The sequence below is a fragment of the Streptomyces sp. NPDC048270 genome (genome assembly GCF_040652335.1).
Taxonomy (GTDB): domain Bacteria; phylum Actinomycetota; class Actinomycetes; order Streptomycetales; family Streptomycetaceae; genus Streptomyces.
Genome location: NZ_JBEZLV010000005.1, coordinates 1 through 225167, shown reverse-complemented (window position 1 = coordinate 225167; position 225167 = coordinate 1). Strand labels below are relative to the sequence as shown.

Below are 225167 nucleotides of genomic sequence, written 5' to 3'. Positions count from 1 at the left end.
CTACCGCTTCAACACGGCGGCCGACCTGGCGGAGGCGGCCCCGGCCGCGGACGCCCCGAAGGTCCAGCTGATGGCCTCCGGTACGGCGATCCACTGGATCCTGGAGGCGCAGAAGCTGCTCGCCGCCGACTGGAACGTGGCCGCCGACGTCTGGTCCGCCACCTCCTGGGGCGAGCTGCGCCGCGACGCGCTGGAGTGCGACGAGGCGCTGCTGCGCGGCGAGGTCCGCACCCCGTTCGTCACCCGCGCGCTGGAAGGCGCGCAGGGCCCGGTGCTGGCCGTGTCCGACTGGATGCGCCAGGTCCCGGACCAGATCAGCCAGTGGGTGGAGCAGGACTACACCTCGCTGGGCACGGACGGCTTCGGCCTGTCCGACACCCGCGAGGGCGCCCGCCGCCACTTCGGTGTCGACGCCCAGTCGATCGTGGTGGCCGCGCTGGCCCAGCTCGCCCGCCGCGGCGAGGTACCGGCGTCCTCCGTCAAGGAGGCCCGGGAGCGCTACGGCCTCTGAGCCCCGCCCACCCGTGAGGCGGCCCTCCCTTCGGGGCGGGCCGCCTCACGGCGTTCCCGCAGGCCCGGCCCCGCCCGCCGCGAGGTCCTGCCCGCTGAGCCGCGCCCGCAGCGCGGCCATGACGTCGTCCGCCCCCAGATCCCGGGCCACCCCGGCGCCCCCGCCGGGCCGCGCTGCGGGGACGGCCCCGCCGCGGCCGCCGCCGGGCGGCGCGAGCAGCCGGTCGCGCAGGGAGTCCAGGCGGGCCGCGAGCTCCGCGCGCTCCGCACCGATCGCGGCCTGCTCGCGCGCCGTTTCGGCCCGCAGGCGCTCGGCCCGGTCCAGGGCCTCGCACACCACCTCGCGGGACCGCCATGACGCCCTGGCCAACATCTCGCGCGTGTCGTCCGCCGCGGCGGCGAGCGCCCGCTCGGCCTCTTGCACCGCCTCGGCGCGGTCCCGCTCGGCCTCTGCGCGGTCCCGCTCTGCCTCGTCGCGGTCCCACTCGGCCTCTGCCCGGTCCCGCTCGGCCCGCTCGCGCACCTCGACGAGCGCCTCCTCGACCGCGGCCCGCCGGTCGGCCAGCTCGCGGTCGGCCTCCGCCCGCCGGTCACGCAGCGTCCACTCGAGGTCCGCCGTGGCCCGGTCCATCCGTGCCCGGGTCTCCTTCAGGAGGAGCTCCGCCTCCCGGCGCCGCAACTCCGCCTCCTCGGCGTCCCTTCTGGCTCCCACGCGAAGCCGCTGGGCCTGCGCCCGGATCACGGCGGCGTCCAGCAGGGCCTGGTCGGTCATGGCCGCCGCCCGGGACCGGGCGGCGGTCTCCGTACGGGCCGCCCGTGCCGTGCTCCTGCGCCGGGCCGTGGCCGACTCGCGCCACTGCCGCGCCCGACGGACCGCCCGGAGCTCCCGCAGGACCGCGTCGGCGTCCGCCGGCCGTGCGCCGGGCTCCTTCGCGAGCAGCCTCATGACCAGGTGCTCGATGCGGTACGGGACCCCCGCCGCGGCCTTGCCCAGGGGTGGTACCTCGGCGTGGACCTGCTTGTAGATCAACCCGAGGACGCTGTCGGCAGTGAAGGGAGGGGCGCCCGCGAGTCCCTCGTACATGAGACAGCCCAGGCTGTAGAGGTCGGACCGGGGCCCGATCCCCTTCTCTCCCCGGCACTGCTCCGGAGACATGTACTGGGGGGTGCCCACCACCTTGCCCTCCGGTGTCAGGGCGGACAGGCGCCAGGTGTCCCCGAGGAACGCGGCGATGCCGAAATCCAGCACCTTGACGCGCCCGTCGGCGGTGACGACGACGTTCTGCGGCTTGATGTCGCGGTGCACGATCCCGCGCGCGTGCGCCGAGGCGAGCGCGGAGGCGATCCGGGAGGACCAGTGCACCACCTTCTGCCAGGGCGGCCGGGGCGCTCTGCGGAACTCCTCGGCGAGGGTGCGGCCGTCGAGGCGCTCCATGACGAGGTAGAAGTGGCGGCGGCCGGCCCACACCGCCTCGCCCCAGTCGTGGACCGTCACGGTGTGCGGGCTCGGGAACCCGGCGGCCGTCAGCACCTCGCGGACGAACCGCCGCTCCACCGCGACGCCGCGCGGCCCGGGCGCCCCGGGGACCAGCTTGACCGCGACCGGCCGCTGGAGCCGGTGGTCCACCGCACCCCAGACCTGACCCATCCCGCCACTGTCCAGGCACTGCTCCAGCCGGTACCTGTCCCCGAGCAACTCGTCCTGCACCCGCGCCTCCCCTGACCGCCGGCCTCCTGCTGTCGAGTATGGCGCCCGAACGGGGGAGTTCGGCCTCATGGTCGGGGCGGGCGGGGGGTAGGACACCGGCCTTTCGCCGTACGCGCGGTGGCGGCGCGGGGTCGGACCCGTGATGCTGGAGCGGTGATGGACGAGACGGAGTTCTGGGAGATCGTCGACCGTACCCGCGAGGCCGCCGACGGCGACCCCGAGGAACACGCCGAGCTGCTCGTGGAGCGGCTGGCCCAACTCGACCCCGACTCCGTCCTGGACTTCGCCCGGCACTTCGAGTCGCGGTACAACCGGGCGTACACCTGGGACCTGTGGGGCGCGGCCTGGGTGCTGCTCGACGGGGCGAGCGACGACGCCTTCGACTACTTCCGCTGCTGGCTGATCGGCCAGGGCCGGGAGGTCTTCGAGGGCGGGGTGCACGATCCGGACCAGCTCGCGGAGCTCCTGGGCGAATTCGACGAGGAGATCGACGGCGACGGCGAGGAGCTGGGGTACGCGGCCGACGAGGCCTACGAGCAGCTGACCGGTTCGGTGGCCCCGGACCTGGGCGTCCCGCTGCAGCCGGCAGAGCCGGAGGGCGCCCCGCTGGACTTCGAGAACGAAGCCGTGCTCGCGGAGCGCTTCCCCCGGCTCTGGGACCGCTTCAGGGGCTGACCCCCGGTGGTGCGGCGCCTAGTGCTGTGACCGCAATGGTTCACCGGGTCGCGACGCCCGGCACGGCACTAGTAGTGCGTACCGCCGTCGATGCGGATCTCCGTACCGGTGATGAACGCGCCGTCCTCGGAACCCAGCATCGCGACGACGCCCGCCACGGTCTGCGGGCCGGCGAAGCCCTGGCCGATGGCCGGGGCGAGCTTGGCGAAGAGGGACCAGTCGGTGTCCTCGGGCAGGCCGGGGCCGTTGCCGGTGGTCATGCCGCTCTCGATGGAGCCCGGTGCGACGGACACGAAGCGCAGGCCCTGCTTGCTGTACTCGGCGGCCAGCGCGTGGGTCATGGACTGGATGCCGCCCTTGCTGGCCGCGTACGCGGACATGTAGGGGTGGGCGAAGGACGCCGAGGTGGAGCTGAAGTTCACCACGACCGGCTGCGCGCCGGCCAGCAGCGCCGGGAGCGACTCGCGGATCATCAGGAAGGTGCCGGTCAGGTTGACCCCGATGACCCTGTTCCACAGGTCGAGCGTGGTCTGGCGGGTGTGCGCGGAGCGCAGGATCCCGGCGGCGTTGACGAGTACGTCGATCCCGCCGAGGGCGTCGACCGCGGCGGCCACGCCCTCCCTGACCGCGTTCTCGTCGGATATGTCGAGCAGGGCGGTGGTGAGGCGGTCCTGGTGGCCGTCGGCCGCTGCCCGGTCGGCGGTGACCTTGAGACCGGCCTCGCTGACATCGACCGTGTGGACCCGGCCGCCTTCGGCGAGGATCCGGTGGACGGTGGCCTGGCCGATGCCGGAGCCGCCGCCGGTGATGAGGACGCGACGTCCTTCGTAACGGTTCATGGGGCGAGCGTACCGAAGCGATGACACGTTTTGCCAGGGTGTCAAAGCATGCAATCAACGTTCCTGCGAGGGGTACGCTTCACTGCGTGAGATCCCCACGTCCGTACGCTCCCCAGGCCGGCCCCGGAGCCCAGTCGCTGACCGAGCGCCGCAAGGCCGCCACCCAGCTCGACATCGCCCGCGCGGCCTGCGAACTCTTCGCCGAGCACGGCCCCGACGGCACCACGGCCGAGGACATCGCCCATCGGGCCGGCGTGGCGCTGCGTACGTTCTACCGCTACTTCCGCAACAAGCAGGAGGCGGTGGCCCCCCTGCTCGCGGTCGGCGGCGACGCCTGGCGCGCCCTGCTCGCCGAAGAGGATCCCGGCACCCCGCTCGCCGAAGCCCTGGAACGCGCCGTCAGGCGGACGCTGAGCGAACCCCAGGCGGTGGAGGAGGGGCTGGAGGTGACCCGCGGCCTGCTGCGCGCGGCGGCCGGCGACGAGGCCCTGCGGGCGGTCTGGTACCGCGTGAACCAGGACTCCGAGGAGCGCCTGGTCCCGGTGGTCGCCCGGCTGGCCGGCCCGGACGCCGACCTCCTGGACGTACGCCTGCTCGCCGCGGCGGCGACGGACGCGATCCGGATCTCGCTGGAGCTGTGGTCGACCACGGACGCCCCGGTCTCGGGCTCCGGCTCCCCCACCGAACTGGCGGTGCGCTGCCTGCGCGACCTCACAGGCGCGATGCCCTTGCTCCGCTGAGGTCAGCAGAGCAAGGGCATGGCATCGTGCACCTCGGTCCCGGGCCAGTGGCCCCGGGTGTCAGGGGCAGGTTTCAGTCAGCGGCCGCCACCCCAGCCGCCGCCGCCATCGCCGCCGCCGCCGCCCCAGTCACCGTTGCCGCCGCCGCCGTTGCCGCCGCCGCCCCAGTCACCGTTGCCGCCGCCGCCGTTGCCGCCGCCGCCCCAGTCACCGTTGCCGCCACCGCCGTTGCCGCCACCGCCCCAGTCACCGTTGCCGCCACCGCCGCCGTTGGCCCAGTCACCGTTGCCGTTGCCGCCGCCGCCCCAGTCACCGTTGCCGCCGCCACCGCCGCCCCAGTCACCGTTGCCGTTGCCGTTGCCGCCGCGACCGTTGCCCCAGTCCCAGTCGCCGTTGCCGCCCCGGCCGTTGCCCCAGTCCCAGTCGCCGTTGCCACCACGGCCGGAGTCGTTCCAGTTCGAGTGCCAGTTGGCGTCGCGCCAGTTGTCGTCGCGCCAGTTTTCGTTGTATCCGCCGACTCCGCCCTGCTCCCAGCACCAGCTGGGCCGGTCGCGCCAGTCACGGTCGCAGCAGTAGTCGTACCGGGCGTCCGAACGGTTCGAGGGGTACCGGTAGCAGTCGTAGCCGCCGTTCCCACCGCCGCCGCTACCGGTGACGACCGAGGCCGAAGCACTGGCGACGGGCAGCACGCCTATCGCGACTCCCGCGGCGCCTGCCATGGCTGCCGCAACGATCCTACGGCGCATTTTCATGCACCTCCGCACATGTCTCGCTTATCCAGCCTTTAGGACATTTCCACCCTCGCCCGAGTGCGACCCGCTGTCAAAGCAGAAGGCCCCCCGCCACACTCCGTGGAGTGCGGCGGGGGGCCTCCCATCAGGCATTTTCTAGAGATCGAAGTAAAGCTCGAACTCGTGGGGGTGCGGACGCTGCGCGATCGGGGCGATCTCGTGCGTGCGCTTGTAGTCGATCCAGGTCTCGATCAGGTCCGGGGTGAAGACGCCGCCGGCCAGGAGGTACTCGTGGTCGGCCTCCAGGGCCTTGAGGACGTCCTCGAGGCTGGTCGGGACCTGCGGGACGCTCGCGTGCTCGTCGGGCGAGAGCTCGTAGAGGTCCTTGTCGATCGGCTCCATCGGCTCGATCTTGTTCTTGATGCCGTCGAGACCCGCGAGGAGCAGCGCCGAGAAGGCGAGGTACGGGTTCGAGGACGGGTCCGGGGCGCGGAACTCGACGCGCTTGGCCTTCGGGTTCGAGCCCGTGATCGGGATGCGCATGGCGGCGGAGCGGTTGCGCTGCGAGTACACCATGTTGACCGGCGCCTCGAAGCCCGGCACCAGGCGGTGGTACGAGTTCACCGTCGGGTTGGTGAAGGCGAGCAGCGACGGGGCGTGCTTGAGGATGCCGCCGATGTAGTAGCGCGCGGTGTCCGACAGGCCCGCGTAGCCGGCCTCGTCGTAGAACAGCGGGTCGCCGTTGGCCCACAGCGACTGGTGCACGTGCATGCCCGAGCCGTTGTCGCCGAAGATCGGCTTGGGCATGAAGGTCGCGGTCTTGCCGTTCTTCCAGGCGACGTTCTTCACGATGTACTTGAAGAGCATCAGGTCGTCGGCCGCGGCCAGCAGCGTGTTGAACTTGTAGTTGATCTCGGCCTGGCCGCCGGTGCCGACCTCGTGGTGCTGGCGCTCGACCTGGAGGCCCTGGGCGTCCAGCTCGAGGGAGATCTCGGCGCGCAGGTCGGCGAAGTGGTCGACCGGGGCGACCGGGAAGTAGCCGCCCTTGTAGCGGACCTTGTAGCCGCGGTTGTTCTCCTCGGAACCGGTGTTCCAGGCGCCGGCCTCGGAGTCGATGTGGTAGAAGCCCTCGTTCGCGGAGGTCGCGAAGCGCACGCTGTCGAACACGTAGAACTCGGCCTCGGGGCCGAAGAACGCGGTGTCGGCGATGCCGGTGGAGGCGAGGTACGCCTCGGCCTTCTTCGCGATGTTGCGCGGGTCGCGGCTGTAGGCCTCGCCCGTGATCGGGTCGTGGATGAAGAAGTTGATGTTCAGCGTCTTGTCACGGCGGAACGGGTCCAGGCGCGCGGTGGTGATGTCGGCACGCAGCGCCATGTCGGACTCGTGGATGGCCTGGAAGCCACGGATCGAGGAGCCGTCGAAGGCGAGCTCCTCCGCCGGGTCGAACGCCCGCGCCGGGATGGTGAAGTGCTGCATCACACCAGGCAGGTCGCAGAAGCGGACGTCGACGAACTTGACGTCGTTCTCCTCGATGTACTGCTTCACTTCGTCGGCGTTCTGGAACATCCAACTCCTCCTACTCCCGACCCCGGGGGAGGGACGGGCTGTATAGCTCGTGGTGCGTCAGTGCGGTGTCGCACGCTGACCCGACCATAAGCAGACGGGATTTCTCAAGCATGACCCATTTGTTTCGCACAAGTTAACCAGGGTCCCGCCCGAGGGCCGCGAGGCCGCACCGGTACCGTGTTCGGGTGGACAACAGGCAAGCAATCGGATCGTGGCTCTCCGGCCCTCGCGCGGCCGCGGAGGAGATGGGCGTCGACTTCGGCTACCCGGGCCAGCGGCTCGGCCTGCCGCAGCAGGGGCCCGGCTCGGTGGCGCGGTTCGGCCGCAGGCTGGGGGCCGTCCTGATCGACTGGGTCGGCTGCCAGCTGATCGCGTACGGACTGATCACCGGCGGCGACCTGGCCGCGGCGGGCAACTGGACGCTCGGGCTCTTCGTCGCCCTGAGCATCGTGACGGTCGGCACCGTGGGCTCCACCCCCGGTAAGCGGATCCTGGGCCTGCGCGTGACCGCGGAGGGCGGCGGCCGCCTCGGCATCGCCCGTGTGCTGCTGCGTACGCTGCTGCTGGCCCTGGTCATCCCGGCGCTGATCTGGGACCGGGACGGCCGCGGCCTGCACGACCGGCTGGCGCGCGCCGTCCAGGTCCGCATCTAGCCCGCACGGCGAGCACGAAGCGGAGAGCGGCGCGGAGAACGAAGCAGGGGCGCCCCCCGAGCCGACGGCCGGCTCGGGGGGCGCCCCTGTGTCGTATACGAAAATCAGCTCAGCGGGTCAGCGCATCTTTCCGCCGCGCGGCATCCGCATGCCCTTGGGCATGGGGCCCTTCGGCAGCGGCATGTTGGACATCAGGTCGCCCATGGCGCGCAGCTTGTCGTTGACCGCGGTGATCTGCGGGCCGGACAGTACGCGCGGCAGCTTGAGCAGGGTGGTGCGCACCTTCTTGAGCGGCACCTCGCCCTCGCCCGTGCCCACGATGAAGTCGTGCACCGGCACGTCCGGCATGATCCGGGCCAGCTTCTTCTTCTCGTTCGCGAGCAGCGGCTTCACCCGGTTCGGGTTGCCCTCCGCGATCAGCACGACGCCGGCCTTGCCGACGGCCCGGTGGACGATGTCCTGCTGCCGGTTCATCGCGACGGCGGGGGTGGTCGTCCAGCCCCGGCCCACGTTGTCCAGCACGGCCGCGGCCGCTCCCGGCTGTCCCTCCATCTGCCCGAAGGCAGCCCGCTCGGCCCGTCGTCCGAAGACGATCGCCATCGCGAGGAACGCCACCAGGAAGCCCAGGATGCCCAGGTAGACCGGGTGGCCGATCAGGAAGCCGATCGCAAGAAAGACACCGAAGGTGACGATTCCCACGCCCGCGACGATCAGACCGACCTTCGGGTCGGCCTTGCGCGTCATCTTGTACGTCAGGGCGATCTGCTTCAGTCGCCCGGGGTTCGCAGCAGTCTCTGCGTTTGACTTCCTCGCCATAGAGCGAAGTTTACGTGGCCTGCGGGGTCCGGGTCGCCGCGGCCTCAAGTACGTGTTCGGTTTCGACCCGGTCCTTGGCCCGGCGGCGGTCCTCCAGGACCGCCGACCAGGCGTTGCGCCGGGCGCCGCTCATGAGCAGCGACTCGATGCCGCGGAAGGCGTCGGAGAGAGTCGGGATGGCAATGGCGCGTACGGGCGCGGCCTGCATGATGTCGATCCCTTTCACGGTGCTCACATATGCGTGGGGTGCCGGAGGTGTGTGCGGTGCGTGGACCCATCGTCACTGATTGGTGTTACCAGCGCATGACCAGCCGGTCAAACGTTTTGGAAACATTGACGCGGCCCGCCAGAACTCTTCCTGGAAAAGAGCCTAGGGGCCGCGCCGATGCGGGGTTACTGCTTAGTAGCGTTTTGTGCGGGAGTTCACACGGTCGCCGCGCGCTTCTCCATCGCCTGGGTGTACAGACGTCCCGCCCGGTACGAGGACCGGACCAGCGGGCCGGACATCACACCGGAGAAGCCGATCTCCTCGGCCTCCTTCGCCAGCTCCACGAACTCGGCCGGCTTCACCCAGCGCTCCACGGGGTGGTGCCGCGGCGAGGGCCGCAGGTACTGGGTGATGGTGATGAGCTCGCAGCCGGCCTCGTGCAGGTCCTTCAGGGCCTGCGAGACCTCCTCGCGCTCCTCGCCCATGCCGAGGATCAGGTTCGACTTGGTGACCAGGCCGTAGGCGCGCGCCTTCGTGATCACCTCGAGCGAGCGCTCGTAGCGGAAGCCGGGCCGGATCCGCTTGAAGATCCGCGGCACCGTCTCGACGTTGTGCGCGAAGACCTCGGGGCGGGAGGCGAAGACCTCCTCCAGCAGCTCCGGGACCGCGTTGAAGTCGGGGGCCAGCAGCTCGACCTTGGTGTGGCCGCTCTCGCGGCCCGCCGTCTGCTGGTGGATCTGGCGCACGGTCTCCGCGTACAGCCAGGCGCCGCCGTCCGCCAGGTCGTCGCGGGCGACGCCGGTGATGGTGGCGTAGTTCAGGTCCATGGTGACCACGGACTCGCCGACGCGGCGGGGCTCGTCCCGGTCCAGCGCCTCGGGCTTGCCCGTGTCGATCTGGCAGAAGTCACAGCGCCGGGTGCACTGGTCGCCACCGATGAGGAAGGTGGCCTCGCGGTCCTCCCAGCATTCGTAGATGTTCGGACAACCGGCTTCCTGGCACACCGTGTGCAGTCCTTCGCCCTTCACCAGGGCCTGCATCTTGGTGTACTCGGGGCCCATCTTCGCCCGGGTCTTGATCCACTCGGGCTTGCGCTCGATGGGGGTCTGGCTGTTGCGGACCTCCAGGCGCAGCATCTTGCGTCCGTCGGGTGCGACTGCGGACACGACCGGCTCCCTGTGACTTCGATTGTTCGGGCGCCCACCAGGGTACGCCCGTAATTTCGTACGCTCTTACGTCGGCCAACCTGCGAGGGGCCGGACCCATTCCCCGGCGGCTAGCCGGCGGCCGGCTCTATCGCGCGGGGCTTGAGCTCCGCCTGCTCCAGAACCTCCTTGAGGTGCCGCTCGACGACCGGCAGCACCTCGGCGATGGTGATCTCGCGGCCCAGTTCGTACGAGAGCGAGGTCACACCCGCGTCGCGGATCCCGCAGGGCACGATCCGGTCGAACCAGGTGTTGTCGGGGTTCACGTTGATGGCGAAGCCGTGCATCGTGACGCCCTTGGCGACGCGGATGCCGATGGCGGCGAGCTTGCGGTCCTCGCGGCGCTGGCCGGCGTTGGACGGGGCGTACTCGGGGCCGTTCAGGCGCGCGTCGAACTCCTCGTCGTGCAGCCGCGGGTCGAGGTCGAGGGAGAGCCCGCCGATCGCGGGGCGGTCCTCGACGGGGTCGCCCAGCACCCACACCCCGCTGCGGCCCTCGACCCGGGTGGTCTGCACGCCGAACTCGGCGGCCGTGCGGATCAGCGCCTCCTCCAGGCGGCGGACATGGGCGACCACGTCCACCGGGCGGGGCAGCTTCATGATCGGGTAGCCGACCAGCTGGCCCGGGCCGTGCCAGGTGATCTTGCCGCCGCGGTCCACGTCGACGACGGGCGTGCCGTCCAGTGGGCGCTCGCTGGGATCGGTGCGCCGGCCGGCGGTGTACACCGGCGGGTGCTCCAGCAGCAGGCAGGTGTCCTCGATCTCGTCGGCGAAGCGGGCGGCGTGCACCCGGCGCTGCTCTTCCCAGGCCCGGGTGTACTCGACGGATTCCGGCCCGAAGCCCAGATGGACAAACCCAAGCTCAGCCACCGCAGCGCCTCCTCGTTGAACCTGCTGTGTGCACGTATCGCACTCAGCAAGGGTACGGCGGCCCCTGCGCGGGCCCCGGCGCGGGCCCGGGGGCGGACCCGGGGGCGGACCCGGGCGGGGGCCACGGCGCCGACCCCGGCAGGGGCCCCGGCAGCTGCTTGGGCCGGCGCCGGCCCTTCGGCGGCCGGTCCGGGTCCTCGTCGGCCCGCGGGAGCCGCCGGTGCCCCTCCGAGTGGTCGTTGACCCAGCCGCACACCCCGCACGCGTACCGGCCGTCCAGCCCCGCGATGTAGGTACCGCACCGGCGGCACTCCGCCTCGGTGAGCTCGGGCGGAGGAAGCGGAGCTGTGGATTCTGGGCGCTCCTCGGGAAGGTGCGTCCGATGGGGCCGGCGGGTCATGGGCGCAGCGTACGCGGGCGGAGGGGGTCGATCCGTAAAGCGCCCTACCGATTCTGCACACGATCGGATGAATGTGGGGCAGAGAGGGCGGTGTGGACGAGGTTCGCCGCTACATTCACGCCGTTCACAGGGCCGGGACTCCGGTCCGTCACGTCAGGAGACCGTGGAGCCGATGACGGAACGACCTGCCCAGCGCGTCCCCAACAGGCAGCTGGCGGCGCTGATCGCGGAAGCCGGGTTCTCCAACGCCGGGCTTGCCCGCCGCGTCGACCAGCTCGGCCTGGAACACGGTCTCGACCTGCGGTACGACAAGACCTCCGTGACCCGTTGGCTGCGCGGGCAGCAGCCGCGCGGAACCACCCCGGCGCTGATCGCCGAGGTCTTCACCCGGCGCCTCGGACGGCGGCTCTCCGCGCAGGACCTGGGCCTGGACGCCTGCGCTCCCGTCTACGCGGGCCTGGAGTTCGCGGCCACGCCGGAAGAGGCCGTGGACATCGCCAGCGGCCTGTGGCGCAAGGACTCCGGATCCCACGCCGAGCTCCGGAAGATCGCCTTCACCCCGGCCGGGCTGGTCGTCCCCAGCCGGGACTGGCTGATCGGGCGGGCCGACGAGCGCGTGGCGCGGGGCGCGGACCCGGTGGCGGCCCGGGTCCCGGTGCAGGGGCGGGCCACCGTGCCCCGGCAGCGGCAGATCGACCGGGGGCCCGGCCAGCGGGTGACCGGCGGGGACATCGCCGCCCTGCGCTCGGTGAGCGAGCTGTTCCGCGCCCTGGACCACGCCTACGGCGGCGGCCACGCCCGGCAGGCCCTGGTGCGGTACCTGGAGCACGAGGCCGAGCCGATGCTCCGCGGGACCTACGGCGAGACCACCGGGCGGCGGCTGTTCTCGGCCGCCGCCGATCTGACCCGGCTCGCCGGCTGGACCTCGTACGACATCGCCGCGCACGGTCTCGCCCAGCGGTACTTCGTGCAGGCGCTGCGGCTGGCCCAGGCCGCCGGGGACCGGCCGTACGGCTCGTACGTGCTGATCACCATGAGCCGGCAGGCGGTCTACCTGGGCCACGGCCGGGAGGCGGTGCAGCTGGCCCGCGTCGCCCAGCAGGGGGTGGGCTCCGGTCCCCCGCCGGTGGTGCAGGCCCTGCTGCACTCGGCGGAGGCGCGCGGGCACGCGGTCCTCGGCGAGGTGCGGGCGTCCACGGCCTCGCTGGTGCGGGCCGAGCGGGCGCTGGGCGCGGCCCGGCCGGGGGACGACGTACCGCACTGGGCGCGGTACTTCGACGAGGCGCAGCTGGCCGACGAGTTCGGGCACTGCCACCGGGACCTCCAGCAGTACCGCGCCTCGGCGCAGCACGCGGAGCGCTCGCTCCAGCTGCGGGCGCCCGCCTACGCGCGGTCCCGGCTGTTCTGCCGGGTGGTGCTGGCCACGGCCCGGCTGGGGCTGGGCGAGCTGGACCAGGCGTGCGCGCTGGGGGCGGAGGCGGCGCAGCAGGCGATGGAGATGCGGTCGGTGCGGGCGGTGGAGTACGTACGGGACTTCGAGCGGAGGCTGGAGCCGTACCGGGACGCCTCCGCCGTGCGGACGTACCGGGACCGGGTCGCGGCCTTGTCGTGATCACGGGCCGGCGGGCCGGCGGGACCGGGGCGGCCCCGCCGGCGTCGCCTGGCGGCTCTCGGGCCGGGTGGTTCTCAGGCGGCCACCGGAAGGGCGTGTTCCCGGGTGACCGGGAGGGGGATGCCGAAGTCGCGCAGCACGGCGTGGGTGGCGCGGCGGGCCGAGTGCAGCGCGCCCTGGACGGTGTTGGTGTCGCGGTGGTCCCCGCACACGTACAGCCCGGCCAGGACGCGCACCGGGCGCCGTACGTCGTAGGGCGGGGGCATGGCGGGAACGGCCTCCGGGGTGTGGTGCACGGCCAGCGTTTCCCAGTCGCGGGTGGCCGTGTCGTAGAGCCGGGCGAGGCGCGAGGCGACCGTACGGGCCGGGGGCGGCGGGCCCAGCACCGTGGTGGTGACCAGGCTCCGGCCGGCCGGGGCCCGCGTCGGGTCGACCGCGCTCATCACGGTGGTGTGCGAGACGGGCCACTTGGGGTCGCCGTCCAGGATCAGCGAGCCGTCCCAGGGCAGGGGTGCGGCGGTGGCGTGGTGCAGGACGGTCACCTCGTGGAAGTCGGGCACGCGCAGGCCGGGCAGGAGTGCGGCGGCGGCGCGGGCCCCGGTGGCCAGGAGGACGGAGCGGCAGCGGAAGTCGCCGTGCTCCTCGGTGGTGACCAGGTTGGTCGCCACCGACCGGACCCGGACCCCGGTGCGGACGGTGCCCGGCGGCAGCCCGGCGGCGAGCCGCTCGGGCAGGGTCGCGGCCCCGCCCTCGGGCACGGCGAGGCGGCCGCGGGCGAAGGTGCGCAGGGCCAGGTCCGCGACCCGGCTGGAGGTGCCCAGGCCCGGGTCGCAGAGCAGGGTCGACAGCAGCGGCCGGAGCACACCGGTGGCGGTGCGCGGCGGCAGGCCGCGGGAGCGCAGGACGGCGAGGGCGGTGCGTTCGGGCCGGGCCAGCAGACGCTCCTCGGGCAGGGCGGCGAGTCGGCCGAGGACGGCGCTGAGCCGGGCCTGGTCGAGGGAGCCGCTGGCCAGCGCGCGGGCCGGGGTGAGCGATCCGGCCCGCAGCTGCCTGCCGTCGGTGTGGACCAGGACCCCGGGCGCGAAGCTGCGCAGGGGCAGGCCGGCCAGGCCCGGGGTGCGGTCGAGTTCCGGGTAGGCGGTGTTGAGCAACTGGCCGATCCGGTCCAGCCGGAACCCGTCGGCCGACACGGTGGCCATCCGGCCGCCGGGGTCGCCCGCGGCCTCCAGGACGATGACGGTGACCCCCGCTGCGATCAGGTGGTGCGCTGCCGCGAGTCCTGAGACTCCGGCTCCTACGATGACGACGTCCGCATGGTGTGCGGAATGGTGTGAGCTGCTGAGCACGTGCCCCTCCCCGAGGTCGGCGCGGCTGTGTCACGACCTCCTTCCCGCAACCGGCTCCAGTGGAAACCGAGTTGGACGGGGTATTGCCGGATTGTGGTCAACTCCGGTCGCACAGTGGTCGCATCCGGCTCACAAACGGTCGCACGCCGGTCGCACAGGCGCCGGGGCGTGCCCGACGGCCCCTACAGGGCGGCCCGGATCGCGTCCTCGATGCCCGGGTGGCGGAAGACGAAGCCGGACTCCAACAGCCGGGCGGGCCGGGCCCGCTGGCTGCCGAGCACGTCCTCGGAGAGCTCCCCGAGCACGATGCGCAGGGCCAGGGCCGGTACGGGCAGCAGCGCGGGCCGGCGCAGCACCCGGGCCATGGCCGCGGTGATCTGGCGGTTGGTCAGCGGCTCGGGGGCGGTGAGGTTGACCGGGCCCTCGAGGCCGGGGGTGTCGATGATGTGGCGCAGGGCCGCGATCTCGTCGTGGAGGGAGATGTACGGCCAGTACTGCCGCCCGTTGCCGAGCCGGCCGCCGACACCGGCCCGGAAGACCGGGAACAGCTTGCCCCAGGCCCCGCCTTCACGGGCGACGACGAGTCCGGTACGGGCGAAGGCGGTACGGATCCCGGCCGCGCGGGCCGGCCGCGCGGCCGCCTCCCACTCCACGCAGACGGAGGGCAGGAAGCCGCGCCCGGCGGGGGCGTCCTCGTCGACGGGCCGGTCACCGGTGTCCCCGTAGTAGCCGACCGCCGAACCGCTGACGAACACGGCGGGCGGCTCGTCGAGCGCGGCCATGGCGCGCGCGAGGGCGGCGGTGCCGAGGACCCGGCTGTCGCGGATCTCCTTCTTGTACGCGGCGGTCCAGCGGTGGTCCCCCACCCCGGCCCCGGCCAGGTGCACGACGGCCGCGCATCCGGCCAGGCCGGCTGGGTCGACGTAGCCGCGGGCGGGATCCCACCGCACCTCGTCGCCTGCGGCGGGCGGGCGGCGGACGAAGCGCACCACCTCGTGCGAGTCGGCCCGTAGGGACCGTACGAGGGCGCTGCCGATGAGGCCGGTCGAGCCGGTGACCGCGATACGCATGCCCCCATCCTGCCGTGCCCCGCCCCCACCCGCCCCGAAGCCCGACCGCGGCACGAAGCCCGGCTCCGCCGGGACCCGGGGCTCCGCCCCAGACCCCGCGCCTCAAACGCCGGCGAGGCTGGAGTTCGCCCCGCTTGGCCCGGCGGGGAGTCCAGCGGCATCCTGCCGGCGGGTATCGGCACGAATTCAGCCCCGCCGGCGTTTGAGGCGCGGGGTACGGGGCGGAGCCCCGGGTCTTCCAGCCCCGCAGGGAGTCCAGGGCGAAGCCGGGGGCCCCGTCACAGGGGCTGGGCGAAGCCCGGGAGCCCCGTCACAGGGGCTGGGCGGAGCCCGGGGGCCGGGTCACAGGGTGCCGAGCCAGGTGCCCACCGCGTAGGTGACGGCCATGGCCAGGGCGCCCCCGGCGACGTTGCGCAGGACCGCGCGGACCGCAGGCGCCCCGCCCAGCCGTGCGCTCAGCACCCCGCACAGGGTCAGCGCCACCAGCACCGCCGCCGCCGTCACCGGGACCCGGACGGACGGGCCGGTCAGGACGATCGCCAGGAGCGGCAGCAGCGCGCCCACCGTGAAGGCCACGAAGCTGGCGAAGGCCGCGTGCCACGGATTGGCCAGTTCGTCGGGGTTGATGCCGAGCTCCACCCGGGCGTGCGCCCGCAGCGCGTCCCGTTCCGTCAGCTGCTCCGCGGCCTCGCGGGCCACCTCCCGGCTCAGCCCGCGCGCGGCGAGCAGGTCGGCGAGCTCCTCCAGCTCCGCCTCCGGCTCCTCGGCCAGTTCGCGGCGCTCCATCTCCAGCGCGGCCCGTTCGGAGTCCCGCTGCGAGCTGACCGACACGTACTCCCCCGCCGCCATCGACAGCGAACCCGCCAGCAGTCCGGCGACCCCCGCCGCCAGGATCGCCGAACGCGAGGTGGTGGCCCCGGCCACGCCGACCACCAGGCCCGCGGTGGAGATGATCCCGTCGTTGGCGCCGAGCACCCCCGCACGCAGCCAGTTCAGCCGCGTGCTGATGTCCGCGCTCGGCGACCCGTCCGCGCCGCCGCCCCCGCCCGCGCCGTGCGCCTCGATATGCGCCCGCGTCAGGGCCTTGCCGGCGGCATCGTCTTCCGTCACGCCCCCACTGTCCCGGCACGGGCCGCCCCGGGCCACCCGGCAGACCGGTCCGGGGTGCGCACACCCGGCCCGCGTACCAGGGTGGAGGGGTGAGACGCGGACGCGAGGACCGGGGCGGGCTGCGCGGGGAGCCACCGCCGCGCTGGGCCCGGCTCGCACCCGCGGTGGCCCTCGTGGTGCTGGTCCTCGCCCAGGTGCTCACCCCGGGAGACGTGGAACTCGGCTACTTCCTGGCCGGCCTGCCCCCCGTGGCCGCCTTCGCGTACGGGGCGGCCGGGACCGCGGTCTTCGCCGCACTCGTCCTCGTCCTGCTCGGCGTGCGCAGCCTCGGCGTCGCCCACGCCCAGGGCGCGGACCTGGCCACCGTGGCCGCCATCGGGCTGCTGAGCGTGGTGATCGCATGGGTGCGCCGGCGCCGGGACGCCCAGCTGGTCAGCGTCCGGTCGGTGGCGGAGGCGGCCCAGCTGGCCGTCCTCCCGCCGGTGCCCGAACGGGTCGGTCCGGTGCGCTGCTCCGGCCTCTACCGGGCGGCGCAGCGCGGCACCCTGGTCGGCGGCGACCTGTACGACGTACGGGCCGGGCCGTACGGGGTCCGGGCGCTGGTGGCAGACGTACAGGGGCACGGCCTGGCCGCGGTGGGCACGGTGGCGGCGCTGCTCGGCGCCTTCCGGGAGGCGGTGCTCGACGACGCGGAGCTGGCGGCGGTCGCGGCCCGGCTGGACCGGCGGCTCGCGTGCGACGCCGCCGCCGCGCCGGGCGGGCATCCCGAGCTGTTCGCGACGGCCCTGCTGCTGGAGTTCCCGCCCGGGCTGGACCTCGTACGGATCGTCTCCTGCGGACATCCGCCCGCCCTGCGCCTGCGCGGCCCGACGGTCGAGGAGGTGGCCGTGGAACCGGGACCGCCGCTGGGCGTGGGGCTCGCGGGGCCGGACCCGCCGCCGGTGACGGAGCTGGCGGTGCGCGCCGGGGACCGCTTCCTGCTGCACACCGACGGCGTGACCGAGGCCCGGGACGCGGCGGGGCACTTCTACCCCCTGGCGACGCGGCTGACCGTGGTGACGCGGGATCCTGCGGGCCTGGTCGGGGCGGTCTGGCGGGACCTGCTGGCCTTCACGGACGGCGGGCCGCGCGACGACGTGGCCCTGCTGCTGCTGTCACCGGACGGCTCGGCATGATCACCGGGCCCCGGCCGCGCGCACACCGTACGCAACCGTCGAGCCGTACGCAGCCGTCGCGCAGACGCGGTGAGGGCCGCGGCGGAGACACCCCGTCTCTCCGCCGGCCCGACCGGAACCCCTCCCCGCCGGGCCGGCGGAGAGGGCTCCGCGCGCCGTTCGCTACGGCCGGCTCACGCCGCCTGGATGAAGGCGCGCACCATCTTGCAGGTGACGTTGGACGGCCGGTGGACCCCCGTCCGGACCGCCATCGTCCGGATCTTCCGGTTGGTCGCGCGCCGGGCGTCATACGTCCCCGAATCGAGCAGGGATATCGCCAGGCGCATCGCCTTGAGACGGCGGTTGTGGCTCTCGTACCACTCGCGGGGCAGGCCCGCCGGCAGCGGCTTCTTCTTCACGGGCGCAATGGTGGTGGCAGTGGCCATCTACAGCCTCCCAAACGGTAGTTGGCTTCCCGTCGTTCTCCCTCGATTTTACCGGGCGGCACTGACAAAAGCCCTGGCCGGACCGGCACCGGACGGGGCCCCTGACGGCCCGTGGATAGGCTGGGCGGCATGGAGATCTGGATCAATCCCGCGTGCTCGAAGTGCCGCAGCGCACTGACCCTGCTGGACGCCGAGGGCGCCGACTACACCGTCCGCCGGTACCTGGAGGACGTGCCCTCCGAGGACGAGATCCGCGAGGTCCTCGGCCGCCTCGGACTGGAGCCGTGGGACATCACCCGCACCTCGGACCCGCTGGCCAAGGAGACGGGCGTACGCGACCTGCCGCGCGAGGAGACCGACTCGGCGCGGGGCCGCTGGATCGCGCACCTGGCCGCGCACCCCAAGCTGATCCAGCGTCCCATCATCACCGCCGAGGACGGCACCGCGGTGGTCGCGCGCTCCGAGGAGGCCGTCCGCGAGGCCCTGTCCCGCAAGGGCTAGGCGGCGCCTCGTCGATCAGGCCGCGAGCCCGGCCTGATCGGCAAGGCACCCTCAGGCGGCCGCGACCAGCCGGGCGATCTCCCCGGCCGCCGTCAGCGGCAGCGCGTGGTGCGAGACCCCGGGCAGTACCTCGACCCGCGCGCCCGGGAGCACCCGCCGCGCGGCCCGGGCCGCCCGGTCGGCGTCATGGCAGCGGGCGCGCCCGGCGAACAGGAGCCGGACGTCGACACCCGCCTGCGGCCGGCCGCCGACCGGCGTGCCCCCGAGCCCGGTCAGGTCGGGGCGCGGCCCGGTGACCGGGCGCACGGCCCGGAAGCGGGCCGTCTCGCCCTGGAGCCGAAGCCACGCCGGGTCGAGCGCGGCTCCGCCGCTCTCCCAGGCGAGGAAGGAGCCGATCCGCTCCGGGGTGGGCCGCACCAGCATGGGCAGGGCGCGCAGCACGTAGCCGGGGCGGAGCCCGGCGAAGACCCGGGTCGGGTCGAGCAGCACGAGGCGGCCGAGCCGGGCGGGCCTCGAGGCCGCGTAGTGGGCGGCGATCCAGGCCCCGTACGAGTGGCCGGCGAGCGTGACCGGGGCCTGCGGGCCGAGCCCGTCGATCACCGCGTCGAGCCATCCGACGAGGTCCCCGGTGGTCCGTACCGCCCGCCCGGGCTCCGGGACGCTGAGTCCCGGGTCCCCCACCAGGTCCACGGCGTGCACCCGGTGGGTGCCCGCGAGCCCGGCCCCGGCGCAGGCCCCCCACACCGTGGAGGTGGCACCTGCGCCGGGCAGCAGCACCAGCGGCGGAGCCCCGGCCGGACCGCAGCTGTTGACGCGGGTGAGGCCGTACGGGGTGGGCAGGTCGACGCTCCGGACCGGTTCGGGCCATTGGGCGAGGACCGCGTCGTACGCGGTACGGAAGCGGTCGCGGGCGGTCGGAAGGTGAGGGGGCGTGGACATGACCGGCTCCCCTATCTCGTTGGGCGATAATCTCGCTTGGCGAGAGATGTTAGACGGAGGTCGATGTGAGCGACAACGGGGAATCCGAGAACCTGCGGTTGGTGCACCTGCTGCGGGCGGTGACCGTCGAGTTCGGGCTGCGCCAGGCGGAGTTCGCCGCCCGCAACGGCATGCACCCCACCGATGTGCGGGCCCTGATCTGCCTGCTGGACGCGGACCGCGCCGGCGAGGCGGCCACCGCGGGCCTGCTCGGCACCCGGCTCGGCCTCAACTCCGCGGGCACCACCGCGGTGATCGACCGCCTGGAGCGGCTCGGCCACGTGGCGCGGGTCCGCGACGACCGCGACCGGCGCCGGATCCTGCTGTGCGTGGAGCCCGAGGCGATCCGGCTGGGCCGGGAGTTCTTCGGCCCGCTGATCGACGGGGTGCTGGGGGTACTGGACTCCTTCGACCCGGCCGAACGGGACACCGTCCGCCGCTTCCTGACGGCCGCCCACACCGTCTTCGCACCGCAGGCCGACGCGTGACGGCCCGCGACGACGGCGGTACGGGCGCCGACCTGCACCTCGACCTCCCCGCCGAAGGAGCCCGCCGGACCGCCCTCGCCCAGGCCCTGCGCAGCGCAGTCCGCAGCGGACGACTGGCCGGCGGAACCCGCCTGCCGCCGTACCGCACCCTGGCCGCCGACCTCGGACTGGCCCGCAACGCCGTCGCCGACGCCTACGCCGAACTGGTCGCCGAGGGCTGGTTCACCGCCCGCCAGGGCTCCGGGACCCGGGTGGCGGAGGGTGCGGCGGAGCGGGGGGCGGGGCAGGGGGCGGGGCCCGACACAGGGCAGGGCACTGGGCAGGGGGCGGGACACGGCACCGGGCAGGGGGCGGGACACGGCACCGGGCGTGGCACTGGGCAGAGGTCGGGACACGGCACCGGGCAGGGGGCGGGACACGGCACCGGGCGTGGCATGGGCGCGGGCCCGGCGCCCGCGGGGCCCCGCTACGACCTGCTCCAGGGCAAACCCGACCCGGCCTCCTTTCCCCGGGGCCCGTGGGCCGCCAGCGCCCGGCGGGCCCTCTCCGCGGCGCCCACCGAGGCCTTCGGCCCCGGCGACCCGCGCGGCCGCCCCGAACTGCGGCGCGCCCTGGCCGCCTACCTGTCCCGGGCGCGGGGCGTACGTACCGGCCCGGAGAACATCGTGGTCTGCTCCGGCTTCGCGAACGGTCTGCGCCTCCTCGCCTCCGTCCGGCCCCGGGACTGGGCCGTCGAGGCGTACGGGCTCCCCTTCCACCACGGCATCCTGGACGCCGCCGGGGTGCGCCCGCACCCCGTCACGGTCGACGAGGACGGAGCGCAGACGACCGGGGTACTGCCCTCCCGGGTACGCACGTTGCTGCTCACCCCGGCGCACCAGTTCCCCACCGGGGGCCGCCTGCTTCCCGCGCGGCGCGCCGCCGCCGTGGAATGGGCCCGCACGACCGGCGGCGTGATCGTGGAGGACGACTACGACGGGGAGTTCCGCTACGACCGCAAACCCGTCGGCGCCGTCCAGGGCCTGGCCCCGGAGCACGTGGTCTACGCGGGCTCGCTGAGCAAGAGCCTCTCCCCGGCGCTCCGCCTCGGCTGGCTGGTCCTGCCGGACCGGCTGGTGGACGAGGTCCTGGCGGCGAAGGGGCAGCGGGAGTCGTGGGCGAGCGCGCTGGACCAGCTGGCGCTGGCCGACTTCATCGAGTGCGGCGCGTACGACCGGCACGTCCGCCGGATGCGGAAGCACTACCGGGAGCGCCGTGACCAGCTGGTGTCCGTACTGGCCGCACGGGCGCCCGGCATCCGGGTGACGGGCATCTCGGCCGGCCTCCACGCGGTACTGGAACTCCCCCCGGGCACCGAGGCCCCCACCCTGTCGGCGGCCCGAACGGCGGGCCTCGCCCTGGACGGCCTCTCGTCCTACCGGCACCGAGCGGACCCGACCCCACCCCGCGAGGGCTTGGTGGTCGGCTACGCGGCACCCCCGAACGCGGCGTTCGCACGGGCTGTGGAGCTCCTGGCGGGAGTGGTGGGAGTGGTGGGACAGGCGGGGGTGGGCGGGGATGGGGGCGGTGGTGAAGGCGGGAGTGGGGATTCGGGGACTGCGGGAGCCTGATTCCTGCTGGGGCCGATCAGGGAGGGTTTGGGGGTTTCCCGCCAGTCCCACTGTCTTTCCGTGCCGGGCCGCCCTGTCAAGGGCGCTCCTTCGTCGCGTCGCTTCGCGATGGCCTTCGGCCACCCTTGACAGGCCGTCCCGGCACGGAAAGACAAGGACTGACGGGAAGCCCCCAAAAGAACGGTCCACTGGGTCACGATCACGGGCAGCGGGCATCAGGGACCGGCCCCTAGCCGACCGGGGGCGGGCACCATCCCCACACGGGCCGATAGGCAGGCCATTCCGGGCCGGGGGCCGCCCAACCCGCACCAGACAGCGGCGAGAAGCCCACCAGGAGCGGTGAGACGCGTCAGATCGCTACGCGCTTCTCATCTCTCAGCGTCAGACGGCCGTCTGGGGCTGGGAAAAGGCTTCACGGTGGAGGTCGCGGAGGAGGGCGATCTCCGCGCCGTGGTGCAGTACTTCCTGGTTGACCCACCAGGCGATGTCGATGAAGGGTTCCTCCGCGTCGCTGCCGTGCGGGTAGGTGCAGTACCCCACGGTGTCCAGTGCGGCATCGTCGACACTCAGCAGCGCCTCCCGCCAGGCGCCGGCGGCAGTGTCGAATGCCGCGACCGCTTCGTCGACGTCCCCGCTGACGGGGTAGTCGTCCCGGGTACGCGAGCGGCTGCCGGCCGTGTGGTCGGCGCGAAGGGTCAGCATTTCGCTGAGGTGGCTCAGGCGCCACGCGATGGTGGTGAACGGCGGCGGCCAGGGGTGCGGGTACGACGCCGCGTCGCGACCCCAGTCACCCGCTCCGGCCAGCAGCGTGGCGCGCGGGCCGGGCCCGCCGGTTCGCCGCCGCACGGACCAACAGCCCCGCACTGGCTCCCAGAGAAACTCCTCGCCGGTCATGGGCCCGACCTTGGTGTCCGCCCCGTCACCGCTGTCCATGACGGGCCCTGACATGCGGTTGCCGAGGCGCTCGCGCGCGAAGTCGAACTGCTGCACCAACGGGACCAGACGAGGCGGGATCACGATCACTCCAACGAACTGCAGGTCGGCGGGCTGGCGCGCCAGCCTGTCAGAGCAGGACAGACACCGCGTCCCATTTTCCCGCACCTGTTCCCAGCTCCAGACGGCCGTCTGACGCTGAGAGATGAGAAGCGCGTAGCGATCTGACGCGTAGGTGGATCGGGATGGGCTTCCCGCCGCTGTTTGGTGCGGGTTGGGCAGCCGACGTCGGGGAATGGCCTGCCTGTCGGCCCGTGTGGGGGTGGTGCCCGCCCCCGGTCGGCTAGGTGCCGGTCCCTGATGCCCATTGATGGACGCCTGGAACCAGTGGACCGTTCTTTTGGGGGCTTCCCGTCAGTCCTTGTCTTTCCGTGCCGGGACGGCCTGTCAAGGGTGGCCGAAGGCCATCGCGAAGCGACGCGACGAAGGAGCGCCCTTGACAGGCCGTCCCGGCACGGAAGGACAGTGGGACTGGCGGGAAACCCCCAAACCCTCCCTGATCAGCCCCAGCAGGAATCAGGCCCCCGCAGTACCCGAAGCCCCCGCACCCAGTCCCCGAAGCCCCCGCCCAACCCCCCCCCATCCCCCCTACCCCCCGAACAGCACCTCCTGCGCCGCCTCCCGCGCCGCCAGCCTGGCGCCCGTCAGGACCGCCGGGCCGCCCAGGGTCGTCGCGCGGACCTCGGTGGGGACGGGGGTCAGCGCCGCCAGGCGGCGGGCGACCCGGGCGGCCAGGGCGGGGCCGCCCGCCCGGCCCAGTTCGCCCGCCAGGACCACGCAGCCCGGGTCCAGGACGGCGGTGACCGCCGCGGCCCCGAGGGCCAGCCGCTCGGCCAGGGCTTCGAGGAAGGCCTCCCCGGCGGCCCCCGCCACGGCCTCCTCCGCGGGACCGGCGAAGCCGTGGGCGCGGGCCAGTGCGGTTACGGCCTCGCGGCCCGCCAGGGCGTGGAAGCCGCCCCCGCAGTCGGTGGCCGAGGGCAGCGCGCCGGTGCCGGGAACGGGCAGGAAGCCGATCTCGCCGGCCCCGCCGGAGGCGCCCCGGCGCAGCCGCCCGTCCAGGACCACGGCCGCGCCCACTCCCGCGCCGAGCCACAGCAGGACGAAGGAGTCCACGTCGCGGGCCGCGCCCAGGCGTTGCTCGGCGAGGGCGGCCAGGTTTGTCTCGTTCTCGACGGCCACCACGGCGGTCAGGGTCCGCCGCAGGGCCGCCACCAGGTCCCGGTGCCACGCCGGCAGGCCCTCGGTGTCGCGGAGCTCGCCGGTGGCGGGGCCGACCAGGCCGGGGGCTCCGACGACGACGGTGTGCAGCTCGCCGGCCCCGGCGTCGGCGGCCGTGCGCAGCAGGGCGGCGACCGCGTCCTCGGGGGCGCCGACGGGCAGGGCGGCCTCGGCCAGCGGGTGGCCGAGGAGGTCGGTGATGACGGCGGTGACGCTGTCGGTCCGTACGTCGAGGGCGGCCAGGTGGGCGCGGCGGGCGACGATTCCGTAGAGCTTGGCGTTGGGGCCGCGGCGCTGTTCGCCGGATTCGCCGACGACCTCGATCAGTCCGGCTTCGGCGAGCCGCTCGACGAGGTCGGCCACCGAGGGGCGGGACAGGCCCGTCCTGGCCTTGAGCTGGGTGGCCGTCAGCGGCCCGGCCTCCTGGAGGAGTTGCAGGGCGAGGCGGTCGTTGATGGCGCGCGCCGTGCTCGGTGAGGCGGGGGACGGTACCGGCGTCGAGGTGGGGGCTGGGGTCACGGCGCCCATCCTAGGCAGTCGCGGCCATTAACTATCAGGCAGGGTCCCTGATAGTTTACCTCCCATGACCGGGGAAACCGACCTCAGCCCGGCGCGGCTGCGCCATGCCCGTTTCGCGATCGCGGCCGTCTTCTGCGCCCACGGCGCCGTGACCGGCTCCTTCGCCACCCGCATCCCCTGGATCCAGGACCACGCCCAGCTCAGCGCCGGCACCCTGGGTCTGGCCCTCGCCTTCCCCGCCCTGGGCGCGGCGCTCGCGATGCCGCTGGCGGGGCGGATCAACCACCGCTTCGGCGCCCGTACGGCGCTGCGGGGGCTGCTGGCGCTGTGGACCCTCTCCCTCATCCTGCCGAGCCTCGCCCCGAACCTGCCCGTGCTCTGCTTCGCGCTCTTCGTCTACGGGGCCACCTCCGGCATGTCGGACGTGGCGATGAACGCGCTCGGCGTGGAAACGGAGAACCGGCTGGGCCGCTCGGTGATGTCCTCGCTGCACGGCATGTGGAGCGTGGGCGCGCTGATCGGCTCGGCGGCCGGCACGGTCGCCGCGCACGCCGGGGCCGACGCCCGGCTGCACCACGCGGTCGCCGCGCTGGTCCTCACCGCGGCCGGGCTGGCCGCCGTACAGGGGGTGCTGGACCTCAGGAGCGACCAGGAGGAGGCGGCTCCGCCGCACTTCGCGCTGCCGCCGCGGTCCGCGCTGCTCATCGGCGCCATAGGCTTCTGCGCGGTCTTCGCCGAGGGGGCGAGCCTGGACTGGTCCGCGGTCTACCTGCGGGACGTGCTGGACACGGACGCCGGTCTGGCGGCGGCCTCGACCACCGCCTTCGCGCTCACGATGGCCGTCGCCCGGCTGGCCGGGGACCGGGTGGTGGACCGGTTCGGGGCGGTGCGGACCGTCCGGGCGGGCGGCGTTCTGGCCACCGCGGGCGGGCTGGTCGTGGTCTCGGTCCGCGAGCCGGCGGCGGCGATGGCCGGCTTCGGGCTGATCGGGCTGGGCATCGCCGTGGTGGTTCCGCTGGCCTTCGCGGCGGCGGCGCGCAGCGGGCCGGCCCCGGCGCAGGCGATCGCGGGTGTCGCGACGATCACGTACACCTCGGGGCTGATCGCCCCGTCGGCGATCGGGGCGGTGGCGGACGCGACCTCGCTCGTGGTCTCCTTCGGGCTGGTCACCCTGCTGGCCTTCATGCTCGTGGCGGGGGCCGCGGTGCTGCGGCAGAAGCCGGCCGCTCCCGGGGCCTCCGCAGCCAATCGGGACGAAACTGCCGGTATCCGCCCGTAACATATCGGGGGCCCGGCCTGATCGAGAAGACAGGCCCCAGCGGCTTCGATACTTGATCAGCGGCGGAACGGAAGTGGTGGAACATGGGCCTCGGCGTGCGCTGGACCCTGCACGGCGACGGGCGGACCCCCGCCCCCGGCGCGGTGGTGCGGCCGGACGAGCGGCTGTCGTGGCCGCGGACCGCGGGGCTGGGCGCCCAGCACGTCGTGGCGATGTTCGGCGCGAGCTTCGTCGCGCCGGTCCTGATGGGCCTGGACCCGAACCTGGCCATCATGATGTCCGGTGTCGCGACCGTGATCTTCCTCCTGGCGACGCGCGGCCGGGTCCCCTCCTACCTGGGCTGTTCGCTCTCCTTCGTCGGTGTGGCCGCGGCGATCCGGGCCTCGGGCGGGAACAGCGCGGTGGTGACCGGCGCCGTCTTCGTCGTCGGCGTCGCGCTCTTCCTGGCCGGGCTCGCGGTGCAGCGCTTCGGGGCGCGGATCATCCACGCGGCGATGCCGCCGGTGGTGACGGGCGCGGTCGTGATGCTGATCGGCTTCAACCTGGCGCCGGTGACGGCCTCGACGTACTGGCCGCAGGACCAGTGGACGGCCCTGCTGGTGATGGCGTTCACCGGGCTGGCCGTGGTCTGTCTGCGCGGCTTCTGGTCCCGCATCGCGATCTTCCTGGGGCTGGTCTTCGGGTACGGGCTCTCCTGGGTCCTCGACCGGATCTTCGGCAAGATCCACTCCACGGTGGGCGGGCCCGAGGCCGTGGACCACTGGCGCCTGGACCTCTCCGGGGTCGCCAAGGCCGACTGGGTCGGGCTGCCCGCCTTCCACGCACCGGCCTTCGAGTGGTCGGCCATCCTGATCGCCCTGCCCGTGGTGATCGCCCTGATCGCCGAGAACGCCGGGCACATCAAGGCCGTCGGCGAGATGACCGGCGACCCGCTGGACGACAAGCTCGGCACCGCCATCGCCGCGGACGGCGCCGCGTCCATGCTCTCCACGGCGGTCGGCGGCCCGCCGAACACCACGTACTCCGAGAACATCGGGGTCATGGCGGCCACCCGGGTCTACTCCACGGCCGCGTACTGGGCGGCGGCGGGCTTCGCGCTGCTCTTCGGCCTCTGTCCGAAGTTCGGGGCCATCGTGGCCGCGATCCCGGGCGGGGTGCTGGGCGGCATCACCGTCATCCTGTACGGCATGATCGGCCTGCTCGGCGCCCAGATCTGGATCAACGGCCGGGTGGACCTGCGCAATCCGCTGAACCTGGTGCCGGCCGCGGCGGGCATCATCATCGGCGTCGGCGGGGTCACGCTGCGGATCACCGACACCTTCGAGCTCGGCGGCATCGCCCTGGGCACGATCGTGGTGATCACGGGCTACCACGCACTGCGGTACTTCGCCCCCGCGCACCTCAAGCGGCAGGAGCCGCTGCTCGACGCGGGCACCTCCGCCTACGATCATCAGGACGGCCGCGACACGCCACGTTGACGGGGTTTCGCCCGAACCGGCGAAGCGTACGGCCAAGTTCCCCGGATCCGTGCCGGTGCCTGCGACTCTGCCTGACATGGAAGCGGTGCTGGCGCGGATGCGCGCCCTGGACGAGCGGCTCCCGCCGCAGGACGGTGTCGCCGTCTTCAACCGGGTCTACCTGACGGTGACGGAGACCCTGCACCGGCGCATCGAACACGGCGGGTTCCCGGCGCCGCGGCGGGCGCAGACCCTCAGCGTGCGGTTCGCGGAGCGGTACCTGGCCGCGGTGGACGCCGACCGGGCCCCGGCCTGCTGGCGCCCCCTGTTCCAGTACCGCCGCCATCCCGGGATCCGCCCGCTCCAGCACGCGCTGGCCGGGATCAACGCGCACATCGGCCACGACCTGGCGGTGGCGGTGGTGTCCACCTGCCGGGCCCTGGACTGCGAACCGCGGGCCCTGGAGGCCGACTTCGACCGGGTCGGCGACACCCTGGTCGCCCTCGAGGAACTCATCCGCGAGGACCTGATGCCGGGCCCGGACCTCCTGGAGATCGCCGACCCGCTGACCCACCTGCTCGGCTCGTGGAGCCTGGAGCGGGCCCGCGCCGGGGCCTGGGCGTCGGCCCGCCTGCTGTGGACCCTGCGCCGCTCCCCCGACCTGGCCGAGGAGTTCCGCGAATCCCTCGACGCGGGCGTCGGCCTGGTCGGCCGCTGCCTGCTGACCCCGGGCCGGCTCAGCCGCGTGTGACGGCGAACGGGCCGCCGTCGCCGAACGCCAGTTCCGCGAAGCGCTCACCGATCCGGCGGTGGCCGGCCGGGTCCGGGTGGAGCCTGTCCGGCAGGGGGAACTCCGCGAAGTCCGCCGCGCCGTAGAGGGCGCGGCCGTCGAGGTGGTGCAGGTTCGGATCGCCGGCCGCCCGCTGCGTGGTGATGCGGGCGAGCTCGTCCCGGATGACGCCGAGCGTCAGCCGGCCGGTGGCGCGGTCCGCCGGGTCGCCGAGGGCCTTGAAGCGCAGCTGCCCGTCCTCGACGTCCGGCGCGGTGGGGCCCGGGGTGTCCTCGTGGATGGGGCACAGGACGGGAGAGACGACCAGCAGCGGGGTGGTCGGGTGCCCCTCGCGGACGGTGTCGAGGAACCCGTGCACGGCCGGGACGAAGGCCCGCAGGCGCATCGCGTCGTGGTTGACCAGGTTGATGCCGATCTTGAGGCTGATCAGGTCGGCGGGGGTGTCGCGGATGGCGCGCGCGGTGAACGGGTCGAGCAGGGCGTTGCCGCCGAACCCCAGGTTGACCAGCTCCACGCCGCCCAGCGCGGACGCGAGCGCCGGCCAGGTGCCGGTCGGCTCGGCGGCGGAGGAGCCGTGGCTGATGGAACTGCCGTGGTGCAGCCACACCCGGCGGCCGCGGTCCGGGAGCTCCTCGACCGGGGCGTCGGTGCGCAGGGCGATGAGCTCGGTGACCTCCGTGTGGGGCAGCCAGATCTCGACGTCCTTCATCCCGGCGGGGAGCCCGGGGAACCGGACAGTGCCGGGCGGGCCGGGCCGCAGCTCCGCGGCTCCGGTGGCCATGTCGACCACGCGGACGTTGCCGCCCGGCACGCTGCCGCGGCCGGCCGGGCGCCCGTCGACGAGCAGCTCGTACACGCCGTCGGGCCGGGGCGGGGCTCCCTGGTAGAGCGTCTTGGTGGGGAGCGCGTCCAGCTCGACGGTGGTGGCCCCGGTGCGGAAGGCGATGCGCACCCCGGAGGGCTGGGCCTCGACCGCGGCGAAGTCCGCGGTGGGGAGCTGCTCGCGCGCGTGGGCGGGCAGCCGGTGCGGGAGTACGCCGTGCGCGGTGCGTTCGACCTCGAGGGCGCCGCGCAGCAGGTGCGCCGCCACGGGGGTGGTGATCGTCGGGGCGGGGCCGGTTTTGTTGTACGGGGCATTCATACGGGCCAGCCTGCCCCGCGTCGGCCGGACGTGCACACGTTTTTCCGCCGCCGGGTATGAGTACGGGCCGCCGCCGCGAGGTGTGCGCGGGGGCGGCCCGTGGTCACGGGGTGCGGTCCGGGGCGGGGGTGCCGCCCCGGTCCGGGAGGGCGGAGGTCAGTCCTCCGGGAGTTCGACCGGGGCGATGTCCTCGTAGACGTCGCCGGGGCCGGGGTTGGTGGCGTCCGTGGAGCCGCCGAGGTGGTGCATGACGCCCCAGACCGCGTTCAGGGCGGTCTGGACGGCGCCTTCGGCCCAGCCTGCCGTCCAGGAGATGTCGTCGCCCGCGAGGAAGATGCCCCGCTTGTCCTCGGGGAGGCGGTCCTGCATGAAGTGCGTGAACAGGCGGCGCTGGTAGCGGTAGTGGCCCGGGAGGTTGGCCTTGAACGCGCCCATGAAGTAGGGCTCGTTCTCCCAGGACACGGTGACCGGGTTGCCGATGACGTGGCGGCGGATGTCGACCTTCGGGTAGATCTCGCCGAGGGACTTCAGCATGACCTCCATCCGCTCGTTGGCGGACAGCGGCAGCCACTTGAGGCTGTCGTCGCACCACGTGTACGAGAGGCAGATGACGGCGGGCTTGTCCGGGCCGTTGTCCAGCAGGTAGGTGCCGCGGGTCATCCGGTCGGTCAGGGTCATCGACATGACGTCGCGGCCCGTCTCCTCGTCCTTGTCCAGCCAGAACGGACGGTCCACGGGGATGAAGAGCTTCGAGCTCTCCATGTAGTGGGTGCGCTCGATCGCCGTCCAGTGGTCGATCGGGAACAGCGTGTCGTCGCACTCGATCTTGGACAGGAGCATCCAGGACTGGGCGGTGAAGATCGCGGCACGGTAGGTGCGGATGTCGCCGGAGGCGTCGGTCACCGTGATGCGGTTGCCCGCCGTGCGGTGCAGACGGGTCACCGCCGGGCGCGGGGTGCCCTCGTGCAGGGAGGACAGCGAGGTGCCCTGGGCCCAGTGGATGATCTTCTGGGGCTCGCGCTCCCACAGGCGCAGCGGGAGCTGCTGCGAGCCGCCCGCGATGCCGCGGTGGTGGTCGTCGGCCTCGGTGTAGACGACGCGCAGGATCTCCAGGATGGAGTTCGGGAAGTCGGTGTCCCAGCCGCCCGTGCCGAAGCCGACCTGGCCGAAGATCTCGCGCTTGCGGAAGGACTGGAAGGCCTCGGACTTGCAGAGGAAGCCGTAGAAGGTCTCGTCGTCGAGCTTCTCGACGAGCTTCGCCCAGATCTCGCGGATCCGCGGGACGTCCCGCTCGCGCATCGCGGTGTTCATGTCCGAGAAGTCGGCGCCCTCGTCCAGGCAGGCGTTCCACGCGTCGGCGACGTCGCGGTAGACCTGCGGGAGGTCGGCGATGGTCTCGGCGTAGTGGGTCTCGCCCTTGAGGTCGACGACCGTGGAGGGGGTGGCCTCGGCAAGCGGGTTCGGGAAGGGCTCCGTGACCAGGCCGACGAGGTCGATGTAGTGCTGGAGCGCCGTGGAGGACGGCGGGAAGCGCATCGCGCCCATCTCCGCGGTCAGCTCCTCGGTGCCCGCGCCCTCGAAGCCCACCGTGCGCAGCCGGCCGCCGATCTGGTCGGCCTCGTAGACGACGGGCCTCAGGCCCATCTTCATCAGCTCGTAGGCCGAGATGATGCCGGACAGCCCGCCGCCGATGACGGCGACCTCGGTGCCGTGCTCGGTCGCGGGTATCTGGCCCAGCCCCGCCGGGTGGGCGAGGAAGTCGTCGTACGCGTACGGGAAGTCCGGGCCGAACATGGTGATCGGCGGCTGTCCGTCGCTGTGCGGGACGGCGGTGGTGGGCACCGTGGACGTCATGGGGGTACGTCTCCTTGCGGCAGGGCTGGGGGAAGCGGAGGAGCAGGGGGTCAGACGAGGGAGGCGTAGAGCCCGGGGCGGCGGTCGCGCAGGTACGGGTTGTTCGTGCGGGACGCGCTCAGCAGCTCGGGGTCGGCCTCGCCGAACACCAGCTCCTCGCCGCGTCCGGCCCGGGTCCGGGTGACCCCGTCGGGGCTCGCCAGGCAGCTGAGTCCGACGAACTCGAACTCGCCTTCCGGGCCGGTGCGGTTGACGTACGCGATGTACATCTGGTTCTCGAAGGCCCGTACGGGGACGAGCTGTTCGGCGACGAACTGGAAGGGGTGCATCTGCGCGGTCGGCACCAGGAGGAGGTCGGTGCCGGCGAGCGCGTGGGAGCGGACGTTCTCGGGGAACTCCACGTCGTAGCAGATCATGATGCCGATGCGGAGGCCGCCGAGGTCCGCCTGGACGACGGTGGTGTCGCCGGGGGTGAAGGCGTCCTGCTCGAAGCAGCCGAAGAGGTGCGTCTTGCGGTAGTTCGCGAGCGCCGCCCCGTCGGGGCCGATGAGCTGCGCCGCGTTGAACACGGCGTCGCCGCCGCGCTCGGGGTAGCCGTACAGGACGGCGACGCCGTGGCGGCGGGCGATCTCGCCGATGGCGACGGCGGACGGGCCGTCGGCCGGTTCGGCGAGCGCGGCGATCTCCTCGATCTCCAGGGCGTAGCCCGTGAGGAACATCTCCGAGGTCACGAGGAGCCCGGCCCCGCCCTGTGCGGCGCGTGCCGCGGCCTCGTCGAGCGCCTTGAGGTTCCCGGCGGTGTCGCCGAGACGTCCGGAGCTCTGGAGGAGGGCGGTGCGCAGCGGGGGCATGGACTACCTCTGTGGCAGGAGGGGTGGGGTCGTAAAACGGTACGTTCGCGCGTTCGACGGAGACAAGCCGTGACCGTTGCGCTCCGCGCATCGATTCGTTGCGTGTTCCGGCGCGCTCGCGGAGATTCGTTGCGCGGGGGTCTGCAGGGCGGGTGACCGGCGGCGATACGGAGATCGTCGGGGGTGTCGGGGCATCCGGGCGGAGCGTCCCGGCGGGCGCGGGCCGTCGGGGCGGGGGCCGGGCGGGCCGGCGGGGGCGTCCGGGCGGGCGCCGCGGGGGTTTCGGTGGACGAGCAGCGGTCAGACGCGGGGACAACCCACGGAAAGGAAACCGCCATGACGGACGTCACCCGCCTGCCCGGGGCCACCCACCACTTCTGGGAGTGGCAGACCGGGGCCGCCTGCCGGGATCTGGGCTCGGCCCGGTTCTTCCATCCCGCCGGCGAGCGCGGCGAGGACCGCGAGGAGCGGGACGCGGCCGCGAAGCGGGTCTGCGCGGTGTGCCCGGTGCGCGCGCAGTGCCTGGAGCACGCGCTGCGGACCCGTGAGCCGTTCGGGGTCTGGGGCGGCCTGACGGAGGAGGAGCGCCGCTCGCTGCGTGACGAGCGGGACCTGGAGGGCGCGGGAGCTACGCGGGCGCGCCGGAGGTGAAGCGGCGCAGCAGGGGGGAGAGCACGAGGACGGACTTGGTGCGCTCCACGAAGGGCTCCCCCGCGATGCGCTCCAGGACCCGCTCGAAGTGGCGCATGTCGGAGGCGAAGATCTGGACGAGGGCGTCCGCGTCGCCGGTGACGGTCGACGCGGACACCACCTCGGGGTACCGCTCCAGACCTCGCCGGATGTCGTCCGGCGAGGTGTTGTGGCGGCAGTAGATCTCGATGAAGCCCTCGGTCTCCCAGCCCATCGCGGCCGGGTCCACGCGGACCGTGAAGCCGGTGATGGCTCCTTCGGCGCGCAGCCGGTCCACGCGCCGCTTCACGGCGGGGGCGGAGAGCCCGACCTCGGAGCCGATGTCCGCGTAGGAGCGGCGGGCGTCCTCGGCGAGGGCGTGCACGATGCGTTCGTCGAGATCGTTCAGTCGCACTGCGGGTGGATCACTTTTCTGCTGTGGCCAGTGTGGAGCGGCGCATGCCGTACACGAAGTAGACCACGAGGCCGACGGCCATCCAGCCACCGAAAGCGACCCACGTGGCGACCGGCAGGCTGTACATCATGTAGCCGCAGGCGAGGAAGCCGAGGATCGGGGTGACCGGGAAGAGCGCCACCTTGAAGGTGCGCGGCATGTCGGGCTTGGTGCGGCGCAGGATCACGACCGCGACGTTGACCAGAGCGAAGGCGAAGAGGGTGCCGATGCTGGTCGCGTTGGCCAGCTCACCCAGCGGGATGAAGGCCGCGAGGGCGCCGCAGAAGAGCGAGACGATCAGCACGTTGACGCGCGGCACGCCGGTCTTCGCGTCGACCTTGGCGAAGGCCTTGGGGACGAGGCCGTCGCGGGACATCGCGAAGAGGATGCGGGTCTGTCCGTACAGGACGGCGAAGACGACGGAGGCGATGGCGACGACCGCGCCGGCCGCGAGGACGACGCCCCAGAAGCTGTGGCCGGTGACGTCGGTCATGATCTGGGCGAGCGCGGCCTCGGTGCCCTCGAAGTCCTGCCACGGCATGGCGCCGACGGCGACGAACGCGACGAGGCAGTACAGGACGGTGACGATGCCCAGCGAGAGCATGATCGCGCGCGGCAGGTCCTTCTTCGGGTTCTTGGCTTCCTCACCGGCGGTGGAGGCGGCGTCGAAGCCGATGTAGGAGAAGAAGAGCGTGGAGGCGGCGGCGCTGATGCCGGTGATGCCGAGCGGGGCGAGCGGCGCGTAGTTGCCGGCCTTGATGCCCATGAAGCCGATGCCGATGAAGAGCAGCAGCGTGATGATCTTCACCGCGACCATGACGGTGTTGATGCGGGCGCTCTCCTTGGCGCCGCGCATCAGGAAGACCATGGCCATCAGGACGACGACGAGCGAGGGCAGGTTGATCCAGCCGCCTTCGCCCAGCGGCGCCGAGAGGCCTTCGGGGATGGTGAAGCCCAGGGTCCCGTCGAGGAGCTCGTTGAGGTACTGGCCCCAGCCGACGGCGACCGCCGCGACCGACACCGCGTACTCCAGGACCAGGCACCAGCCGCAGATCCAGGCGATGAGCTCGCCCATGGTGGCGTAGGTGTACGAGTACGAGGAGCCGGAGACGGGGACGGATCCGGCGAGCTCGGCGTAGGACAGGGCCGAGAACAGCGCGGTCAGGCCCGCGATGATGAACGAGATCGTCACGGCCGGGCCGGCCTTGGGGGCGGCTTCGCCGAGGACGACGAAGATGCCGGTGCCCAGGGTCGCGCCGATGCTGATCATGGTCAGCTGCCACATGGTGAGCGAGCGGCGCAGCGAGCCGCCCTCGCCCTGGCCGCCCTCGGCGACCAGCTGCTCGACCGGCTTGCGGCGGAGCAGCGGGTGGGCGGGCCTGCGGGCCTCGGTCGTGGCGGATGGCGCCTGGCCGTGGTCGAGCACGGGGTGACTCCTTCTTGCTGCGGGTGGGGATTCAGGCGTCGACCGCAGCGGTCCGGAGCCGGGGCAGGCGGGCGAGAAGCCTGCCTGGGCATGGGAGGACCGCCGAGCAGGCGGTCCGCGCCACTCCACGTACAGCGAGTGAGCCTACGAGCTGAGTGATACCGCCCGTAATGCACCATCCTTGCACATTGCCGCACGATCGTTGCGCGGATCTGTCCCAGATGGTCCTTTGTTGCGCGCGGATGATCGATCGCTGCACGGGGGACCTCGACCGGCATTCTTGACAGCTCATCAGATCTCCCGCAGCGTGCCGCCATGGACCTCGACCTGTGGCAGGATCCCGCGCCCTTCCTGCGCGGGGTCGCGTGGCTGGACAAGGGACGGCCCGTGCGGGCCGACCCGGCCGACACCATGCGGCTGCCCTGGGACACCGGCGAGCGCGCCACCCTGCCCATCGGGGTGCGGCTCGAGTTCACCGCCGGGACGGCGCGGGCCGTGGAGATCCGCTACCGGGCCACCGTGCCCGGCCCCACCGACTCCCTGCGCGACCTCGCCCACGGGTTCGCGCTGTGGGACCGGCACGGGGTGATCCGCGAGGTGTTCACCGAACCCGCCGCGGAGGCCGTCGTACGCATCGAACTGGGCGACGGGCCGGGGCCGTTCACCATCCACCCGCCCGAGACCCAGTCCCCGCTGGTCCTCGGCCTGCGCGGGATAGGCGGCCCGCTCGCCCCGTCGCCGCCCGCCCCGCGCTGGGTGGTGCACGGCGACTCGATCACCGAGGGCTGGTGGTCCACCCGGCCCGCCCACGGCTGGCCCGCGGTCGCCGGCCGGGCGCTCGGCTGGGACACGGTCAACCTCGGCTACGCGGGAGCCGCCCGCGGCGAGCTCGCCACCGCCGAACAGCTCGCCGCGCTGCCCGCCGACGTCCTCACCCTCGCCTTCGGCACCAACTGCTGGTCCCGGGTGCCCTACTCCGCGCCCCTGCTGTACGAGACCACCCGCGCGTTCCTCGACCTGGTCCGCCAGGGGCATCCGCGCACCCCGCTGCTGCTGGTCTCCCCCGTCCTGCGGCCCGACGCCGAGCGCACCCCGAACCGGCTCGGCGCCACCCTGGGCGCCCTGCGCGACGCGATGGAGCGCGCCGCCCGGGACCGGATCGCCGCCGGGGACGAGCGGCTCGCCGTGCTCCCGGGCCGCGACCTGCTCGGCCCCGAGCACCTGGCGGACGGGCTGCACCCCGACGACGCCGGGCACCAGGTACTCGGCCTCGCTGTGGCCACGGCCCTACGGCGGGCCGGGTTCGGCGCGGGGTGAGTGAAACAGCCCACACCGTCCGCCGTGAACAGGCCGGACCCACCGGGGCGTGTCCTGTGCACAGTTGCCGCCGCTGGGGCGACGGCGCGGAACGGACACCAGACGTGGGAGAGATCAACATGGGCATGAAGCGCGGAACCACCCTCGCCGCGGCCGCCATCGCCGTCGTCCTGGCGGCGAGCGCCTGCGGCCCGTCGCAGGACAAGGCCGCCGACACGGCCAAGCCGGCCGGGGCCGCCGCCCAGGCCTCCTCCCAGCCCCCCGCCGACGGCGCGGCCCAGCCCGCCGGGCAGCTGGCGGTCGCGAACAGCGAGCAGCTCGGCTCCGTCCTCACCGACGGCTCCGGCCTCACCCTGTACCGCTTCGACAAGGACACCGCCGAGCCGCCGAAGTCGAACTGCGACGGGGACTGCGCGAAGACCTGGCCGGTGGTCGCGGCCGGCGACGCCACCGCCACCGCGGGCATGGACCCGGCGCTGCTCGGCGAGGTCGTGCGCACCGACGGCACCAAGCAGCTGACGGTGGCGGGCTGGCCCGCGTACCGCTTCAACAAGGACACCAAGGCCGGCGACCTCAACGGCCAGGGCGTCGGCGGGGTGTGGTTCGCGTTCGCCCCCGACGGCAGGAAGGCGGCGAAGGCGGCCGCCGCCCCGGCCGGTGCGACCGGGGCGGGCGCGGGCCTGTCCGTCGCGAAGGACCCCAAGCTGGGCGACCACATCGTCGACGGCAAGGGCATGACCGTCTACCGGTTCAAGCCGGACACCGCGTGGCCGATGGTCTCCAAGTGCGTCGGCGACTGCCTGGCCAAGTGGCCGGTCGTGCCCCCGGTGGACAAGGCCGACGCCAAGGGCATCACCGAGCGGAACTACCTCGTGCTGGACCGCCCCGACGGCCAGAAGCAGCAGACCGTCGACTGCTGGCCGGTGTACACCTTCGCCGGCGACAAGAAGCCGGGCGACATCAACGGCCAGGGCGTCGGCGGCACCTGGTACGCGGTCTCCCCCGACGGCAAGCTGATCACCGTCCAGTAACCCCCCGCCTCCCGAACCGCGCGGCTCCGCCCACATCCCCCGGGGCGGGGCCGCGCGCCGTTCCGCCCGGGCGGGACACCTCCTACACTCCCCGCATGCTGCGCGTACTGGCCGTCGACGACGAGAAGCCGCTCCTGGAGGAGCTCCTCTACCTGCTGCGCTCCGATCCGCGGATCCTCAGCGCCGAGGGCGCCTCGGACGCCACCGGGGCGCTGCGCCGGATCACGGTGGCGCTGGAGGCCGGGCCGGACGGCGCCGACGGCATCGACGTGGTCTTCCTCGACATCCACATGGCCGGGCTGACCGGGCTGGACATCGCCCGGCTGCTGGCCGGGTTCGCGCGGCCGCCGCTGATCGTGTTCGTCACCGCCCACGAGGGGTTCGCCGTCCAGGCCTTCGACCTCAAGGCCGTGGACTACGTGCTCAAGCCCGTCCGCCCGGAACGGCTGGCCGAAGCCGTGCGGCGGGCCTGCGCGCAGCTGGGGCAGCCCGGGCGGGCGCCGGCGGCCGCCGAGGGAGTACCCGCCACGGCCGCCGCCCCGGTGCCGCCGGCGCCGCCCGTGCCGCGCGTGTCGCCGCAGGTGCCGCCGCGCCAGGCGGCCGGGACCACCGCCGCCGAGCGCGCGCCGGAGCAGATAGCCGTCGAGCTGGGGGGCGTCACCCGGTTCGTGGCGATCGCGGACATCGCGTACGTCGAGGCGCAGGGCGACTACGCCCGCCTGCACACCGACGAGGGCAGCCACCTCGTCCGCATCCCGCTGTCCACGCTGGAGGAGCGGTGGGCGGCCCGCGGCTTCGTCCGGATCCACCGCCGCCACCTGGTGGCCCTGGCCCGGATCGACGAACTCCGGCTGGACGCGGGCACGACGAGCGTCCGGGTCGGCTCGGCGGAACTCCAGGTGAGCCGGCGCCATGCGCGGGAGCTGCGGGACCTCCTCATGCGGCACGCCACGGGCTGACGCCCGGGGGCACGGGGGCACGCCCGGGGGCCGGGGCGCCGTCCGGCGGCGCGGTCGACCGTCCGGCGGCGGTGGACCGCCGTTCGTCGCACGGCGAGTGGCGTACGGCGATCGGGCGGAGCCGTCGGCCGCCGCCGGCCTCGGCGCCCGCGTATCGTGGATCTTCCGGCGCGGGAGGAGCGTGATGTCCGAGATCCAGGCTCTGCTCGACGCGCTGACCGGGCTGCCGCGCGGCGCGCCGACCGGGCCGGCCGAGGCGGAGGCGCTGCTGGCCCGCCTGCGCAGTGCCGCCGCGCGCTGGGCCGATGTCCTCTACGAGGCGGGCGAGGTGGTCCGGGGGCAGGTGCCGCCGCGGGCCGAGGCCGCGCTGACGCTGGCCTTCCGGCGGGCGGAGGAGTCGTACGTGGAGCTGGAGATCGCCCTCCGCGACTGCGCCGAACACCGCGACCCGGCCGTCTGACCGCTGCGCGGACTCCTCCCCCGCCCCACCCCTTCCCGAAACCGGCGCTCCGCCCCCGAACCCCCGCGCGCCTCGAACGCCGGCGGGGCTGCATCTTCAGCCCGCCGACGTGTGAGGGCACGGGCGCGCAGCGCACGCACGGGGTCTGGGGCGGCGTCCCGGTTTCGGGAGGGTGCGGGGTGGGGGAAAGCCCCCGCGCAGGGTCGGCGCCGCGTACGGGCCGGATCGTGCCTGTTGCGCGGCCGGGGCCGTGCATAGACTCCCGTCACCCTCCCCCGGCCGAAGGACCCCCGGTGAACCAGACGTACGCGCTGACCGCGGTCGCCGTCGTCGTCCTGGCCACCGTCCTCGTCGGCGCGCTCGGCCTGCGCATATCCCGGACCACCTCCGACTTCTACGTCGCCTCGCGCACCGTCGGCCCCCGCCTCAACGCGGCCGCGATCAGCGGGGAGTACCTCTCCGCCGCGTCCTTCCTGGGGGTGGCCGGGCTGGTGCTGCTGCAGGGGCCCGAGATGCTGTGGTACCCGGTGGGGTACACCGCCGGGTACCTGGTGCTGCTCGTGCTGGTGGCGGCCCCGCTGCGCCGCTCGGGCGCGTACACCCTGCCGGACTTCGCCGAGGCCCGGCTCGAGTCGCAGGCCGTGCGCCGGATCGCGGTGCTGTTCGTGGTCGGGGTCGGCTGGCTGTACCTGCTGCCGCAGTTGCAGGGCGCGGGCCTGACCCTGGAGATCCTGACCGGGGCCCCGCACTGGGTGGGCGGGGTGGTGGTGGCCTTCGTGGTGAGCGCGGCCGTGGCCGCCGGCGGGATGCGCAGCATCACCTTCGTGCAGGCCTTCCAGTACTGGCTCAAGCTCACCGCGCTGCTGGTCCCCGCCTTCTTCCTGGTCGCCGCCTGGGCCGGGGACGGCGCGCCGCGGGCCACGTTCGACGCGCCCGCCGTCTTCCGCGAGCACACCTCGGTGACCGTGGCCGAGGACGTCCGGCTGTCGGTGGAGGCGCCGCTGACGCTGACGGTGACCGGGCAGGTGGACGGGCGGACCTACGACGCGATCCCGCTGACCCTCGCGGCCGGGCAGCATTCCGTACGGGCCGACGCGCGGCTGGAGTTCGCCCCGGACACGCCCGTCCCCGACACCCGGGCGGAGGCCGGCCTGAGCGTGTCCAGCTGGTCGGAGCCGCTGTCGGGGGAGCACTGGCAGTACCGGCTGTACGCGACGTACGGGCTGATCCTGGCCACCTTCCTCGGCACCATGGGCCTGCCGCACGTGGCGGTGCGGTTCTACACCAGCCCCAACGGGCGGGCCGCGCGCCGCACCACGCTCGTCGTCCTCGGCCTGGTCGGGGTGTTCTACCTGCTGCCGCCGGTGTACGGGGCGCTGGGCCGGATCTACGCGCCCGAGCTGGCCCTGACCGGCGACGCGGACGCGGCGGTGCTCGTGCTGCCCGAGCGGATGCTGGGCGGGCTGCTCGGGGAGCTGCTGGGGGCGCTGCTGGCCGGGGGCGCCTTCGCCGCGTTCCTGTCGACGGCCTCGGGGCTGACCATGGCGGTGGCGGGGGTGCTGCACCAGGACCTGCTGCCGACGCGCGGTGTGCGCAGCTTCCGCTTCGCGGTGCTGCTGGCGGTGCTGGTGCCGCTGGCCGGGAGCGTGGCGGCCCGTGACGTGCCGGTGGCGGACGCGGTGGGGCTGGCCTTCGCCGTGTCGGCCTCGTCGTTCTGTCCGCTGCTGGTGCTGGGCATCTGGTGGCGGCGGCTGACCCCGCCGGGGGCGGTGGCCGGGCTGGTCACGGGCGGCGGGGCGGCGCTCAGCGCGGTACTGGCGACCCGGGGCGGGCTGGCCCCGGCGGGCTGGGCGCACACCCTGCTGGCGTGGCCGGCGGCCTGGTCCGTGCCGCTCGGGTTCCTGACAATGGTGCTGGTGTCGCTGGGCAGCCGGTCGCGGATCCCGGCGGGGACGGCTGCCACCCTGGCGCGGCTGCACCTGCCGGAGGACGTGGCGGCCGGGGAGCGGGCAGCGGGGGGTGCGCGGTGAACGGGACGGCTCTGGTGGTGCCGGCGGTCCTGGTCGCGGCCCTGCTGGTGGGCGCGGGCTGGCTGGCGGGCCGGTGGCAGGCCCGGCGCGGCGAGCGGGCGGCCGGGCTGGGACTGGGGACTCCGGTGGAGCGGGCCACGTTCCACACCCTGCACACGGCTTCGCTGGCCGCTCCGCCGCTGCGGGCCGGGCTGACCGAGGACGCCGCCCGCAAGGCCGCCCGGCGGCTGCGGTCGCTGCTGGGCACGGAGGCGCTGTGCCTGACCGACCGGGAGTCGGTGCTGGCGTGGGACGGCCCGGGCGCCGATCACCACCAGCGGCGGGCGATGGCCCGGGTCGCCGTGATGCTGGAGTCGGGGCGCAGCCAGAGCGTGCGGACCGAGTGCCAGCGGCCCGGCTGTCCGCTGAAGTGGGCGGTGGTGGCCCCGCTGACCGGCGAGGACGGGATGCTGGGGGCGCTGGTGGCCTACGGGTCGCGGGAGTCCGCGGTGCTGGTGCGGGCCGCGACGGAGGTCGCACGGTGGGTGTCCGTCCAGCTGGAGCTGTCGGAGCTGGACCGGTCGCGGACCCGGCTGATGGAGGCGGAGATCAAGGCGCTGCGGGCGCAGATCTCGCCGCACTTCATCTTCAACTCGCTGGCCGCGATCGCCTCGTTCGTCCGGACCGACCCGGAGCGGGCCCGGGACCTGCTGCTGGAGTTCGCCGACTTCACCCGCTACTCCTTCCGCCGACACGGCGAATTCACCACGCTCGCCGAGGAGCTGCGTTCCATCGAGCAGTACCTGGCGCTGGCCGGGGCCCGGTTCGGCGACCGGCTGAAGGTGACCTTGCAGGTGGCGCCGGAGGTGCTGCCGGTGGCGCTGCCGTTCCTGTGCCTCCAGCCGCTGGTGGAGAACGCCGTGAAGCACGGGCTGGAGGACTCCCCCGAGGAGTGCCGGATCACCATCACGGCGCGGGACGCGGGAGCCGAGGCGGTGATCACCGTCGAGGACAACGGGATCGGGATGGATCCGGCACTGCTGCGCCGGATCCTGGCCGGGGAGCTCGCCGGCTCCTCCTCGGGCATCGGCCTGCCCAACATCGACGAACGGATCCGGCAGGTGTACGGGGACGAGTACGGGCCGGTGATCGAGACGGGCCTCGGCGCGGGCCTGAAGGTGACCGTGCGGATCCCGAAGTACCGTGCGGGTGTGCACAGTTCACCTCCGGGACCGCATTCCCCCCGTTACTGACGGACCCGTGCCGGTCGCCGGAGGTCAGGCAGAGGAGGAAGCCGTGGAGGGCCTTGCCGTGCTCCTGCTGCAGGCGGGCGAGGGCGTGGCCGTCTGTGCGGCGGGGCGGGTGCGGGTGCTGGTCACGGGGTTCCCTTCCAGGTTGATGACCTGAGCGTGACGCAGCCGTGGCGTGGAGTAACTGCGCCCGGCACGGCTGAACCCGGCCACACGACGCGGCCCCGGTGCGGGGGCTCCGCCCCCGGACCCCCGCGCCTCAAACGCCGGCGGGGCTGATTTTGCCGGGCGCCACCCGAGAGCAAAGGGCGGCCACATCCAGCCCCGCCGGCGTTTGAGGCGCGGGGTCTGGGGCGGAGCCCCGGCAACCGGCCAGCGCCCAGGCGGCAAAGGCCAAGTCAGCCCCGCCGGTGATTCGCGCGCGGGGTCTGGGGCGGAGCCCCGGCAGCCGGCCCGCGCCCGCCGGGGGCGGAGGGCGGGTCAGCCTCGCCGGCGATGGGGCGCCGCCGGAGGCGCGTGGAGGCCGGCCACGGGCGGGGCGCCGGGAACGCCGCAGCCCCCGGCCGAGGGGGCCGGGGGCTGCGGGAAGTGCGGGGCCTAGCTCCAGCTGGCGTGCAGCGGCTTGCCCTCCGCGTAGCCCGCGGCAGACTGCACGCCGACCACCGCGTTCTCCTCGAACTCCGCGAGGGACCCCGCCCCGGCGTAGGTGCACGAGGAGCGGACGCCGGCGATGATCGAGTCGATCAGGTCCTCGACACCCGGCCGGGTCGGGTCCAGGAACATCCGCGAGGTCGAGATGCCCTCCTCGAACAGACCCTTGCGGGCCCGGTCGTAGGCGGACTCCTCCGACGTGCGGTTCTGCACGGCACGCGCCGACGCCATGCCGAAGGACTCCTTGTAGAAGCGCCCGTCGGCGGACTGCTGCAGGTCGCCCGGGGACTCGTACGTGCCGGCGAACCAAGAGCCGATCATGACGTTCGACGCACCGGCGGCCAGCGCCATCGCCACGTCGCGCGGGTGGCGGACGCCGCCGTCGGCCCACACGTGCTTGCCGTACTTCTTGGCCTCCGCCGCGCACTCCAGCACCGCGGAGAACTGCGGGCGGCCCACGCCGGTCATCATGCGGGTGGTGCACATGGCGCCGGGGCCCACACCGACCTTGATGATGTCCGCGCCGGCCTCGATGAGGTCCTTGACGCCCTCGGCGGCGACGATGTTGCCGGCCACGATCGGGACCTGCGGGTCCAGCGCGCGGACGGCCTTGATCGCGTTGATCATCGACTCCTGGTGGCCGTGCGCGGTGTCGATGACGAGCGTGTCCACGCCCGCGTCGAGCAGCTGCTTGGCCTTGGCCGCGAAGTCCCCGTTGATGCCGACGGCGGCCGCGATGCGCAGCTTGCCGCCGGCGTCGGTGGCCGGGGTGTACAGGGTCGCGCGGAGCGCGCCCTTGCGGGTGAGGATGCCGACGAGCTTGCCGTCCTTGTCGACGGCCGGGGCCAGCTTGCGGTGGCCCGCGTCGAGCTTGTTGAAGGCCTCGCGGGGGTCGATGTCGGCGTCGATGAGCAGCAGCTCCTTCGACATGACCTCGGAGAGCTGGGTGAAGCGGTCCACGCCGGTGAGGTCGTGGTCGGTGACGACGCCGACCGGGCGGCCCTCGCCGTCCACGACGACGCCCGCGCCGTGGGCGCGCTTGGGCAGCAGGGACAGCGCGTCGGCCACGGTCTGGGTGGGCGCCAGCGTGATCGGGGTGTCGAGCACGAGGTGGCGGGTCTTCACCCAGGAGATGACGTCGGTGACGACCTCGATCGGGATGTCCTGCGGGATGACGACGATGCCGCCGCGGCGGGCGACCGTCTCGGCCATCCGGCGGCCCGCGATGGCCGTCATGTTCGCCACGACGAGCGGAATGGTGGTGCCGGTGCCGTCGGGGGCGGAGAGGTCGACGCCCTGACGGGAACCGACCGCGGAACGGCTCGGCACCATGAACACATCGTCGTACGTCAGGTCGTACGGCGGCTTCTGGTCATTGAGGAAACGCACGTGCTGAACATCCCAGTCGATCGAAGGATCCTTCTATGGCCTCGACAGGGCAGCCGAGGAAACGCACGTACTTCATTCTCCCATGACCTGGGGTTTACACCGCCCGGGCCGATCGTCCAGGACATTCCGGGCCCTCTGGTCGGTTCCTACGGGACCTTGGTCCTGCGGTGGTGGATCGGCCGGCGGCCCGCCGCCAGCGGGAGGGCGGACCCCCCGTGCCGTACCGCCGTGAACTCGGCGGCGATGGCCAGCGCGGTCTCCTCGGGGGTGGCTCCGCCCAGGTCCAGGCCGATCGGGGAGCGCAGCCGGGCCAGCGCCTCTCGCGGCACGCCTTGGGCGCGCAGCCGCTCCACCCGTTCGGCGTGGGTGCGCCGCGAGCCCATGGCCCCGACGTAGGTCAGCGGCAGCCGCAGGGCGAGGGACAGCAGGGGCACGTCGAATTTGGCGTCGTGGGTGAGCACGCAGACGGCGGTACGGGAGTCCAGCCGGCCCGCGTCCCATTCGGCGGCCAGGTGCCGGTGCGGCCAGTCGACGATCACCTCGTCGGCGCCGGGGAAGCGGGCCGGGGTCGCGAAGACGGGCCGGGCGTCGCACACGGTGACCCGGTGCCCGAGGAAGGCGCCCATCCGGGCGAGGGCGGCGGCGAAGTCGATGGCCCCGTAGACGATCAGCCGGGGCGGTTCGGCGGCGGACTCGACCAGCAGGGTGAGCGGTTCCCCGCACAGTCCGCCCGCCGTGCCGAGCTCGGCGGTGCCGGTGCGCCCCGCCAGCAGCAGGGCGCGCACCCGGTCGGCCGCCTCGCGGTCCAGGGCCGCGCCGCCGCCCAGCCCGCCCTCGTACGATCCGTCGGCGTGCACGGCGAGGGCCCGGCCGAGCTGCGGGGGAGGGCCGGAGACCACCCGGGCCAGTGCGGCCCGGGTTCCGCCGGCGGCTGCGTCGAGCACCGAGCCGAGGACCGGCCGGACGGGATCGCCGCCGCGCACCGGGGTGACCAGGACGTCGAGGACTCCCCCGCAGGTGAGTCCCACGGCGAAGGCGTCGTCGTCGCTGTATCCGAAACGGTGCAGGCCGCCTTCGCCCGACTCGATGGCGCCGAGGCACAGTTCGTGCACGGCGGATTCCACGCAGCCCCCGGAGATGGAGCCGAGGGCGGTGCCGCGGTCGTCGACGGCGAGCGAGGCGCCCGGTCCGCGCGGCGCGCTCCCGCTGACGGCCACCACGGTGGCCAGGGCGAATTCCCGGCGTGCGGCACACCACGCGCGTAGCTCGTCGGCTATGTCGAGCATCAGCGGATGTACTCGCGTCTGGGGGTCTGCCCGGGGATGAGCGGTCGCGGCGGCAGGACGGCGGGGGGCCGGGCCGCGGCGGCGGGGCGCGGGGCGCCGGTGCGCGCGGGTCCGGCGTAGTCGCCCAGGCTCCGTGCGGCGGGGGCGCCGTCGAATGCGCGGTCCCGCGACGCGCCGAGGAGCCTGGCCGCGTGGGCCACGCTCGCCAGGGTGGCGTGGTGGTGCCAGCCGCGGAAGGAGCGGCCCTCGAAGTCCCTGATGCCCACGGGTTCGCAGGTCTCGGCGAAGTCGAGGGAGACCCGGTCGGTGAGCTTGGCGAGCAGGAACAGCTGGGCGAGGGGCCGGTCGCCGATGTTGGTGATCCAGAACTCCGAGGGCAGCAGGGCGGCTTCGGTCCAGGCCCCGAGCAGCAGCAGCGGGGTGGTGGGGGCGGGCGCGGGCCGGTCCTCGCTGGGGGTGGCGAAGATGGAGGCCGAGGTCAGCAGGGTCACCGCGCCCTCGGCCCGGCCGTGCCGGGTCCACTCGACGACGCGGCGCTGGGAGCGCAGGGAGTCGATGAGCTCGCGGGCGGGCGCGGTGTGCGGGCCCGGCTTGTGCCGGCCGGCGCCGCCGAAGGAGACGGGCAGCGAGCCGTCGACCTTGAACACGAAGGGGATGTCCTGGAGGGCGAAGGACTCGATGGCCTGCGGGAGGTCGCTGTTGGCGACCTCCATCACCACGGGCCGGCGCTGGAGTTGCCAGGTGGCGGCCATCCGCTGGACGGCGTGTACGGCGTCCTGGGCGGGGGTGAGGGAGCGGGCCGTGTCGGGGATCCCGGCCCGCCGGCGGCGCAGGAGTTCGCTGGTCCACGGACCGGGGAGGGTGAGGGTCCACTCGACCGGGAAGCTGGCCTCGCTGGAGGCGAGCCAGATCCCGCTGGCCTGCTGGCAGTTGGCGGTGCGGCCCAGCTGCGGGACGAACTGCCGGCCGACGCCGACCGAGCGGTCGCCGGCCTTCTCTATGACCATGGGCTGAAGCACCCAGGCCAGCGGGCGCTGTGCGGTGCGTTCGAGGTGCTGCGCGAGGGAGCGGCGGACCGGGGTCCAGTCCCAGGGGGACTTGCTGATGAACTGCTGAAGGCTCTGCTCTACGGAACTGGCTCCGGTTCCGGCGATGTTGCGGATTGTTTTCTTCCCTTTGGTCCGCACGAGGCCGTTCAGATAAACGCGGGCCCAGTTTCGCTGGTCCCGCCGGGGTAAGGACTCGAAGAGAAGAGAGATCAGTACATCGATCAATTCGGAGATTTCCTTCGTGGATTCCTCCGGCAGGACTACGCGAGCCATCTGGGCCTCCCCCGCGACCAGCTAGATCCAATACCCTACTTGACCGCCGAGAACGGCCGTAGGCCCCGGCGGCTACTTCCTGAGGTCGCTGGCAGATTCGAGCCGCTCTTCCTCTACCACGAGGGGGATGGGGATCTGGTTCGCCGCATAGTAGATCGCGATCAGGAAGTGCGCGACAAGAGTGAGCGGCGCGGAGAAGAAGGCGAGGACGACGGTGAGCGGGTAGGCGATGGCGCCGAGACCGAAGCGGACTCGCGTCGCCCGGGCGCCTTCCTTGTCGACCTGTTCGTGGAAGAGGTGCCCGACCCGGGTCACATACCACCAGAAAGCCAGGAACGCCAAGGCATAGGCCACGGTGACGAGGCTGTAGAGCACGGCCGCCGGGCTCGCGGAGCCGTCTTGCATGAGGTGTTCGGCGAGGACGTTGGTGGTGTAGGGAATCACCGACACCACCATGAGCACCAGGAGATTCAGGAACAGCAGCGGACGGTCGACCCGCCTGAGGTGACTGAAGATGGTGTGGTGATTCACCCACATCACTCCGATGATGAGGAAGCTCACCACATAGGCGGCGTAATGCGGCCACTGTTCCCGGACTCCGTGCCAGAACTCGGATCCCGTTCCTTCCGGAACTTTCAATTCCAGGACGAGGATCGTAATGATGATGGCAAATACGCCATCACTGAATGCCTCGATCCGTCCGGTTTCGCGCTCCATGGCCTCCCCTTCGCCCCTGCTTGCATATATCTACTTGCATATATCTACGGCGTGCCACACATACGGGGAGGGCGTACCTGGAACGCCCTCCCCGCACACGCTACCCAGATTTCTGCGTTCAGCCGCCGAAACCGGCCGTCTGCCTCCAGATTCGGCCATCGCGGACCACAAGTGTCCCGAACGCGTGCTCCGGTTCACCGTTCAGGTTCATGATCGCCCGGTAGAAGATGGTGTCGTCCGTCTCGATGTACTCCTGGAGCTCGACCAGGGTCGGCTTCACCGTGAGGTAGCCGGTGAACGTCTCGCGAACGGCGTCGATGCCGACCGAGACACCCTCGAAGCGCAACAGCACCGCGTCGTCGGTGTAGTTCTTCATGACCGCCTCGATGTCCAGGGCGGCCAGCGCCTCCATCTGGCGCACGAACACGGGGTGCAGCTTGGAGATGTCGTACTGGGCCATGTCGACTCCGTTCGTTCAACTGGTGGTGGGAACCTCGGGTGTTGCGGCAGGTGGGGCGCAGGAGCGGGCACTGCCGGCGAAGGGCAGCCGGACCGCCATCCGGGTCTCGCCCGGACGCGAGCGGGCCGTGATGGACCCGTGGTGGCGCTGGGTCACGATGCGGTAGCTGAGGTGCAGCCCCAGGCCCGTGCCCTTGCCCACGTCCTTGGTGGTGTAGAAGGGTTCGAAGATCCGCGGCAGGGATCGCGCCGGGATGCCGCGTCCGGTGTCGGTGATCTCCACGACCATGCAGACGCCCTCGGCGCGGGCGCGCAGGGTGAGGACCCCGGAGCCCTCCATGGCCTCGGCCGCGTTGTCGACCAGGTTGGTCCACACCTGGTTCAACTCGCTCGGATAGCCCGTCAGTTCGGGCAGGCCGGGTTCGTACTCCCGCACGATGCTGATCCCGGCGAGCTTGGCACGCAGGACGACCAGCGTGTTCTCCAGTCCGTCGGTGACCTGGAAGCGCTGCTCGGGGGCGCGGTCGAGATTGGCGTAATCGCGGGTCGCCGAGACGAGTTGGGAGATCCGCGGACCGGCCGCCCGCAGCTCCGCGGCGAGCGAGCGGATCTCCAGGAGGGCCGCCAGGTGGTCGAGGGCGGCCGGCAGGGACGGCTCGCCGACCCCCTCCAGCCGTTCCAGCAGCCAGCCGAGCTCCAGACCGAGGTCCGAGACCCCCGAGCCGAGCAGGCCGGGCCGTTCGGTGCCCGCTTCCTCCGCCCAGTCGGTGATCTCCTCCTCGGCATCGGCCTGGGCCAGCGCGTCGGTGCTCACCGGTGGCGGCAGCTTGTCCAGCTCGTCCGCCAGCCGGTCGAACACCGAGCGCTCGGCGCCGGTGGCGGCCGCGCCCCAGGCCTGGGCGGTGCGGGTGAGCCGGCCCAGGGCGGGGGCCAGTTCCTGCGCGGCCCGGGCCACCGCGGCCGCCGGGTTGTTCAGCTCGTGGGCGAGGCCCGCGGCCAGGGTGCCGAGCGCCTCCACGGTGGCCCGTTTGCGGGCCTGCACCTCGGAGGACTTGATCCGCCAGGCCAGCACGGGGATCAGTACGGCGGCCACCCCGTGGCAGCGGGTCAGCATCTCGAAGAAGACCGGCTTCGCGTAGGCCACGACGGTGGTCGAGGGCCCGCTCGCGGCCGCGGTGGCCACGTAGGCGCCCTCGGTGAGCAGGGGCAGCTCGCCGGTGAAGCGGTGGGCGGCGGACGGTTTGCCGTCGTGGTCCTCGGCGGCGGCGCTCTCCTCCTCGGTGGAGTGCCGGGTGAGCACCTCCTCCCGGCCGTCGACGACCTTGGTGACGACCAGTCCGCCCGAGAGCAGCACGTGGAAGCCGGTCGCCTCCTCGCCGTCGCGGAAGAGCACCTCCCCGTCGGCGAGGACCCTCGGCTCTGAGACCGACACCAGCCAGTCCAGCTGCTCCTCGGTGATCCCGGCGAAGATCTCCAGTCCGCGCAGGGCGGACCGCAGCTCCCCCCGGCCCGGGTCCGCGGCGCTCACGCGGCCCTCCCCCCGGCCCGGGTGCGGGCAGCCAGCCGCAGGGTGACCACCAGGGCCAGCGCGCACACCGCGGCGACGGCGGCCATGAACCCGACCGAGGTGCGGTGCAGCCCGTGGATGTTGGTGAGCATCCCGGCGAGGACGGCCGGCACGCTCATCGCCAGGTACGCGAACACGTAGACCGCTGCGGTCAGTTCCCCCCGGTGCGCCGGGTCGGCGAGCCCGCTCAGCGCCCGGAAGGAGCCGAGGAACGCGGCGCCCCAGCCGCTGCCGAGCACCGCGGTGGCCACCAGGAACACGGCGGCCGAACCGAGCCCGAGCGAGAGCAGGACCAGGCCGAGTCCGGCGAGCAGTCCGCACAGCCCGAGCACGGCGGTGCGCAGGGCCTCGGTGCGGCCCAGCACCAGCTGGGCCACGGTGGCCGCGCCCGCGAGCAGCGCGACCGTGCCGCCGCCGACCAGGTAGTTGGTGGACTCCAGGAGCGAGAGCGCCAGGTGCGGGCCGAGCGAGAGGTAGAAGCCGCCCACCGACCAGACCGCGATGATGGTCAGGACCAGGACGGCGAAGGCGCGGCGGGAGCCGGCGGGCACGTGGATGCGGTGCGGGACCACCCGGAAGCGGCCGCCCGCCCCGGGAGCGCTCTCGCGCATGCGGAGCACGCCCACCAGGGCCGCGGCGAAGGCCCCGATCAGCAGCAGGTAGCTCAGGACGGTCGGCGCGGGGGCGAACTGGACGAGGAGGCCGGCCCCGATCCCGCCGAGCCCGATCCCCACGGTCGGCCCCGCGCTGTTGACCTGGGCGCCGAGCGCGGGCCGCGCCGCCGGGGCGAGTTCCAGCAGGGCCGCGCCCATGGCCCCGGTGGCCAGGCCCACGGCGAGGCCCTGGACGGCGCGGGCGGCGAGCAGCAGCCCCAGCCCCTGGGCCCCGGCGAACAGTCCCATCGAGACGATCGCCAGGATCAGCCCGGCGGCCAGGACGGGCCGCCGGCCGAGGGTGTCGGACAGCGACCCGAACAGCAGGAGCCCGGCGAGCACGGTGACCGCGTACAGGGCGAAGACCACCGTGATGGTGCCGGAGGACAGCGCCCACTTCTCCTGGTAGAGCACGTAGAGGGCGGAGGGCACGGAGGAGGAGAGCATCAGCAGGACGAGGACCGCACCCACCACCCAGAAGCCGGTGCCTCTGGGCGCGCGGGCCGCCGCCGGTGCGGCTGGGTGCACGCTGACCCCCGTGGTCGTCTTGGATGTGTCGGCCACTGCTCGTTCAACTCCCCCGTGATGGGCCCCCGGGAGGGGGCCCGTGGTGTGCGGTCAGGCGAGGGCCTGGGCCCTGGCCAGCGCGCGGGCCGTGAGGACCCCCGCGAGGTGGCCGAGGTACTCGGCCGAGGTGCCGCGCCCGGGGACGAACAGCTCCCGGGGCTCGGCGCGGAAGGCGGCGAGGACGGCGTCCGTGGTGTACGGGCCCGCGCGCAGCCGGTCTTCGACCCCGCGCAGGCGCAGCGGGCGGGCGGTGGCGCCGGTGACGGCGATGCGCGGGCCGCCTGCCGTGATCCGTACGGCGGTGGCGCACACCGGGTAGCGGGTGGCCCGGTCGGCGGTCTTCTCGAAGGCGGCGGCCCGGCCGGCCCCGGGCACCAGCAGGGCGGTGACGACCGTGCGCGCGGGGACGCCGGAGGCCGCGAACTCCTCGGCCGGTACGGTCGACAGCCCGCCGGGACCGGCCAGTTCGACCCGGGCGTCGGCGGCGAGGGCGGCCACCGGCAGGTCGGTGGCCCGGCCGCCGGCGGCGAGGTTGCCGCCGACGGTGCCGAGGTTGCGGACCTGGGGGTCGCCGTTGGCGCGTGCCGCGGCGGCCAGCTCCGGTGCCCCGGCCCGGACCAGCGGGTCCGCGGAGAGCTCGGCGAGGGTGGTGAGGGCCCCGATCCGCAGGCCTCCGGGACCGCGGGCGACGCCCCGCAGCTCCTCGAGCCGGCGGATGTCGACCAGCAGCCGGGCGCGGTCGGCCCCGGTGCGCAGGTCGGGGAGCAGGCTCTGCCCTCCGGCCAGGACCCGGGCGCCGGGTGTTCCGGCCAGCAGGGTCAGCGCCTCCTCGAGACCGACGGGCCGGACGTAGTCGAACTCGGTCAGGATCACTGGGCTTCCCCTCTCAGGCGGCGCCAGACCTTCTCGGGGGTGAGCGGCATGTCGATGTGCCGGACGCCCAGATCGGAGAGGGCGTCGACGACGGCGTTGACCACGGCCGCGGCGGGCGGGACGGTGGCGATCTCGCCCGCGCCCTTGGCGCCGAGCGGGTTGTGCGGGCTGGGCGTGACCGTCTTGTCGAGGTCGAAGAACGGCACGTCGGCCGCGCGGGGCAGGGCGTAGTGGCTGAGGTCGGAGCTGATGAGCAGCCCGTTCTCGTCGTATTCGGCGGCCTCCATGAGGGCCTGGCCGAGGCCGTGCACGATGCTGCCCTCGATCTGGCCGAGCACCACCTTGGGGTTGCCGATGTGTCCGGCGTCGTCGACGGCGGTGTAGGCCACCACCTCGGTCTCGCCGGTCAGTTCGTCGACCTCGACGACCGCGACGTGCGTCCCGAAGGGGTAGTTGAAGTCCGGCGGGTCGAAGTGGGTGGTCTCGTCGAGGGCCGGCTCGATCTCCGGAGGCAGGCCCCAGCCGTACCACATGGCCATGGCCAGCTCGGCGAAGGTCTTGGTGTTGGCCTCGTTGCCCTCTTCGTGGACCGCGCCGCCCGCGTAGACGACCTTCTCCTCGGGGACGCCCAGGAAGACGGCGCCGGCCTTGACCAGCTTGCTCTTGATCTTCCGGGCGGTGAGGGCGACGGCGGGCGCGGCCATGCTGTAGGAGCGGGAGCCGTAGGTGCCCTGCCCGTAGGGGGCCTTGTGCGTATCGCCCTCCAGGACCTGGACGGTGTCCGGGTCGATGCCGAGCTCCTCGGCGGCGACCTGGGCGAAGACCGTGCCGTGGCTCTGCCCGGTGGAGGCGGAGCCCACGGTGACCGTGACCTCGCCGGTGGGGTGGACCCGGATGTTCGCGCTCTCCCAGGTGCCGCCCAGCATGCCCTCCTGGGACATCCGGGTGGAGGGGCCCACTCCGCAGATGGCCACGTAGGTGGCGAGGCCGACGCCGAGCCGCTTGCCGCGGGCGCGGGCCTCGGCCTTGCGGGCGGGCATGTCGGCGTACCCCGACAGCTCGATCGCCCGGTCGAAGTTCAGCTGGTAGTCCCCGGAGTCGTAGGTCCAACCCAGGCCGTTGTCGTACGGGAACTTCTCCTTCGGCACCAGGTTCCTGCGCCGTACGGCCGCCGGGTCCATGCCGATCTCGGAGGCGTACCGGTCGACGAGGCGCTCCATGAGGAAGGCTGCCTCGGCGCGTCCGCTGCCGCGCTGGGCGCCGAGCGAGACGGTGTTGGTGAAGGCTGCGTAGACCTCGCAGAACGCGGCGTCGATGTCGTACATCCCGCTGATGGAGCGGCCCATGAGGGCGGTGGCCACACCGGGGCCGATCGTCGACGGGTAGGCGCCGAGGTTGGCGTAGCTGGTGCAGCGCACCGCGGTGATGCGGCCGTCCCGGGTGCCGGCGAGGGTGACGTGCTGGCGGTGGTCGCGGCCCTGGACGGTGGAGTTCATCAGCCCGGTGCGGGTGTCCACCCACTTCACGGGCCGGCCGAGCGCCTTGGACAGCAGCAGGACCAGCGCCATGTCGGGGTAGAGGTACCCCTTGGTGCCGAAGCTGCCGCCGACGGTCGGGGCGATGACGCGGAGCTTGTTGAAGGGGATGCCGAGGACCAGCGCGGAGAGCAGGAAGCGGTGGTTGTGCGGGCCCTGGGTGGAGGCGTAGAGCGTGTACTCGCCGGTGGCGGCCCGGTAGTCGCCGACCGCGCCGCGCGGTTCGATGGGGCTGTTGATGGTGCGCTGGTTGACGAGGTCGAGCTCGACGGTGACCTCGGCCGAGGCGATGGCCGCGTCGGTGCGGTCCTTGTCGCCGCAGGTCCAGTACGCGTTCAGGTTGCCGGGGACGGCCTCGTGCAGCTGGGGCGCGCCCTCGGCGAGCGCCTCGTCTGCCCGGGTGACCACGGGCAGCGGCTCGTACTCGACGGCGATGGCGGCGAGCGCGGCGGCGGCCTGGCGCGGGGTCTCGGCGACGACGACGGCGATGGGGTCGCCGACGTGGCGGACGGTGTCGCCGGTCAGGACCGGGCGGGCGCCGGGAAGTCCGTAGGGGTGGGGCGGGAAGTGGCTCTCGACCCCGCCGGGGATCCAGATGCAGGGCAGCGGCATGACGTCGGTGAAATCGGCCGCGGTGGCCACCTTCAGCACGCCGGGCAGCTGCTCGGCGGCCTTGGTCTCGATGGAGAGGATCTTCGCGTGGGCCACCGGGCTGCCGAGGATCGCCATGTGCGCGGTGCCGGGCAGGTCGATGTCCGCGACGTACGTGGCCTCGCCGCGCAGCAGCTGCGGGTCCTCGCGGCTGTCCAGCGGCCGGCCGAGGACGCCGTTGCCGGGGAGGGAGGTCTCCCCCGTCACTGTGGTCATGTCCCTCACGCCTCCTGTCCGGCAGCGCTGGATGCGGACGGTGCGGCGGCGGTTTCGGCGCGGGCGGCGGCGCAGGCGCGCTGCACGCCGCGTACGACGCTGTGGTAGCCGGTGCAGCGGCAGAGGTTGCCGGTGAGCCACTCGCGGATCTCGGGTTCGGTCGGGGCCTCGCCGTCCGCGGTGCCGTCCACGAGCTCGCCGAGGGCCATGACCATGCCCGGGGTGCAGAACCCGCACTGGGTGCCGTGCTCCTGGCGCAGCGCCTCCTGGAGCCCGGTCAGTTCTCCGCCGGGGGTGGTGACGCCCTCGATGGTGGCCACCTCGGATCCGGCGGCGGACGCCGTGAGGACCAGGCAGCTCTTGACGGACCGGCCGTCGAGCCGGATGACGCAGGAGCCGCACTGGCCGGTGTCGCAGCCGACCTTGGTGCCGGTCAGTCCGAGGCCGTCGCGGAGCCGTTCCACGAGCAGTTCGTTCGGCTGGGCCGAGAACTGCTCGGGTCTTCCGTTCACGTTCAGTGTGATATCCATGCCAGCGCCTGCGCTTCCGTGAGCGGCCGGTTGAAGAGGGGCCCGCCGGGCTGCTGGAGAATTCCCCCGGAGTGCAGCGGGCCGGTGTCCACGGGTGCGAATCCCAGATCCGTGATGATTCCCGCGATGATTTCCTTCGCTTTCCCGTCGTCGCCCGCCGTGTAATGCGCCAGGCGCTCACCGGACGCCGTGCCGGCGACGGCGAGAGTTTCGAAGTGCATGGTGTTCAGGGATTTCACGACCTGGGCGCCGGGATACCACTCGGCGACCAGGTCGCTGGAGCCGCGCCCGCCAAGGTCGGCGGGGTCACCGGGGCCGCTGAACGCGTTGGTGGCGTCCACCAGCACCTTGTCCTGCACCACGTGCGGCGGGAGGAGCCCGCGCACGTCGGCGAACGGCACCATCAGCACCAGGAGTTCGGCCTGCCCGGCGGCCTTGGCGGGGTGCGCCGCCGAGGCCGCCGGTCCCAGCTCGGCCACGAGCGGGCCGAGGGTCTGCGGCCCCCGGGCGTTGGCGAGCACGACCTCGTGGCCTGCCGCCACGAGGATCCGTGCGAGGACCGTGCCGATCCGTCCGGTGCCGATGATGCCTGTCCGCATTGACGCTCCTCAGTTGCCGGTCCCGGTGCCGAGGCCGTCTCGGATCCGGGCAGGGGGTCGGGTCAGTCCATGCCGATCCAGACCGACTTGGTCTGGGTGTAGCTCTCCAGGGATTCGGGCCCGCACTCGCGCCCGAACCCGGAGGCCTTGTAGCCGCCGTAGGGCACCGAGGGGTCGTACTGGTTGTAGCAGTTGACCCAGACCGTGCCGGCCTTGATCTGCGAGGCCACCCGGTGGGCGCGGCGCAGGTCCTTGGTGTGGACGCCGGCGGCGAGGCCGTACGCGCTGTCGTTGGCGATGCGCACGGCGTCCTCCTCCGTGTCGAAGGGGATGATCGACAGGACGGGGCCGAAGATCTCCTCCTGGGCGATGCGCATCCCGTTGTCGACGCCGGTGAAGACGGTCGGCAGGAAGTAGAGGCCTTCGGTGGAGGCGCCCTCGGGCGTCCACCCGGTGCCTCCGGTGCGCAGGACGGCGCCTTCCTTCTCGCCGACCTCGATGTAGGAGCTGACCTTGTCGAACTGGCCTCGGTGGGCCAGCGGCCCGAAGAGGGTCTGCGGGTCGCGCGGGTCGCCGGGCTTGAGGGCGGCGGCCCGCCGGACCAGGCGTTCGACCATCTCGTCGTGGATGGGCCGCTGCAGGAGCAGGCGGGAGCCGGCGGTGCAGATCTCGCCCTTGTTGTAGTAGATGCCGAAGAAGGCGAGCTCCTCGGCCGCGTCGAGGTCGGCGTCGGCGAAGACGATGTTGGCGGACTTGCCGCCGAGCTCCATCGTCACCTTCTTCAGGGTGCCGGCCGCCTTGCGGATGATGGACTGGCCGACCGCGGTGGAGCCGGTGAAGGCGATCTTGTCGATGTCCCGGTGGTCGGTCAGGGTCTCGCCCAGTTCCACGCCGGGACCGGTGACCACGTTCAGCACGCCGTCCGGGATCTCCGCCTCCTGGAAGAGCTCGGCGATCTTCAGGGCGGTGAGCGGGGTGGCCGGGGAGGGCTTGTGGACGACCGTGTTGCCCGCCGCCAGCGCCGGTGCGATCTTCGTCATCGACAGCAGGAGCGGGAAGTTGAACGGGGTGATGGCGCAGACCACGCCCAGCGGCTCGCGCAGGGTGTAGGCCAGCTGCCCGCCGGCCGGGGCCCGCGAGGAGCCGTCGACGCGGGTCACCGCACCGGCGTAGTAGTGCATGAGCTGTGCGGCCATGGGGGCGTCGACCGTGCTGGAGAAGGCGAACGGCTTGCCCATGTCCACGGTCTCCAGCAGGGCGATCTCCTCCAGGTCGCGCTCGATGAGCTCGCCGACCCGGTTCAGCCGCAGCGCGCGTTCCTGCGCGGAGAGTCTGCTCCACGGACCTTCTTCGTACGCCTTGCGGGCCGCGGCGACGGCCGCGTCCGCGTCGGCGGCGGTGGCCTGGGCCACCGGCACGATCTCCTGGCCGTCGACGGGGCTGATGTCCGGTTCGGTACGGCCGTCCTGGGCGGGGACCCATTTGCCGCCGATGAACAGCTTCCCGGGGTTGGCCAAGGGCTGGTCGCTGAGCGCGCGCTTGGTCATGGCTGCCTTCCGGTGTCGGATGCGGGGGCTGTGCTAGCCCTTCGCGAGCTGGGTTAAGAACGTCTCCGCGAGGGCCTTGGAGGAGTAGGGGTTCTGGCCGGTGGTCAGCTTGCGGTCCACGACGACGTGCGAGTCCCAGATCGCTTCGGCCTTCTCGTAGCGGGCGCCGAGCCGGGTGAGCTCGACCTCGAGGATCAGCGGGAGCCGGCCGGCCATGTTCGTGACGAGCTCCTCGGCGTGCGAGAAGGCCGTCATCCGGTAGCCCTCGAAGGGCCAGCGGCCCTCTCCGTCGCGCAGCGCGAGCAGCGAGGTGTGGCCGTGGCACACCGTGGCGAGCGGCTTGTCCTGGGCGATGACCCAGCGCAGGACCTGGGCGAGTTCGTCGGACTTCGGCAGGTCGCCGATGGCGCCGTGGCCGCCGCTGACGTACACGCCGTCGTAGTCGGCGAGGTCCTTCTCGGTCAGGGACTCCAGCGCGAGGGGGGACGTGAGCTGCGGGGTGTTCTCGATGGCCCGTACGTACGCGGCCGCGTTGGCCTCGTCCTCGTCCGGGGAGCCCTGCGGGCGGACCCACTGGAGGAACTGGGGGTCGATGCTCGTCTGGTCGACGGTCGGCGCACGGCCCCCGATCGTCGCCACGTCCACGGTGTGGCCGGCTGCCTTGAAGAGCTGATAAGGAACGACGAATTCCTCGGCCCAGAATCCCGAGGGGTGCTGTTCGCCGTCCAGCAGATGGAGCGTGGCCTTGGCCGTCATGACGACGAGAATCTTCATGGATTCTCTCCTTGTTCTGGATTCGCTGCCGATTCAACACGGCCCCTACTGGGGGGCGTAAGGGGGCGGCGTCAGGCACGCGATACTTCGTCACGTGCGTCCAACGCCGAGATGATGGTGCGGAATTCACCGACCAGGGGGTGGTCGGGATGGGCTTCTGCGAATATGCGCTCTCCGTACAGTGCCGCCATTTCCGGCGAGTACGGAAGGATTCCGGCCAGCGGTGCGCCGTAGACCTCCTCGGCGCGCCGCCGGGCCGCCTCCCGGTCGATGCCTTCGGGAGCCATGCTCAGTACGAGGGTCCGCCGGCAGGCCAGCCGCCCGGCGAGGGCGATGGTCTCCTCGACCCCGGAGAGGTCGATCCGGTCGGCCCGGGCCATGATCATCAGTACGTCGGCGCTCGCCATGGCGGTCACCGACTCGTTGTTGAGCCCGGCGTGGGTGTCGAGCAGCAGCACGTCGAGGGCGTAGTGCCCGGCCAGCCGGTCGAAGCCCTCCGGGAGCAGCCCCACGTCGTATCCGCTGGTCATGATCTCGCGCAGGGCGGCGGTCCCGGTCCGGGCCGGTACGACGTACAGGCCGGGCACGCCCACCTGCTGGGCCGCGGTCTCGATCTCGCAGCGGCCGAGCAGGTAGTCGGCCAGCGAGGCGCCCGGTCCGAGCCGGAACAGCAGGTCCAGGGTGGGCGACTGGATGTCGGTGTCCACCAGCCCCACCCGGCGCCCCTCGGCCGCGAGGAGCAGCGCGAGGTTCGCCAGTACCGAGGACTTCCCGGTGCCGCCGCGGTGCGAGTGCACCACGATGGTGCGGGTCACCTAGGCCACCACCTGGTGATCGGCACCGGCCACGTACGGCCCCCGCGCCGCGCGTGGCCGGTGCAGGGCCAGCATGGTGACGTCGTCGTGCTGTTCGGCGGTGCCGGTGTGCTCGAGCACCGCCAGGTCCATCCGGTCGACCACGGACTTGCCGCTCACCTGGGTTCCGGCGAGCAGTTCCAGCATCCGTTCGTCACCGAGGAAGCTGCCGTTCGGACAGCGGGCCTCGGGGACCCCGTCGGTGAACACGAAGAGCGTGTCGCCGGGGTTCAGCTGGGCGTAGCCGAGGGTGTAGACGCAGTCGGGCAGTACCCCGACGGCGGGTCCGGTGACCTCCAGGGCGGCCGGCGGGCTGCCGTCGGCCCGCAGCAGGAGGGGCGGGTTGTGGCCGCCGTTGATGTAGACGAGGCTGCCGGTGGCCGGGTCCAGCACCCCGAAGAAGAGGGTGGCGAAGTAGCCCTGCCGCAGGTGGTTGCGGGTGAGGTAGCCGTTGGTGGCGGTGACCGCGTTGAGCAGCGGGGTGGCGCCGACCACCGGGATGCGTCTGCTGCCGCCGGCGCGCCCGGCGGCCACCAGGTGCTGGAGGCCGCTGTTCTCGGCGGTGTGCCGCAGCAGCGAGCGGATGAGTGCCATGAAGAGCGCCGCACCCACGCCCTTGTCGCAGACGTCGGCGACGACGAGGGCGAGCCGGCGGCCGCGGGAGATCTCGAAGACGTCGTAGAAGTCCCCCGCGACCTGCCGGGCCGGCCGGAACCGTACGTCGATCTCCCAGCCGTCGGGGACCGGCAGCGATTCCGGCAGGAAGCCCGCCTGGATCTCCCGGCCGATCTCCAGTTCCTTCTCGTACCCCATGAGTTCGGCGCGGGCGTCGGCTTCGCGCAGGGTGCGGCCGAGTCCGGCGCGCTCCGAGCAGCTGTGCAGCCGGGCCCCGACGAGGGCGGGCAGGAAGGGCGGTACGAGGTAGTCGTGCCCGATCCGGACGTGCTCCTCCAGGGCGGCGAACTCGGTCACCGTCCAGACGACGACGATGGGCGCCCCGGCCCAGCGGCGCAGCCGGCGTACGGCCAGCCGTACGGCCTCCCCGTCGGTTTCGGCGGGGGCGAGCAGTACGTCCGCGACGGGCAGCAGGTCCTGCGGGCCGTCGCGGAGCTCCGCCAGCGTTCTGGTGGTGAGTTCCGCGTCCATGGTCCGCAGCGCCGTCAGCAGCTCGGGCGGCGGGGGCGGGTACTCGTCGAGGATGATCATGGTCGTGGAGGGCATGGGTCCGTCCCCTCAGCCTTCACAGTCAGTGTGCTGATGTTGCGGCCGTCCCTGTGCACGTAGCCGAACTCGTCCACGCTGGTCAGTGCCAGGTGGATGCCGAGGCCGCCGATCCGCCGGTTCTCGGGCGCGACCCCGGGGGCGGGCGGAAGGCGGCCTTCGACGGGGTCGAAGGGGGGTGCGGCGTCCTCGATGGTGATCCGGACTCCGCCGGGGCCGGAGCGGCCGCGGACGGTGATCCGTCCGTCGCCGCCCCGGTACCCGTGCATCACGATGTTCGTGGCCAGCTCGTCCACGGCCAGCCGGAGCCGGTAGGCGGCGCCCTTGTCCAGGCCCGCCCGTCCGGCCAGCCGCAGGACGAACGAGGCGATCTCGCCCAGTGCCCCCACCGTCGCGGGCACCTCCAGTACGCAGGACGTCCTCGCCAGTTCGACCATGTCAGTCACGGTGGTCACTCATCGGAGAGGACGATGCTGCGGTCGAGTCCGGCCGTCCGGATGGTCCGGGAGACGGGCTCGATGGCACCGACCACCTTGATGGCGACGTTGCCGGCGACCTTCTGCCGGGCGAAGACCAGGGAGCGCAGTCCGGCGCTGGCCATGTAGCCCACGCCGGCCATCCGGATCTCGACGGTGGTGGTGCCGTGGCCCGCGGCCTTCTCGATGGTCTGGTGGAACTCCGGTGCGGTCTTGGCGTCCAGCTCACCCGTCAGCTCGATCACGGTGGTGTCGCCCTCGATGCTCAGGGACACGGAAAGCGGCATGTCAGGTCTCCTTCGGTCAGGGCGTGTCGAAGCGCTCGGGGTCGTTGGTGCGGCCCACCAGGATCACGACCGAGCGCGGGCCGATCAGGTACTTCCCCGCGTTGTCCAGCTCCTGCTCGGTGTCCGGGGTGCGGATGTCGTGCGGCGCCTCGGCGCCCGTGTCGGCGAACAGGTGCCAGCTGCGGCCGCCGGGCAGGGCGGGCAGCTCCAGGTCGTGCGCCTCCCAGTGCGAGTTCATGGCCACGTACACCACGTCGTCGTCGCCGGTGCCGCAGCGGGCCACCGCCAGCAGCCGGCTCTCGTCCGACCAGTCGGGCTGCCAGGCCCGCTCCCCGTGCCAGCTGATGTCCGGCAGGCCGAGGTGCTCGCGGACCTGTCCGGTGGGGTGGGAGGTGGAGCGCAGTTCGCGGTGGCGCCCCCGGAAGGCGATCATCTCGCGGGTGAACCGAAGCAGTTCGGCGTTGTCGTCGACCTGGTCCCAGTCGAACCAGGACAGCTCGTTGTCCTGGCAGTACGTGTTGTTGTTGCCCCACTGCGTCCGCGCGACCTCGTCCCCCGCCAGCAGCATCGGGATGCCCTGGCTGGTGAAGAGGATGGCGAGGGCGTTCTTCATCTGCCGGGTCCGCAGCCGGTTGATCTCGGGGTCGTCGGTCGGCCCCTCCGCGCCGCAGTTCCAGCTGTTGTTGTCGTTCGCGCCGTCGTTGTTGTCCTCGCCGTTGGCCTCGTTGTGCTTGTCGTTGTAGGAGACCAGGTCGGCGAGGGTGAACCCGTCGTGCGCGGTCAGGAAGTTGACCGAGGCCGCGGTGCCGCGGCTCGAGTAGAGGTCGGGCGAGCCGGCGATGCGGGTGGCCAGCTCGCCGGTGACCCCGGAGTCGCCCTTGAGCCAGCGGCGTACGGTGTCGCGGTACTTCCCGTTCCACTCCGCCCAGCGGCCGTAGGCCGGGAAGTTGCCGACCTCGTAGAGGCCCCCCGCGTCCCAGGCCTCGGCGATGAGCTTGGTGTGCCGCAGCACGGGGTCGTAGGCCAGCAGTTCCAGCAGCGGCGGGTTGGGCAGCGGGGTGCCGTCCAGGGACCGGCCGAGGATGGCCGCGAGGTCGAAGCGGAAGCCGTCGATGTGGTAGTCGGCGACCCAGTGGCGCAGGCAGTCGAGCACGTAGTTGCGCACGACGGGGTGGTTGCAGTTGACGGTGTTGCCGGTGCCGCTGAAGTTGAAGTAGTACCCCTCGGGCGTGAGCATGTAGTACGTGGAGTTGTCGAGCCCCTTGAAGGAGATCGTCGGCCCCTGCTCGTTGCCCTCCGCGGTGTGGTTGAAGACGACGTCGAGGATGACCTCGATGCCCGCCGCGTGCAGGTCCTTGATCAGGGTGCGGAACTCGTCGCCCTGCATCCCGTACCGCCCGGTGGCCGCGTAGCCGGCCTTCGGTGCGAAGAACGAGACGGTGTTGTAGCCCCAGTAGTCGTAGAGCTTCTCGCCGGTCTCCGGGTTGGAGCGCGGGTTGTCGCTCTCGTCGAACTCGAACACGGGGAGCAGCTCGACGCAGTTCACCCCGAGTTCCTTCAGGTACGGGATCTTCTCGCGCAGCCCCGCGAAGGTGCCGGGTGCGGTGACCCCCGAGGAGGGGTGCCGGGTGAAGCCGCGCACGTGGGTCTCGTAGACGACGAGGTCCTCGGCGCGGATGCCCAGCGGGGTGTCGTCGCCCCAGTCGAAGTCCTGGAGGCAGACGCGGGAACGGTACTGGTAGCCCCGGTTGTAGTCCGGCTCCACGCCCCACACGTCGCGGCCGGCGATCAGCCGGGCGTAGGGGTCGGAGAGGACCTGCCGGGCGTCGAAGCGGTGGCCGCTGACCGGGTCGTAGGGGCCGTCGGCCCGGTACCCGTACTCGATGTTCTCGTGGTCGAGGCCGAAGACCGTCATGGCGAAGACGCTGCCGGTGCGGAATTCCTCGGGGAACTCCAGCTCGGCCATCGGCTCGGGCTCTCCGCGCTTGAAGATGACCAGGGTCATGGAGGTGGCCTGGTCGGAGAAGACGGAGAAGCTGACCCCGCCGGGGACCACGTTGGCCCCGAAGGGGAACGGTTTGCCGGCGCGGACGCGGTACCCGCCCACCTCGTGGGTCGGGTAGGCGTCCACCCGCAGGACCTGCTCGGCCTGGGCCTCGCTCATCGCGCGGCCTTGGCCTTGGCCTTGGCGGCCGCGGCCGCCGCCTCGCCGGTCTCGAAGAAGTCGAGGAAGCCGGTGGCCGACATGACGAACCGCACTTCCTCGCTCACCCCGTACAGGGTGACGGCGACGCCGGCGTGCTGCGCCTCGCGGTAGACGACGAGCAGGGTGCGCAGGCCCGCGCTGGACACGTAGGTGACCGCCGTGAGGTCGATCTTCAGCGGCCTGCCCTCGCGGACCAGCGGCAGCAGGGCCTGGAGCAGCGATCCGGATGTCTCGCTGTTGATCTCACCGGTGGCGACGAGTACGGTCCCCGTCTTGTTCCGGCGTTCCTTGACGTTGAGAGTCATTGCCTTCCCCTCTGGTTGGGGCGCCCCCCGTTGAGCGCTACTTCTTGGCCACTGGACGCAGCCGGACCTTGACCTTCACCCGCCCCTGGACGTCGGGCAGCCGCACGGTCAGGGCGTCCGCGTCGAAGTCCGTGTACGGCTTCTCGTCGATCTCGACGGAGGCGATCCGCACCGAGCCGGCCGGGAGCAGGTCGGGCGAGACGCGCAGGATGCGGTCGGGCAGGCCGGTCGGGTCGGGCTGGAAGTGGAAGTCCATCTCCCGGCCGTTGACGAGCAGGTTGTTGTAGACGGCGGCGAGGTAGCACAGCTCCGCCGAGTGGTACATGGACATCGAGTGGCTGCCCTTGAGCCGCTCGGTGCCGAGGAGGTACGGCGTGCCGCTGGCGAGCACGTTGAAGTAGACGGCGCCCTCGTCGTGGTCGAGGAAGAAGGTGTTGTAGAAGGCCTCCGCCTGCCGGGCCTCGCGCACGTCGGCGTCGCCGCCCACCGTGCCGCCCAGGATGAGGTAGGCGAGGATCGCCTGCTCCTGCTGCCACCAGGCCTTGCGGTCGTGCCAGGCGAAACGATACGTCTCCTCGTCGCCGGCCTTGGTCCGCTCGACGACGTCGTACCAGCCGCCGCGCTGCACGTCGCTGCCGACCGCGGGCATGATCTCGCCGATCTTCTTGGCGAGCTCCTCGTACGCCGGCTTGGCCTTCAGCGAGTTCATCCGCATCAGGTTCCAGGCGATCTTGAGGTTGTGGCCGACCACGGCGCGGTCCTGCTGCCAGCTGTGCGCCTTGTCGTGCGACCAGTCGCGGAAGAAGCGCTCCTGGACGAAGGGGCTGTTCTCGTAGTCCGGGAACTTGTCCGCGATGGTGTCGAAGGTGTACTCGAGGAAGTCGGCGTACTTCTGGTCGCCGGTCGCCAGGTACAGGTTGATCAGGTAGGCGGGCGCGTGGTCGCCGACCGAGTTCCAGTTCTTGCGCTCGGCGTTCTCCCCGAGGGACTCGTGGTCGGCGCTGAAGAGGATCGGGTCGATGTGCGAGTAGTAGCCGCCCTGCTCCGGGTCGAAGAAGAACTTGTCGAACAGCCGGATGGTGGCGTCCGCGTCGTTCTTGATCCGGACGTCCCCGGTGACCCGGTACGTCTGGATGGGGCCGGCCAGCGCGTAGATCTGCTCGTACATCGGGATCGCGTCGTAGTCGTCGGAGAACTCCGAGGTGAACAGCTTGCGCTCGCTGTCCCCGTCGACGCTGATGCCGTGGTACCAGAAGACCACGTCCTCCTCGCTGTCCACGACCCGCATGTGCTTGCGCAGGTACTCGGTGCCGCGCTCGGCGACCTCCAGGTACTCGTCCTTGCCCGTCAGCAGGTAGGCCGACGCCATCCCGTAGACCAGGCGGGAGATCGTGTCGGTCTCCTGGACGTGGCTCGCGGTCTTGTCACCGCCGAGCCGGATCTCGGTGCGGTACTCGGTGAAGTCCACCGGCCCGTCGCCGAACTGCGCCCGCCTGTAGAAGTCGGCCAGCGACTCGATCTGCTTGATCCACCAGCTGGGCTCCTCGAAGCGGTAGTCCTCGGCGCCCCGGCCCAGGAACACCAGGCGCTTGGCGTCGTAGCGCCCGCCCTGCTCCGGGTAGCGGACCCCGTGGACGAAGAGGAACCGGCCCGGCGACAGCATCTCGTCGATGTGCCCGGAGGCGTCGATGTACGGCTCGTCCAGGTTGCGGACCAGCTCGGCGCTGGGGCCGCCGGCCAGGGAGACGTCGAACTCCCGGCCGTCCGAGGTCTTCAGCCGCAGCACGCGGGTACCGGAGTCGAAGCGGACGACGTAGCCCGCGATGGTGTCGGAGAAGGAGAAGCTCACGGCATCCGCCATGTCATGCACCGTCCTTGTCGTGAGTGCTGTCGTCCTCGTATCCCTGGCTGACCTCGACGATCACCCCGTCGGGATCGCGGACCCACACGGTCCGCCATCCGCAGATGAAGTCGTCGAAGTCCAGCGGTCCCAGGGTCACTTCCGCCGCGTCGCCCAGTCCGGCCAGGAACGCGTCCACGCTGTCGGTCTGGAAGGCCAGGTGGCGCATCCGGCCCGGGGCCTGCGGGCCGTCGTCGTGAGCCTCGCGGGCCGGTTCGGCCTCGGCCGCGAAGAGCTCCAGGTACGCGTCCCCCTTGCGCAGGAACACGATCTTGGCCTCTCCGAGGTCGACCACCCGGGCCCGGGCGAAGCCGAAGTAGCGGGTGTAGAAGTCCTCGGTGGTCTTCTGGTCCCTGCAGTTGAGGCCCACGTGCGACCAGACCATCGGCCGGTCCGCGGCGCCCGCCATCAGCCGGCTCCCCGGCCCCGCCCGGCCGCGATCAGTTCGATGATCCGGCGGGCGAACAGGTGGTGGTGGGCGCCGGTGCGGCCGGTGACCAGGTCCCCGTCGACCACCACGTCCTCGTCGACGTACTGGGCGCCCATGTTCCGGACGTCGCCGATGAGGTTGTTGTGGCAGACGACCTTGCGGCCGCGCACCTTGTCCGGGATCGAGGAGGCCAGCCACATCCCGTGGCAGATGATCCCCTTGAGGACGGTCGGCTCCTCGAAGGCCCGGCGCAGCAGCTCCGTCGCCGGGGCGAGGACGTCCACGTCCTCGGTGTAGCGCAGCCGGTCGGCCACCATGCCGGACGGCACGATGATCGCCGCGTACCGGCGCAGGTCGTCGTCGCCCAGCCCCTCCAGGGACTGGTTCGCGGTGAACGGCGCCCGGTACTCGTGCCCGGTGAAGGTGATGGAGTCGTTGCCCCACAGCCGGGTCAGGAAGTCGACCTCGGCGCCCTCCTCCGCGAACCGGTGCTGGTAGTAGAAGATCTCCGGCTCGTAGTAGTCGCTCTCGACCAGGACCGCGATCCGGGTCCCGGACAGCGCACCCTCGCGCAGGACGGCATCAGGCACGGGACACCCCCCTCAGGAAGTCCGCCGCGCGCTCGGCGATCATCGCGATGGCGGTGTGGCAGTTGCCCGACGGAACCGCGGGCATCACGCTGGCGTCGACGACGCGCAGGTTGCGCACGCCGTGCACCCGCAGCTCGGGGTCGACGACGGAGAGGTCGTCGATGCCCATGCGGCAGGAGCCGGCCTGGTGGTGGTAGCTCTCCGACTTCTGCTTCACGAAGGTCCGCAGGTCGTCCTCGCCCACGTAGCCCGGACCGGGCTGGAGCTCCTGCTTGTACCAGGGCGAGAAGGCGGAGGTCGCGAAGATCTCCCGGGCGATCTTGACGCCCTGCACCATCCGCTCCAGGTCCCACCGGTCGCCCAGGTAGTTCGGGTTGATCAGCGGGTGGGCCAGCGGGTCGGCGCTCGCCAGCCTGATCCAGCCGCGCGAGACCGGCCGTACGACCCCCGGCAGGATGGACACCGTGTTGGGGTGGTCCTGGCCGACGATCACGTCGAAGGGCACGTGGACGAAGGCGATCTGGAGGTCCGGCGCGGGCAGCCCGGGCTGCGAGGACAGGAACAGAGCGCTCTCCGACAGGTTCTGCGCCGGCGGCGGGAGCTCCTGGGTGACCTCGGCCATCAGCCCGGTCAGGACGTGGTTGTGGAAGTTCTCGCCGACCCCGGGCAGGGCCGCGGTGACCTCGATGCCGTGCTCGCGCAGCTGCTCGGGGTGGCCGATGCCGGAGAGCAGCAGCAGCTTCGGGGACTCGATCGCCCCCGCGGCCACGACCACCTCCCGGCGGGCCCGTACGGTGTGCAGCCCGGGCGCGGCGGCGCTGCTGTGTCCGTCCCGGACGGTCCGGCCCGGGATCTCGGCGGGGGCCCGCAGCTGGGCGTACTCGACGCCCGTGCAGGTGTCCCCGTCGAAGAGCAGCCGGGTGGACTGCGCGTTGGTGCGCAGGGTCAGGTTGGAGCGTCCGAGCGCGGGCTCCAGGTAGGCGGCCAGCACCCCCTGGCGGCGGCCGTCGGCCACGTCGATGTGGTGCCAGCCGGTGCCGAAGAGGCCGCGCCGGGGACCGTCGGTGTTGAAGTCGGCGATCTCCTCGTGGCCCAGCTCGACCGCCGCGTCGATGAAGGCCCGCGAGACCGGGTTGGGGCCGTGCTGTCCGGCGTTGGTGATCCGCTGGGGGCCGCGGGTGCCGGTGGTGGCGGCGGTCGCGTCCTCCTGGCCCTCCAGCAGGGCGAAGTACGGGAGCACGTCCTCGTGCGCCCAGCCGGCGGCGCCCTGGTAGGCCCAGTTGTCGAAGTCCGAGGCGTGGCCCCGGATGTGCATCATGATGTAGAGGTTGCTGCTGCCGCCGGGGGCCTTGCCGCGCGGTTCGTAGGTGCGGCGACCGTCGAGGCCGGGCTGCGGGGTACTGGTGTAGCCCCAGTCCACGGGCCCGCCGAGGAGCTTGTACCAGGAGGACGGGTCGTCCACCTCGGGCGGGATCCGCGAGCCGCCCGCCTCCAGGACGAGGACGGAGACGTCCGGGTCCTCGGAGAGCCGGGCCGCCAGCACGCTGCCCGCGGTGCCGGATCCCACGACGATGTAGTCGTACTCTTCGACGCTCACGGGTCCCCCTCAGCCCTGGCTCAGCACCTGGAAGGGAACCGTGTCGTGGTAGTTCGCCATGTAGGCGATCTTTCCGTCCACGATCCGGAAGAAGTTCATGACCTCGGCCTCGATGGCCTCGCCGGAGGCGCTGACGGCGGTCAGGTGCGAGACGGCCGCGGCCTTCTCGCCGTCGACGATGAAGTGCACGGGCTCGTTCCGGAAGACCCGGTACATCGTGCCCATGCCCTTCATCATCGAGCGCAGGACCTCCAGGCCCTCGATGTGGCCGGCGAGCTGCTCGTCCATCACCTGGTCGTCGGCGAACAGGTCGCACCAGCGGTCCCAGTCCCCGGCGTTGGCGTACTCGTAGTACTTGGTCAAGATCTGTCGTGCGTCCATCGCGCGCATCCCCCTATCGGTCCCTGCGGGTTCCGTCCGGCGCGAACGGCGCCCAGAACTGGCTGAAGGCGGAGGCGGTGTCGCCGAAGAGCCCGTCGCGGCCCTCGACGATCCGGCCGTCCCGCCACCGCATGAAGTGGAAGACCGGGTAGTCCATCCGCTCGTACGGGGACCGGCTGCCTTGGTCCGCGCCGTCGCGCACGGCGACGTTGCGGCAGACGTCGGCGGAACAGTCCTCCCCGACCAGGACCGCTTCCAGGTCCATCCGGAAGGTGCCGCCCGTGAGCTTGTGGGTCTGGCCCATCAGCTCCAGGAAGGCGTCCAGGCTCTCGTACCAGCCGGCGAGCGGGTGGTTGCCCGGCACCAGCCAGCGCAGGTCCTCGGAGTAGTACTCCAGGATGCGCGCCCGGTCGCCGGAGCCGAGGGCGGCGTACGCCGCCCGGACCCGGTCCCGTGTCACTTCGGTCATCGTCGCTTCTCCTTCGCCGGCGCGGTCAGAGGGAGCCGGAACCGGGCATCGGAGCCAGGTCGTTGACCGTGTACTGCTTGATCAGCGGCCCGTCGGGGCCTGCCACCACGGTCCAGGTCTGGTCGGCGTCGAAGCCGAGCCATTCGCTGCGGGCGGCCGGCGGGTTCCAGATCTTGGCCTGCCAGTTGACGAGCACCCGGACGATCGCCCGGTCGCCCTCGACGACGGGCTCCACCTTCGTGACGGTGTGCACCTCGTCGAAGAACCGGTGGGTGACGGCCTCGTACCAGCGGCCGAAGCCCTGGTGCCCGAGGAAGACGTCCTCGGGGACCTTGAACTCCAGGTCCTCGGTGATCAGGGCGAGCACCTGGTCCAGCGGTACGTGCTGGTCCAGCGCCACGTACCAGTCCTCGGCGAAACTGCGGATCGCGTCCTCGGTCAACTGCCGCTCGGCGGGCATGCGGTCTCCTCCTGTTCCGTGCTGGGTGACTGCTCTGGTCAGATCTGGATGTCGACGAGGAACGGACCGGGGTGGGCCAGCATCCGGCTCACGGCGGCGGCCGCCTCGTCCGGCTTCTCCACCCGCGTGCCGCCGGCGCCGAGCGACCGGGCCAGCCCGGCGAAGTCGATCTCGGGGTGGGAGAGGTCGAAGGAGCCCGGGAACCCGTGCTCCGGGATGTCCCGCTCCCGCCAGTACTGGGCGATGTTGTCGTCCAGCAGCCGGTACTTGCGGTTGTTGCAGACGACGAACTTGGCGTCGATGCCGTGCCGGGCCGCCGTCCACAGCGCCTGGTAGGTGTACATCGACCCGCCGTCGCCCGCGAAGCCGACGACGAGCCGGTCCGGGCGGGCCAGCTTGGCGCCGACCGCGCCCGGGAAGCCCACGCCCAGCGAGCCGCCCCGGGTGAGGTGGTAGTCGCCCGGGCGCTCCGCGGGCAGGTACTTCGTGACCAGCGGGGAGGTGGTCAGCGCCTCGTCGAAGACGATCAGGTCCCCGCCGGTGCGCTCGGCGAGGGTCCGCAGGAAGACCTCCATCGGCGTGCCGCCGTCGGTGGCCGACCGCGCCGCGCGGGCCCGCTCCCGGGCCCGTACGTCGATCCGGGCGGCCGCGGCGGCCCGCTGCTGCGGGGTCAGCCGGTGCTCCAGTACGCCCGCCAGGGCGCGCAGCGCCTGCTTGGGATCGGCGGCGAGGCCCAGGTCGACGGGGTGGTTCTTGGCGATCTCGTAGGCGTTGAGGTCGATGTGGACGACCTTCGCGCCGGCCCGGAAGGGGCTCTCCAGTTCGGGGAACACCTCCGGGAAGACGTAGGTGCCGACGATCAGCACCCCGTCGGCCGCCCCGACCAGCTCCTTGCTGTGCGGGCCGAACATGTGGCCCGTCTGGCCCCGCCGCAGCGGGTGCGAGGCCGCGATGTTGACCTCGGAGGAGTCGACCTCGTACACGTCGGCGCCCAGCAGCTCGGCGACGGCCGCCAGTTCGTTCTGCGCCCCGGAGAGCGAGACCCCGTCCCCGATGAGGAGGACGGGCCGCTGGGCGGAGGCGAGCAGCTCGGCCGCCCGCCCCACCGAGGCCGGCGACGGCGCCACGTCCGTGAGCGGCACCGTGGCGGGCAGCACGGGCTCGGAGTTGAGCTCGTCCAGCACGTCCATCGGCAGCGCCACGAACACGGGTCCGCGGGGCGGGGTGAGCGCGATCTTCACGGCCCGCCGGATGGTGCGGAGCACGGAGTGCCGGTCGGTGACCCGGGTGGCGTACTTCGTCACCGGTTTGGCCATCGCCACCAGGTCGGACGCCATCTGCGCGTCCATGGCGTCGTAGCGCACCCCGGCGTCACCGGCGATCACGACGAGCGGGGTGTGGCCGCGCAGCGACTGGTAGAGCATCCCGATGCCGTTGCCCAGCCCCACCCCGGAGTGCAGCTGGAGGAGCGCCGCGCCGCCGGTCGCCCGGGCGTATCCGTCGGCGATACCGGCGGCCACGGTCTCCTGGAGGGCGAGGATGTACTGGAAGTCCTCCGCCGCGTCCACCGCGTCGAGGAATCCCTGCTCCACCGTCCCCGGATTTCCGAACATCACCCTCAGGCCGTCGGCCTTGAACTGCTCGATCAGCCTTTCCCGTCCGGGAGTGGCTCCGGTATTCATCGAACTCCCCCTCATTCCCACGAGTTTCCGGCCCACCAGATTCCAGGACTACCAGCCGTATCGGGTGAGGCCGTCCTCGAGGACTTCCACGATCTTCTGTCCGGTGAGGTACGAGTCCGGGGTGGACCGTCCGGTCACGAACGGGAAGTCGACGATGACGGACACCGGCTTTCCGAAATTCCCGTGGTATGCGCCGCTCGGGCCGGTCGCATCGCGCAGGATGTACTCCAGCGGGTACGGCGGCGGGCCCATGTTGAAGTCGGTACCGAGGAACCCGGTGCCGTCCTTGTAGTCGTACTCCTTGCAGTGGCCGGTCACGTGCTTGCCCCGGATGATGCTCTTGCGGTCGCTCCAGTCCCGGGCGAAGGCCAGGCAGGCGACCCCGTAGCACTCCGCGGCCACGACCTTGCCGGCCCTCTCGAAGGCCAGGATCAGGGCGTGCACGCGCTCGTTGTTGGCGAGGTCGGCGATCGGGCCGCTGCCGCCGACGATGAGGATCGCGTCGTAGTCGGCGATGTCGGCGTCCAGCTTGTCCAGATCGCGGTGGTACTGCTCGAGCTTGCGCAGATAGCCCTCGTCGCTCGTGTACGGGCGCTCGGGGACCCACGCCTCGATGTCGAGCGGCGAGTCGAGCCGGCTCGACTGCTCGAACTCCCGGCCCAGCCGCGCGTTCTCCTCGGTGGTGACCGAGCGTCCCAGTGGAGGGTCGATGTAGTTCGCGTCGAGGCTCGGCGGGAGAGCGTGTGCACGCTTTCCGGTCGGCGTGGCGAATATGACCTCGTAGCCCCGCTCATCGAACTTCGATACCGGGCCTATCAGTTCTTCGGCCCAGTAACCGTGTTCGGAGACAATGACCAGAATCTTTCTGCTCACGTATTCCTCCAGGCGCCGCCTGTTGTCGTTGGCGTCCACCACACTGGCCGCGCCCAGAGGCTGCGTCAAAGCGCCCGTGTGCGACTTCGTGAGGTAGCGGCCCAGGTCATGGGGGCACCTCAGGAAGTCGTCCGCCGACATCATGAAGTAGCTTCAGGACTACCTGACTTCGGCCGAATCAGTGAACCGTTGCCGGGGCCCCGATCTATCGTCTGGACGCGCCGTGAATCACGGGCGCGCGGCTGTGTCGGCTGACGAGCGCGAGCACGAGGAGAGGGACGGGGACGATGACGATGGACCTGTTGTGCACACACATCGACCAGATACGTCCGGTGAAGCCCGGGACCGAGGGCTGCGAGGAGTGCCTCATCGCCGGTGACGGCTGGGTGCATCTGCGGATGTGCCTCAGCTGCGGACACGTCGGGTGCTGTGACTCCTCGAAGAACCGTCACGCCACCCGGCACTACCGCGCCTCCGAGCACCCCATCGCCGCCTCCCACGAGCCCGGTGAGGACTGGGCCTGGTGCTACGCCGACAAGCTGATGCTGGACCCGGCGTGAGCGCGGCCCCCGAGGGCGCCGCCGCCGTGACGGCCGCCGCGACCGAGCGCGCGGAGAACCGCAAGCCCGTCATCCTGGCCGTGGACGACGACCCGCAGGTGCTGCGCGCGGTCCGCCGCGACCTGCGCAGCGCCTACGGAGACCGCTACCGGGTGCTCGGCGCGTCCTCGGCCGCCGACGCCCTGAAGATCCTGGACTCCCTCGACGAACGCGGCCACGACCCGGCGCTGTTCCTCGTGGACCAGCGGATGCCCGACGTCACCGGCGTCGAGTTCCTGCTGGAGGCGGTCAGCCGCTTCCCGGACGCCCGGCGCGTGCTGCTGACCGCGTACGCCGAGACCGACGCGGCCATCACCGCGATCAACCGGGTCCGGCTGGACTACTACCTGCTCAAGCCGTGGGACCCGCCGCACGAGCGGCTCTTCCCGGTCCTGGACGACCTGCTGTCGGACTGGCTGGCCACCTACCGGCCCGCGTACGACGGGATCATCGTCGCCGGCCACCTGGTCTCCCCCGGGACCCACGCCGTGCGGGACTTCTTCACCCGCAACGGACAGCCGTTCCGCTTCCTCAACGTGGAACGGGACCCCGAGGCGCTGACCCTGATCGCCGGCCAGCCCGACGCCGCGCTGCCGCTCGTCCGCTTCCCGGACGGAGCGGTGCTCTCGGCCCCGACCGACACCCAGCTCGCCCAGCACCTGGGGCTGGCCACCACCGCCTCCCGCCCGCACTACGAGTGCGTCATCGTGGGCGCGGGCCCGGCCGGCCTGGCGGCGGGGGTCTACGCCGCCTCGGAGGGCCTGTCCACGCTGATGCTGGACGCCCGCGCCCCGGGCGGCCAGGCCGGCACCTCCAGCCTGATCGAGAACTACCTCGGCTTCCCCTCGGGCCTCTCGGGCGGCGATCTGACCCGCCGCGCCACCATCCAGGCCTCCCGGTTCGGCGCCGAGATCCTGCACCCGGTCGAGGTGGTCTCGCTGACCCGCGACGACCCGGCGAAGATCCTGACGCTGGCCGACGGCACGGAGATCAGCGCCGAGACGGTGCTGCTGGCCACGGGGGTCTCGTACAACCGCCTCGAGGCACCCGGCGCGGACCGTTTCGAGGGCGCGGGGCTCTACTACGGCGCGGCCACCACCGAGAGCTCGGCCTGCATCTCGCAGCACGTGTTCATCGTGGGCGGGGCCAACTCGGCCGGCCAAGCGGCCGTCCACTTCGCCAAGTACGCGGCCCGCGTGACGATCCTGGTCCGCGCGGCCTCCCTGGACGCGAGCATGTCCCGCTACCTGATCGACGAGATCGACCGCACCCCGAACGTCGAGGTGCGGGTCCGTACGACGGTGGTCCGCCTGCACGGCGAGGAGCACCTGGAGCGGCTGACCCTCCACGACGCGGACACGGGCGAGGACACCGAGGTCCCGGCCCGCTTCATGTTCACCTTCATCGGCGCCCGCCCGCACACCGACTGGCTCTCGGGCGTCGTCGAGCGCGACGAGTACGGCTTCGTGCTCACCGGCTCGGACCTGATCGCCAACGGCGGCGAGCTGCCGGCCGAGTGGAGCCTGGAACGGGCCCCCTACCCGCTGGAGACCAGCGTCCCCGGCGTGTTCGCGGCGGGCGACGTGCGCGCCCACTCGGTCAAACGGGTCGCGTCGGGGGTCGGCGAGGGCGCGATGGCCGTCTCGCTGATCCACCGCTACCGCTCGATGGGCTGAGAGCGAACACCCGGCCCTTGCGATCAAGCGGGGAGCGGACGCAATGTTGATTACATGATTACAGCCGAACAGAGCGAACAGCTCCGCGCCTGGTTCGCCGAGCGCCTGCCGGTGGACGTGTACGAGTCCCTCGTGTCGGTCACGGCCGACCGCGAGGAGATCACGGTCGTCGGCATCCCGCCGGCGAACGAGTCGGTCAAGGCGTTCCGCGAACGCACCCGCGAACAGCGCATCGAAGTGGCCCGCGAGGCGGAGGAGCTCTACCGCCGCAAGGTCGCCTGGGGCGTGTGGGCGGGCGGGGAGACCACCCTCTTCACCCACCTCGCCGTCCCGGTCATGACCCGCCTGCGCCAGTCCGAGCGCCAGGTCCTCGACACCCTGGTCGCCGCCGGCGTCGCCCGCAGCCGGGCCGACGCCCTCGCCTGGTGCGTGCGCCTGGTGGGGCGCAACACCGACACCTGGCTGGCGGAACTGCGCGACTCCCTGGACAAGGTCCAGCAGGTCCGCGCGCAGGGTCCGGACCTGGCGCAGGACGTCGACTCCAGGAAGTCCGACTCCGAATAGCGCGATTCCCCCACGGGCACGCATGATCCCGTAAGGCTGGCCACGACCACCATCCAGGGAGAGGCACGCACCCATGACCACCACCGTCGAATACATCCGCTACCGGATCGCATTGGACGACCAGCAGGCGTTCGAGGACGCGTACACCCGGGCGGCCGAGTCCCTGGCCGCCTCGCCCGAGTGCATCGACTACGAACTGGCCCGCTGCGAGGAGGAGAAGGAGCGCTACATCCTGCGCATCCGCTGGACCTCGGTCGACGCGCACCTGGGCGGCTTCCGCAAGGGCGAGCACTTCCCGGCCTTCTTCAGCGCGATCCGGCCGTACGTGACGGCCATCGAGGAGATGCAGCACTACACCGTGACGTCGGTCGTAGGAACGGGAAAGGCCGCGGGGTGACCATGAGCACGACACCCACGATCTACGAGTGGATGGGCGGCGAGGAGGCGATGAACCGCCTCACCGACGCGTTCTACGCCCACGCCCTGCGGGACGAGATCCTGGCCCCGGTCTTCGCCGGCATGGACTCCGAGCACCCGCGGCACGTCGCGGTCTGGCTGTCGGAGGTCTTCGGCGGCCCGTCGGACTACACCGCCCACCACGGCGGGCACCAGCACATGGCCACCAAGCACCTGGGCCGCGCCATCACCGAGAAGCAGCGCCGCCGCTGGGTGGACCTGCTCATGGACACGGCGGACGAGGTCGGCCTCCCGACGGACCCCGAGTTCCGGGGCGTGTTCGCCTACTACATCGAGTGGGGCACCCGCATGGCCCTGATCTACTCGGGCCCCCACCCGCCCCCGGTCGACGCGGCCAAGATCCCCGTCTGGTCCTGGGGCCAGACCCCGCCCTGGATCCCGAAGACCCCGAGCGCCTGACACCGAAAGGGGGCAGGGCCACCCTTGCCCCCTGCACGGGCCCGACGGGCGGAACCCGGATCCCCCGATCCCCCACCCGGCAACTCCAGCCCCGCCGGCGTTTGAGGCGCGGGCCCGGGGCAAAGCCGGTTCCTCCACCCCGGCCGGCAACTCCAGCCCCGCCGGCGTTTGAGGCGCGGGGTCCGGGGCGGAGCCCCGAGTCCTTCAGCCCCGCCGGCGCTTGAGGCGCGGGGTCCGATCCCCGGCAGCCGTCCCGGCGGACCCCGGCTCGGCCAGCAGCACCGTCAGCCCCGGCCCACCGTCCTGCTCCCGCCAGAAGTCCACGGCCTCCTCGAGCACCTCCACCAGGACCTCCCAGTCCCGCGGCCGCGCCCCGGCGAAGCCCCGCCACGAGGTCACGGCCACCAGCCGTCCCCCGGCATCCGGCAGCCACGACAGGTCCCTCAGGGAATCGGCCAGCGCGTCCCAGTTCCCGCCGAACCACTCCGGCACCCGCAGGGCGTCCCCGCACCGCCGCATCAGCTCGGCCTTTCCCCGTACGCCGTCCAGGTCCAGCCTGAGGGTGGTCCACCCGGCGGATTCGGCGGCGGCGAGCGCGGGGGCGAGCGGCTGCGGGTCCAGGGTCATCGGAGAACCGCCTTGAAGGTGTCGTAGTGGTCGTCCGTGTAGTAGAACTCCCCACCCTGACCCGTCACGATCCGCCGGGCCCCGCGGTCCCGCTCCCCCGGGGTCCGCACCGTGAACTCGTGGTAGTAGCCGCGCTTCTGCCGGGGCAGGGCCTTCTCGAAGTTCCCGAAGACCGTCCCGTCCTGGCGGTACGGATACGGCCCGCCCTTGTCGATGAGCGCGAGCACGTCCCTGGCCTGCTGCGGCAGGGCGTCGGCCCGGACCGTCGCCATCCCCTTCGCCCACCCGGGAACGGCACTGGGCGCGGCGCTGCGGGCGGCACTGGGTGCAGCACTGGGCGCGGCACCCGACACGGCACCGGAACTGGCCGCGGCAGGCGACGCGGCTTCCTTCCCGCCGCACCCCACCGCGCCGACCAGCGCGGCGCACAGGAAGACGGCCCCCAGCAAACGCAACAGCAACCGGGGCACGTTCCAAGGGATCATGCACCGATCGTGCCAAATATCCGATTCGCTCGCGAATCGCGCCTTACGGCCTCAGAGCGCGGACATCTTGGTGTACGGGCTCAGGACCCGTTTCTGGACCGACCCGAAGTCGACGAGAACGGCGATCCCCTCCTCGATTCCTACGACACGGCCGAGGCCGTGCTCATCGTGGGACACCCGGTCGCCGACGCTGAACTGCCGGATGGGCTGTTCCACGGGGGCCTTGAACGGGCTGGACGGCAAATGGCGGCGAGGTACTGCTGACTTTGTCATTGAGACCAGTATGCGCCCAGCAGGCCGCCCCGCGGTCCGCCGTTCGGATCTCAATTCCGGCACCATCCGCACCGGCAGGGCCTACAGGTCGTCCGGATCCGCCCGCTCGAGCGCCGGGCGCAGCCCGGGGGCCGACTCGGTCAGCAGGTAGTCGGCCACCGCGGTGTCCGTGACCAGGCTGGTCACCAGGCCCGACCGGAGCACCGCTCCGATCGCGGAGGCCTTGCGCAGCCCTCCCGCGATCGCCACGACCTCGGGGATCCGCCGCAGCCGGTCGGCCTCGACGGTGATGCACCGCTCGCCGAGGTCCCGGCCGACACGCCGCCCCTCGGAGTCGAACAGGTGCGCGGACATCTCGGCCGCCACGCCCAGCGAGGCGTAGTGCGCCCGCTCCTCGTCCGTCAGCATGTCGTGGACGGTGGAGATGCCCGGCTCCCAGGACCCGATGGAGACGGCCGCGACGGTCACCTTGTCGAAGTACTCGAAGGCGCGCGCGATCCCCGTCTGGTTGCGCAGCGCGGCCGCGGTCGCCGGGTCGGGCAGCAGCATCGGCGCGTAGATCGGGTGGGCGTCCCCGCCCGACACCTGGGCGGCCCGCCGCACGGCCTCCACGGACCCCCGCTCGGCGGTCCCCGCGTCGTACACACCGGTCAGCTGTACGACGGTGCAGGGCGGCAGCCGGTGCAGGGAGGCGGCCATGTGAATGGTCGACCGGCCCCACGCCAGGCCCAGTACGTCGCCCTCGTTGACCAGCTCGCCCAGCAGATCGGCGGCGACCGCGCCCAGGTTCTCCGGATCCGGCGCGTCCTCGGTGGCGTCGGCGGGCGACTCCACGACGACGGCGTGCCGGAGCCCGTACCGGGCGCGCAGCGCGTCCGAGCGCTCCGCGTCCAGTTCGGCCGGCACCCGGATCTCGATCCGTACGAGGTCGCGTTCGAGGGCGGTCTCCAGGACCCGGGCCACCTTGAAGCGGCTCACGCCGAACTCCTCGGCGATCTGGATCTTGGACTTGCCCTCGAGGTAGAAACGGCGTGCCATGGCCGCCGCCTGCACCAGCTCCGCGGGTCCCATCCGCAGGGCTGACCGTCCCGCCGACATTGCAGACACCGCGTTCTCCTCACTGCTGTTCACACTCTCGTGTTCACACTCTCGACTCGCCGTTCATCCTGTCAGATCCGACGGCCGTTGATCAGCCTGGACAGCTCCCGTTCATCGAGCTGTTCACCCACGCTTGGTTCAGTGGTCGCACGCCCACGGCGCCACGGCGATCGCCGCGTCCGCCTGCTCACGCAGCGTGCGTACGGCCGCGGACGGGTCGACGGCGCCGTAGACCGCGCTGCCGGCGACGAAGACGTCCGCGCCGGCCTCGGCGCAGCGTTCGATGGTCGAGGCCGAGACCCCGCCGTCCACCTGCAGCCACAGCTCCAGGCCGTGCTTGGCGATCAGCTCCCGGGTACGTCGGATCTTGGGCAGCATGATGTCCAGAAAGGGCTGGCCCCCGAAGCCCGGCTCCACCGTCATGATCAGCAGCATGTCGAGCTCGGGGAGGAGGTCCTCGTACTGCTCGATCGGGGTCGCCGGCTTGAGCGCCATGGACGCCCGCGCCCCCTTCGCCCGGATCTCGCGCGCGAGCCGCACCGGCGCGGCCGCCGCCTCGGCGTGGAAGGTGACCGAACCGGCGCCGGCCTCCACGTACTCCGGGGCCCAGCGGTCCGGGTTCTCGATCATCAGGTGGAGGTCCAGCGGGATGTCCGTGGCCCGGCTCAGGGACTCCACGACCGGCACCCCGAGGGTGAGGTTGGGGACGAAGTGGTTGTCCATGACGTCGACGTGCAGCCAGTCGGCGCCGTCGACCGCCCTCGCCTCGTCGGCGAGTCGGGCGAAGTCTGCGGACAGGATGCTGGGGGAAATCTGAGCGGCCATGCCCCAAGCGTGCCATGCCTCCGCACGGTTCCGGCCATGACCCCGGAACTCGACGGACCTGTAGCGCAACTTAAGTGATCATGGAGAACGTTTCACTCGTCCTGCGAGATCGACTCCGGCGCGGTTCTGTCCACGAGATCCGCATCCTCCTCAGGCCGTACGCCTCAGCAGCGCCAGGTACATCGCGTCCGTTCCGTGCAGGTGGGGCCACAGCTGGACGTCCGGACCGTCGCCCAGGCCCGGGACACCCGCCATGAACGGCCTGGCGTCGACCAGTTCGGCCGACACCGGACTCGCGCCCGCGCCACGGCCCTTCAGGACGTCGTCCACGACCACCCGCGTCTCCGCCAGGTGCGGCGAGCACGTCGCGTAGCCCACGACGCCGCCCACGCGCACCGCCGCCAGCGCCTCCCGCAGCAGACCCCGCTGGAGCGGAGCGAAACCCTCCAGGTCCTCCGGGCGGCGGCGCCAGCGCGCCTCCGGACGGCGGCGCAGCGCGCCCAGGCCGGAGCACGGGACGTCCACGAGCACGCGGTCGAAGGAGCCGGGCCGCCACGGCGGCCGGGTGCCGTCCGCCGCGATGACCTGGTACGGGCCGGGGTTGCCCGCCAGCGCCCGCTCCACCAGGCGCGCCCGGTGCGGCTGCTTCTCGGAGGCCAGCAGGAACGCCCCGCGCTGCGCCGCCAGCGCCGCCAGCAGCGCGGCCTTGCCGCCGGGTCCCGCACAGCCGTCCAGCCAGCGCTCGTCCCGGCCCTCGACCGGTACCGCCGCCAGCGCCATCGCGACGAGCTGGCTGCCCTCGTCCTGCACGCCGGCGCTCCCGTCGCGCACGGCCTCCAGCGCGCCCGGCTCGCCGCCCTCGGACATCCGGACCGCGTACGGGGACCAGCGGCCCGGCAGCGCCGACTCCTCGCCCACCGCCTCCAGCAGCTCCTCCGGAGTGGACCGCCCCGGCCGCGCCACCAGGGTGACCTCGGGCCGCTCGTTGTCGGCCTCCAGCAGGTCCTCGATGCCGGCGCGCCCGCCGCCCAGCGCGTCCCACAGGGCGCTGACGACCCACCGCGGGTGCGAGTGGTAGACCGCGAGGTGCTCCTCGGCGTCCTCCTCGTACGGCGGCGCGACCCGCTCCAGCCAGCCGTCCAGGTCGTGCGCGGCGATCTTGCGCAGCACGGCGTTCACGAACTTCGCCCGCCCGTCGCCGAGCACCACCCGTGCCAGCTCCACGCTGGCGGAGACGGCGGCGTGGGTGGGGATGCGGGTGCCCAGCAGCTGGTGCGCGCCGAGCGAGAGCACGTCCAGGACGGGCGGGTCGACCTCCCGCAGCGGGCGGTCGATGCAGGCCTTGATCACCGCGTCGTAGGTGCCCTGCCGGCGCAGCGTCCCGTAGACCAGCTCGGTGGCCAGTGCCGCGTCCCGGGCCTGGAAGCTCTCGTCCTGGCGGGCCTTGCGCAGCAGCGGCGGCAGCACGAGGTTGGCGTAGGCGTCGCGCTCGTCCACCGCCCGCAGCACCTCGAAGGCCAGCATCCGGACGGGGTCCTTCTGGGGCCGCCGGTAGGGCTTGGCCGACTTGTTCGGCTTGCCGCCCGCGCCTGCGGCGGGACGGCGACGGGGCTGTTCGCTCACGTGAAAGGTGCTCCGGATTTACGAGGTACTGGGGGTACTGGAGGTACAGAAGGTGTTGGTGGTGCCGGCGGCCCTGGAACGACCCGGGTGGAGGGGTCGGACCGGTGGATTCAGCCTACGTCCGTGCCGCCGAGGCGCTCGCCGGGAGCGATCCGCACCCCGCGGGCCCAGTCGGCGCCGCGCATCGGCTTCTTCCCCTGGGGCTGGACCCACAGGAGCTCCACGGCGTGCGAGCCGGTGCCGACGTGGACGTTGTTCTTGGCCGGGGCCAGCGCACCCGGCGCGAGGTCGGTACGGTCCGGCACGAGGCCCACCGAGATCAGCTTGAGGCGCTCCCCGCGGAAGACGGTCCACGCGCCCGGCGCCGGCGTACAGCCGCGTACGACGCGGTCGGCGCGCAGGGCCGGCGCGGTCCAGTCGATCCGGGCGTCCTCCACGGTGATCTTGGGCGCGAGGGAGACCCCGTCGGCGGGCTGCCCGACGGCGCGCAGGGTGCCGTCCTCGATGCCGTCCATGGTGGCGGCCAGCAGGCCGGCGCCGGCGAAGGCCAGCCGGGTGAGCAGGTCCCCGCTGGTGTCGGTCGGGCGGATCTCCTCGGTGAGGATCCCGTAGACCGGGCCGGAGTCCAGGCCTTCCTCGATCTGGAAGGTGGAGGCACCGGTGAGCTGGTCCCCGGCCATGATCGAGTGCTGTACGGGCGCGGCACCGCGCCAGGCGGGCAGCAGCGAGAAGTGCAGGTTGACCCACCCGTGCCGGGGGATCTCGATGGCGCTCTTGGGGATCAGCGCCCCGTAGGCGACGACCGGGCAGCAGTCCGGGTCGATCTCGCGCAGCCGGGCCTGGAACTCGGGGTCGCGCGGCCGGGCGGGCTTGAGGACCTCGATGCCCGCCTCCTCGGCGCGCTCGGCGACGGGGCTGGCGACGAGCCTGCGGCCGCGGCCGGCGGGTGCGTCGGGCCGGGTGACGACGGCCGCGACCTCGTGCCGCCCGGAGGCGATGAGGGCGTCCAGGGCGGGCACGGCGACCTCGGGGGTGCCTGCGAAGACGAGCTTCACTGGGGTCCTACCTCGCTATCTCGGCTGTCAGCAGCGCACCAGTCTATGGGGCGCGGGCCGGCCGCCCCACCGGTGGCCGACAGGGGGCGTACGCACACACACGCGCCTCTCGCATATGCCGACACGCCCCCAGAGCGTGACCTGCGCGCCAGGTGGCGCGTTGGTCAAGAGAGATTGACCAAAACGGGCCGCGTTCGCGAACGGTTTCTGCGGCCCGATCCGCCCTTAGCACCGGTTCGAGAGGCTTCTTCATGGCCGACCACGCCACCCACGACGCCCAAGCCCGGGCCAGCCTGCACCTGCTGGTGCGGGACATCGAACGGGTTCGCCGGCAGGTGGATGCCCTGCGTACGCTCACCGCCCAGCTCGGCAATGTGTACCGCCCGCGCCGCTCCGGTCCCTCCACGGGTTTCGTCGTCTACGGCCGGGCGCCCGCGCCCACCGTCCGCCTGGCCCAGGAGCTGCGCGACAGCGTCGAGACGCTGGTCACCGCGGCCGTGGACTTCGACCGCTCACTCGGCTTCTCGTGGGACGCGGTCGGCTCGGCGCTGGGTGTCACCAAGCAGGCCGTGCACCGGCGTTACGGCGCGCGGCGCGCGCAGGCCGCCGAGGCGGCCGAGCCGCCGGCGGAGGGGACGACCACCCGGACCATGGGCCCGCTGCCGACGATCCCGGCGGCCCGCTCGGTCCCGCCGCAGCCCCTGCGCGAGGAGCCCCAGACCGTAACGGCCCCCCGCTCCCCGGCCTTCCCGGGCCCCCGCAACGGCTGACGCCGACACCCCGCTCCGCACCCGCGCCCCCGAACGCCGGCGGGGGCTCTCCAGCCCCACCGACGTCCGAAACCTGAAACCCAGCCCCCCGACGTTCGAGGCCCAGGATCCAGCCCCCCGACGTTCGAGGCCCAAGATCCAGCCCCGCCGGCGTTTGAGGCGCGGGGGTCCGGGGGCGGAGCCCCCGCCGGGGCCTGGGGCGGAGCCCCGGGACGGGGGCCCGGGGGCGGAGCCCCCGGTTTCGGGAAGGGGCGGGGCGGGGAAAGCCCCGCGCAGCGGCCCCACCCCCACGCGTCAGCCGATGTCCGGCGGATCGATCCGCACCCGCACCGCATCCCCCACGGGAACCCCCCGCGCCATCCGCGCCGCCTGCGCCGCCTTCAGGGCCGCCGCCAGCGCCGCCCCGCTCCCCGGCGGCACCCGCACCAGCGCCCGCTCCCCCGGCGAAGCCTCGCCCCGCCGCCCCGGCAACGGCACCGGCCCCAGGATCTCCGCGTCCGCCGGCAGCCCGGCCCCGGCCAGGAAGGCCTCCACCGCCTCGCCCCGGCCGGCCACCGCCGCCATCCGGGACACCGGCGGGAACCCGAGCTGGGCCCGCTCCGCGAGCTCCCGTACGGCATGCCCCACCGGGTCCCACCGCACCAGCGCCTGCACCGGCCGCAGCGTCGGCTCCGCGACCACGACGACCTGCCCCTCCCCCCGTACCAGGGAGGCGGCCGCGATCCAGCGCCGCAGCGCGTCCTCCCCGGCCCGCAGGTCGGGCCGGGTCAGCATGGCCCAGCCGTCGAGCAGCAGCGCCGCCGCGTACCCGGCGCCCGCCGCGACCGGCTCCGCCCCGGGGGTGCTCACCACCAGCGCCGGCCGGTCCGGCACCTCGTCCAGGACGTGGTCGCGCCCGGAGGTCCGGACCGGCACGGCCGGGAAGGCCCGCCCGAGTTCCTCGGCCGTCCGCCGCGCGCCGACCACCTGGGCCCGCAGCCGGAAGGACCCGCACTCCTCGCAGTGCCAGGACGGCTCCGGCCGCCCGCACCAGCCGCATTGCAGGTCCCGCGCGTCGGGAGCCTCCAACGGCCCGGCGCACGCCGTGCAGCGGGCCGGGGTACGGCACCGCTCGCACGCCAGCCGGGGCACATAGCCGCGGCGCGGCACCTGGACCAGCACGGGCCCGGTCCTGAGCCCCTCCCGTACGGTCTCCCACGCCAGGCTCGGCAGGCGCGCGGCCCGGGCCGCCCCGTCGCGGGCCAGCAGCTCGTCGCCCACCGTCCGGATCCGGGGGGCGCACTGCCGCACCGTCTCCCGGTCGGCGACCAGCGGCCGCGCCCAGCCGGACTCGACGAGCTGGGCGGCCTCCACGGTGCAGCTCGTGCTGCCGGCCAGGAACCCGCAGCCGTCGTTGACCGCGCGCAGTTCCAGGACCTCGCGGACGTGCGGGAAGGGGGCGTTGTCGTCGCTGTGGCTGGAGTCCCCGTCGTCCCAGACGGCGACCAGCCCGAGGTCCCGTACGGGGGCGAACATCGCCGCGCGGGTGCCGACGACGGCCCGCACCGAGCCCCGGCTCACGGCCAGCCACTGCCGGTAGCGCTTCTCCGGCCCGGACTCGGCGGTCAGCAGCGCGTGCCGCCCCTCGCCGAGCAGGGCGGTGAGGGCGGCGTCCACCCGGGCGGCGGTGCGCCCGTCGGGCACCACGGCGAGGGCTCCGCGCCCGGAGGCGAGGGTGGCGGCCATGGCGCGGGCCAGCTCGTCGGCCCAGCCCGGGCCGGGCAGGGCGGTCCAGACGGCGCGCGGAGCGGCGCCGGTGGCCAGGGCCCGCAGGAAGGCGGGCCCCGAGCCGTACCGCTGCCAGCCGGCGGGCTCGGGGGCGGCGGGCGCGGGCAGCGGCTCCGGTGAGGGCTTGGCCTCGGCCCGGGCGTTGCGCGGGGGCAGGGCGAGCTGGAGCACGTCGGCCAGGCTGCCCGCGTACCGGTCGGCGACGGCCCGGGCCAGGGCCAGCATGCGCGGGCTGAGCACCACCTCGGGCGAGACCACGTGCGCGAGGGCGGCCAGCGCCCCGTTGTAGTCGGACTCGGCGCGCCGCTCGACGATGAAGCCGTCGATGAGGCCGCCGCCCTCGCGGCGGCCGCCGTGCACCTGGTGGGAGCCGGCTCCGAAGCGGACCCGGACGCGGACACCGGGCTGCGCGGCCTCCGAGAGCTCGGCGGGGACCGCGTAGTCCCAGAGCTGGTCGAGGTGGAGCACGCCCTTGTTCACGAGGATGCGGGCGACAGGGAGTTCCTCGGCAAGGGCGGCGCCGCGCCAGGTGCGTGGCTTCGCCTTGGGCGCCTTGGCCTTCGCCTCGGCGACCATCTCCCGGATCAGCGCCAGCTGCTCCGGCGGGGAATCGTTCGCGCTGCTCACATCAGCATTCTTACCAAAGACCACTGACACTCCGGGCATGCGAACGGCCCCGGACCAAGGGTCCGGGGCCGTTCGGCTCGAGCGTGGTGTCTACAGGCCGGCGGCCGCGCGCAGCGCGTCCACGCGGTCGGTGCGCTCCCAGGTGAAGTCCGGCAGCTCGCGGCCGAAGTGGCCGTAGGCGGCGGTCTGGGCGTAGATCGGGCGCAGCAGGTCGAGGTCGCGGATGATCGCGGCCGGGCGGAGGTCGAAGACCTCGGCGATGGCCTCCTCGATCTTCTGCGTCTCCACCTTGGCGGTGCCGAAGGTCTCGACGAACAGGCCGACGGGCTCGGCCTTGCCGATCGCGTAGGCGACCTGGACCTCGCAGCGCGAGGCGAGGCCGGCGGCGACCACGTTCTTCGCGACCCAGCGCATCGCGTACGCGGCGGAGCGGTCCACCTTCGACGGGTCCTTGCCCGAGAAGGCGCCGCCGCCGTGGCGGGCCATGCCGCCGTACGTGTCGATGATGATCTTGCGGCCGGTCAGGCCGGCGTCGCCCATCGGGCCGCCGATCTCGAAGCGGCCGGTCGGGTTGACCAGCAGGCGGTAGCCCTCGGTGTCCAGCTTGATGCCGTCCTCGATGAGCTGGGCCAGCACGTGCTCGACGACGAACTCGCGGATGTCGGGAGCGAGCAGCGAGTCCAGGTCGATGTCCGAGGCGTGCTGCGAGGAGACGACCACGGTGTCGAGGCGGACGGCCTTGTCGCCGTCGTACTCGATGGTGACCTGGGTCTTGCCGTCGGGGCGCAGGTACGGGATGGTCCCGTTCTTGCGGACCTCGGACAGCCGGCGGGAGAGCCGGTGCGCCAGGTGGATCGGCAGCGGCATCAGCTCGGGGGTCTCGTCGCAGGCGTAGCCGAACATCAGGCCCTGGTCGCCGGCGCCCTGCTTGTCGAGCTCGTCCTCGTCGCCCTCGACCCGCTTCTCGTAGGCCGTGTCGACACCCTGTGCGATGTCCGGGGACTGCGCGCCGATGGACACCGAGACGCCGCAGGAGGCGCCGTCGAAGCCCTTCTTCGAGGAGTCGTAGCCGATCTCGAGGATCTTGTCGCGGACGAGCTGCGCGATCGGCGCGTAGGCCTTCGTCGTCACCTCTCCCGCGATGTGCACGAGACCCGTGGTGATGAGGGTCTCCACGGCGACACGCGAGGTGGGGTCCTCGGTGAGGAGGGCGTCGAGGATCGTGTCGCTGATCTGGTCAGCGATCTTGTCAGGGTGGCCCTCGGTGACGGACTCCGAGGTGAACAGACGACGGGACACAACGCTCCCTGGGGTTGCAGCGGCTGCTGGCTGATCATTTGTTGGAACCACACCAGAGGCTGCGCCTGATCACGTTCCGACTGCAGTTTATCGGTTGCCACCGTTCGCCGGTCCACCCGTCTCGCCTTATGGGAGGCGTGTGACCTGCGGCACTCCATTCTGGCGCACGGAGGTGGCGAGGAGAAGGGAAGCGGGTCAGGCGCGTCGCGCCGACAGGCGCGCCCCCACCTGGTCCCATACCCGTTCCGCGAGGGCTTCCTTCGGACCATAGGGAACGGGGAGTTCGGAACCGTCCGAGTCCAGGATCACAGCCTCGTTATCCTCCGAACCAAAGGTCTTGGTCTCGCCCACTTCGTTCACGACGAGGAGGTCGCAGCCCTTGCGCCGGAGCTTGGCGCGCCCGTTGGCGAGGACGTCGTCGGTCTCGGCGGCGAATCCCACGACGACCTGGCCCTCCCGGGCCCGGTCGGCCGAGAGCTCGGCGAGGACGTCGGGGTTGCGCACGAGGGCGACCGGCGCGGGCTCCTGACCGTCCTTCTTCTTGATCTTCCCGCCCGCGTACTGGGCGGGCCGGAAGTCCGCGACGGCCGCGGCCATCACCACGGCGTCGGCGTCCGCCGCCGCCTTGAGGACCGCCTCCCGCAGCTGCAGGGCCGTCCCCACGCGTACGACGTCCACCCCGGCCGGGTCGGCGAGCGCGGTGTTGGCCGCCACGAGGGTGACCCGGGCTCCGCGCGCGACGGCGGTGCGGGCGAGGGCGTACCCCTGCTTGCCGGAGGAGCGGTTGCCGAGGAAGCGGACGGGGTCCAGGGGCTCCCGGGTACCGCCCGCGCTGACCACCACGTGCCGTCCGGCGAGGTCCGGACCGGCCGCTCCGCGGGCCAGGACGCTGCGGCACACCTCGAAGACCTCCTCGGGGTCGGGCAGCCGGCCCTTGCCGGTGTCCTTGCCGGTCAGCCGGCCCACGGCGGGCTCGATGACCACGGCCCCGCGGCGCCGCAGGGTGGCGACGTTCTCCTGGGTGGCCGGGTGCTCCCACATCTCGGTGTGCATCGCGGGCGCGAAGACCACCGGGCAGCGGGCGGTGAGCAGGGTGTTGGTGAGCAGGTCGTCGGCGAGCCCGTGGGCGGCCTTGGCCAGCATGTCGGCGGTGGCCGGGGCGACCACGACGAGGTCGGCGCTCTGCCCGATGCGCACGTGCGGCACCTCGTGGACGGTCTCCCACACCTCCGTGGAGGCGGGGTACCCGGAGAGCGCGGCCCAGGTGGCCTCGCCGACGAAGTTCAGGGAGGCCGCCGTGGGCACCACCCGGACCTCGTGCCCGGACTCGGTCAGCCGACGCAGCAGCTCGCACGCCTTGTAGGCGGCGATTCCACCGCTCACCCCCAGCACGACCTTGGGCTTAGCCATCCGTACACATCCCTTCGACAAGCTCGAACAAGCTCGACAGTACCCATGACACACCACAGGCCCGGCAGAAGGTCTGCCGGGCCTGTGGCGAAGGAATGCTCGGTGCCTTACTGAGCCGGGGCCTCGATGGCCTCGGAGGTCAGCAGACCCGCGTTGATCTCGCGCAGCGCGATCGAAAGCGGCTTCTCGTGGACGTGGGTGTCCACCAGCGGGCCGACGTACTCGAGCAGGCCCTCACCGAGCTGCGAGTAGTACGCGTTGATCTGACGCGCGCGCTTGGCCGCGTAGATCACGAGGCTGTACTTCGAGTCCGTGGCCTCGAGCAGCTCGTCGATCGGCGGGTTGATGATGCCCTCGGGCGCAGTAATGGAAGAGGACACGCTCTACCTTCCGAAGATGGGAAAAAGATCGTTGCCGATCAGGTGGTGACCGATCGACTCGAAAACGGCGATCGACGATCAGACAACGTTCATCAAGGCTAGCAGCTCACGTGCTACGTCCTCGACGGAGGTGTTGACAAGGGTGGTGTCGAACTCGGATTCGGCAGCGAGTTCGATCTTGGCCGCGCCGAGCCTGCGCTCGATGACCTCGGCCGATTCCGTGCCCCGGCCGGTGAGCCGGCGGACCAGCTCGTCCCAGCTCGGCGGAGCCAGGAAGACGAGCTGGGCGTCGGGCATCGACTCGCGGACGAGCCGTGCGCCCTGGAGGTCGATCTCCAGCAGTACCGGCTCGCCGTTGTCCAGGCGTTCCAGCACCGCGCCGCGCGGTGTGCCGTAGCGGTTGCCCGCGAACTCGGCCCACTCCAGCAGCTCGCCGTTGGCGATCAGCTTGTCGAACTCGTCGTCGTTGACGAAGAAGTACTGGACTCCGTGTCGCTCACCGGGCCGCGGCTTGCGGGTGGTGGCCGACACCGAGAGCCAGACCTCGGGGTGGACCTTGCGCATATGCGCGACGACCGTGCTCTTGCCGACCCCCGAAGGGCCGGAGAGCACGGTCAGCCGCGGACGAACCTCTGCTGCCATAGAGCGATTATCCAGGTTCCAGAGACTGCCTGAGAACGCCGGAAGGACTCCGGGCGACGCGTCAGCCGGCAGGAGTGCCGAACTCACGCTCCAGAGAGGCGATCTGGTTGGAGCCGAGACCTCGGACACGCCGGGATTCGGAGATGCCGAGGCGCTCCATGATCTGCTTGGCGCGCACCTTGCCCACGCCAGGCAGGGACTCCAGCAGGGCGGAGACCTTCATCTTGCCGATGACGTCGTTCTCCTGGCCCGTCTTGATGACCTCCTGGAGGGAGGCGCCGGAGTGCTTGAGTCGATTCTTCACCTCGGCCCGCTCCCGGCGAGCCGCGGCGGCCTTTTCGAGCGCGGCTGCGCGCTGTTCAGGGGTAAGGGGCGGAAGAGCCACGCCTACGTCACCTCGGATGTCGAACTGTCGGATACGGACCGGTGGGGAACCCAAGGGCACCACACCTGGCGAGGTCCCGAACAGCGGTATTGCTCGTTCGCTGCGCGTTCACTCTGCTCGGAGACTAGCGGCCATGGCCGCTCCAGTCAGCGAGAACGGACGAAAAGTCCTGGTCAGCCTCCACTGAACCGTACATCACGGACAAAATACCCCTGTTTTGTCCGGTGAAAGCCGTTCGAATTTCGTCAAAGCTTCCGGAGTTCCTGGTCCGCGCGGCGACGTCAGTGACGCACGTCACTCATTTACGCGGCCACGGCGGCGCGGATCTCCTCCGCGAAGGCGCCCGCACTGGCCCGCAGCGCCGCGACGTCCGGCCCGTGCTTCAGCACGCCCCGCGACACGTTCGGCACGACGTTGCGCACGGCCTTGCCGAACACGCGCGGCAGATCCGCCGCCGTCGCCCCCTGCGCGCCGATCCCCGGCGCCAGCAGCGGCCCGTTGATGTCCAGGTCGAAGGAGGACAGGTCGCCCAGCGTCGCGCCGACCACGGCCCCGAAGGAGCCCATCGGCTCGGCGCCCGCGTTCTCGGCCGCCAGGTGCGCCAGCATCGTCGCCCCGACCGACCGGCCGTCCGCGCGGACCGCCCGCTGGACCTCCGCGCCCTCCGGGTTCGAGGTCAGCGCCAGCACGAACAGGCCCGCCCCCGACTCCCGCGCCAGCGCCACCGCGGGCTCCAGCGAGCCGTAGCCCAGGTACGGGGAGACCGTCAGGGCGTCGGAGAAGAGCGGCGAGGCGGGGTCCAGGAAGGCCGAGGCGTACGCGGCCATGGTCGAGCCGATGTCTCCGCGCTTGGCGTCCATCACGACCAGGGCGCCCGCGGCGCGGGCGTCCGCGACGGCCCGCTCCAGGACCGCGACGCCCCGCGAGCCGAACCGCTCGAAGAAGGCGGCCTGCGGTTTGAAGACCGCCACCGTGTCCGCCAGCGCCTCGACGACCGTGCGGGAGAACCGCTCCAGGCCCGCCACGTCGTCGTCCAGGCCCCACTGGGCCAGCAGCGCCGCGTGCGGGTCGATGCCCACGCACAGCGGGCCGCGGGAGTCCATCGCCTCGCGCAGGCGGGTGCCGAACGGGGTCACAGTGCTCACTTCGCGGCCTTTCGGGTCTCGGCGCCCACCGCTTCGGCGAGCGACGCGTACGGGCTGTTGGCCAGGCGCGCCGCCAGGCCCTTGTGGATGGCGCGGGCGTAGAACGGGCCCTCGTAGATGAAGGCGCTGTAGCCCTGGATCAGCGTCGCGCCGGCCAGGATCCGCTGCCAGGCGTCCTCGGCGCTCTCGATGCCCCCGACGCCGACGAGGACCAGCCGGTCCCCCACACGGGCGTACAGGCGGCGCAGGACCTCCAGCGAGCGCTCCTTGACCGGGGCGCCGGACAGGCCGCCGGTCTCCTTGACCAGCCCGGGCGGCGAGGTCAGCCCGAGGCCCTCGCGGGCGATGGTGGTGTTCGTCGCGATGATGCCGTCGAGGCCGAGCTCCAGGGCCAGGTCGGCGACCGCGTCGACGTCCTCGTCCGCGAGGTCCGGGGCGATCTTGACCAGCAGCGGGACCCGGCGGTCGGTCACGACCCGGTCCGCGGCCTCGCGCACGGCCGACAGCAGCGGGCGCAGCGACTCGGTGGCCTGCAGGTTGCGCAGTCCCGGGGTGTTCGGCGAGGAGACGTTCACGACGAGGTAGTCGGCGTGCCGGGCGAGGCGCTCGGTCGAGGCGACGTAGTCCGCCACCGCCTCGTCCTCGGGCACGACCTTGGTCTTGCCGATGTTGACGCCCACGACCGTCCTGAAGACGGGAGTGCGGGCGGCCAGGCGCGCGGCGACGGCTGCCGAGCCCTCGTTGTTGAAGCCCATCCGGTTGATCAGCGCGCGGTCCGGCACCAGCCGGAACAGCCGCTTCTTCGGGTTGCCCGGCTGCGCCTCGGCGGTGACGGTGCCGATCTCGATGTGGTCGAAGCCGAGCATCGACATGCCGTCGATGGCGACGGCGTTCTTGTCGAAGCCGGCCGCCAGGCCGAAGGGGCCGTGCATCCGCAGGCCGAGGGCCTCGGTGCGCAGCTCCTTGAAGCGCGGGGCGAGCCAGGCCGCGACGAAGGTGCGCAGCACGGGCACGCGGGCGGCCAGGCGGATCCAGCGGAAGGCCAGGTAGTGGGCCTGCTCCGGGTCCATGCGCTTGAAGACGAGGTGGAAGAACAGTTTGTACATCGTCCGAAATATCCCTTGTGCGCTCATGAAAGGGGGGACACCGGTCGCTGTGCCGGTGCCCCCCTTTCGTACGGGCTGCTAGTCGCGGGCGGCGGTCAGGTGCTCCGCGTGCTCCTGGAGGGAGCGGACGCCCACGTCGTCGTGGCCCAGTGCCTCGATGCCCTGGACGGCCGCGGCGAGGGCCTGGACCGTGGTCAGGCACGGGACGCTGCGCGCCACGGCCGCCGTGCGGATCTCGTAGCCGTCGAGGCGGCCGCCGGTGCCGTACGGGGTGTTGACGATCAGGTCGACCTGTCCGTCGTGGATCAGCTGGACGATGGTCTTCTCGCCGTTCGGGCCCTCGCCCTCGCTGAGCTTGCGCACCACGGTGGCGTTGATGCCGTTGCGGCGCAGCACCTCGGCGGTGCCGGAGGTGGCCATCAGCTCGAAGCCGTGGGCGACGAGCTCGCGCGCCGGGAAGATCATCGAGCGCTTGTCGCGGTTGGCGACGGAGATGAACGCGCGGCCCTTGGTGGGCAGCGGGCCGTAGGCGCCGGCCTGCGACTTGGCGTAGGCGGTGCCGAAGACGGCGTCGATGCCCATGACCTCGCCGGTGGAGCGCATCTCCGGGCCGAGGACCGTGTCCACGCCGCGGCCGTGGATGTCGCGGAAGCGCGACCACGGCATCACGGCTTCCTTGACGGAGATCGGCGCGTCGATCGGCAGGGTGCCGCCGTCGCCGGTCTTCGGCAACATGCCCTCGGCGCGCAGCTCGGCGATGGTGGTGCCGAGCGAGATGCGGGCGGCGGCCTTGGCGAGCGGGACGGCGGTCGCCTTCGAGGTGAAGGGGACGGTCCGGGAGGCGCGCGGGTTGGCCTCGAGGACGTAGAGGATGTCGCCCGCCATCGCGAACTGGATGTTGATCAGGCCGCGTACGCCGACGCCCTTGGCGATGGCCTCGGTGGAGGCGCGCAGACGCTTGATGTCGAAGCCGCCGAGGGTGATCGGGGGCAGCGCGCAGGCCGAGTCTCCGGAGTGGATGCCGGCTTCCTCGATGTGCTCCATGACGCCGCCGAGGTAGAGCTCGGTGCCGTCGTAGAGGGCGTCGACGTCGATCTCGATGGCGTCGTCGAGGAAGCGGTCGACCAGCACGGGGCGGGTCGGGGAGATCTCGGTGGACTCGGCGATGTACGCCTCCAGCCGGGTCTCGTCGTAGACGATCTCCATGCCGCGGCCGCCGAGCACGTAGGAGGGGCGGACCAGGACCGGGTAGCCGATCTCGTCGGCGATGGCCTTCGCACCCGTGAAGGTGGTGGCGGTGCCGTGCTTGGGGGCGGGCAGTCCGGCGTCGGCGAGGACCTGGCCGAAGGCGCCGCGGTCCTCGGCGGCGTGGATGGCCTCGGGCGAGGTGCCGACGACGGGCACGCCGTTGTCCTTGAGCGCCTGCGCCAGGCCGAGCGGGGTCTGGCCGCCGAGCTGGACGATGACGCCGGCGATGGGGCCGGCCAGCGACTCGGCGTGGACGATCTCCAGCACGTCCTCGAGCGTCAGCGGCTCGAAGTACAGGCGGTCGGAGGTGTCGTAGTCGGTGGAGACGGTCTCCGGGTTGCAGTTGACCATCACGGTCTCGTAGCCGGCGTCGCTGAGCGCGAAGGAGGCGTGGACGCAGGAGTAGTCGAACTCGATGCCCTGGCCGATGCGGTTGGGACCGGAGCCCAGGATGATGACCGCGGGCTTCTCGCGCGGGGCGACCTCGGACTCCTCGTCGTAGGACGAGTAGAAGTACGGGGTCTTGGCGGCGAACTCGGCGGCGCAGGTGTCGACCGTCTTGTAGACCGGGCGGACGCCGAGCGCGTGCCGGACCTCGCGGACGACGTCCTCGCGCAGGCCGCGGATCTCGGCGATCTGGGCGTCGGAGAAGCCGTGGCGCTTGGCCTCTTCGAGCAGCTCGGGGTGCAGCTTGTCGGCGGCGGCCAGCTCGTCCGCGATCTCCTTGATGAGGAAGAGCTGGTCGACGAACCAGGGGTCGATCTTCGTGGACTCGAAGACCTCCTCCTGGGTGGCGCCGGCGCGGATGGCCTGCATGACGGTGTTGATGCGGCCGTCGGTGGGGCGGACCGCGGTGGCGAGCAGCTCGGCCTTGTCGCCGGGCTCGCCGACGAAGGTGAACTGCGAGCCCTTCTTCTCCAGGGAGCGCAGGGCCTTCTGGAGCGCCTCGGTGAAGTTGCGGCCGATGGCCATGGCCTCGCCCACCGACTTCATGGTGGTGGTGAGGGTGGCGTCGGCGAGCGGGAACTTCTCGAAGGCGAAGCGCGGGGCCTTGACCACGACGTAGTCGAGGGTCGGCTCGAAGGAGGCCGGGGTCTTCTCGGTGATGTCGTTGGGGACCTCGTCGAGCGTGTAGCCGATGGCCAGCTTGGCGGCGATCTTGGCGATCGGGAAGCCGGTCGCCTTCGAGGCGAGCGCCGAGGAGCGCGAGACGCGCGGGTTCATCTCGATGACGATGACGCGTCCGTCGACCGGGTCGATCGCGAACTGGATGTTGCAGCCGCCGGTGTCGACGCCGACCTCGCGGATGATCGCGATGCCGATGTCGCGCAGCCGCTGGTACTCGCGGTCGGTGAGGGTCATCGCCGGGGCCACGGTGATCGAGTCACCGGTGTGGACGCCCATCGGGTCGAAGTTCTCGATGGAGCAGACGACGACCACGTTGTCCTTGGTGTCGCGCATCAGCTCGAGCTCGTACTCCTTCCAGCCGAGGATGGACTCCTCCAGGAGCACCTCGGTGGTCGGGGAGAGCGTGAGGCCCTGGCCGGCGATGCGGCGCAGCTCCTCCTCGTTGTGGGCGAAGCCGGAGCCGGCGCCGCCCATGGTGAAGGAGGGGCGCACGACGACGGGGTAGCCGCCGAGGGTCTCGACGCCCTGGATGACGTCGTCCATGGAGTGGCAGATGACCGAGCGGGCGGACTCGCCGTAGCCGATCTTGGCCTTGACGGCCTCGACGACGCCCTTGAAGAGGTCGCGGTCCTCGCCCTTGTTGATGGCCTCGACGTTGGCGCCGATGAGCTCGACGCCGTACTTCTCCAGCACACCCTGCTCGTGCATGGAGATCGCGGTGTTGAGCGCGGTCTGGCCGCCGAGGGTGGGGAGCAGCGCGTCGGGGCGCTCCTTGGCGATGATCTTCTCGACGAACTCGGGGGTGATCGGCTCGACGTACGTGGCGTCGGCGATCTCCGGGTCGGTCATGATCGTCGCCGGGTTGGAGTTCACCAGGATGACCCGCAGGCCCTCGGCCTTGAGGACGCGGCAGGCCTGGGTGCCGGAGTAGTCGAACTCGGCGGCCTGGCCGATGACGATCGGGCCGGAGCCGATGACCAGGACGGACTGGATATCGGAGCGCTTAGGCACGATCGGCCTCCATCAGGGTGACGAAACGGTCGAAGAGGTACGCGGCGTCGTGCGGGCCGGCAGCCGCCTCGGGGTGGTACTGGACGCTGAAGGCCGGCTGGTCGAGCAGCTGGAGGCCTTCGACGACCTGGTCGTTCAGGCATACGTGGGAGACCTCGGCGCGGCCGTAGGGGGTCTCGGAGACCTTGTCGAGGGGCGCGTCGACGGCGAAGCCGTGGTTGTGCGCGGTGACCTCGACCTTGCCGGTGGTGCGGTCCTGCACCGGCTGGTTGATGCCGCGGTGGCCGTACTTCAGCTTGTAGGTGCCGAAGCCGAGGGCGCGGCCCAGGATCTGGTTGCCGAAGCAGATGCCGAAGAGCGGCGTCCTGCGCTCCAGGACGCCCCGCATGACGGCGACGGGGCCGTCGGCGGTGGCCGGGTCGCCCGGGCCGTTGGAGAAGAACACGCCGTCCGGGTTGACCGCGTACACGTCCTCGACGGTCGCGGTGGCGGGCAGCACGTGCACCTCGATGCCGCGCTGGGCCATCCGGTGCGGGGTCATGCCCTTGATGCCGAGGTCGACGGCGGCCACGGTGAACTTCTTCTCGCCGATGGCGGGGACGACGTACGCCTCCTTGGTGGCGACCTCGGCGGAGAGGTCGGCGCCGCTCATCTCGGGGGCCTGGCGGACCTTGGCGAGCAGCGTCCCGTCCTCGGCGATCGCGTTGCCGGAGAAGATGCCGACGCGCATGGCGCCGCGCTCGCGCAGGTGGCGGGTCAGGGCGCGGGTGTCGACGCCGCAGATGCCGACGACGCCCTGCGCGACGAGCTCCTCGTCCAGCGACCGCTGGGAGCGCCAGTTGGAGGGGACGCGGGCGGGGTCGCGTACGACGTAGCCGGCCACCCAGATGCGGGAGGACTCGGGGTCCTCGTCGTTGACGCCGGTGTTGCCCACGTGCGGGGCGGTCATCACGACGACCTGGCGGTGGTACGACGGGTCGGTGAGGGTCTCCTGGTAGCCGGTCATGCCGGTGGAGAACACGGCCTCGCCGAAGGTCTCCCCGTGGGCGCCGTAGGCGCGGCCGCGGAAGATCCGACCGTCCTCCAGGACAAGTACGGCGGGAGTTTTGGCTGCTCCCCTGGTGGAGGTCGTCATCGTTCGGCGCCTTCCGTCGTGATGGTTGAGTCGGATGAGTTCATGCGGTTGATCGCCTCGACCCAGGCGGCGTGCTCGGCCGCGCGGTCGGAGCGGAATCCGGAGTCGATCAGCTTGTCACCGTGCGCCCAGGTGACGACGAGCAGACCGCCCTCGGTGAGTACCTTGCCCGCGATTCCCTTGTCGAGGCGGGCGCCGCGCAGCTGCGCGGCCGGTACGAAGAAGTCGTTGGCCCCCGGACGGACCACGTCGAGGCCCGCGTCGGTGAGCGTGAGCTCGACCCGGCTGCGCAGCCCCAGCCCGTGGGCGACGATCCGGTCGAGCCACTGCCCGGCGGTGGTGGACCCGTGGTACCGGCCGGTCAGGGCCAGCCGGTGCGCGGGGAGGCCGTCGGGGGCGGCGGGCAGCTCCGGCAGATCGTTCTGCAGAGCGCCGCGCCATTTCCAGCCCTGCCGCATCAGCCAGTACACGAACGCGATGAAGACGGCCAGGCCGATCACCCACGCGATGCGGGCGCCGACACTGGTCACCTCCGCCGACTGTCGCACCGAGGCCTCGGCGGCCAGTTGGATTACTGCAGGTGTCACGCCAGTTTCCCGTCCACGACCGTTGCCCGGCCCCGCAGGAAGGTGTGAGTGACGCGCCCCGGCAGCTCACGGCCCTCGTAAGGCGTGTTGCGGCTGCGGGAGGCGAAGTGTGCGGGGTCCACGACACCACGGTACGAGGTATCGACCAAGGTCAGGTTCGCGGGTTCACCTGCCGAGACGGGACGGCCGTGGTTCTCCAGGCTGCCGATGCGCGCCGGGGCGAAGGACATCCGCTCGGCGACACCCGCCCAGTCGAGCAGTCCGGTCTCCACCATCGTCTGCTGGACGACGGAGAGCGCGGTCTCCAGGCCCACCATGCCCATGGCGGCGGCGGCCCACTCGCAGTCCTTGTCCTCGTGCGGGTGCGGGGCGTGGTCGGTGGCGACGATGTCGATCGTGCCGTCGGCGAGCGCCTCGCGCAGGGCCAGGACGTCGCGCTCGGTGCGCAGCGGCGGGTTGACCTTGTAGACCGCGTTGTAGGAGCGGACGAGCTCGTCGGTGAGGAGCAGGTGGTGCGGGGTGACCTCGGCGGTGACGTCGATGCCGCGGGACTTGGCCCAGCGGACGATCTCGACGGAGCCGGCGGTGGAGAGGTGGCAGATGTGCACGCGGGAGCCGACGTGCTCGGCGAGCAGGACGTCGCGGGCGATGATCGACTCCTCGGCGACGGCCGGCCAGCCGCCCAGACCCAGCTCGGCGGAGACGACGCCCTCGTTCATCTGGGCGCCCTCGGTCAGCCGCGGCTCCTGGGCGTGCTGGGCGACGACGCCGCCGAAGGCCTTCACGTACTCCAGGGCGCGGCGCATGATCACGGCGTCGTCGACGCACTTGCCGTCGTCGGAGAAGACGGTCACGCGGGCGGCGGAGTCGTGCATGGCGCCCAGCTCGGAGAGCTGCTTGCCCTCCAGGCCGACGGTGACGGCGCCGATGGGCTGCACGTCGCAGTAGCCGGACTCCTTGCCCAGGCGCCAGACCTGCTCGACGACGCCGGCGGTGTCGGCGACCGGGAAGGTGTTCGCCATGGCGAAGACGGCGGTGTAGCCGCCGGAGGCGGCGGCGCGGGTGCCGGTCAGGACGGTCTCGGAGTCCTCGCGGCCGGGCTCGCGCAGGTGGGTGTGCAGGTCGACGAGGCCGGGGAGGAGGACCTGGCCCTCGGCCTCGATCACCTGGGCGCCGTCCGCCGAGAGGCCCTGTCCGACCTCGGCGATGGTCTCGCCGTCGATCAGGACGTCCTGCGCCTCGCCGCCGAGTACCTTCGCGCCACGGATAAGGATCTTGCTCATGGTTACTTGGTCTCCTCGGTGCGCGCGGCGGGGGTGGTGGTGACGGCGGGCTCGGAGCCTCCGAGCAGCAGGTACAGGACGGCCATCCGGGTGGACACTCCGTTGGCGACCTGCTCGACGGCCGTGCAGCGGTCCGAGTCGGCGACCGCGGCGGTGATCTCCATGCCGCGGTTCATCGGGCCGGGGTGCATCACGATGGCGTGCTCGGGCATCCTCGCCATGCGGTCGCCGTCGAGCCCGTACCGGCGGGAGTACTCGCGCTCGGTCGGGAAGAAGGCGGCGTTCATGCGTTCGCGCTGCACACGCAGCATCATCACCGCATCGGACTTCGGCAGCACCTCGTCCAGGTTGTACGAGACCTCGCACGGCCAGCTCTCGACGCCGATCGGCACCAGCGTCGGCGGGGCCACCACGGTGACCTCGGCGCCGAGGGTGTGGAGCAGCTGGACGTTGGAGCGGGCGACCCGGCTGTGCAGGACGTCGCCGACGATGGTGATGCGGCGCCCGTTCAGGTCCTTGCCGAGGCCTGCGTCCCGGCCGACCAGGCGGCGGCGCATGGTGAAGGCGTCCAGCAGGGCCTGGGTGGGGTGCTCGTGGGTACCGTCGCCGGCGTTGACCACGGCGGAGTCGATCCACCCGGAGGTCGCGAGCCGGTAGGGGGCGCCGGAGGCGTGGTGGCGGATGACGACGGCGTCGGCGCCCATCGCCTCGAGGGTCAGGGCGGTGTCCTTCAGGGATTCGCCCTTGGAAACCGAGGAGCCCTTGGCGGAGAAGTTGATGACGTCGGCGGAGAGCCGCTTGGCGGCCGCCTCGAAGGAGATCCGGGTGCGGGTCGAGTCCTCGAAGAAGAGGTTGACGACCGTCAGGCCGCGCAGGGTGGGCAGCTTCTTGATCGGCCGGTCCGCGACACGGGCCATCTCCTCGGCGGTGTCGAGGATCAGGACGGCGTCGTCGCGCGTGAGGTCGGCGGCCGAGATGAGGTGGCGCTTCATCTGGATGGCTCCGTAGGTCAGGAGGGCAGGCGGGGATCGGGGCAGGGCAGGCTTCGGCGCGGACCCCCCGCGGGGGCCCGGTTCACTCGAACGGGCTACTGCCCGGCTGCCTGGGGGGTCCGCTGGCCGAGCAGCACGGCGTCACGGCCGTCCTCCTCCTGGAGCTGGACCTTGACGGTCTCCCGCAGCGACGTGGGGAGGTTCTTGCCGACGTAGTCGGCACGGATGGGGAGCTCGCGGTGGCCGCGGTCGACGAGGACGGCCAGCTGCACGGCGCGCGGGCGGCCGAGGTCGCCGAGGGCGTCGAGGGCGGCGCGGATGGTGCGGCCGGAGAAGAGCACGTCGTCGACGAGGACCACGAGGCGGCCGTCGATGTCGTCACCGGGGATCTCGGTGCGGCCGATCGCGCGGGCGGGCTTCATGCGCAGGTCGTCGCGGTACATGGTGATGTCGAGGGAGCCGACCGGGATCTTCGTGCCGGTGATCTCTTCGAGCTTGGCGGCCAGCCGGCGGGCGAGGTACACACCGCGGGTGGGAATGCCGAGGAGCACCACGTCGTCGGCGCCCTTGGCGCGTTCGACGATCTCGTGGGCGATGCGGGTCAGGACCCGGGCGATGTCCTGCGCCTCCAGTACGGGGCGCGCGGCATCGGCGATCTGGTCGGGCTGGGCCTGCGCGTTCTGAGCGTCCATGAAAAGGACCTCCTTCTCCGCCTCACGGGACGGACCTTAAAGGACGTCTGATGTACGCGTCCCACGGTACCAGGAGGCCGCGGGCGGGCCGCACCCGGCCTCCCCGGGAGGGCTCCCGGAACCCCCTCGGGGACCACCCCCGAGGGGGCGGTGGAGACCATTCGGCTTGACGCATCCAAGTAACGCTGCGTAACCTCACAGTGAGTTACCAGCCGCGCGGCGGAGCCGCACGTAGTTACGTAGTCGCAGTGTCCAAGCCGTCACAGCGTCACAGCGTCCGGGAGCGTTATGTCCAGCGAATACGCCAAACAGCTCGGGGCCAAGCTCCGTGCCATCCGCACCCAGCAGGGCCTTTCCCTCCATGGTGTCGAGGAGAAGTCCCAGGGCCGGTGGAAGGCCGTGGTGGTCGGTTCCTACGAGCGCGGGGACCGCGCCGTGACCGTCCAGCGCCTTGCCGAGCTGGCGGACTTCTACGGGGTGCCGGTGCAGGAGCTCCTGCCGGGCACGACTCCGGGCGGAGCGGCCGAGCCGCCGCCGAAGCTGCGTCTCGACCTGGAGCGCCTGGCGGGCGTGCCCGCCGAGAAGGCCGGTCCGCTCCAGCGCTACGCGGCAACGATCCAGAGCCAGCGCGGCGACTACAACGGCAAGGTGCTGTCGATCCGCCAGGACGACCTGCGCACCCTGGCCGTCATCTACGACCAGTCCCCCTCGGTCCTGACCGAGCAGCTGATCAGCTGGGGCGTGCTGGACGCCGATGCCCGTCGCGCCGTGGCGCACGAGGACATCTAGCCCCGTCCAGTCCCAGCAGAAACGTTTACCGGCGGGTGCCGGGAGCCCAGCAGGCTCCCGGCACCCGCCGTTTTCGCGTGGCGCACCCGGCCGCGGGACCTGCCCGAGGCCGCCGCACGCACGACGGAGGGGCCGCAGCGTCCGCTGCGGCCCCTCCGTTGAGCCGAATCCGCCGCAGACTACTGGCGGCGCAGGTTCGGCTTCAACTCCTTGAAGCGGGCCAGCAGCCCGTTCACGAACGACGGGGAGTCGTCCGTCGAGAACTCCTTGGCCAGCTGGACGGCCTCGTCGATCGCCACGGCGTCCGGGGTCTCGTCCACCCAGATCAGCTCGTAGGCACCGAGCCGCAGGATGTTCCGGTCCACGACCGGCATGCGGTCGAGTTCCCAGTCCACGGCATAGGTGACGATCAGGTCGTCGATGCGGTTCACCTTGTCGGCGTACCCCTCGACGAGGTCCATCGTGAAGGCGCTGACCGGCGGCTGCCGGTCGTCCGACCGAGCGTGGCGGATCCAGTCCGCGAGGACCTCGCGCACGGGCACCCCGCGCTGGTCGGCCTCGAACAGGATCTGGAAAGCGCGCTTGCGCGCGTTGCTCCGGGCAGCCACGGTTAGCTGTTCACCCGGCCGAGGTAGTCGCTGGTGCGGGTGTCGACCTTGATCTTCTCTCCGGTGGTGACGAAGAGCGGGACCTGGATCTCGTGACCGGTCTCCAGGCGCGCCGGCTTGGTGCCACCGGTGGAGCGGTCGCCCTGGACGCCCGGGTCGGTGTGCTCGATGACCAGCTCGACGGCGGCCGGGAGCTCGACGTAGAGCACCTCGCCCTCGTGCTGGGCGACGGAGGCCGTGAAGCCCTCGATCAGGAAGTTGGCGGCGTCGCCGACAGCCTTCTTGTCGACCATCAGCTGGTCGTAGGTCTGCATGTCCATGAAGACGAAGTACTCGCCGTCCATGTACGAGAACTGCATGTCACGCCGGTCGATCGTGGCGGTCTCGACCTTCGTGCCGGCGTTGAAGGTCTTGTCGACGACCTTGCCGGAGAGCACGTGCTTGAGCTTGGTGCGCACGAAGGCCGGGCCCTTGCCGGGCTTGACGTGCTGGAACTCGACGACGGACCAGAGCTGGCCACCGTCGAGCTTGAGCACCATGCCGTTCTTGAGGTCGTTCGTGGAAGCCACGGTTGCGGAATCTCCTGCACTGGAAGACCACGGGTGCGCGCACAGCCCGGCGACGGGCTAGAGCGCGAGCAGCTCCTTGGTCGTAATGGTGAGTAGCTCGGGACCGCCGTCCGCCTCGGGGCGCACGACGAGCGTGTCATCGATCCGGACACCTCCCCGGCCCGGGAGGTGAACCCCCGGTTCGACGGTGACCGGCACGCAAGCGTCCAGTTTACCCATTGCCGTAGGTGCAAGCTGCGGGTCCTCGTCGATTTCGAGACCGACGCCGTGTCCGGTCCACGGCGCGAGGGCCTCACCGTGGCCCGCGGAGTCCAGTACGGAGCGCGCGGCGTGGTCCACGTCCCGGTACGCGGCGCCCGGCACGAGGGCCTCCCGCCCGGCCCGCTGGGCGGCGAAGACCAGGTCGTACAGCTGGATCTGCCAGTCCGCGGGAGTGGTGCCGATCACGAAGGTGCGGCCGATCTCGCAGCGGTAGCCGCGGTAGCCGGCGCCGAGGCAGACGGTCAGGAAGTCGCCCTCCTCCACCCGCCGGTCGGAGGGCCGGTGCCGGGAGCGGCCGGAGTGCGGGCCGGTCCCGACGGAGGTCGGGAAGGCGGGCCCGTCCGCCCCGTGGTCGACCAGGCGCCGCTCCAGCTCCAGGGCGAGGTGGCGTTCGGTGCGTCCGACGAGGATGGACTCCAGCAGCTCCCCGAGGGCCTGGTCGGCGATCTCGGCGGCGATCCGCAGGCAGGCGATCTCCTCCTCGTCCTTGACGAGGCGCTGCTGCTCCACGGCGTTGCCGAGGTCGGACAGGCGCAGCTTGGGCGCCACGGAGCGCAGGGCCCGGTGCCGGGCCACGGTGAGGTGGTGCTCCTCCACCGCCAGCGAGTCGGCGCGGACGGCCGCCGCCAGGTCGCCGGCCGCGACGGCCGGGTCCCCTCCGGGGCTCGCCAGCAGGGACACCTTGAGGTGTTCGTCGAGGCGCCCCTCGTCGGCCTCGCCGGTGGGCGCGTTGACGCAGAACATCACGTCCTCGGTGGGCCCGACGAGGAGTACGGCGCCGAGCGGGGACGCCCCGGAGAGATAGCGGACGTTCGCCGGACGCGTGATCAGTGCGGCGGCGTTCCCCGCGGCGGCGCAGCGGTCGCGAAGCGTGCCTCGTCGGGCGGCGTACACGTCTGACATGTCTTCGAGCGTACGAGCGCCGGGCGGCTCCGGCCTGGCGAGCGCGTCCGGACGTGCGCCGCCGCCGCCGGGGGCCTGCCCCGACGGCGGCGGCCGCGCCTTCCGGGACCGTCAGGCCAGCGCCCGCGCCAGGGCCTCGTCGAGGGCCCTGGCCGTGCCCTCGACGTCGAGGTGGGAGTTGTCGATGATCGGCAGGCCGGATCCGTACCAGCCCGCCATGCGGCCGTGGATGCGCGCGACCTCCTCGTCGGAGAGCCGGCGGTTGCCGGAGCGGGCCGCGTTGCGCTCCAGGACGATCTCCAGCCCGGGCAGCAGCACCACCGGCAGCAGCGCGGGGCCCACGTGCCGCTTCCAGCCTCCGAGGCCCACGACGGGCCGGTCCGGGAAGACGGCGTCGTCGAGGATGCAGGAGATCCCGTTCGCCAGGTAGTTGCGGGCGGCGAACCCGCAGGTGCGGCGGGCGAGGCGGTACTGCGCCTCGGAGTGCTCGTTCCAGCCCGCCTGGGGGTCCGCGAAGCCCGAGCAGACCCACTCCCGGACGTCGTCCAGGCTGATGTGGGCGGTGGCCACGGGCCGGGTGCTCGCCCAGTGCCGGGCCACGGTGGTCTTGCCCGCCCCGGCCGGGCCGATCAGCAGCACCGCGAGCGTGGCCGCTCCGGTGCCCGCCACCGCGGGCGGCAGCGGTATGTGGCCCGTGGCCTCCGGCACCGGCGGTATCCCCGCCGGCTGGGCCGCGGGCGCCTGGTGCGACGCCTGCGGAGGCGGCGGCGGGGACCCCGGCCAGCCCTGCGCAGGGGGTATCGGCGGCTGCGGCGGCGCTGCCGGGTGCTGCCCCGACTGCCCCCAGCCCGCGCCCCCGCTCCCCACTCCTTGCTGCATCCGGTGCAACTCCGTCTCGTTCCGGCGACTGATGCGAGAACGTTATATGACCCCGGCGACCTCGTCCGCCAGCGCCCGCAGCGCCAGCCGGTACGAGCCGATGCCGAAGCCCGCGACGGTTCCGGTCGCCACCGAGGCGATGACCGAGGTGTGCCGGAACTCCTCGCGCGCGTACGGGTTCGAGATGTGCACCTCGATCAGCGGCGCGGTGCGCTGCGCCGCCGCGTCCCGCATGGCGTACGAATAGTGCGTGAAGGCGCCCGGGTTGATGACCACGGGGATCTTCCCGTCGGCCGCCTCGTGCAGCCAGCGCACGATCTGCCCCTCGTCGTTGGTCTCGCGGACCTCGACGTCGAAGCCGAGTTCCGCACCCAGCGTGCGGCAGCTCTCCACGAGGCCCGCGTACGAGGTGGCCCCGTACACATCGGGCTCCCGCGAGCCGAGCCGGCCCAGGTTCGGGCCGTTCAGCACGAGCACACGGCGGCTCACGCGGACACCTCGCCGTAGGCGGCGATCAGGTGCGCCGGGTCGGGGCCCTCGAGCACGGTGGGCTTGCCCAGGCCGTCGAGGACGATGAAGCGCAGCAGGTTGCCGCGCGACTTCTTGTCGACCTGCATGGTCTGGAGCAGCTTGGGCCACTGGTCGCCGCGGTAGGTCAGCGGCAGGCCCACCGACGCGAGCACCGTGCGGTGCCGGTCGGCCGTGGCGTCGTCGAGCCGGCCCGCGAGACGGCCGAGCTCGGCCGCGAAGACCATGCCGACGGAGACGGCCGCGCCGTGCCGCCACTTGTAGCGCTCGTTCTTCTCGATGGCGTGGCCGAGGGTGTGCCCGTAGTTGAGGAACTCGCGCAGGCCGGTCTCCTTGAGGTCGCTGGAGACCACGTCGGCCTTGACCTGGATCGACCGCACGATCAGCTCGGTGGTGTGCGGGCCGGTGGGCGTACGGGCCGCCTGCGGGTCCGCCTCGATCAGGTCGAGGATCACCGGGTCGGAGATGAACCCGGCCTTGATGACCTCGGCGAGGCCGCTGACGTAGTCGTTGACCGGCAGCGAGTCCAGCGCCGCCAGGTCGCACAGCACACCGGCCGGCGGGTGGAAGGCGCCGACGAGGTTCTTGCCCTCGGCGGTGTTGATGCCGGTCTTGCCGCCGACGGCCGCGTCGACCATCGCGAGGACGGTGGTCGGTACGGCGATCCAGCGCACCCCGCGCAGCCAGGTGGCCGCGACGAAGCCCGCCAGGTCGGTGGTGGATCCCCCGCCGACGCCGACGACGACGTCGGTGCGGGTGAAGCCGGACTGGCCGAGCGCCTTCCAGCAGTACGCGGCCACCTCGGCCGTCTTGGCCTCCTCGGCGTTCGGCACCTGGATGGCGACCGCCTCGTAGCCCTGTTCGGCGAGGTCGTAGCGCAGCGCCTCGCCCGTCGAGGCCAGCGCCTCGGGGTGGATCACGGCGACCCGCTGGGCCTTGTCGCCGATCAGCTTGCCCAGCTCGCCGAGCAGCTGGTGCCCGACGAGCACCTCGTACGCGTCGTGGCCGGCGTCGGCACCGACCCGGATCCGCGTCACCTGGTCCGTCATACGTCCTTCAACTCCAGAGCGTCGAGGACCGCCTGGGCGACCTCTTCGGGGGTGCGGTCGTCGGTGGCCACCACGACGCGCGCGACTTCGGTGTACAGGGGGCGGCGGGCGTCCATCAGCTCGCGCCACTGGCGTCGCGGGTTGACGGCCAGCAGCGGGCGGGCGGCGCCGAGGCCCGCCCGCCGGACGGCCGCCTCGACCTCCATCGACAGGTACGCGACGGGCAGCCCCGCGAGCAGGTCGCGGGTGCCCTGGTCGAGGATCGCGCCGCCGCCGAGGGAGAGGACTCCGGTGTGCCCGGCGACGCCGGCGGCGACCGCCCGGCGCTCCAGCTCACGGAAGTACGGCTCGCCCTCGTCGACGAAGATGTCGGAGATCTCCCGGCCCTGGGCGGCGACGATGTCCGCGTCGGTGTCCCGGTAGGCGACGCCGAGCCGCTCGGCGATCAGCACGCCCACCGTGGACTTGCCGGACCCCGGGGGCCCGACGAGGACGACGACCGGCCCGCCCGGGGTGCTGGGTCCGCCCGTCACCGGATCTGCAGGTTGTCGAGGTACGCCTGGACGTTGCGGCGGGTCTCGGGCACGGAGTCGCCGCCGAACTTCTCGACCACGGCGTCGGCCAGCACGAGGGCGACCATGGCCTCGGCCACGATGCCGGCGGCCGGCACGGCGCACACGTCGGAGCGCTGGTGGTGGGCCACCGTCGCCTCGCCGGTGGCCACGTCCACGGTGGCGAGCGCGCGCGGCACGGTCGCGATGGGCTTCATGGCGGCCCGTACGCGCAGCAGCTCACCGGTGGTCAGACCGCCCTCGGTGCCGCCGGAGCGGCCGGAGGTCCGCTTGAGGCCCTCGGGGGTGGAGACGATCTCGTCGTGCGCCTTCGAGCCGGGCACGCGGGCCAGCTCGAAGCCGTCGCCGACCTCGACGCCCTTGATGGCCTGGATGCCCATGAGCGCGGCCGCGAGGCGGGCGTCGAGGCGGCGGTCCCAGTGGACGTGCGAGCCGAGGCCGACCGGCACCCCGTACGCGAGCACCTCGACGACGCCGCCGAGGGTGTCGCCGTCCTTGTGGGCCTGGTCGATCTCCGCGACCATCGCCTTGCTGGCGTCCGCGTCGAGGCAGCGCACCGGGTCGGCGTCGAGCTTGTCGACGTCGGCGGGGGTCGGGTACACCCCGTACGGGGCCTTGGCCGCGGCCAGTTCCACCACGTGCGAGACGATCTCGATGCCCGCGACCTCCTTGATGAAGGACCGGGCGATGGCGCCGAGGGCGACACGGGCGGCGGTCTCACGGGCGCTGGCGCGCTCCAGGATCGGCCGGGCCTCGTCGAAGCCGTACTTCTGCATGCCCGCGAGGTCGGCGTGGCCGGGTCGCGGACGGGTCAGCGGCGCGTTGCGGCCGGTGTCCTTGAGCAGCGAGGGGTCGACCGGGTCGGCCGACATGACGGTCTCCCACTTGGGCCACTCGCTGTTGCCGACCATGACGGCCACGGGGGAACCCAGCGACAGGCCGTGCCGGACGCCGCCGATGAAGGTGATCTCGTCCTGCTCGAACTTCATCCGGGCACCGCGGCCATAGCCGAGCCGACGCCGGGCCAGGTGGTCGGCCACCAGCTCGGTGGTGACCGGAACGCCGGCGGGAAGCCCCTCCAGCGTCGCCACCAGTGCCGGTCCGTGGGACTCCCCGGCGGTCAGCCAACGCAACCTGCTCAACGATGCTCCTCATGCTCGCGCCTGGTACAGCACGGCGCGCCCCGGTGCGCGGCCCGGACCCGCCTCACCCGATCCTCCCATGTCCGGGCGGGGATACAGGCCTCGAGTCCAGCTATCGGACGGCTTGTCCGCCAGTTGACCCCGCGAGGGCGCTCGCGGGGCCGGGCGACGGCCGTCCGCACGGTGACGGAACCGAGGAGTCCGCGGGCCTAGCGGGCGGCGAGGGCCCGCTCCGCGGCGGCCCGGATGGCGGCGAGCGGCCCCCGCTCGCGCCCCGTCATCTGCTCGACCTGGAGCACGGCCTGGTGGACCAGCAGGTCCAGGCCCCCGAGGACCGTGCCGCCCCGCTGCGACCAGGACGCCGCGAGGGCGGTCGGCCAGGGGTCGTAGAGGACGTCGAAGAGGGTGCCCGGGGCGTCGGGTACGGCCGCGGCCAGTTCGTCGGTGGCGCCGGCCGGGGTGGTGGCGACGACCAGCGGCGCGGCCAGCGCCGCGGCCGCCTCGGACCAGTCGGCCGTGCGCACGGGGACGCCGAGCCGCTCGCCCCACTGCCGCATCTCGTCGGCGCGCGCCGACGAGCGGACGTAGGCGGTGACCTCGCCGGTGCAGATCCTGGAGAGCGCGGCCAGGGCCGAGGAGGCGGTGGCCCCGGCGCCGAGGATCGCGGCGGACGGCACCTTTTCGATGCCGCGCTCGTGGAGCGCGGCGACGATGCCGGGGATGTCGGTGTTGTCCCCGAGCCGGCGTCCGTCCTCGGTGAAGACGACCGTGTTGACCGCCTCGACCGAGGCGGCGGTGTCGCTGATGCCGTCGAGCAGCGGGATGACCGCCCGCTTCAGCGGCATCGTCAGGGACAGCCCCGCCCACTCGGGGCCGAGTCCGGCGATGAACCCCGGGAGCGCGGCCTCGTCGACCTCGAAGCGGTCGTACGTCCAGTCGGCGAGGCCGAGCTCCTGGTAGGCGGCGCGGTGCAGCACCGGTGAGAGGGAGTGCTCGATGGGCGAACCCAGCACCGCGGCCCTTGTGCGTGACATGCCTTGCCTAACCGCCGTTCTTCTTCTGCCGCTCGAGGAACTCCGCCACGAGCGTCTGGTGCTCTTCGTAGGTCTGGGTGAAGGTCGTCGTGACGCCGTCGACCGACACGAAGAACATCCACCCGCCGTGGTCGGGGTTGAGCGTAGCGCTCAGGGCGTCGGCACCGGGGTTCCCGATCGGGCCGGGAGGCAGTCCCCTGACGAAGTGCGTGTTGTAGGGGTTGTCGAGCGCCCTCGCCTCCTTCATGGAGAAGTTGATGTCGCTCGTGCCCTTGATGTAGTTGAAGGTCGAGTCGAACTCGAGCTTCTGGTTGGTGACGTCGTTGGTCTTCTTCAGGCGGTTGTAGACGACCTCGGACATCTTGCGGAAGTCCTCGTGGTTCTTGCCCTCGGCGTTGACGAGGCTGGCGACCGTGACCACCTGGAGCGGGTTCTCCAGGCCCAGTTCCTTGGCCTTGGCCTCGAGGCCCAGCTCGGAGTACTTGTCCGACGCGTTCTTGACCATCTGCTTGAGCAGCGACTCGGGCGTGCTGTCCTTGCTGATGTCGTAGCGCGCCGGGTAGAGGAAGCCTTCCAGCGGGTCGATGAGCTTCGGGTTGTTGCCCGCCCAGGCCGGCAGGCCGAGGTTCTTGGCCTCGCGCTTGGCGATGTCCTCGGTGGTGCCGGCGGGCTTGCCGAGCCGGGTGTCGATGGCCTTGTAGACCTCGACGTTCCGCTTGCCCTCGGGAACCGTGATCACGTTCAGCTTCGTGGGGTCGACCATGACGGCGACGGCGGCCGCGGCCGACATCTTCTTCTTCAGGGGGTAGACGCCCGCCTGGATCGACTTGCCCTTGGGGTTGATGTTCGCCGCGGTGGTGAAGGCCTCCACGCTCGCGACGATGCCGTGCTCCTTGAGGATGTTGCCCATCTTGGCCAGCGAGGAGCCCTGGGGGATCTCCACGTCGACCGTCTCGCCGACGCCCTCGCCCGCGTAGTCCTCGGCCGTGGCGAACCTGTCCTTGAGGTAGGTGTAGCCGTAGTAGCCGCCACCGCCGAGCACCGCCACGATGACCAGGGAGGCGACCAGGCACGCGGCCCCGCTGCGCTCCTTGGCCTTGCCGCCCTTGCCGCCCTTGGAACGGCCGCCCCGGCGACCGCCGCCGGACGGCTCGTCACCGTCACGGCCGCCGCCGTCGGCGAGGGACGCGTCGGTGTCCTCGTCCTCCTGCTCGACCGGCTCGGGCTCCAGGTGGCGCCGGCCCGGGGGCTGCGGCGGCGGATAGGCCTCGGGCGTGGAGTACAGGTCGGGCGCCTCGCCCGGGTAGCCGGCGACGGCCTGCTGGGCGTACGGGTCCGCGCCCGCGTAGGGGTCCGCCGGTGCGGGGACCGCGTACTGGCCCTGGCCGGTGTCCCAGCCCTGGGAGTCGTACTGCGGCTGCTGGGGCTGCTGCGGCGCCTGCGGGACGTAGGCCTGCTGCTGGGCGTACTGCTGGTACTGCCCCTGCTGCGGGTAGTGCTGCGGGTCCTGACCCTGGGGGTACTGCTGCGGGTCCTGCCCCTGCTGCGGGTACTGCTGCTCGTACTGCGGCTGCTGCGCGTACTGCTGCTGCTCGGGGTACTGCTGCTGGTACTGCTGTTCCTGCGGATACCCCTGCTGCGGATCGGCGTACGGCGCCTGGCCCTGCTGGGTCTGGTGCCCGGTCCACCCCTGGTCCCCGTACAGGGGATCCTCCGGGTGCCACGGTTCGGGGCCACGGCCCCGGCCATACTCAGTCATCGGTCCCCTAGAGCCGCGAGACGAAGGCGACGGCTTGTTCGAATGCCGTCTCATCGCGCGGAACGTTACCGTATCGCGATCAGACAACCACTTCGACGCACTCGCCGGGCGGATTACCTGATACCCGTTCGGTCTCAAGAGCGTTCTGAAGGATCACCACAGCGGCCGCCTGGTCGATGACCGACCTGCCCTTCTTCGCGTTCTTCCCGGAAGCCCGCAGGCCCTGGGCGGCGGTGACGGTGGTCATCCGCTCGTCCACCAGACGGACCGTCACCGGCTTGATGCCCTTCGCCAGTTCGCGCGCGAAGACGCGCACCTTGGCCGCGGCCGGCCCCTCCCGCCCGCTGAGCGAGCGGGGCAGGCCGACCACGACTTCGAGGGGCTCGTACTCCTCGACGAGCTGCCGCAGCCGCCGGTGGGCGGAGGGGACGTCCCGGCCCGGCACGGTTTCCACCGGAGTGGCCAGGACCCCGTCGGGGTCGCACGAGGCGACCCCGATCCGGGCGTCCCCCACATCGATCGCCAGTCGGCGGCCGCGGCGCAGAGTCATCGTCAGGCCGTCTCTACGACGAGACGCTCGACGGCGCTGATGGCCTCCGGGATGGCTCCCGGGTTCTGGCCGCCGCCCTGGGCGACGTCCGGCTTGCCGCCACCGCCGCCGCCGAGGGTCTTGGCGGCCGTACGGACCAGGTCGCCGGCCTTGAGACCGCGCTCGCGGGCCGCCTCGTTGGTGGCGATCACGGTCAGCGGACGGTCGTTCGCCACGGTGAACAGGGCCACGACGGCCGGGCGGTCGCCCGGGATGCGGCCGCGGACGTCCAGGACCAGCTTGCGCAGGTCGTCGGCGCCGGTGCCGTCCGGCACCTGGCCGACGACGAGGGCGACGCCGTGGATGTCCTGGGCGTTCTGGGCGAGCCCGGCGGCGGCCTGGAGGACCTTCTCCGCGCGGAACTTCTCGATCTCCTTCTCGGCGTCCTTCAGCTTGCCGAGCATGGAGGCGATCTTCTCCGGCAGCTCCTCCGGACGGCCCTTCACCAGCTCCTGGAGCTGGGCGACGACCGTGTGCTCCTTGGCGAGGAAGTTGTAGGCGTCCACGCCGACGAGGGCCTCGACGCGGCGCACGCCGGAGCCGATGGAGGACTCGCCGAGCAGCTTCACCAGACCCAGCTGGGCGGTGTTGCCGACGTGCGTGCCGCCGCACAGCTCCTTGGAGAAGTCGCCGATGGTGACGACGCGCACGCGCTCGCCGTACTTCTCGCCGAACTCGGCGATGGCGCCCTGCTTCTTCGCCTCGTCGATGCTCATGATCTCGGCGGTGACGTCCAGCTCGCGCGAGAGCACGTCGTTGATCTTCTGCTCGACGTCGGTGAGGACCGTGCCGGGAACGGCGTTCGGCGAACCGAAGTCGAAGCGGAAGCGGCCCGGCGAGTTCTCCGAACCGGCCTGGGCGGCCGTCGGGCCCAGCGCGTCGCGCAGCGCCTGGTGCGTCAGGTGCGTGGCCGAGTGGGCGCGGGCGATGGCCCGGCGGCGGCTCACGTCGATGGCGGCGTACGCGGAGGCGCCCACCGTCACCTCGCCGACCTGGACGGAGCCCTTGTGCACGGAGACGCCCGGGACCGGCTGCTGCACGTCGCGGATGACGATGACGGCGCCCGAGTCGAGCTTGATGCGGCCCTGGTCGGCGAGCTGGCCGCCGCCCTCGGCGTAGAACGGGGTGCGGTCGAGGACGACCTCGACGTCGTCGCCCTCGGAGGCGGCGGGCGCGGAGACGCCGTTGACCAGCAGGCCGACGATGGTGGACTCGCCCTGGTTGGTGGCGTAGCCGGTGAACTCGGTGGCGCCGGCGCGGTCGGCGATCTCGCGGTACGAGGAGACGTCGGCGTGGCCGGTCTTCTTGGCCTTGGCGTCGGCCTTGGCCCGGTCCCGCTGCTCCTGCATGAGGCGGCGGAAGCCCGGCTCGTCCACGGAGAGGCCCTGCTCGGCGGCCATCTCGAGGGTGAGGTCGATCGGGAAGCCCCAGGTGTCGTGGAGCAGGAACGCCTTGTCGCCGGAGAGGACCGTGCCGCCGGCGGCCTTGGTCTCGGTCACGGCGGTGTCGAGGATGTTCGTGCCGCCCTTGACGGCCTTGAGGAAGGCGGCCTCCTCGGCGAGCGCGACGGTCTCGATGCGCTTGCGGTCGGTGACCAGCTCCGGGTACTGCTGCCCCATCGTGTTGACCACGACGTCGACCAGGTCCTGGACGACCGGGCCGGTGGCGCCCATGAGGCGCATGTTGCGGATGGCGCGGCGCATGATGCGGCGCAGCACGTAGCCGCGGCCCTCGTTGCCGGGGGTGACGCCGTCGCCGATGAGCATGACGGAGGTGCGGATGTGGTCGGCGACCACGCGCATGGACACGTCGGTGTCCTTCGCGGCGCCGTACTGGACACCGGTCAGCTCGGTGGCCTTGTCCATGACCACGCGCAGGGTGTCGGTCTCGTACATGTTCTGCACGCCCTGCAGGATCATGGCGAGACGCTCGAGGCCCAGACCCGTGTCGATGTTCTTCGACGGCAGGTCGCCGAGGATCGGGAAGTCCTCCTTCCCGTCGCCTGCGCCGCGCTCGTACTGCATGAAGACCAGGTTCCAGATCTCCACGTAGCGCTCGTCGTTGACGGCCGGGCCGCCCTCGACGCCGAACTCGGGGCCGCGGTCGTAGTTGATCTCCGAGCACGGGCCGCAGGGGCCGGGGACGCCCATGGACCAGAAGTTGTCCTTCTTGCCCAGGCGCTGGATGCGCTCGGCGGGCACGCCGATCTTCTCGCGCCAGATCTGCTCGGCCTCGTCGTCGTCGAGGTAGACCGTGATCCAGAGCTTCTCCGTCTCCAGGCCGTAGCCACCGTCCGCCACGGAGCTGGTCAGCAGCTCCCAGGCGTACTTGATGGCGCCTTCCTTGAAGTAGTCGCCGAAGGAGAAGTTGCCGCACATCTGGAAGAACGTGCCGTGCCGGGTGGTCTTGCCGACCTCTTCGATGTCCGGCGTACGGACGCACTTCTGCACGCTGGTGGCGCGGGGGGCCGGGGGCTTGGTCTCGCCGAGGAAGTACGGCTTGAAGGGGACCATGCCCGCGTTGACCAGCAGCAGAGTCGGGTCGTCCGCGATGAGCGACGCCGAAGGGACAACGGCGTGACCGCGCTCCTCGAAGAAGCTCAGCCAGCGGCGGCGGATTTCAGCCGACTCCATCAGTGGTCCTCATTCCGGTTGTACGTAACCGCCGGGCGGTTCGATCGGGGGGTGGTCTTGTCGTGTTCGATGGCCTGCAGCCGCCGGGGCCCGGGGAGGGCGGTGACGTTGTCGGGCCGGTCGGGGTCGCTGTTCAGCCCCAGTGCATCGTTCAGCTCGTCCTCGCGCTGCGTCATTCCCGCCTTGACGTCGAGGGCGAAGTCCTTGAGGCGGTGGCCCGCCTCCACGGCCTTGTCGGCGGCCTGGGCGGCGAGGCTCTCCGGGGTCAGCTTCTTGAGCTGCCGGTTGACCTTGGTGGTGGCCCACACGCCGGCGGCGGCGCCTGCGGTGAACCAGAAGGCTCGGCGGAACATCGGCGGTCTCAGCCCTTCTGCTTCCGGCGGCGGGCCCCCGGCACGGTGCGGCCGACGATCACGGTCCGCCTGGTGGTCTTCGCGGGCGCCCCGTCCGTGCGGCCCAGCGCCCGGCGGACGCCGTAGCCGAAGGCCGCGACCTTGACCAGCGGTCCCCCGAAGGCGGAGGCCACGGTGGAGGAGAGCGCGGAGGCGTTGGAGGTGACCTCCTGGACGTCGCTCGCGATCGCGTCGACCCGGTCCAGCTGGGTGCGCGCGGAGCGGACGGTCGTGGAGGCGTCCGCCAGCAGCGGGACGGCCTGCTCGGTCACGTCGGCCACCAGCTTGGTGGTCGCCTTGAGCACCTGCGCCAGCCTCGCCAGCGCCACGGCGAGGAAGGAGACCAGGATGGCCCAGAAGACGGCCACGAGGATCCCGGCCACCTCTCCACCGGACACGTTGCACCGCTCCCTGAGCCTAGGAATCCACGAAGAAAAGTCTCCCCCGACCCTATCGCGCCGGGGATCCGCTGCCGTACCCGAATTCCGAGGTCGCGGCGGCCGCCTTGTACGCAACGCGTCCGGACCAGTACCCTCCGTGTCCCATGCGACACAGGACCAACGGCAATCTTCCCTCGGAGCTGAGCGGCTTCGTCGGGCGGGGTGCCGAACTCGCCGGGCTGGGGCGGCTCCTGGAGTCCTCACGGCTGGTGACGGTGACCGGCGCGGGCGGGGTGGGCAAGTCCCGGCTGGCGCTCGCCGCGGCCGGCGAGCGGGCCGACGGCGTGCAGGAACGCTACTGCGACGGTGCCTGGCTGGTCGAACTGGCGACGGTACGGGATCCCGACCTGCTGGAGCTGACCGTCGCGGAGGCCCTCGGACTGACCGACCACACCACCCGGCCGCCCCGGACCGTCCTGGCCGAGCACCTGGCCGGGCGGCGGCTGCTGCTGGTCCTGGACGGCTTCGAGCAGCTGGTCGACGAGGCGGCCGGGCTGGTGCGGGAGCTGCTGCGCGGCTGCCCGGGCCTGCGGGTGCTGGCGGCGGGCCGCCGGCCGCTGGACCTGGACGGGGAGCTGGTCTTCCCGCTGGCGCCGCCGCCCCCGGAGGAGGCGCTGGCCCTGCTGGCGGCCCGGGCCCGCGCGGCCGACCCGTCCTTCGCGGTCACCGAGGCCAACCGCGCCGACCTGACCGAGCTGTGCGCCCGGCTCGACGGGATCCCGCTGGCCCTGGAACTGGCGGCGGGCCGGCTGCGGGCCCTGTCCCCCGCGCAGGTGCTGGCCCGCCTGGAGGACCGCTTCGCCCTGCTGACGGGAGGCTCGCGCGGGGCGCTGCCCCGGCACCGGGCGCTGCGTACGGCGATCGGCTGGAGCCACGAGCTGTGCACGGCCGCGGAGCGGCTGCTGTGGGCGCGGCTTTCGGTGTTCGCCGGCCCGTTCGACCTCGATGCGGCCGAGTACGTGTGCGCGGGGCCGGACCTGCCGGTGGAGAGCGTGCTGGACCTGGTCGGGGAGCTCCTCGCCCAGTCCCTGCTGTTCCGGGAGGAGACCCCGGCCGGGGTGCGCTTCCGGATGCTGGAGACCGTACGGATGTACGGAGCGGGCTGGCTCGAGTCGCTGGGTGACGCGGGCCGGCTGCGGCGGCGGCACCGGGACTGGTACGTGGGCCTGGCGACCTGGTGCGAGCTGGACTGGTTCAGTCCGCGGCAGGCGGAGGTGGCGGCGCTGGTGGAGACGGAGCTGCCGAACCTGCGCCTCGCGCTGGAGTGCTCCCTGGACGAGCCGGACGAGGTCCACCTGGGCCAGTACCTGGCGGGGACCCTGTGGTTCTACTGGGCGGGCTGCGGCCGGCTCACGGAGGGCCGGCACTGGCTGGACCGGGCCCTGGAGGACTCGGACCAGCCGGTGGAGTACGAGAACTCGCGGCTGAAGGCGCTGTGGGTGCTGGGGTACGTCGCGGCCCTCCAGGGCGACGCGGTGGCCTCCATGAGCGCGCTGTACGAGTGCCGGGACGCGGCGGCGCGCGGCGGGAACCCGGTGGCGGCGGCGTACGCGGTGCACCGGCTGGGCTGCCTGGCCCTGGTCTCGGACGACATGGCGCGGGCCTCCGAGCTCCTGGGACAGGCGCTGGAGCGCTACCGGGACGCCGGGGAGCTGAACAGCAACGTGCTGATGTGCCAGGTGGAGCTGGCGATGGCGCTGGCCTTCCAGGGGGAGCCGGCCGGTGCGCTCACGCTGTGCCAGGAGGTCCGGGAGATCTGTGAGGAGCGCGGGGAGCGCTGGACGAAGGCGTACGCCCTGTACGTCCTCGCGTACGCGGCGCTGGACGCGGGTGCGCCGGACGAGGCGCGGCGGCTGCTGACCGAGTGCGTGGCCATCAACCACGCCTTCCACGACCTGGTGGGGCTGGTGCTCGCGCTGGAGCTGCTGGCGCTGGTCGCGGTCGCGGAGGGCGATCCGGCGGAGGCGGCGGTGCTGCAGGGCGCCGCGGAGCCGATGTGGGGCGGGGTGGGCCTGCAGCTGTTCGGCTCGGGCTACTTCAACGCGCCGCGGCTGATGTGCCAGGAGCGGGCGGGCGAGCTGCTGGGCGCCGAGCGCTACGCGGCGTACGCGGCCGAGGGGCGCAGCCTGAGCCGGGAGGCCGTGGTCGTCCGGGCGCAGCACGGACCCGAGGGGGCGCCGGACGGAAAAACCCGCCGCCCCCGAAGGGGACGGCGGGTTTCCACCAGCCTGTGAGGCCTAGGCCTGCATCAGCGGGCGTAGTACTCGACGACGAGCTGCTCGTCGCAGATGACCGGGATTTCCTTGCGGTTCGGGTCGCGGTCCAGGCGGAAGGCCAGGGCCTTCAGGTTGACCTGCAGGTAGCGCGGGGTCTCACCCTCGCCTGCGTAGCCACCCTCACGGGCAACCTGGAACGGAACCTTCTCGCGGCTGCGCTCGCGCACGGTGATGACGTCGTCCGGGCGGACACGGAACGACGGCTTGTCGACCTTGCCACCGTTGACCTCGATGTGGCCGTGAACGACCATCTGGCGGGCCTGGTAGATGGTCCGGGCGATGCCCGAACGCAGGACCAGGGCGTCGAGGCGACGCTCGAGCTCGACGACCAGCGCCTCGCCCGTCTTGCCCTCGGCCTTCTTGGCGCGGTCGTACGCGCGGGCCATCTGACGCTCAGAGATGTCGTACTGAGCGCGCAGACGCTGCTTCTCGAGCAGACGGACCTTGTAGTCCGAGTTCTGCTTGCGGCCACGGCCGTGCTCGCCCGGCGGGTAGGGGCGGGCCTCGAAGTACTTGACGGCCTTCGGGGTCAGTGCAATGCCGAGGGCACGCGACTTCTTGACCTTGGGTCGCTTCTGGTTCACGTGGAACCTACCTCCATGTAAGTTAGGTGAGGCTTACCTTAGCGAGGAGGACGTAATGTCTCGACCACATGGGATCCCCCTGCCCAGTGCGCGTCGAAGTTCGGATTCCAACACAACGGAATCCGCTTTCGACGACGATAAGCAAGGTCAGCCGCGTCCCAGGGAAGGCGTTCGGCAGCTCACCGGAGCCGAACGCGTACGAACCCTCGTAGAGTCCAACGCCTCAGTATCCCTCACCTTGCCGGGTGCTCGTGACAGTCACGGGCCCGACGAGTTCGGGATGGGGATGCCGGCCGCACGGACCGTCACCCCGGACGGGGACGTGATTCTCCTTGTTTCCGCGGAATCCGCGGCTGCCAGGGCAGCCGCTCACGCCCAGGACGACGACCTCACGGCCGTGATCGAGATCACGGACGTGGCGCCGGTGTCCGTGCCCCATCGTATCCGAGGCCGCGCGTGGCTGACGGGCTGGCTGACGGCGGTCCGCGGGAGCGAGCGCGCGGCCTGCGCGGCCCTGCTCGCGGAGCGCCGGCCGGCGGACGAGATGCCGGGGGCGGCCGGCCGCCCCGCGTGGGTCATGCTCCGCCTGGAGGTCGGCGAGATCTCGGTGGACGACCTGTGGGGCGCCGAGCACGTGGACCCGGACGACATGGCGGCCGCGCACCCGGACCCGATGACCTCCCACGAGGCGGAGCTCCTCCAGCACCTGGCCTCCGCGCACTCCGACCGGGTCGGCGAGCTGTGCGGCCTGCTGGGCGCACGGGAGGCGGACGGCATGACCGCCACCCCGCTCGCCCTGGACCGCCTCGGCCTGCGCGTGCGCTTCACGGGCGGCGCGGCCGGCTCCTTCGACGCCCGGTTCGACTTCCCCGAACCGGTCGCGGACATCTGCGGCCTGCGCCGTGCGATGCGGTCCCTCTTCGCGGCGGCCGGGGGCACCTCCCTGGGCGTCCCCCCGGACGACGTCCGGGGGAGGTAGTCCGGGGGGACTCACCGGGGGCAGGTGCCGAGCATCTCCTGGAGCGCGAGCTTCTCGGGCGCGGTCACGGACAGCCGGTACTTGGCCTTGATCCCGGTGTAGCGGCGCGCGTACTCGCACCAGTACGTCTTGAGCGGCGGCTTCCACTTGTCGGCGGTCTTGCTGCCCTTGTCGTAGTTGGTCTGCTTGTCCACGGCGAGCAGCACGTCGAGGTCGTTGGCGTACTCGAGCCTGCGCTGCGGGGTCCAGGCATACGCGCCGGCCCGCCAGGCGGCGCCCAGCGCGACGACGTGGTCGGTCTGGATCTGCGAGGCGCGCCGGTAGGAGTAGGGGAGCTCCTTGCCGGTGTACGGGTCGTGCAGCACCCCGGAGAGCACGACGCACGGGTTGCGGTCGCCTTCGCGCAGCTCCCTGAGGTCCCGGCGCAGCACGTCGTCCCGGGTGTCACAGCCGTTGCGGCCGCCGACGCCGTCGGTCTCGTCCGACCAGTACCGGCCGAAGTTCTCCCGCTTGTACGTCTCCCAGTTCCGGCCCCACTCGACGGTCAGCCCGGCCAGCTGCGTTCCGGCGGTGGCGGCGCCCGGCGGGAACCCGGCGCCGGCGAGCGGCACCTGCGCCACGAGCGCCCGGGCGCCGCCCGGCTCGGAGTCGTCGTGGTGACACGCGCCGACCAGGAGCACCGCCGTCACGGCGAGGCTGAGCGGAGCAGGACGTCCCATGCGACGAGCCTAGCCAGTCCGGCCCCGGCGGCGTCCCAGGCGCGGAGCCCGGACAGCCGCGCGCCGCGGGTCAGGATCCGCCGCGCAGCCGCTCCCGCACCTTCTCCACCACATCCGCGTACCGCGCCTCCGCCCCGTACCGCGTCGGCTCGTAGTACCGCTTCCCGTGCACCGCGTCCGGCGCGTACTGCTGCGCGGCGATGCCTCCCGGCACGTCGTGCGGGTACACGTACCCCACCGCGTGCCCCAGCTTCGCGGCCCCCTTGTAGTGCCCGTCCCTCAGGTGCGCCGGCACGGACCCGGCCAGCCCGGCCCGTACGTCCGCCAGCGCCGCCCCGATCGCGGTCGTGGCCGTGTTCGACTTCGGTGCGAGCGCCAGCGCGATCGTCGCGTGCGAGAGGGTCAGCGCCGCCTCCGGGAAGCCGATCATCGCCACCGCCTGGGCCGCGGCCACCGCGATCGGCAGGGCCGTCGGGTCGGCCAGGCCGATGTCCTCGCTCGCCGAGATCATCAGGCGCCGCGCGATGAACCGCGGGTCCTCCCCCGCGTCGATCATGCGGGCCAGGTAGTGCAGCGCCGCGTCCACGTCCGACCCGCGGATCGACTTGATCAGCGCGCTCGCCACGTCGTAGTGCTGGTCGCCGTCCCGGTCGTAGCGGACGGCGGCGCGGTCGACGGCCTCCTCCACCGTCTGGAGGCTGATCTCCTCCTCGCCCTTGGCGATGGCCGCCCCGGCCCCCGCCTCCAGCGCGGTGAGCGCCCGCCGGGCGTCCCCGCCGGCGATGCGCAGCAGGTGCGCCTCGGCGTCCGCGGGCAGGGTGACCGCGCCGCCCAGGCCCCGCTCCTCGGTCAGCGCCCGCCGCATCAGCGCGCTCAGGTCCTCGTCCGTCAGCGGCTCCAGCGTCAGCAGCAGGGAGCGCGACAGCAGCGGGGAGATGATCGAGAAGTACGGGTTCTCGGTGGTGGCCGCGATCAGCGTCACCCAGCGGTTCTCCACGGCCGGGAGCAGCGAGTCCTGCTGCGCCTTGCTGAAGCGGTGGATCTCGTCGAGGAAGAGGACGGTGTCCTTGCCGTAGCCGCCGGCCGCCCGCTTGGCGCCCTCGATGACCGCCCGTACCTCTTTGACGCCCGCCGTGATGGCGGACAGTTCGACGAACCGCTTCTGCGTGGCCTGGCTGACCACATAGGCCAGGGTCGTCTTCCCGATGCCCGGCGGACCCCAGAGGATCACCGAGGAGGCACCGGCGGGGCCGCCGGCCCCGTCCCCGACCAGCCGTCGCAGCGGTGATCCGGGCTTCAGCAGGTGCTGCTGGCCGACGACCTCGTCCAGGGTGCGCGGGCGCATCCGGACGGCGAGCGGAGAGGTCGAGGGATCCTTCTCCTGGCGGTCTTCGGCAGCGGCGGTGAACAGGTCTGGTTCCACACAGGAAGCCTATGCGAGGCCACCGACAGTCCCGCCGCGCCCGGTCAGGAGGTCCAGAAGTCCCACCAGCGCGTGAGGATCAGCATCCCGATGATCCCGACGTGCAGGACCGGGAGCACCCAGGTGAACTCGTCGAGGAAGCCCCTGAGCCAGCCCGGCGCGGGCAGCAGGCCCTGGCGCACGTTGTGCGAGGTGACGTACCAGAACATCAGGATCGTGGCGACCCAGGCCAGGCAGCACCACAGGCACAGCGAGCTGATGTTGTACAGCGACTGGTAGGTGAGCCAGGCGCAGAACACGACGCCGAAGAGGGTGCCCGCGTTCAGCGTCAGCCAGTACCAGCGGCGGAACCGGGCCCCGGCCAGCAGGCTCATACCGACGCAGATCACGATGCCGTAGGCGACCAGTCCGAGCATGGGGTTCGGGAAGCCGAAGACGGCTGCCTGGTCGCTCTTCATGATGTTGCCGCAGGAGACGATCGGGTTGAGGCTGCAGCCCGGAACGAAGTCCGGGTCCTCGAGCAGCTTGAACTTGTCGATCGTGATCACCCAGGCGGCGAGGAGGCCCGCGGCCCCCGTGATCACCAGCAGCAGGGCGAGCGCCCGGCTGCCCCCGACGGTGCTCCCCGGGGCGGCGTCCGCGTCCGTAGCTCGTGTCGTCATACCGCCCGCTCCACATCTGCAAGGTCAACAAGCACCGGCCATTGTGCCGTACGCCGCTGTGAACGGACGGGGCCGGGGAAACATCCCCGGCCCCGTCCCGCCTTCGCCGCGCCGCCTCAGGCGAGGCGGGCCGCGACCGTGTCGACGAGCTCGGCGACGGGCACGGCGGCCTGCTCGCCGGACTCCATGTCCTTCAGCTGGACGACGCCGTCGGCGAGGTCGCGGTCGCCGGCGACGACCGCGAAGCGGGCGCCGCTGCGGTTCGCGTCCTTCATCGCGCCCTTGAGGCCCTTGCCCCCGTAGGACATGTCGGCGGCGATCCCCGCCTTGCGCAGCCGGGTCACCAGCCCGAACACGGCCGGCTTGGCCTCGCCCAGGGCCACGGCGAACACCGAGGTCGCCGCCGGGATGTCCAGCTCGACGCCCTCGGCCTCGAGCGCGAGCACCGTGCGGTCCACGCCGAGCGCCCAGCCCACCGACGGCAGCGCCGGGCCGCCGATCATCTCGGACAGGCCGTCGTAGCGGCCGCCGCCGCCGACCGCGGACTGCGACCCCAGGCCGTCGTGGACGAACTCGAAGGTGGTCCGGGTGTAGTAGTCCAGGCCGCGCACGAGCTTCTCGTCGTCCTCGAAGGCGACGCCGGCCGCCGTGATCAGGGCCCGCACCTCCTCGTGGTACGCCTTGCACGCGTCGCACAGGTAGTCGCGCAGCACCGGCGCTCCGACCAGCTGCTTCTGGACGTCGGCCCGCTTGTCGTCGAGCACGCGCAGCGGGTTGATCTCGGCCCGGCGCACGGTCTCCTCGTCGAGGTCCAGTCCGCGCAGGAAGGACTGCAGCGCCTCCCGGTACACCGGACGGCACTCCTTGTCGCCCAGCGAGTTCAGCAGGATCCGGAAGTCGCGCAGGCCCAGCGAGCGGTACGCCTGGTCGGCCAGGATGATCAGCTCGGCGTCCAGAGCCGGGTCCTCGGCGCCGATCGCCTCGGCACCGACCTGCGAGAAGTGGCGGTAGCGGCCCTTCTGCGGGCGCTCGTAGCGGTAGTAGGAGCCCGAGTACCAGAGCTTGACGGGCAGGTTGCCCTGCTTGTGCAGGCTCGCCTCCAGCGCCGCGCGCAGCACGGAGGCCGTGCCCTCGGGGCGCAGGGCGAGCTGGTCGCCGCCCTTGGTCTCGAAGGCGTACATCTCCTTGGAGACGATGTCGGTGGACTCGCCGACGCCGCGGGCGAAGAGGCCCACGTCCTCAAAGCCGGGGGTCTCGATGTAGCCGTAGCCGGAGTTGCGCAGCGGCGCCGAGATGGCCTCGCGTACGGCCAGGTACTTCACGGAGACCGGCGGGATCAGGTCGTACGTGCCCTTGGGGGCCTTGAAGGTGCTCACGAAACTCTCGTCACATTCCTCGTCGTGGAGCGGCTGTCGGGTCCGCTGCCAGGCCGGCCGCGACCTCCCGCAGGTACGGGTTGGTCGCGCGCTCGCGGCCGATGGTGGTCTGGGGGCCGTGGCCGGACAGCACCACGGTCGAGTCGTCGAGCGGCAGGCACACGCGGCCCAGCGACTCGAGCATCTCGGCGTGGGAGCCGCCGGGCAGGTCGGTGCGTCCGATGGAGCCGGCGAACAGCAGGTCGCCGGAGAAGAACACGGACGGCACGTCCGGGGACTCCGGCATCCGGAAGGTCACCGACCCCTTGGTATGCCCCGGCGCGTGCGCCACGGAGAAGTCCATTCCGGCCAGTTTCAGGGCGGCGCCGTCGGTCAGCTCGCGGACGTCGTCCGGCTCGCCCACGGTCAGCTCGCCCATGAGCGGCATCCCGATGGAGCGGCCGAGGGCCTTCTCCGGGTCGCTCATCATGTAGCGGTCCTCGGGGTGGATCCAGGCCGGTACGTCGTGTGCTCCGCACACCGGGACGACCGAGGCCACATGATCGATGTGGCCGTGGGTCAGCACGACCGCGACGGGCTTGAGCCGATGCTTCCTCAGCGTCTCCTCGACACCCTGGACGGCCTGGTGGCCCGGGTCGATGATGACGCACTCCTCACCGGCGGCGGGGGCGACCAGGTAACAGTTGGTCCCCCAGGCCCCGGCGGGGAACCCGGCAATCAGCACGTTCGTCCTCAATCGTCGTCCGGCGGGAGGCTGCAGATCGGAATGCTGCTGCTCAGAGCCTACCGGCGCCGCTCATCACACAGCGAACCCATATACGGTACGGCCTAACCCAGCCCGGACAGCGGTACCAGAGACGCACAAGGAGACGACCCGGTGGTCACGAGCGATCAGCGGCGGCGACAGCTCGCCAAGGAGAAGTACGAGCGCCAGCAGAAGCGCCGCGCCGAGACCCGGCAGAAGGCGCGCCGACGGGCGGCGGTGATCGGCGCGGCGGTGGCCGTGGTGGTCGCGACGCTGGTCGGCCTCATCGTGGGCGGCGTCTTCGACAAGGACACCAAGGACCAGGCGGCCGACCCGGCCGCCAGTCCGTCGGCCGCGCCGACCCCGAAGCAGTCCCCGTCGCCCGAGATGGCCGTCGACCAGAAGGCGAAGTACACCTTCGCCCTGAAGACCAGCGCGGGCGACATCGGCTTCGTGATGGACGCGGCGAAGACCCCGCAGACCGTGAACTCGTTCAAGTCGCTCGCCGACAAGGGCTACTTCGACAACACCAAGTGCCACCGGCTGACGTCGAGCGGGATCTTCGTGCTCCAGTGCGGCGACCCCGAGGGCACCGGCATGGGCGGCCCCGGCTACAACATCCCGGACGAGAACCTGGACTCGCTCGGCAAGGCGAACGAGCAGGGCCAGGTCGTCTACCCGGCCGGCACCGTGGCGATGGCCAACACCGGCCAGCCCGGCTCCGGCGGCAGCCAGTTCTTCCTCGTCTACAAGGACAGCCCGCTGGCGCCCTCGTACACGCCGTTCGGCAAGATCGACGCGGCGGGCATGAAGGTCCTGGAGGAGGTCGCGAAGGCCGGTACGGCCGACGGCGGCCAGGACGGGGCCCCGAAGAACGAGGTCAAGATCGAGAAGGGCACCGTCACCCAGAACTGACCGGAAGCAGCTGCCGCGGGCCCGGCGGCCCCCTTACCGCCCGTACGCCGATATTCCGTCGTGCGGGATGCGGACAGCCGGCCCGGCGGTCGCCTATGTTGGCGTTGTGCAGGGCGGGCGCGGCCCGCCCCAGGAAACTGTGGACGATGCCCAGGGGGTGAACCCCTCGCAAGGCATCAGGTGGAGGAGGCGCTGTGAGCAGCGACCCGTGGGGCCGAGTCGACGAGACGGGCACCGTGTACGTGCGTACTGCCGATGGCGAGAAGGTCGTCGGCTCGTGGCAGGCGGGCACCCCTGAGGAGGCCCTGGCCTATTTCGAGCGCAAGTACGAGGGCCTGGTGGTCGAGATCGGCCTCCTCGAAAAGCGGGTGCGGACCACCGATCTGTCCGCCAAGGACGCGCAGACGGCGATCGACCACCTGCGCACGCAGGTCGACGAGCACCACGCCGTGGGTGACCTCGACGCGCTGCGCGTCCGGCTGGACAAGCTGGTCGAGACCGTCGAGTCGCGGCGCGAGGAGCGCAAGGCCCAGAAGGCCAAGCAGACCGACGAGGCCCGCGCGGCCAAGGACGCGCTGGTCGTCGAGGCCGAGCAGCTGGCGCAGAGCGACCAGTGGCGCAGTGCGGGCGAGCGGCTGCGCGCCCTGGTGGACATCTGGAAGGGCCTGCCCCGGCTGGACCGCAAGTCGGACGACGAGCTGTGGCACCGCTTCTCGCACGCCCGCTCCGCGTTCTCCAAGCGCCGCAAGGCCCACTTCGCCTCGCTCGACGCGCAGCGCGAGGACGCCCGCAAGGTCAAGGAGAAGCTGGTCGCCGAGGCCGAGTCGCTGTCGAAGTCGACCGACTGGGGTCCGACGGCCGCCCGCTACCGCGAGCTGATGGCGGACTGGAAGGCGGCGGGCCGGGCGCAGCGCGAGGCCGAGGACGACCTGTGGAACCGTTTCCGCGGCGCGCAGGACGTGTTCTTCGCGGCCCGCAGCGAGGTCTTCGCGGAGCGCGACGCCGAGCAGGTGGAGAACCTGAAGCTGAAGGAGGAGCTGGCCGACGAGGCCGAGAAGCTCGTCCCGATCACCGACCTGAAGGCGGCCCGCGCCGCGTTCCGCTCCCTCAACGAGCGCTGGGAGGCCGTCGGCCACGTGCCGCGGGACGCCCGGCCGAAGGTCGAGGGCCGGATGCACGCCGTGGAGCGGGCCATCCAGGAGGCCGAGGAGGGCGAGTGGCGCCGTACGAACCCGGAGGCGCGGGCGCGTGCCGCCGGTCTGACGGGCCAGCTCCAGGCGGCCGTCGACAAGCTGCGTGAGCAGATCGACGCGGCGCGCGCGGCGGGCAACAACGCGAAGGCGGACAAGCTCTCGCGCGAGCTGGAGGGCCGCCAGGCCCTGCTGGACCAGGCCCTGAAGGGCCTGGAGGAGTTCGGCGGCTGAGCCGGTCCCCCGAGCACGCCGAGGGCCCCGGTACGGAAGATCCGTACCGGGGCCCTCGTGCGCGGGGCTACGGCCGGCGGGCCGAGGTCACGCGGTAGACGTCGTACACGCCCTCCACACCCCGCACGGCCTTCAGGACGTGCCCCAGGTGCTTGGGGTCGCCCATCTCGAAGGTGAAGCGGGAGGTGGCCACGCGGTCGCGGGAGGTCTGGACGGCGGCCGAGAGGATGTTCACGTGCTGGTCCGACAGGACCCGCGTGACGTCCGACAGCAGGCGGGACCGGTCCAGGGCCTCGACCTGGATGGCCACCAGGAAGACCGAGGACTGGGTGGGGGCCCACTCGACCTCCAGCATCCGCTCGGGCTGCTGGGAGAGCGAGTCGACGTTGACGCAGTCCGCGCGGTGAACCGATACGCCGCTGCCGCGGGTGACGAACCCGATGATCGGGTCGCCCGGCACCGGGGTGCAGCAGCGGGCCAGCTTGACCCACACGTCGTCGACGCCCTTGACCACGACGCCCGGGTCGGCGTTGCTGCGCCGCTTGTTGCGGGAGCGCGCCGTCGGGATGGACTCCTCGATGTCCTCGCCCGCGGCTTCCTCGCCGCCGAGGGCCTGCACGAGCTTCTGTACGACGCCCTGCGCGGCCACGTGGCCCTCGCCGATCGCCGCGTACAGGGAGGAGATGTCGGGGTAGCGCATCTCGTGCGCGAGGGTGACGAGGGAGTCGCCGGTCAGGATGCGCTGGATCGGCAGGTTCTGCTTGCGCATGGCCCGCGCGATGGCGTCCTTGCCGTGCTCGATGGCCTCGTCGCGGCGCTCCTTGGAGAACCAGGCGCGGATCTTGTTGCGGGCCCGCGGGGATTTGACGAAGCCGAGCCAGTCGCGGGACGGGCCCGCGCCCTCGGCCTTGGAGGTGAAGACCTCGACCAGGTCGCCGTTGTCGAGGGTGGATTCCAGCGGGACGAGACGGCCGTTGACCCGGGCCCCTATGGTCCGGTGGCCGACCTCGGTGTGGACGGCGTACGCGAAGTCCACGGGCGTGGCCCCGGCCGGCAGCGCTATGACGTCGCCCTTGGGCGTGAAGACGAAGACCTCGTTGCGGGAGAGGTCGAAGCGCAGCGAGTCGAGGAACTCGCCCGGGTCCTCGGTCTCCTTCTGCCAGTCGAGCAGCTGGCGCAGCCAGGCCATGTCGTTGACCGTGTCCTGCCCGGCGCTGCCCTTGGCGGCCTGGGGGACGTCCGTGCGGACCTTGGAGGTGCCGGCGACGGTCTGCTGCTTGTACTTCCAGTGGGCGGCGATGCCGTACTCGGCGCGGCGGTGCATGTCGAAGGTGCGGATCTGGAGCTCGACCGGCTTGCCGCTGGGCCCGATGACCGTCGTGTGGAGCGACTGGTACATGTTGAACTTGGGCATCGCGATGTAGTCCTTGAACCGGCCGGGGACCGGGTTCCACCGCGCGTGCACCGTGCCGAGGGCCGCGTAGCAGTCCCGGACGGTGTCGACGAGGACGCGGATGCCCACCAGGTCGTAGATCTCCGCGAAGTCGCGGCCTCGGACGATCATCTTCTGGTAGACGCTGTAGTAGTGCTTGGGCCGGCCGGTGACGGTGGCCTTGATGCGCGCGGCTCTGAGGTCGACCATCACCTCGTCCGTGACGACGGCGAGGTACTCGTCGCGCTTGGGGGCGCGCTCGGCGACCAGGCGCACGATCTCGTCGTACATCTTCGGGTAGAGGATCGCGAAGGAGAGGTCCTCGAGTTCCCACTTGATCGTGTTCATGCCCAGCCGGTGCGCCAGCGGGGCGTAGATCTCGAGGGTCTCGCGGGCCTTCTTCTCCTGCTTCTCCCGCTTGAGGTAGCGCATGGTGCGCATGTTGTGCAGGCGGTCGGCGAGCTTGATCACCAGGACCCGGGGGTCCTTGGCCATCGCCACGACCATCTTGCGGACGGTCTCGGCCTGGGCTGCCTCGCCGAACTTGACCCGGTCGAGCTTGGTGACGCCGTCGACGAGGAGGGCCACCGCGTCGCCGAAGTCGCGGCGCAGGTCCTCGAGGCCGTACTCGGTGTCCTCGACGGTGTCGTGGAGCAGGCCGGCCATCAGGGTGGCCGGGTCCATGCCGAGCTCGGCGAGGATGGTCGTCACCGCGAGCGGGTGGGTGATGTACGGGTCGCCGCTCTTGCGCTTCTGGCCGCGGTGCCAGCGCTCGGCGACCTGGTAGGCCTGTTCCAGCTGGCGCAGCGTCGCCGTCTCGATCTTCGGGTCGTTGCTGCGGACTATGCGGAGCAGGGGCTCCAGGACCGGGTTGTACGGGTTGGAGCGCTGGACGCCCAGCCGGGCGAGCCGGGCGCGCACCCGGTTGGAGGACCCGGCCGACTTCGCCGACGCGGGCTTGGCCGGCGCAGCCGGAGGGGCCGGCGGGGGCGTGGCGGCGGCCGCCGGGGCCTGCTCGGCCTGCGGGTCGGGCTGCGCGGCGGAGAGTGGCTGGACCTCGTCTGGCAAGAGCGCTCCTCCTGGGGGACCCCCGGACGGAGTCTGGGGGAGGATCCGGTGCCCGTGTCCGGTCCGGATAACCCATCGTAGCGAGGGTTGGCCACCCTCGTTCCCCGAGCCCCGGGCCTCCGGCCCACCACACGGCGCTCCGCACCCGCGCCTCGAACGCCGGCGGGGCCTGAGCCCCCGGAAACGGCGCCGCACATGCGGGCGGCGGGCACCCGGGAGGTCCCGGGTGCCCGCCGCTCGGCGGTGCGAGGGGTCAGACCACGATCAGCGCGTCCAGCGGAGCCTCGCCCAGCGCACCGGCCAGCTTCGCCCGGCCCGGCAGGAACGACAGCTCCATCAGGACCGCCACGCCGGCGACCTCCGCCCCGGCCCGCCGGATCAGCGAGAGCGAGGCTTCGGCGGTACCGCCGGTGGCCAGGACGTCGTCGATGACCATGACCCGGTCACCGGCCGACAGGTCCTCCGTGTGGACCTCGATCTCCGCGGTCCCGTACTCCAGCTCGTACGACTGCGCCAGCGTCGCCCCGGGGAGCTTCCCGGCCTTGCGCACCGGCACGAAGCCGATCCCGGCCTGTACGGCCACCGGAGCCGCGAGGATGAACCCGCGCGCCTCCAGCCCGACGATCTTCGTCGCCCCGTACCGGCCGGCCAGCGCCACCAGCGCGTCCGTCAGTGCCGCGAAGGCCTTCGGATCCGCCAGCAGCGGAGTGATGTCCTTGAACACCACGCCCGGCTTCGGGTAGTCCGCCACGTCCTTGATCCGGCTGAGCAGCAGCTCGCGCACGTCCTCGGACAGCGGCGACGCCGTCACCGGCGCCGCCCCGGCTGCCGGCCCTGGGCCACGACCTGCGGCTCGTCCTCACCGGCGCCCTCGCCGTCGGCGCTCTCGCCCTTCGCGGCCGCGGCCGACCGCTTCGCGAGCACCCGCTTCTTCAGGGCCTTCATCGCCGGCTCGCGCTCCTTGAGGTCGACGACCAGCGGGGTCGCGATGAAGATCGAGGAGTACGCGCCGGCCGCGAGGCCGACGAACAGCGACAGCGAGATGTCGTTCAGCATGCCGGCGTCCAGCAGGCCGCCGCCGATGAACAGCAGGGCCGCGACCGGGAGCAGCGCCACGACCGTGGTGTTGATCGAGCGGACCAGCGTGCCGTTGATGCTGCGGTTGGCGATCTCGCTGTACGTGAAGCGGGTCTGCTTGGTGATGTCCTTCGACCCCTCCTTGAGACCGTCGAAGACGACGACGGTGTCGTAGAGCGAGTAACCGAGGATCGTCAGCAGACCGATGACCGTACCCGGGGTGACCTCGAAGCCGACCAGCGCGTAGATGCCGACGGTGATCGTGAGGTCGTGGATCAGGGCGATCAGCGCCGCGACCGCCATCCGCCACTCGAAGGCGATGGCCAGGTAGATCACCACGAGGACCATGAAGATGCCGAGGCCGGTCCAGGCCTTGTTGGCGATCTGCTCGCCCCAGCTGGGGCCGACCAGGTCCGCGTTGATGTCGGCCTCGGTGACCTTGAGGTCGGTGGCGAGCTGCTTCTTCACCGCGGTCGCGGCGTCGGTGTCCAGACCGGAGATCTGGATCCGCAGGCCGCCGGTGCCGAGCTCCTGGACGATCGCGTCGTGGCCCGAGGCCTGCTCCGCGTCCTCGGTCGCCTTGGCGACGGAGACGGCCGTCTTCGGGGTCGTGAAGACGGCACCGCCCTTGAACTCGATGCCCATGTTGAGGCCCTGAACGGCCAGGGCCGCGATCGCCGTGATGGTGATCAGGATGGAAACGCCGTACCAGATGAAGCGCTTGCCGACGAAGTCGTAGCCGACCTCACCGCGGTACAGCCTGGCGCCGAGATCTCCCAGCTTCGACATCTCTCACGCCTCCTTTGCGTCGACGGGGGCGGGTGCGGCGGTGCGGCGGGACCGGCGCAGCGGCGGCTTGGCGCCAAGCCGCTTCGGGTCCAGCCCGGACCACGGGTGACCGCTGGCGAAGAACTTCGTACGCGCCAGCAGCGTCATGATCGGCTTGGTGAAGAGGAACACCACGACCACGTCGAGCAGGGTGGTGAGACCCAGCGTGAAGGCGAAGCCCTGCACCTTTCCGACCGTGACGATGAACAGCACCGCGGCGGCCAGGAACGACACGAAGTCGGAGACCAGGATGGTGCGCCGGGCCCGCGGCCAGGCGCGCTCGACGGCCGGACGCAGGGTGCGGCCCTCGCGGATCTCGTCGCGGATGCGTTCGAAGTAGACGATGAACGAGTCCGCTGTGATGCCGATCGCGACGATCGCACCGCAGACGGCGGGCAGGTTCAGCGCGAAGCCGATGCCCTTTCCGAGCAGCGCCATGATCGTGTAGGTCAGGATCGCGGAGACCAGGAGGCTGATGATGGCGACGAAGGCCAGGCCCCGGTAGTACACCAGCAGGTAGATCACCACGAGCAGCAGGCCGATGGCGCCGGCGATCAGGCCGGCCTTCAGCTGCTCGCCGCCGAGCGCGGCCGTGACGGTGGTGACGCTGTCCTCGCTGAAGGAGAGCGGCAGGGCGCCGTACGAGAGCATGTTGCCCAGGTCCTGCGCGGACTGCTGGGTGAAGCCGCCGGAGATCTCGGCGTTGCCGCCGGTCAGCGCCTGGCTGACGGACGGGTCGGAGATGACCTGGCCGTCGAGCACGATCGCGAACTGGTTCTGCGGGGCCTGCTTGGTGGCGAGCTCACCGGTGATCTTGGCGAACTTGTCGGCGCCCTTGTCGGTGAACTGCATCGTGACGATCCACATGCCGCGCTGCGGGTCGATCTGGCCCTTGGCGTCCTTGACGTCCTGGCCGTCGACCTGGGCGGGACCGAGGATCCACTTGCCCCAGGCGGCGCCGCGCTGGCCACAGGCGACCATCGGCTCTTCGGGCTTGACGCCCTTGCCGGCGGCCGCGCGCTGCTCCTCGTTGGTGCAGTCCAGCTTGGCGAAGGCCTCCTGCAGGCCCGCGGCGGCGGTGTCCTCGCCGGTCGGGGGCGTGGAGGGCGACGGTGCGCCCGATGCCGAGCCCGACGGGGTCGGAGCGGCCTTGCTGTCGTCTGCCTTCTTCGACTCGCTACCCGAGGGGGTGGGAGTGGGGGCGTTCGGGGCCTTGAGGGCCTCGCTGAGCGCACGGCCCTGGGAAGTGGCGCTGGACGACGGGGTGGCCGACGGGGACTTGCCGTCCTCGGCCTTGGGGGCGCCGGAGCCGCTCGCGGAGGGGCTCGGGCTCTGGGTGCCCTCGGGCGCGGCGGGGGCGCCGTCGGCGAAGGCGAGGACCGGGCGGAAGTACAGCTGGGCGGTGGTACCGACCTGCTCGCGCGCCTGCTGCTCGTTCGTCCCCTTGGGGATGTTCACGATGATGTGGTCGCGGCCCTGCGTCTGGACCTCGGCCTCCGACACGCCGAGACCGTTGACGCGGCGCTCGATGATGCCGACCGCCGTGTTCATGTTGGTCTCGTTGATCGCGTCCGGCTTGCCGGGCTCGCTCTTGGCCTTGAGCGTGATGCTCGTGCCGCCGGCGAGGTCGATGCCCAGCCGGGGAGTCGTCTGCTTGGAGAGGAACATCCCCGCGGTGAGCGCCACCATCGCGATCAGGATGATCGCCAGGGCACGCCCCGGCCTCCCCTGAGCCCCCGTGGGCCGCCGGCCCTTCTTCGGTGCTGCCACCTTGTCGTTTCTCCCTGTCCAACCGCCCCGCGCCGGGTCAGCGCGCGGACGGCCACGAAATGTGTGGTGGGGACCCCTGCCCCCCGCAGAAGTGGGTCGCTGCCCGGGACCGCGACGGCCGCCGATCAGGCGCCCTCGCGGTCCCCGGCCCGTGCGCTACTTCGCGCCGGGCTCGCCGTCCGCCTTGCCGTCCTTGGGCTCGTCGCCCTTGGGCTCGTCGTCCTTCGGCTCGTCCTTCTTGCCGAGGTCGAGCTTGGGGGCCGCGTCCTGGTCCTTCTCGGTGAGCGAGGAGGCGTCGTCGGGGACGACCGGCGTGTCGATGGTCAGATCATCGGTGGTGCCGTGGACGATGCGGTTGTATTCCGCGTCCTCCAGGACGGCGCCGATGGAGTTCTTCGCGTAGATCGCGTGGACGCCGGGAGCCACCTCGAGGGTGACGGTGTCGTCGCCGATCTCCTTCACCGTGGCGTACATGCCGCCGATGGTGCGGACCCCGGTGCCGGGCGTCATCTGGTCGCGCATCTGCGCGGCCGCCTGCTGCTTCTTCTTCGCGGAGCGGGTCATCAGGAACATCGCCCCGATGAGCACGATGAACGGGAGGAGTGTCACGAGATTCACGGGACGGAGATCCTTCGCACGACCGCACGCGGACGGCGGCCATTTCTACGGGGGTGGGCATGCCGACCCGAAAGGTCGGCATCGGCGGAGTCTAGGCGAGTCCGCACCGATGGAACAACGCCCAGCATGGCACCGCAGTTCCTGAGGGTGCGAACGTCCGCGCCGTCAGGCCCCGAACAAGCCCTGTTGTCCGCTTGATCCGCTCCCGTGCTGCTGGGGCGGGACGAGTCCCAGGTGGGACCAGGCGGCGGGGGTCGCGACCCGGCCCCTGGGGGTGCGCGCGAGCAGGCCCTCGCGGACGAGGAAGGGCTCGGCGACCTCCTCGACGGTCTCCCGCTCCTCGCCGACGGCGACGGCGAGCGTGGACAGGCCCACGGGCCCGCCGCCGAAGAGCTTGAGCAGCGCCTCCAGGACGGCCCGGTCCAGCCGGTCGAGCCCGCGCGCGTCCACCTCGTACACCTGCAGGGCGGTGCCGGCCACCTCGCGGTTGACCACGCCGTCGGCGCGGACCTGGGCGTAGTCGCGGACGCGGCGCAGCAGCCGGTTGGCGATGCGCGGGGTGCCGCGGGAGCGGCCGGCGATCTCGGCGGCGCCGGCGGTGTCGATCTCGACGTCGAGGAGGCGGGCGGAGCGGTGGATGACGCGCTCCAGCTCCTCGGGGGCGTAGAACTCCATGTGCCCGGTGAAGCCGAAGCGGTCGCGCAGCGGGGGCGGCAGCAGGCCGGCCCGGGTGGTGGCGCCGACCAGGGTGAACGGGGGCAGCTCCAGCGGGATCGCGGTGGCCCCGGGGCCCTTGCCGACGATCACGTCGACGCGGAAGTCCTCCATGGCCATGTAGAGCATCTCCTCGGCGGGCCGGGACATGCGGTGGATCTCGTCGAGGAAGAGCACCTCGCCCTCCTGGAGGGAGGAGAGGATGGCGGCGAGGTCGCCGGCGTGCTGGATGGCGGGGCCGGAGGTGATGCGGATGGGCGCGCCCATCTCGGCCGCGATGATCATCGAGAGGGTGGTCTTGCCGAGGCCGGGGGCGCCGGAGAGCAGGACGTGGTCGGCGGTGGCGCCGCGCTGCCTGGCCGCCTTGAGGACGAGGTCCAGCTGCTGGCGGACCTTCTCCTGGCCGACGAACTCCTCGAGGTCCTTGGGACGCAGCGCCGCCTCGACGGCGGTGTCCTCCCCGTCAGCGGCCGGCGCGACAATGCGGTCGCTCTCGTCGTCCCAGTTCACGGTGTCAGTCTGCCTTCTCGGTTCGTACGGTGCGTCGTCGGGTGCGGCCGGGTCCCTGCGGGGCTTTCCCCCACCCCGCCCTTTCGCCGTTTCCCGGGCTCCGCCCGGACCCGCGCCTCAAACGCCGGCGGGGCTGGCTATGGCTCATGCCGTCCGCTCGGTGCGGCTGGATGGCCCACAGGGGCCGTTGCACGCTCAGGCCGGCAAATCCAGCCCCTCCGGCGTTTGAGGAGCGGGGTCTGGGGCGGAGCCCCGGCAGCGGCCCCGCACCGACCTCACCGGGCCCGGTTCAAGGACTGGAGGGCGGCTCGCAGGAGCTGGGGAACGGGGGCCGAGCCGCCGGCGGCGATGGCGGCTTCGGCCTGCGGCGTCACGGTCGCCACCGCCTCCTCCGCATCGCGCGACGCGTAGCCCAGGCCGATCAGGGCCGCGGCCAGCTGCTCCGTCCACGGCGCCGGACCCGACGCGGCGGCCCGCTGCGCCCCCACCAGGCCGCTCGAACCGAGCGGGGCCCCCAGCTTGTCCTTGAGGTCCAGCAGCAGCTTCTGCGCGCCCTTCTTGCCGATCCCCGGCACCGCCGTCAGCGCCTTCTCGTCACCGGTCGCGACGGCCGTCCGCAGAGCGTCCGGGCTGTGCACCCCGAGCATCGCCTGGGCCAGCCTCGGACCGACCCCGCTCGCGGTCTGGAGCAGTTCGAAGACCTGCCGCTCGTCGTCGTCGGCGAAGCCGTACAGCGTGAGCGAGTCCTCCCGCACGACCAGGGAGGTCGCCAGCCGCGCCTGCTCGCCCGTCCGCAGGCCCGCGATGGTGTTCGGCGTGCACTGCACGGCCATGCCCACTCCCCCGACCTCGATCACGGCCTGGGTGGGGGCGAGAGCGGCGACGGAGCCGCTGACGAAGGCGATCATCGGGTACGGCCTTTCGAGCCTGAGGCGTGCAGGGCGACCGCCTCTTGGAGTCGGTTCTGGGCGGGGGCCCGCCAGATGTGACAGATGGCCAGGGCGAGGGCATCGGCGGCATCGGCCGGCTTCGGCGGTGCGTCCAGCCTGAGCAGGCGGGTCACCATGGCTCCGACCTGGGCCTTGTCCGCGCGGCCGCTGCCGGTGACGGCGGCCTTGACCTCGCTCGGCGTGTGCAGGGCGACCGGTATCCCGCGCCGGGCCGCGCACAGCATGGCGACGGCACTCGCCTGGGCGGTGCCCATCACGGTGCTCACGTTGTGCTGGCTGAACACCCGTTCCACGGCGACGACTTCGGGGCGGTGCGTGTCGAGCCATTCCTCGATGCCCTGCTCGATGGCGACGAGGCGGTCGCCCAACTCCGCGTCCGCGGGCGTCCGTACGACCCCCACCCCGAGCATGGCCAGGGGGCGGCCGGCGACTCCTTCGACGACGCCGATGCCGCATCGCGTCAGCCCCGGGTCCACGCCGAGTACGCGCATCCCGCCCCCATCCTCGATCACATGTCCGTGTTCGTGCAGGGTATCGGGACCCACTGACAATGCGGCCAAAGCGACGGGCCGACAGGGTGTGTCCTGTCGGCCCGTCGTGGAATCTGCGCCCGGATCAGGCGTCGACCTTCTCCATGACCTCGTCCGAGACGTCGAAGTTGGCGAAGACGTTCTGCACGTCGTCGCTGTCCTCCAGCGCGTCGATCAGCTTGAAGATCTTGCGCGCGCCCTCTTCGTCCAGCTCGACCTGCATCGAGGGGACGAAGCTGGCCTCGGCCGAGTCGTAGTCGATGCCGGCTTCCTGGAGGGCGGTACGGACCGCGACCAGGTCGGTGGCCTCGCTGATGACCTCGAAGGACTCGCCGATGTCGTTGACCTCTTCGGCGCCGGCCTCGAGCACGGACTCCAGGACGTCGTCCTCGGACAGTTCACCCTTGGGGAGGACGACGACGCCCTTGCGGTTGAACAGGTACGAGACCGAGCCGGGGTCGGCCATCGAGCCGCCGTTGCGGGTCATGGCGACCCGCACGTCGGAGGCGGCGCGGTTGCGGTTGTCGGTGAGGCACTCGATGAGCACCGCGACGCCGTTCGGGCCGTAGCCCTCGTACATGATCGTCTCGTAGTCGGCGCCGCCGGCCTCGAGACCGCCGCCGCGCTTGACCGCGGAGTCGATGTTCTTGTTCGGGACCGAGCTCTTCTTCGCCTTCTGGATGGCGTCGAACAGCGTCGGGTTGCCGTCGATGTCGGCGCCGCCCATCCGGGCCGCGACCTCGATGTTCTTGATCAGCTTCGCGAAGAGCTTGCCGCGCTTGGCATCGATCACGGCCTTCTTGTGCTTCGTCGTAGCCCATTTAGAGTGGCCGGACATCCGCCTGTCTCCTTCGCGTAACCAACAGTGTTCGTCTCCGATCCTACCGGGACCTGTTTACAGCCCCGCGCGCACCATGTCGACGAAGTACGCGTGGACTCGGTCGTCACCCGTCAGCTCGGGGTGGAACGACGTCGCGAGGACGTTGCCCTGGCGGACGGCGACCGTGTGGCCGTCGTACGTGGCGAGGACCTCGGCGGCGGCGCCGACGGACTCGACCCAGGGGGCGCGGATGAAGACGCCCTGGACCGGGCCGCCCTCCACGCCCGCGAAGTCGATCTCGGCCTCGAAGGACTCGTTCTGGCGGCCGAAGGCGTTGCGGCGCACGATCATGTCGATGCCGCCCAGGGTCTCCTGGTCCTCACGGCCGTCCAGGAGCTTGTCGGCGAGCATGATCATGCCGGCGCAGGTGCCGTACACGGGCATGCCGGCGGCCACGCGCTCGCGCAGCGGCTCCAGCATGCCGAACAGCACGGCGAGCTTCGACATGGTCGTGGACTCGCCGCCGGGGATCACCAGGGCGTCGACCTCGGCGAGCTCCTCGGGACGCCGGACCGGCCTGGCCACGGCGTCCGCCGCGGCCAGGGCGATCAGGTGCTCCCGTACGTCGCCCTGGAGGGCCAGGACACCAATCACGGGGGTGGTCATGGCAGCGACTACCAGCCGCGGTTGGCGTAGCGCTCGGCCTCGGGGAGGGTGTCGCAGTTGATGCCGACCATGGCCTCGCCCAGGTTGCGGGACGCGTCCGCGATGATCTTCGGGTCGTCGTAGAAGGTGGTGGCCTTCACGATGGCGGCGGCGCGCTTGGCCGGGTCGCCCGACTTGAAGATGCCGGAGCCGACGAAGACGCCCTCGGCACCGAGCTGGCGCATCAGGGCGGCGTCGGCCGGGGTGGCGACGCCACCGGCGGAGAACAGGACGACCGGGAGCTTGCCGAGCTCGGCGACCTCCTTGACGAGCTCGTACGGGGCGCGCAGCTCCTTGGCGGCGGCGAACAGCTCGTTGTTGTCGTAGCCGCGCAGGCGGGCGATCTCGTTCTTGATCTGGCGCAGGTGGCGGACGGCCTCGACGACGTTGCCGGTGCCGGCCTCGCCCTTCGAGCGGATCATGGCCGCGCCCTCGGCGATGCGGCGCAGGGCCTCGCCCAGGTTGGTGGCGCCGCAGACGAAGGGGGTGGTGAAGGCCCACTTGTCGGAGTGGTTGACCTCGTCGGCCGGGGTCAGGACCTCGGACTCGTCGATGTAGTCGACGCCGAGGGACTGCAGGACCTGGGCCTCGACGAAGTGGCCGATGCGGGACTTGGCCATGACGGGGATCGAGACGGCCTCGATGATCTCTTCGATCATGTTCGGGTCCGACATGCGCGCCACGCCGCCGTCCTTGCGGATGTCGGCGGGGACCCGCTCGAGGGCCATGACGGCCACGGCGCCGGCGTCCTCGGCGATCTTCGCCTGCTCGGCGTTGACCACGTCCATGATCACGCCGCCCTTGAGCTGCTCGGCCATGCCGCGCTTGACGCGCGAGGTGCCGATGGCCGACTCAGCGGACTGGGGGGTGGTGGGAAGCGTGCTCACGGATTGACCTCACTCGAAAGGAAGACGGGTGCTACTGGTACTACTCCTCCGAGCAAACCCCACGGACCAGTCCACTACAAGGGCCAATGTGGAGCCAGTGGCCTCTCCATTTGTCCCCGGCGGCCCTGGCGGGTCCCCGGCCGATCAGACCGGCCGCTCCGCCAGGTCCACCGGAGGCTCATCGTCCATTTCAAAGGCCAGCGGGAAGGGCGCGTGCCCGGCCAGCCGGAACCAGCGGACCTTGCGGTGCCTGCGCAGGGCCCGCGCGGCCCGTACGGCGTCGTTGTGGAACCGGCGCGCCATGGGCACCCTCCGTACGGCGGCCGCCAGCTCCTCGGCGGCCTCCGCCCCGCCCGGCGCGGCCTTCAGCACCTCGACCTGGTCGGCGTCGGCGAACACCGCGCGCAGCGCCTGGCTGAGCTCGCTCTCGGCGACCTCCCGGTGCTCCTCCTCGGCCTGCCGCGCGGCGTGCGCGGACTGGTACAGCACGAGGGAGGACGCGGGGTCGAGCACTCCGGAGGTGGCCACCTCCACGACGACGGAGGCCCGCCGTACGAGCTGCGCGTCCAGCGCGGCCCGGGCGGCGTCCATCCGCGAGTGCAGCCGGTCGAGCCGGCCGGCGGTCCAGCTGAGGTAGACCCCGATGACACCGAGCGCCAGGGCAATCCAGACAAGGGTTTCGATCACGGGCCGCGACACTACCCTTCCCGGCGGGCCGCCTGCTCCCCCGGCCTCGTGAGGGCCCGGCGGGGCCCGTGCCGGTCAGGCGGACGGGCCCGTGCCGGTCAGGCGGAGGCGTCGCGGGAGAAGCCGAGGCGGGTGCGCAGGGGGACGCGTTCGTCGGCGGCGACCGCCGCCGCGCCGTCCGTCACGGTCTCGTAGACCGCGAGGATGTCCGCGCCGACCGTGGACCAGTCGAAGCGGCGGACGTGCGCCGAGCCGCGGGCGCTCAGCTCCGCGCGGCGGGCCGGGTCGCGCAGCAGGGCGATCGCACCGTCCGCGAGGGCGTCGGCGTTCTCGTTCGTGAAGAGGTCGCCCGCGCCGCCCTGGTCCAGGACCTGCGCGAAGGCGTCCAGGTCGGACGCCAGGACCGTCGCGCCCGCCGAGAGGGCCTCGACCAGGATGATGCCGAAGCTCTCGCCGCCGGTGTTCGGGGCCACGTACACGTCGACGCTGCGCAGCAGCCTCGCCTTGTCCTCGTCCGAGACCATGCCGAGGAACTCGACCCGGGAGCGGAGCTCGGCCGGCAGGGAGGCCACCGCCTCCTCCTCGTCACCGCGGCCCGCGACGAGCAGCCGTACGTCCGGGCAGGCCGCCGCGATCTTCGGGAAGGCGGCCATCAGCACGGGAAGCCCCTTGCGCGGCTCGTCGATGCGGCCGATGAAGCCCAGGGTCTGGCCCGACCAGTCGGGATTGGGCTCCGCGGCCGCGAAGAAGTCCACGTCCACGCCGTTGGGGATGACGACCGCGTCGCCGCCCAGGTGTTCCACGAGCGTGCGCCGGGCGTACTCGCTCACCGCGATCCGCGCGCTGATCTTCTCCAGGGCCGGCTGGAGGATCGGGTACGCGGCGATCATCGCCCGCGAGCGCGGGTTCGAGGTGTGGAAGGTCGCCACGATCGGGCCCTGCGCCGCCCAGCAGGACAGCAGCCCCAGCGAGGGCGAGGCCGGTTCGTGGATGTGGATGACGTCGAAGGTCCCGTCGTGCAGCCAGCGCCGCACCCGGGCGGCGGAGAGGAAGCCGAAGTTGAGGCGGGCGACGGAGCCGTTGTACGGGACCGGCACGGCGCGGCCCGCCGAGACGACGTACGGCGGCAGCGGGGTCTCGTCGTCCGCCGGGGCCAGCACCGACACGTCGTGGCCGAGGCGGATCAGGTGCTCGGCGAGGTCCCGGATGTGGAACTGGACGCCGCCCGGCACGTCCCACGAGTACGGGCACACGATGCCGATCTTCACTACGGGCTCTCCCCCTGGTCGGTCAGGTCGTCCAGCCACAGCCGCTGCAGCATGTGCCAGTCCTCCGGGTGCTCGGCGATGCCCGACGCGAAGGCGTCCGCCACCGCCTGGGTCATGGCGGCGGTCCTCTCGATCCGGGTGCCGCTCTGGGGCACCGCCACCTCGGGGTGGATCCGGCCGTACATCTTCGGCGAGTCCCCGTAGTAGAGGGTCGCCGGGAGCAGCACCGCCCCCGTCTGCTGCGCCAGCAGCGCCGGCCCGGCCGGCATGCGCGCCGTGGCGCCGAAGAACTCCACCTCGATCCCGGAGGCCGACAGGTCGCGGTCCGCGACCAGGCAGACCAGGCCGCCCGCGCGGAGCCGGCGGGCGAGGGTGCCGAAGGCGGCGCCCCCGCTGTGCGGCAGGACCTCCATGCCGAGGCTCTCGCGGTAGGCCACGAAGCGGTCGTAGAGGCTCTCGGGCTTGAGCCGCTCGGCGACCGTGGTGAACGGCACGCCGATGTGGCCGATGGCCCAGGCCCCGGCGAGGTCCCAGTTGGCCAGGTGCGGCAGGGCGACGACGACCCCGCGCCCGGAGGCGAGGGCCTCCCGGAGGATGTGCTCGTCCTTCATCTCGACGTCCGAGCCGAACCGGCCCGGGTCCATGGCCGGCAGCCGGAAGGATTCCATCCAGTACCGCATGTAGGAGCGCATGCCCGCGTGCGACAGCTCGCGCAGCCGCTCCGGGGTCGCGTCCGGCACCACCCGGGCCAGGTTGGACTCCAGGCGCAGCACGCTCTTGCCGCGCCGCTTCCACGCCACGTCCGCGATCTTGCGGCCCAGGGCCACCGCGGCCGGTTCCGGGAGCTTCTTCACTCCGGCCCAGCCGAGCCCGTACAGCCCGTCGACCAGCTTGTCCCGCGCCGCGCCCATCACGCCGCGCCGCCCTCGGCGGCGGCCGCCGCGGCGTCCGCCTCGGCCGACTCGCGGCGCACGGTGACCACCCGCTGAATCAGCGTGACGAGCGAGCCGGCCGCCACGATCCACAGGGCGATCGGCAGCAGCACTCCGATCCAGGACGGCACTCCGAAGGTCTGCAGCCCGGACAGGCCGGCCGCGACCAGCGAGATCACCAGCCGCTCGGCGCGCTCGATCAGTCCGTTGACGGCGACCGGCAGGCCGATCGACTCGCCGCGGGCCTTCGTGTACGAGACCACCTGGCCGCTGGCCAGGCAGAAGATCGCCACGGCGCACAGGGCGTTGTCGTTCCCGGAGCCCGCGTACCAGAGCGCGAGTCCGCCGAAGATCGCCGCGTCCGCCACCCGGTCGAGGGTGGAGTCGAGGAAGGCGCCCCACCGGCTGGAGACGCCGGCCTGGCGGGCCATGTTCCCGTCCACCAGGTCGGAGAAGACGAAGAGGGTGATGGTGATCGTGCCCCAGAAGAACTCGCCCCGGGGGAAGAAGACCAGCGCTCCCGCCACCACTCCGGCCGTGCCGATCAGGGTGACCGCGTCCGGGCTCACCCCCCGCCGGAGCAGAAAAGCGGCGAATGGCGTGAGAACACGCGTGAAGAATGCACGCGCGTACTTGTTCAGCATGGCCTTCCCGGAGGGTCGGTGGGCCGCACGGCCACCACGGCCACCGGCTGGCCCATCGTAGCCAGCACGCCGCCCCCCGCACGCCGCGCACCCACCGGTTCGCGCCGCGTAAGACGTACGTCACGTTCCGGACCGCGTCCCGCCGCCCTCCGGTACGACGTATGGACGCGGTGTGACACCAGTGCAAAGCTCGAAGAGCCCCCTTTCCGTCCTCGAGGCATCGCAGGAATCCACCCTCCTCACCGTCACCACCGGGAGGCACGAGAATCATGGGAGCCACACACCAAGCCGGAGCCGCCGGCAGGGCACTGACGGCCGACCGCCCCTCCTCCGTACGGAACGTCGTGCTGGTCGGCCACAGCGGATCCGGCAAGACCACGCTGGTCGAAGCGCTCGCCCTGACCGCCGGAGCGGTCAACCGGGCGGGCCGGGTCGAGGACGGTGCCACGGTCTCCGACTACGACGAGATCGAGCACCGCCGACAACGCTCCGTCCAGCTGTCCCTCGTCCCCGTCGAATGGGGCGGAATCAAGATCAACATTCTGGACACCCCCGGATACGCCGACTTCGTCGGAGAGCTCAGGGCCGGTCTGCGCGCCGCGGACGCGGCCCTTTTCGTCGTCTCGGCCTCCGACGGGATCGACGGCGCCACCCGCATGGTCTGGGACGAGTGCGAGGCCGTCAGCATGCCGCGCGCCATCGTCGTCACGCACCTGGAGGCCGCCCGCGCCGACTACGCGCAGATGGCCGGCATCTGCGGCGAGATCTTCGGCGCCGACGACCCCGACGCCGTGATCCCGCTCTACCTCCCCCTGCACGGCCCCGCCGGCCCTGACGGCCACGCCCCCGTGTCCGGCCTGCTCGGCCTGCTCTCCCAGCGCGTGTACGAGTACACCTCCGGCGAACGCGTCGAACGCGATCCGGACCCCGCCGAGCTCGCCCTCATCTCCGGCGCCCGCTCCCGCCTCATCGAGGGGATCATCGCGGAGAGCGAGGACGAGAGCCTCATGGACCGCTACCTGGGCGGCGAGGACATCGACGTCAAGACCCTCGTCGACGACCTGGAGCGCGCCGTGGCCCGCGGCACCTTCCACCCCGTCCTGATGGCGGCCCCCGCCGCCGACGGCGCCAGGCAGGGCCTGGGCACCGTGGAGCTCCTCGAGCTGATCACCGGCGGCTTCCCCACCCCGCTGGAGCGCCCCGCCCTCGGCGTCACCACCCCGGACGGCTCCCCCCGCCCCGCCCTGACCTGCGATCCGGCCGGCCCCCTGCTCGCCGAGGTCGTCAAGACCTCCTCCGACCCCTACGTCGGCCGCGTCTCCCTCGTACGCGTCTTCTCCGGCACCCTGCACCCCGAGGAGACCGTCCACGTCTCGGGCCACGGCCTCGCCGACCGCGGACACGAGGACCACGATCTGGACGAGCGGATCGGCGCCCTCAGCTCCCCCTTCGGCAAACAGCAGCGCCCCCTCGCCCGGTGCATCGCCGGCGACCTCGCCTGCGTGGCCAAACTGACCCGCGCCGAGACCGGAGACACCCTCTCCGCCAAGGACGACCCGCTCCTCATGGAGCCCTGGGCCATGCCCGATCCGCTGCTCCCCCTCGCCATCGAGGCCCACAGCAAGGCCGACGAGGACAAGCTCTCGCAGGGCCTGGCCCGCCTCGTCGCCGAGGACCCGACCATGCGCCTGGAGCAGAACCCGCACACCCACCAGGTCGTGCTGTGGTGCCTCGGCGAGGCCCACCAGGACCTCGCGCTGGAGCGGCTGCGCACCCGCTACGGCGTCCAGGTCGACCCGGTGCCCCACAAGGTGAGCCTGCGCGAGACCTTCGGGGCGAAGGCGGCGGGCCGCGGCCGGCACGTCAAGCAGTCCGGCGGACACGGCCAGTTCGCCATCTGCGAGATCGAGGTGGAGCCCCTGCCGCCCGGCAGCGGCATCGAGTTCGTCGACAAGGTCGTCGGCGGCGCCGTACCGCGCCAGTTCATCCCGTCCGTGGAGAAGGGCGTCCGCACCCAGGCCGCCCGGGGGGTCGCGGCCGGATATCCGCTGGTCGACGTGCGCATCACCCTCCTCGACGGCAAGGCGCACTCGGTGGACTCCTCCGACGCCGCCTTCCAGACCGCCGGCGCGCTCGCCCTGCGCGAGGCCGCCGTCGAGGCCCGCATCCACCTGCTGGAACCCGTCGCAGAGCTCGCCGTCGTGATCCCCGACGAGTACGTGGGCCCCGTGATGAGCGACCTCGCGGGCCGCCGCGGCCGGGTCGTGGGCAGCGAACAGGCGGGGGCGGGGCGCACCCGGGTCCGCGCCGAGATCCCCGAGATCGAGATCGGCCGCTACGCGGTCGAGCTGCGCTCCGTCTCGCACGGCACCGGCCGGTTCGCCCGCAGTTACGCCCGCCACGAACCCATGCCGCCCCAGATCGCGGAGAAGGTGCGCGAACAGACGGAGAAGGGAACGTAGTTGACATGACGTCGGGAGACGCCGCCCACCCAACCCTGTTGCGGTGGGCGGCATTTCCCTGTCCCATGACCATGGGGTGAGATCGCCCGATAGGCTCATCGGCGCACCAAAGAGCACGAACGCACAGCGATGGGGGCAGCGGTGGCGGACGACGGATTCGACTTCAGGCCCGGGGCGCAGATCCCGCTCCAGGGCGGCGGGGGACAGACGGCGGCGACCAACGCACTGGCCTCCGCCGCGTACCGCGACGGCGGCAAGGACACCAAGCTGGAGTCCATACTCAAGGCCACCAGCGAGAACCACCCCGCCACGGTCAAGCCGCCGAAGATCTCCCTCTTCGAGCCGAACCTCGGCGAGGCGTTCTGCCGCGCCGTCGAGGCCCGCACGCTGGCCCCCGGCCGCAAGCCCCTGATCCAGTCCTTCGGGACCGATCCGCAGACCGTCGTCGAGCACTGCCTGGCGGCCTCCCGCATCCGCAAGGAGCGCGACAAGAAGCTCCGCCTGATCATGCTGGTGTGCGGCGTGGTGTTCCTTCCGGGCCTGCTGCTGTGGCTCGGCCTGTTCCAGCTGCGCAAGACCCTGGCCTCGGGCGAGGGCAAGCGCTCGTCCTGGATCGGGACCGCGCTCCTGGTCGGGGTGGCGATCGTGGTGGCCGTGCTGATGTTCCGGCTGCCGTTCACCGGCTTCCTGGGCATCTACCTGCGCGGCATGATCATCGCCCCGGCCGTCGGATGGCTGTTCGCCCGCCGGATCTGCGAGTCCACGGCCGCCGACCTGCGCTCGCGCTGGGACGGGCTGCTGGCCGGGGACGGGATCGGCGCCAAGATCCCGGAGGCGGTACCGGGCAACCCCGACGAGAAGGCCCGTGAGGACCTGCGCCACCAGCTGGCCAAGCTGACCGCCGAGGACCGCAGCAACCACGTCTTCTACGCGGGCCCCAAGGGCATCCTCGGCATGGGGACCCGCTGGGGCAGCTGGCAGATGGCCGAGGAGCTCACCCCCAAGACGGAGGGGGCCGAGATCCACCCCTTCCGGAGCTGGGACGTCGTGCGCGCCGTCGACGCCGAGCTGCGCAAGCTGGAGCGCGGCCCGCTGCACACCGGCGGCTTCCCGACCGCGGCGATCCAGCACTGGATCGTCACCCCCATCGGCGAGGGCGCCGGCGAGGTGGCCCGTCCCACCGGCGAGAACACCGACAACTTCCTGATCAAACCGCACGAGATCACCCGGATCTGCAACGAGCAGCAGTTCAGCGCCGGCAACCGGCACTACCTGGGCATCCAGTACCCCCTGTGGGACGGCCAGCTGGTGATCACCATGCTGGTCACCGTCACCGTGCTCTACAAGACGCTGCGCGTGGACGTCACCGCGCACGCCCTGGGACCGGTGAACGGCCTGTTCACCACGAAATCGGCGGCCCCGGTGGTGGAGGTGCCCAAGAGCATCCGCTTCTGGGAGACCGTGGAGCGCCCGCTGCCGCTGGTGACCACGCAGGAGGTCGTCCGGCTGGCCGTGCGGGCCCCGCTCACCTGGTACCCGCCGGTCCTCGACTTCTTCGGCGGCAAGCTGGTCCTGCCCGAGCCGTTCGGGGTCCGGCACGTGTGGGCCGGATCGATGTGGCGCCACCGCTTCATGGCCGACGACGCGCTGCGGACCGTCGCTCCGGTCCTGCGCGCGGTGCACGCCGCCACCTTCAGGGTCCTGGAGGAGAACGGCGTCGACACCGACCGCTTCACCAACCGTTCCTCGATCATGAGCGGTCTGATCCAGGAGCCGGCACCGCGCAAGGCGGACGTGTACGACGCGTAGGTAGGCTGGGGGCGAGGCCTGGCCGGTCCCGGATCCGGAGGAGCGAGCGACCATGACCGAGCGCAAACCGCCTGGTGTGGACATCGAGTCCTGGGTGGACCGGCAGATCAGACAGGCCGCCGAGCGCGGCGACTTCGAGAACCTGCCGGGCTGGGGCAAGCCGCTGGCCTCGCTCGACACCCCCTACGACGAGCTGTGGTGGGTCAAGGGGAAGCTGCACCGCGAGGGGTTCTCCGCGCTGCCTCCGTCGCTCGCGCTGCGCAAGGAGGCCGAGGACGCGAGGGAGGCGGCCCTGGCGGCCCGCTCCGAGCGCCAGGCGCGGGACGTCCTCACCGCGATCAACGAGAAGATCCGCGCGGCCCTGCGCATGCCGCCGCAGGGCCCGCCCCTCAACCTCACGGAGTTCGACGTCGAGGCCGTGCTGCGCGAGTGGCGCGAGGCCCGCGCCGCGTAGCGCGGGAACGGTCAGTCGGTCGGCCAGGCCTCGGCGAGCATCTGGCGGGTGTCCGCGAGGAGTTGGGGCAGCACCTTGGTGTGGCCGACGACCGGCATGAAGTTCGTGTCCCCGCCCCAGCGCGGCACGATGTGCTGGTGCAGGTGCGCGGCGATGCCGGCTCCGGCGGCCGCGCCCTGGTTCATGCCGATGTTGAACCCGTGCGCTCCGGAGGCCTTGCGCAGCGCCGTCATGGCCCGCTTGGTGAGATCGGCCAGCTCGGCCGTCTCGGGCCCGTCGAGCTCGGTGTAGTCGGCGACGTGCCGGTACGGGACGACCATCAGGTGGCCGCCGTTGTACGGGTACAGGTTCAGCACCGCGTAGACGTGGCGGCCGCGGGCGACGATCAGGCCGTCCTCGTCGGACATCTCCGGAATCCCGCAGAAGGGACAGCCGTCCCCGGCCTCCGGGCCGGTCGGCTTGTTCTCCCCCTGGATGTAGGCCATCCGGTGGGGCGTCCACAGACGCTGGAACGCGTCCTGCGTGCCCACACCGATCTGCTGCTCCGGCTCAGTCGTCATGGCGGCAAGCATATGACCTCGCCTGCGCGTACGAGGAAGGCCCCCGGAAAGTGATCACTTTCCGGGGGCCCGCTCCCCGCCGTCAGACCTGGACGCGGTCCGCTACGACCTTGGCCAGCTTGGCCAGCGCCTCGTCCTTGGCGATGCCGTTCTCCTGCGAACCGTCGCGGTAGCGGAAGGAGACGGTGCCCGCGGCCATGTCCTCGTCACCGACGATGATCATGAAGGGGACCTTGAGCTTCTGGTGGTTGCGGATCTTCTTCTGCATCCGGTCCGAGGAGGCGTCCACCTCGACCCGCAGGCCCTGCTTCTTCGCCGCGGCGGCGAACTCCTGCAGGTACTCGACGTGCCCGTCGCCGATCGGGATGCCGACCGCCTGGACCGGGGCCAGCCACGGCGGCATGGCGCCCGCGTAGTGCTCCAGCAGGACGGCGAAGAACCGCTCGATCGAGCCGAACAGCGCGCGGTGGATCATGACCGGGCGCTGACGCGAGCCGTCCGGGGCGGTGTACTCGAGGTTGAACCGCTCCGGCAGGTTGAAGTCCAGCTGGACGGTCGACATCTGCCAGGTACGGCCGATGGCGTCCCGCGCCTGCACGGAGATCTTCGGGCCGTAGAAGGCCGCGCCGCCCGGGTCGGGGGTCAGCGGGAGGCCCTGCTTCTCGGCGACCTGCTGGAGGACGGCGGTGGCCTCCTCCCACACCTCGTCCGAGCCGACGAACTTCTCCGGGTCCTTGGTCGACAGCTCCAGGTAGAAGTCGGTCAGACCGTAGTCGCGCAGCAGGTTCAGCACGAAGGTGAGCGTGCGGTCGAGCTCCTCCGCCATCTGCTCACGGGTGCAGTAGATGTGCGCGTCGTCCTGGGTGAAGCCGCGGGCCCGGGTCAGGCCGTGCACGACGCCCGACTTCTCGTACCGGTACACGGTGCCGAACTCGAACAGGCGCAGCGGCAGTTCGCGGTAGGAGCGGCCGCGCGCGTCGAAGATCAGGTTGTGCATCGGGCAGTTCATGGGCTTGAGGTAGTAGTCGGTACCACCGTCGAGCTGCATGGGGGGGTACATGCCCTCCGCGTACCAGTCCAGGTGACCGCTCTTCTCGAAGAGCGCGCCCTTGGTGGCGTGCGGGGAGTAGACGAACTCGTAGCCCTCCTCCTCGTGCCGGCGGCGCGAGTAGTCCTCCATGGTCCGGCGGATGATGCCGCCGCGCGGGTGGAAGACGGCGAGGCCGGAGCCGATCTCGTCCGGGATGGAGAAGAGGTCGAGCTCGTTGCCGAGCTTGCGGTGGTCGCGCTTCTCGGCCTCGGCGAGGAAGTCGAGGTGGGCCTTCAGCTCCTCCTTCGACGGCCAGGCGGTGCCGTAGATGCGCTGGAGCATCGGGTTCTTCTCGCTGCCGCGCCAGTAGGCGGCCGCGTTGCGCATGAGCTTGAAGGCCGGGATGTTGCGGGTGGTGGGCAGGTGGGGACCGCGGCAGAGGTCCTTCCAGCACAGCTCGCCGGTCTTCGCGTCGAGGTTGTCGTAGATGGTCAGCTCGCCGCCGCCCACCTCGACGTTCGCGCCGTCGTCGGTGGACGCGGCGCCCTTGATGCCGATGAGCTCCAGCTTGTACGGCTCGTCGGCGAGCTCCTCGCGGGCGGCCTCGTCGGTGACCACGCGGCGGGCGAACCGCTGCCCGCGCTTCTGGATCTCCTGCATCTTCTTCTCGATGGCCTTCAGGTCCTCCGGGGTGAAGGGCCGGGCCACGTCGAAGTCGTAGTAGAAGCCGTTCTGGACCGGCGGGCCGATGCCCAGCTTGGCCTCGGGGAAGAGCTCCTGCACGGCCTGGGCCATCACGTGCGCGGTCGAGTGGCGCAGGATGTTCAGGCCGTCCTCGGAGGAGATCTCGACCGGCTCGACGCTCTCGCCGTCCTGCACCTCATAGGCGAGGTCCTTGAGCTCGCCCGCGACGCGCGCGGCGACGATGGTGCGCTCGCCGGCGAAGAGCTCCGCCGCCGTAGTGCCCGTGGCCACCACGCGCTCGTCCCGCTCGGAATCGCGTTGGATGATCACACGGACGTCTGACACCGGTCTCTCCTGACTCAGGGGGTGCGCGAGCGAACACTGCGCGCGTGAATCGTACCGAGCGGAGTGGCCGCGCCGCTAAACGGTTACCCGCCGGTCCGGCCCGGGGCCCCTCCGGCCCACCCGCCCGGGCCCCGGCCGCCCCCGCCCGGCCCCGGGCCGGAGGGCGCCGCCCGGGCCCGGCCGGGACGGACCCGGGCCCCTACACCCGGCGAGCGGGCGCCCGAGGGCCGGGGCAGGTCCGGGGGCCGGCGTCGGTAGCCTGGGGGGATGCCCGAACCGAGGATCCGCCCGCTGGACCTGACCGATGACGCCACCGCGGCCGACGTGCACCGGATCGGGCTGGCGGCGTACGCGGTGGAGGCGGAGCTGATCGGCTTCGACGGCATCCCGGCGCTGGGCGAGAGCCTCGGCCAGATGCGGGCGCACCCCTTGAACTGGGTCGGGGCGGTCTGCGAGGACGGGGAGGTCGCCGGCTTCCTCGCGTGGGAGGAGCACACCGGCGGCGTCGGCATCGACCGGCTCTGCGTGGCCCCGGCGTGGTTCCGCCGGGGCATCGCCTCCCGGCTGCTCCGCCACGCCCTGGCGGAGCTCTTCCCCGGCCGCCCCGTCACGGTCACCACGGGCGCGGCCAACACCCCCGCCGTGACCCTCTACGCACGGGCGGGCTTCACCCGCGGCCGGGACTTCTCCCCCGCCCCGGGCCTGACCATGGCGTCGTTCTCCGCCGGCCCCGCCCCCGCCGGCCCCTCCGGCGCTTGAGCAGCAGGGCAGGCCGACCTAGTCCTCGTCGCCCGGCAGCGCATCCGCAGGATCGAACGCGTCGTCCAGCGACTTCATCAGCCGGTCCCGCTCCACCTCGTCCAGCGGCACCGGCGCCACGTCCGCCGCGTCCGTGAGCCGGCGGAACCCGCCCCGCCGCTGGAGCCGCCCGCTGACCCGGACCGGCAGGCCCACCAGGTGTGCGTGGCCCGCCACCCGGTACGCCTCCTCGTCCAGCGCGACCCGGACGTACGGGATCTCCGCCCCCGCCAGGACCCGCAGCCGGACCGTGCCCCCGCCGCCCGCCGCCGAGCGCCGCATCCGCACCACCGCACCGGCGATCCGGACCTCCACGGCCGGCTCGGTCCGGGTGTAGCGGTCCGCGGCCTCGCGGAGCACCGGCAGGTCGCCGGGCGAGAACTCCACCGGCTCCGGCCGGGCCGCACACCCCGCCGGGACCCCCGCCGCCGGAGCCCAGGCCAGCGCGACCCGGGCCCCCTCGGAGCCGCGGACCAGCGCGATCAGCGCATCGGTGAGCTCGCGGCTGACCCCGGCCCGCACGGCCGCGTCGAAGGCCTCCATGCCGCCCGTGGCCCGCCGGTAGTCCACCGCCTCGCGGGCCGCGTGCAGCGCGTGGTGCAGCCGGGTCACCGTCCCCCGCCCGCCGTCCACCGGCACGAACGCGGTCAGCCGCCGGCCGCCGGGCGACGGCCCCACCAGCACCCCGTCCAGGGCCCGTTCGGCCTTCGCCCGGTGCCGGGCGCCGTAGTAGCCCGCCCGTTCCCGGTCGGCGAGGGCCCCGGCCAGCAGCAGCCGGCGGGCGGCCGAGCGCAGCTGTTCCTGCACCGTCCAGTCGGCCTCGCCCCGCAGCCCGTACGCCCCTTCGGGGATCTCCCGCTCCCAGCGGACCTCGTCGCTCGGCACGCTCAGCCCGTACAGCACCTCCCGCGCCGAGGGCACGGAACTGCGCGAGAGCGCGGTCAGCGCCTCCTCCAGCAGGTCCGCGCAGTCGGGGAAGGTCCGGCTCTCGGGGACGAGCAGGCTGGTGCCCCCGGTGCCCGAGGCGTGGGCGGCGGGCGGGGTCCAGCGCCCGTAGCGCCCGGCGGCCCCGCCGCGCCGCAGCCAGCCGTGCCGGTGCAGCAGCGCGCCCAGCACGGCCGGGTCCACGTGCCCGGGGTCGGGCGCGGCGGAGGCGAACTCCGGGGACGAGAGCGGTTCGAGGTGCGGTGCGTGCCAGTTCATCAGGGTGTCCCTCCCGACCCGACCCGGGTCATGATCTCGCACAGCGCACGGTCGTCGAAGATCCGCGAGGTCGGGATCCGCACGGTGGTCCGGCGCCGGCCGGTCACGGGGTGTCCGGCGAGGTTGGTCCAGTAGCAGCAGTGCCGCAGGTCGAGCCGGTCGTGTCCGGCGGCGAGCCACTGGTCGCGCTCCCGCGGCACGAGCATCACGACGAGGATCTTGTGGACGGCGACCGGGGTGCGGGCCAGCTTCACCAGGTGCTCGTTGTCCAGGGTGAATCCGAAGGTGGGCCCGGCCGGCCGCGGCGGTATCTGGTAGGTCGCCTTCAACTGCACCTTGATGGTGACCTCGTCGTCGACGACGTGCTCGGGGGCGCCGTGGCTGACGTGCCAGTCGATGCCGTTGTCCGGGAAGGGCTGGGACAGCGAGCAGCCGGCCGCGGCCGCGACGGCGTGCAGGTATCCCACCTGGAGGGTCTCCATGCAGGCGGTGGTGGCGAGTGTGCCGCGCAGCGGTCCGCTCCGTGCCTCGCCCGGCGTGCCGGTGCGCGGATCGATCCGCCCCGCCAGCACCCCGCCCTGTTCGGGCTGCGCGAGCGCCATGGCCGGCTCCCCATGCCTTGCGGGCTCTGCCGTGGGTGGGTGGTGGAGTGACGGCCGGTCATGTGCACGGCCCCCCATGGGTGTTGTCTCCGCACCCGGGTCACCGCAAACGGCGTACGGGGCAAACAGCCCGGGTATCACCGAAGCGGGCAAGGGTGGCGTGTGCCGGGTGCGCCCCATCTGCCGATCGGGGACGAGGAGTTCGCCATGACACGCTGGTACGAGGGCCCGCTGGCCGCATTCGACACGGAGACGACCGGAGTGGACGTCGAGGAGGACCGGATCGTGTCCGCCGCGCTCGTCGTGCAGGAGTGCGCGGGCGGACGGGTCCGCACCACGCGCTGGCTGGTCAATCCCGGCATCCCGGTGCCCCCGGGAGCCACGGAGGTGCACGGGCTGACCGATGAGCACCTGCAGCGCCACGGCCGCTGGCCGGCGCCGGTGGTGGAGGAGATAGCCCGCGGCCTCGGCGAGCAGCAGGTGGCGGGCCGGCCGGTGGTGGTGATGAACGCGCCGTTCGACCTGACGCTGCTGGACCGGGAGTTGCGCCGGCACCGGGCGTCGTCGCTGACGCGCTACCTGGACAGCCGGCCGCTGACGGTGCTGGATCCGCGGGTGCTGGACAAGCACCTGGACCGCTACCGAAAGGGCCGCCGGACGCTGACGGACCTGTGCGCGCACTACGGGATAGAGCTGGAGGGGGCGCACGACGCGGCGGCGGACGCGCTGGCCTCGCTGGAGCTGGTGCGGGCGGTGGGGCGCCGGTTCGCGGCGCGCCTGGAGCGGTTGTCGCCGGCCGAGCTGCACACCCTGCAGGCCGTGTGGCACGCGGCGCAGGCGCGGGGGCTCCAGGCGTGGTTCGCGCGGCAGGGGACGCCGGAAGCGGTGGATCCGCACTGGCCGCTGCGGCCGGGACTGTCGACGGCCGCGTAGGCCCGGCCCCTGCCGCCGCTGCGGGCGCCGGTGACACGGCCGCCGCTGCGGGCCGGTGCCACGGCCGCCGGTCGGGCAACGTCCCGCGCAGGGGCCGGACATGCGGAAGGCCGGCCCATCAGATGACGGACCGGCCTCTCCCGGTGGGCGATACTGGGATCGAACCAGTGACCCCTTCGGTGTGAACGAAGTGCTCTCCCGCTGAGCTAATCGCCCGGGAACGCACTGAACAATACAGAAGCCTTGGGGCTGGTTCAAACCGCTTCCGGCGGACCCCTGGCGGACCGTGCGTACTCAGGGCGGATCTGAGTACGCACACCCATGTCCCGACCGCGTGACGGGCGCCACACTGCGAACCATGAACACCCCTCTGCCGCCGGCCGAAGAGCTGGCGCTCATCGACCGTGAGCTGGCTCAACTCGATGCCCGGCGCCTGTACTTGCTGGGCCGCCGGGACTGGCTGCTGCGGCTGCCGATCCCTCCGGTCTGGGCCCCGGCGGCGCCCGCGCGGCCCACGGAGGCTTCGGCCCCGAGCGCCCAGAACGTCCTGCTCACCCTGGGCGCGGTGCTCCTGGCCGTGGCCGCGCTGGCCTTCACGCTGCTCAGCTGGGGGTCCCTCGGGATCGCCGGGCGGTCGGCGGTGCTGGCCGCGGTGACGGCGGCCGCGCTGGCCGCCCCCGCGGTGCTGCTGCGCCGCGGGCTGGCCTCGACGGCGGAGTCGGTGGCGGCGGTGGGTCTGCTGCTGACCGTGCTGGACGCGTACGCGCTGTACGCGGTCGGCATGCCGGGCACGGACGGCACGGCGTACGCGGCCGGGGCGGCGGCAGTGCTGGCGGCGGTGTGGGCCGGCTACGGCGCGGCCCTGCGCGGGTTGCGGATCCCGCTGCCCGCGGCGGTGCTGGCGGCGCAGTTCCCGCTGCCGCTGGCCGCGCTGGCCGCGCAGGCGGGGCCCTCCGAGCTCGGCTGGGCGCTGCTGGCGACGGCCGCGCTGGACACGGCGCTCGCGCTGCGGACCCGGGCGGCGGCCGTCCCGGCGGCGGTGCTGGGGGCGGGGGCGCTGCTGATCGGCGCGGCCGGGTCCTGGTCGGCGGCCTCGGCCGACGACGCGCTGGCCCCGGCGGGGCTGCTACTGGCGGGTGCCGCGCTGGGTACGGCGGCGGCGTGGCGCGAGCCGCGCGCGTGGCCCGCCGCCCTGGCGGGCGGCCTGGCGGCGGTGATCGCCCTGGGCGGGTTGGCGCGCCCCGGGCTGAACGACGCGGTCTCAGGGGGCGCTTGGGCGGTTCTGGCGCACCTGCTGGCGGCGCTCCCGCTGCTGGCGACGGTACGGGTACGCGCGCTCCCGGCGCCGGTACGGCGCGGGCTGGGCCTGGCGGGTGCGGTGGCGGCCGGCCTGGCGGCGCTGGCGGCCGCGTCGGCGGCGGCTTCGGCGCTCGCGGCGCGGGCCGGGGTGCTGGGCGAGGTGTGGGCGGCGACGGAGCCGGTCCGGGACCCGCTGTGGCCGGGGGCGGCGGTGCCGGTGACGCTGCTGGTCGCGGCGGGGGCGGCCGGGTGGCTGTCCCGGGCGTGGGAGCGACCGGAGCCGGCGGCGGTGGCGGTGGTCCTGGCCTGGGCGGGGCTGTTCGCGGCTCCGGAGCTGCTCGGCCTGCCGGTCGCGGCGGTGTTCGCCGTCCAGACGGCGGTGACGGGGGCCGCGGGCGTGCTCGCCCTGCGCTCCCCGGAGCGCGCGGCCGCGATCGCGGCCGCGGGATGCGCCCTGCTCGGGGCCGTGAACGTGTCCCTGGGGGCGCTGGACGGCCGGGCGGCCACCTTCGCGGTGTGGGGGCTGCTGGGCGCGGGCTGCGCGGCTGGGGCGGCGTACGGGCCCGCACCGCGGCCGGTCAGGGCGGGCGCCGCGGTGTGCGCCGTCGGGTACGCCACGGGGCTGCTGGTGGCGACGGCCGCCGGGACGGACCTGGCGGTGGTCTGGTGGGCGCTGCCGGTGCTCGCCGTGCCGGCGGCGGTGGCGGCGCTCGGCCCCCGGCTCGGCGCGGTCCGGGTGCCGGCCGAGATCGCCGCGGGCGCGGCCGGTGTCCTGGCGCTCGTCCTGTCGGCGGGCCGCGCCGGAACCCTGGCGCTGGCCCTCGCCCTGGCCGGGGTGATCTGCTCGGGCGCCGCGGTGCGGGCGGACCGGCGGCGGCTGGGCTGGGCGGCGGGCGCCCTGCTGGCGGCCGCGAGCTGGGTCCGGCTGGCGGAGGCCGGGATCACGGCCCCGGAGGCGTACACCCTGCCGGTGACGGTGCCCGCGCTCGTGCTGGGCTTCGTGCGCCGCCGCAAGGACCTGGCGGCGTCCTCGTGGACGGCGTACGGGCCGGGGCTGGCCGCGACCCTGCTGCCGAGCCTGCTGGCCGTCCTGGCCGGCCCCCAGGCCGGGACCGCGAGCTGGCTGCGCCCGCTGCTGCTGGGGCTGTCCGCCCTGGCGGTGACCCTGCTCGGCGCCCACCGGCGGCTGCAGGCCCCGCTCCTGCTGGGCGGCGGGGCGCTGGCGGCGGTGGCGCTGCACGAGCTGGCCCCGTACGTGGTGCAGCTCGCGGGCGCTCTGCCGCGCTGGGTGGCACCGGCCCTGGCGGGCCTGCTGCTGCTGGCGGTGGGGGCGACGTACGAGAAGCGGCTGCGCGACGCCCGCCGCCTGCGGGACGCGATCGGACGGCTCGGGTGACCGGTGGAACCGGCCGGACCGGCGGAGAACGGCCGGAACCGGCCGGGACCGCGGAAACGCCAGAGGCCCGGAGACGGTGAAGTCTCCGGGCCTCTGGTCCGGGTGGGCGATACTGGGTTCGAACCAGTGACCCCTTCGGTGTGAACGAAGTGCTCTCCCACTGAGCTAATCGCCCGGACGCACCGCAAACATTACCGCATGTCAGCGGTGCTCCATGACCACCGCCGGCCGATCACTGGTCCTTGAGGTCCCAGGGCAGCACGAGGCCGTACTTCCACAGGTAGAAGCCGATCAGCGCGGCCGCGATCACGAGGCCCGCGCTGGTCAGGATGATGTTGCGGCGGCGGACCTTCGGGTCGAGCGCCTTCTGGGCGGCCTCGGTGACCTTGCGCTTGGTCCAGCGCAGCACCAGGTGCGCCCAGGCGAACTCGGTGGCCCAGATCGCCAGGCCCGCGAAGATCGCGACCCAGCCGGGGCCGGGCAGGACGAGCATGGCCACGCCCGCCCCGATGACGGCCAGGCCGACGATGAAGACGCCGACCTGCCAGCTCAGGTGCAGGCTCCGGCGGGCCTTGATGAAGGCGGGCGCCTTCGAGACGTGCACGTCTTCGGCGGCCGGCTCACTGCTCGCGGACTCGTTGGCCTCGCGGTCACTCCCCGTATTCATGAGGTCGAATCTACCCGAGCCGGAAGCACACGCGAACGGTGCTTTGGATCCGCCGTACGAGGGACCCAGAGGTCCGCAAAACGGTCAGAGGGGTTTACAACGGCACCGTAGGTGGCATGTCGATTTCGCCGACGTGCGAATCCCCGAGCGCACACTGAGCGAAAGGCCCTGGCGCTTATGAACACCACGGTCAGCTGCGAGCTGCACCTGCGCCTCGTTGTGTCGAGCGAGTCCTCACTGCCTGTTCCCGCGGGCCTGCGGTATGACACGGCCGACCCCTACGCCGTGCACGCCACCTTCCACACCGGCGCCGAGGAGACGGTCGAATGGGTATTCGCCCGCGACCTCCTCGCGGAGGGCCTGCACCGGCCCACCGGTACCGGCGACGTCCGCGTCTGGCCGTCCCGCAGCCACGGTCAGGGCGTCGTCTGCATCGCCCTGAGCTCACCGGAGGGAGAAGCGCTGCTCGAAGCACCCGCACGAGCACTCGAGTCGTTCCTCAAGCGGACGGACGCCGCGGTCCCGCCCGGGACCGAGCACCGGCACTTCGACCTCGACAAGGAGCTCTCCCACATCCTGGCCGAAAGCTGAGCCAGGCCCACCGCCGCGCGACACCGTCCGACTCGGGGCGACGGTGCGCGCGGGACAACCACATACGCGAGACCGGCGCTGTCCACGCGGGAGCCACCCGCGCGGCCGGCGCCGGTGTGCGTGCGGGGTCGTGATCGGCAGGGCACCCCCGGCACGAGTACCCGCTAGAGTCGGCCCCCAGCGGCGGCAGCAGCCCGTCGCCGCAGGCCCGGCCCCTGAGGGAGACCCCGTGCAGATCCCCCACGACACCCGTCGCGCGCTCGACGTCGTCGTCGCGCTGGTGAACACCGCGGCCGAGGCGGACCAGCCCGACGGGCTCTCGGACGTCAGCGCGCTGCGCGGCTTCGTCCAGGAGTACTCGATCAGCGACGTCGGCGAGCTCGGCGCCCGCGACCTGGCCGGGGTCCGCACGGTTCGCGCCAAGTTCGCCCAGGTCTTCGCGGCACCGAACGCGCGCGCGGCCTCCGTGCTGATCAACGAGCTGGTCGCGACGGCCGGCACCACCCCGCAGCTCACGGACCACGACGGCTACGACTGGCACGTGCACTACTTCGCACCGGGCGCCTCGGTGGGCGACCACCTCGCGGCCGACGGCGGCATGGCGCTGGCCTTCATCGTGGTCTCCGGGGAAGAGGAGAGGCTGCGCCGCTGCGAGGCCCCGGACTGCCGGCGCGCCTTCGTGGACCTGTCCCGGAACCGCTCGCGGCGCTACTGCGACAGCCGGACCTGCGGGAACCGGCTGCACGTGGCGGCGTACCGGGCCCGGCGCAAGGAGGCCGACGCGGGACACTCAGAGCAGGAAGAGGTCGTGCACGGCGGCCAGCAGCAGCAGGACGCCGATCACGCCTAGGAAGATCATCAGGGGCGGCTGGGAGAGCGCGAAGAGGCAGCCTCGCGGCTCCTCGGCGACGGGGGCGGGTACCGGCGCGGGCACCGAGGGCTCACTCTGGGATGTTTCGAGCATGTCGGGGCGATGATGGCGCAGTACGGGGCCATCCGTCCTTCAACACGCCATTTTCCGCGCGGGAGTTCGCCCGATCTCGTGGACCGCGGCGCTCCGGGGCCGGTCCGGGTCAGATCCCGTGCTTCTTGAGGATGGCCTCGATGTCGGAGAAGTCGTCCGCCGGGGCGGCCCGCGGTTCCTTGCGCCCGGCGGGCCGCGGACGGGCGCCGGAGCCGAGCGAGGGAGCGGAGGCGGCCGGTGCGACGGCCTGCGGGGCCGGGCTGCCCTGGGCGGCCCCGGCCGGCTTCCCGGCGGCGCCGAGCCTGCGGCGCTCGACCGCGCGGGTGGTCATGAAGAGCAGCCAGGCCAGCGCCAGCAGCCCGAAGCCGGCCCACACGGTCGGCTTGAAGACCATGCCGGACACCCACGCCACGACACCGGTCAGTACGAGGCCGACCGGCACCAGCGCGTACGCCGCGATCCGCGTGGCGGCCAGGAAGCGCCTGCGGTAGGCGGTCAGCGCGGCGATGCCCAGGCCCGCCGCGGACACCGCGGAACAAATGGTCTCGGCGAGCATGCGGTCCTCCAGGTGTGGACGGTCTGTCCCTGTCCATCCTGCCTCGCCCCCACCGGTACGGGCCAGGCGCGGGGCCCGAACCCGGGGGATCTCGGGGACATCTCCGGGTCGGGCCTCCTCCCCAGGGGGCGCATCGCCGGGTCGATCGGGGTGCGCGGGGGCTGGGAGACTGTCCACATGACCGATTCCGTGATCCTCGACGTCTGGTGCGAACTCCAGTGTTCGGACTGCCACAGCGCACTGGACGACGTGCGCGCCCTGCGGGCCCGCTACGGCGACCGGCTGGACATCCGGCTGCGCCACTTCCCCCTGGAGAAGCACAAGCACGCCTTCGCCGCGGCGCAGGCCGCCGAGGAGGCCGTGGAGCAGGGCAAGGGCTGGCCGTACGCGGAGGCCGTGCTGGCGCGCACCGCGGAGCTGGGTGAGCGCGGGGAGCCGGTCCTGCTGGATGTGGCGCGTGAACTCGGCCTGGACGTCGAGGAGTTCGACACCGCCCTGATCGACGGACGGCATATCCTGATCGTCGACGCCGACCAGGCCGAGGGCAAGGCGATCGGCGTCACCGGCACCCCGACGTACGTGATCGGCGGCGAGCGCCTGGACGGCGGCAAGAGCCAGGACGGCCTGCGCGCCCGCATCGAGGAGATCGCGGACCGGCTGCTCGCCTCCTGACCTCCGTCAGACGAGCGCCTTGATGGCGCTGACCGCGAGGTCCCGGTAGCCGAGCGACTCGTAGAGCCGCCGGGCCGGGGTGTTGCCCTCGACGACGTGCAGGCCCAGGGTCCGGGCGCCGGCGGCCCGCGCCGTGTGCTCGGCCAGCAGCATGAGGGTGCGGCCGTGCCCCCGCCCGCGGTGCTCGGCGGCCACCTCGACGTCGTAGACGTACGGGACGGGGCCGAGGCCGGGCAGGTCGCGCTCCCCCACCCACAGGGTGCCCAGGGTGCCGCCCTCGGGCCCCTCCAGGACGAGGAAGGTCGCACCGGGGGTGTCCCGCCCGGCCGGCAGCATCCGGGCGTGCTCGGCCCGCGAGGCGGCCAGGCCCTGTTCGGCGGTCATGCCCGGGGCGGTGAGGCGCCCGGCGTACTCCACGATGCCCGGCTCGAGCCAGGCGTCGAACTCGGCTTCCGTCATCGGGCGGCCCGTACTGTCCGCCGGGAGGGCGGGCGGCCCGTCGGGCAGGTTCTTGACCATGACCCGGCCGGTCTCCCGGTAGCCGAGGGCCGTCGCGAGCCGCAGCGCCCGGGGTGCGTCGGCGGGCACCGACACGGCGATGCTCGTGCAGCGCCAGGAGCGGAGCACTTCTTCGGCGGCGAGCGCGGCGACCGTGCCGCGCCCGCGCCCGCGGTCCGGTTCGTCGATCCACAGCCCCCGGATCACCCCGACCGCCGGCTGTGCGGCGGAGCGGGTGGCGAGTTCGAGGCTGCCGACGTGCCGGCTGTTGACCCGGACCGCGTACGTACGCGAGCGGGTGCCGTCACTGTGCTGCTGGAGCGGCTGCGCGGGCCGCAGGGTGGTGGTCATCACCTCGTGTTGTACCTGCCCGGCGGCCCCGCGTACACCGGGTTCACGGATCGAGGTCGGCCCCGGCCTTCGCGTCGAAGATCCGCATGGCCTCCGCGGTGACCGGTCCGGGGGCGGCGGCGAGCTCCCGGCCGTCGATCCGCAGGACCGCCTGGACGTCGCGCAGCGAGGAGGTCAGGAAGACCTCCTCGGCCCGCTCGAGCACGTCGAAGGGCAGGTCGGTCTCCTTGGCCCCGGCCCACTCGACGACCAGCGCGCGGGTGATGCCCGCCAGGCAGCCCGAGGCCAGGGGCGGGGTGTGCAGTTCCCCGTCGAGGACGACGAAGACGTTGGAGCCGGTGCCCTCGCAGAGGCGTCCCACGGTGTTGGCGAGGAGCGCCTCGGAGGCCCCGGCCCGGTGGGCGGCGGCGAGGGCGACGACGTTCTCCGCGTACGAGGTGGTCTTCAGGCCGGCCACGGCGGAGCGCTCGTTGCGGACCCAGTCCACCCGCAGGACGGCGGTGGTGTCCGGGCGCCGGACGGACTCCGCCACGGCGGCCACCAGGGTGGGCGCCGCGTTCCCGCGGTCGGAGCCGAGCGGGGAGAGCCCGCCGGTGTAGGTCACGCGCAGCCGCCCGAAGGGCATCGGGTTGGCTTCCAGTACGGCCGCGCACGCGCGGCGCACCTCGTCGAGGTCGGGATCCGGGAGGCCGAGACCGCGCGCCGAGCGGGTCAGCCGCTCGAGGTGGCGGGTCAGCGCGAAGGCCCGCCCGCCCTCCGCCTTGAGGGTCTCGAACACGCCGTCACCCACGGTCAGCCCGTGGTCGAAGACCGACACCTTCGCGTCGTCCACGTCCCGCAGCGCTCCATCGAGCCAGATTTTCACCGTACGGCTCCTCTCAAAACCCGGTCATCCCGTTCGTCCTGCCTGGTACGCCCCTGACGCTACCCGCAGGAGGCGGGCGGCCTTGAGTTCCGTCTCCGCCCACTCGCGGTCGGGGTCGGATCCCCAGGTGATGCCCGCGCCGGTGCCGAACAGCAGGCGGGGGCCGCCGGGAGCCGCCCGGTCGATCCAGAAGGTGCGGATGCCGACGGCGAGCTCCGCGGTGCCCCGGTCGGCGTCGACCCAGCCGATGCCGCCGCAGTACGGGCCGCGCGGGGCGGTCTCCAGGGCCTCGATGATCCGCAGGGCGGAGGACTTGGGCGCCCCGGTGACGGAGCCGGGCGGGAAGGCGGCGGCGAGCAGCTCGGGCCAGCCGGCACCGTCGGCGAGCTCGCCGCTGACCGTGGAGACGAGGTGGACCAGGCCCGGGTGCTCCTCGACGGCGCACAGCTCGGGGACGGTGACGGAGCCGGTGGCGCAGACCCGGCCCAGGTCGTTGCGCACCAGGTCCACGATCATCACGTTCTCGGCGTGGTCCTTGGGGAGCAGGTCGGCGACGGTGCGGCCGGTGCCCTTGATCGGGCCTGATGCGATGCGGCGGCCGGTGCGGCGCAGGAAGAGCTCCGGGGAGGCGGTGGCGATCTCGACGCCGTGGGCCCGTAGCCGAATCGTTCCTGCGAAGGGCGCGGGGTTGCCGCGGGCGAGCAGCGCCGTGAGGGCGTCGACGTCCGCGCCGGCGGGGTCGGGGAGCGGCGCGGACATCACGCGGCAGAGGTTGGCCTGGTAGACCTCGCCCGCCGCGATGTACTCGCGGATGCGGCGGACGCCGGCGACGTACGCGGCGCGGTCGAGCGAGCTGGACCACTGGTCCGCCTCGGGGCCCCGCCAGGCGCCGGGTCGCGGCACGGGGACGGGGTCGGGGCGTATGTCTCCGAAGCGCGCGCAGACGAGCCGCCCTTCGAAGTCGGCGGTCACCGCCCAGAAGCCGGAGGAGTCCAGGGCGGCGGGATCGCTGGTCACGTCCCGGAGGTCGGTCGCGAGGAGGCCGCCGAAGCGGGCCATGGGAGGCAGGTCGTGCACGGCTGCGAGTCTATGACCGGTGACGCGGCGGCGCCGGTGAGGTGACGGCGGGGTGACCGCCGGTGATCGAGCGGCAGCACGCTGCGGAAACGCGTTTTTGAGCTGGCCCCGGAATCCGCTAGAGTTCAACACGTCGCCAGGGAGCGAAGGGGAAAACCCCGGAGCCAACCCGGTGACCTGCGGACGTAGCTCAGTTGGTAGAGCACCACCTTGCCAAGGTGGATGTCGCGAGTTCGAGTCTCGTCGTCCGCTCGAAGTGGGGGCTTTCTTCCCGAGAACCCCTGCGGCTCCATGGTGGAGTGGCCGAGAGGCGAGGCAACGGCCTGCAAAGCCGTCTACACGGGTTCAAATCCCGTCTCCACCTCCAAGGACGATTAGCTCAGCGGGAGAGCGCTTCCCTGACACGGAAGAGGTCACTGGTTCAATCCCAGTATCGTCCACTGATCCGCAAGGATCCCCGCGCGATTAGCTCAGCGGGAGAGCGCTTCCCTGACACGGAAGAGGTCACTGGTTCAATCCCAGTATCGCGCACGCAGTACACGCACCGCCTGCTTCACCTGCGGCTCCATGCCGTTCCCGCGCGATTAGCTCAGCGGGAGAGCGCTTCCCTGACACGGAAGAGGTCACTGGTTCAATCCCAGTATCGCGCACCACCGGAAAAGCCCCGGCCGTCTCGACGGCCGGGGCTTTCGCGTGTCTCCCGGCAGCGGGAGGAGGCGGTCTCAGGAGGAGAAGAGCATCCGGCCGAAGCCGCCCTTCCGGTGGCCGTGGCCGTGTCCGCCGTGGTGCGGGGCGCCCCAGGCCGGGGCCGGGGCCGCGTGCGGGGCCGGGTAGGGGGCCGGGGGTGCGGCGGGCGGCGGCACCTGGCCGTACTGGGCCGTGTACTGGGACTCCAGGCGGGTCAGCGCCTCCAGCTCCCCGTAGTCGAGGAAGATGCCGCGGCAGCCGCTGCACTGCTCTATCTGGACACCGTTGCGGTTGTAGGTGTGCATCATCGCGTGACACTTCGGACACTGCATGACCGGATCAACTCCTCGCCGTGGACGTCGCCATCGGATGCATGCCCGGTGGCGGGAGACTCACCCTACGGCGCAGGCGCGGAGTCCAAGTCGGCCGGGAGGGCCGCGATTCGGACACAGGCATTAGCCATCAGCCGTTCCCCGTCGTCGAGTCGGCGGCCGCCCTCCGCGGCCTTGGCCACGGCCAGGGCGGCCGTCTGCACGGTGAGCGCCCGGGCGGCGAGGTCGAGTTCCGGCCAGGGGTCGCTGCCGGGCGGACCGGCCGCGGGGCCGCCGGCGGACCGGTAGGCGTCGAGGAAGCGCAGCCAGGTGGCGGTGTCGAGCAGTCCGGCGGCGTACCAGGCGGCCGGGCGGGCCAGGTCCCACGCGGGGGCGCCGAGACCGAGGTCGTCGACGTCGATGAGGAGCCAGGCGCCCGCCGGCGCGGGATGGCGCACCAACTGCCCCAGATGCAGGTCTCCGTGGCACAGGGCCCCGCCGGGCGGTGGCTCCGCCCGGCCGCGCGCCCAGGCGGGCAGGGTCCTGGCGGCGGCCCGTACGGCGCGCGTGGCGGCGGGTTCGGTCCCCAGGGGCTCCGCACGCGCCAGGCGGTCCAGCGCGCGGGCGAGCTTGGCCGGCCCGCGCATCGGCGGGACCGGGCCGGGGACCGCGTCGGGCGGTGTCCGGTGCAGGGCGGCCAGCAGCCGGCCGGCCTCCTCCCAGGGCGCCCCCTCGGGCCGCTCCGGATCGACCGGGGCTCCGTAGGGCCACAGGGAGGCCGGCCGGCCGTGCACGGATCCGGCCCCGGGGCGCAGGGGCGCCAGCAGCACGCCGGCGAGGGCCGGGTGGGCGGCGATCCCCAGCCGTACGGCGAGGGCGTCCCGGTCGGTGTCCTCGGCGTGCGCCTTGGCCACGGCCGCCCCGCAGCGCACCACGGTCCCGTCGTGCCGGTCGGCGAGGAGCTCGTACTCCCCGCGGCGGCCGTCCGAGGCCCAGGCCGCGAGGGCGGCGGGCAGCGCGGGACGGCTCACGTGCCCGATGGTTCGTCGCTCGTGCCGTCGTTCCCGGTCATCGGGCCCTCCCTCTTCCGGGGAGAGGGTACGGCCGGTGCGCGGGCGGGCGCGAGAAAAAGGGTGCTGCCCGTCCGACTCCCCAGTCGTACGGACAGCACCCTTCACCTGCCGTCCGGCGTCACGCCCCCGTCCCCACGGGGTGTGACGGGCCGATACCCGGGCCGCTCTCCCGGGCTGGGGCGCCGCTCAGCGCCCCAGCATCGCGCCCACGGACGACGCCTGTGCCGCCACCTGGTCGAAGCCTCCGAAGAGGAAGAGCAGGAGTGCGGCCAGGGGGAGCACCATCGCGGCGGCCACCAACGGGTGCCGCGTGCCGGACTCATGGCCGTTGAACGCGAATGCCTTGCGTCCCTGCCGTGCGATGTCCGCCATGGCCCTCTCCCTGTGGTTGACAGCGGCGGGCTTTTGACCTCGGGGGACGAGTGCGCCACCCGCCGCTTGTCTTCAACACTAGGGGCGCGGAGGGTTCCCGGCCTCATGCCCTCGTACCCATTGCCGGGCCTCCAGGAGGATGACGGGCGGCGGTCGGTGTACTCCCCTGGGTGGAGACCGCTCCCCCGGTGTCGGGGTCTACCCGGAGGGGGTCAGCGCAGGGTGGTGACTTCGCTCACTTCCGTCACTCCCTGTTCATGCGAGTCCGCCGGTGGGGCGCGGGCGCGACCGGCCGGCCCGTTCACGCCGTCCGGGCACCCGCGTCCCGGACTGGGACGCCCAAGATCGCCCAACCCCCTTGCCCGGAGCCCGGATTGATCAAACAGCCCACCCCGGGCCCCGGACCGGCCGGAATCCTTGAGGGACCCTCAAGTGTGCTGCTGCGCACTGACAATCGAATCCCCCGGCGAGGGCGCGGCCTCTGAGCGCACATGCCGGATGGTCCGTAAGCTGTGCCACGTCAACAGGACGACCGGTCAGCGGGGTGGACATGGCGATGATGCGGCTCCGGCGCGAGGACCCGCGTGTCGTCGGCTCGTTCAGACTGCACCGACGGCTCGGCGCCGGCGGCATGGGCGTGGTCTACCTGGGATCGGACCGGCGCGGACAGCGCGTCGCGCTCAAGGTCATCCGGCCGGATCTGGCCGAGGACCAGGAGTTCCGCTCCCGGTTCGCCCGCGAGGTGTCCGCCGCCCGCCGTATCCGCGGAGGATGCACCGCACGCCTGGTGGCGGCGGATCTGGACGCCGAGCGGCCGTGGTTCGCCACCCAGTACGTGCCCGGGCCCTCGCTGCACGACAAGGTGGCCGAGGAAGGACCCCTGACGGCCGCGCAGATCGCCGCCATCGGCGCCGCGCTCTCCGAGGGCCTGGTCGCCGTGCACGAGGCCGGGGTCGTCCACCGCGACCTCAAGCCCTCGAACATCCTCCTCTCCCCCAAGGGCCCCCGGATCATCGACTTCGGGATCGCCTGGGCGACCGGGGCGAGCACGCTGACCCACGTGGGCACGGCCGTCGGCTCCCCCGGCTTCCTCGCGCCCGAACAGGTGCGCGGCGCCGCCGTCACCCCCGCCACGGACGTCTTCGCCCTCGGCGCCACCCTCGCCTACGCGGCGACGGCGGACTCGCCCTTCGGGCACGGCAGTTCCGAGGTCATGCTGTACCGGGTGGTGCACGAGGAGCCCCATCTCGTGGGGGTCCCGGACGCGCTCGCGCCCCTCGTACGGGCCTGCCTGGCCAAGGATCCCGAGGAGCGGCCCAGCACGCTCCAGCTGTCGATGCGGCTCAAGGAGATCGCGGCCCGCGAGGCGCAGGGGCTGTCCGACGGGCGCCCGCCGGCGCAGCGCGCCCGCGTGGAACGGCCGACCGGCCGGCTCGCGGAGGAGTACGCCGACCAGCGCACGGAGCGCCGTACCGGCGGTTCGAGTGCGCCCCGGCCGCAGGGCGGACCGCAGAGCGGGCCTCCCTCGCGGCCCTCGTCCTCCCGCAATCCGCGCACTCCCGGCGGCCCGTCCTCCCGGCCGACGGCGGGGCGTACGGGCGGCCGCCCCGGCCCCCGCACGACGGGGACGGGCCGACGGCCCTCGCGGCCCGACCCGAAGCTGATGCGGCAGCGGCTGATCGTGTTCGTGGTGGTCACGCTGATCGTGGCCCTGGGAATCGCGGCCGCCCAGAAGTTCTGATCCGGAGGGCCGGAGCCCTGGGCGCGGGCCCCGGGCGTGGGCGCCGGGCGTGGGCGCCGGGCGTGGGCGGCTACCCGCCGGCGCGGCCCTGGGCCACCGCGTAGAAGGCCACCGCGGCGGCGGCGCCCACGTTCAGCGAGTCCACGCCGTGCGCCATGGGGATGCGCACCCATTCGTCGGCGGCGACCAGTGCCTGCGTGGACAGGCCGTCCCCTTCGGCGCCGAGCATCAGCGCGACCCGCTCCAGGGACTGGGGGGCGGCCACGTCGATGGGCGAGGCCTTCTGGTGCGGGGTGAGGGCCAGCAGCTTGAAGCCGGCCTCGCGGACCGAGTCCAGGCCCTTGGGCCACGCGTCCAGGCGGGCGTAGGGGACGGAGAACACCGCGCCCATGGAGACCTTCACCGAGCGGCGGTAGAGCGGGTCCGCGCAGTCGGGCGACAGCAGCACCGCGTCCATGCCGAGGGCGGCGGCGCTGCGGAAGATGGCCCCGATGTTGGTGTGGTCGTTGACCGCTTCCATGATGACGACCCGGCGGGTGGCGCCCAGGAGCTCCTCGGCCGTCGGCAGCGGCTTGCGCTGCATCGAGGCGAGGGCGCCGCGGTGCACGTGGTAGCCGGTGACGCGTTCGGCGAGCTCCGGGCTGACGGCGTAGACCGGGGCGGGGAGTTCGTCGATGACATCGCGCATGACGTCGACCCACTTGGCGGAGAGCAGCATCGAGCGCATCTCGTACCCGGCGTCCTTGGCCCGTCTGATGACCTTCTCGCCCTCGGCGATGAAGAGGCCTTCCGCGGGCTCGCGCCTGCGCCGGAGTTCGACGTCGGTCAGGCCCGTGTAGTCGCGCAGGCGCGGGTCGTCGGGGTCCTCGACGGTGATGAGATCAGCCACAGGGTGATACTGCCTTGTCCTGGGTGCGGTGCCAACGGCCTGTCAGGCGCTGGTAGTGGGTCGGGCGCCGGGGTCGAGGACGGTGACGACCTCGCCGATGACGATGACGGCGGGCGGGCGGACCTCCTCGGCGCGGACCGTCTCCCCGACGGTGGCGAGGGTGGCGTCCACGCGGCGCTGGGTGGCGGTGGTGCCCTCCTGGATCACGGCGACCGGGGTCCCGGCGGGCTTCCCGTGGCGCACGAGGGCCTCGGCGATCGAGCCGATCTTGTCGACTCCCATCAGGATGACGAGGGTGCCGGTGAGCTTGGCGAGGGAGGCCCAGTCCACGAGGGAGCGCGGGTCCTCGGGGCCGACGTGGCCGCTGACCACGGTGAACTCGTGGGCCACGCCCCGGTGGGTGACCGGGATGCCGGCGGCGCCGGGCACCGAGATGGAGCTGGAGATGCCGGGGACGACGGTGCAGGCGATGCCGGCCTCGGCGAGCGCCTGGAGCTCCTCCATGCCGCGGCCGAAGACGTACGGGTCCCCGCCCTTGAGGCGGACCACGGCCTTGCCGGCCTTGGCGTGCTCGATCAGGGCGTTGTTGATGGCCTCCTGGGCCATGTACCGGCCGTAGGGGATCTTCGCGGCGTCGATGACCTCGACGTGCGGGGGGAGCTCGTCGAGCAGGTCGCGGGGGCCGAGCCGGTCGGCGATGACGACGTCGGCCTCGGCGAGGAGGCGGCGGCCGCGCACGGTGATGAGGTCGGGGTCGCCGGGGCCGCCGCCGACGAGGGAGACGCCGGGGGCGTGGGCGCGGGCCGCCGTGAGGGAGCCGTCGCGCAGCCCTTCGACGACCGCGTCGCGGACGGCGGCGGAGCGGCGCGGGTCGTTGCCGCTGAGCACGGCGACGGTGACGCCCTCCACCCGGCCGGTGGCCGGGGTCCAGGCGGTGGCGGCCTCGGCGTCGTCGGCCCGCACGCACCAGATCCGCTCGCGCTCGGCCTCGGCGGAGGCGCGGTCGTTGGCCTCGCGGTCCCGGGTGGCGATGAGTGCGTACCAGGCCCCGGCGAGGTCCCCGTCCTCGTAGCGGCGGCGCTCCCAGCGGATCTCGCCGGTCTCGGCCATGGCGTCCACGGAGGGGGTGGCGGAGGGCGAGACGAGGACGATGTCGGCGCCGGCCGCGATCAGCGCGGGGAGGCGGCGCTGGGCGACCTGTCCGCCGCCGATGACGACGACACGGCGACCTGCGAGTCTCAGGCCGACGGGGTACGCGGGGTGTTCAGCCATGGGGGTGCGGCTCCTGGTGCGGCGGTCGTCTTGTGGCTTGCCGCTGCGGCGATGGAGCGGCGGGCGTATTGACGTGCGGTGATGTGGTGCGGGTCCACGATACGGCCCGGCGGTGGCGGGGGCGCGGGCCGGGCCCGCTGCGCGGGGCAGCGGGGCTGCGCCCCGGACCCCGCGCCGCAAACGCCGGCGGGGCCGGCTGCGGCTGCCGCCGTCCGCCTCGGCGGGGCTACCCGGTCCCGCCGGCCGGTGCGGCGCGGGGGTCCCCCGGACGGAGAGTCTGGGGGAGCCCCCGGTAGCGGCGCCGCAGCGGTTACTTCTCCGTGACGCCCGCCGAGTCGAAGGTGGCGACCTCGTGCATCGCGCGGGCCGCGCTCTGGACCAGTGGGAGGGCCAGCAGGGCGCCCGTGCCCTCGCCGAGGCGGAGGTCCAGGTCGACCAGGGGGCGCAGGCCGAGCTTGTTCAGGGCCGCGACATGGCCCGGCTCCGCGCTGCGGTGGCCCGCGATGCACGCCGACAGGGCCTCGGGGGCGATGGCCCGGGCCACCAGGGCGGCCGCGCCCGCGCTCACGCCGTCCAGGATGACCGGCGTCCGCAGGGAGGCTCCGCCCAGGAGGAGGCCGACGATCGCCGCGTGCTCCAGGCCGCCGATGGCCGCCAGGACGCCGATCGGGTCCGCCGGGTCCGGCTGGTGGAGGTCCAGGGCGCGGCGTACGACGTCGACCTTGCGGGCGTGGGTCTCGTCGTTGATGCCCGTGCCGCGGCCGGTCACCTCGGCAGGGTCGACCCCGGTGAAGACCGAGATCAGCGCGGCGGACACGGTGGTGTTGGCGATGCCCATCTCGCCGGTGAGCAGGGCCTTGTTGCCCGCCGCGACCAGGTCGCGGGCGGTCTCGATGCCGACCTCGATGGCCGCGACGGCCTCCTCGCGGGTCATCGCCGGGCCGACCGAGAGGTCGGCGGTGCCCGGGCGGACCTTGCGCGGGAGCAGGCCGGGGGTGGCGGGCAGGTCGCCCGCGACGCCGACGTCGATCACGCAGACCTCGGCGCCGACCTGGTTGGCGAAGGCGTTGCAGACCGCGCCGCCGCCCAGGAAGTTGGCCACCATCTGGGTGGTGACCTCCTGCGGCCACGGGGTGACGCCCTGGGCGTGCACGCCGTGGTCACCGGCGAAGATCGCGACGGCCGCGGGCTCCGGGATCGGCGGCGGGCAGACCCGGGAAAGGCCGCTGAGCTGGGCCGAGATGATTTCGAGCATGCCCAGGGCCCCGGCGGGCTTGGTCATGCGCTTCTGCCGCTCCCACGCCTCGCCGAGCGCCTTCGCGTCGAGCGGGCGGATGCCGGCGACGGTCTCGGAGAGCAGGTCGTGCGGTTCCTCGCCGGGCAGCGCGCGGCGCCCGTACGTCTCCTCGTGGACGACCCAGGACAGCGGACGGCGCTGGGACCAGCCGGCCTGCGCGAGTTCGGGCTCCTCGGGGAACTCGTCGACGTAGCCGACGCACAGGTAGGCGACGACCTCCAGGTGCTCCGGCAGACCGAGCGCGCGGACCATCTCGCGCTCGTCGAAGAAGCTGACCCAGCCCACGCCGAGGCCTTCGGCGCGTGCGGCGAGCCAGAGGTTCTCGACGGCGAGGGCCGAGGAGTACGGGGCCATCTGCGGCTGGGTGTGCCGGCCGAGGGTGTGGCGGCCGCCGCGGGTGGGGTCGGCGGTGACGACGATGTTCACCGGGGTGTCGAGGATGGCCTCGATCTTGAGTTCCTTGAACTGCTTCGCCCGGGCCTTGGGCAGGGAGTTCGCGTAGGCCTCGCGCTGGCGCTGGGCGAGCTCGTGCATCGTCCGGCGGGTTTCCGCGGAGCGGATGACGACGAAGTCCCAGGGCTGGGAGTGGCCGACGCTGGGGGCGGTGTGGGCCGCTTCCAGGACGCGGAGCAGCACCTCGTGCGGGATCGGGTCGGTGCGGAAGCCCTTGCGGATGTCGCGGCGCTCGCGCATGACGCGCAGGACGGCCTCGCGCTCGGCGTCGTCGTAGGCGGGAGCCGGGTCGCCTGCGGCGGGCTCGGCGGACAGGAGCTCGGGCTGGGCTTCGGGCTCGCCTTCGGCGGCCTGCGGCTCGGATTCCAACGGCTCGGCACCCACCGGCTCGGTCTCCACCGGGGCCTGTGCGTGGACCGGCTCGGCCGGGGCGGGCTCCGCCGGGGCCACCGCGACGGGCTCGGCCGGGGCGGGCTCCGCGGCCAGGGGCTGCGGCTCCGTGGTCGGCGTCTCGGGCTGCACCGCTGCGGGGGCGGGCGTCACGAGCGCGACCGGCTCGGCGGCGGCCTCGGGCCGGGCCGACTCCGCGGGCGCCGGCTCGGCGAGGGGCTGGGCGTGCTCCGGCGGCTGGACCACCGTTTCCGCGGGGGCGGACGCCGGGGCGAACTCCGGCTCGGCCTGCGGCTGGGGCTCGGGCTGCGGCTGGGGCTCGGGCTGCGGTTCCGGAGCGACGGCCTCGACCAGGACGGGGGCCGGCACGGGCTCCGCCTGGGCGACGGGCGCGGGAGCCGGTTCCGGCTCGGGTACGGCTGCGATGACCGGCTCGGGCACGGCCGCCATGACCGGCTCGGGCACGGCCGCCATGACCGGCTCGGGCTCGGCGGCCACGACCGGCTCCGGCTCCTGCACGGCGGCTACGGCCGGCTCCTGCCCGGCGGCCGCGACGGGCTCCGCCGCAACCGCCAGGTGCAGCTCCGGTACGACCGCCAGGTGCGGCTCCGCCGCAACCGCCGGGATCGGCTCCGGTACGACCGCCAGGTGCGGCTCCGGCTCCGGGGCGAGCACCGGCTGGGGCTCGGGCAGGGCCTGCGGCACGGCTTCGGGCTCGGCCGCCGCGAGGGGCTCGACGGCCGCGAGCGGCGGCGTCGGCTCCGGGGCCCACGGGGCGCCGGCCTGCGGCGGGATGTCGGTCAGCTGCGGCGCGGGGGCCGCGGGGACGTCCAGGTACTCCGGACCCGTGGTCGGCGGGCCGGACCGGCGCACCGGGGCGGGCGCCGCGGCGGGACCCCGGTCCGCGAGGGACCGTACGACTCCGCCGGTGGCCTCGGGCACGGGCGGGCCCATGTGCAGCGGACGCCGGACCGGAGCGGCCGGGGCGGCGGCCTGGGCCGGGGCGGCGGGCGGGGGCACGACGAGTCCGCCGAGGTCGAGCGCACCGGAGTCACGCCCGCCGGCCTCGTGGGCGCCGGCGCCGTAGGACGGGAACTCGGGGTAGGCGGCCGGCTCGTGGTAGGCCGGAGCCTCCTGGTAGGACGCCTCGGTGCCGTACGGCGCCTCGGCGTACGGGGAGGGCTCGACGGGGAAGGCGGGGGCCGGCGGGACCACCTGCGGGTCGCTCCACGCGCCCTGGCCGCTCGGCATCAGGAGCAGTTCCTCGTCCTCCGGACCGGCCGGGTCGTCCACGAGGTCCTGGAAGGCGTAGCCGGCGGGCAGCGGGGGCGGGAGCTGGACCGGAGCGGGGATGCCCTGCTGATCCACCATGCCCGCGTTGTCCGGGTGACCCTCGCCCGGGACCTGGCCGGTGTCAGTCATGCGTACCCCTCGCCCATCGGTTTTGCCTCTTCGATCGCCCGGTCGCCCACGAGGCCGCCCCACCGGATTCCCGTACGGGGTTGCCCTGCGGCGCCCTTGCCGCACGTGCGCCTGCGCGACAACCACTAAGCATTGTCGCGCCCGTTCGCCACCGCGGCGGCCATAACCGCCACGGTCCACTGTGGACTGCGCCACGTCGCGCGTCGTCCGGTGTCGTGATGCCCGAATCGTCCAGGGCAGTACGACGATCGGCCAGCCTACCCCGGCCCTGCCCTCAGCGGGTCCTGGGGCGCTCGGCAGCCAGTAGGAAGACGACGGAGCGCTCCTGTTCGGCCCAGGTACGGGTGTCCAGGCCCACGGACTGGAGCAGCGCGCACTCGACGGCGTACCCGTGTTCGGTGAGGGCGCGGCCGATGGCCTCGGCCTCGTCGCGGGTGGAGGCGTGGCTGACGATCCGTTCGGGGCGGCGGTCGGCGACGGCGGCGACGACCGCGGCTCCCCCGCCGCCCACGCGGACGACGTCGGGCTCCGGGAGGTTCTCCAGGACGTGCGGAGCCCGTCCGGCGACGACCTGGATCTGCACTCCGCGCTGGCGGGCGGCGGCAGTTGCCCGTGCGCAGGCCTCCGGGTCGGCGTCGACGGCGATGACGGCGGCGCCGAGTACCGCGGCGTCCACGGCGACGCCGCCGGAGCCCGCTCCGATGTCCCAGACGAGGTCGCCGGTGCGCGGGCCGAGCCGGGCGAGCTGTGCGGCCCGCAGCTGGGCGGACTCCCCTTCCCCGGTGTCCGCCTGGGGGCGGGCCCATCCGCGGTCGCCGGAGCGGGCCCGCTCGGGGCTCTGGCCGAGCAGCCAGCCGGGCTCCGCGGACAGGGCCTGTCCGGTGCCCCCGCCGCCGATGACGATGACGACGTTCGGGTCGCGCCAGGTGTGGTCGGCGGCCTTGTCGGAGGTGAGGACGCTGACCTGCTCCCGGTCGGTGCCCAGTTCCTCGCAGATGACGAAGGTGCGGTGGACCCCGTCGAGGAGCAGGGCGAGTTCGGCGGGGCCGGCGCCGGGCGAGGTGAGGACGGCGACCTTGCCGTGGGCCCGGATGACGTTGACGGCGCGGCGCAGGGTGCGGGGGTGGGCGACGACGACCTGGGCGTCGTCCCAGGGCATTCCGGCGCGGGCGAAGGCGGCGGCGACGGAGGAGACGGCCGGGACGACCTCGACCTCCAGGCCGTGCTCCGGGGCGCGCAGCGTGCGTACGACGCCGAAGAAGCCGGGGTCGCCGTCGGCGAAGACGACGGCGGTGCCGCGGTGGCCGGCGATGCGGCGGGCGGCGAGGCCGAGGCTGCCGAGGCGGATGCGCTCCGCGGTGGGCGGGACCTCGGGGAGCGCGAGGTGGTGCGCCGCGCCGGCCACCAGGGTCGCGGCGGAGAGCGCGGACCGGGCGGCCGCGGTCAGGGGCGAGCCGTCCCAGCCGATCACCGTGACCCGGTCGGCCATCGTCGTCTGTCTCCTGGTCCGGGAGGGGCCACCTCGCTGCGGTGGCCGGCGGAGGGCGAAGCTTCGCCGGGGGGTCGGGCACGGTGAGACTACCTGGTCATCGGGTCAGTTCCCGGTCGGCGCCATCTGCTCGGTCGACGGAGTAGGCGTCGTATCCGTCATAGCCGTCGTAGTCGCCGTAGTCGTCCGCGTCGTCGAGGTCCTCGGGGACGAGGCTCCAGACGATGAGGTCGGTGCGGGTGTCGGTCCAGCTGCCGTCGGCCGACTGCGTACGCACTATCCAGGCATTGCGCAGGACCCCCTCGCTGATGCAGCCGATCTTCTGCGCCACCTGCTGGGAGGCGGTGTTGTCGGCGGGGGTGCGCAGTTCGAGGCGTTCGAAGCCCTGGTCGCGGAAGAGCCATCGGGTGACGGCGAGGACGGACTCGCTGGCGTAGCCCTCGCCGCGGGCCCAGGGGGCGGTGACGTAGCCGACCTCGGTGGCGCGGGTGCGCCAGTTGGTGTTCTGGAGGTGGACGATGCCGACGAGGCGCTGGGTGAGGAACTCGGTGACGGCGAAGACGATGCCGCGGCCCCCGGTGCGCTCCGCGTGCGCGAGGCGGGTGGCCCAGGCGTGGGCGTCGGCCCGCGTGTAGGGGTGCGGGACGGAGGTCCAGGCGGTGACGCCCTCGTCGTTCATCATCTCGGTGAGCGCGGTGACGTCCTCTTCCTCGAAGGGGCGCAGCACCAGCCGGTCCGTGCTGATGGTGACGTCCGGGAAGGTGGTAGTCATGCGCAGCTCCATGCCTGAGACCGTGGTGCGGGACCGTTTGTGCGGGTCGTAGGCCACAGCATGCAGCATCGGCCCGGGGAAGTGCAGGGCCGGGGCTGCCCGGAAGCGGGCAGAGCTCGGCCCCGCGCGCCGACAGGAGCGTGCGGGGCCGAAATGCCTGACGGCCTGGCTCAGGAGGCGGGGGTACCGAAGGCCGGGATGACCGAGCCCTGATACTTCTCCTCGATGAACTTCTTGACGTCGTCGGAGTTCAGGAGCTTGGCCAGCTTCTGGATCCGCGGGTCGTCCTGGTTGCCGTCCTTGACCGCGAGGAAGTTGGCGTAGGGGTTGCCCTCGGCCTTCTCCAGGATCAGGGCGTCCTCGGCGGGCGACAGGTTGGCCTCGATGGCGTAGTTGCCGTTGATGACGGCGGCGTCCACGTCGTTCAGGGCGCGCGGGACCGTGGCGGCCTCCAGCTCCTTGAACTCCAGGCCCTTCTTGTCGGTGATGTCGGACAGCTTGGCGCCGGTGCCGACACCCTCCTTGAGGGTGATCAGGTTGTTGGCGGCGAGCAGCTGGAGCGCGCGGCCCTCGTTGGTGGTGTCGTTGGGGACGGCGATGGTCTGGCCGGCCTTGATGTCCGCGAGGGTCTTGACCTTCTTGGAGTAGAGGCCGAGGGGCTCCAGGTGCACGTTCACGACGGGCACGATGGTGGTGCCGTTCTTCTTGTTGAAGTCGTCGAGGTACGGCTTGTGCTGGAAGTAGTTGCCGTCGACCTGGCCCTGCTGGGTGGCGGTGTTCGGCAGGACGTAGTCCGTGAACTCCTTGACCTCCAGCTTGAGGCCTTCCTTCGCCGCGAGCTTGTCCTTGACGAAGTTCAGGATGTCGGCGTGCGGGCTCGGGGAGGCCGCGATGACGAGCGGCTTGCTCTCGTCGGTCTTGCCGCCGTCGGCCTTGGTGGAGGACGGGTCCGAGGAGCTGCCGCAGGCGGTCAGGCCGAGCGCGAGCGCGGTGGCGGTGGCGGCGAGGGCGGTGAGCTTGATGTTCTTACGCACGAAGAGTGCCTTTCTTGCATTTCTGGATGGTGGCCCAAGCACGACAAGTGCGGGCTTTGTGAGGGGTGGGGTCTTGTCAGCCCGGGCTGGTTCAGGCTGTCCGGCCGCGGCGGGCCAGCAGGCGGACCACGCCGTCGCCGATCAGCTGGATCACCGTGACGATGGCGATCAGGACGACGACGGTGGCGACCATGAATCCGGTCTCGAAGCGCTGGAAGCCGTAGGTGATGGCCTTGGAGCCGAGGCCTTCGCCGCCGACGGCGCCGGCCATGGCCGAGTAGCCGACCAGGGTGATCACGGTGGTGGTGACACCGGCGACCAGCGAGGGCAGGGCCTGCGGCAGCAGCACCTTGCCGACCAGGGTGGGGACGCCTCCGCCCATGGACTCGACGGCCTCGATCAGGCCGTGGTCCACCTCGCGGACGGCGGTCTCGACGAGCCGGGCGAAGAAGGGGACGGCGCCGATGGCGAGCGGGACGATCATGGCGGTGGGGCCGATGAAGGTGCCCACGACCGCCGTGGTGACCGGGATCAGGAAGATCAGCAGGATGATGAACGGCAGCGAGCGGCCTATGTTCACGATCACGCCCAGCACCTTGTTGAGCGGCTGGTTCTGCAGGAGGCCGCCCTTGTCGGTGAGGACCAGGAGGATGCCGATGGGCAGTCCGCCCAGCACGGTCACCAGGGTGGACCACAGCACCATGTAGAGGGTGTCGTAGGTGCCCTGGCTGAGCAGGGGCTGCATCTCGGACCAGGTCACTTCGCACCATCCTTGACCAGCGAGGCCAGTTCGTTGTCGATCGCGTCGGCCTTGTCGCCCGTGTCCTCCTCGTCGACGATGTCGACCTGGAGGCCCTGCTCGCGCAGGAAGCCGACGGGTACGACGTTGTCCTCGAAGCGGCCGGGCAGCTCGATGCGCATGCGGCCGATCTGGCGTCCGGCGACGGTGTCCATCGCGGCGCCGAGGATCGAGATGTCGATGTTGTACGTGCGCGACAGCTGCGAGATGACCGGCTGGGCGGCGGCTTCGCCGTGGAAGGTGACGTCGACGACCGTGCGGTCGGGGCCGGTGGCGGCGCCGGTGACGGGGAAGAGCTCGCCCGCGAGCTCGGAGCCGGGGGTGGCGAGCAGCTCGGCGACGGTGCCGGACTCGACGATCCTGCCGCGCTTCATCAGGGCGGCCGAGTCGCAGACGGACTTGACCACGTCCATCTCGTGCGTGATGAGCAGCACGGTGAGGCCGAGCTGCTGGTTGAGGTCGCGCAGCAGCTGGAGGATGGAGCGGGTGGTCTCGGGGTCCAGGGCGCTGGTGGCCTCGTCGGACAGCAGCACCTTGGGGTCGCCGGCCAGGGCGCGGGCGATGCCGACGCGCTGCTTCTGGCCGCCGGAGAGCTGGGCGGGGTAGGCCTTGGCCTTGTCGGCGAGGCCGACGAGGTCGAGGAGTTCCAGAGCCTTGCGGGAGCGCTCGCGGCCGGAGACGCCGAGGATCTCCAGGGGCAGCTCGATGTTGCCCTGGACGGTGCGCGAGGACAGCAGGTTGAAGTGCTGGAAGACCATGCCGATGCGGCTGCGGGCCTGGCGCAGTTCCTTGCCGGCGCGGCGGCCGCGGCCCGCGAGCGCGGTGAGGTCGACGCCGTCGACGCTCACGGTGCCCGTGGTGGGGCGCTCGAGCAGGTTCACGCAGCGGATCAGGGAGGACTTGCCGGCGCCGCTCTGGCCGATGACTCCGTAGACCTCGCCCTCGCGGACGTGGAGGTCCACGCCGTCCAGGGCGGTGACCTCGCGGCCACGGGACTGGTAGACCTTCGTGAGGCCCGATGTGGTGATCACAGGATTTCCGTCGCTGTCGAGTGCACGGCGCTGCGGGTGCCGTGCACGGGGCAAACATCTGGGGACGCGCGATACGGGTCTTACCGTCACAAAGGGATGGTGTCGACGCGTGCGCGGGGCAGGAGCGGTCCGGGGAGGCACGGACGGGCTCGGCCGGTCTCGCTTCGGGGCGCGAGGCGTGCGGAAGGGGCCCTCAGAAGGCGCGCATTCGACACATACAACGAGCACCGGGCGTCATCGTCGCCTCGGTCGCAAGGGTGCGGCTGCTCGTCGTGGTCATGGGCCCCAGTAAACCAGACATGTCGCTTCACCGATCAACGATGTCCGAATAGCGGACGGAAAGCGGCCGCATACCGGACAAGACCGGTCGGCGTCAGCCATCCGTCCCGATGGTCAGACCCTCGGCGCTGACCTGCACCGACACGGCCGAGAGGTCCCGTACGACCACGTCCGCGTCGAGCTCGGCGGCCGGGTGCGTTGTGGTCAAGGCCACGGTTCGCATGCCGGCCGCGCGACCCGCCGCCAGACCGGCCGGAGCGTCCTCGAAGACCACGCAGCGCGCCGGGTCCACACCCAGGCGCCGGGCGGCCAGGAGGAAGGGCTCGGGGTCGGGCTTGCCCCGGGTGATGTCCTCGGCGGCCACCAGCTCGGGGAAGTCGATGCCGGCCTCGCGCAGCCGGGCCTCGGCCAGGGTGCGGGTGGCGGAGGTGACCACGGCCCAGCGGCCGGCGGGCAGCGCGGAGAGCAGGTCCTTGGTGCCGGGGAGCAGCACCACCCCGCCCGCCACGTCCTCGACCTCCAGGTTCTCGATCCGGGCGAGGGCGTCGGCCCGCGCACCGGCGGGCAGCAGCTCGGCGATGATCTCCGCGGCGGGCCGGCCGTGCAGTTCGACGCGGGCGAAGTCCTCCGCGGCTATCGCGTATTCACGGGCCCACCGGGTCCAGCAGCGGTGCACCGACTCCATGGAGGAGACGAGCGTGCCGTCGTTGTCGAACAGGAGGGCTTCGGCGTGGAGGTTCATGCTTCCAGCAAAGCGCCCGCGCAGGGGTGCGCGCATCGGGTCTTTCGGCCCGTAATACCCTCGCTGCATGCTCGACGCCCTGACGGTCGCCATCGGCGTGGCCGCACTCGCCCTCGCCGCCTGGTGCGGCCACGCCGCATGGCGGGACCAGCCGACCAAGGACTGGCACTTCATCGGCATGGCCGTGGTGACGGTGCTGGTCCTGGCCCAGCTGGTGATCGGCCTGGTCAAGCTGGCCCGGGGCGAGAAGCCCGACGAGGGCGCGGTGATCTTCGTGGCGTACCTGCTGGGCGCCTTCGCGGCGGTACCGGCCGCCGGCATGCTCTCGCTGACCGAGCGGACCAAGTGGGGTTCGGTGACGGTGGCCGCGGGCGCGGTCGTCCTCGCCGTCCTCGAAGTACGGCTCTACGACATCTGGGGAACCACCGGTGCCTGACACGACGACCGCCACACCCGCCGGGCGCACACGGCTCGTCTCCGGGCCGGGGCTGCTCCTGGTGTGGCTGTACGGGGTGATGGTGGTCGGCGCGGTGTCGCGGTCGGCCTACCAGATCTCCACCGAGTTCGACCGGGCGCCGCTGGCGTACGCGCTGTCCGCCGCGGCGGCCCTGGCCTACGCGTTCATCACGTACTCGCTGGTGCGCGGCGGGGAGACGGCCCGCAAGGCGGCGCTGGTGTGCTGCGCCGCCGAGCTGGCCGGCGTCCTGGCCGTCGGCACGTGGACGCTGGTGCGGCCCGACTCCTTCCCCGACGCCACGGTGTGGTCGCAGTTCGGGATGGGCTACCTGTTCATCCCGGTGATCCTGCCGATCACCGGGATGCTCTGGCTCCGCAAGAAGCGCTAGCCGGCGCCGGGCGCCGACCGCGGGGCGCCGTCAGGCGCTGACCGCGAAGTCGGTGGCGTCCTTGGCTTCCTTCTCCAGGATCACCAGCTGCACGCCGTCCGAGGCCGTGCGGCCGCCGACCTTCGTGTAGCCCGCCTTGCGGTAGAGCCGCAGGTTGGACTCGCTCTTGTGCCCGGTGTGCAGGCGGAAGCGGGTGGTCGCGCCGTGCCCCGCGAGGGCCTCCTCGACGGCGCGCAGCAGGCGGGCGCCGAGACCGTGGCCCTGCAGCCGCGGGTGGACGCACAGCTTGGCGATCTTCCCGGTGCCGTCCCCGTCGACGCTGCCGCGCACGGTGCCGACGACCTCGTCGCCGAGCCGGGCCACCAGCACGGTGTCCGCCGCCAGCTCCGCCTTGAGGGAGTCCAGGGACTGGGTGAGCGGCTGGATGAGGTAGTTGCCGTAGAGCTCGGCCTCGCGCTGGAAGGCCAGGTACTGCAGTTTGAAGATCTGCTCAGCGTCCTCGGCAGCCGCCGCCGAAATGGTCACGCTCATGCCCATGTGCGCATGCCTCCCGCTCACCTGGTAGCCCGTTGGTCTACCGCTCCTTTCCCCGCAGGCCAGGAGCCGCAACCTCTGCAGCCAGCATTCTGCGCAGACATCCCAGGCAACGGGAACGGACGGGCCCCAAACTTCCTTGTGAGATACCCAACTCTCCTGCGATTTCACGGTAAGTGAGGTCTCTGGGCGAAAGAAGTGCCTTCATGAGCTCCGGACAGCGTCCGGGCAATCGGGCGACCGCCGATCGGAGCGCCCGGTTGTCCTCGCCGTTGAGGAGCGCCTCTTCCGGCACGCCGCCCGCGTCCGCGGGGGCGGTGGCGGCCGCGCGGTGCCGGCGGCGGCCGTCACCGGAGTGGTGGCCGTGCTCGTCCGCGCAGGGGTGGCGGTGGTCGTCCGCGGCGTGCGGGCGGTCGTCATACGGGATCTCCCGCCGGGCCCGCCTCCTGGCGAGCCGGGCCTCGGCGCGCACCGCCCGGCGCAGCCAGCGTGCGCGGCCGGTGGGGTCGGGGTCGCGCGGGCCGCTCTCCAGCAGCCTGACCCAGACGGCTTGTTCCAGGTCGGCCGCCTCGACTCCGGTGCCCGGAGCCTCCGCCGCCGCTTCGGCGGAGAGCAGCGGGCCGAGCTTCTCAAAGAGGTCAGCCTTCAGCAGGTCCATGCCGGGCGGGACGAGCGGTGCGCGCCCGGCGGTTTCCCCGCCGGGCGGCTCCCACTCGTTCGGGGAGCTCCGGTCAGCGGTTGACGGGGCGGCGGCCCGGGCGGAAGGCCTCCGCCGCGAGGAGTCCGGTGTCCGGGTTGTCCGTGAAGATCCCGTCGATGCCCTGCTCGAAGTACGTACGGAACGCGGCGAAGGCGTCTCCGTACGCGGCCGGGTCCGTGCCCTTGCGGAAGTCGGCCGGCAGGAAGCTGTTCTCGTTCCGCGCGGTGTAGGGGTGCAGCAGCAGTCCCTGGGCGTGGGCGTCCTTGACCAGGGTGGTCGGGGCGCCGAGCCGGCCGGCGGCGTCGCGCGGGATGACCAGGTCCATGGTCGGGCCGATGCCCTGGGCGAAGCCGGCGATCCACCTCAGGCCCTCGGGCTTGACCAGGTCCGCGACCGTGCGCGGGTCCTTGGCCTGCTCGAAGTCCCAGGGGCGGGTGCCCGCCGCGGAGAGCAGGACCACGCGGGGCGCCGAGACCAGCCGGGAGAGCCGCTGGATGCTGGAGGGCTCGAAGGACTGGAGGAAGACCGCCGAGTCGCGGCGGTCGCGCCCGTACCGGCGCAGCAGCTTGGCCAGCGGCTCCTCAAGGCCGAGGCCGAGCGCCCGGAAGTGGCTGGGGTGCTTGGTCTCCACGTGCAGCCAGACCTGCTTGTCACGGCGCCGGCTCTCGCGGTTGGCCCAGCGCAGCACCTCCTCGAAGGTGGGCACCCCCCACTGGCCGTCGTAGAGGGTGTTGCGCTGCCGGACGGCGGGGATGCGTTCCTTCGCGCGCAGCGTCTTCAGCTCGGCGAGCGTGAAGTCCTCGGTGAACCAGCCGGTGACGAGGACCCCGTCGACGGACTTGGTGGTCCGGCGCGCCGCGAACTCCGGGTGGTCGGCGACGTCGGTGGTGCCGCCGATCTCGTTCTCGTGGCGGCACACCAGATGGCCGTCCTTGGTGGGGACGAGGTCCTGCTCGATGACGTCGGCGCCCATGTCGAGCGCGAGCTGGTAGGAGCCGAGCGTGTGCTCGGGCCGGTAGCCGCTCGCTCCGCGGTGGCCGATCACCGTCGGGTACGGCAGGTCCCGGAAGCCGCCCTCGCCGTGCCCGCCGCCCGCGGCGGCGGCGGAGGCCGGTCCCGCCGCGAGCCCGGTGATGCCGGTGCCCGCTGCCAGTACGGCCGCGCCGAGGACCGTGCGCCGTGCTGCCCCACCCTGTGTCATGAGTGCCACTCCCCATCGCGAAAAACGCCCGAATCGGCGTGCCGATCGTAGGCGGGGAGGGGTTTCCGGCGAGGGTGTCCCGTCGGAACACGGCGGAAACGTGCGTCAACACTGCGTATCCGACTCGTGAACCCGATGTGCGATCAGAGCTGACCCACGAGTATCGTCCTCACCTGCACTACCGCCGCGTGGTGGGTGCGAGAACCGCTTTTCGATGCCGGAGGGCCCACGTTGTTCCGTACGCGCCTCATCAAAGCCACTGTCGGACCGGTCATGCGCCTGATGTTCCGCACCCGTGTGGAGGGCATCGAGAACATCCCGGGCACCGGGCCGGTGATTCTGGCGGGTAACCACCTCACGTTCATCGACTCCATGATCCTTCCGCTGGTGTGCGACCGCACGGTCCACTTCATCGGCAAGGACGAGTACGTGACGGGCAAGGGGATCAAGGGCCGCGCCATGGCCTGGTTCTTCACCGGCTCCGGCATGATCCCCGTCGACCGCGACGGGGCGAACGGCGGGGTCGCGGCCCTGATGACCGGCCGCCGGATCCTCGAAGAGGGCAAGATCTTCGGCATCTACCCGGAGGGCACCCGCTCCCCCGACGGCCGGCTCTACCGCGGCCGTACCGGGATCGCCCGCCTGACCCTGATGACGGGTGCCCCCGTGGTTCCGTTCGCGATGATCGGCACCGACAAGCTCCAGCCCGGCGGCGCCGGGATGCCGCGCCCGGGCCGGGTCACCGTGCGCTTCGGCGAGCCGATGGAGTTCTCCCGCTACGAGGGCATGGACCGCGACCGGTACGTGCTGCGCGCGGTCACCGACTCGGTGATGGCCGAGGTCATGCGCCTGTCGGGCCAGGAGTACGTGGACATGTACGCGACCAAGGCGAAGGCGGCCTGAGCCCGCTTCACTGCCGCTGGAGTGAGCGGCTGACGCCCGCCGCCGTGGTGGTGGCGAGGATCCAGCCGGTCACGATCAGCAGGTACGACAGCCACTGGTACCAGCCGCTCGGCGCGTAGGCGGACTCCTGCCCGAAGCTGATGATGGGCACCAGCAGGTCGATCGTGTAGAACACCGCGTTGAAGTCCGGGGCCTCGCCCGCCTTCAGGGGCCGCGGCGGCTCCAGGCCGTAGGCGACCGCCCCCGTCAGCAGCAGGGCCAGCAGCCAGCCGACCGCCCGCAGCGGCCGGAAGCCGTAGCCGACGGTGACGTCCTGGAGCTTGCCCCACAGCCGGGCGTGCCGGGGCAGGGTGCGGCGGTGCCTGCGCAGCTTGGCGAGCTGGACGGTCCGCGCGCCGGCCTCGTCGCCCGCCGTACGGTAGGCCGCGGCGAGCTGTTCGTAGGCGTACGGGAGGTAGCCGGACTCCTCGCGCTCCAGGGCGGGCAGCCGCTGCTCGGCGGGCAGGTGCGGGGAGAGGGTGCGGTAGGTCAGGCCGTCGATGCGGATCTGGTCGGGCCAGGTCTCGCTCGGCATGTGCAGGATGTCGAACTGGGAGCGCCGCAGGTTCACCGTGCCCTGGACGGTCTCGCAGGACCGCAGCCACACCTCGCCGACCACGCAGCTGGAGGCGCGCAGGGCGACCCCGCCGGGGTTGACGAAGCGGGCGTAGCCGAACTGGAGCTGGCCCGGTATGCGGGATCCGGTGAGGTTGACCCGGCCGTGGGCCTCCATCCGCAGGGCCCTCAGGTCGGTGCCGACGGACAGGTTCTCGGCGTGCAGGGCGGTGGAGCCGGGGGCGAGCAGGCGGGCGTCGTCGAGGTTGACCTGGCCGCCGACGGTGGCGCCGTTGAGGCGGGTCTGGCCGTGGACGGTGAGTCCGAAGGCGATCACGTCGGTGCCGATGTCGGCGTGGTTGACCTGGAGCGGCGCCTCCTCGCCCGCCGCGGCCCCCTCGCCGCCCCCGGGTGTCCCGAGGACCGCCTTCTGCAGGAAGAGGCCGCCGGCTATCCGGGCGCCGGAGAGCCGTACCGGCCCGCTGATCCGCGTGCAGGGCAGGCGCAGCGCGACGTCGATGGTGACGGAGGTGGCGGTGAGGCCGGGCAGGACCGAGTCGCTCAGGACAAGGGCCCGCAGCCGTGCCCCGTAGATCAGGGGCTTGCGCTCGAACCAGCAGCCGCGCAGCCGGATCGCGTGCTCGACCACGGCGTACTTGAGGTTGAGCTTCCCGGTGATCCTGACGCCACGGAGGTTGAGGCCCGCGACCAGGCCGCGGGCGCTGGACCCGTTCAGCAGCAGGTCGGTGAGCACCTCGGCCCGCACGGTCCGCTCCGGGCCCCAGGCGTGGCCGCCGGCGGCGTCCTCGTCGGGCTCCGCCCGGAAGTCGACCCGCTCGCCGCGCGGGAAGGCGTCCCAGATGCGGCGCTCGGCGGGGGTGAGCTCGTTGATCTCCATCGCCGGGATGGTGTCCCGCGGCCCGACGGACTGTCAACTCGGCCGGGGACAGCATCCTTTGGGGGGTGTCAGTGCTCGACGCCGTCCTGGAGCCGCTGGCCCTTCAGCAGGAACCAGGCGGCCGCGGCGGTGGCCAGCAGGACGGCCGCGCCCACTCCGGAGGCCAGCCGCAGGCCGTCCGTGAAGGCCTCCTGGGCCGCTCCCACCAGGTGTCCGGCGGTCTGCGGGTCCAGCCCCTTGGCGGCCTCGACGGCCCCGCCGAGGGATTCGTGCGCGGCGTCGGCGACGGGCCCGGCGACCGAGGCGGGGGCGGTGAAGCCCTGGTAGACGCCGGTCACGATGGAGCCGAGCAGGGCGATGCCGAGGGCGGCGCCGAGTTCGTACGCCGTCTCGGAGACGGCCGAGGCCGAGCCGGCCTGCTCCTTGGGCACGCTGGAGAGGATCACGTCGGCGGTGACGGTGAAGGAGAAGCCGGCGCCGAGGCCGACGAGGAGCAGGGCCGCGCCGAGCAGCGGGTAGCCGGTCTCCTTGTGGATCACGGTGAGCACGGCGAGGGCCAGGCCGATCGCGGCCAGTCCGCCGGCGACGACGGAGCGCACCGAGTAGCGGCGGGCGTACCGGCCCGCGACCAGGCCGGTGACCACCGCGCCGATGGCGGCGGGCAGTTCGGCCAGGCCCGCCTCCAGCGGGTCGCGGCCCTGGACGAGCTGGAGGAACTGGGAGAGGAAGAAGACCAGTCCGGAGAGCCCGAAGACGGTGAGCAGGTCGGCCAGGACCGCGCCGGAGAAGCCGCGGTGCTGGAAGAGCCGCATGTCCAGCAGCGGGGACGGCAGGCTGAACTGGCGGCGGACGAAGGCGTGGAGGCTGGCGGCGCCGATGACGGCGGCGGCCCAGACGCCCCAGGTCATGCCGTGGGTGGCGACCTCCTTGACGGCGTAGACGACGCTGATGACGCCGACGAGGGAGAGGCCGACGCTGAACAGGTCCCAGGGGCCGGCGACCGGGTTCTTGGACTCGGGCAGCAGCTTGATCCCGACGACGACCAGGACGATCATCACGGGGAGGTTGATGAGGAAGACCGAGCCCCAGTAGAAGTGCTGGAGCAGGGCTCCGCCGACGACCGGGCCGACGGCCGCGCCGGCCGAGGCGGTGGCGCCCCAGATGCCGATGGCGAGGCTGCGCTCCCTGGGGTCGTGGAAGATGTTGCGGATCAGGGCGAGGGTGGACGGCATCAGGGTGGCGCCGGCCACGCCGAGCAGGGCCCGGGCGACGATCATCATCTCGGGGCTGGTCGCGTAGGCGTTGAGGACGGAGACGGCGCCGAAGGCGGTGGCTCCGACCAGCAGCAGCTTCTTGCGGCCTATCCGGTCGCCGAGGGAGCCCATGGAGACGAGCAGTCCGGCGATGACGAAGGAGTAGATGTCGCCGATCCACAGCAGCTGGGTGCCGGACGGCTTGAGGTCCTCGCTGAGGGAGGGCGTGGCCAGGCCGAGTACGGTGGCGTCCACCGCGACCAGCAGTACGGCCAGGACGAGCACGGAGAGCGCGAGCCAGCGCCCGGGGCTCTTGGCCTCCGTCCCCTTCGTCAGGCTCGACTGCACGGTTCCGGTCATTTCTCCACACTCCGTCGTGCGCCACCGAGTAGCAGCTCGATGATCATGTACTGAAAGTCCTTGGCGGCGACCCGGCCGTCCATGACGGCCCAGGCACAGGTGCCGATGAGGCCGTAGAGGGCCTCGGTGAGCCAGGCGGGGCTCAGATCGATCCGGATGTCGCCCTCGGCCTGGCCGCGCCGGAAGAGCGCGCCGACGCGGGCGTCGAGGCGGGACCAGCCCTCGTTGACCTGGTCGCCCTCGAAGAGCTGGTTCTCGGTGACGAGGAAGGCCAGCAGCGGGGCGTTGGGCTCGGCCTCGGCGACGAGCCGCTTCAGGGCGTCCACGGCCGTGCCCTCGTCGAGGCGGGCGTTGTCGAAGGCCACCTCGAACTCCCGGATGCCGAGTTCCTCGAGGGCCCGCACGAGGGCGTCACGCCCGGCGAAGTGCCGGTGCAGGGTCGCGCGCCCGATGCCTGCGGCGCGGGCGACCTCGTCCATCGTGGCGGTCGATTTGCGGGAAAGCAGGGCCGCCGCGTCGCGGAGCACCTGGTCACGATCCATGGCCATGAGACAAGCATACCCCGAATGAGACGCAACTGTCTCATTGGATCGAAAGGCGGGGTCCTGCGCGCATCAACCTGCTGACCGATGTCGGCGGCGCGCCGGACCCGTACGCCACCCAGCCACCCAGCCGCTGAGCCCGAGCCGCTGAGCCGCTGAGCCGCTGAGCCGCCCCGAGGGCTACCCCTTCCGGACAGCGCTGATGCGGCGGGTCGACGAGCGGATTGGGCTGGCCCCGGCGGACTTCGACGCGCTGCGCGGGTGGGCGGCGTAGGGGTCAGGTGAGGGTCGAGGCCAGCAGGCGGGCGGTCTTCTCGACCAGCTCGTCGTCCCTGGGGCCGGCCGGCGAGCCCGGCTTGGTCGTCAGGACCGCCATCACGATCGGGGCGCGGTCCGGCGGCCACACCACGCCGACGTCGTTGGCCACCCCGTACTCGCTCCCCCCGCCGGTCTTGTCCGCCAGGATCCAGTCCGCCGGCAGGCCGGCCTTGAACCGTGCGGTGTTCGTCGTGTTGGCGACCAGCCAGCCGGTCAGCAGCCCGCGGTCCCGGGACGGCAGCGCGTCGCCGAGGAGCAGGCGCGCGTAGGTCCCCCCGACGGCCCGGGGGCTGGTGGTGTCGGTGATCCGGCCGGGCTCCGCCGAGTTCAGTTCGGGTTCCCAGCGGTCCAGCCGGGTGGTGCGGTCCCCGAGCGAGCGGCTGAACCGGGTGATCGCCTCGGGGCCGCCCAGGGCCTCGAGGAGCAGGTTGGCCGCGGCGTTGTCGCTGAGGCTGACGGCGGCGGAGCACAGGGCCTCGACCGTCATCCCGTCGGCCAGGTTCGCGGGCTTGCCGGTCTCCGGGCCGTACCCCGACTTCTCGACGTACTCCCGCGTGTACCGGATCCGCCGGGCGAGGAACTCGCCGTCCTCGTCGAGGTCGCGCAGCACGGCCGCGGCGGCGAGCCCCTTGAAGACCGAGCACATCGGGAACCGCTCGTCCGCGCGGTGGGCCACCGTCCGGCCCGTGGCCGTGTCGCGGGCGAACACGCCCAGCCGGGCGGAGTGCTCCCGCTCCAGCTCCCGCAGCCGCCGGGCCACCGCGGCCGCCGGCTCCGCGGCGTGCGCCGGGCCGCCGGCGGCCGCGGCCAGGCCGGTGAACAGCACGGTCCCCGTGCCGAGGGCCAGCAGTGCGCGCCGGGACGGGCCGGCTCCTGGGGTATCCACCATCGTCTCCTCGTCTCCGATATCAGGACACCGTCCGACACGCTCCGTGCGGGCCGGACGGTTCCCCGCCGGCGGGAAACGCCGAGCCGCTACTGCTTGTGCACGGCCCAGGCGTGCTGGATGACCAGGTCCGCCTTCAGCTCGGTCAGCTGGACGGCGACCGCCGAAGGGGCGGTGCCGCCGCGGCCGTTGCGGGAGGCCAGGGCGCCGGGCACGTTGAGGACGCTGCGGACCTCGGGGGTCAGGTGCTCCGAGATCTTCGCGAACTGCTCGTCCGTGAGCCCGTCGAGCTCGATGCCGAGCGCCTCGCACTCCTTGACGCACTCGCCGGCCACCTCGTGGGCGACGCGGAACGGCACGCCCTGCTTGACCAGCCACTCCGCGATGTCGGTGGCGAGCGAGAAGCCGGCCGGAGCCAGTTCCTCCATCCGCTCCCGGTTGACCGTGAGGGTGGCCATCATGCCGGTGAAGGCCGGCAGCAGGACCTCGAGGGTGTCGCAGGAGTCGAAGACCGGCTCCTTGTCCTCCTGGAGGTCCCGGTTGTAGGCGAGCGGCAGGGCCTTGAGCGTCGCGAGGAGGCCCGTCAGGTTGCCGATGAGGCGGCCCGACTTGCCGCGCGCCAGCTCCGCGATGTCCGGGTTCTTCTTCTGCGGCATGATCGACGAGCCGGTGGAGAAGGCGTCGTGCAGGGTCACGAAGGAGAACTCCTTCGTGTTCCAGATGATGATCTCCTCCGCGATCCGGGACAGGTTGATCCCGATCATCGCGGTGACGAAGGCGAACTCGGCGACGAAGTCGCGCGAGGCCGTGCCGTCGATGGAGTTGCCGACCGAGCCGCGTTCGAAGCCGAGCTCGGCGGCGACCGCCTCCGGGTCCAGGCCGAGCGAGGAGCCGGCCAGCGCCCCCGAGCCGTACGGGGAGACCGCGGTCCGCGTGTCCCACTGGCGCAGCCGCTCCGCGTCCCGGGACAGGGACTGGACATGGGCCAGCACGTGGTGGGCGAAGAGCACCGGCTGGGCGTGCTGGAGGTGGGTCCGGCCGGGCATCGCCACGTCCGCGTGCGTCTCGGCGAGGCCGACCAGCGCGTCCTGGAGGTCGGCGATGAGTCCGCCGATGATCCGGGCGTGGTCGCGCAGGTACATCCTGAAGAGGGTGGCCACCTGGTCGTTGCGGGACCGGCCGGCCCGCAGCTTGCCGCCGAGGTCGGCGCCGAGCCGCTCCAGCAGGCCGCGCTCCAGCGCGGTGTGCACGTCCTCGTCGGCGATGGTGCCGGTGAAGGTGCCCGCGGCCACGTCGGCTTCGAGCTGGTCGAGGCCCGCGATCATGCGCTCGAGCTCTTCGGCCGTGAGGAGCCCCGCCTTGTGCAGCACCCGGGCGTGGGCGCGGGAGCCCGCGATGTCGTACGGCGCGAGGCGCCAGTCGAAGTGGACCGACGCGGACAGCTTCGCGAGGGCCTCGGCGGGCCCGTCTGCGAAGCGGCCGCCCCAGAGCCGGACATCACCGTTGTTGCTGCTCACAGCTACTGCTCCTCAGGACTGCATGGTGTCGGATGTGCAACCGCCCGCCGATCGCGGAGGTAACGGGGGGCGGTCCGTTCGGCTGTGCGCGCCTCAGGCGAGGTCGCGGCGCGCGGCGATCTTCGAGGAGAGGCCGAAGATCTCGATGAAACCCTGGGCCTTGGACTGGTCGAACGTGTCGCCCGAATCGTAGGTCGCCAGGTTGAAGTCGTAGAGCGACTCGTCCGACTTCCGGCCGGTGACGACGGCGCGGCCGCCGTGCAGGGTCATCCGGATGTCACCGGTGACGTGCTGGTTGGCCTCGGCGATGAAGCCGTCCAGCGCCCGCTTGAGCGGGGAGAACCACAGGCCGTCGTAGACCAGCTCGCCCCAGCGCTGCTCGACCTGCCGCTTGTAGCGGGCCAGTTCGCGCTCGACGGTGACGTTCTCCAGCTCCTGGTGGGCGGTGATCAGCGCGATCGCGCCGGGGGCCTCGTACACCTCCCGGGACTTGATGCCCACGAGGCGGTCCTCGACGATGTCGATCCGGCCGACGCCCTGGGCTCCGGCGCGCTCGTTGAGCTGCTGGATCGCCTGCAGGACGGAGACGGGCCTGCCGTCGACGGCGACCGGGACGCCGGCCTCGAAGGAGATGACGACCTCGTCGGCCTCGCGGGGGACGGCCGGGTTCGAGGTGTACTCGTAGACGTCCTCGACCGGCGCGTTCCAGATGTCCTCCAGGAAGCCCGTCTCGACGGCGCGCCCGAAGACGTTCTGGTCGATGGAGTACGGGGACTTCCTGGTGGTGGCGATGGGCAGGTCGGCCTTCTCGGCGAAGGCGATCGCCTTGTCCCGGGTCATCGCGTAGTCGCGGACCGGGGCGATGCACGTGAGGTCGGGGCCGAGGGCGGCGATGCCGGCCTCGAAGCGGACCTGGTCGTTGCCCTTGCCGGTGCAGCCGTGGGCGACGGTCGAGGCGCCGTGCTTGCGGGCGGCGGCCACCAGGTGCTTGACGATGGCCGGCCGGGAGAGGGCGGAGACCAGCGGATAGCGGTCCATGTAGAGGGCGTTCGCCCGGATCGCCGGGAGGCAGTACTCGTCGGCGAACTCCTCCCTGGCGTCCGCGACCTCGGCTTCCACCGCACCGCAGGCGAGCGCGCGCTTGCGGATGACGTCCAGGTCCTCGCCGCCCTGGCCGACGTCCACCGCCACGGCGATGACCTCTGCGCCCGTCTCCTCGGCGATCCAGCCGATGGCGACGGAGGTGTCCAGTCCGCCTGAGTAGGCGAGTACGACGCGCTCGGTCACGGGCTTCTCCTTACGGTGCGTTCCACCTCGCGGTGCATCCAACGACAGGCATAACTATGCACTGGTCCGTATGTTTCGTCAATCGGCTTCCGGTCCGCCCTCCGCTGACCAGGGCGTATATCAGGGGCGCCCGGCACCGGCCGACGCCTACGATCGGCAGTCCGCGCCGGACGAGGGGGACACGTGGGAGCCGAGACGCAGCGCCAGACCGAAGAGGGCCGGGCCGCGGCCGCGGCCCTGATGCGGGGCGAGCGCCCCGGACTCGGCGGTGTCCGCCGCCCCGCCCTGCCGCTGTCCTGGATCGCCTTCGACGCCGAGGTCAGGCGCGGCCACTCCCCCTGGTATCCGGGGCCCCGCGCCGTCGGCCGGGTCGAAGTCCGCCTCTGCCACCCCGACGGCCGGATCCGCGCGGCGGCGCTGAGCGCCCCCCGCCCGCCGCTGCCGCTCGTCGTGATCCGGTGCGCCGACTGGGCTCCGGCGGTGCGCGAGCGCGCCCGGCAGGTGCTCTCCGCGGCCCTGGCCGCCGATCCGGCACGCACCCTGATCGACCTCACCCCGCTCGTCCTGCGGCTGGCCCGGCGCGAACGGGGCGTCTGGGCGCGCGACCTGTTCGAGGAAGCGCTCCGCTCGGGGCACCCGCTGCCGGCCCCCTGGTGGCGCCCCGCGCGTCCCGGCCGGTGGTGGCGCCCCGAGCGCGCCGCGCGCACGGTGACCGGCGAGGAGCCCGACACCGTCCTGGCCTGGCTGCGCCGCAGCGGCGACCTGCCGACCCGCCGGTTCGCCACCCGCATCACGCTGGACGCCGGGCTGTTCGGCGTACGGGAGCTCGCCCGGCGCGCCGGCGCGGAGCGGGACCCGGCGACGGCGCGGCTCTGGGGGGACGCCGCCCTGGCCGCGCTGGCCGCCGACGGGCCGGACGACCGGGCGATCGACAGCCTGCTGCGCGGGCACATCCCGCTGGTGCGCGCCGGCGGGGTCACCGCCCTGCGCCGGGCCGGCCGCGCCGCCGAGGCCGCGGACCACCTGGCGGACCGCTCCGGGCTGGTCCGGGCCTGCGCGCGGTGGCTGGTCGGGCAGGAGGGCGGGGACCCGTACCCCCTGTACCGCGCGCTGGTCGAGGACCCGGCCCGCGTGACCCCGTACGCCGTCGCCGGCTTCGCCGAGTGCGCCCGGCGGGCGGACGCGCCGCTGCTGCGCGCGCTGCTGGAGCAGCCCGTTCCCCTCTCCGGCGCCGTACGGGCCGCCGCCGTCGCGGGGCTGCGCACGCTGCAGGCCGATGACGCGGACCTGCTGCGGCCGCTGCTCGACGACCCCTCGCCGGCCGTCGCCCGCGAGGCCGCACTCGGCCTGCTCCCGGTCGCGGGCCGGCTGCCCGCCGACTGGCTGACGGCCCGGATGGCGCCCGGGCTCCCGCCGCACACCCGCCGGGCCGCGTACCGGGTGCTGCACGCGCGCGGCGGGATCGACGCGCTGCGGGCCTCCGTGGAGCTGCTCGCGGACCCCGACCCGGGGCTGCGGCAGGTCGCGGCGCAGCGCGTGCGGAGCCTGTGGTCCCCCGACCGGCCGCCGGCGCTGCCGCTGCGCGATCCCGAGGTCGGCGCCCTGCTGGACCGCTGCACCGGGCTGTTCAGCGACCACGTCATGGGGCGGATGCGTGCACGGCTCGGAATTCCGCGTGCGGCGCACGACCCGGCCGGATAATGATCCACATGGGAAAGCTCTACGCACGCATAGACGGCCGGCTGCGCACCTTCATCGAAGAGCAGCCGGTCTTCTTCACGGCCACCGCACCGCTCGCCGGTGACGGCCACGTCAACCTGTCCCCCAAGGGCCGCGCCGGAACCCTCGTCGTCATCGACGAGCAGACGCTCGCCTACCTCGACTTCGGCGGCAGCGGCGCCGAGACGATCGCACACGTGCGCGAGAACGGCCGGATCACCCTGATGTGGTGCGCCTTCTCCGGGCCGCCCAACATCGTGCGCGTGCACGGCGACGGGGAGGCGGTCTTCCGCGACGACCCGCGGTGGGCCGAGCTGATCGGCCTGTTCGGCAACGCCGACGGGCCGTCCGCGCGGGCGATCATCCTCGTCCACGCCCGGCGGATCGCCGACACGTGCGGGTACGCCGTCCCCTTCATGGGGTACGAGGGCGAGCGCACCCTCCACGCGGAGTACTTCGGCCGCAAGACGGACGAGGAGTTCGCCGCGTACTGCGAGAAGAAGGAGTACATCGAAAGGAGCCTCGACGGCCTGCCTGCGCTGCCGCTGCCCCTTCCGCCCCGTACCGTCTGACGTGTGCTGCGTACCGCTCTCGTCACGGGCTCACTGATCGTCACCACCCTGCTCCCGCAGGGCTTCCAGAGCCTGGCCCCGCTGCCCGACCGGCTCTCCGACACCGGCGGCGGAAGCCAGCTGATCACCGCCGTCGCGCCCGCCCCCGGTTCCACGACCGGGCGGCTGACGTGGTGGGACCGGCGGGCGGGGCGGTGGTACGAGGCCGGGAGCGCGCAGGCCCGCTTCGGGGCGAAGGGTCTCACCGAGGGCGCGAGCCGCACACAGGGCACGAACACCACCCCGACCGGGCTGTACGACCTCCCGTTCGCCTTCGGGATCCGGCGGGCGCCGGCCGGCACGGGCTATCACTACCGGCGGGTGACCGGCGACTCGTGGTGGTGCCAGGACAACGCGTCCGCCGCCTACAACCGCTGGGTGGAGCCGCTGCCGGCGCACTGCGCGCCGGGCGAGGCGGAGCACCTGGTGACGTACGAGGCCCAGTACGCCCACGCCCTGGTCATCGGCTTCAACTACGCCGAGCCGGTGCGCGGCCGGGGCGCCGGGATCTTCCTGCACGTCAACGGCAAGGGCGCGACGGCCGGGTGCGTGTCCGTACCCCGGGAGGCGATGCGCAGGATCCTCCGCTGGGCGGACCCGGCCCGCAGCCCCCACATCGCCATCGGCACCGAGTCCGGAACGCTCGCGGTGACCCGCTACTAGCTCCTAGCCCTCCTTCTGGGCCAGCCGCAGCAGGTGGTCGGCCAGGGCCTGGCCGCCCGCCGGGTCGCGGCTGATCAGCATCAGCGTGTCGTCGCCCGCGATCGTGCCGAGGATCTCGCGGAGTTCGGCCTGGTCGATCGCGGAGGCGAGGAACTGCGCGGCACCCGGCGGGGTGCGCAGGACCACGAGGTTGGCCGAGGCCTCCGCCGAGATCAGCAGTTCCCCGGAGAGGCGCCGCATCCGCTCCTCCTTCGCCGACTCCCCGAGGGGTGCCTGCGGGGTGCGGAAACCGCCCTCGCTGGGGACCGCGTAGATCAGCTCTCCGCCGGTGTTGCGGATCTTCACCGCGCCCAGCTCGTCGAGGTCCCGGGAGAGCGTCGCCTGGGTGACGCTCAGCCCGTCGTCGGCGAGCAGCTTGGCCAGCTGGCTCTGCGAGCGGACCGGCTGCCGGTTGAGGATGTCCACGATCCGGCGGTGGCGGGCGGTGCGGGTCTGCGGGACGGCCTGCCCTCCCCCGGACTCCGTCTGGGGGGACCCCCAGTGCTCGTTGTCCTGCGCCTGGCTCATCGTCGTCTCATTCTCCGGATCCGTCCCCGTTGGCCGCGTCGAGGATGCCGGGCAGGTCCCGGAGGAACGCGTCCGCCTCGCCCTGGGACAGGACGTAGGGCGGCATGAGCCGCACGACGTCGGGGGCGGGCGCGTTGACCAGGTAACCGGCATCCTGAGCCGCCTGTTGCACCCGAGGTGCGAGGCGCTCGGTCAGCACGATACCCAGCAGCAGGCCGGCGCCACGGACATGGGAGACCAGCGGGTGCGCGGAGGCCTCGATTCCGGAGCGCAGCCGCTCGCCCCGCGCCTTGACCTGCTCGAGCAGGCCGTCGGCGGCGATGGTGTCGATGACGGCGAGTCCGGCGGCGCAGGCCACCGGGTTCCCGCCGAAGGTGGTGCCGTGCTGGCCCGGCCGCAGCAGGTCGGCCGCGGCTCCGAAAACGGCCACGGCGCCGATGGGCAGCCCGCCGCCGAGCCCCTTGGCGAGCGTGACGAGGTCCGGCTCGACGCCCTCGTGCGCCTGGTGCTCGAACCACTGGCCGCACCGGCCGATGCCGGTCTGCACCTCGTCGAGGACGAGCAGGGTGCCGGTGGCCCGGGTGATCTCACGGGCGGCCGTCAGGTACCCGGCGGGCGGGACCACGACGCCGTTCTCGCCCTGGATCGGTTCGATGACCACGAGCGCGGTCTGCTCGGTGACGGCGGCCCGCAGCGCCTCGGTGTCGCCGTACGGGACGTGCGTGACGTCACCGGGCAGCGGCAGGAAGGGGTCCTGCTTCTTCGGCTGGCCGGTGAGCGCGAGGGCGCCCATGGTCCGGCCGTGGAAGCCGCCCGTGGTGGCGACCATGTGGGTCCGCCCGGTCAGCCGGCCGATCTTGAAGGCCGCTTCGACCGCCTCGGCGCCCGAGTTGCAGAAGAACACCTTGCCGGGGCGGCCGAAGAGCTGGAGCAGCCGCTCACCGAGGGCGATGACGGGCTCGGAGGCGTAGAGGTTCGAGACGTGGCCCAGGGTCTGGATCTGGCCGGTGACGGCCGCGACGACCGCCGGGTGGGCGTGGCCGAGCGCGTTGACCGCGATGCCGCCGACGAAGTCGGTGTACTGCGTGCCGTCCGCGTCCCAGACCTGCGCTCCCTCACCGCGGACGAGGGCCAGCGCGGGGGTGCCGTAGTTGTCGGTCAGCGCGCCCTTCCAGCGGGTGCGGTACTCCTCGTTGCCGGTGCTCACCGGGGCTCCCCTCCCTGTGCGTCGGGCACGACCATCGTGCCGATTCCCTCGTCCGTGAAGATCTCCAGCAGGATCGAGTGCTGGACCCGCCCGTCGATCACGCGGGCGGTGGTGACGCCGCTGCGGACGGCGTGCAGGCAGCCCTCCATCTTGGGCACCATGCCGCTGGACAGCTCCGGCAGCAGCTTCTCCAGCTGGCTGACGGTGAGCCGGCTGATGACCTCGTCGCTGTTGGGCCAGTCCGCGTAGAGCCCCTCGACGTCGGTGAGCACCATCAGGGTCTCGGCGCCGAGCGCGGCGGCCAGCGCGGCCGCCGCCGTGTCCGCGTTCACGTTGTAGACGTGGTGGTCGTCGGCGCTGCGCGCGATGGAGGAGATCACCGGGATCCGGCCGTCCGCCAGCAGTGCCTCGATCGCGCCGGTGTCGATCGCGGTGATCTCGCCGACCCGGCCGATGTCGACGAGCTCGCCCTCGATCTCGGGGGTGTGCTTGGCGGCGGTGATGGTGTGGGCGTCCTCGCCGGTCAGGCCCACGGCGAGCGGCCCGTGCTGGTTGAGCAGGCCGACCAGCTCGCGCTGGACCTGGCCCGCCAGGACCATCCGTACGACGTCCATGGCCTCCGGGGTGGTGACACGCAGGCCCGCCTTGAACTCGCTGACCAGGCCCTGCTTGTCGAGCTGGGCGTTGATCTGGGGCCCGCCGCCGTGCACCACGACCGGCTTGAGGCCGGCCTGCCGCAGGAAGACCACGTCCTGGGCGAAGGCGGCCTTGAGGTCCTCGTCGATCATGGCGTTGCCGCCGAACTTGATGACGACGACCTTGCCGTTGTGGCGGGTCAGCCACGGCAGGGCCTCGATGAGGATCTGCGCCTTGGGCAGCGCGGTGTGCTTGCGCGCCGTCGCGGTGCCGGGCTGCCCGGCCGTCTCGTCGCTCATGAGCTGTAGGCGCTGTTCTCGTGGACGTACTCGGCGGTGAGGTCGTTGGCCCAGATCACGGCCGACTCGCCGCCGGTGGACAGGTCGGCGGTGATGCGGACCTCGCGGTCCTTCATGCTCACCAGGTCGCGGTCCTCGCCGACCGAACCGTTCTTGCAGACCCAGACCCCGTTGATGGCCACGTTCAGCCGGTCCGGGTCGAAGGCCGCCTTGGTGGTGCCGATGGCGGAGAGCACCCGGCCCCAGTTCGGGTCCTCGCCGTGGATGGCGCACTTGAGCAGGTTGTTCCGGGCGATGGACCGGCCGACCTCGACCGCGTCGTCCTCGCTGGCCGCGCCGATGACCTCGATGCGGATGTCCTTGCCGGCGCCCTCGGCGTCGCCGATCAGCTGGCGGGCCAGGTCGTCGCAGACGGTCCGTACCGCCTCGGCGAACACCTCGTACGCGGGCGCCGTGCCGGAGGCCCCGGAAGCCAGCAGCAGCACCGTGTCGTTGGTGGACATGCAGCCGTCGGAGTCGACCCGGTCGAAGGTGGTGCGGGTGGCGGCGCGCAGCGCCCGGTCGAGGGTGGCGCTGTCCAGGTCGGCGTCGGTGGTGAGGACGACGAGCATGGTGGCCAGGCCCGGGGCGAGCATGCCCGCGCCCTTGGCCATGCCGCCGACGGTCCAGCCGTCCTGCGAGACCGTGGCCGTCTTGTGCACGGTGTCGGTGGTCTTGATGGCGACGGCAGCGTCCTCGCCGCCGTCCCCGGACAGGGCCGCGGCCGCGGTCTCGATGCCCGGCAGCAGCTTGTCCATGGGGAGCAGCACGCCGATCAGGCCGGTGGAAGCGACCGCGATCTCCCCGGCGTTGAACTCGCCGCCGAGGACCTCCGCGACCTTCTCGGCGGTGGCGTGGGTGTCCTGGAAGCCCTTGGGGCCCGTGCAGGCGTTGGCGCCGCCGGAGTTCAGGACGACCGCGCCGACCACGGCGCCGCGCAGGACCTGCTCGGACCAGCGCACGGGCGCGGCCTTGACGCGGTTGCTGGTGAAGACGCCCGCGGCGGCCAGACGCGGCCCGTTGTTGACCACCAGGGCCAGGTCCGGGTTGCCGTTCGCCTTGATCCCGGCGGCGATGCCCGCCGCCGTGAACCCCTGTGCTGCCGTGACGCTCACGGTGCGACTCCGATCGTGGAAAGTCCCGTGCCCTCGGGAAGGCCGAGGGCGATGTTCATGCTCTGCACCGCGCCGCCGGCGGTGCCCTTGGTGAGGTTGTCGATGGCGCTGATGGCGATGATCCGCTGGGCGGACTCGTCGTAGGCGACCTGCACGTGGACGGCGTTGGAACCGTGCACGGACTTGGTGGACGGCCAGCGGCCCTCGGGCAGCAGGTGGACGAACGGCTCGTCGGCGTACGCCTTCTCGTAGGCGGCGCGCAGCGAGTCGGCGCTCGTGCCGGGCAGGGCCTTGGCCGAGCAGGTGGCGAGGATGCCGCGGGCCATGGGCACGAGGTTCGGCGTGAAGGAGACGGAGACCCTGCTGCCCGCGAGCGGGGAGAGGTTCTGCACCATCTCGGGCGTGTGCCGGTGGGCCCCGCCCACGCCGTACGGGGTGACGTTGCCCATCACCTCGGCGCCGAGCAGGTGGGCCTTGAGCGCCTTGCCCGCGCCGGAGGTCCCGGTGGCGGCGACGATCACGGCCTCCGGCTCGGCGAGCTGCGCCTGGTAGGCCGGGAACAGGGCGAGCGAGACGGCGGTGGGGAAGCAGCCCGGGACGGCGATGCGCCGGGCCCCTTCGAGCGCGGCGCGTCCGCCGGGCAGCTCGGGGAGCCCGTAGGGCCAGGTGCCCGCGTGCGGGGCCCCGTAGAACCTGTCCCAGTCGGACGGGTCCTTGAGCCGGTGGTCGGCGCCCATGTCGACGACGAGCACGTCCTCGCCGAGCCGGGCCGCGACGGCGGCGGACTGGCCGTGCGGGAGCGCGAGGAACACGACGTCGTGGCCGGCCAGGACCTCGGGGGTGGTCGCCTCCAGGGTCCGCCCCGCGAGCGGTACGAGGTGCGGCTGCAGGTTGCCGAAGGGCTCCCCGGCGTTGGAGTGGCCGGTCAGCGCGCCGATCTCGACCTCGGGGTGCGCGAGCAGCAGGCGCAGGACTTCACCGCCCGCGTACCCGCTCGCTCCGGCCACCGCTACACGTACCGCCATCGGACCCTCCTCGTCGATGGCATGACTATACGTAGCTACGCAGTTTTATGCAATGCGTTTCAGGGGGCCCGGGCGCTCCTACGAAGCGTCCCACGCCGACGGCGACCACGGGGGCGGAACCGGCGGAGTGCGACGCCACCCCGGCCCCGCCCTGCGGTGCGGGCCCCGCCCGCGGGGGCGGATCAGCCGGTCAGGGCGTGGCGGACCCACACGTTGGGTTCCACGTAGACCGCGTACCCCTCCTCCGGGGCGCAGTGGACCGGGGCGAGGGCGCCCGGCACGTGGACCGGGCCGGGGGTGTCGAAGGGGAGGCCGGTCCACTCGCGCCACTGGGGGAGCGAGCCGGTGATGGTCATCGAGAGGGGGGCCACCGAGTCGATGACGCCGCCGGCGCGGACGTGGACGCGCAGCCAGGGGTCGTACGGGAGGCCGTCCTCCCGGGTGCGGTACGCGTACTCGTGGATCGGGGTGTCCGGTTCGGCCGGCTTTCCGCTCGGCCGGACCGGGGCCACGACCTCCGCGAAGCCGCGGGCTCGGGCGTTCTCCCGCATCGCGGCCAGCATCCGGCCGGACAGGCCCTCGCCCTGCCGGTCCGCGGCGACGGTGATCTCGATCGCGCTCACCGTGTCCGGGGCGGTCCCGCGCCGCAGGTCGGAGAAGGCCCACATCAGGATCCGGTCCCAGCCCTGCGGGGGCAGCGCCCCCTCCCGGCCCGGCGCGTGCCGGGCGAAGGGCACGCTGAACCCCCGGGCGACCACCGCGCCGCCGTCCGTGGCGACCAGCACGTACTGCGGCAGCTCGGCCACCATCCGCGGGTACAGCAGCCAGGCCAGCGCGTCGTGCTGGGCGAACTCGGGCCATGAGTCCCGCATGTCCCAGAGCCGGTCCGCGAGTTCGGGCCGCTCCGCCAGTGTGCTGATCCGTATGCCGTTCATCCCCGCAGGCTAGGTCCGGCGCCGCAGGCGCCTCAACCGCTTTGCACCGGGGCCTGCAGGGAGAGGTGCCAGCGGCCCGACCAACCCGTCAGGGTCATGGTGGACAGCGGTCGCACGTCCACGTGCCAGTAGGTCAGCGGCGGCGCCTGCAGGGCGTAGACCAGGGCCGCCCGGACCACCGAGGGCTCCGCCACCGCCACGATCGCGCCCCCGTCGTCGGCCGGCCGGGTGTCGAGCCAGCCGCCGATCCGCGAGATGAAGGCGAGCAGCGACTCGCCGCCGTGCGGGGCGGCGCGCGGGTCGGTGAGCCAGAGCTCCACCGCTCCCGGTTCGCGGGCCGTCACCTCGCCGAGGGTCAGCCCCCGCCAGCGGCCCATGTCGCACTCGCGGAGCGCGGGCTGGGCGAGGGGCGCGTACCCGAGCGCCTGGCCCGTGGCCCTGCTGCGCGGGGTGGGCGAGCAGTAGCGCAGCCCCGCGGCGCCCAGCGGGACCAGCCCCGGGGCGGCGGACTCCACGGCGTGCCAGCCCGCCCCGTCGAGCGGGCGGTCGTCGTCGAAGCGCTCGGTGAGCAGCGGGGAACTACGGGCTGCGGCAACGAGCGAAACCCGAACATGCATGCGGCGATGGTGGGCCGCGCGCCGCACGGGGTCAAGCGTCCGTGCGCGGAGCCGTGGCCGGACCGGTGCGGCGGGTCCCGGCGCCGCTCGCCGTCACGGCGCCAGCCCCGCCCGCAGCCGCTGGACCGCCTCGACCAGCTCATTGGGCCCCGACACCCCGGCGAAGCTCAGCCGTACGTGCGGACCGGGCGGCTCCGCACAGAAGTACGGGCGGCCGGGCGCGACCGCGACCCCGGCGCGCAGGGCGGCCGCCGCGAACCCGGCGTCGTCTCCACCGCCACCCGGCCGCACCCACAACTGGTAGCCCCCGGAGGGGAGATGGGGAAGCTCCAGCTCCGGCAGCTCCCGGCGCAGGGCCCCGGCGAGGACGTCCCGGCGGTGGCGGAGCTCGGCGGAGACGGTCCGCAGGTGGCGGGGCCAGGCGGGTGCGCCGACCAGCTCCAGGGCGGCTTCCTGGAGCGGCCGGGGCACGAAGAAGCTGTCGACGACCTGGATGGCGCGCAGCCGGTCCACGACCGGACCCCTGGCCGCGAGGGCGCCCACCCGCAGGCTGGGCGAGGTGGCCTTGGTCAGGGACCGGACGTGCACCACCACTCCGTCGGCGTCCTCGGCGGCCAGCGTGGCGGGCAGCGGCCCGCAGTCCTCGTGCGCCAGGGCCCGGGCGTAGTCGTCCTCGACGACGAAGGCGCCCGCGGCCCGGGCGATCCGCAGCACCTCCGCCCGCCGCCCGGGAGCCAGCACGGCCCCGGTCGGGTTCTGGAACAGCGGCTGGCATACGAAGACCCGCGCCCCGGTGGCTTCGAATGCGGCGGCGAGCAGCTCGGGCCGCACCCCCTCGGCGTCCACCGGGACCGGCACGGGCCGGCAGCCGGAGGCGCGGGCGATGGCCAGCAGTCCGGGGTAGGTGGGCGACTCGACCAGGATCGGCGCCCCGGGCGGGGCGAGTGCCCGCAGGGCGGTGGCCAGTGCGCTCTGCCCGCCCGCGGTGACCAGGACGTCGGCGGCCACGACCGGGCCGCCGATCTCCCGGGCGAACCAGTCCCGCAGTTCCGGCAGCCCTTCGACGGGCGGCCGCCCCCACGCCCCGGGCCGCCGCCCGGCCCGGGCCAGCGCGGCCGCCATGGCCCGCTCGGGCTGGAGGGAGGGGTGCAGGTAGCCGCCGTTGAGCTCGATCACCCCCGAGGGCGGGGTGGTCAGCGAGCCCAGCACCCCGGTGGCGTCCACGGAGCGCGGGACGATCTCCCCGGCGCCCTCGGCGCTGAGGGCGACCTCCTGCCAGGAGGTGTCCCCGGGCGCGGGGGCCGCGGTACGCGGCCGGGCGCGGAAGACCCCCGCGCCGGGCCGGCTGACGACCAGGCCCTCGGCGGCGAGCTGCGCGAGGGCGCGGGAGACGGTGACGGGGCTGACGCGGTAGTGCTCGACCAGGGCCCGGCTCGACGGGAGCTTTCCACCCACCGAGTAGCGGTTGAGCTCGGACCGGAGGGATTCTGCCAGCTCCGCCACACTGCTACGCTCATACATGACAGCACAGAATAGCGCTACTCTGCCGACCACGATAGCGGTGACGGAACCTGCCCGCGGCGTTGCCACCGGTACCCTGCTCGCCTCGCTCGGCGTCATCGCCTTCTCGCTCACGTTCCCCGCGACCGCCTGGGGACTGGAGAGCTTCGGCCCGTGGTCGCTGGTCGCCCTGCGCAGTGTCCTGGCGGCCGCCATCGCCGGCGCCTTCCTGCTGGCCCGGCGGGTCCCGCTGCCCGCCCGTGAGCACTGGGCGGGGCTGGCGGTGGTCGCCGCCGGAGTGGTCGTGGGGTTCCCCCTGCTCACCACCCTCGCGCTGACCACCTCGACGACCTCGCACGCCGCCGTGGTGGTCGGCCTGCTGCCGCTGACCACGGCCGCGCTGTCCGCGCTGCGCACCGGGGCCCGGCCCTCGCGCCGGTTCTGGGCGGCGGCTCTCGCGGGGGCCGCCGTGGTCCTCGCCTTCACCGTGGCGCAGAGCGGCGGTTCGCTCTCGACCGGGGACGCCTACCTGTTCGGCGCCCTGCTGGTGTGCGCCGCCGGGTACACCGAGGGCGGCCGGCTCGCCCGGACGCTGCCCGGCTGGCAGGTGGTCGGCTGGGCGCTGGTGCTGTGCCTGCCGCTCAGCCTGGCCGGCTCCGCCCTGGGGCTCGCGTACGAGCCGGTCCACCTCACCGGGCACGGCGTGGCCGGCCTGGTCTGGGCGGCGGCCGGCTCCACCTTCCTCGGCCTGTACGTCTGGTACCGGGGCATGGCCGAGATCGGCGCCCCCCGGGCCAGCCAGCTCCAGCTCGCCCAGCCGCTGCTGACCCTGGTGTGGTCGGTGGCCCTGCTCGGCGAGCGGCTGTCGCCCGCCGCCCCGGCGGCCGCCTGCGCCGTGCTCGTCTGCATTGCCGTGACCCAACGGGTCAAATAGCCCCGAAACGACCTAAACTGCTAGCACCGGATCGGACCGCCACCGAGGAGGTCAGTTATGCGCGCGACCGAGGGCGACCAGCTGGTGCAGCACGGCAGGATCGTCGGACAGAACGACAAGGTGGGCGAGATCACCCAGGTGCTGGGTGAGAACGGAACCCCCCCGTACCGGGTCCGCTTCCAGGACGGACACGAAGCCCTGATGGCCCCCGGGCCCGACTGCGTGGTCCGCCACCCCGCGGACTCCGAGGGCTGAGCGCGCCGGCCGGGCGGTGACCCGGCCGCCGATCGAGCGGTGACTCAGCGCGGCGCCGCCGCCGCTCCGTAGTGGTCGGCGATCACTCGGGCCATCGCTCCGTTGGGGTCCGAGGCCACGTGTTTCGCGCAGAACCACACGTGGCCCCGGACCTGCGGGTACCGCCGCGCGAAGGCGACGTGGCGGGACAGCTCCGCCGGATCGCGCCAGGCCGGGGTGGGGCTGTCGGCGTCGCAGCGGTAGAGCGCCTCCCCCACGTACAACTGGACGTCCGTGCCCGCGACCGTCCGCGCCCACCAGGGGACGATGTCGGCGTAGTCGGCGCTCGGGTGCCCGATGTGCCAGTAGGCCTGCGGGACGATGTAGTCGATCCAGCCCTCGGTGACCCACTTGCGGGTGTCGGCGTACAGGTCGTCGTACGTGGCGACACCCGCCCGCGTGGGTGAACCGAGCGGATCGCGGTCGGAGTTGCGCCAGACCGCGAACGGGCTGACGCCGAACCGGGCGCCGGGCCGGACCTCCCGGAGCCGCGCGGACATCTCCTGCACCAGGGTGTCGGTGTTGTGGCGGCGCCAGTCGGCCCGGGAGCCGAACCCCTGCCCGTACTCCGCGTAGGCCTCGTCGTCGTCGAACTCCTCCCCCTCCACCGGGTACGGGTAGAAGTAGTCGTCCCAGTGCACCGCGTCCACCGGGTAGCGGGCGACGGCGTCGAGCATGGCCTCCTGGACGAAGAGCCGCACCTCGGGCAGCCCGGGGTTGTAGAAGAGCTTGCCGCCGTACGCCACCGTCCACTCGGGGTTGAGCCGGGCCGGGTGATCGGGCGCGAGCCGGTCGGGGTCCGCGTGGTTGGCGACCCGGTACGGGTTGAACCAGGCGTGCAGTTCCAGCCCGCGGGCGTGCGCTTCGGCGACGGCCGTACCCAGCGGGTCCCAGCCCGGATCCACCCCCTGCTCCCCCGTCAGCCACTGCGACCACGGCTCCAGCGGCGAGGGCCAGAGGGCGTCGGCCGCCGGCCGGACCTGGAGGACCACCGCGTTCAGGCGCCGGCGCACCGCGGTGTCGAGGAGGCCGATCAGCTGCTTGCGCTGCTCCGCGGCGGACAGCCCGCTGCGGGAGGGCCAGTCCACGTTCGACACCGAGGCGATCCACATCCCCCGGAACTCCGTGACCGCGGCGCGCCGGGAGGCCGGGGCGGCAGCCGCCCGGGCCGCACCCGCTCCGCCCGTGGCGGCGGCCAGCGCCCACGCGGCCCCCGCCAGCAGTCCCCGACGCCCGATGTACGCCATGTGACGACTCCGTTCCGTAGCGTGACTTTGCGTTGTGTGCGCCCAGCATGCCCGCCCCGGCCCGCGACGGGGGTCAAGGTCGGGGGTAACGTCGGGGTGCGTGGCGGGCGCCGGAAAGCAGTTACCACTGCCGGCCCGGGGGACCCGCGATGGATGAGCAGCGAAAGGCACGAAGTGACGGACCTCTCTACCCTCCCGGCCGACATCACCCGCGTCGGCGTAGTGGGCTGCGGCCAGATGGGCGCGGGCATCGCCGAGGTGTGTGCCCGCAGCGGTCTTGAGGTGAAGGTCGCCGAGACCACGGGCGAGGCCCTGGAGATCGGACGCACCCGGCTGCACAACTCGCTGACCAAGGCCGCCGAACGCGGCAAGATCAGCGAGGAGGAGCGGGACGCCACCCTGGCCCGCCTCAGCTTCACCACCGACCTCGGCGAGTTCGCCGACCGCGACCTCGTGATCGAGGCCGTCGTCGAGAACGAGCAGGTCAAGACGGAGATCTTCCAGGTACTCGACCAGGTGATCACCCGCCCGGACGCGATCCTGGCCTCCAACACCTCCTCGATCCCGCTGGTCAAGCTGGCCGTCGCCACCTCGCGCCCCGACCAGGTCGTCGGCATCCACTTCTTCAACCCGGCCCCGGTGCAGCAGCTCGTCGAGCTGATCCCGGCGCTGACCACGGGCGAGGAGACGGTCAAGCGCGCCGAGGCCCTGGTGCGGGACGTGCTCGGCAAGCACGCGATCCGCGCCCAGGACCGGTCCGGCTTCGTGGTCAACGCGCTGCTCATCCCGTACCTGCTGTCCGCGATCCGGATGTTCGAGTCGGGCATCGCGAGCCGCGAGGACATCGACAACGGCATGGAGCTGGGCTGCGCCCACCCGATGGGCCCGCTCAAGCTCGCGGACCTGATCGGCCTGGACACGGTGGCCTCGGTGGCCGACAGCATGTACGCGGAGTACAAGGAGCCGCTGTACGCCGCTCCCCCGCTGCTCCAGCGGATGGTCGACGCGGGCCGCCTGGGCCGCAAGACCGGCTCGGGCTTCTACCCGTACGGATGACCCCTACGGCTGCCCGAGCCTGAGATGGTGCAGCAGGAGCAGACCGGCCGCCATGTTGGCGGCCGGGATCTCCCCGCGCGCGATCATGTCGGGCACCAGCTTGAGGGGGACCCACTCCCGGCGCGAGGACTCGAAACCGTCCTCCGGGTGGCCGATGTACGTCGCCCCGTCCGCCCAGTAGAGGTGGTGGCGGGCGTCGGTCAGCCCGTTGGACGGCTCCACGGTCATCAGGTGCCGGAGCGGGCCGGGCCGCCAGCCCGACTCCTCCTCCATCTCCCGCGCCGCCGCGCCCTCGACGGACTCTCCGTCCTCGACCACCCCGGCGGGCAGCTCCCAGCCCCAGCTGTCGGTGATGAAGCGGTGCCGCCACAGCAGGAGCACCTCGTTCGCCTCGTTGACGGCCGTGGCGACGGCGACCGGGCGCAGCCGGATCACGAAGTGGTCCAGGTGCCGGCCGTCGGGGAGTTCCACGTCGGCGAGGTTCACATCGAACCAGCGGTTCTTGTACACGGTCTGCTCACTCAGGTTCGTCCACTGCACGGTTGTGCCGCCTTCCGTTCGGATTGGTGGCAACATGGCAGCAGCTGAAGCCGTCACAGGGGAACGCGCAGCGCCCCGTCGATGAGCTGGGCCGTCTCCTGCGCGCCCGAACACCCACTGGTCAACAGCCGTTCGCGGACCGCGCGCAGCCGGTCGCGCAAGCGCAGCGACTCCATCCCCTTGGCCCGCTCGGCCATTTCGGCCGCGGCCGCCACCGCCCGGTCCGCCTCCCCCTGCCGCAGCTGGATCTCGCAGAGCATCGCCAGCCGGTGCACCCGGCCGCGGTCGTGCGCGGGGGTGCCGACGGCCGCGACCGCCTGCTCGTGCGCGCCGGCGAGGTCACCCAGACCGAGCAGCGCCTCGGCGACCTGGACGTTGACCAGCCCCGGCTGCACATAGCCGGTCTCGTCCGGTTCGGCGCCCGGGCTGATCCGCTCGGCCGCCGCCTCGGCGTTCCGGATGCAGGCCAACGCGGCCCGGGTGTCGCCGAGTTGCGCGTAGGCCTTGGCCTGCATCGCGTACAGGTCGGCCGCCAGCGCCGGGGTGGTGTCCCGGCCGGCGGCGCGCAGCGCGGCCTCGGCGAAGGCCACGGCCTGGCGGTACTCGCGCAGATGGAGGGACTGGTTGACGAGCAGCGCGATGACGTACGCCCCGAGCCCGCGGTCCCCGCTCGCCTTGGCCAGGCGCAGGGCCTGGTGGAAGTAGCGCTGGGCGAGCCCGTGGGCGTCGGAGTCGTACGCGCAGATCCCCGCCACCGCCACCAGGGAGCCGGTGGCCCGGTGCAGCCTCCGGCCGAGGGCGTCGGGGTAACTGCCGCGCAGCATGGGCGCCGTCTCACTGCCTAGGAAGCGGACGATCCGGTCCCGGGTGGCCACCCCGCCGGCCCGGCGGTACATCAGCTCGTAGTGGGCGCGGGCGGCCCGCAGGATCTCGATGTGCTCGGGCCCGATCCTGTCCGGTCCCGCGCGGGAGACGTCGGCGTCCTCGGGCGGGTTCTCCCACTCCCAGACCGGGATGACGGCGGGGGTTCCGGTGACGGCCCCCGCCGTGAGCAGCTGGAGCCGGGCCTGGCCGTCGGCGCGCCACAGGGCGGCGGCCCGGTCCACGAACCCGCTGAGCGGGGAGGCGTGCGGGGCGGCGGGCAGGCCCGGTACGCCGAGGCCGATGTCCTCCAGCCCGACGGGCCGCTCCAGCCGGCCGCCGAGCACCTCGCAGATCAGGTCGGGGACCTGGCCGCGGGGCCGCTGGCCCTTCAGCCACCGGGCCACGGCGGTGTGTTCGTAGCGCAGGGCGAGTCCGCGGGTGCGGCCCGCCTGGTTCACGTACGCGGCGAGTCCGGCGTGTGACATGCCCGCCTCGGCGAGGAGGGCGTCGAGCAGGACGTTGGGCTGCATGGGCCGCTCCCGGGGCTCGTCGGTCTCAGGCTAGTGGGTACTCGGTTCACACGGGGTGTGAACCGAGTACGCGCATAAATGCGATACGCACTCTGCCGCCGGGGGCCCGCGGGGCGCTTCACTTAAGGGCCTCGCCAAGAGGCAGCCCGGGTCGTCGGCTCCCCCTCGTACAGTGCGACGACCCGTCACCGCGCCGCCCGTTCTGCTGTCTGCCCGACACTCCACGGCAGGCGGGCGGCGTGCCGGTTCCGCCGGCGCCCGGTTGGTCGCCGGGCCCGGCGGGGCCGGCCTGGCGGAGCCCGCCGCGGCGGCGGGTTCAGACCCGGTCGTCGCGGAGCACCAGCAGGGCGACATCGTCGGCGAGTCGCCCGCCGGTGTGCCGGAGCAGGGCCGCGTGCACGCCCGCGACCAGCCGCGCGGGCGTGAGCGGCGCCTCTGCGAGGACGCTCTGCAGGGGGAAGAACGCGCCGGCGGCGTTGCGGGCCTCCTCGGCGCCGTCGGTGTGCAGGAACAGGGTGTCGCCGGGACGTAGTTCCCCGACGGGGCGGGGCTTGAGGTCCGCCGGGACGGGCACCACCCCGAGCGGGGGCATGGTCTCGCCCTCGAGCGCGCGCACGTGCGTGGGCCGCTGCGCGGGGCCTCCCCCACCCCGCCCCTTCCCGAAGCCGGGCTCTGCCCGGACCCCCGCCTCAAACGCCGGCGGGGCTGAAGTTGCCGCTGCGGGGCGATCCGGCCCGCCGGGCGGCACCTTCGAGCCCAGCTCGGCCACATCCAGCCCCGCGGGCGTTCGAGAGGCGAGGTCAGGGGCGGAGCCCCAGCTGCGCGGAGCGCAGTGCTCCGGGACCGCCGCCGAGCGCAGCAGGTAGGGCCACGGGTGGCCGCAGTTCAGGGCCAGCAGGGCGCCGTCCGGGGCGATCTGGAGGAGCAGGACCGTCACGAACTCCTCGGCCGACGGCGACTGCGGCTCGGCCGGACAGGCCGCGGGATGCTCGGACCGGGCCCGGTCGCGCACGTGCCGGCCCAGCGCCCGCTCCATCCGCACCAGCACCCCGCCCAGCGACACCTCGTCGTACGCCGCTTCGCGGAAGGCCCCGAGAACCGCCGCGGCCGCCCCCAGCGCCGGCAGCCCGTGACCGCGCACGTCCCCGATGACCACCCGCACCCCGTGCGCCGTCGGCACGGCCTCGTACAGGTCCCCGCCCACCGCCGCGCCCCGGCTCGCCGACAGCTGCGCGGCGGCCAGCGTCAGTCCGTCCATCCGCCGGGGCAGCGGCCGCAGCAGCGCCCGCTGCGCGGCACCCGCGATCTCCTGCGAACGCCGCAGCTCCGCGACCAGCCCGCGCCGGATGTGCAGCGCGCAGCCCGTCGCCAGGACCAGGAAGGCCGCGCAGGTGGCCAGGCTCGGCACCAGCCGCCCGGGGGTGGACAGCTCCCAGGACACCGCGGCGCCGCCCCACGCGAAGACGCACACCCGGCGCACCTGGGGCATCTCCCCGATCATCGCGGCCTCCCCTCGGCCGCAACGATTGTGCCGACCACCCGGTGCTCCGGACACGGGCCGCCGGCCTTCTCACCCGAATGAGTGAGCTGGGGGCGGCCCCCCGCACCCGCCACGGCGCAGGGGGCGCATCCGGTGCTCCGGATACGCCCCCTGACCGGCCCCGACAGGCCGGCAACACCCTTGCGGCCTGCGGCTATGCGCCGCGCAGCACCGCCCCGGTCCGCTCGCCGGCGAGCGCCACCGCCGCGTCGCGCGCGGCCGTGGACTCCTCGGCGGTCAGCGTGCGGTCGGCCGCGCGGAAGCGCAGCGCGTACGCCAGGGACTTCTTGCCCTCGCCGACCTGCTCGCCGGTGAACACGTCGAACAGCCGCAGCGACTCGAGGAGTTCGCCCGCTCCCTTGCGCAGCGCGGCCTCCACCTCCGAGGCCGGAACGGACGCGTCCACGATCAGCGCCACATCCTGGGTCGCCACCGGGAAGGAGGAGATCCGGGGCGCCTGGAGGGCCTCGCCGCCGGCCGCCGCGAGGCGGTCGAGGTCGAGCTCCATCGCGCTGGTGCGGGCCGGCAGGCCCATCGCCTTGACCACGCGGGGGTGCAGCTCGCCGGCGTGGCCGATGACCTGCTCGACGCCGTCGAGGGTGACGACCAGCTCGGCGCAGCGGCCCGGGTGCCAGGGGCCGTACTGGCCCTGGCGGACGACGAGCTCCGCGCCGGCCTCGACGGCCAGCGTCCGCGCGGCCTGGACGGCGTCCGCCCAGTCGGCCGGGCGGCCCTTGCCCCACCAGCCGGCCTGCTCGCGGGCGCCGGTCAGCACGACCGCGGCGTACCGCGGCTGCGCGGGCAGGGCCGCGTCCAGGGTGGCGATCTCCTCGTCCGTGGGACGGCGGTCGACGGGCAGCCGTACGGCCACCCCCGGCTGCGGGCCGGCCAGGAAGACCGAACCGGTCTCGAAGAGCGCGAGGTCGTGGCTGCCCCGGCTGTCGTTGCGGCGCAGCGCGCCGAGCAGACCCGGCAGCAGCGTGGTGCGCAGCGCCGGCTCCTCGTCGGAGATCGGGTTGACCAGCTTGACGACCTGGCGGGCGGCGTCGTGCGCGGGGAGCTGGAGCTGGTCGAGGACCTGCTCGCCGATGAACGGGTAGCTCAGCGCCTCCACGTAGCCCGCGCCGGCCAGTGCACGGCCAACCCGGCGGTGCAGCTGCTGGCGGGGGGTGAGACCGCGGCCGGATGGCACCTGCGGAAGGGTCGACGGGAGGTTCCCGTAGCCCTCCAGCCGGATGACCTCTTCGGCCAGGTCGTTGGGCGCGGCGAGGTCGGGCCGCCAGGAGGGGACGGTGATGACGAGCTCGTCCTGGCCGTAGACGTCGCAGCCGACCTCCTGGAGGCGGCGCACGACGGTCTCGCGGCCGTACTCCATACCCGCGACCCGGTCCGGGTGGTCCGCGCGCATCGCGATGGTGCGCGGGGCGCCGGGGGCGAGGAACTCGGTGACGCCGGCCTCGGCGGTGCCGCCCGCGAGGAGCACGAGCAGGTCGACGGTCCGCTGCGTGGCCGCGGCGGCGGCCAGCGGGTCGACGCCCCGCTCGAAGCGCTTGGAGGCCTCGGAGGAGAGCTTCAGACGGCGGGCGGTGCGCGAGATCGACACGGAGTCGAAGTGCGCCGCCTCGATGACCACGTCCGTGGTGCCGGTGACGGCGCCGGTCTCCGGGTCCGTGACGGAGTCGGCGATCTCGGTGTTGGCGCCGCCCATGACACCGGCCAGGCCGATCGGCCCGCTGTTGTCGGTGATCACCAGGTCCTCGGCGTCGAGCGTGCGCTTGACCCCGTCGAGGGTGGTGAAATTCTCGCCCTGCTCGGCGCGGCGGACGCCGATGGCGCCGTCGATCCGGGAGCGGTCGTAGGCGTGCAGCGGCTGGCCGAGCTCGAGCATCACGTAGTTGGTGATGTCGACGGCGAGCGAGATCGGGCGCATGCCCGCCTTCTGCAGGCGGCGGGTCAGCCAGATCGGGGAGCGCGCGTCGGGGTCGAGGCCGGTCACCGTGCGGGCGGTGAAGCGGTCGCAGCCGGCCGGGTCGTCGACCTTGACCGGGTAGCCGTAGGAGTTCGGCACCGGGACGTCGAGCAGCGCCGGGTCGCGCAGCGGCAGGCCGTACGCGGTGGCCGCCTCGCGGGCGACACCGCGCAGGGACATGCAGTAGCCGCGGTCCGGGGTGATGTCGATGTCGAGGACCTCGTCGACGAGCTCGAGCAGCTCGATCGCGTCGGTGCCGACCTCGTGCTCGTGCGGCAGCACGATGATGCCGTGCGTGCCGTCGTCGCCCATGCCCAGCTCGTCGCCGGAGCAGATCATGCCGTGCGAGGTGCGGCCGTACGTCTTGCGCGAGGCGATCGCGAAGTCGCCGGGCAGGACCGCGCCGGGCAGGACCACGACGACCTTGTCGCCGACGGAGAAGTTCCGGGCGCCGCAGACGATCTCCTGCGGTTGGCCGGTGCCGTTGGCCTGGCCGACGTCGACCGTGCAGAAGCGGATCGGCTTGCGGAAGCCCTCGAGCTCCTCGATGGTCAGCACCTGGCCGACGACGAGCGGGCCCTTGAGCCCGCCGCCGAGCTGCTCGACCGTCTCGACCTCGAGGCCGGCGTCGACGAGCTTGGCGGCCACGTCACGGCCGGTGGCGCCCGCGGGGAGGTCGACGTACTCCCGCAGCCAAGAAAGCGGGACCCGCATCAGATCTCCATCCCGAACGGCCGGGTGAAACGGACGTCACCCTCGACCATGTCTCGCATGTCTTCTACGTTGTGGCGGAACATCAGCATCCGCTCGATGCCGAACCCGAAGGCGAACCCGCTGTACTTCTCGGGGTCCACGCCGCAGGCGACGAGCACCTTGGGGTTGACCATGCCGCAGCCGCCGAGCTCGATCCAGCCCTCGCTGGAGCAGGTGCGGCACGGGCGGTCGGGGTTGCCCACCGACTCGCCGCGGCACACGTAGCACTGCATGTCCATCTCGGCGGACGGCTCGGTGAACGGGAAGAAGTGCGGGCGCAGGCGCGTGGTGGTGCCCTCGCCGAAGAGCTCCTGGACCATGTGGTCCATGGTGCCCTTGAGGTCGGCCATGGTCAGGCCCTCGTCGACGGCGAGCAGCTCGACCTGGTGGAAGACCGGGGTGTGCGTCGCGTCGAGCTCGTCGGTGCGGTACACGCGGCCCGGGCAGACGATGTAGACGGGGGGCTTGCGCTCCAGCAGCGAACGCGCCTGCACCGGGGAGGTGTGGGTGCGCAGCACGACGCCGGACTCGTCGCCCTCGGTGCCCTCGGGCCCCTGGACGAAGAAGGTGTCCTGCATCTGGCGTGCCGGGTGGTCGGGCGTGAAGTTGAGGGCGTCGAAGTTGAACCACTCCGCCTCGACCTCGGGCCCCTCGGCGACCTCGTACCCCATGGCCGTGAAGATGTCCGCGATGCGGTCCATCAGCGTGGTCAGGGGGTGCCGGGCGCCGGCGGTGACGCGGTCGTAGGGCAGCGTGACGTCCACCGCCTCCTCGACCAGCACCCGCTCGTCGCGCTCGGCTTCGAGCTCGACCGTGCGGGCCCCGAAGGCCTTGTTCACGGCGCCGCGGGCCTGGCCCACGCGCTTGCCCGCCTCGGCCTTGGCCTGCGGGGGCAGCGCGCCGATCTCGCGGTTGGCGAGCGCCAGGGGCGAGCGGTCGCCCATGTGCGCGGTCTTCGCCTCGCGCAGCGCGTCGAGGTCGCCGGCGGACGCGAAGGCGGCGAGCGCCTCGTCCCGCATGCGCTCGATCTCTTCCGGTTTCAGTGCCTCGACCTCGACAGGGTCGTACGACTTGTTCGGTGCCGACATCTCTTCCCGTACTTCCGATGGCTGGCTGGTGGTCCCCGTACGGCGCGATCAGACCGATCGACACAGAGACACAAAGGTGCCAAAGGACGAGTCTAAAGGTCGCCGGGGGTAAAGGAGCCCGTGGGCCGCCTGGCAAGACGCTCCGCAGTGCTACTGCGTGAGGTAGGCCGGGGCGCTCACGGGCAGGATAAATCGGAATTCGGCGCCGCCGCCGGGGCCGCGGCCGACCGCGATGGTGCCGCCGTGCGCCTCCACGATGCCCTTGACGATGTACAGGCCCAGGCCGGTGCCGCCGCGCTTGCTCCCCCGCCAGAAGCGGGTGAAGACGCGGCCCATCGACTCCTCGGGGATCCCGGGGCCTTCGTCGGTCACGGTGACGGCGGTTCCCTTCTCGTGCGGCGATACGTCGATGGTGACCGTTCCGTCTCCGTGGCGCACCGCATTTTCGAGGAGGTTGCCGAGGATCTGGTCGATCTTGTCCGGATCGGCCCACAGATCGGGGAGGGGCCGGCTGACCCGTACGAGGAACCGCTCGGGGGCCTGGCCGTTCGCGGTGAGCGCCTGGACGTGGCGGCCGACCGCGGTGGCGATGTCCACGGGCTGGCGGCGCACCTCCAGGCGGCCGGAGTCGATGCGGGAGATGTCGAGGAGCTCGGCGATGAGGCGGGTGACGCGGTTGGCGTCGGCGTCGACGGTCTCCAGCATCAGCCGCTTCTGGTCGTCGGTGAACCGCTCCCACTTGGCGAGCAGCGTCGCGGTGAACCCCTTGACGGAGGTCAGCGGGGACCGCAGCTCGTGCGCCACCGTGGCGATCAGCTCGGCGTGGCTGCGCTCGGTGCGGCGGCGGGCCTCGGTGCCGCGCAGGGTGACGACGAGGCGGCGCACGGGGCCGGTGGGGTGCGTGCGGATGTAGCTGGCGGAGACGAGCACCTCGCGGCCGCCGGGGAGCAGCAGGTTCCGCTCGGGCTGCCCGCGGCGGGTGGCGAGTCCCCCGTACGGGTCGGTCAGCGTCCACCAGCGGCGGCCCTCGAGGTCTTCGAGGGGCAGGGCGCGGTCGATGAGTGCGCCGAGGGCCTGGCCGGCGGCGATGGCGGTGATCCGCGCGGCCGCCGCGTTGAAGCAGACCACCCGTCCCGTGTCGTCGGCGACGACGAGCCCGTCGGGCAGTTCGTCGGGGTCCAGCCCGAGGCCGAGGCCGGCGCCCGGGGCGGCGTCGGCTCCGCCGCGCCCGCGGCCGCGGGCGGGATCCGCCGACTGCGGCGGTACACCGGGCAGCCCGCCGTCGGCGGCCGGGGATGCGGGGGCGTGCCCGAACCGTTCCTCGGCCGCGTGCGCGGCCCCGGAGGGCCCCGGTGAGCTGTTCGTACCGACGGTCATGTCCCCGTACCCCACATCTCCGAGTAGCGCAGTGGGCCCCCGGGCCGCCACATTACTAGCTGGGGGTCACGGAGCGGCACCCTCCGGGCGCCCGCTGTGCTCGCGCGGAGGCGTACAGGCACACCGCGGCGGCCGTGGCCAGGTTCAGGCTCTCGGCCTTGCCGTGGATCGGGACCCGCACGACGGCGTCCGCGAGGGCCCGGGTCTCCTCGGGCAGGCCCCAGGCCTCGTTGCCGAAGACCCAGGCGGAGGGGCCGCCCATGGTGCCCGCGTCGAGCTCCGCGTCGAGGTCGTCCTCGCCGGCCCCGTCGGCGGCGAGGATCCGCACGCCCGCCGCGCGCAGCCCCTCGACGGCCTGCTCCACGGGGACTCCCACCGCGACCGGGAGGTGGAAGAGGGAGCCCACGGAGGCCCGTACCGACTTGGGGTTGTACAGGTCCACCGAGGCGTCGGTCAGCACGACGGCGTCCGCTCCGGCGGCGTCCGCACAGCGCAGCACCGTGCCGGCGTTGCCGGGGTCGCGGACGTGCGCGAGGACGGCGACGAGCTTGGGCTCGGCCTTGAGGATCTCCTCGAAGGGGGAGTCGAGGAAGTGGCAGACGCCGACGAGGCCCTGCGGGGTGACGGTCTGCGAGACCTCGGCGAGCACCTCGTCGGAGGCGTAGTGCACCCGGGCGCCGGCGGCCAGCGCGGCGTCGATGATCTCCGTGTAGCGCTCGGCGGCCTCGACGGTGGCGAACAGCTCGATCAGGGTCGACGCCCCCTCGGAGCCGCGGTGCTCGACGGCCTCGCGGACCGCCTGGGGGCCCTCTGCGATGAACCGGCGCTCCTTGGTGCGGAAGTTGCGCCGCGCCAGTCGCCTGGCGGCGGCCACCCGGGGGGATCGGGGGGAGATCAGCTCGTGGTGACCCAGGTCAGCCATGGTCTCTGCGGTTCTCTCTCGGGGTGCGGGGCGCGCGGGGCGCGGGCGGTGCGGGGGCGCGGGCGTGCTCGGGCGGCCCTGCCGTGCGGGGAAAGCACTCGGACCCGCAGGCGCATCGCCTGCGGGTCCGAGGATGCCGACCGCTCACGCGGCCGGCCAGGCCTTACGCAGCAGCCTTGGGGGCGTTGACGTCGGCCGGGAGGGCCTTCTGGGCGACCTCGACCAGCGCGGCGAACGCGTTGGCGTCGTTGACGGCCAGCTCGGCGAGGATCTTGCGGTCCACCTCGATGTTGGCGGCCTTCAGACCCTGGATGAGGCGGTTGTACGTCATGCCGTTCTGGCGGGCAGCGGCGTTGATGCGCTGGATCCACAGCTGACGGAAGTCGCCCTTGCGCTTCTTGCGGTCGTTGAAGTTGTAGACCAGCGAGTGGGTGACCTGCTCCTTGGCCTTGCGGTACAGGCGCGAACGCTGACCGCGGTAGCCGGAGGCCGCCTCGAGGATTGCCCGGCGCTTCTTGTGGGCGTTTACTGCCCGCTTGACGCGTGCCACTTTTTAACTCCTTGTAGCGGGGCCGTGGTTGTCTTCACACGGCCCGAATTCGATGGGGTCCCGGTCTTGACGCTCATCCGCTCCCGGCGCGGGAGCGGAGAACATCACTTGCCGAGAAGCTTCTTGATCTTCGCGGCGTCGCCGGGGGCCATCTCCGCGTTGCCGGTGAGGCGACGGGTGATGCGGGACGACTTGTGCTCGAGCAGGTGGCGCTTGCCGGCGCGCTCGCGGAGCACCTTGCCGGAGCCGGTGATCTTGAAGCGCTTCTTGGTCCCGCTGTGCGTCTTGTTCTTCGGCATAGCGCCGTTATCTCCTCGTCGGTGGCGCTCCCCCCGGTCCGGTTCGGGACCGGGTGACGGGAGCGTCATGTTGTGTCGGTGATCCGGGACAGGCTGCCCCGGAATCAGGCCTCGGCGTTCGCCTCGTCGGCGGCGGCCTCGGTGACGTCGGCATCCTCGGTGGTCGCCTCGTCCGCGGCGGTCTCCTCGGAAGGAGCCTCCTCGTCGGTGGCGGCTACACCCTGGCGCTCCGCCTTGCGGGCGGCCTGCGCCTCGCGGGCTTCGGCCATCGCCTCGGTCTTCTTCTTGTGCGGACCGAGGACCATGATCATGTTTCGGCCGTCCTGCTTCGGGTTCGACTCGATGAACCCGAGGTCCTCGACGTCCGAAGCCAGCCGCTGCAGCAGTCGGTAGCCGAGTTCCGGCCTGGACTGCTCGCGACCACGGAACATGATCGTGATCTTGACCTTGTCGCCCTGCTTGAGGAACCGAACGACGTGACCCTTCTTGGTGTCATAGTCGTGCGGGTCGATCTTCGGCCGGAGCTTCATTTCCTTGATGACCGTGTGCGCCTGGTTCTTGCGCGCCTCACGGGCCTTCATGGCCGACTCGTACTTGAACTTGCCGTAGTCCATGAGCTTGCAGACCGGCGGGCGTGCGGACGCCGCGACCTCGACCAGGTCGAGGTCGTACTCCTGCGCGAGCTCAAGCGCCTTGGCAAGCGGCACGATGCCGACCTGCTCGCCGCTGGGACCGACGAGTCGTACCTCGGGAACGCGAATCCGGTCGTTGATGCGGGGCTCGGTGCTGATGGATCCTCCTCGGTAGCACCACACGGCTGCCTGGCAGACAGCCGCTGACGTGTATTTCCGTCAGACCGACCGCGGCGGGAGAATGCAAAAAGCCCCGCCGGGCACAGGCAGGGGCTCCAAAACGACCGGAGCACCGCCGCGTGCGAACCGCGGGGCGCAGAATCGGGCAGCTTTCCATCGTCCGTACGGAACGATGGATACCGCCTGACCGGTGACCCGCCGCCCCGGAGGGTGGTCGGGTGGGAGATCGGAGCCTCCACTTGTGGGCCGGGGACGTACGTCTCCGGCCGGTCGTAGCCCAATATAGCATTCCGCGCCAGAGCCGCTCACCTGGTGCTCCGGTCGGGGGTCCGCAGCGCCCGGCTTATCGTGTGGAGCATGACTGACGCGAGCCTCCCCGCCGACCCCGCCGCCGACACCGCACCCGGATCCCCCGACTACGACGCCATGACCCGCGACATCGCGGACGTCCCCGCCGTCGAGGTGATCACCACGGTGGCCGTGCACCTGCTGAGCGCCGCGGCGGTCAACCTGGGCCTGGACAAGCCCGACTCCGAGCACAAGGACCTCGACGAGGCCCGCAAGCTGATCACGGCCCTGGCCGGCCTGGTCACCGCGAGCGCCACCGAGATCAGCTCCTTCCACGCCGCCCCGCTGCGCGACGGGCTGAAGTCGCTCCAGCTCGCCTTCCGCGAGGCCTCCCTCGTCCCGGACGAGCCGGGCCAGGGGCCGGGCGAGAAGTTCACGGGCCCCGTCTTCGGCTGAGCCGCCGCCGGACGGGGGAAGGGGCGGGGCTCCGGGATCGCGTCCCGGAGCCCCGCCCCTTCCCCCGTACGGCGCGCGGACCGGTCAGCGGGTGAACAGCGCCTCGCCGGGCGGGGCCGGGGCGTCCGGCGGCAGCAGCGCGAGGTCCAGCCCGCGCACCAGCCGGGCCCGCAGGGTCGCGTCCGCGGCCAGGGCCTCGGCGACCCGGCGGGCCGCCGGCTGCGCCTGGCCGGCCTCGGCCGGGACGATCGCGAGCGTGCCGTCGGAGTCCGCGCCGCCGGGGCCGAGGTAGGCGCGCAGTACGGCGCCCTCCGCCGCCACCGCGGCCCGTACGGCCTCCCGTACGGCCGGATCGGCCAGCGGGCCCGCCTGCGTGCGGCCCTCGGCCAGCGCGAGCAGGGCGGAGCCGGTCAGCTGGTAGGTGACCGGGCCGGCGAGGTCCAGGACCACGGTGTCGGCCTTCTCGTGCGCGGCCGCCGCCAGCGCCTGGTGCAGCGGGACAGCCACCGGGCGGGCCGCCGGGTCCCACAGCGCCAGCGAGGCGGTGGAGGTGAAGGCGGGCAGCGCCCGCCGGTCGCCCGCGCGCAGGGTCGGGACGGCCATGTCGCTGGTCTTCTCGCGCCTCAGGCCCGTCTCGGGGTCGGTCTCCGCCTCGCCGAGCACGGCGACGACGGGGACCAGCAGGCGGGCGTCCTTCAGGGCCGCCAGCACCTCCGGCTCGTGCGACCGGTCCTCGGCCCACGCGGCCAGGGCCGCGCTCAGCCGGGGGTCGGCCGAGCCGTCGTCGTCGGAGAAGCCCGGGTCGGGAATGTTCTTGTTCGCCATGTTCGCCACAGTGACCCGACCCTACTGTGCCGGGTGCGGCGGCGGCGTGAGGGGTGGGCCGCCGCGGGTCCTCCCCCGGGTGCCGCGCCGCGGCCGCCGGGCCAGTACGGCGGCCAGTACGAGCAGGACGGCGCCGGCGGCCGCGGCCTGCGGGGCGCCGAGCCGGGGCTCGCGCCCGGGCGGGCGGACCGGGTCGGGGCCGGGGCCGAAGTACGGCCCGGCGGCCGCGGCGGCGGCGGGCACGGGCGGCTCCGGCTGGACGGCCTCGGCGACCTGGAGGGCGGCGGCGGGATCCACCATGCCGTGGCCGCGGGCGTCGTCGCGGCCGCCGGCCGGGCTGTCGGAGGCGGTGTCCTCCAGCAGCTTCTTGATCTGCGCCGGGGACAGGTCCGGGTGGGCGGCCTTGACGAGGGCGACGGCGCCGGAGACGAAGGCAGCCGCGGCGCTGGTGCCCCAGCCCTCGTAGTACGAGCGGTCGGGGTCGGCGATGACCACGTCGACGCCCGGGGCGCTGACGGTGGAGTACCAGTTGCGGGTGGAGAACTTGGCCTTGCGCCCGCGCCGGTCGACGGCGGCGACGGCGATGACCCCCGGGTAGGCGGCCGGGTAGGAGACGCGGTCGCCGCTCTCGCCGCCGTTGCCCGCGGAGGCGACGACGACCACGCCCTTGGCGAGGGCGTACTGGACGGCCTCGTCCTCCCCCGCCTCGTGGTGGGCGGAGTCGCTGTCGTCGCCGAGGGACAGGTTGATCACGTCGGCCCCGTGGTCGGCGGCCCAGCGGATGCCCTCGGCGAGGGCGCCGCCCTTGCTGTCGCGGGCCTGGGCGCGCCCTGGGTCGCCCTCCTCCAGGATCACCCTGACGGGCAGGATCCTGGCCTGCGGTGCGACGCCGAGGACGCCCTGGCCGCGGCCCGGGCCGTGGCCGTGCCCGGCGATGATGCCGGCCATGGCGGTGCCGTGGCGGGCCCAGGAGCGGTCGCCGCGGCCGGCTCCCATGCCGATCAGGTCGGCGCCCTCGAGGACCTGTCCGGCGAGGTCGGGATGGGAGGCGTCCACCCCGGTGTCCAGGACGGCGACGGTGACGCCGTCGCCGCGGGTGGTGCCCCAGGCCTCTTCGGCGCGCAGGGCCAGGAGCCCCCACTGGCGGTCGCGGATGGTGTCGGCGGCGGCCGGGGACGCGGCGGCGGCCGTCAGGACGGCGGCGACGGCCAGGGCGGCAGCTCCCCGGACGAGCGCCCGGCGGGGTTTCGCCGGAGCCCGGCGGGGTTTCGCCGGAGCCCGGCGGGGTTTCGCCGGAGCCCGGCGGGGCGTCATCGGGAGGCCTCGGGGGCGGGCGGGGCGGGCGGGTCGGCGAGCAGCGCCACGCCGTTGCCGATGCGGTCGGCGACGGCCTTGGCCTCGTGGCCGAGGCCCGCCTGGGCCACGGCGCCGGTGGCGTCCTTCTTCATGGCGTCCTCGGCGGGGCGGGGCGCGTCCAGGAGGCGGCCGTCGGCGAAGGAGGAGACGGTGTAGACCACCACGGGCGCCTTGTCGATGACGGACGCGGTCCAGGCGGCGCGCTGGGAGTCGGCGAAACCGTACGCGGGCGGGGCGGTGAGCCGGCCGGTCAGGGCGGCCATCGCGGGGGCGTCGGCGGGGGTGAAGACCAGGCCGGCGGTGATCAGGAAGCTGCGGGTGGCGTCGGTGTAGGTGGCGCGCAGCACGCGCGTGCAGCCGGTCGCGGCGAACAGGCCCTGCCAGTCCGCGGGGAGGGCGGCCGGGCAGTCGGCGTCCGGGGCCAGCGCGATCCGGGTCCAGATCCGGTTCGAGCCGCCGGGGCCGGCCGCGGGGCCGGCGAGGACCGGCGGGAAGAGGGAGTCCACGGGGGCGGACCGCCACAGCGAACCGGCCCCGCGGTAGACGGCGTCGGCGGACGGCGGACGGTGCGCCGCGCGGTGTTCGAGCCAGGCGTCGGCTCCGGCGCCGCCGACGAGCCCGGCTCCGAGCAGGGCGCACAGCACGGCGGCCAGGACCCGTCCGGGGCGGCGGCGCGGCCGGGCGGTGGGGGGCGGCGGGGTCCGGCCGGGGTCCGGGGGCGGGTCGGGCTCGCCCAGGACCGCGGTCCGCGGTGTGGTCGTGGTCATCCGGCGGCTCCGCCCCCCGTTCCGTACGGCTGCCTGCCCGTACTCTACGGTCCTCCGGGCCCGCGGGGCCCTGTGGGGGCGGCGGCCCGGGCCGGGCCGGGCGGTCGCGGACCCCCTACCCATCGGTAGACGCGTCTGGCAAGCTCCCGCCATGAACTCCCCCGCCGCCGACCGCGCCCGGTACGACCGGGCGACCGCGCACCTGGACGCGCCGCTGGCCATCGTGGACCTCGAAGCGTTCGACGCCAACGCCGACGACCTCGTGCGCCGGGCCGGCGGGAAGCCCGTCCGCGTCGCCAGCAAGTCCGTCCGCTGCCGCGCGCTCCTCGAACGGGTCCTGGCCCGGCCCGGGTTCGCCGGGATCATGTCGTACACGCTCGCCGAGTCGCTGTGGCTGGCCCGGTCCGGGTTCGAGGACGTGCTGCTCGCCTATCCGTCCGCCGGCCGCGCCGCCTTCGCCGAGCTGGCGGGCGATCCGAAGCTGGCCGGCGCGGTCACGGTGATGGTGGACGACGTGGCGCAGCTGGAGCTCATCGACCGGTCGCGGGACGGCGGGACGCAGGAGATCCGGGTCTGCCTGGAACTGGACACCGCGCTGCGGCTGTTCGGCGGGCGGGTGCGGGTCGGTGCGCGCCGGTCTCCGTTGCGGGAGCCCGCGCAGCTGGCCGCGCTGGCCCGTGCGGTCGCCGCCCGGCCCGGGTTCCGGGTGGTCGGGCTGATGGCGTACGAGGGCCACGTCGCCGGGGTCGGGGACGCGCTGGCCGGGCGGCCGGTGCGGTCGCGGGCGATCCGGCTCATGCAGGGCGCCGCCCGCCGGGAGCTGGCGGCACGGCGGGCCGAGGTGGTGCGGGCCGTGCGGGCGGTGGTGCCGGACCTGGAGTTCGTCAACGGCGGCGGGACGGGCAGTGTCGCGCAGACGGCCGCCGAGGACGCGGTGACGGAGATCGCCGCGGGGTCGGGGCTGTACCTGCCGCGGCTGTTCGACAACTACACCTCGTTCAGCGGGCGGCCGGCGGCGCTGTTCGCCCAGCCGGTGGTCCGCAGGCCCGGGGTGGGTGTGGTGACCGTGCTCGGCGGCGGGTACCCCGCCTCGGGCGCGCCGGGTGCGGACCGGCTGCCGGTCCCGTACCTGCCGCAGGGCCTGCGCTACGACCCGCAGGAGGGCGCCGGAGAGGTACAGACCCCGCTGCTCGGCAGCCCGGCCGACGACCTGCTGATCGGCGACCGGGTCTGGTTCCGCCACGCGAAGGCGGGCGAGCTGTGCGAGCGGTTCGACACCCTGCACCTGGTGGAGGGCGACCGGGTGACGGCCGCCGCCCCGACGTACCGGGGCGAGGGCCGCACCTTCCTCTAGGGAACCAGTCCCTGAGCGGACCAGGTCCGCTGGAAGACCGAGTCCGCCTGGTCCGGGATGACGCTCCGGTCGTCCCGCAGGACGGGGCCGGCGGTGCCGTCGCGGTCGACGTAGCCCGCCGTGGCGCACGGGTACGGGGTGGTCTTCTGCTTCTTCGGTTCGATGAACATGGGGTTGACGATCCAGCGGCCGTCGGCGTTGTCGTACGCCCGGCACATCAGCTCGTTCTTGTTGCGGTTGACGACGAGCCGCAGGGCGGTCGCGTCGCGCAGGAACGAGATGTCCGTGTCGGAGTCGCCCGCGGCGAACACCTGTCGGCGGGAGGCGGGCTGGACCTTCTCGGCGGCCGCCCCGCGCACGCCGAAGATCTCCTTGTTGATCCAGCAGCGCTTGCCGTCGATGTACGTGATCATCGTGTCGGCGCCGTCCCGGACGGATCCGCAGCCCTGGAGGCGGGCGGTGAACTTCCCGTCCCGCCCGGTGGTGTTGCGTATGCCGATCACGTGGTCCGCGTCGATGCCGACGCCCCTGGCCCACACCTCCACCACGGGCTGGGGCGAGGCGGAGCTGATCCAGACGTCGAAGCCGGCCTTCTGGAGGCCGCTCACCAGGTCCTTCTGCTGCTCGTAGTAGCGGACCCAGCCGGTGGCGGTGCCGCTGCCGACCTTCTGCACCGCGCCGACGGGCGCGGCGAGGTTCTCGGTGCGGGCGGCGGCGGCGAAGCCGCGGATCTCGCGGGCCGTCCAGCCCCGCATCAGCTGGGGGAGCCAGGCGTACGAGGGCTCGGTCGTGCGGCGGTCCCAGCCGGCGAAGGCGGCGGCGCCGGCCCGGGTGGCGGCCGTGCCGTACACGCTGTTGATCTCGTCGGCGCAGGCCGTTCCGCCGGGGGTTCCGGTGGGCAGCGGTGCGCCGGGGCGGGCGAGCGGTCCGCAGGCGCCGGCCAGCGCCGCGGCTGCGGCCGGGGTGAGGAAGCGGCTGGTGGTGGTCCAGTCGCCGCGGGCGGGCTGGCGGATCCTGCCGTTGCGCAGCAGCCAGAACATCGTGGCGTCGCCGACGTCGTTCTTGACGACGGTGTTGTCCCAGTCGAAGACGGCGACGGGCTTGGTGCGGTCGCCGGTCCGGTGGGGGGAGCAGCGGCCGTACTGGTCGACGAGCTGCTGGAGGCGGGCCCGGTTGTCCCCGTACCAGCCGGCGCCGATGGTCACGCGGGGGCACGCGGCCTGGCCGGCCTGGGCGGGCGGTGCCAGGAGGAGTCCGGAGGCGGTGACCGCCATGAGGGCGAGGGGGGCCGCCCATCTTCTGTGCATGCTGCTCCTCGGGGTCTTGGGGATGCCGGTTCGGTGTGCGGTGCGCGGTGTGCGGTACGGGGGGCGCGCGGCGCGGTGTTCGGGAAAGGGAGCAGCCGGGCACCTCGCGGTGCCCGGCTGGGCCGGGTGGGCCGGGGGCGGGGCCGGCCGGACGGACGGACTACAGCGGGGTGACGTACGCGCCGGAGATGCCGCCGTCGACGAGGAAGTCGGTCGCGTTGATGAAGGAGGAGTCGTCGCTGGCGAGGAAGGCGACGGCGGCGGCGATCTCGGTGGGCTCGGCGAACCGGCCCAGCGGGATGTGCACCAGCCGGCGGGCGGCTCGCTCCGGGTCCTTGGCGAACAGCTCCTGCAGGAGCGGGGTGTTGACCGGCCCCGGGCACAGGGCGTTGACGCGGATGCCCTCGCGGGCGAACTGCACGCCGAGCTCGCGGGACATGGCCAGCACGCCGCCCTTGGAGGCGGTGTAGGAGATCTGCGAGGTGGCGGCGCCCATGACGGCCACGAAGGAGGCGGTGTTGATGATGGAGCCGCGGCCCTGGCGCTGCATGTAGGGGAGGGCGGCCTTGCAGCACAGGTAGACGGAGGTGAGGTTGACGTCCTGGACGCGCTTCCAGGCCTCCAGGCCGGTGGTGAGGATGGAGTCGTCGTCCGGCGGCGAGATGCCCGCGTTGTTGAAGGCGATGTCGACGGAGCCGTAGGTGTCGAAGGCCGTCTTGAACAGGGCCTCGACCTCCTCGGGGCTGGTGACGTCGACCTTCACGAAGGTGCCGCCGACCTCCTCGGCAGCGGCCTTGCCGGCCGTCTCGTCGATGTCCCCGCAGACGACGTTGGCACCCTCGGAGGCCAGGCGGCGGGCGGTGGCGAGGCCGATGCCGCTGCCGGCTCCGGTGATGACGGCGGTACGGCCGACCAGGCGGCGGCAGACGGTCTCTTCAGTGCTCATTGCTTCAGGCCTCCGTGCTGATGAAGACGTTCTTGGTCTCGGTGAAAGCGGTGAGGGCGTCGGGGCCGAGCTCCCGGCCGAGGCCGGACTGCTTGTAGCCGCCGAAGGGGGTCCAGTAGCGGACGCTGCTGTGGGAGTTGACGGACAGGTTGCCGGCGGCGACGGCGCGCGACACGCGCAGCGCGCGGCCGATGTCGCGGGTCCACAGGGAGCCGGAGAGGCCGTACTCGGTCGCGTTGGCCAGGCGTACGGCGTCCTCCTCGTCCTCGAAGGGCAGGACGACGGCGACCGGGCCGAAGACCTCCTCGGCGGCGACGGGCGCGGTGGGGGCGACGTCCGTGACGAGGGTCGGCGGGTACCAGAATCCGGGGCCTTCGGGGGCCTTGCCGCGGACCGCGGTCAGGTCCGCGGTGACGAAGGACCGTACGCGCTCCAGCTGGGCGCGGGAGATGAGCGGGCCCATCTGGGTCTTCTCGTCGAGGGGGTCGCCGACGGCCACGGATTCGATGCCGGGGGCGACGAGCTCCAGGAAGCGGTCGTAGACGGAGCGCTGGACGAGGATCCGGGTGCGGGCGCAGCAGTCCTGGCCGGTGTTGTCGAGGAAGGCCATCGGGGCGGCGGCCGCGGCGGCTTCCAGGTCCGCGTCGGCGAAGACGATGTTGGGGCTCTTGCCGCCGAGTTCGAGGGTGACGCGCTTCACCCGGTCGGCGCACTTGGCCATGATCTGCTTGCCGACGCGGGTGGAGCCGGTGAAGACGATCTTGGCGACGCCGGGGTGCTCGACGAGGGCGTCGCCCGCGACCGCTCCGTGGCCGGGGAGCACCTGGAAGAGGTGCTCGGGGATCCCGGCTTCGAGGGCGAGTTCCGCGAGGCGCAGCGCGGTGAGGGGGGTGGTCTCGGCGGGCTTGAGGATGACGGCGTTGCCCGCGGCGAGGGCGGGGGCCAGGCCCCAGGCGGCGATCGGCATGGGGAAGTTCCACGGGGCGATCACACCGATGACGCCGAGGGGTTCGAGGAAGGTGACGTCGATGCCGCCGGCGACGGGGATCTGGCGGCCGGAGAGGCGTTCCACTCCCCCGGCGGCGAAGTCGAGCAGGTCGCGTACGTTGCCGGCCTCCCAGCGGGCGTTGCCGATGGTGTGCCCGGCTTCGCGGACCTCCAGCCGGGCCAGTTCCTCGATGTGGCCGTCGACGACGGCGGCGAAGCGGCGCAGGACCCGGGCCCGGTCGGCGGGGGCGGCCGCCGCCCAGCCGCGCTGCGCGGCGGCGGCTCTGGCGACGGCGGCATCGACATCGTCCCGTGTGGCGGCCGGGACGATGGCGACGATCTCCTCGGTGGCCGGGTTCAGCACCTCTAGGGGGAGGGCCAGCGGATCGGACACGTGGTGCCTCACAGACGTTCGGTCGGTTCGGTGGGGTTACAGGCGTTCGAAGGAGCGGCGCAGCTCCCAGTCGGTGACCGCGGAGTCGTAGGCGTCGAGTTCCACGCGGGCCATGTTCCGGTAGTGGGCGACGACCTCGGGGCCGAAGGCGGCCTTGGCGATCTCGCTGTTCTCCCAGAGCTCGGCGGCTTCGCGCAGGGTCGCCGGGACGTGCGCGTAGTCGGCGGTGTACGCGTTGCCCCGGCACACCTCGGGCAGTTCGAGGCGGTTCTCGATGCCGTAGATCCCGGCCGCGACCAGGCCCGAGACGGCGAGGTAGGGGTTGACGTCGCCGCCGGGCAGGCGGTTCTCGAAGCGCATGGAGCGGCCGTGTCCGACGACGCGCAGGGCGCAGGTCCGGTTGTCCACGCCCCAGGCGACGGCGGTCGGCGCGAAGGATCCCGGCCGGAAGCGCTTGTACGAGTTGATGTTCGGGGCGTAGAGAAGGGAGAAGTCGCGCAGCGCGGCGAGCTGGCCGGCCAGGAAGTGCCGCATGACCGGTGACATGCCGAGTCCCTGGTCATCGGCGTCCCCGTCCCCGGCGGCCATCGCGTTGCGCCCGTCGGCGTCGGCCAGGGAGAGGTGGATGTGGCAGGAGTTGCCCTCGCGCTCGTCGTACTTGGCCATGAAGGTGAGCGAGACGCCCTCCTGGGCGGCGATCTCCTTCGCGCCGGTCTTGTAGACGGCGTGCTGGTCGCAGGTGGTCAGCGCCTCGTCGTAGCGGAAGGCGATCTCGTGCTGGCCGAGGTTGCACTCCCCCTTCGCCGACTCGACGATCAGGCCCGCGGCCTGCATCTCGTTGCGGATCCGGCGCAGCAGGGGTTCGATGCGGCCGGTTCCGAGGACGGAGTAGTCGATGTTGTACTGGTTGGCGGGGGTCAGGCCGCGGTAGTTGGCGTTCCAGGCCTGCTCGTAGGTGTCCTGGAAGACCATGAACTCCAGCTCGGTGCCGACCATCGCGGTGTAGCCGTGCTCGGCCAGGCGTTCGAGCTGGCGGCGCAGGATCTGCCGGGGGGCGGCGACGACGGGCGTGCCGTCGTTCCAGGCGAGGTCGGCGAGGAGGAAGGCACTGCCGGGGTTCCAGGGGAGGCGGCGCAGGGTGGCGGGGTCGGGGTGCATGGCGAAGTCGCCGTAGCCCCGGTCCCAGGAGGACATCTCGTATCCGTCGACGGTGTTCATGTCGGTGTCGACGGCGAGGAGGTAGTTGCAGCCCTCGGTGCCGTGCGCGAGGACCTCGTCGAGGAAGAACTGTGCGGCGAACCGCTTGCCCTGGAGGCGCCCCTGCATGTCGGGGAAGGCCAGGACGACTGTGTCGATCTCACCGCCGGCGACCAGGGAGCGGAGCTCCTCGATCGCCAGCGGCGGCTTGCGGTCTACCACGGGAATCTCTCCTTCGGTGAGCCGAGGAGGCCTAAGGTATTGAATAGAACCATTGCTTGGGAAGGGGAGGGGCCAAGATGACCGACACGGCGAGCGGGGGTGGCGCGATCGCGCGGCTGAATCCCGTGCTGCGGCAGGTGCGGGCGGGCAACGGTTTCGAGGAGGCGCTGGAGCAGATCCTCCAGGTGGTCCGGCTGGGCCTGGTACCGGGCGGCGAACGGCTGCCGCCCGAGCGAGAGTTGGCCGAGCGGATGGGGATCAGCCGGGTCACCCTGCGCGAGGTGCTGAAGGTACTGCAGGACCAGGGCCTGGTGGAGGCGCGGCGCGGCCGGTACGGCGGAACGTTCGTGCTGCCCCGGCCGGACACCCCGGCGGGCGGCGCCGAGGAGGAGCTGCGCCGGCGCGTCGCGGGCGTGGACATCGAGGACGTCCTGCGGTTCCGCGAGGTCCTGGAAGTGGGGGCGGCCGGGCTGTGCGCCTCGCAGGGGCTGGCCGAGGAGGGCGCCGAACGGCTGCTCGGTGCCCTGACCGCCACCCATGACGCCCCGCTCGCCGACTACCGGCGCCAGGACACCCTCTTCCACCTGACCTTGTGCGAACTGGCCGGATCCGCCACCCTGACGGCCCAGTACGCCGCCGTCCGGGCCGTGGTCAACGACCTGCTGGACTGCATCCCGCTGCTGGTGCGCAACCTGGAGCACTCGCAGCAGCAGCACACGGCACTGGTGGAGTCCGTGCTGGAGCGGGACGCCGAGGGGGCCCGCGAGACGATGCGCGAGCACTGCTGCGGCACGGCGGCGCTGCTGCGGGGCTTCCTGGCGTGACCCGCCCGGCGCCCTCCGGGAGGGTTTCGTAACTTCTGTTTAACGCACGGGTCTTGCGCTCTCCACCGCACTGCGGCAAAGGTACGGGCCACAACCATTGCCTGAGGCAGGAGCGCACGATGGCCGACGACATCGAGGCACGGCTGAGCGCCGTACCCGCACCCACCCCGTCCCCCAAGGGCGGCGGCGGCCCCGACGACTACCTGGAGCGCCGCACGCTGCGCCGGGGCAGCGCCGGCTGGCTGCTGCTGACCGGCCTCGGCGTGGCGTACGTGGTCTCCGGCGACTTCTCCGGCTGGAACGTCGGCCTCGACAAGGGCGGCTTCGGCGGTCTCGCCATCGCCACCGTCCTGATGGGCGCGATGTACGCGTGCCTGGTCTTCTCCCTGGCGGAGCTCTCCACCATCCTGCCCACCGCGGGCGGCGGGTACGGGTTCGCCCGCCGCGCGCTCGGCCCCTGGGGCGGCTTCCTCACCGGTACCGCCATCCTGATCGAGTACATCCTGGCCCCGGCCGCGATCGTCATCTTCATCGGCGACTACGTCGAGTCCCTCGGCCTCTTCGGCCTCACCTCCAGCTGGCCCGTCTACCTCGGCTGCTTCGTCGTCTTCATCGGGGTCCACCTCTGGGGCGTCGGCGAGGCGCTGCGCTTCAGCCTGGTGGTGACGGCCGTCGCCGTCGCCGCGCTGCTCATCTTCGCGGTGGGCGCCTTCACCGAGTTCAGCGCCGACCGCCTCAACGACATCCCGGTCGACGCGAGCGCCTTCGGCTCGAACTCCTGGCTGCCGCTGGGCGTGCTGGGCATCTGGGCCGCGTTCCCGTTCGGCATGTGGTTCTTCCTGGGCGTGGAGGGCGTACCGCTGGCCGCCGAGGAGGCCAAGGACCCGGTCCGCTCCATGCCGAAGGCGCTGGCCATCTCCATGGGCATCCTCGCCCTGCTGGCCCTGATCACCTTCTTCGCGGCGACCGGCGCGCAGGGCGCGGACGCCGTGAAGTCGGCGGGCAACCCGCTGGTCGTGGCGCTGGAGGGGGACGGCGGCCCGACCGCGCTGAGCCGCTTCGTCAACTACGCCGGGCTGGCCGGCCTGGTGGCCTCCTTCTTCTCGCTCATCTACGCGGGCTCGCGCCAGCTCTTCGCCCTCTCCCGGGCCGGCTACCTGCCCCGATTCCTCTCGCTCACCTCGCAGCGCAAGGCCCCGTACCTGGGCCTGATCATCCCCGGCGCGATCGGCTTCGCGCTCGCCGCGGCCACCGGAAACGGCGCCCGCATGCTCAACATCGCGGTGTTCGGCGCGACCATCTCCTACGCCCTGATGGCCCTGTCGCACATCGTGCTGCGCCGCCGGGAGCCGGACCTGGAGCGGCCGTACCGCACCCCGGGCGGCGTCCTGACCTCCTCGGTGGCCTTCGCGCTGGCCCTCTCGGCCCTAGTCGCCACGTTCCTGGTGGACAAGGACGCCGCGTTCATCGCACTGGCCGTGTACGCCGTCGCCCTGGCCTATTTCGCGCTCTACAGTCGGCACCACCTCGTAGCCTCGGCTCCCGAGGAGGAGTTCGCGGCACTGGCGCAGGCCGAGGCGGAGCTGACCCGCGACTGACCCTGGCGCCACGCCCGCCGCCCGCCCCGTCCCACCTCGCCCCGCCCCGCCCCGCCTTCCGGAGGTAACAGCCCGTGCCACGGCCGCTCATCGGCATCACCACCTACGTCGAGGACTCCACCCGCTACGGGGTGTGGGACCTCGCGACGTCCCTGGTCCCCGCGGGGTACTACGAACTCGTCCAGGCGGCGGGCGGCGCGGCCGTGCTGCTGCCGCCGGACGAACCCGGGGCGGCGGCGGAGGTGCTGAGCCGGGTGGACGGCCTGGTCGTCGCGGGCGGCCCGGACGTGGACCCGGTCCACTACGGGGCGGCCCGCGACTCCCGTACGGGCGCGCCCGCGACGGTGCGCGACCACTGGGAGCTGGCCCTGATCGCGGCCGCGCTGGACGCGGGCGTGCCGGTGCTCGGCGTCTGCCGGGGCATGCAGGCCCTCAACGTGGCGCTGGGCGGCTCGCTCGTCCAGCACATCGACGGCCACTTCGACACTCCGGGCGCCATGTCCTGGCACCCGGTCCGTCCGGTCCCGGGGACCCGGTACGCGGCCCTGGTCCCGGAGGAGGCGGAGGTCCCGACCTACCACCACCAGGCCGTCGACCGCCTGGGCCGCGGCCTGATCGCCTCGGCGCACGCGGCCGACGGCACGGTGGAGGCCATCGAACTCCCCGACCCGGGCCGGTGGGTCCTCGGCGTCCAATGGCACCCGGAACGCGACAAGGACACCCGCGTCATGGCCTCCCTGATGGCGGCAGCCGAGTCCCACACCCCGCTCCCGATCCCCTGACCCACCGCATGCCGGGCCCCGGCCGGGGGCTCGGCCCCACCACCCCCGGGCCGCGGCGGCTCGGCCACCCCCGGGCCGCGGGCTGAAGCCCCCAAAGATCGGGGCTCCGCCCCGGACCCCGCGCCTCAAACGCCGGCGAGGCTGAATACGGCCGCCGCTCCGCAACCCCCCACACACCGGCAACTCCGGCCCCGCCGCCACTCGGGCACGAGGCCGGGCATCCAGCCCCGCCCACCCCAGCCCCGCCGGCGACTGAGGCGCAGGGCCCCGGGCAGAGCCCCGGCAACGGCGCCGCACCCACCCCGGACCCCGACACCCACGATCCAGCCCCACCCACCCCAGCCCCGCCGGCAACTGAGGCGCAGGGCCCGGAACAGAGCCCCGGCAACAGCGCCGCACCCACCCCCCGCACCCCGACACCCACGATCCAGCCCCCACCCACCCCAGCCCCGCCGGCGATTGAGGCGCGGGG

Annotated in this window: 215 protein-coding genes and 7 tRNA genes (1 of these 222 running past the window's edge); 59 read left to right on the top strand and 163 right to left on the bottom strand. The window is 72.7% G+C overall.

The window, feature by feature from the left end:
- Positions 1-511 carry the end of a pyruvate dehydrogenase (acetyl-transferring), homodimeric type gene (gene aceE / locus AB0D66_RS07860; RefSeq protein WP_362298252.1) on the top strand. Its footprint begins 2174 nt before the window's first position, so only the last 511 of its 2685 coding nucleotides appear in the window; the start codon falls outside the window, past its left edge; it ends in the stop codon at positions 509-511.
- 45 nt (positions 512-556) lie between these two features.
- On the opposite strand, the gene AB0D66_RS07855 is transcribed toward aceE, so the two are convergent.
- Positions 557-2218, bottom strand: a complete 1662-nt coding sequence (locus AB0D66_RS07855) for a protein kinase (protein WP_362298249.1) — start codon at positions 2216-2218, stop codon at positions 557-559.
- A 156-nt stretch (positions 2219-2374) separates the two neighbouring features.
- On the opposite strand from AB0D66_RS07855, the gene AB0D66_RS07850 reads away from it, so the two are divergent.
- The gene (locus AB0D66_RS07850) at positions 2375-2893 is read left to right on the top strand and encodes a DUF4240 domain-containing protein (RefSeq protein WP_362298247.1); all 519 of its coding nucleotides are present in this window, start codon (positions 2375-2377) and stop codon (positions 2891-2893) included.
- A 68-nt stretch (positions 2894-2961) separates the two neighbouring features.
- Here the strand turns inward: AB0D66_RS07850 and AB0D66_RS07845 are convergent, their stop codons facing one another.
- The gene (locus AB0D66_RS07845; RefSeq protein ID WP_362298244.1) at positions 2962-3732 is read right to left on the bottom strand and encodes an SDR family oxidoreductase; all 771 of its coding nucleotides are present in this window, start codon (positions 3730-3732) and stop codon (positions 2962-2964) included.
- An 86-nt stretch (positions 3733-3818) separates the two neighbouring features.
- Here AB0D66_RS07845 and AB0D66_RS07840 point away from each other — a divergent pair, with 86 nt between their 5' ends.
- Positions 3819-4472 (top strand): TetR family transcriptional regulator, encoded by a 654-nt coding sequence (locus tag AB0D66_RS07840; protein WP_362298241.1) that lies wholly within the window; start codon positions 3819-3821, stop codon positions 4470-4472.
- 77 nt (positions 4473-4549) lie between these two features.
- Here the strand turns inward: AB0D66_RS07840 and AB0D66_RS07835 are convergent, their stop codons facing one another.
- Both AB0D66_RS07835 and glnA read right to left on the bottom strand, forming a co-directional pair.
- Positions 4550-5191, bottom strand: coding sequence for a hypothetical protein (locus AB0D66_RS07835; protein WP_362298238.1), 642 nt, complete (start codon positions 5189-5191; stop codon positions 4550-4552).
- A gap of 168 nt (positions 5192-5359) precedes the next feature.
- Complete coding sequence (gene glnA / locus AB0D66_RS07830; protein WP_361751410.1) at positions 5360-6769, bottom strand: type I glutamate--ammonia ligase; 1410 nt, start codon at positions 6767-6769, stop codon at positions 5360-5362.
- 185 nt (positions 6770-6954) lie between these two features.
- Here glnA and AB0D66_RS07825 point away from each other — a divergent pair, with 185 nt between their 5' ends.
- A complete protein-coding gene (locus AB0D66_RS07825) occupies positions 6955-7422 on the top strand; it encodes an RDD family protein (RefSeq protein ID WP_362298233.1) in 468 nt (155 codons plus the stop codon).
- A 117-nt stretch (positions 7423-7539) separates the two neighbouring features.
- Here the strand turns inward: AB0D66_RS07825 and AB0D66_RS07820 are convergent, their stop codons facing one another.
- From AB0D66_RS07820 to lipB, 4 genes are all read right to left on the bottom strand, one after another.
- The gene (locus tag AB0D66_RS07820; protein WP_362298230.1) at positions 7540-8238 is read right to left on the bottom strand and encodes a DUF4191 domain-containing protein; all 699 of its coding nucleotides are present in this window, start codon (positions 8236-8238) and stop codon (positions 7540-7542) included.
- 10 nt (positions 8239-8248) lie between these two features.
- Positions 8249-8446, bottom strand: a complete 198-nt coding sequence (locus AB0D66_RS07815) for a hypothetical protein (protein ID WP_362298301.1) — start codon at positions 8444-8446, stop codon at positions 8249-8251.
- A 215-nt stretch (positions 8447-8661) separates the two neighbouring features.
- Entirely contained in the window at positions 8662-9612 is a 951-nt protein-coding gene (gene lipA / locus AB0D66_RS07810; protein ID WP_361751405.1) for a lipoyl synthase, read from the bottom strand.
- A gap of 110 nt (positions 9613-9722) precedes the next feature.
- Positions 9723-10520, bottom strand: a complete 798-nt coding sequence (gene lipB / locus AB0D66_RS07805; RefSeq protein WP_362298226.1) for a lipoyl(octanoyl) transferase LipB — start codon at positions 10518-10520, stop codon at positions 9723-9725.
- Positions 10521-11092: 572 nt separating this feature from the next.
- On the opposite strand from lipB, the gene AB0D66_RS07800 reads away from it, so the two are divergent.
- On the top strand, positions 11093-12532 hold the full coding sequence (locus tag AB0D66_RS07800) for a regulator (RefSeq protein ID WP_362298223.1): 1440 nt from the start codon (positions 11093-11095) through the stop codon (positions 12530-12532).
- Positions 12533-12606: 74 nt separating this feature from the next.
- On the opposite strand, the gene AB0D66_RS07795 is transcribed toward AB0D66_RS07800, so the two are convergent.
- The 3 genes from AB0D66_RS07795 to AB0D66_RS07785 form a co-directional block, all read right to left on the bottom strand.
- Positions 12607-13878 carry an FAD-dependent oxidoreductase gene (locus AB0D66_RS07795; protein ID WP_362298220.1) on the bottom strand — a complete coding sequence of 424 codons (1272 nt, stop codon included), beginning with the start codon at positions 13876-13878 and terminating at the stop codon, positions 12607-12609.
- A 182-nt stretch (positions 13879-14060) separates the two neighbouring features.
- Positions 14061-14948: a TIGR01777 family oxidoreductase gene (locus tag AB0D66_RS07790; RefSeq protein WP_362298217.1), complete on the bottom strand. Its 888-nt coding sequence runs from the start codon at positions 14946-14948 to the stop codon at positions 14061-14063.
- Positions 14949-15290: 342 nt separating this feature from the next.
- The gene (locus AB0D66_RS07785) at positions 15291-15956 is read right to left on the bottom strand and encodes a VIT family protein (RefSeq protein WP_362298298.1); all 666 of its coding nucleotides are present in this window, start codon (positions 15954-15956) and stop codon (positions 15291-15293) included.
- 191 nt (positions 15957-16147) lie between these two features.
- Between AB0D66_RS07785 and AB0D66_RS07780 the strand changes: the two genes are divergently transcribed.
- Complete coding sequence (locus AB0D66_RS07780) at positions 16148-17233, top strand: PP2C family protein-serine/threonine phosphatase (protein ID WP_362298214.1); 1086 nt, start codon at positions 16148-16150, stop codon at positions 17231-17233.
- Positions 17234-17406: 173 nt separating this feature from the next.
- Here the strand turns inward: AB0D66_RS07780 and AB0D66_RS07775 are convergent, their stop codons facing one another.
- Positions 17407-17658 carry a hypothetical protein gene (locus tag AB0D66_RS07775; protein ID WP_362298211.1) on the bottom strand — a complete coding sequence of 84 codons (252 nt, stop codon included), beginning with the start codon at positions 17656-17658 and terminating at the stop codon, positions 17407-17409.
- Positions 17659-17787: 129 nt separating this feature from the next.
- Here AB0D66_RS07775 and AB0D66_RS07770 point away from each other — a divergent pair, with 129 nt between their 5' ends.
- A complete protein-coding gene (locus AB0D66_RS07770; protein WP_362298208.1) occupies positions 17788-18159 on the top strand; it encodes an ArsC/Spx/MgsR family protein in 372 nt (123 codons plus the stop codon).
- Positions 18160-18210: 51 nt separating this feature from the next.
- Here the strand turns inward: AB0D66_RS07770 and AB0D66_RS07765 are convergent, their stop codons facing one another.
- The gene (locus AB0D66_RS07765) at positions 18211-19098 is read right to left on the bottom strand and encodes an alpha/beta hydrolase (RefSeq protein WP_362298205.1); all 888 of its coding nucleotides are present in this window, start codon (positions 19096-19098) and stop codon (positions 18211-18213) included.
- 65 nt (positions 19099-19163) lie between these two features.
- On the opposite strand from AB0D66_RS07765, the gene AB0D66_RS07760 reads away from it, so the two are divergent.
- On the top strand, positions 19164-19625 hold the full coding sequence (locus AB0D66_RS07760; RefSeq protein ID WP_362298202.1) for a MarR family transcriptional regulator: 462 nt from the start codon (positions 19164-19166) through the stop codon (positions 19623-19625).
- A complete protein-coding gene (locus AB0D66_RS07755; protein ID WP_362298199.1) occupies positions 19622-21235 on the top strand; it encodes a PLP-dependent aminotransferase family protein in 1614 nt (537 codons plus the stop codon). Before AB0D66_RS07760 ends, AB0D66_RS07755 begins: the two co-directional genes overlap by 4 nt.
- A gap of 381 nt (positions 21236-21616) precedes the next feature.
- Here AB0D66_RS07755 and AB0D66_RS07750 read toward each other — a convergent pair whose 3' ends face one another.
- Both AB0D66_RS07750 and AB0D66_RS07745 read right to left on the bottom strand, forming a co-directional pair.
- On the bottom strand, positions 21617-22255 hold the full coding sequence (locus AB0D66_RS07750) for a DinB family protein (protein ID WP_362298295.1): 639 nt from the start codon (positions 22253-22255) through the stop codon (positions 21617-21619).
- Positions 22256-22816: 561 nt separating this feature from the next.
- Complete coding sequence (locus AB0D66_RS07745; protein WP_362298196.1) at positions 22817-23974, bottom strand: ROK family transcriptional regulator; 1158 nt, start codon at positions 23972-23974, stop codon at positions 22817-22819.
- A 55-nt stretch (positions 23975-24029) separates the two neighbouring features.
- Here AB0D66_RS07745 and AB0D66_RS07740 point away from each other — a divergent pair, with 55 nt between their 5' ends.
- From AB0D66_RS07740 to AB0D66_RS07730, 3 genes are all read left to right on the top strand, one after another.
- Positions 24030-25244, top strand: a complete 1215-nt coding sequence (locus AB0D66_RS07740) for an MFS transporter (RefSeq protein WP_362298193.1) — start codon at positions 24030-24032, stop codon at positions 25242-25244.
- A gap of 83 nt (positions 25245-25327) precedes the next feature.
- Positions 25328-26722 carry a solute carrier family 23 protein gene (locus tag AB0D66_RS07735; protein WP_362298190.1) on the top strand — a complete coding sequence of 465 codons (1395 nt, stop codon included), beginning with the start codon at positions 25328-25330 and terminating at the stop codon, positions 26720-26722.
- A 76-nt stretch (positions 26723-26798) separates the two neighbouring features.
- On the top strand, positions 26799-27452 hold the full coding sequence (locus AB0D66_RS07730) for a DUF5995 family protein (RefSeq protein ID WP_362298187.1): 654 nt from the start codon (positions 26799-26801) through the stop codon (positions 27450-27452).
- Here the strand turns inward: AB0D66_RS07730 and AB0D66_RS07725 are convergent.
- The 3 genes from AB0D66_RS07725 to AB0D66_RS07715 form a co-directional block, all read right to left on the bottom strand.
- Positions 27439-28632 (bottom strand): GDSL-type esterase/lipase family protein, encoded by a 1194-nt coding sequence (locus AB0D66_RS07725; protein ID WP_362298184.1) that lies wholly within the window; start codon positions 28630-28632, stop codon positions 27439-27441. The genes AB0D66_RS07730 and AB0D66_RS07725 overlap by 14 nt on opposite strands.
- A gap of 156 nt (positions 28633-28788) precedes the next feature.
- Positions 28789-30486 (bottom strand): NAD(P)/FAD-dependent oxidoreductase, encoded by a 1698-nt coding sequence (locus AB0D66_RS07720; protein WP_362298181.1) that lies wholly within the window; start codon positions 30484-30486, stop codon positions 28789-28791.
- A 50-nt stretch (positions 30487-30536) separates the two neighbouring features.
- Positions 30537-31337, bottom strand: coding sequence for a carbon-nitrogen hydrolase family protein (locus AB0D66_RS07715; RefSeq protein WP_362298178.1), 801 nt, complete (start codon positions 31335-31337; stop codon positions 30537-30539).
- Between the two features lie 336 nt (positions 31338-31673).
- Here AB0D66_RS07715 and AB0D66_RS07710 point away from each other — a divergent pair, with 336 nt between their 5' ends.
- Positions 31674-31988, top strand: a complete 315-nt coding sequence (locus tag AB0D66_RS07710) for a WhiB family transcriptional regulator (RefSeq protein ID WP_362298175.1) — start codon at positions 31674-31676, stop codon at positions 31986-31988.
- Here the strand turns inward: AB0D66_RS07710 and AB0D66_RS07705 are convergent.
- Positions 31966-32421 (bottom strand): Lrp/AsnC family transcriptional regulator, encoded by a 456-nt coding sequence (locus AB0D66_RS07705; protein WP_030027017.1) that lies wholly within the window; start codon positions 32419-32421, stop codon positions 31966-31968. The genes AB0D66_RS07710 and AB0D66_RS07705 overlap by 23 nt on opposite strands.
- Positions 32422-32431: 10 nt before the next feature.
- Entirely contained in the window at positions 32432-33886 is a 1455-nt protein-coding gene (locus tag AB0D66_RS07700) for an amino acid permease (protein WP_362298171.1), read from the bottom strand.
- A gap of 315 nt (positions 33887-34201) precedes the next feature.
- Here AB0D66_RS07700 and AB0D66_RS07695 point away from each other — a divergent pair, with 315 nt between their 5' ends.
- The 6 genes from AB0D66_RS07695 to AB0D66_RS07670 all read left to right on the top strand — a co-directional run bounded on the left by AB0D66_RS07695 (position 34202) and on the right by AB0D66_RS07670 (position 40915).
- Positions 34202-35203, top strand: a complete 1002-nt coding sequence (locus AB0D66_RS07695) for a GDSL-type esterase/lipase family protein (RefSeq protein WP_362298168.1) — start codon at positions 34202-34204, stop codon at positions 35201-35203.
- Between the two features lie 119 nt (positions 35204-35322).
- A complete protein-coding gene (locus AB0D66_RS07690; RefSeq protein ID WP_362298293.1) occupies positions 35323-36234 on the top strand; it encodes an SCO0930 family lipoprotein in 912 nt (303 codons plus the stop codon).
- A gap of 95 nt (positions 36235-36329) precedes the next feature.
- On the top strand, positions 36330-37193 hold the full coding sequence (locus AB0D66_RS07685; protein WP_362298165.1) for a LytTR family DNA-binding domain-containing protein: 864 nt from the start codon (positions 36330-36332) through the stop codon (positions 37191-37193).
- Positions 37194-37377: 184 nt separating this feature from the next.
- On the top strand, positions 37378-37653 hold the full coding sequence (locus AB0D66_RS07680) for a hypothetical protein (RefSeq protein WP_362298162.1): 276 nt from the start codon (positions 37378-37380) through the stop codon (positions 37651-37653).
- Between the two features lie 293 nt (positions 37654-37946).
- Complete coding sequence (locus tag AB0D66_RS07675) at positions 37947-39683, top strand: cation acetate symporter (RefSeq protein WP_362298158.1); 1737 nt, start codon at positions 37947-37949, stop codon at positions 39681-39683.
- Positions 39680-40915, top strand: a complete 1236-nt coding sequence (locus tag AB0D66_RS07670; protein WP_362298155.1) for a histidine kinase — start codon at positions 39680-39682, stop codon at positions 40913-40915. Before AB0D66_RS07675 ends, AB0D66_RS07670 begins: the two co-directional genes overlap by 4 nt.
- Positions 40916-41509: 594 nt before the next feature.
- Here the strand turns inward: AB0D66_RS07670 and AB0D66_RS07665 are convergent.
- The 28 genes from AB0D66_RS07665 to AB0D66_RS07530 form a co-directional block, all read right to left on the bottom strand.
- Positions 41510-42952: a GuaB1 family IMP dehydrogenase-related protein gene (locus AB0D66_RS07665; protein WP_362298152.1), complete on the bottom strand. Its 1443-nt coding sequence runs from the start codon at positions 42950-42952 to the stop codon at positions 41510-41512.
- Between the two features lie 146 nt (positions 42953-43098).
- A complete protein-coding gene (locus AB0D66_RS07660; protein WP_362298149.1) occupies positions 43099-44238 on the bottom strand; it encodes an XdhC/CoxI family protein in 1140 nt (379 codons plus the stop codon).
- Positions 44238-45560: a transposase gene (locus tag AB0D66_RS07655; protein WP_362298146.1), complete on the bottom strand. Its 1323-nt coding sequence runs from the start codon at positions 45558-45560 to the stop codon at positions 44238-44240. The genes AB0D66_RS07660 and AB0D66_RS07655 overlap by 1 nt, the downstream gene beginning before the upstream one ends.
- Positions 45561-45632: 72 nt before the next feature.
- Positions 45633-46277, bottom strand: coding sequence for a TMEM175 family protein (locus tag AB0D66_RS07650; RefSeq protein WP_362298142.1), 645 nt, complete (start codon positions 46275-46277; stop codon positions 45633-45635).
- 118 nt (positions 46278-46395) lie between these two features.
- Entirely contained in the window at positions 46396-46737 is a 342-nt protein-coding gene (locus tag AB0D66_RS07645) for a nuclear transport factor 2 family protein (protein ID WP_362298139.1), read from the bottom strand.
- Positions 46738-46752: 15 nt separating this feature from the next.
- Positions 46753-48264 (bottom strand): ATP-binding protein, encoded by a 1512-nt coding sequence (locus tag AB0D66_RS07640; protein ID WP_362298136.1) that lies wholly within the window; start codon positions 48262-48264, stop codon positions 46753-46755.
- Entirely contained in the window at positions 48261-49520 is a 1260-nt protein-coding gene (locus tag AB0D66_RS07635; protein ID WP_362298133.1) for an MFS transporter, read from the bottom strand. The genes AB0D66_RS07640 and AB0D66_RS07635 overlap by 4 nt, the downstream gene beginning before the upstream one ends.
- A 54-nt stretch (positions 49521-49574) precedes the next feature.
- Positions 49575-50396: an FAD binding domain-containing protein gene (locus tag AB0D66_RS07630; RefSeq protein WP_362298130.1), complete on the bottom strand. Its 822-nt coding sequence runs from the start codon at positions 50394-50396 to the stop codon at positions 49575-49577.
- Positions 50393-52798, bottom strand: a complete 2406-nt coding sequence (locus AB0D66_RS07625; RefSeq protein ID WP_362298127.1) for a xanthine dehydrogenase family protein molybdopterin-binding subunit — start codon at positions 52796-52798, stop codon at positions 50393-50395. Before AB0D66_RS07625 ends, AB0D66_RS07630 begins: the two co-directional genes overlap by 4 nt.
- 5 nt (positions 52799-52803) lie before the next feature.
- Positions 52804-53316 (bottom strand): (2Fe-2S)-binding protein, encoded by a 513-nt coding sequence (locus AB0D66_RS07620; RefSeq protein WP_362298290.1) that lies wholly within the window; start codon positions 53314-53316, stop codon positions 52804-52806.
- On the bottom strand, positions 53313-53927 hold the full coding sequence (locus AB0D66_RS07615; RefSeq protein WP_362298124.1) for an NAD(P)-binding domain-containing protein: 615 nt from the start codon (positions 53925-53927) through the stop codon (positions 53313-53315). The genes AB0D66_RS07620 and AB0D66_RS07615 overlap by 4 nt, the downstream gene beginning before the upstream one ends.
- A 62-nt stretch (positions 53928-53989) precedes the next feature.
- The gene (locus tag AB0D66_RS07610; protein WP_362298122.1) at positions 53990-55474 is read right to left on the bottom strand and encodes an aldehyde dehydrogenase family protein; all 1485 of its coding nucleotides are present in this window, start codon (positions 55472-55474) and stop codon (positions 53990-53992) included.
- Positions 55475-55507: 33 nt separating this feature from the next.
- Entirely contained in the window at positions 55508-56248 is a 741-nt protein-coding gene (locus AB0D66_RS07605; RefSeq protein ID WP_362298120.1) for a type 1 glutamine amidotransferase domain-containing protein, read from the bottom strand.
- Positions 56249-56319: 71 nt separating this feature from the next.
- Positions 56320-57063 carry a MinD/ParA family protein gene (locus AB0D66_RS07600; protein WP_362298117.1) on the bottom strand — a complete coding sequence of 248 codons (744 nt, stop codon included), beginning with the start codon at positions 57061-57063 and terminating at the stop codon, positions 56320-56322.
- Positions 57064-58323, bottom strand: a complete 1260-nt coding sequence (locus AB0D66_RS07595; RefSeq protein ID WP_362298114.1) for a PP2C family protein-serine/threonine phosphatase — start codon at positions 58321-58323, stop codon at positions 57064-57066.
- The gene (locus AB0D66_RS07590; protein WP_362298110.1) at positions 58305-58778 is read right to left on the bottom strand and encodes an anti-sigma regulatory factor; all 474 of its coding nucleotides are present in this window, start codon (positions 58776-58778) and stop codon (positions 58305-58307) included. The genes AB0D66_RS07595 and AB0D66_RS07590 overlap by 19 nt, the downstream gene beginning before the upstream one ends.
- Positions 58775-59086 carry an STAS domain-containing protein gene (locus tag AB0D66_RS07585; protein WP_362298107.1) on the bottom strand — a complete coding sequence of 104 codons (312 nt, stop codon included), beginning with the start codon at positions 59084-59086 and terminating at the stop codon, positions 58775-58777. Before AB0D66_RS07585 ends, AB0D66_RS07590 begins: the two co-directional genes overlap by 4 nt.
- Positions 59087-59102: 16 nt before the next feature.
- On the bottom strand, positions 59103-61250 hold the full coding sequence (glgX, locus tag AB0D66_RS07580) for a glycogen debranching protein GlgX (RefSeq protein WP_362298103.1): 2148 nt from the start codon (positions 61248-61250) through the stop codon (positions 59103-59105).
- Entirely contained in the window at positions 61247-61597 is a 351-nt protein-coding gene (locus AB0D66_RS07575) for an STAS domain-containing protein (RefSeq protein WP_362298100.1), read from the bottom strand. The genes glgX and AB0D66_RS07575 overlap by 4 nt, the downstream gene beginning before the upstream one ends.
- Before the next feature lie 37 nt (positions 61598-61634).
- A complete protein-coding gene (locus tag AB0D66_RS07570) occupies positions 61635-63458 on the bottom strand; it encodes an AGE family epimerase/isomerase (protein WP_362298097.1) in 1824 nt (607 codons plus the stop codon).
- 1 nt (position 63459) lies between these two features.
- Complete coding sequence (locus AB0D66_RS07565) at positions 63460-63906, bottom strand: VOC family protein (RefSeq protein WP_362298094.1); 447 nt, start codon at positions 63904-63906, stop codon at positions 63460-63462.
- Positions 63906-64517, bottom strand: a complete 612-nt coding sequence (locus tag AB0D66_RS07560; RefSeq protein ID WP_362298091.1) for a DJ-1/PfpI family protein — start codon at positions 64515-64517, stop codon at positions 63906-63908. Before AB0D66_RS07560 ends, AB0D66_RS07565 begins: the two co-directional genes overlap by 1 nt.
- Positions 64510-66114: a GMC oxidoreductase gene (locus AB0D66_RS07555; RefSeq protein WP_362298088.1), complete on the bottom strand. Its 1605-nt coding sequence runs from the start codon at positions 66112-66114 to the stop codon at positions 64510-64512. Before AB0D66_RS07555 ends, AB0D66_RS07560 begins: the two co-directional genes overlap by 8 nt.
- Before the next feature lie 9 nt (positions 66115-66123).
- Entirely contained in the window at positions 66124-66495 is a 372-nt protein-coding gene (locus tag AB0D66_RS07550; protein ID WP_326592261.1) for a nuclear transport factor 2 family protein, read from the bottom strand.
- Positions 66496-66508: 13 nt separating this feature from the next.
- A complete protein-coding gene (locus AB0D66_RS07545) occupies positions 66509-66964 on the bottom strand; it encodes a nuclear transport factor 2 family protein (protein WP_362298083.1) in 456 nt (151 codons plus the stop codon).
- Between the two features lie 25 nt (positions 66965-66989).
- Entirely contained in the window at positions 66990-67424 is a 435-nt protein-coding gene (locus AB0D66_RS07540; RefSeq protein WP_362298081.1) for a nuclear transport factor 2 family protein, read from the bottom strand.
- Positions 67425-67462: 38 nt separating this feature from the next.
- The gene (locus AB0D66_RS07535; protein WP_362298078.1) at positions 67463-69106 is read right to left on the bottom strand and encodes a thiamine pyrophosphate-binding protein; all 1644 of its coding nucleotides are present in this window, start codon (positions 69104-69106) and stop codon (positions 67463-67465) included.
- 48 nt (positions 69107-69154) lie between these two features.
- Complete coding sequence (locus tag AB0D66_RS07530) at positions 69155-69979, bottom strand: type 1 glutamine amidotransferase domain-containing protein (RefSeq protein ID WP_362298075.1); 825 nt, start codon at positions 69977-69979, stop codon at positions 69155-69157.
- Between the two features lie 287 nt (positions 69980-70266).
- Here AB0D66_RS07530 and AB0D66_RS07525 point away from each other — a divergent pair, with 287 nt between their 5' ends.
- The 5 genes from AB0D66_RS07525 (at position 70267) to AB0D66_RS07505 (ending at position 73694) form a co-directional block, all read left to right on the top strand.
- Positions 70267-70539 (top strand): UBP-type zinc finger domain-containing protein, encoded by a 273-nt coding sequence (locus tag AB0D66_RS07525; protein WP_362298072.1) that lies wholly within the window; start codon positions 70267-70269, stop codon positions 70537-70539.
- Positions 70536-72254, top strand: coding sequence for an FAD-dependent oxidoreductase (locus tag AB0D66_RS07520; RefSeq protein ID WP_362298069.1), 1719 nt, complete (start codon positions 70536-70538; stop codon positions 72252-72254). The genes AB0D66_RS07525 and AB0D66_RS07520 overlap by 4 nt, the downstream gene beginning before the upstream one ends.
- A gap of 54 nt (positions 72255-72308) precedes the next feature.
- Positions 72309-72818, top strand: a complete 510-nt coding sequence (locus tag AB0D66_RS07515; protein WP_362298066.1) for a hypothetical protein — start codon at positions 72309-72311, stop codon at positions 72816-72818.
- A 73-nt stretch (positions 72819-72891) separates the two neighbouring features.
- Complete coding sequence (locus AB0D66_RS07510; RefSeq protein ID WP_362298063.1) at positions 72892-73215, top strand: antibiotic biosynthesis monooxygenase family protein; 324 nt, start codon at positions 72892-72894, stop codon at positions 73213-73215.
- Positions 73216-73217: 2 nt separating this feature from the next.
- On the top strand, positions 73218-73694 hold the full coding sequence (locus tag AB0D66_RS07505) for a group II truncated hemoglobin (protein WP_362298060.1): 477 nt from the start codon (positions 73218-73220) through the stop codon (positions 73692-73694).
- 204 nt (positions 73695-73898) lie between these two features.
- On the opposite strand, the gene AB0D66_RS07500 is transcribed toward AB0D66_RS07505, so the two are convergent.
- From AB0D66_RS07500 to fmt, 7 genes are all read right to left on the bottom strand, one after another.
- Positions 73899-74321: a barstar family protein gene (locus tag AB0D66_RS07500; RefSeq protein ID WP_362298058.1), complete on the bottom strand. Its 423-nt coding sequence runs from the start codon at positions 74319-74321 to the stop codon at positions 73899-73901.
- Complete coding sequence (locus AB0D66_RS07495; protein ID WP_362298055.1) at positions 74318-74806, bottom strand: ribonuclease domain-containing protein; 489 nt, start codon at positions 74804-74806, stop codon at positions 74318-74320. The genes AB0D66_RS07500 and AB0D66_RS07495 overlap by 4 nt, the downstream gene beginning before the upstream one ends.
- Before the next feature lie 51 nt (positions 74807-74857).
- Positions 74858-75079, bottom strand: coding sequence for a CarD family transcriptional regulator (locus AB0D66_RS07490; protein ID WP_329387870.1), 222 nt, complete (start codon positions 75077-75079; stop codon positions 74858-74860).
- A gap of 81 nt (positions 75080-75160) precedes the next feature.
- Positions 75161-76210: a sugar-binding domain-containing protein gene (locus AB0D66_RS07485; RefSeq protein ID WP_362298050.1), complete on the bottom strand. Its 1050-nt coding sequence runs from the start codon at positions 76208-76210 to the stop codon at positions 75161-75163.
- 105 nt (positions 76211-76315) lie between these two features.
- Positions 76316-77002, bottom strand: a complete 687-nt coding sequence (gene rpe, locus AB0D66_RS07480; protein ID WP_362298047.1) for a ribulose-phosphate 3-epimerase — start codon at positions 77000-77002, stop codon at positions 76316-76318.
- Positions 77003-77152: 150 nt separating this feature from the next.
- Complete coding sequence (locus tag AB0D66_RS07475) at positions 77153-78625, bottom strand: transcription antitermination factor NusB (protein WP_362298044.1); 1473 nt, start codon at positions 78623-78625, stop codon at positions 77153-77155.
- A gap of 110 nt (positions 78626-78735) precedes the next feature.
- Entirely contained in the window at positions 78736-79680 is a 945-nt protein-coding gene (gene fmt / locus AB0D66_RS07470; RefSeq protein ID WP_362298041.1) for a methionyl-tRNA formyltransferase, read from the bottom strand.
- Between the two features lie 251 nt (positions 79681-79931).
- Between fmt and AB0D66_RS07465 the strand changes: the two genes are divergently transcribed.
- Positions 79932-80450: a hypothetical protein gene (locus AB0D66_RS07465; protein ID WP_362298038.1), complete on the top strand. Its 519-nt coding sequence runs from the start codon at positions 79932-79934 to the stop codon at positions 80448-80450.
- Between the two features lie 294 nt (positions 80451-80744).
- Here AB0D66_RS07465 and AB0D66_RS07460 read toward each other — a convergent pair whose 3' ends face one another.
- The 14 genes from AB0D66_RS07460 to pyrR form a co-directional block, all read right to left on the bottom strand.
- Positions 80745-82883 (bottom strand): primosomal protein N', encoded by a 2139-nt coding sequence (locus AB0D66_RS07460; protein ID WP_362298035.1) that lies wholly within the window; start codon positions 82881-82883, stop codon positions 80745-80747.
- A gap of 51 nt (positions 82884-82934) precedes the next feature.
- Positions 82935-84143 carry a methionine adenosyltransferase gene (metK, locus tag AB0D66_RS07455; RefSeq protein WP_362298032.1) on the bottom strand — a complete coding sequence of 403 codons (1209 nt, stop codon included), beginning with the start codon at positions 84141-84143 and terminating at the stop codon, positions 82935-82937.
- Positions 84144-84338: 195 nt separating this feature from the next.
- Positions 84339-85553, bottom strand: coding sequence for a bifunctional phosphopantothenoylcysteine decarboxylase/phosphopantothenate--cysteine ligase CoaBC (gene coaBC, locus AB0D66_RS07450; RefSeq protein ID WP_362298030.1), 1215 nt, complete (start codon positions 85551-85553; stop codon positions 84339-84341).
- Between the two features lie 107 nt (positions 85554-85660).
- Entirely contained in the window at positions 85661-85933 is a 273-nt protein-coding gene (gene rpoZ / locus AB0D66_RS07445) for a DNA-directed RNA polymerase subunit omega (RefSeq protein ID WP_004948662.1), read from the bottom strand.
- Positions 85934-86011: 78 nt separating this feature from the next.
- On the bottom strand, positions 86012-86575 hold the full coding sequence (gene gmk / locus AB0D66_RS07440) for a guanylate kinase (RefSeq protein ID WP_362298028.1): 564 nt from the start codon (positions 86573-86575) through the stop codon (positions 86012-86014).
- 61 nt (positions 86576-86636) lie between these two features.
- Positions 86637-86960: an integration host factor gene (locus AB0D66_RS07435; protein WP_008740406.1), complete on the bottom strand. Its 324-nt coding sequence runs from the start codon at positions 86958-86960 to the stop codon at positions 86637-86639.
- A 302-nt stretch (positions 86961-87262) separates the two neighbouring features.
- Positions 87263-88105 carry an orotidine-5'-phosphate decarboxylase gene (gene pyrF, locus AB0D66_RS07430; protein WP_362298025.1) on the bottom strand — a complete coding sequence of 281 codons (843 nt, stop codon included), beginning with the start codon at positions 88103-88105 and terminating at the stop codon, positions 87263-87265.
- Complete coding sequence (locus AB0D66_RS07425; RefSeq protein WP_362298022.1) at positions 88102-89211, bottom strand: quinone-dependent dihydroorotate dehydrogenase; 1110 nt, start codon at positions 89209-89211, stop codon at positions 88102-88104. Before AB0D66_RS07425 ends, pyrF begins: the two co-directional genes overlap by 4 nt.
- Positions 89212-89289: 78 nt before the next feature.
- Complete coding sequence (carB, locus tag AB0D66_RS07420) at positions 89290-92598, bottom strand: carbamoyl-phosphate synthase large subunit (RefSeq protein ID WP_362298019.1); 3309 nt, start codon at positions 92596-92598, stop codon at positions 89290-89292.
- Complete coding sequence (gene carA, locus AB0D66_RS07415; RefSeq protein ID WP_362298016.1) at positions 92591-93733, bottom strand: glutamine-hydrolyzing carbamoyl-phosphate synthase small subunit; 1143 nt, start codon at positions 93731-93733, stop codon at positions 92591-92593. The genes carB and carA overlap by 8 nt, the downstream gene beginning before the upstream one ends.
- Positions 93730-94320, bottom strand: coding sequence for a hypothetical protein (locus tag AB0D66_RS07410; RefSeq protein ID WP_362298013.1), 591 nt, complete (start codon positions 94318-94320; stop codon positions 93730-93732). The genes carA and AB0D66_RS07410 overlap by 4 nt, the downstream gene beginning before the upstream one ends.
- On the bottom strand, positions 94317-95603 hold the full coding sequence (locus AB0D66_RS07405; RefSeq protein ID WP_362298010.1) for a dihydroorotase: 1287 nt from the start codon (positions 95601-95603) through the stop codon (positions 94317-94319). The genes AB0D66_RS07410 and AB0D66_RS07405 overlap by 4 nt, the downstream gene beginning before the upstream one ends.
- Before the next feature lie 2 nt (positions 95604-95605).
- Positions 95606-96595: an aspartate carbamoyltransferase catalytic subunit gene (locus tag AB0D66_RS07400; RefSeq protein WP_362298007.1), complete on the bottom strand. Its 990-nt coding sequence runs from the start codon at positions 96593-96595 to the stop codon at positions 95606-95608.
- A 95-nt stretch (positions 96596-96690) separates the two neighbouring features.
- Positions 96691-97287 carry a bifunctional pyr operon transcriptional regulator/uracil phosphoribosyltransferase PyrR gene (gene pyrR / locus AB0D66_RS07395; RefSeq protein ID WP_362298004.1) on the bottom strand — a complete coding sequence of 199 codons (597 nt, stop codon included), beginning with the start codon at positions 97285-97287 and terminating at the stop codon, positions 96691-96693.
- A gap of 288 nt (positions 97288-97575) precedes the next feature.
- On the opposite strand from pyrR, the gene bldD reads away from it, so the two are divergent.
- Positions 97576-98076, top strand: a complete 501-nt coding sequence (gene bldD, locus AB0D66_RS07390) for a transcriptional regulator BldD (RefSeq protein WP_007263032.1) — start codon at positions 97576-97578, stop codon at positions 98074-98076.
- Positions 98077-98255: 179 nt separating this feature from the next.
- Here the strand turns inward: bldD and nusB are convergent, their stop codons facing one another.
- From nusB to AB0D66_RS07320, 14 genes are all read right to left on the bottom strand, one after another.
- Entirely contained in the window at positions 98256-98684 is a 429-nt protein-coding gene (gene nusB, locus AB0D66_RS07385; RefSeq protein ID WP_362297999.1) for a transcription antitermination factor NusB, read from the bottom strand.
- A 2-nt stretch (positions 98685-98686) separates the two neighbouring features.
- Positions 98687-99253 (bottom strand): elongation factor P, encoded by a 567-nt coding sequence (gene efp / locus AB0D66_RS07380; protein ID WP_048477874.1) that lies wholly within the window; start codon positions 99251-99253, stop codon positions 98687-98689.
- 57 nt (positions 99254-99310) lie between these two features.
- Positions 99311-100417, bottom strand: a complete 1107-nt coding sequence (locus AB0D66_RS07375; RefSeq protein WP_362297995.1) for an aminopeptidase P family protein — start codon at positions 100415-100417, stop codon at positions 99311-99313.
- A 111-nt stretch (positions 100418-100528) separates the two neighbouring features.
- Positions 100529-101296, bottom strand: a complete 768-nt coding sequence (locus AB0D66_RS07370; protein WP_362297992.1) for an AAA family ATPase — start codon at positions 101294-101296, stop codon at positions 100529-100531.
- 42 nt (positions 101297-101338) lie between these two features.
- Positions 101339-101785, bottom strand: coding sequence for a type II 3-dehydroquinate dehydratase (aroQ, locus tag AB0D66_RS07365; protein WP_069919444.1), 447 nt, complete (start codon positions 101783-101785; stop codon positions 101339-101341).
- Positions 101782-102873, bottom strand: coding sequence for a 3-dehydroquinate synthase (gene aroB / locus AB0D66_RS07360; protein WP_362297988.1), 1092 nt, complete (start codon positions 102871-102873; stop codon positions 101782-101784). Before aroB ends, aroQ begins: the two co-directional genes overlap by 4 nt.
- Positions 102870-103406: a shikimate kinase gene (locus AB0D66_RS07355; protein WP_362297985.1), complete on the bottom strand. Its 537-nt coding sequence runs from the start codon at positions 103404-103406 to the stop codon at positions 102870-102872. The genes aroB and AB0D66_RS07355 overlap by 4 nt, the downstream gene beginning before the upstream one ends.
- Positions 103403-104587: a chorismate synthase gene (gene aroC, locus AB0D66_RS07350; RefSeq protein ID WP_362297982.1), complete on the bottom strand. Its 1185-nt coding sequence runs from the start codon at positions 104585-104587 to the stop codon at positions 103403-103405. The genes AB0D66_RS07355 and aroC overlap by 4 nt, the downstream gene beginning before the upstream one ends.
- A 209-nt stretch (positions 104588-104796) precedes the next feature.
- A complete protein-coding gene (locus AB0D66_RS07345; RefSeq protein WP_362297979.1) occupies positions 104797-105621 on the bottom strand; it encodes a shikimate dehydrogenase in 825 nt (274 codons plus the stop codon).
- A 7-nt stretch (positions 105622-105628) separates the two neighbouring features.
- Positions 105629-107380, bottom strand: coding sequence for an endolytic transglycosylase MltG (gene mltG, locus AB0D66_RS07340; protein ID WP_362297976.1), 1752 nt, complete (start codon positions 107378-107380; stop codon positions 105629-105631).
- Between the two features lie 79 nt (positions 107381-107459).
- Positions 107460-107930 (bottom strand): Holliday junction resolvase RuvX, encoded by a 471-nt coding sequence (ruvX, locus tag AB0D66_RS07335; RefSeq protein WP_362297973.1) that lies wholly within the window; start codon positions 107928-107930, stop codon positions 107460-107462.
- A gap of 2 nt (positions 107931-107932) precedes the next feature.
- Positions 107933-110602, bottom strand: coding sequence for an alanine--tRNA ligase (gene alaS / locus AB0D66_RS07330; RefSeq protein WP_362297970.1), 2670 nt, complete (start codon positions 110600-110602; stop codon positions 107933-107935).
- Positions 110602-110955, bottom strand: coding sequence for a DUF6167 family protein (locus AB0D66_RS07325; RefSeq protein WP_362297967.1), 354 nt, complete (start codon positions 110953-110955; stop codon positions 110602-110604). The genes alaS and AB0D66_RS07325 overlap by 1 nt, the downstream gene beginning before the upstream one ends.
- A gap of 8 nt (positions 110956-110963) precedes the next feature.
- On the bottom strand, positions 110964-111392 hold the full coding sequence (locus tag AB0D66_RS07320) for a DUF948 domain-containing protein (RefSeq protein WP_362297965.1): 429 nt from the start codon (positions 111390-111392) through the stop codon (positions 110964-110966).
- Positions 111393-111538: 146 nt separating this feature from the next.
- Between AB0D66_RS07320 and AB0D66_RS07315 the strand changes: the two genes are divergently transcribed.
- Positions 111539-113668 carry a tetratricopeptide repeat protein gene (locus tag AB0D66_RS07315; RefSeq protein ID WP_362297962.1) on the top strand — a complete coding sequence of 710 codons (2130 nt, stop codon included), beginning with the start codon at positions 111539-111541 and terminating at the stop codon, positions 113666-113668.
- Positions 113669-113682: 14 nt separating this feature from the next.
- On the opposite strand, the gene rpsD is transcribed toward AB0D66_RS07315, so the two are convergent.
- Entirely contained in the window at positions 113683-114294 is a 612-nt protein-coding gene (gene rpsD, locus AB0D66_RS07310) for a 30S ribosomal protein S4 (RefSeq protein ID WP_030294564.1), read from the bottom strand.
- Between the two features lie 55 nt (positions 114295-114349).
- On the opposite strand from rpsD, the gene AB0D66_RS07305 reads away from it, so the two are divergent.
- The gene (locus tag AB0D66_RS07305; RefSeq protein ID WP_362297959.1) at positions 114350-115273 is read left to right on the top strand and encodes a DUF2470 domain-containing protein; all 924 of its coding nucleotides are present in this window, start codon (positions 114350-114352) and stop codon (positions 115271-115273) included.
- An 11-nt stretch (positions 115274-115284) separates the two neighbouring features.
- Here AB0D66_RS07305 and AB0D66_RS07300 read toward each other — a convergent pair whose 3' ends face one another.
- From AB0D66_RS07300 to AB0D66_RS07280, 5 genes are all read right to left on the bottom strand, one after another.
- Positions 115285-115992 (bottom strand): HNH endonuclease family protein, encoded by a 708-nt coding sequence (locus tag AB0D66_RS07300; protein ID WP_362297956.1) that lies wholly within the window; start codon positions 115990-115992, stop codon positions 115285-115287.
- 70 nt (positions 115993-116062) lie between these two features.
- Complete coding sequence (locus tag AB0D66_RS07295; protein WP_362297953.1) at positions 116063-117415, bottom strand: replication-associated recombination protein A; 1353 nt, start codon at positions 117413-117415, stop codon at positions 116063-116065.
- Between the two features lie 44 nt (positions 117416-117459).
- A complete protein-coding gene (locus tag AB0D66_RS07290; protein ID WP_362297950.1) occupies positions 117460-118077 on the bottom strand; it encodes a vitamin K epoxide reductase family protein in 618 nt (205 codons plus the stop codon).
- A gap of 116 nt (positions 118078-118193) precedes the next feature.
- Entirely contained in the window at positions 118194-119453 is a 1260-nt protein-coding gene (hisS, locus tag AB0D66_RS07285; RefSeq protein ID WP_362297947.1) for a histidine--tRNA ligase, read from the bottom strand.
- Between the two features lie 10 nt (positions 119454-119463).
- Positions 119464-120177 (bottom strand): MBL fold metallo-hydrolase, encoded by a 714-nt coding sequence (locus AB0D66_RS07280; RefSeq protein ID WP_362297944.1) that lies wholly within the window; start codon positions 120175-120177, stop codon positions 119464-119466.
- Positions 120178-120330: 153 nt separating this feature from the next.
- Here AB0D66_RS07280 and AB0D66_RS07275 point away from each other — a divergent pair, with 153 nt between their 5' ends.
- Both AB0D66_RS07275 and AB0D66_RS07270 read left to right on the top strand, forming a co-directional pair.
- On the top strand, positions 120331-121113 hold the full coding sequence (locus tag AB0D66_RS07275; protein ID WP_362297941.1) for a peptidylprolyl isomerase: 783 nt from the start codon (positions 120331-120333) through the stop codon (positions 121111-121113).
- Between the two features lie 194 nt (positions 121114-121307).
- Positions 121308-122537 (top strand): DUF349 domain-containing protein, encoded by a 1230-nt coding sequence (locus AB0D66_RS07270; RefSeq protein WP_362297938.1) that lies wholly within the window; start codon positions 121308-121310, stop codon positions 122535-122537.
- Between the two features lie 67 nt (positions 122538-122604).
- Here AB0D66_RS07270 and AB0D66_RS07265 read toward each other — a convergent pair whose 3' ends face one another.
- The 15 genes from AB0D66_RS07265 to pgsA form a co-directional block, all read right to left on the bottom strand.
- Positions 122605-125037 carry a bifunctional (p)ppGpp synthetase/guanosine-3',5'-bis(diphosphate) 3'-pyrophosphohydrolase gene (locus tag AB0D66_RS07265; protein ID WP_362297934.1) on the bottom strand — a complete coding sequence of 811 codons (2433 nt, stop codon included), beginning with the start codon at positions 125035-125037 and terminating at the stop codon, positions 122605-122607.
- Positions 125038-125290: 253 nt separating this feature from the next.
- Positions 125291-125848, bottom strand: coding sequence for an adenine phosphoribosyltransferase (locus AB0D66_RS07260; protein ID WP_362297931.1), 558 nt, complete (start codon positions 125846-125848; stop codon positions 125291-125293).
- Positions 125845-126903 carry a protein translocase subunit SecF gene (gene secF / locus AB0D66_RS07255; protein ID WP_362297928.1) on the bottom strand — a complete coding sequence of 353 codons (1059 nt, stop codon included), beginning with the start codon at positions 126901-126903 and terminating at the stop codon, positions 125845-125847. The genes AB0D66_RS07260 and secF overlap by 4 nt, the downstream gene beginning before the upstream one ends.
- A gap of 3 nt (positions 126904-126906) precedes the next feature.
- Positions 126907-128712 (bottom strand): protein translocase subunit SecD, encoded by a 1806-nt coding sequence (gene secD / locus AB0D66_RS07250; protein ID WP_362297924.1) that lies wholly within the window; start codon positions 128710-128712, stop codon positions 126907-126909.
- Between the two features lie 156 nt (positions 128713-128868).
- Positions 128869-129330: a preprotein translocase subunit YajC gene (yajC, locus tag AB0D66_RS07245; protein ID WP_362297920.1), complete on the bottom strand. Its 462-nt coding sequence runs from the start codon at positions 129328-129330 to the stop codon at positions 128869-128871.
- 165 nt (positions 129331-129495) lie between these two features.
- Positions 129496-130554 (bottom strand): Holliday junction branch migration DNA helicase RuvB, encoded by a 1059-nt coding sequence (gene ruvB / locus AB0D66_RS07240; RefSeq protein WP_362297917.1) that lies wholly within the window; start codon positions 130552-130554, stop codon positions 129496-129498.
- A gap of 275 nt (positions 130555-130829) precedes the next feature.
- A complete protein-coding gene (gene ruvA / locus AB0D66_RS07235) occupies positions 130830-131462 on the bottom strand; it encodes a Holliday junction branch migration protein RuvA (RefSeq protein WP_362297914.1) in 633 nt (210 codons plus the stop codon).
- A complete protein-coding gene (ruvC, locus tag AB0D66_RS07230) occupies positions 131459-131995 on the bottom strand; it encodes a crossover junction endodeoxyribonuclease RuvC (protein ID WP_362297912.1) in 537 nt (178 codons plus the stop codon). Before ruvC ends, ruvA begins: the two co-directional genes overlap by 4 nt.
- Positions 131996-132119: 124 nt before the next feature.
- Positions 132120-132872, bottom strand: a complete 753-nt coding sequence (locus AB0D66_RS07225; RefSeq protein WP_362297910.1) for a YebC/PmpR family DNA-binding transcriptional regulator — start codon at positions 132870-132872, stop codon at positions 132120-132122.
- Positions 132873-132929: 57 nt separating this feature from the next.
- Positions 132930-133520 (bottom strand): pyridoxal 5'-phosphate synthase glutaminase subunit PdxT, encoded by a 591-nt coding sequence (gene pdxT, locus AB0D66_RS07220; protein WP_362297907.1) that lies wholly within the window; start codon positions 133518-133520, stop codon positions 132930-132932.
- An 8-nt stretch (positions 133521-133528) separates the two neighbouring features.
- Complete coding sequence (gene pdxS, locus AB0D66_RS07215) at positions 133529-134446, bottom strand: pyridoxal 5'-phosphate synthase lyase subunit PdxS (protein WP_215144360.1); 918 nt, start codon at positions 134444-134446, stop codon at positions 133529-133531.
- A 144-nt stretch (positions 134447-134590) separates the two neighbouring features.
- Entirely contained in the window at positions 134591-135133 is a 543-nt protein-coding gene (locus AB0D66_RS07210) for a hypothetical protein (RefSeq protein WP_362297904.1), read from the bottom strand.
- A 98-nt stretch (positions 135134-135231) separates the two neighbouring features.
- Positions 135232-136401, bottom strand: a complete 1170-nt coding sequence (locus AB0D66_RS07205; RefSeq protein ID WP_362297901.1) for a glycosyltransferase family 4 protein — start codon at positions 136399-136401, stop codon at positions 135232-135234.
- Positions 136401-137312 (bottom strand): phosphatidylinositol mannoside acyltransferase, encoded by a 912-nt coding sequence (locus AB0D66_RS07200; protein WP_362297898.1) that lies wholly within the window; start codon positions 137310-137312, stop codon positions 136401-136403. Before AB0D66_RS07200 ends, AB0D66_RS07205 begins: the two co-directional genes overlap by 1 nt.
- On the bottom strand, positions 137312-137977 hold the full coding sequence (gene pgsA, locus AB0D66_RS07195; RefSeq protein ID WP_362297895.1) for a phosphatidylinositol phosphate synthase: 666 nt from the start codon (positions 137975-137977) through the stop codon (positions 137312-137314). The genes AB0D66_RS07200 and pgsA overlap by 1 nt, the downstream gene beginning before the upstream one ends.
- Positions 137978-138246: 269 nt before the next feature.
- Here pgsA and AB0D66_RS07190 point away from each other — a divergent pair, with 269 nt between their 5' ends.
- From AB0D66_RS07190 to AB0D66_RS07180, 3 genes are all read left to right on the top strand, one after another.
- Entirely contained in the window at positions 138247-140439 is a 2193-nt protein-coding gene (locus AB0D66_RS07190; RefSeq protein WP_362297892.1) for an elongation factor G-like protein EF-G2, read from the top strand.
- A gap of 141 nt (positions 140440-140580) precedes the next feature.
- The gene (locus AB0D66_RS07185) at positions 140581-142248 is read left to right on the top strand and encodes a hypothetical protein (RefSeq protein WP_362297890.1); all 1668 of its coding nucleotides are present in this window, start codon (positions 140581-140583) and stop codon (positions 142246-142248) included.
- A 52-nt stretch (positions 142249-142300) separates the two neighbouring features.
- Positions 142301-142702 (top strand): DUF1992 domain-containing protein, encoded by a 402-nt coding sequence (locus tag AB0D66_RS07180; protein WP_362297887.1) that lies wholly within the window; start codon positions 142301-142303, stop codon positions 142700-142702.
- A gap of 11 nt (positions 142703-142713) precedes the next feature.
- On the opposite strand, the gene AB0D66_RS07175 is transcribed toward AB0D66_RS07180, so the two are convergent.
- Positions 142714-143274: an HIT domain-containing protein gene (locus AB0D66_RS07175; protein WP_362297884.1), complete on the bottom strand. Its 561-nt coding sequence runs from the start codon at positions 143272-143274 to the stop codon at positions 142714-142716.
- Positions 143275-143344: 70 nt separating this feature from the next.
- Complete coding sequence (thrS, locus tag AB0D66_RS07170) at positions 143345-145321, bottom strand: threonine--tRNA ligase (protein ID WP_362297881.1); 1977 nt, start codon at positions 145319-145321, stop codon at positions 143345-143347.
- Positions 145322-145588: 267 nt separating this feature from the next.
- On the opposite strand from thrS, the gene AB0D66_RS07165 reads away from it, so the two are divergent.
- Entirely contained in the window at positions 145589-146080 is a 492-nt protein-coding gene (locus AB0D66_RS07165) for a GNAT family N-acetyltransferase (protein ID WP_362297878.1), read from the top strand.
- Between the two features lie 18 nt (positions 146081-146098).
- Here the strand turns inward: AB0D66_RS07165 and AB0D66_RS07160 are convergent, their stop codons facing one another.
- Entirely contained in the window at positions 146099-147322 is a 1224-nt protein-coding gene (locus AB0D66_RS07160; protein WP_362297875.1) for a hypothetical protein, read from the bottom strand.
- A complete protein-coding gene (locus AB0D66_RS07155) occupies positions 147322-147924 on the bottom strand; it encodes a DUF4365 domain-containing protein (protein ID WP_362297873.1) in 603 nt (200 codons plus the stop codon). The genes AB0D66_RS07160 and AB0D66_RS07155 overlap by 1 nt, the downstream gene beginning before the upstream one ends.
- A 207-nt stretch (positions 147925-148131) precedes the next feature.
- Here AB0D66_RS07155 and AB0D66_RS07150 point away from each other — a divergent pair, with 207 nt between their 5' ends.
- Positions 148132-148857: a 3'-5' exonuclease gene (locus tag AB0D66_RS07150; RefSeq protein ID WP_362297870.1), complete on the top strand. Its 726-nt coding sequence runs from the start codon at positions 148132-148134 to the stop codon at positions 148855-148857.
- Between the two features lie 144 nt (positions 148858-149001).
- Here the strand turns inward: AB0D66_RS07150 and AB0D66_RS07145 are convergent.
- Positions 149002-149073: transfer RNA gene (locus AB0D66_RS07145), tRNA-Val, on the bottom strand.
- A 142-nt stretch (positions 149074-149215) separates the two neighbouring features.
- Between AB0D66_RS07145 and AB0D66_RS07140 the strand changes: the two genes are divergently transcribed.
- Positions 149216-151552: a hypothetical protein gene (locus AB0D66_RS07140; RefSeq protein WP_362297867.1), complete on the top strand. Its 2337-nt coding sequence runs from the start codon at positions 149216-149218 to the stop codon at positions 151550-151552.
- A gap of 103 nt (positions 151553-151655) precedes the next feature.
- Here AB0D66_RS07140 and AB0D66_RS07135 read toward each other — a convergent pair.
- Both AB0D66_RS07135 and AB0D66_RS07130 read right to left on the bottom strand, forming a co-directional pair.
- A tRNA-Val gene (locus AB0D66_RS07135) sits at positions 151656-151727 on the bottom strand.
- Between the two features lie 57 nt (positions 151728-151784).
- Positions 151785-152219, bottom strand: coding sequence for a TIGR02611 family protein (locus tag AB0D66_RS07130; protein WP_362297864.1), 435 nt, complete (start codon positions 152217-152219; stop codon positions 151785-151787).
- A 177-nt stretch (positions 152220-152396) separates the two neighbouring features.
- On the opposite strand from AB0D66_RS07130, the gene AB0D66_RS07125 reads away from it, so the two are divergent.
- The gene (locus tag AB0D66_RS07125) at positions 152397-152810 is read left to right on the top strand and encodes an SsgA family sporulation/cell division regulator (protein ID WP_030011909.1); all 414 of its coding nucleotides are present in this window, start codon (positions 152397-152399) and stop codon (positions 152808-152810) included.
- Positions 152811-153039: 229 nt separating this feature from the next.
- The gene (locus AB0D66_RS07120) at positions 153040-153660 is read left to right on the top strand and encodes a CGNR zinc finger domain-containing protein (protein WP_069919494.1); all 621 of its coding nucleotides are present in this window, start codon (positions 153040-153042) and stop codon (positions 153658-153660) included.
- Here the strand turns inward: AB0D66_RS07120 and AB0D66_RS07115 are convergent.
- Both AB0D66_RS07115 and AB0D66_RS07110 read right to left on the bottom strand, forming a co-directional pair.
- Complete coding sequence (locus AB0D66_RS07115; RefSeq protein ID WP_362297860.1) at positions 153601-153774, bottom strand: hypothetical protein; 174 nt, start codon at positions 153772-153774, stop codon at positions 153601-153603. The two genes, AB0D66_RS07120 and AB0D66_RS07115, sit on opposite strands and share 60 nt — an antisense overlap.
- 109 nt (positions 153775-153883) lie before the next feature.
- The gene (locus AB0D66_RS07110; RefSeq protein ID WP_362297857.1) at positions 153884-154330 is read right to left on the bottom strand and encodes a hypothetical protein; all 447 of its coding nucleotides are present in this window, start codon (positions 154328-154330) and stop codon (positions 153884-153886) included.
- Positions 154331-154507: 177 nt separating this feature from the next.
- On the opposite strand from AB0D66_RS07110, the gene AB0D66_RS07105 reads away from it, so the two are divergent.
- Positions 154508-155002 carry a DsbA family protein gene (locus AB0D66_RS07105; RefSeq protein ID WP_362297854.1) on the top strand — a complete coding sequence of 165 codons (495 nt, stop codon included), beginning with the start codon at positions 154508-154510 and terminating at the stop codon, positions 155000-155002.
- 6 nt (positions 155003-155008) lie between these two features.
- On the opposite strand, the gene AB0D66_RS07100 is transcribed toward AB0D66_RS07105, so the two are convergent.
- Genes AB0D66_RS07100 through AB0D66_RS07090 form a run of 3 tightly spaced genes read right to left on the bottom strand, consistent with a single transcriptional unit; the run spans position 155009 to position 157793 of the window.
- On the bottom strand, positions 155009-155851 hold the full coding sequence (locus AB0D66_RS07100) for a GNAT family N-acetyltransferase (RefSeq protein ID WP_362297851.1): 843 nt from the start codon (positions 155849-155851) through the stop codon (positions 155009-155011).
- Positions 155852-155894: 43 nt separating this feature from the next.
- Positions 155895-156716, bottom strand: coding sequence for an aminodeoxychorismate lyase (locus AB0D66_RS07095; protein ID WP_362297848.1), 822 nt, complete (start codon positions 156714-156716; stop codon positions 155895-155897).
- Positions 156717-156740: 24 nt separating this feature from the next.
- On the bottom strand, positions 156741-157793 hold the full coding sequence (locus AB0D66_RS07090) for a chorismate-binding protein (RefSeq protein WP_362297845.1): 1053 nt from the start codon (positions 157791-157793) through the stop codon (positions 156741-156743).
- A 179-nt stretch (positions 157794-157972) separates the two neighbouring features.
- Between AB0D66_RS07090 and AB0D66_RS07085 the strand changes: the two genes are divergently transcribed.
- From AB0D66_RS07085 to AB0D66_RS07065, 5 genes are all read left to right on the top strand, one after another.
- Positions 157973-158045 (top strand) — tRNA-Gly (locus AB0D66_RS07085).
- Positions 158046-158086: 41 nt separating this feature from the next.
- Positions 158087-158160, top strand: a tRNA-Cys gene (locus AB0D66_RS07080).
- A 1-nt stretch (position 158161) separates the two neighbouring features.
- Positions 158162-158233 (top strand) — tRNA-Val (locus tag AB0D66_RS07075).
- Between the two features lie 19 nt (positions 158234-158252).
- Positions 158253-158324 (top strand) — tRNA-Val (locus AB0D66_RS07070).
- A gap of 47 nt (positions 158325-158371) precedes the next feature.
- Positions 158372-158446, top strand: a tRNA-Val gene (locus tag AB0D66_RS07065).
- A 69-nt stretch (positions 158447-158515) separates the two neighbouring features.
- Here the strand turns inward: AB0D66_RS07065 and AB0D66_RS07060 are convergent.
- The 3 genes from AB0D66_RS07060 to AB0D66_RS07050 all read right to left on the bottom strand — a co-directional run bounded on the left by AB0D66_RS07060 (position 158516) and on the right by AB0D66_RS07050 (position 160236).
- On the bottom strand, positions 158516-158812 hold the full coding sequence (locus tag AB0D66_RS07060) for a zf-TFIIB domain-containing protein (protein ID WP_362297842.1): 297 nt from the start codon (positions 158810-158812) through the stop codon (positions 158516-158518).
- A 65-nt stretch (positions 158813-158877) separates the two neighbouring features.
- Positions 158878-159807 carry a phosphotransferase gene (locus AB0D66_RS07055; RefSeq protein WP_362298288.1) on the bottom strand — a complete coding sequence of 310 codons (930 nt, stop codon included), beginning with the start codon at positions 159805-159807 and terminating at the stop codon, positions 158878-158880.
- Between the two features lie 243 nt (positions 159808-160050).
- Positions 160051-160236 (bottom strand): hypothetical protein, encoded by a 186-nt coding sequence (locus AB0D66_RS07050; RefSeq protein WP_361760868.1) that lies wholly within the window; start codon positions 160234-160236, stop codon positions 160051-160053.
- Positions 160237-160786: 550 nt separating this feature from the next.
- Here AB0D66_RS07050 and AB0D66_RS07045 point away from each other — a divergent pair.
- Positions 160787-161977, top strand: coding sequence for a serine/threonine-protein kinase (locus AB0D66_RS07045; protein ID WP_362297839.1), 1191 nt, complete (start codon positions 160787-160789; stop codon positions 161975-161977).
- 70 nt (positions 161978-162047) lie between these two features.
- Here AB0D66_RS07045 and AB0D66_RS07040 read toward each other — a convergent pair whose 3' ends face one another.
- The 9 genes from AB0D66_RS07040 to AB0D66_RS07000 all read right to left on the bottom strand — a co-directional run bounded on the left by AB0D66_RS07040 (position 162048) and on the right by AB0D66_RS07000 (position 173846).
- A complete protein-coding gene (locus AB0D66_RS07040) occupies positions 162048-162866 on the bottom strand; it encodes an RNA methyltransferase (RefSeq protein WP_362297836.1) in 819 nt (272 codons plus the stop codon).
- A 42-nt stretch (positions 162867-162908) separates the two neighbouring features.
- Positions 162909-164138, bottom strand: a complete 1230-nt coding sequence (gene cobA, locus AB0D66_RS07035) for a uroporphyrinogen-III C-methyltransferase (RefSeq protein WP_362297834.1) — start codon at positions 164136-164138, stop codon at positions 162909-162911.
- A gap of 310 nt (positions 164139-164448) precedes the next feature.
- Positions 164449-167700 carry a nicotinate-nucleotide--dimethylbenzimidazole phosphoribosyltransferase gene (cobT, locus tag AB0D66_RS07030; protein WP_362297831.1) on the bottom strand — a complete coding sequence of 1084 codons (3252 nt, stop codon included), beginning with the start codon at positions 167698-167700 and terminating at the stop codon, positions 164449-164451.
- A 274-nt stretch (positions 167701-167974) separates the two neighbouring features.
- Complete coding sequence (gene cbiE / locus AB0D66_RS07025; protein ID WP_362297829.1) at positions 167975-169189, bottom strand: precorrin-6y C5,15-methyltransferase (decarboxylating) subunit CbiE; 1215 nt, start codon at positions 169187-169189, stop codon at positions 167975-167977.
- A 97-nt stretch (positions 169190-169286) separates the two neighbouring features.
- Positions 169287-169961 (bottom strand): GNAT family N-acetyltransferase, encoded by a 675-nt coding sequence (locus AB0D66_RS07020; protein WP_362297826.1) that lies wholly within the window; start codon positions 169959-169961, stop codon positions 169287-169289.
- Between the two features lie 170 nt (positions 169962-170131).
- Positions 170132-170995, bottom strand: a complete 864-nt coding sequence (locus AB0D66_RS07015; protein ID WP_362297823.1) for a MetQ/NlpA family ABC transporter substrate-binding protein — start codon at positions 170993-170995, stop codon at positions 170132-170134.
- A 91-nt stretch (positions 170996-171086) separates the two neighbouring features.
- Positions 171087-171755 (bottom strand): methionine ABC transporter permease, encoded by a 669-nt coding sequence (locus AB0D66_RS07010; RefSeq protein WP_362297821.1) that lies wholly within the window; start codon positions 171753-171755, stop codon positions 171087-171089.
- Positions 171752-172825, bottom strand: a complete 1074-nt coding sequence (locus tag AB0D66_RS07005; RefSeq protein ID WP_362297818.1) for an ATP-binding cassette domain-containing protein — start codon at positions 172823-172825, stop codon at positions 171752-171754. The genes AB0D66_RS07010 and AB0D66_RS07005 overlap by 4 nt, the downstream gene beginning before the upstream one ends.
- A gap of 373 nt (positions 172826-173198) precedes the next feature.
- Positions 173199-173846, bottom strand: coding sequence for an HAD-IA family hydrolase (locus AB0D66_RS07000; RefSeq protein ID WP_362297815.1), 648 nt, complete (start codon positions 173844-173846; stop codon positions 173199-173201).
- Positions 173847-173913: 67 nt separating this feature from the next.
- On the opposite strand from AB0D66_RS07000, the gene AB0D66_RS06995 reads away from it, so the two are divergent.
- Positions 173914-174282, top strand: coding sequence for a hypothetical protein (locus AB0D66_RS06995; RefSeq protein ID WP_362297812.1), 369 nt, complete (start codon positions 173914-173916; stop codon positions 174280-174282).
- Positions 174275-174691, top strand: coding sequence for a hypothetical protein (locus AB0D66_RS06990; protein WP_362297809.1), 417 nt, complete (start codon positions 174275-174277; stop codon positions 174689-174691). Before AB0D66_RS06995 ends, AB0D66_RS06990 begins: the two co-directional genes overlap by 8 nt.
- Before the next feature lie 30 nt (positions 174692-174721).
- On the opposite strand, the gene AB0D66_RS06985 is transcribed toward AB0D66_RS06990, so the two are convergent.
- The 3 genes from AB0D66_RS06985 to AB0D66_RS06975 all read right to left on the bottom strand — a co-directional run bounded on the left by AB0D66_RS06985 (position 174722) and on the right by AB0D66_RS06975 (position 177126).
- Positions 174722-175228: a GNAT family N-acetyltransferase gene (locus AB0D66_RS06985; RefSeq protein WP_362297806.1), complete on the bottom strand. Its 507-nt coding sequence runs from the start codon at positions 175226-175228 to the stop codon at positions 174722-174724.
- Positions 175229-175265: 37 nt separating this feature from the next.
- Positions 175266-175883 carry a sigma-70 family RNA polymerase sigma factor gene (locus AB0D66_RS06980; RefSeq protein ID WP_362297803.1) on the bottom strand — a complete coding sequence of 206 codons (618 nt, stop codon included), beginning with the start codon at positions 175881-175883 and terminating at the stop codon, positions 175266-175268.
- Between the two features lie 73 nt (positions 175884-175956).
- Complete coding sequence (locus tag AB0D66_RS06975) at positions 175957-177126, bottom strand: glycerophosphodiester phosphodiesterase (protein WP_362297800.1); 1170 nt, start codon at positions 177124-177126, stop codon at positions 175957-175959.
- Positions 177127-177399: 273 nt separating this feature from the next.
- On the opposite strand from AB0D66_RS06975, the gene AB0D66_RS06970 reads away from it, so the two are divergent.
- A complete protein-coding gene (locus AB0D66_RS06970; RefSeq protein ID WP_362297797.1) occupies positions 177400-178029 on the top strand; it encodes a lysophospholipid acyltransferase family protein in 630 nt (209 codons plus the stop codon).
- Between the two features lie 7 nt (positions 178030-178036).
- Here AB0D66_RS06970 and AB0D66_RS06965 read toward each other — a convergent pair whose 3' ends face one another.
- The 6 genes from AB0D66_RS06965 to AB0D66_RS06940 form a co-directional block, all read right to left on the bottom strand.
- Positions 178037-179521 carry a membrane-associated oxidoreductase gene (locus AB0D66_RS06965; RefSeq protein WP_362297794.1) on the bottom strand — a complete coding sequence of 495 codons (1485 nt, stop codon included), beginning with the start codon at positions 179519-179521 and terminating at the stop codon, positions 178037-178039.
- Between the two features lie 68 nt (positions 179522-179589).
- Positions 179590-181134 carry an MFS transporter gene (locus AB0D66_RS06960; protein WP_362297791.1) on the bottom strand — a complete coding sequence of 515 codons (1545 nt, stop codon included), beginning with the start codon at positions 181132-181134 and terminating at the stop codon, positions 179590-179592.
- Positions 181131-181682 (bottom strand): helix-turn-helix domain-containing protein, encoded by a 552-nt coding sequence (locus AB0D66_RS06955; RefSeq protein ID WP_361760922.1) that lies wholly within the window; start codon positions 181680-181682, stop codon positions 181131-181133. Before AB0D66_RS06955 ends, AB0D66_RS06960 begins: the two co-directional genes overlap by 4 nt.
- A gap of 271 nt (positions 181683-181953) precedes the next feature.
- Positions 181954-182883, bottom strand: a complete 930-nt coding sequence (gene bla / locus AB0D66_RS06950) for a class A beta-lactamase (protein WP_362297788.1) — start codon at positions 182881-182883, stop codon at positions 181954-181956.
- An 86-nt stretch (positions 182884-182969) separates the two neighbouring features.
- Positions 182970-184397: an argininosuccinate lyase gene (argH, locus tag AB0D66_RS06945; RefSeq protein WP_362297785.1), complete on the bottom strand. Its 1428-nt coding sequence runs from the start codon at positions 184395-184397 to the stop codon at positions 182970-182972.
- Between the two features lie 93 nt (positions 184398-184490).
- Complete coding sequence (locus tag AB0D66_RS06940) at positions 184491-185684, bottom strand: argininosuccinate synthase (protein ID WP_362297782.1); 1194 nt, start codon at positions 185682-185684, stop codon at positions 184491-184493.
- 183 nt (positions 185685-185867) lie between these two features.
- Here AB0D66_RS06940 and AB0D66_RS06935 point away from each other — a divergent pair, with 183 nt between their 5' ends.
- The 3 genes from AB0D66_RS06935 to AB0D66_RS06925 are packed head-to-tail and all read left to right on the top strand — an operon-like array spanning position 185868 to position 188677.
- The gene (locus tag AB0D66_RS06935; RefSeq protein WP_362297780.1) at positions 185868-187385 is read left to right on the top strand and encodes a hypothetical protein; all 1518 of its coding nucleotides are present in this window, start codon (positions 185868-185870) and stop codon (positions 187383-187385) included.
- A gap of 8 nt (positions 187386-187393) precedes the next feature.
- Positions 187394-187975: a pyridoxamine 5'-phosphate oxidase family protein gene (locus tag AB0D66_RS06930; protein ID WP_362297777.1), complete on the top strand. Its 582-nt coding sequence runs from the start codon at positions 187394-187396 to the stop codon at positions 187973-187975.
- Between the two features lie 33 nt (positions 187976-188008).
- A complete protein-coding gene (locus AB0D66_RS06925) occupies positions 188009-188677 on the top strand; it encodes a L,D-transpeptidase family protein (protein WP_362298285.1) in 669 nt (222 codons plus the stop codon).
- A gap of 3 nt (positions 188678-188680) precedes the next feature.
- On the opposite strand, the gene AB0D66_RS06920 is transcribed toward AB0D66_RS06925, so the two are convergent.
- From AB0D66_RS06920 to AB0D66_RS06885, 8 genes are all read right to left on the bottom strand, one after another.
- Positions 188681-189244, bottom strand: coding sequence for an arginine repressor (locus AB0D66_RS06920; RefSeq protein ID WP_361760943.1), 564 nt, complete (start codon positions 189242-189244; stop codon positions 188681-188683).
- Between the two features lie 7 nt (positions 189245-189251).
- Complete coding sequence (locus tag AB0D66_RS06915; RefSeq protein ID WP_362297773.1) at positions 189252-190451, bottom strand: acetylornithine transaminase; 1200 nt, start codon at positions 190449-190451, stop codon at positions 189252-189254.
- On the bottom strand, positions 190448-191386 hold the full coding sequence (gene argB / locus AB0D66_RS06910; protein WP_362297770.1) for an acetylglutamate kinase: 939 nt from the start codon (positions 191384-191386) through the stop codon (positions 190448-190450). Before argB ends, AB0D66_RS06915 begins: the two co-directional genes overlap by 4 nt.
- Positions 191383-192540 (bottom strand): bifunctional glutamate N-acetyltransferase/amino-acid acetyltransferase ArgJ, encoded by a 1158-nt coding sequence (gene argJ / locus AB0D66_RS06905; protein WP_362297766.1) that lies wholly within the window; start codon positions 192538-192540, stop codon positions 191383-191385. The genes argB and argJ overlap by 4 nt, the downstream gene beginning before the upstream one ends.
- Positions 192537-193565 carry an N-acetyl-gamma-glutamyl-phosphate reductase gene (gene argC / locus AB0D66_RS06900; protein ID WP_362297763.1) on the bottom strand — a complete coding sequence of 343 codons (1029 nt, stop codon included), beginning with the start codon at positions 193563-193565 and terminating at the stop codon, positions 192537-192539. Before argC ends, argJ begins: the two co-directional genes overlap by 4 nt.
- 182 nt (positions 193566-193747) lie before the next feature.
- Positions 193748-194500 carry an N-acetyltransferase gene (locus AB0D66_RS06895; protein WP_362297760.1) on the bottom strand — a complete coding sequence of 251 codons (753 nt, stop codon included), beginning with the start codon at positions 194498-194500 and terminating at the stop codon, positions 193748-193750.
- A 32-nt stretch (positions 194501-194532) separates the two neighbouring features.
- Entirely contained in the window at positions 194533-195117 is a 585-nt protein-coding gene (locus AB0D66_RS06890) for a histidine phosphatase family protein (protein ID WP_362297757.1), read from the bottom strand.
- 93 nt (positions 195118-195210) lie between these two features.
- On the bottom strand, positions 195211-196638 hold the full coding sequence (locus AB0D66_RS06885; RefSeq protein WP_362297754.1) for a PLP-dependent aminotransferase family protein: 1428 nt from the start codon (positions 196636-196638) through the stop codon (positions 195211-195213).
- On the opposite strand from AB0D66_RS06885, the gene AB0D66_RS06880 reads away from it, so the two are divergent.
- Both AB0D66_RS06880 and AB0D66_RS06875 read left to right on the top strand, forming a co-directional pair.
- Positions 196637-197551: a DMT family transporter gene (locus AB0D66_RS06880; protein WP_362297752.1), complete on the top strand. Its 915-nt coding sequence runs from the start codon at positions 196637-196639 to the stop codon at positions 197549-197551. The two genes, AB0D66_RS06885 and AB0D66_RS06880, sit on opposite strands and share 2 nt — an antisense overlap.
- Positions 197552-197608: 57 nt before the next feature.
- A complete protein-coding gene (locus AB0D66_RS06875) occupies positions 197609-197806 on the top strand; it encodes a DUF1918 domain-containing protein (protein ID WP_362297749.1) in 198 nt (65 codons plus the stop codon).
- 44 nt (positions 197807-197850) lie between these two features.
- Here AB0D66_RS06875 and AB0D66_RS06870 read toward each other — a convergent pair whose 3' ends face one another.
- On the bottom strand, positions 197851-199092 hold the full coding sequence (locus AB0D66_RS06870; protein ID WP_362297747.1) for a family 10 glycosylhydrolase: 1242 nt from the start codon (positions 199090-199092) through the stop codon (positions 197851-197853).
- Positions 199093-199245: 153 nt separating this feature from the next.
- Here AB0D66_RS06870 and AB0D66_RS06865 point away from each other — a divergent pair, with 153 nt between their 5' ends.
- Positions 199246-200148: a 3-hydroxybutyryl-CoA dehydrogenase gene (locus tag AB0D66_RS06865; protein WP_362297744.1), complete on the top strand. Its 903-nt coding sequence runs from the start codon at positions 199246-199248 to the stop codon at positions 200146-200148.
- A gap of 3 nt (positions 200149-200151) precedes the next feature.
- Here the strand turns inward: AB0D66_RS06865 and AB0D66_RS06860 are convergent, their stop codons facing one another.
- The 10 genes from AB0D66_RS06860 to infC form a co-directional block, all read right to left on the bottom strand.
- Complete coding sequence (locus AB0D66_RS06860) at positions 200152-200688, bottom strand: NUDIX hydrolase (protein WP_362297741.1); 537 nt, start codon at positions 200686-200688, stop codon at positions 200152-200154.
- A 53-nt stretch (positions 200689-200741) separates the two neighbouring features.
- Positions 200742-202082: a transcriptional regulator gene (locus tag AB0D66_RS06855; protein ID WP_362297738.1), complete on the bottom strand. Its 1341-nt coding sequence runs from the start codon at positions 202080-202082 to the stop codon at positions 200742-200744.
- A 316-nt stretch (positions 202083-202398) separates the two neighbouring features.
- Positions 202399-203583, bottom strand: coding sequence for a PP2C family protein-serine/threonine phosphatase (locus AB0D66_RS06850; RefSeq protein WP_362297735.1), 1185 nt, complete (start codon positions 203581-203583; stop codon positions 202399-202401).
- A gap of 193 nt (positions 203584-203776) precedes the next feature.
- Positions 203777-206305: a phenylalanine--tRNA ligase subunit beta gene (gene pheT, locus AB0D66_RS06845; RefSeq protein ID WP_362297732.1), complete on the bottom strand. Its 2529-nt coding sequence runs from the start codon at positions 206303-206305 to the stop codon at positions 203777-203779.
- Positions 206305-207432, bottom strand: coding sequence for a phenylalanine--tRNA ligase subunit alpha (gene pheS / locus AB0D66_RS06840; RefSeq protein ID WP_362297729.1), 1128 nt, complete (start codon positions 207430-207432; stop codon positions 206305-206307). Before pheS ends, pheT begins: the two co-directional genes overlap by 1 nt.
- Positions 207433-207582: 150 nt before the next feature.
- On the bottom strand, positions 207583-208809 hold the full coding sequence (locus AB0D66_RS06835; protein ID WP_362297726.1) for a HAMP domain-containing sensor histidine kinase: 1227 nt from the start codon (positions 208807-208809) through the stop codon (positions 207583-207585).
- A 55-nt stretch (positions 208810-208864) separates the two neighbouring features.
- On the bottom strand, positions 208865-209722 hold the full coding sequence (locus AB0D66_RS06830; protein WP_362298282.1) for an RNA methyltransferase: 858 nt from the start codon (positions 209720-209722) through the stop codon (positions 208865-208867).
- A 172-nt stretch (positions 209723-209894) separates the two neighbouring features.
- Positions 209895-210281, bottom strand: a complete 387-nt coding sequence (gene rplT, locus AB0D66_RS06825; RefSeq protein ID WP_007263143.1) for a 50S ribosomal protein L20 — start codon at positions 210279-210281, stop codon at positions 209895-209897.
- Positions 210282-210385: 104 nt separating this feature from the next.
- Positions 210386-210580: a 50S ribosomal protein L35 gene (gene rpmI, locus AB0D66_RS06820; protein WP_069919538.1), complete on the bottom strand. Its 195-nt coding sequence runs from the start codon at positions 210578-210580 to the stop codon at positions 210386-210388.
- A gap of 104 nt (positions 210581-210684) precedes the next feature.
- Positions 210685-211395, bottom strand: a complete 711-nt coding sequence (gene infC / locus AB0D66_RS06815) for a translation initiation factor IF-3 (RefSeq protein ID WP_362297723.1) — start codon at positions 211393-211395, stop codon at positions 210685-210687.
- Between the two features lie 354 nt (positions 211396-211749).
- On the opposite strand from infC, the gene AB0D66_RS06810 reads away from it, so the two are divergent.
- Positions 211750-212136: a DUF1844 domain-containing protein gene (locus AB0D66_RS06810; RefSeq protein WP_362297720.1), complete on the top strand. Its 387-nt coding sequence runs from the start codon at positions 211750-211752 to the stop codon at positions 212134-212136.
- A gap of 84 nt (positions 212137-212220) precedes the next feature.
- Here the strand turns inward: AB0D66_RS06810 and AB0D66_RS06805 are convergent, their stop codons facing one another.
- The 3 genes from AB0D66_RS06805 to AB0D66_RS06795 are packed head-to-tail and all read right to left on the bottom strand — an operon-like array spanning position 212221 to position 215084.
- Positions 212221-212961 (bottom strand): SseB family protein, encoded by a 741-nt coding sequence (locus tag AB0D66_RS06805; RefSeq protein WP_362297717.1) that lies wholly within the window; start codon positions 212959-212961, stop codon positions 212221-212223.
- A gap of 21 nt (positions 212962-212982) precedes the next feature.
- Entirely contained in the window at positions 212983-214275 is a 1293-nt protein-coding gene (gene mycP / locus AB0D66_RS06800; RefSeq protein WP_362297714.1) for a type VII secretion-associated serine protease mycosin, read from the bottom strand.
- Entirely contained in the window at positions 214272-215084 is an 813-nt protein-coding gene (locus tag AB0D66_RS06795) for a hypothetical protein (protein ID WP_362297711.1), read from the bottom strand. Before AB0D66_RS06795 ends, mycP begins: the two co-directional genes overlap by 4 nt.
- A 151-nt stretch (positions 215085-215235) precedes the next feature.
- Here AB0D66_RS06795 and AB0D66_RS06790 point away from each other — a divergent pair, with 151 nt between their 5' ends.
- On the top strand, positions 215236-216438 hold the full coding sequence (locus tag AB0D66_RS06790; protein ID WP_362297708.1) for an alanine racemase: 1203 nt from the start codon (positions 215236-215238) through the stop codon (positions 216436-216438).
- Here the strand turns inward: AB0D66_RS06790 and AB0D66_RS06785 are convergent.
- From AB0D66_RS06785 to AB0D66_RS06770, 4 genes are all read right to left on the bottom strand, one after another.
- Positions 216435-217745, bottom strand: a complete 1311-nt coding sequence (locus AB0D66_RS06785) for a haloacid dehalogenase-like hydrolase (RefSeq protein ID WP_362297705.1) — start codon at positions 217743-217745, stop codon at positions 216435-216437. The genes AB0D66_RS06790 and AB0D66_RS06785 overlap by 4 nt on opposite strands.
- Before the next feature lie 160 nt (positions 217746-217905).
- Positions 217906-218691, bottom strand: a complete 786-nt coding sequence (locus AB0D66_RS06780; protein WP_362297702.1) for a 3-oxoacyl-ACP reductase — start codon at positions 218689-218691, stop codon at positions 217906-217908.
- Between the two features lie 4 nt (positions 218692-218695).
- Positions 218696-220072 (bottom strand): aldehyde dehydrogenase family protein, encoded by a 1377-nt coding sequence (locus AB0D66_RS06775; protein WP_362297699.1) that lies wholly within the window; start codon positions 220070-220072, stop codon positions 218696-218698.
- Positions 220073-220108: 36 nt separating this feature from the next.
- Positions 220109-221491, bottom strand: coding sequence for a glutamine synthetase family protein (locus AB0D66_RS06770; protein WP_362297696.1), 1383 nt, complete (start codon positions 221489-221491; stop codon positions 220109-220111).
- Positions 221492-221568: 77 nt separating this feature from the next.
- Here AB0D66_RS06770 and AB0D66_RS06765 point away from each other — a divergent pair, with 77 nt between their 5' ends.
- From AB0D66_RS06765 to AB0D66_RS06755, 3 genes are all read left to right on the top strand, one after another.
- A complete protein-coding gene (locus tag AB0D66_RS06765; protein ID WP_362297693.1) occupies positions 221569-222315 on the top strand; it encodes an FCD domain-containing protein in 747 nt (248 codons plus the stop codon).
- 119 nt (positions 222316-222434) lie between these two features.
- Positions 222435-223913: an ethanolamine permease gene (eat, locus tag AB0D66_RS06760; RefSeq protein WP_362297690.1), complete on the top strand. Its 1479-nt coding sequence runs from the start codon at positions 222435-222437 to the stop codon at positions 223911-223913.
- 74 nt (positions 223914-223987) lie between these two features.
- Positions 223988-224695: a gamma-glutamyl-gamma-aminobutyrate hydrolase family protein gene (locus AB0D66_RS06755; protein ID WP_362297688.1), complete on the top strand. Its 708-nt coding sequence runs from the start codon at positions 223988-223990 to the stop codon at positions 224693-224695.
- The last annotated feature ends 472 nt before the right edge of the window (positions 224696-225167 follow it).

What these genes read in the sequence shown, in the direction of transcription:
- AB0D66_RS07850 (WP_362298247.1), top strand. Translation starts at nt 2,375, where the DNA reads ATGGACGAGACGGAGTTCTGGGAGATCGTCGACCGTACCCGCGAGGCC.
- AB0D66_RS07845 (WP_362298244.1), bottom strand. Translation starts at nt 3,732, where the DNA reads ATGAACCGTTACGAAGGACGTCGCGTCCTCATCACCGGCGGCGGCTCC.
- AB0D66_RS07835 (WP_362298238.1), bottom strand. Translation starts at nt 5,191, where the DNA reads ATGGCAGGCGCCGCGGGAGTCGCGATAGGCGTGCTGCCCGTCGCCAGT.
- glnA (WP_361751410.1), bottom strand. Translation starts at nt 6,769, where the DNA reads ATGTTCCAGAACGCCGACGAAGTGAAGCAGTACATCGAGGAGAACGAC.
- AB0D66_RS07820 (WP_362298230.1), bottom strand. Translation starts at nt 8,238, where the DNA reads ATGGCGAGGAAGTCAAACGCAGAGACTGCTGCGAACCCCGGGCGACTG.
- AB0D66_RS07815 (WP_362298301.1), bottom strand. Translation starts at nt 8,446, where the DNA reads ATGCAGGCCGCGCCCGTACGCGCCATTGCCATCCCGACTCTCTCCGAC.
- AB0D66_RS07800 (WP_362298223.1), top strand. Translation starts at nt 11,093, where the DNA reads ATGACGGAACGACCTGCCCAGCGCGTCCCCAACAGGCAGCTGGCGGCG.
- AB0D66_RS07790 (WP_362298217.1), bottom strand. Translation starts at nt 14,948, where the DNA reads ATGCGTATCGCGGTCACCGGCTCGACCGGCCTCATCGGCAGCGCCCTC.
- AB0D66_RS07775 (WP_362298211.1), bottom strand. Translation starts at nt 17,658, where the DNA reads ATGGCCACTGCCACCACCATTGCGCCCGTGAAGAAGAAGCCGCTGCCG.
- AB0D66_RS07770 (WP_362298208.1), top strand. Translation starts at nt 17,788, where the DNA reads ATGGAGATCTGGATCAATCCCGCGTGCTCGAAGTGCCGCAGCGCACTG.
- AB0D66_RS07765 (WP_362298205.1), bottom strand. Translation starts at nt 19,098, where the DNA reads ATGTCCACGCCCCCTCACCTTCCGACCGCCCGCGACCGCTTCCGTACC.
- AB0D66_RS07745 (WP_362298196.1), bottom strand. Translation starts at nt 23,974, where the DNA reads ATGGGCGCCGTGACCCCAGCCCCCACCTCGACGCCGGTACCGTCCCCC.
- AB0D66_RS07740 (WP_362298193.1), top strand. Translation starts at nt 24,030, where the DNA reads ATGACCGGGGAAACCGACCTCAGCCCGGCGCGGCTGCGCCATGCCCGT.
- AB0D66_RS07735 (WP_362298190.1), top strand. Translation starts at nt 25,328, where the DNA reads ATGGGCCTCGGCGTGCGCTGGACCCTGCACGGCGACGGGCGGACCCCC.
- AB0D66_RS07730 (WP_362298187.1), top strand. Translation starts at nt 26,799, where the DNA reads ATGGAAGCGGTGCTGGCGCGGATGCGCGCCCTGGACGAGCGGCTCCCG.
- AB0D66_RS07725 (WP_362298184.1), bottom strand. Translation starts at nt 28,632, where the DNA reads ATGAATGCCCCGTACAACAAAACCGGCCCCGCCCCGACGATCACCACC.
- AB0D66_RS07720 (WP_362298181.1), bottom strand. Translation starts at nt 30,486, where the DNA reads ATGACGTCCACGGTGCCCACCACCGCCGTCCCGCACAGCGACGGACAG.
- AB0D66_RS07715 (WP_362298178.1), bottom strand. Translation starts at nt 31,337, where the DNA reads ATGCCCCCGCTGCGCACCGCCCTCCTCCAGAGCTCCGGACGTCTCGGC.
- AB0D66_RS07710 (WP_362298175.1), top strand. Translation starts at nt 31,674, where the DNA reads ATGACGGACGTCACCCGCCTGCCCGGGGCCACCCACCACTTCTGGGAG.
- AB0D66_RS07695 (WP_362298168.1), top strand. Translation starts at nt 34,202, where the DNA reads ATGGACCTCGACCTGTGGCAGGATCCCGCGCCCTTCCTGCGCGGGGTC.
- AB0D66_RS07690 (WP_362298293.1), top strand. Translation starts at nt 35,323, where the DNA reads ATGGGCATGAAGCGCGGAACCACCCTCGCCGCGGCCGCCATCGCCGTC.
- AB0D66_RS07685 (WP_362298165.1), top strand. Translation starts at nt 36,330, where the DNA reads ATGCTGCGCGTACTGGCCGTCGACGACGAGAAGCCGCTCCTGGAGGAG.
- AB0D66_RS07680 (WP_362298162.1), top strand. Translation starts at nt 37,378, where the DNA reads ATGTCCGAGATCCAGGCTCTGCTCGACGCGCTGACCGGGCTGCCGCGC.
- AB0D66_RS07660 (WP_362298149.1), bottom strand. Translation starts at nt 44,238, where the DNA reads ATGCTCGACATAGCCGACGAGCTACGCGCGTGGTGTGCCGCACGCCGG.
- AB0D66_RS07655 (WP_362298146.1), bottom strand. Translation starts at nt 45,560, where the DNA reads ATGGCTCGCGTAGTCCTGCCGGAGGAATCCACGAAGGAAATCTCCGAA.
- AB0D66_RS07650 (WP_362298142.1), bottom strand. Translation starts at nt 46,277, where the DNA reads ATGGAGCGCGAAACCGGACGGATCGAGGCATTCAGTGATGGCGTATTT.
- AB0D66_RS07645 (WP_362298139.1), bottom strand. Translation starts at nt 46,737, where the DNA reads ATGGCCCAGTACGACATCTCCAAGCTGCACCCCGTGTTCGTGCGCCAG.
- AB0D66_RS07625 (WP_362298127.1), bottom strand. Translation starts at nt 52,798, where the DNA reads ATGACCACAGTGACGGGGGAGACCTCCCTCCCCGGCAACGGCGTCCTC.
- AB0D66_RS07615 (WP_362298124.1), bottom strand. Translation starts at nt 53,927, where the DNA reads ATGCGGACAGGCATCATCGGCACCGGACGGATCGGCACGGTCCTCGCA.
- AB0D66_RS07610 (WP_362298122.1), bottom strand. Translation starts at nt 55,474, where the DNA reads ATGACCAAGCGCGCGCTCAGCGACCAGCCCTTGGCCAACCCCGGGAAG.
- AB0D66_RS07605 (WP_362298120.1), bottom strand. Translation starts at nt 56,248, where the DNA reads ATGAAGATTCTCGTCGTCATGACGGCCAAGGCCACGCTCCATCTGCTG.
- AB0D66_RS07595 (WP_362298114.1), bottom strand. Translation starts at nt 58,323, where the DNA reads ATGCCCTCCACGACCATGATCATCCTCGACGAGTACCCGCCCCCGCCG.
- AB0D66_RS07585 (WP_362298107.1), bottom strand. Translation starts at nt 59,086, where the DNA reads ATGCCGCTTTCCGTGTCCCTGAGCATCGAGGGCGACACCACCGTGATC.
- glgX (WP_362298103.1), bottom strand. Translation starts at nt 61,250, where the DNA reads ATGAGCGAGGCCCAGGCCGAGCAGGTCCTGCGGGTGGACGCCTACCCG.
- AB0D66_RS07575 (WP_362298100.1), bottom strand. Translation starts at nt 61,597, where the DNA reads ATGACTCTCAACGTCAAGGAACGCCGGAACAAGACGGGGACCGTACTC.
- AB0D66_RS07570 (WP_362298097.1), bottom strand. Translation starts at nt 63,458, where the DNA reads ATGGCGGATGCCGTGAGCTTCTCCTTCTCCGACACCATCGCGGGCTAC.
- AB0D66_RS07565 (WP_362298094.1), bottom strand. Translation starts at nt 63,906, where the DNA reads ATGGCGGGCGCCGCGGACCGGCCGATGGTCTGGTCGCACGTGGGCCTC.
- AB0D66_RS07550 (WP_326592261.1), bottom strand. Translation starts at nt 66,495, where the DNA reads ATGGACGCACGACAGATCTTGACCAAGTACTACGAGTACGCCAACGCC.
- AB0D66_RS07545 (WP_362298083.1), bottom strand. Translation starts at nt 66,964, where the DNA reads ATGACCGAAGTGACACGGGACCGGGTCCGGGCGGCGTACGCCGCCCTC.
- AB0D66_RS07540 (WP_362298081.1), bottom strand. Translation starts at nt 67,424, where the DNA reads ATGCCCGCCGAGCGGCAGTTGACCGAGGACGCGATCCGCAGTTTCGCC.
- AB0D66_RS07535 (WP_362298078.1), bottom strand. Translation starts at nt 69,106, where the DNA reads ATGAATACCGGAGCCACTCCCGGACGGGAAAGGCTGATCGAGCAGTTC.
- AB0D66_RS07525 (WP_362298072.1), top strand. Translation starts at nt 70,267, where the DNA reads ATGACGATGGACCTGTTGTGCACACACATCGACCAGATACGTCCGGTG.
- AB0D66_RS07515 (WP_362298066.1), top strand. Translation starts at nt 72,309, where the DNA reads ATGATTACAGCCGAACAGAGCGAACAGCTCCGCGCCTGGTTCGCCGAG.
- AB0D66_RS07510 (WP_362298063.1), top strand. Translation starts at nt 72,892, where the DNA reads ATGACCACCACCGTCGAATACATCCGCTACCGGATCGCATTGGACGAC.
- AB0D66_RS07505 (WP_362298060.1), top strand. Translation starts at nt 73,218, where the DNA reads ATGAGCACGACACCCACGATCTACGAGTGGATGGGCGGCGAGGAGGCG.
- AB0D66_RS07500 (WP_362298058.1), bottom strand. Translation starts at nt 74,321, where the DNA reads ATGACCCTGGACCCGCAGCCGCTCGCCCCCGCGCTCGCCGCCGCCGAA.
- AB0D66_RS07495 (WP_362298055.1), bottom strand. Translation starts at nt 74,806, where the DNA reads ATGATCCCTTGGAACGTGCCCCGGTTGCTGTTGCGTTTGCTGGGGGCC.
- AB0D66_RS07490 (WP_329387870.1), bottom strand. Translation starts at nt 75,079, where the DNA reads ATGACAAAGTCAGCAGTACCTCGCCGCCATTTGCCGTCCAGCCCGTTC.
- rpe (WP_362298047.1), bottom strand. Translation starts at nt 77,002, where the DNA reads ATGGCCGCTCAGATTTCCCCCAGCATCCTGTCCGCAGACTTCGCCCGA.
- AB0D66_RS07465 (WP_362298038.1), top strand. Translation starts at nt 79,932, where the DNA reads ATGGCCGACCACGCCACCCACGACGCCCAAGCCCGGGCCAGCCTGCAC.
- AB0D66_RS07460 (WP_362298035.1), bottom strand. Translation starts at nt 82,883, where the DNA reads ATGCCCGGAGTGTCAGTGGTCTTTGGTAAGAATGCTGATGTGAGCAGC.
- coaBC (WP_362298030.1), bottom strand. Translation starts at nt 85,553, where the DNA reads ATGGCTAAGCCCAAGGTCGTGCTGGGGGTGAGCGGTGGAATCGCCGCC.
- gmk (WP_362298028.1), bottom strand. Translation starts at nt 86,575, where the DNA reads ATGGCAGCAGAGGTTCGTCCGCGGCTGACCGTGCTCTCCGGCCCTTCG.
- AB0D66_RS07425 (WP_362298022.1), bottom strand. Translation starts at nt 89,211, where the DNA reads ATGTACAAACTGTTCTTCCACCTCGTCTTCAAGCGCATGGACCCGGAG.
- carA (WP_362298016.1), bottom strand. Translation starts at nt 93,733, where the DNA reads ATGACGACCTCCACCAGGGGAGCAGCCAAAACTCCCGCCGTACTTGTC.
- AB0D66_RS07405 (WP_362298010.1), bottom strand. Translation starts at nt 95,603, where the DNA reads ATGAGCAAGATCCTTATCCGTGGCGCGAAGGTACTCGGCGGCGAGGCG.
- AB0D66_RS07400 (WP_362298007.1), bottom strand. Translation starts at nt 96,595, where the DNA reads ATGAAGCGCCACCTCATCTCGGCCGCCGACCTCACGCGCGACGACGCC.
- pyrR (WP_362298004.1), bottom strand. Translation starts at nt 97,287, where the DNA reads ATGGACGCTCAGAACGCGCAGGCCCAGCCCGACCAGATCGCCGATGCC.
- bldD (WP_007263032.1), top strand. Translation starts at nt 97,576, where the DNA reads ATGTCCAGCGAATACGCCAAACAGCTCGGGGCCAAGCTCCGTGCCATC.
- AB0D66_RS07375 (WP_362297995.1), bottom strand. Translation starts at nt 100,417, where the DNA reads ATGTCAGACGTGTACGCCGCCCGACGAGGCACGCTTCGCGACCGCTGC.
- AB0D66_RS07370 (WP_362297992.1), bottom strand. Translation starts at nt 101,296, where the DNA reads ATGCAGCAAGGAGTGGGGAGCGGGGGCGCGGGCTGGGGGCAGTCGGGG.
- aroB (WP_362297988.1), bottom strand. Translation starts at nt 102,873, where the DNA reads ATGACGGACCAGGTGACGCGGATCCGGGTCGGTGCCGACGCCGGCCAC.
- AB0D66_RS07345 (WP_362297979.1), bottom strand. Translation starts at nt 105,621, where the DNA reads ATGTCACGCACAAGGGCCGCGGTGCTGGGTTCGCCCATCGAGCACTCC.
- mltG (WP_362297976.1), bottom strand. Translation starts at nt 107,380, where the DNA reads ATGACTGAGTATGGCCGGGGCCGTGGCCCCGAACCGTGGCACCCGGAG.
- ruvX (WP_362297973.1), bottom strand. Translation starts at nt 107,930, where the DNA reads ATGACTCTGCGCCGCGGCCGCCGACTGGCGATCGATGTGGGGGACGCC.
- alaS (WP_362297970.1), bottom strand. Translation starts at nt 110,602, where the DNA reads ATGGAGTCGGCTGAAATCCGCCGCCGCTGGCTGAGCTTCTTCGAGGAG.
- AB0D66_RS07325 (WP_362297967.1), bottom strand. Translation starts at nt 110,955, where the DNA reads ATGTTCCGCCGAGCCTTCTGGTTCACCGCAGGCGCCGCCGCCGGCGTG.
- AB0D66_RS07315 (WP_362297962.1), top strand. Translation starts at nt 111,539, where the DNA reads ATGCGACACAGGACCAACGGCAATCTTCCCTCGGAGCTGAGCGGCTTC.
- AB0D66_RS07305 (WP_362297959.1), top strand. Translation starts at nt 114,350, where the DNA reads ATGTCTCGACCACATGGGATCCCCCTGCCCAGTGCGCGTCGAAGTTCG.
- AB0D66_RS07300 (WP_362297956.1), bottom strand. Translation starts at nt 115,992, where the DNA reads ATGGGACGTCCTGCTCCGCTCAGCCTCGCCGTGACGGCGGTGCTCCTG.
- AB0D66_RS07290 (WP_362297950.1), bottom strand. Translation starts at nt 118,077, where the DNA reads ATGACGACACGAGCTACGGACGCGGACGCCGCCCCGGGGAGCACCGTC.
- secF (WP_362297928.1), bottom strand. Translation starts at nt 126,903, where the DNA reads ATGTCGAAGCTGGGAGATCTCGGCGCCAGGCTGTACCGCGGTGAGGTC.
- ruvA (WP_362297914.1), bottom strand. Translation starts at nt 131,462, where the DNA reads ATGATCGCCTTCGTCAGCGGCTCCGTCGCCGCTCTCGCCCCCACCCAG.
- ruvC (WP_362297912.1), bottom strand. Translation starts at nt 131,995, where the DNA reads ATGCGCGTACTCGGCGTGGACCCGGGGCTGACGCGATGCGGCATCGGC.
- AB0D66_RS07225 (WP_362297910.1), bottom strand. Translation starts at nt 132,872, where the DNA reads ATGTCCGGCCACTCTAAATGGGCTACGACGAAGCACAAGAAGGCCGTG.
- pdxT (WP_362297907.1), bottom strand. Translation starts at nt 133,520, where the DNA reads ATGACCACCCCCGTGATTGGTGTCCTGGCCCTCCAGGGCGACGTACGG.
- AB0D66_RS07200 (WP_362297898.1), bottom strand. Translation starts at nt 137,312, where the DNA reads ATGGGCGCGGCGCGGGACAAGCTGGTCGACGGGCTGTACGGGCTCGGC.
- pgsA (WP_362297895.1), bottom strand. Translation starts at nt 137,977, where the DNA reads ATGCTGAACAAGTACGCGCGTGCATTCTTCACGCGTGTTCTCACGCCA.
- AB0D66_RS07190 (WP_362297892.1), top strand. Translation starts at nt 138,247, where the DNA reads ATGGGAGCCACACACCAAGCCGGAGCCGCCGGCAGGGCACTGACGGCC.
- AB0D66_RS07180 (WP_362297887.1), top strand. Translation starts at nt 142,301, where the DNA reads ATGACCGAGCGCAAACCGCCTGGTGTGGACATCGAGTCCTGGGTGGAC.
- AB0D66_RS07175 (WP_362297884.1), bottom strand. Translation starts at nt 143,274, where the DNA reads ATGCTTGCCGCCATGACGACTGAGCCGGAGCAGCAGATCGGTGTGGGC.
- AB0D66_RS07165 (WP_362297878.1), top strand. Translation starts at nt 145,589, where the DNA reads ATGCCCGAACCGAGGATCCGCCCGCTGGACCTGACCGATGACGCCACC.
- AB0D66_RS07160 (WP_362297875.1), bottom strand. Translation starts at nt 147,322, where the DNA reads ATGAACTGGCACGCACCGCACCTCGAACCGCTCTCGTCCCCGGAGTTC.
- AB0D66_RS07155 (WP_362297873.1), bottom strand. Translation starts at nt 147,924, where the DNA reads ATGGCGCTCGCGCAGCCCGAACAGGGCGGGGTGCTGGCGGGGCGGATC.
- AB0D66_RS07150 (WP_362297870.1), top strand. Translation starts at nt 148,132, where the DNA reads ATGACACGCTGGTACGAGGGCCCGCTGGCCGCATTCGACACGGAGACG.
- AB0D66_RS07140 (WP_362297867.1), top strand. Translation starts at nt 149,216, where the DNA reads ATGAACACCCCTCTGCCGCCGGCCGAAGAGCTGGCGCTCATCGACCGT.
- AB0D66_RS07130 (WP_362297864.1), bottom strand. Translation starts at nt 152,219, where the DNA reads ATGAATACGGGGAGTGACCGCGAGGCCAACGAGTCCGCGAGCAGTGAG.
- AB0D66_RS07125 (WP_030011909.1), top strand. Translation starts at nt 152,397, where the DNA reads ATGAACACCACGGTCAGCTGCGAGCTGCACCTGCGCCTCGTTGTGTCG.
- AB0D66_RS07115 (WP_362297860.1), bottom strand. Translation starts at nt 153,774, where the DNA reads ATGCTCGAAACATCCCAGAGTGAGCCCTCGGTGCCCGCGCCGGTACCC.
- AB0D66_RS07110 (WP_362297857.1), bottom strand. Translation starts at nt 154,330, where the DNA reads ATGCTCGCCGAGACCATTTGTTCCGCGGTGTCCGCGGCGGGCCTGGGC.
- AB0D66_RS07105 (WP_362297854.1), top strand. Translation starts at nt 154,508, where the DNA reads ATGACCGATTCCGTGATCCTCGACGTCTGGTGCGAACTCCAGTGTTCG.
- AB0D66_RS07100 (WP_362297851.1), bottom strand. Translation starts at nt 155,851, where the DNA reads ATGACCACCACCCTGCGGCCCGCGCAGCCGCTCCAGCAGCACAGTGAC.
- AB0D66_RS07060 (WP_362297842.1), bottom strand. Translation starts at nt 158,812, where the DNA reads ATGCAGTGTCCGAAGTGTCACGCGATGATGCACACCTACAACCGCAAC.
- AB0D66_RS07050 (WP_361760868.1), bottom strand. Translation starts at nt 160,236, where the DNA reads ATGGCGGACATCGCACGGCAGGGACGCAAGGCATTCGCGTTCAACGGC.
- AB0D66_RS07045 (WP_362297839.1), top strand. Translation starts at nt 160,787, where the DNA reads ATGGCGATGATGCGGCTCCGGCGCGAGGACCCGCGTGTCGTCGGCTCG.
- cobA (WP_362297834.1), bottom strand. Translation starts at nt 164,138, where the DNA reads ATGGCTGAACACCCCGCGTACCCCGTCGGCCTGAGACTCGCAGGTCGC.
- cobT (WP_362297831.1), bottom strand. Translation starts at nt 167,700, where the DNA reads ATGACTGACACCGGCCAGGTCCCGGGCGAGGGTCACCCGGACAACGCG.
- cbiE (WP_362297829.1), bottom strand. Translation starts at nt 169,189, where the DNA reads ATGGCCGACCGGGTCACGGTGATCGGCTGGGACGGCTCGCCCCTGACC.
- AB0D66_RS07020 (WP_362297826.1), bottom strand. Translation starts at nt 169,961, where the DNA reads ATGACTACCACCTTCCCGGACGTCACCATCAGCACGGACCGGCTGGTG.
- AB0D66_RS07000 (WP_362297815.1), bottom strand. Translation starts at nt 173,846, where the DNA reads ATGAACCTCCACGCCGAAGCCCTCCTGTTCGACAACGACGGCACGCTC.
- AB0D66_RS06995 (WP_362297812.1), top strand. Translation starts at nt 173,914, where the DNA reads ATGCTCGACGCCCTGACGGTCGCCATCGGCGTGGCCGCACTCGCCCTC.
- AB0D66_RS06985 (WP_362297806.1), bottom strand. Translation starts at nt 175,228, where the DNA reads ATGGGCATGAGCGTGACCATTTCGGCGGCGGCTGCCGAGGACGCTGAG.
- AB0D66_RS06980 (WP_362297803.1), bottom strand. Translation starts at nt 175,883, where the DNA reads ATGGACCTGCTGAAGGCTGACCTCTTTGAGAAGCTCGGCCCGCTGCTC.
- AB0D66_RS06975 (WP_362297800.1), bottom strand. Translation starts at nt 177,126, where the DNA reads ATGACACAGGGTGGGGCAGCACGGCGCACGGTCCTCGGCGCGGCCGTA.
- AB0D66_RS06970 (WP_362297797.1), top strand. Translation starts at nt 177,400, where the DNA reads ATGCGCCTGATGTTCCGCACCCGTGTGGAGGGCATCGAGAACATCCCG.
- AB0D66_RS06965 (WP_362297794.1), bottom strand. Translation starts at nt 179,521, where the DNA reads ATGGAGATCAACGAGCTCACCCCCGCCGAGCGCCGCATCTGGGACGCC.
- AB0D66_RS06960 (WP_362297791.1), bottom strand. Translation starts at nt 181,134, where the DNA reads ATGACCGGAACCGTGCAGTCGAGCCTGACGAAGGGGACGGAGGCCAAG.
- AB0D66_RS06955 (WP_361760922.1), bottom strand. Translation starts at nt 181,682, where the DNA reads ATGGCCATGGATCGTGACCAGGTGCTCCGCGACGCGGCGGCCCTGCTT.
- bla (WP_362297788.1), bottom strand. Translation starts at nt 182,883, where the DNA reads ATGGTGGATACCCCAGGAGCCGGCCCGTCCCGGCGCGCACTGCTGGCC.
- AB0D66_RS06930 (WP_362297777.1), top strand. Translation starts at nt 187,394, where the DNA reads ATGGGAAAGCTCTACGCACGCATAGACGGCCGGCTGCGCACCTTCATC.
- AB0D66_RS06920 (WP_361760943.1), bottom strand. Translation starts at nt 189,244, where the DNA reads ATGAGCCAGGCGCAGGACAACGAGCACTGGGGGTCCCCCCAGACGGAG.
- argB (WP_362297770.1), bottom strand. Translation starts at nt 191,386, where the DNA reads ATGAGCGACGAGACGGCCGGGCAGCCCGGCACCGCGACGGCGCGCAAG.
- argC (WP_362297763.1), bottom strand. Translation starts at nt 193,565, where the DNA reads ATGGCGGTACGTGTAGCGGTGGCCGGAGCGAGCGGGTACGCGGGCGGT.
- AB0D66_RS06895 (WP_362297760.1), bottom strand. Translation starts at nt 194,500, where the DNA reads ATGAACGGCATACGGATCAGCACACTGGCGGAGCGGCCCGAACTCGCG.
- AB0D66_RS06890 (WP_362297757.1), bottom strand. Translation starts at nt 195,117, where the DNA reads ATGCATGTTCGGGTTTCGCTCGTTGCCGCAGCCCGTAGTTCCCCGCTG.
- AB0D66_RS06880 (WP_362297752.1), top strand. Translation starts at nt 196,637, where the DNA reads ATGACAGCACAGAATAGCGCTACTCTGCCGACCACGATAGCGGTGACG.
- AB0D66_RS06885 (WP_362297754.1), bottom strand. Translation starts at nt 196,638, where the DNA reads ATGTATGAGCGTAGCAGTGTGGCGGAGCTGGCAGAATCCCTCCGGTCC.
- AB0D66_RS06875 (WP_362297749.1), top strand. Translation starts at nt 197,609, where the DNA reads ATGCGCGCGACCGAGGGCGACCAGCTGGTGCAGCACGGCAGGATCGTC.
- AB0D66_RS06870 (WP_362297747.1), bottom strand. Translation starts at nt 199,092, where the DNA reads ATGGCGTACATCGGGCGTCGGGGACTGCTGGCGGGGGCCGCGTGGGCG.
- AB0D66_RS06865 (WP_362297744.1), top strand. Translation starts at nt 199,246, where the DNA reads ATGAGCAGCGAAAGGCACGAAGTGACGGACCTCTCTACCCTCCCGGCC.
- AB0D66_RS06855 (WP_362297738.1), bottom strand. Translation starts at nt 202,082, where the DNA reads ATGCAGCCCAACGTCCTGCTCGACGCCCTCCTCGCCGAGGCGGGCATG.
- AB0D66_RS06850 (WP_362297735.1), bottom strand. Translation starts at nt 203,583, where the DNA reads ATGATCGGGGAGATGCCCCAGGTGCGCCGGGTGTGCGTCTTCGCGTGG.
- pheT (WP_362297732.1), bottom strand. Translation starts at nt 206,305, where the DNA reads ATGCGGGTCCCGCTTTCTTGGCTGCGGGAGTACGTCGACCTCCCCGCG.
- pheS (WP_362297729.1), bottom strand. Translation starts at nt 207,432, where the DNA reads ATGTCGGCACCGAACAAGTCGTACGACCCTGTCGAGGTCGAGGCACTG.
- AB0D66_RS06835 (WP_362297726.1), bottom strand. Translation starts at nt 208,809, where the DNA reads ATGACCGTCGGTACGAACAGCTCACCGGGGCCCTCCGGGGCCGCGCAC.
- rpmI (WP_069919538.1), bottom strand. Translation starts at nt 210,580, where the DNA reads ATGCCGAAGAACAAGACGCACAGCGGGACCAAGAAGCGCTTCAAGATC.
- AB0D66_RS06810 (WP_362297720.1), top strand. Translation starts at nt 211,750, where the DNA reads ATGACTGACGCGAGCCTCCCCGCCGACCCCGCCGCCGACACCGCACCC.
- AB0D66_RS06805 (WP_362297717.1), bottom strand. Translation starts at nt 212,961, where the DNA reads ATGGCGAACAAGAACATTCCCGACCCGGGCTTCTCCGACGACGACGGC.
- mycP (WP_362297714.1), bottom strand. Translation starts at nt 214,275, where the DNA reads ATGACGCCCCGCCGGGCTCCGGCGAAACCCCGCCGGGCTCCGGCGAAA.
- AB0D66_RS06795 (WP_362297711.1), bottom strand. Translation starts at nt 215,084, where the DNA reads ATGACCACGACCACACCGCGGACCGCGGTCCTGGGCGAGCCCGACCCG.
- AB0D66_RS06790 (WP_362297708.1), top strand. Translation starts at nt 215,236, where the DNA reads ATGAACTCCCCCGCCGCCGACCGCGCCCGGTACGACCGGGCGACCGCG.
- AB0D66_RS06785 (WP_362297705.1), bottom strand. Translation starts at nt 217,745, where the DNA reads ATGCACAGAAGATGGGCGGCCCCCCTCGCCCTCATGGCGGTCACCGCC.
- AB0D66_RS06780 (WP_362297702.1), bottom strand. Translation starts at nt 218,691, where the DNA reads ATGAGCACTGAAGAGACCGTCTGCCGCCGCCTGGTCGGCCGTACCGCC.
- AB0D66_RS06765 (WP_362297693.1), top strand. Translation starts at nt 221,569, where the DNA reads ATGACCGACACGGCGAGCGGGGGTGGCGCGATCGCGCGGCTGAATCCC.
- eat (WP_362297690.1), top strand. Translation starts at nt 222,435, where the DNA reads ATGGCCGACGACATCGAGGCACGGCTGAGCGCCGTACCCGCACCCACC.